Source organism: Streptacidiphilus albus JL83 (genome assembly GCF_000744705.1).
GTDB classification, from domain to species: Bacteria; Actinomycetota; Actinomycetes; order Streptomycetales; family Streptomycetaceae; genus Streptacidiphilus; species Streptacidiphilus albus.
On sequence record NZ_JQML01000001.1, the window covers coordinates 1,778,236 to 2,004,588 of the forward strand.

207 protein-coding genes, 1 tRNA gene, 3 rRNA genes and 5 pseudogenes (2 of these 216 cut by a window edge) are annotated in these 226,353 nt (G+C 71.7%); 103 read left to right on the forward strand and 113 right to left on the reverse strand.

What is annotated here, in order from left to right; all coding sequences use genetic code 11:
• Positions 1 to 682, forward strand: partial view of an SDR family oxidoreductase gene (locus BS75_RS07630; protein WP_034087658.1) — the 3' portion only. Its footprint begins 158 nt before the window's first position; only the last 682 of its 840 coding nucleotides appear in the window; its start codon lies beyond the left edge, outside the window; the stop codon is at positions 680 to 682.
• 87 nt (positions 683 to 769) lie between these two features.
• Here BS75_RS07630 and rrf read toward each other — a convergent pair.
• The 3 genes from rrf to BS75_RS07645 all read right to left on the reverse strand — a co-directional run bounded on the left by rrf (position 770) and on the right by BS75_RS07645 (position 5,917).
• A 5S ribosomal RNA gene (gene rrf / locus BS75_RS07635) occupies positions 770 to 886 on the reverse strand.
• An 80-nt stretch (positions 887 to 966) separates the two neighbouring features.
• Positions 967 to 4,089: ribosomal RNA gene (locus BS75_RS07640) — 23S ribosomal RNA — on the reverse strand.
• 309 nt (positions 4,090 to 4,398) lie between these two features.
• Positions 4,399 to 5,917 (reverse strand): 16S ribosomal RNA (locus BS75_RS07645).
• The 16S, 23S and 5S rRNA genes sit together here, the layout of an rRNA operon.
• 552 nt (positions 5,918 to 6,469) lie before the next feature.
• Between BS75_RS07645 and BS75_RS07650 the strand changes: the two genes are divergently transcribed.
• The gene (locus BS75_RS07650; RefSeq protein WP_034087659.1) at positions 6,470 to 7,489 is read left to right on the forward strand and encodes an asparaginase; all 1,020 of its coding nucleotides are present in this window, start codon (positions 6,470 to 6,472) and stop codon (positions 7,487 to 7,489) included.
• A 79-nt stretch (positions 7,490 to 7,568) separates the two neighbouring features.
• Here BS75_RS07650 and BS75_RS07655 read toward each other — a convergent pair whose 3' ends face one another.
• The 5 genes from BS75_RS07655 to BS75_RS07675 all read right to left on the reverse strand — a co-directional run bounded on the left by BS75_RS07655 (position 7,569) and on the right by BS75_RS07675 (position 13,024).
• Positions 7,569 to 8,648: a threonine aldolase family protein gene (locus BS75_RS07655; RefSeq protein WP_152646201.1), complete on the reverse strand. Its 1,080-nt coding sequence runs from the start codon at positions 8,646 to 8,648 to the stop codon at positions 7,569 to 7,571.
• Entirely contained in the window at positions 8,645 to 9,412 is a 768-nt protein-coding gene (locus tag BS75_RS07660; protein ID WP_034087661.1) for an SDR family NAD(P)-dependent oxidoreductase, read from the reverse strand. Before BS75_RS07660 ends, BS75_RS07655 begins: the two co-directional genes overlap by 4 nt.
• Positions 9,409 to 10,833, reverse strand: a complete 1,425-nt coding sequence (locus BS75_RS07665; protein ID WP_042440104.1) for a DUF6421 family protein — start codon at positions 10,831 to 10,833, stop codon at positions 9,409 to 9,411. The genes BS75_RS07660 and BS75_RS07665 overlap by 4 nt, the downstream gene beginning before the upstream one ends.
• A gap of 233 nt (positions 10,834 to 11,066) precedes the next feature.
• Positions 11,067 to 11,801: a polysaccharide deacetylase family protein gene (locus BS75_RS07670; RefSeq protein WP_042440105.1), complete on the reverse strand. Its 735-nt coding sequence runs from the start codon at positions 11,799 to 11,801 to the stop codon at positions 11,067 to 11,069.
• Positions 11,798 to 13,024 carry an MGDG synthase family glycosyltransferase gene (locus BS75_RS07675; protein ID WP_081982172.1) on the reverse strand — a complete coding sequence of 409 codons (1,227 nt, stop codon included), beginning with the start codon at positions 13,022 to 13,024 and terminating at the stop codon, positions 11,798 to 11,800. The genes BS75_RS07670 and BS75_RS07675 overlap by 4 nt, the downstream gene beginning before the upstream one ends.
• Positions 13,025 to 13,354: 330 nt before the next feature.
• Here BS75_RS07675 and BS75_RS07680 point away from each other — a divergent pair, with 330 nt between their 5' ends.
• The 3 genes from BS75_RS07680 (at position 13,355) to BS75_RS07690 (ending at position 16,157) form a co-directional block, all read left to right on the forward strand.
• Positions 13,355 to 13,981: a DUF5134 domain-containing protein gene (locus BS75_RS07680; RefSeq protein ID WP_034087663.1), complete on the forward strand. Its 627-nt coding sequence runs from the start codon at positions 13,355 to 13,357 to the stop codon at positions 13,979 to 13,981.
• Between the two features lie 152 nt (positions 13,982 to 14,133).
• A complete protein-coding gene (locus tag BS75_RS07685; RefSeq protein WP_034087664.1) occupies positions 14,134 to 15,075 on the forward strand; it encodes a M56 family metallopeptidase in 942 nt (313 codons plus the stop codon).
• Between the two features lie 149 nt (positions 15,076 to 15,224).
• Positions 15,225 to 16,157 (forward strand): DMT family transporter, encoded by a 933-nt coding sequence (locus BS75_RS07690; RefSeq protein ID WP_169790808.1) that lies wholly within the window; start codon positions 15,225 to 15,227, stop codon positions 16,155 to 16,157.
• On the opposite strand, the gene BS75_RS07695 is transcribed toward BS75_RS07690, so the two are convergent.
• Positions 16,142 to 16,618: an SAM-dependent methyltransferase gene (locus BS75_RS07695; RefSeq protein ID WP_034087665.1), complete on the reverse strand. Its 477-nt coding sequence runs from the start codon at positions 16,616 to 16,618 to the stop codon at positions 16,142 to 16,144. The genes BS75_RS07690 and BS75_RS07695 overlap by 16 nt on opposite strands.
• Before the next feature lie 153 nt (positions 16,619 to 16,771).
• On the opposite strand from BS75_RS07695, the gene BS75_RS07700 reads away from it, so the two are divergent.
• Positions 16,772 to 17,380 (forward strand): TetR/AcrR family transcriptional regulator, encoded by a 609-nt coding sequence (locus BS75_RS07700; protein ID WP_034087666.1) that lies wholly within the window; start codon positions 16,772 to 16,774, stop codon positions 17,378 to 17,380.
• Here BS75_RS07700 and BS75_RS07705 read toward each other — a convergent pair.
• Entirely contained in the window at positions 17,367 to 18,233 is an 867-nt protein-coding gene (locus BS75_RS07705) for a helix-turn-helix domain-containing protein (RefSeq protein WP_034087667.1), read from the reverse strand. The two genes, BS75_RS07700 and BS75_RS07705, sit on opposite strands and share 14 nt — an antisense overlap.
• A gap of 356 nt (positions 18,234 to 18,589) precedes the next feature.
• Here BS75_RS07705 and BS75_RS07710 point away from each other — a divergent pair, with 356 nt between their 5' ends.
• Entirely contained in the window at positions 18,590 to 19,093 is a 504-nt protein-coding gene (locus BS75_RS07710) for an ATP-binding protein (protein ID WP_034087668.1), read from the forward strand.
• A gap of 173 nt (positions 19,094 to 19,266) precedes the next feature.
• Here the strand turns inward: BS75_RS07710 and BS75_RS07715 are convergent, their stop codons facing one another.
• Positions 19,267 to 19,503: a DUF397 domain-containing protein gene (locus BS75_RS07715; protein WP_034087669.1), complete on the reverse strand. Its 237-nt coding sequence runs from the start codon at positions 19,501 to 19,503 to the stop codon at positions 19,267 to 19,269.
• A 484-nt stretch (positions 19,504 to 19,987) separates the two neighbouring features.
• Here BS75_RS07715 and BS75_RS07720 point away from each other — a divergent pair, with 484 nt between their 5' ends.
• The gene (locus BS75_RS07720) at positions 19,988 to 20,941 is read left to right on the forward strand and encodes a sirohydrochlorin chelatase (protein ID WP_081982173.1); all 954 of its coding nucleotides are present in this window, start codon (positions 19,988 to 19,990) and stop codon (positions 20,939 to 20,941) included.
• Positions 20,942 to 21,040: 99 nt separating this feature from the next.
• Here BS75_RS07720 and BS75_RS07725 read toward each other — a convergent pair whose 3' ends face one another.
• The 6 genes from BS75_RS07725 to BS75_RS07750 form a co-directional block, all read right to left on the reverse strand.
• Positions 21,041 to 22,066 carry a LacI family DNA-binding transcriptional regulator gene (locus BS75_RS07725; protein WP_034087670.1) on the reverse strand — a complete coding sequence of 342 codons (1,026 nt, stop codon included), beginning with the start codon at positions 22,064 to 22,066 and terminating at the stop codon, positions 21,041 to 21,043.
• Between the two features lie 211 nt (positions 22,067 to 22,277).
• Positions 22,278 to 23,321 carry a LacI family DNA-binding transcriptional regulator gene (locus BS75_RS07730; RefSeq protein ID WP_034087671.1) on the reverse strand — a complete coding sequence of 348 codons (1,044 nt, stop codon included), beginning with the start codon at positions 23,319 to 23,321 and terminating at the stop codon, positions 22,278 to 22,280.
• A 1-nt stretch (position 23,322) separates the two neighbouring features.
• The gene (locus BS75_RS07735) at positions 23,323 to 25,038 is read right to left on the reverse strand and encodes a glycoside hydrolase family 13 protein (protein WP_034087672.1); all 1,716 of its coding nucleotides are present in this window, start codon (positions 25,036 to 25,038) and stop codon (positions 23,323 to 23,325) included.
• A 94-nt stretch (positions 25,039 to 25,132) separates the two neighbouring features.
• Positions 25,133 to 26,086 carry a sugar ABC transporter permease gene (locus BS75_RS07740; protein ID WP_081982174.1) on the reverse strand — a complete coding sequence of 318 codons (954 nt, stop codon included), beginning with the start codon at positions 26,084 to 26,086 and terminating at the stop codon, positions 25,133 to 25,135.
• Positions 26,083 to 27,087 carry a carbohydrate ABC transporter permease gene (locus BS75_RS07745; RefSeq protein WP_034092600.1) on the reverse strand — a complete coding sequence of 335 codons (1,005 nt, stop codon included), beginning with the start codon at positions 27,085 to 27,087 and terminating at the stop codon, positions 26,083 to 26,085. The genes BS75_RS07740 and BS75_RS07745 overlap by 4 nt, the downstream gene beginning before the upstream one ends.
• An 89-nt stretch (positions 27,088 to 27,176) precedes the next feature.
• Positions 27,177 to 28,463 carry an extracellular solute-binding protein gene (locus tag BS75_RS07750; RefSeq protein WP_034087673.1) on the reverse strand — a complete coding sequence of 429 codons (1,287 nt, stop codon included), beginning with the start codon at positions 28,461 to 28,463 and terminating at the stop codon, positions 27,177 to 27,179.
• A gap of 306 nt (positions 28,464 to 28,769) precedes the next feature.
• Here BS75_RS07750 and BS75_RS07755 point away from each other — a divergent pair, with 306 nt between their 5' ends.
• Positions 28,770 to 30,008, forward strand: coding sequence for a homogentisate 1,2-dioxygenase (locus BS75_RS07755; protein ID WP_042440107.1), 1,239 nt, complete (start codon positions 28,770 to 28,772; stop codon positions 30,006 to 30,008).
• A gap of 19 nt (positions 30,009 to 30,027) precedes the next feature.
• Here the strand turns inward: BS75_RS07755 and BS75_RS07760 are convergent, their stop codons facing one another.
• The 4 genes from BS75_RS07760 to BS75_RS47915 all read right to left on the reverse strand — a co-directional run bounded on the left by BS75_RS07760 (position 30,028) and on the right by BS75_RS47915 (position 32,244).
• Positions 30,028 to 30,585, reverse strand: coding sequence for a hypothetical protein (locus BS75_RS07760; protein WP_034087674.1), 558 nt, complete (start codon positions 30,583 to 30,585; stop codon positions 30,028 to 30,030).
• 117 nt (positions 30,586 to 30,702) lie between these two features.
• Positions 30,703 to 31,248 (reverse strand): GTP-binding protein, encoded by a 546-nt coding sequence (locus BS75_RS07765; protein WP_042440108.1) that lies wholly within the window; start codon positions 31,246 to 31,248, stop codon positions 30,703 to 30,705.
• 16 nt (positions 31,249 to 31,264) lie between these two features.
• On the reverse strand, positions 31,265 to 32,002 hold the full coding sequence (locus tag BS75_RS07770; RefSeq protein WP_034087676.1) for a bestrophin-like domain: 738 nt from the start codon (positions 32,000 to 32,002) through the stop codon (positions 31,265 to 31,267).
• Entirely contained in the window at positions 31,999 to 32,244 is a 246-nt protein-coding gene (locus tag BS75_RS47915) for a hypothetical protein (RefSeq protein WP_034087677.1), read from the reverse strand. Before BS75_RS47915 ends, BS75_RS07770 begins: the two co-directional genes overlap by 4 nt.
• A 164-nt stretch (positions 32,245 to 32,408) precedes the next feature.
• Between BS75_RS47915 and BS75_RS47920 the strand changes: the two genes are divergently transcribed.
• Complete coding sequence (locus BS75_RS47920; RefSeq protein ID WP_156164230.1) at positions 32,409 to 32,633, forward strand: hypothetical protein; 225 nt, start codon at positions 32,409 to 32,411, stop codon at positions 32,631 to 32,633.
• Between the two features lie 119 nt (positions 32,634 to 32,752).
• Here the strand turns inward: BS75_RS47920 and BS75_RS07785 are convergent, their stop codons facing one another.
• From BS75_RS07785 to BS75_RS07800, 4 genes are all read right to left on the reverse strand, one after another.
• Positions 32,753 to 33,163 carry a DUF742 domain-containing protein gene (locus tag BS75_RS07785; protein ID WP_034087679.1) on the reverse strand — a complete coding sequence of 137 codons (411 nt, stop codon included), beginning with the start codon at positions 33,161 to 33,163 and terminating at the stop codon, positions 32,753 to 32,755.
• Between the two features lie 5 nt (positions 33,164 to 33,168).
• Complete coding sequence (locus BS75_RS07790) at positions 33,169 to 33,585, reverse strand: roadblock/LC7 domain-containing protein (protein WP_034087680.1); 417 nt, start codon at positions 33,583 to 33,585, stop codon at positions 33,169 to 33,171.
• Positions 33,582 to 36,134: a sensor histidine kinase gene (locus BS75_RS07795; RefSeq protein ID WP_034087681.1), complete on the reverse strand. Its 2,553-nt coding sequence runs from the start codon at positions 36,132 to 36,134 to the stop codon at positions 33,582 to 33,584. The genes BS75_RS07790 and BS75_RS07795 overlap by 4 nt, the downstream gene beginning before the upstream one ends.
• Before the next feature lie 96 nt (positions 36,135 to 36,230).
• A complete protein-coding gene (locus tag BS75_RS07800) occupies positions 36,231 to 37,196 on the reverse strand; it encodes an alpha/beta fold hydrolase (RefSeq protein ID WP_160312306.1) in 966 nt (321 codons plus the stop codon).
• A gap of 215 nt (positions 37,197 to 37,411) precedes the next feature.
• On the opposite strand from BS75_RS07800, the gene BS75_RS07805 reads away from it, so the two are divergent.
• Positions 37,412 to 39,241 carry an AMP-dependent synthetase/ligase gene (locus BS75_RS07805; protein WP_034087683.1) on the forward strand — a complete coding sequence of 610 codons (1,830 nt, stop codon included), beginning with the start codon at positions 37,412 to 37,414 and terminating at the stop codon, positions 39,239 to 39,241.
• Between the two features lie 26 nt (positions 39,242 to 39,267).
• On the opposite strand, the gene BS75_RS07810 is transcribed toward BS75_RS07805, so the two are convergent.
• Both BS75_RS07810 and BS75_RS07815 read right to left on the reverse strand, forming a co-directional pair.
• Positions 39,268 to 39,468: a hypothetical protein gene (locus BS75_RS07810; protein WP_034087684.1), complete on the reverse strand. Its 201-nt coding sequence runs from the start codon at positions 39,466 to 39,468 to the stop codon at positions 39,268 to 39,270.
• A gap of 83 nt (positions 39,469 to 39,551) precedes the next feature.
• Positions 39,552 to 41,780, reverse strand: coding sequence for an RICIN domain-containing protein (locus BS75_RS07815; protein WP_042440113.1), 2,229 nt, complete (start codon positions 41,778 to 41,780; stop codon positions 39,552 to 39,554).
• A gap of 341 nt (positions 41,781 to 42,121) precedes the next feature.
• Between BS75_RS07815 and BS75_RS07820 the strand changes: the two genes are divergently transcribed.
• Positions 42,122 to 43,135 (forward strand): LacI family DNA-binding transcriptional regulator, encoded by a 1,014-nt coding sequence (locus BS75_RS07820; RefSeq protein ID WP_231607709.1) that lies wholly within the window; start codon positions 42,122 to 42,124, stop codon positions 43,133 to 43,135.
• Positions 43,136 to 43,359: 224 nt separating this feature from the next.
• Here the strand turns inward: BS75_RS07820 and BS75_RS07825 are convergent, their stop codons facing one another.
• The 4 genes from BS75_RS07825 to BS75_RS07840 all read right to left on the reverse strand — a co-directional run bounded on the left by BS75_RS07825 (position 43,360) and on the right by BS75_RS07840 (position 46,168).
• Complete coding sequence (locus BS75_RS07825) at positions 43,360 to 43,551, reverse strand: DUF397 domain-containing protein (protein WP_034087685.1); 192 nt, start codon at positions 43,549 to 43,551, stop codon at positions 43,360 to 43,362.
• Between the two features lie 238 nt (positions 43,552 to 43,789).
• Positions 43,790 to 44,518, reverse strand: a complete 729-nt coding sequence (locus BS75_RS07830) for a hypothetical protein (RefSeq protein WP_034087686.1) — start codon at positions 44,516 to 44,518, stop codon at positions 43,790 to 43,792.
• Positions 44,519 to 44,882: 364 nt separating this feature from the next.
• A complete protein-coding gene (locus BS75_RS49175) occupies positions 44,883 to 45,209 on the reverse strand; it encodes a hypothetical protein (protein WP_174515088.1) in 327 nt (108 codons plus the stop codon).
• A 50-nt stretch (positions 45,210 to 45,259) separates the two neighbouring features.
• A complete protein-coding gene (locus BS75_RS07840; protein ID WP_034087688.1) occupies positions 45,260 to 46,168 on the reverse strand; it encodes an aldo/keto reductase in 909 nt (302 codons plus the stop codon).
• Between the two features lie 136 nt (positions 46,169 to 46,304).
• Here BS75_RS07840 and BS75_RS07845 point away from each other — a divergent pair, with 136 nt between their 5' ends.
• The 3 genes from BS75_RS07845 (at position 46,305) to BS75_RS07855 (ending at position 49,959) form a co-directional block, all read left to right on the forward strand.
• Positions 46,305 to 47,234, forward strand: coding sequence for an ArsR/SmtB family transcription factor (locus BS75_RS07845; protein ID WP_408022587.1), 930 nt, complete (start codon positions 46,305 to 46,307; stop codon positions 47,232 to 47,234).
• 601 nt (positions 47,235 to 47,835) lie between these two features.
• Positions 47,836 to 48,342: a hypothetical protein gene (locus tag BS75_RS07850; protein ID WP_034087689.1), complete on the forward strand. Its 507-nt coding sequence runs from the start codon at positions 47,836 to 47,838 to the stop codon at positions 48,340 to 48,342.
• Positions 48,343 to 48,789: 447 nt separating this feature from the next.
• Positions 48,790 to 49,959, forward strand: a complete 1,170-nt coding sequence (locus tag BS75_RS07855; protein WP_034092605.1) for an IS630 family transposase — start codon at positions 48,790 to 48,792, stop codon at positions 49,957 to 49,959.
• 31 nt (positions 49,960 to 49,990) lie between these two features.
• On the opposite strand, the gene BS75_RS07860 is transcribed toward BS75_RS07855, so the two are convergent.
• Genes BS75_RS07860 through BS75_RS07870 form a run of 3 tightly spaced genes read right to left on the reverse strand, consistent with a single transcriptional unit; the run spans position 49,991 to position 51,319 of the window.
• On the reverse strand, positions 49,991 to 50,224 hold the full coding sequence (locus tag BS75_RS07860; RefSeq protein ID WP_034087690.1) for a DUF397 domain-containing protein: 234 nt from the start codon (positions 50,222 to 50,224) through the stop codon (positions 49,991 to 49,993).
• 31 nt (positions 50,225 to 50,255) lie between these two features.
• Positions 50,256 to 50,489, reverse strand: coding sequence for a DUF397 domain-containing protein (locus BS75_RS07865; protein WP_042440125.1), 234 nt, complete (start codon positions 50,487 to 50,489; stop codon positions 50,256 to 50,258).
• Positions 50,486 to 51,319, reverse strand: coding sequence for a helix-turn-helix domain-containing protein (locus tag BS75_RS07870; RefSeq protein WP_063771582.1), 834 nt, complete (start codon positions 51,317 to 51,319; stop codon positions 50,486 to 50,488). The genes BS75_RS07865 and BS75_RS07870 overlap by 4 nt, the downstream gene beginning before the upstream one ends.
• 140 nt (positions 51,320 to 51,459) lie before the next feature.
• On the opposite strand from BS75_RS07870, the gene BS75_RS07875 reads away from it, so the two are divergent.
• On the forward strand, positions 51,460 to 51,750 hold the full coding sequence (locus BS75_RS07875; protein ID WP_034087691.1) for a hypothetical protein: 291 nt from the start codon (positions 51,460 to 51,462) through the stop codon (positions 51,748 to 51,750).
• Positions 51,751 to 51,953: 203 nt separating this feature from the next.
• Complete coding sequence (locus tag BS75_RS07880) at positions 51,954 to 52,175, forward strand: hypothetical protein (RefSeq protein ID WP_152646199.1); 222 nt, start codon at positions 51,954 to 51,956, stop codon at positions 52,173 to 52,175.
• 65 nt (positions 52,176 to 52,240) lie between these two features.
• On the opposite strand, the gene BS75_RS07885 is transcribed toward BS75_RS07880, so the two are convergent.
• On the reverse strand, positions 52,241 to 53,977 hold the full coding sequence (locus tag BS75_RS07885) for a hypothetical protein (protein ID WP_034087693.1): 1,737 nt from the start codon (positions 53,975 to 53,977) through the stop codon (positions 52,241 to 52,243).
• Positions 53,978 to 54,099: 122 nt separating this feature from the next.
• Between BS75_RS07885 and BS75_RS51385 the strand changes: the two genes are divergently transcribed.
• The 4 genes from BS75_RS51385 to BS75_RS07900 all read left to right on the forward strand — a co-directional run bounded on the left by BS75_RS51385 (position 54,100) and on the right by BS75_RS07900 (position 57,029).
• On the forward strand, positions 54,100 to 54,222 hold the full coding sequence (locus BS75_RS51385) for a hypothetical protein (RefSeq protein WP_269330712.1): 123 nt from the start codon (positions 54,100 to 54,102) through the stop codon (positions 54,220 to 54,222).
• Between the two features lie 389 nt (positions 54,223 to 54,611).
• Positions 54,612 to 54,812, forward strand: coding sequence for a hypothetical protein (locus BS75_RS07890; protein ID WP_034087694.1), 201 nt, complete (start codon positions 54,612 to 54,614; stop codon positions 54,810 to 54,812).
• Positions 54,813 to 54,921: 109 nt separating this feature from the next.
• Positions 54,922 to 56,163: a phenylacetate--CoA ligase family protein gene (locus BS75_RS07895; RefSeq protein WP_034087695.1), complete on the forward strand. Its 1,242-nt coding sequence runs from the start codon at positions 54,922 to 54,924 to the stop codon at positions 56,161 to 56,163.
• Positions 56,164 to 56,255: 92 nt separating this feature from the next.
• Complete coding sequence (locus BS75_RS07900; protein ID WP_034087696.1) at positions 56,256 to 57,029, forward strand: class I SAM-dependent methyltransferase; 774 nt, start codon at positions 56,256 to 56,258, stop codon at positions 57,027 to 57,029.
• 73 nt (positions 57,030 to 57,102) lie between these two features.
• Here BS75_RS07900 and BS75_RS07905 read toward each other — a convergent pair whose 3' ends face one another.
• Positions 57,103 to 57,912 carry a class I SAM-dependent methyltransferase gene (locus BS75_RS07905; protein WP_034087697.1) on the reverse strand — a complete coding sequence of 270 codons (810 nt, stop codon included), beginning with the start codon at positions 57,910 to 57,912 and terminating at the stop codon, positions 57,103 to 57,105.
• A gap of 93 nt (positions 57,913 to 58,005) precedes the next feature.
• Between BS75_RS07905 and BS75_RS07910 the strand changes: the two genes are divergently transcribed.
• Positions 58,006 to 58,566 carry a hypothetical protein gene (locus BS75_RS07910; RefSeq protein WP_152646200.1) on the forward strand — a complete coding sequence of 187 codons (561 nt, stop codon included), beginning with the start codon at positions 58,006 to 58,008 and terminating at the stop codon, positions 58,564 to 58,566.
• A gap of 288 nt (positions 58,567 to 58,854) precedes the next feature.
• Here the strand turns inward: BS75_RS07910 and BS75_RS07915 are convergent, their stop codons facing one another.
• The 6 genes from BS75_RS07915 to BS75_RS07940 form a co-directional block, all read right to left on the reverse strand.
• Positions 58,855 to 59,262 (reverse strand): VOC family protein, encoded by a 408-nt coding sequence (locus BS75_RS07915; protein ID WP_034087699.1) that lies wholly within the window; start codon positions 59,260 to 59,262, stop codon positions 58,855 to 58,857.
• A gap of 102 nt (positions 59,263 to 59,364) precedes the next feature.
• Positions 59,365 to 59,637 (reverse strand): hypothetical protein, encoded by a 273-nt coding sequence (locus BS75_RS07920; RefSeq protein ID WP_034087700.1) that lies wholly within the window; start codon positions 59,635 to 59,637, stop codon positions 59,365 to 59,367.
• Between the two features lie 194 nt (positions 59,638 to 59,831).
• A complete protein-coding gene (locus BS75_RS07925) occupies positions 59,832 to 60,563 on the reverse strand; it encodes a hypothetical protein (protein ID WP_034087701.1) in 732 nt (243 codons plus the stop codon).
• 27 nt (positions 60,564 to 60,590) lie between these two features.
• Positions 60,591 to 60,902 carry a hypothetical protein gene (locus BS75_RS07930; RefSeq protein WP_034087702.1) on the reverse strand — a complete coding sequence of 104 codons (312 nt, stop codon included), beginning with the start codon at positions 60,900 to 60,902 and terminating at the stop codon, positions 60,591 to 60,593.
• Entirely contained in the window at positions 60,902 to 61,711 is an 810-nt protein-coding gene (locus tag BS75_RS07935; protein WP_034087703.1) for a hypothetical protein, read from the reverse strand. Before BS75_RS07935 ends, BS75_RS07930 begins: the two co-directional genes overlap by 1 nt.
• Positions 61,712 to 61,734: 23 nt before the next feature.
• Positions 61,735 to 62,160, reverse strand: a complete 426-nt coding sequence (locus BS75_RS07940) for a hypothetical protein (RefSeq protein WP_034087704.1) — start codon at positions 62,158 to 62,160, stop codon at positions 61,735 to 61,737.
• A 310-nt stretch (positions 62,161 to 62,470) separates the two neighbouring features.
• Between BS75_RS07940 and BS75_RS07945 the strand changes: the two genes are divergently transcribed.
• A complete protein-coding gene (locus tag BS75_RS07945) occupies positions 62,471 to 63,436 on the forward strand; it encodes a GNAT family N-acetyltransferase (RefSeq protein WP_034087705.1) in 966 nt (321 codons plus the stop codon).
• Between the two features lie 34 nt (positions 63,437 to 63,470).
• Here the strand turns inward: BS75_RS07945 and BS75_RS07950 are convergent, their stop codons facing one another.
• The 5 genes from BS75_RS07950 to BS75_RS07970 all read right to left on the reverse strand — a co-directional run bounded on the left by BS75_RS07950 (position 63,471) and on the right by BS75_RS07970 (position 67,842).
• Positions 63,471 to 64,268, reverse strand: a complete 798-nt coding sequence (locus BS75_RS07950; protein WP_034087706.1) for a hypothetical protein — start codon at positions 64,266 to 64,268, stop codon at positions 63,471 to 63,473.
• A 233-nt stretch (positions 64,269 to 64,501) separates the two neighbouring features.
• A complete protein-coding gene (locus BS75_RS07955) occupies positions 64,502 to 65,977 on the reverse strand; it encodes a CHAP domain-containing protein (protein WP_034087707.1) in 1,476 nt (491 codons plus the stop codon).
• Positions 65,978 to 66,306: 329 nt separating this feature from the next.
• Positions 66,307 to 66,696 carry a hypothetical protein gene (locus tag BS75_RS07960; RefSeq protein WP_034087708.1) on the reverse strand — a complete coding sequence of 130 codons (390 nt, stop codon included), beginning with the start codon at positions 66,694 to 66,696 and terminating at the stop codon, positions 66,307 to 66,309.
• A 5-nt stretch (positions 66,697 to 66,701) separates the two neighbouring features.
• On the reverse strand, positions 66,702 to 66,896 hold the full coding sequence (locus BS75_RS07965) for a hypothetical protein (protein ID WP_034087709.1): 195 nt from the start codon (positions 66,894 to 66,896) through the stop codon (positions 66,702 to 66,704).
• A gap of 451 nt (positions 66,897 to 67,347) precedes the next feature.
• Positions 67,348 to 67,842: an MmyB family transcriptional regulator gene (locus BS75_RS07970; RefSeq protein WP_231607711.1), complete on the reverse strand. Its 495-nt coding sequence runs from the start codon at positions 67,840 to 67,842 to the stop codon at positions 67,348 to 67,350.
• On the opposite strand from BS75_RS07970, the gene BS75_RS50075 reads away from it, so the two are divergent.
• Entirely contained in the window at positions 67,829 to 68,218 is a 390-nt protein-coding gene (locus BS75_RS50075) for a hypothetical protein (protein WP_231607712.1), read from the forward strand. The genes BS75_RS07970 and BS75_RS50075 overlap by 14 nt on opposite strands.
• A gap of 37 nt (positions 68,219 to 68,255) precedes the next feature.
• Here the strand turns inward: BS75_RS50075 and BS75_RS07980 are convergent, their stop codons facing one another.
• The 3 genes from BS75_RS07980 to BS75_RS07990 form a co-directional block, all read right to left on the reverse strand.
• Positions 68,256 to 69,080, reverse strand: a complete 825-nt coding sequence (locus BS75_RS07980) for an SGNH/GDSL hydrolase family protein (RefSeq protein WP_034087711.1) — start codon at positions 69,078 to 69,080, stop codon at positions 68,256 to 68,258.
• Between the two features lie 188 nt (positions 69,081 to 69,268).
• Positions 69,269 to 69,685 (reverse strand): secondary thiamine-phosphate synthase enzyme YjbQ, encoded by a 417-nt coding sequence (locus tag BS75_RS07985; RefSeq protein ID WP_034087712.1) that lies wholly within the window; start codon positions 69,683 to 69,685, stop codon positions 69,269 to 69,271.
• Between the two features lie 109 nt (positions 69,686 to 69,794).
• The gene (locus BS75_RS07990; protein WP_034092609.1) at positions 69,795 to 70,184 is read right to left on the reverse strand and encodes a BlaI/MecI/CopY family transcriptional regulator; all 390 of its coding nucleotides are present in this window, start codon (positions 70,182 to 70,184) and stop codon (positions 69,795 to 69,797) included.
• A 171-nt stretch (positions 70,185 to 70,355) separates the two neighbouring features.
• On the opposite strand from BS75_RS07990, the gene BS75_RS07995 reads away from it, so the two are divergent.
• Both BS75_RS07995 and BS75_RS08000 read left to right on the forward strand, forming a co-directional pair.
• Positions 70,356 to 71,015, forward strand: a complete 660-nt coding sequence (locus BS75_RS07995; protein WP_152646375.1) for a DedA family protein — start codon at positions 70,356 to 70,358, stop codon at positions 71,013 to 71,015.
• Between the two features lie 2 nt (positions 71,016 to 71,017).
• A complete protein-coding gene (locus BS75_RS08000; RefSeq protein WP_034087713.1) occupies positions 71,018 to 71,614 on the forward strand; it encodes a phosphatase PAP2 family protein in 597 nt (198 codons plus the stop codon).
• A 141-nt stretch (positions 71,615 to 71,755) separates the two neighbouring features.
• On the opposite strand, the gene BS75_RS08005 is transcribed toward BS75_RS08000, so the two are convergent.
• From BS75_RS08005 to BS75_RS08030, 6 genes are all read right to left on the reverse strand, one after another.
• Positions 71,756 to 72,703 carry a class I SAM-dependent methyltransferase gene (locus tag BS75_RS08005; RefSeq protein WP_042440931.1) on the reverse strand — a complete coding sequence of 316 codons (948 nt, stop codon included), beginning with the start codon at positions 72,701 to 72,703 and terminating at the stop codon, positions 71,756 to 71,758.
• Positions 72,704 to 72,875: 172 nt separating this feature from the next.
• Positions 72,876 to 73,514, reverse strand: a complete 639-nt coding sequence (locus tag BS75_RS08010; RefSeq protein ID WP_034087714.1) for an MBL fold metallo-hydrolase — start codon at positions 73,512 to 73,514, stop codon at positions 72,876 to 72,878.
• A gap of 118 nt (positions 73,515 to 73,632) precedes the next feature.
• Positions 73,633 to 73,953 carry a P-II family nitrogen regulator gene (locus BS75_RS08015; protein WP_034087715.1) on the reverse strand — a complete coding sequence of 107 codons (321 nt, stop codon included), beginning with the start codon at positions 73,951 to 73,953 and terminating at the stop codon, positions 73,633 to 73,635.
• Positions 73,950 to 75,428 carry an ammonium transporter gene (locus BS75_RS08020; protein ID WP_034087716.1) on the reverse strand — a complete coding sequence of 493 codons (1,479 nt, stop codon included), beginning with the start codon at positions 75,426 to 75,428 and terminating at the stop codon, positions 73,950 to 73,952. The genes BS75_RS08015 and BS75_RS08020 overlap by 4 nt, the downstream gene beginning before the upstream one ends.
• Positions 75,429 to 75,630: 202 nt before the next feature.
• Positions 75,631 to 76,716: an ROK family glucokinase gene (locus BS75_RS08025; RefSeq protein ID WP_042440929.1), complete on the reverse strand. Its 1,086-nt coding sequence runs from the start codon at positions 76,714 to 76,716 to the stop codon at positions 75,631 to 75,633.
• Between the two features lie 101 nt (positions 76,717 to 76,817).
• The gene (locus BS75_RS08030; protein ID WP_034087717.1) at positions 76,818 to 77,567 is read right to left on the reverse strand and encodes a type 1 glutamine amidotransferase domain-containing protein; all 750 of its coding nucleotides are present in this window, start codon (positions 77,565 to 77,567) and stop codon (positions 76,818 to 76,820) included.
• A 100-nt stretch (positions 77,568 to 77,667) separates the two neighbouring features.
• Between BS75_RS08030 and BS75_RS08035 the strand changes: the two genes are divergently transcribed.
• The 3 genes and pseudogenes from BS75_RS08035 (at position 77,668) to BS75_RS08040 (ending at position 79,099) form a co-directional block, all read left to right on the forward strand.
• Complete coding sequence (locus tag BS75_RS08035; RefSeq protein ID WP_034087718.1) at positions 77,668 to 77,982, forward strand: DUF6087 family protein; 315 nt, start codon at positions 77,668 to 77,670, stop codon at positions 77,980 to 77,982.
• A gap of 144 nt (positions 77,983 to 78,126) precedes the next feature.
• Positions 78,127 to 78,231: pseudogene (locus BS75_RS50080) on the forward strand (NUDIX hydrolase); the annotation flags it as partial.
• Between the two features lie 505 nt (positions 78,232 to 78,736).
• Positions 78,737 to 79,099: a hypothetical protein gene (locus tag BS75_RS08040; protein WP_034087719.1), complete on the forward strand. Its 363-nt coding sequence runs from the start codon at positions 78,737 to 78,739 to the stop codon at positions 79,097 to 79,099.
• Positions 79,100 to 79,247: 148 nt separating this feature from the next.
• Here BS75_RS08040 and BS75_RS47935 read toward each other — a convergent pair.
• Positions 79,248 to 79,394, reverse strand: a pseudogene (locus BS75_RS47935) (IS1380 family transposase); the annotation flags it as partial.
• 878 nt (positions 79,395 to 80,272) lie between these two features.
• Here BS75_RS47935 and BS75_RS08045 point away from each other — a divergent pair.
• The 7 genes from BS75_RS08045 (at position 80,273) to BS75_RS44035 (ending at position 88,707) form a co-directional block, all read left to right on the forward strand.
• Positions 80,273 to 81,070 (forward strand): hypothetical protein, encoded by a 798-nt coding sequence (locus tag BS75_RS08045; protein WP_152646374.1) that lies wholly within the window; start codon positions 80,273 to 80,275, stop codon positions 81,068 to 81,070.
• A 629-nt stretch (positions 81,071 to 81,699) separates the two neighbouring features.
• Positions 81,700 to 83,316, forward strand: coding sequence for a trypsin-like serine peptidase (locus BS75_RS44030; protein WP_152646373.1), 1,617 nt, complete (start codon positions 81,700 to 81,702; stop codon positions 83,314 to 83,316).
• A 1,060-nt stretch (positions 83,317 to 84,376) separates the two neighbouring features.
• Positions 84,377 to 84,901 (forward strand): hypothetical protein, encoded by a 525-nt coding sequence (locus BS75_RS08055; protein WP_152646372.1) that lies wholly within the window; start codon positions 84,377 to 84,379, stop codon positions 84,899 to 84,901.
• A 148-nt stretch (positions 84,902 to 85,049) separates the two neighbouring features.
• Complete coding sequence (locus tag BS75_RS47940; protein ID WP_156164232.1) at positions 85,050 to 85,223, forward strand: hypothetical protein; 174 nt, start codon at positions 85,050 to 85,052, stop codon at positions 85,221 to 85,223.
• Between the two features lie 130 nt (positions 85,224 to 85,353).
• Entirely contained in the window at positions 85,354 to 86,061 is a 708-nt protein-coding gene (locus BS75_RS08060; protein ID WP_197091913.1) for a transposase family protein, read from the forward strand.
• Between the two features lie 26 nt (positions 86,062 to 86,087).
• A complete protein-coding gene (locus tag BS75_RS08065; protein ID WP_034087722.1) occupies positions 86,088 to 86,441 on the forward strand; it encodes a hypothetical protein in 354 nt (117 codons plus the stop codon).
• A gap of 1,276 nt (positions 86,442 to 87,717) precedes the next feature.
• Positions 87,718 to 88,707 (forward strand): hypothetical protein, encoded by a 990-nt coding sequence (locus tag BS75_RS44035; RefSeq protein ID WP_052069276.1) that lies wholly within the window; start codon positions 87,718 to 87,720, stop codon positions 88,705 to 88,707.
• A 40-nt stretch (positions 88,708 to 88,747) separates the two neighbouring features.
• Here BS75_RS44035 and BS75_RS08075 read toward each other — a convergent pair whose 3' ends face one another.
• The gene (locus tag BS75_RS08075) at positions 88,748 to 89,920 is read right to left on the reverse strand and encodes a DUF3500 domain-containing protein (protein ID WP_052069277.1); all 1,173 of its coding nucleotides are present in this window, start codon (positions 89,918 to 89,920) and stop codon (positions 88,748 to 88,750) included.
• Between the two features lie 450 nt (positions 89,921 to 90,370).
• On the opposite strand from BS75_RS08075, the gene BS75_RS08080 reads away from it, so the two are divergent.
• Positions 90,371 to 90,712, forward strand: coding sequence for a winged helix-turn-helix transcriptional regulator (locus BS75_RS08080; protein WP_408022521.1), 342 nt, complete (start codon positions 90,371 to 90,373; stop codon positions 90,710 to 90,712).
• Here BS75_RS08080 and BS75_RS08085 read toward each other — a convergent pair.
• Positions 90,688 to 92,262 (reverse strand): PucR family transcriptional regulator, encoded by a 1,575-nt coding sequence (locus BS75_RS08085; protein WP_034087723.1) that lies wholly within the window; start codon positions 92,260 to 92,262, stop codon positions 90,688 to 90,690. The two genes, BS75_RS08080 and BS75_RS08085, sit on opposite strands and share 25 nt — an antisense overlap.
• 182 nt (positions 92,263 to 92,444) lie before the next feature.
• A complete protein-coding gene (locus BS75_RS08090; protein WP_034087724.1) occupies positions 92,445 to 94,466 on the reverse strand; it encodes a M3 family metallopeptidase in 2,022 nt (673 codons plus the stop codon).
• A gap of 125 nt (positions 94,467 to 94,591) precedes the next feature.
• Here BS75_RS08090 and BS75_RS08095 point away from each other — a divergent pair, with 125 nt between their 5' ends.
• The 6 genes from BS75_RS08095 to BS75_RS08120 all read left to right on the forward strand — a co-directional run bounded on the left by BS75_RS08095 (position 94,592) and on the right by BS75_RS08120 (position 102,181).
• The gene (locus BS75_RS08095; protein WP_152646221.1) at positions 94,592 to 95,083 is read left to right on the forward strand and encodes a hypothetical protein; all 492 of its coding nucleotides are present in this window, start codon (positions 94,592 to 94,594) and stop codon (positions 95,081 to 95,083) included.
• Between the two features lie 368 nt (positions 95,084 to 95,451).
• Entirely contained in the window at positions 95,452 to 96,372 is a 921-nt protein-coding gene (locus tag BS75_RS08100; protein ID WP_034087726.1) for an FAD binding domain-containing protein, read from the forward strand.
• Positions 96,369 to 96,860 (forward strand): (2Fe-2S)-binding protein, encoded by a 492-nt coding sequence (locus BS75_RS08105; protein ID WP_034087727.1) that lies wholly within the window; start codon positions 96,369 to 96,371, stop codon positions 96,858 to 96,860. Before BS75_RS08100 ends, BS75_RS08105 begins: the two co-directional genes overlap by 4 nt.
• Before the next feature lie 11 nt (positions 96,861 to 96,871).
• Positions 96,872 to 99,229: a xanthine dehydrogenase subunit D gene (gene pucD / locus BS75_RS08110; protein ID WP_042440252.1), complete on the forward strand. Its 2,358-nt coding sequence runs from the start codon at positions 96,872 to 96,874 to the stop codon at positions 99,227 to 99,229.
• Between the two features lie 229 nt (positions 99,230 to 99,458).
• A complete protein-coding gene (locus BS75_RS08115; protein ID WP_042440250.1) occupies positions 99,459 to 100,943 on the forward strand; it encodes an NCS2 family permease in 1,485 nt (494 codons plus the stop codon).
• A 74-nt stretch (positions 100,944 to 101,017) separates the two neighbouring features.
• The gene (locus BS75_RS08120; protein WP_034087728.1) at positions 101,018 to 102,181 is read left to right on the forward strand and encodes an XdhC family protein; all 1,164 of its coding nucleotides are present in this window, start codon (positions 101,018 to 101,020) and stop codon (positions 102,179 to 102,181) included.
• Between the two features lie 70 nt (positions 102,182 to 102,251).
• Here the strand turns inward: BS75_RS08120 and BS75_RS46245 are convergent, their stop codons facing one another.
• On the reverse strand, positions 102,252 to 103,571 hold the full coding sequence (locus BS75_RS46245; RefSeq protein WP_052069278.1) for a GNAT family N-acetyltransferase: 1,320 nt from the start codon (positions 103,569 to 103,571) through the stop codon (positions 102,252 to 102,254).
• A gap of 426 nt (positions 103,572 to 103,997) precedes the next feature.
• Between BS75_RS46245 and BS75_RS08135 the strand changes: the two genes are divergently transcribed.
• Positions 103,998 to 106,070, forward strand: a complete 2,073-nt coding sequence (locus BS75_RS08135) for a phosphocholine-specific phospholipase C (RefSeq protein ID WP_034087729.1) — start codon at positions 103,998 to 104,000, stop codon at positions 106,068 to 106,070.
• A 344-nt stretch (positions 106,071 to 106,414) separates the two neighbouring features.
• Positions 106,415 to 107,113, forward strand: a complete 699-nt coding sequence (locus BS75_RS08140; RefSeq protein WP_034087730.1) for an HAD family hydrolase — start codon at positions 106,415 to 106,417, stop codon at positions 107,111 to 107,113.
• A gap of 181 nt (positions 107,114 to 107,294) precedes the next feature.
• On the opposite strand, the gene BS75_RS08145 is transcribed toward BS75_RS08140, so the two are convergent.
• From BS75_RS08145 to BS75_RS08180, 8 genes and pseudogenes are all read right to left on the reverse strand, one after another.
• On the reverse strand, positions 107,295 to 108,065 hold the full coding sequence (locus BS75_RS08145; protein WP_034087731.1) for a VOC family protein: 771 nt from the start codon (positions 108,063 to 108,065) through the stop codon (positions 107,295 to 107,297).
• 106 nt (positions 108,066 to 108,171) lie between these two features.
• The gene (locus tag BS75_RS08150) at positions 108,172 to 109,632 is read right to left on the reverse strand and encodes a catalase (RefSeq protein ID WP_034087732.1); all 1,461 of its coding nucleotides are present in this window, start codon (positions 109,630 to 109,632) and stop codon (positions 108,172 to 108,174) included.
• 359 nt (positions 109,633 to 109,991) lie between these two features.
• Positions 109,992 to 111,014: pseudogene (alc, locus tag BS75_RS08155) on the reverse strand (allantoicase); the annotation flags it as partial.
• Positions 111,011 to 112,378, reverse strand: coding sequence for an allantoinase AllB (gene allB, locus BS75_RS08160; RefSeq protein WP_034087733.1), 1,368 nt, complete (start codon positions 112,376 to 112,378; stop codon positions 111,011 to 111,013). The gene allB and the pseudogene alc, both read right to left, overlap by 4 nt.
• A 167-nt stretch (positions 112,379 to 112,545) precedes the next feature.
• Entirely contained in the window at positions 112,546 to 113,697 is a 1,152-nt protein-coding gene (locus BS75_RS08165; protein WP_034087734.1) for a glycerate kinase, read from the reverse strand.
• A gap of 366 nt (positions 113,698 to 114,063) precedes the next feature.
• Positions 114,064 to 115,842, reverse strand: a complete 1,779-nt coding sequence (gene gcl, locus BS75_RS08170; protein ID WP_034087735.1) for a glyoxylate carboligase — start codon at positions 115,840 to 115,842, stop codon at positions 114,064 to 114,066.
• A 1-nt stretch (position 115,843) separates the two neighbouring features.
• On the reverse strand, positions 115,844 to 116,740 hold the full coding sequence (locus BS75_RS08175) for a 2-hydroxy-3-oxopropionate reductase (protein ID WP_034087736.1): 897 nt from the start codon (positions 116,738 to 116,740) through the stop codon (positions 115,844 to 115,846).
• A gap of 85 nt (positions 116,741 to 116,825) precedes the next feature.
• Positions 116,826 to 117,713 (reverse strand): TIM barrel protein, encoded by an 888-nt coding sequence (locus tag BS75_RS08180; RefSeq protein ID WP_042440241.1) that lies wholly within the window; start codon positions 117,711 to 117,713, stop codon positions 116,826 to 116,828.
• Between the two features lie 145 nt (positions 117,714 to 117,858).
• Between BS75_RS08180 and BS75_RS08185 the strand changes: the two genes are divergently transcribed.
• From BS75_RS08185 to BS75_RS08215, 7 genes are all read left to right on the forward strand, one after another.
• Positions 117,859 to 118,113 carry a thiamine-binding protein gene (locus BS75_RS08185; protein ID WP_063771590.1) on the forward strand — a complete coding sequence of 85 codons (255 nt, stop codon included), beginning with the start codon at positions 117,859 to 117,861 and terminating at the stop codon, positions 118,111 to 118,113.
• Positions 118,110 to 118,478, forward strand: coding sequence for a helix-turn-helix domain-containing protein (locus BS75_RS08190; protein ID WP_034087737.1), 369 nt, complete (start codon positions 118,110 to 118,112; stop codon positions 118,476 to 118,478). Before BS75_RS08185 ends, BS75_RS08190 begins: the two co-directional genes overlap by 4 nt.
• A 130-nt stretch (positions 118,479 to 118,608) precedes the next feature.
• Positions 118,609 to 119,112, forward strand: coding sequence for a 2-oxo-4-hydroxy-4-carboxy-5-ureidoimidazoline decarboxylase (gene uraD / locus BS75_RS08195; RefSeq protein WP_034087738.1), 504 nt, complete (start codon positions 118,609 to 118,611; stop codon positions 119,110 to 119,112).
• A 50-nt stretch (positions 119,113 to 119,162) separates the two neighbouring features.
• A complete protein-coding gene (uraH, locus tag BS75_RS08200) occupies positions 119,163 to 119,480 on the forward strand; it encodes a hydroxyisourate hydrolase (protein WP_034087739.1) in 318 nt (105 codons plus the stop codon).
• Between the two features lie 6 nt (positions 119,481 to 119,486).
• Positions 119,487 to 120,431 carry a factor-independent urate hydroxylase gene (gene pucL, locus BS75_RS08205; protein WP_034087740.1) on the forward strand — a complete coding sequence of 315 codons (945 nt, stop codon included), beginning with the start codon at positions 119,487 to 119,489 and terminating at the stop codon, positions 120,429 to 120,431.
• Positions 120,432 to 120,565: 134 nt separating this feature from the next.
• Positions 120,566 to 121,948, forward strand: a complete 1,383-nt coding sequence (locus BS75_RS08210) for an 8-oxoguanine deaminase (RefSeq protein WP_034087741.1) — start codon at positions 120,566 to 120,568, stop codon at positions 121,946 to 121,948.
• A gap of 190 nt (positions 121,949 to 122,138) precedes the next feature.
• Positions 122,139 to 122,900, forward strand: coding sequence for a hypothetical protein (locus BS75_RS08215; RefSeq protein ID WP_042440239.1), 762 nt, complete (start codon positions 122,139 to 122,141; stop codon positions 122,898 to 122,900).
• Positions 122,901 to 122,913: 13 nt separating this feature from the next.
• On the opposite strand, the gene BS75_RS49180 is transcribed toward BS75_RS08215, so the two are convergent.
• The 3 genes and pseudogenes from BS75_RS49180 to BS75_RS08225 all read right to left on the reverse strand — a co-directional run bounded on the left by BS75_RS49180 (position 122,914) and on the right by BS75_RS08225 (position 123,739).
• On the reverse strand, positions 122,914 to 123,114 hold the full coding sequence (locus BS75_RS49180) for a Clp protease N-terminal domain-containing protein (RefSeq protein WP_034087742.1): 201 nt from the start codon (positions 123,112 to 123,114) through the stop codon (positions 122,914 to 122,916).
• A gap of 230 nt (positions 123,115 to 123,344) precedes the next feature.
• A pseudogene (locus BS75_RS52165) lies at positions 123,345 to 123,527 on the reverse strand (Clp protease N-terminal domain-containing protein); the annotation flags it as partial.
• Positions 123,528 to 123,529: 2 nt separating this feature from the next.
• Entirely contained in the window at positions 123,530 to 123,739 is a 210-nt protein-coding gene (locus BS75_RS08225) for a hypothetical protein (protein ID WP_034087743.1), read from the reverse strand.
• Positions 123,740 to 123,865: 126 nt separating this feature from the next.
• Between BS75_RS08225 and BS75_RS08230 the strand changes: the two genes are divergently transcribed.
• Positions 123,866 to 124,819, forward strand: coding sequence for a quinone oxidoreductase family protein (locus BS75_RS08230; RefSeq protein ID WP_034087744.1), 954 nt, complete (start codon positions 123,866 to 123,868; stop codon positions 124,817 to 124,819).
• Positions 124,820 to 124,871: 52 nt separating this feature from the next.
• Here the strand turns inward: BS75_RS08230 and BS75_RS08235 are convergent, their stop codons facing one another.
• On the reverse strand, positions 124,872 to 125,717 hold the full coding sequence (locus BS75_RS08235) for a hypothetical protein (protein WP_034087745.1): 846 nt from the start codon (positions 125,715 to 125,717) through the stop codon (positions 124,872 to 124,874).
• A 126-nt stretch (positions 125,718 to 125,843) separates the two neighbouring features.
• Entirely contained in the window at positions 125,844 to 127,532 is a 1,689-nt protein-coding gene (gene aceB / locus BS75_RS08240; protein WP_081982184.1) for a malate synthase A, read from the reverse strand.
• A gap of 147 nt (positions 127,533 to 127,679) precedes the next feature.
• On the opposite strand from aceB, the gene BS75_RS08245 reads away from it, so the two are divergent.
• A complete protein-coding gene (locus tag BS75_RS08245) occupies positions 127,680 to 128,519 on the forward strand; it encodes an IclR family transcriptional regulator (protein WP_042440233.1) in 840 nt (279 codons plus the stop codon).
• Between the two features lie 53 nt (positions 128,520 to 128,572).
• On the opposite strand, the gene BS75_RS08250 is transcribed toward BS75_RS08245, so the two are convergent.
• Positions 128,573 to 129,196: a nucleotidyltransferase family protein gene (locus BS75_RS08250; protein ID WP_042440231.1), complete on the reverse strand. Its 624-nt coding sequence runs from the start codon at positions 129,194 to 129,196 to the stop codon at positions 128,573 to 128,575.
• A gap of 195 nt (positions 129,197 to 129,391) precedes the next feature.
• On the opposite strand from BS75_RS08250, the gene BS75_RS08255 reads away from it, so the two are divergent.
• Both BS75_RS08255 and BS75_RS08260 read left to right on the forward strand, forming a co-directional pair.
• Positions 129,392 to 130,153: a hypothetical protein gene (locus BS75_RS08255; protein ID WP_034087746.1), complete on the forward strand. Its 762-nt coding sequence runs from the start codon at positions 129,392 to 129,394 to the stop codon at positions 130,151 to 130,153.
• A 134-nt stretch (positions 130,154 to 130,287) separates the two neighbouring features.
• Positions 130,288 to 131,103, forward strand: a complete 816-nt coding sequence (locus BS75_RS08260; protein WP_408022522.1) for a hypothetical protein — start codon at positions 130,288 to 130,290, stop codon at positions 131,101 to 131,103.
• A gap of 15 nt (positions 131,104 to 131,118) precedes the next feature.
• Here BS75_RS08260 and BS75_RS08265 read toward each other — a convergent pair whose 3' ends face one another.
• Genes BS75_RS08265 through BS75_RS08280 form a run of 4 tightly spaced genes read right to left on the reverse strand, consistent with a single transcriptional unit; the run spans position 131,119 to position 136,248 of the window.
• A complete protein-coding gene (locus BS75_RS08265; protein WP_034087747.1) occupies positions 131,119 to 132,591 on the reverse strand; it encodes a glycosyltransferase family 39 protein in 1,473 nt (490 codons plus the stop codon).
• A 50-nt stretch (positions 132,592 to 132,641) separates the two neighbouring features.
• A complete protein-coding gene (locus BS75_RS08270) occupies positions 132,642 to 135,029 on the reverse strand; it encodes an FtsX-like permease family protein (protein WP_042440226.1) in 2,388 nt (795 codons plus the stop codon).
• Positions 135,026 to 135,727, reverse strand: a complete 702-nt coding sequence (locus tag BS75_RS08275) for an ABC transporter ATP-binding protein (RefSeq protein ID WP_034087748.1) — start codon at positions 135,725 to 135,727, stop codon at positions 135,026 to 135,028. The genes BS75_RS08270 and BS75_RS08275 overlap by 4 nt, the downstream gene beginning before the upstream one ends.
• Complete coding sequence (locus BS75_RS08280) at positions 135,724 to 136,248, reverse strand: PadR family transcriptional regulator (protein WP_034087749.1); 525 nt, start codon at positions 136,246 to 136,248, stop codon at positions 135,724 to 135,726. The genes BS75_RS08275 and BS75_RS08280 overlap by 4 nt, the downstream gene beginning before the upstream one ends.
• Before the next feature lie 163 nt (positions 136,249 to 136,411).
• Here BS75_RS08280 and BS75_RS08285 point away from each other — a divergent pair, with 163 nt between their 5' ends.
• Positions 136,412 to 137,443: a DUF2637 domain-containing protein gene (locus BS75_RS08285; RefSeq protein ID WP_034092631.1), complete on the forward strand. Its 1,032-nt coding sequence runs from the start codon at positions 136,412 to 136,414 to the stop codon at positions 137,441 to 137,443.
• A 46-nt stretch (positions 137,444 to 137,489) separates the two neighbouring features.
• Here BS75_RS08285 and BS75_RS08290 read toward each other — a convergent pair whose 3' ends face one another.
• A complete protein-coding gene (locus BS75_RS08290) occupies positions 137,490 to 139,607 on the reverse strand; it encodes an ATP-binding SpoIIE family protein phosphatase (protein WP_160312314.1) in 2,118 nt (705 codons plus the stop codon).
• Between the two features lie 330 nt (positions 139,608 to 139,937).
• Between BS75_RS08290 and galE the strand changes: the two genes are divergently transcribed.
• From galE to BS75_RS08310, 4 genes are all read left to right on the forward strand, one after another.
• The gene (galE, locus tag BS75_RS08295; protein WP_034087750.1) at positions 139,938 to 140,942 is read left to right on the forward strand and encodes a UDP-glucose 4-epimerase GalE; all 1,005 of its coding nucleotides are present in this window, start codon (positions 139,938 to 139,940) and stop codon (positions 140,940 to 140,942) included.
• A 204-nt stretch (positions 140,943 to 141,146) separates the two neighbouring features.
• Positions 141,147 to 141,902 carry an urease subunit gamma gene (locus tag BS75_RS08300; RefSeq protein ID WP_042440222.1) on the forward strand — a complete coding sequence of 252 codons (756 nt, stop codon included), beginning with the start codon at positions 141,147 to 141,149 and terminating at the stop codon, positions 141,900 to 141,902.
• A gap of 44 nt (positions 141,903 to 141,946) precedes the next feature.
• Complete coding sequence (locus BS75_RS08305) at positions 141,947 to 143,665, forward strand: urease subunit alpha (protein WP_034092634.1); 1,719 nt, start codon at positions 141,947 to 141,949, stop codon at positions 143,663 to 143,665.
• A 47-nt stretch (positions 143,666 to 143,712) separates the two neighbouring features.
• Positions 143,713 to 144,759: an agmatine deiminase family protein gene (locus tag BS75_RS08310; RefSeq protein ID WP_034087751.1), complete on the forward strand. Its 1,047-nt coding sequence runs from the start codon at positions 143,713 to 143,715 to the stop codon at positions 144,757 to 144,759.
• 248 nt (positions 144,760 to 145,007) lie between these two features.
• Here the strand turns inward: BS75_RS08310 and BS75_RS08315 are convergent, their stop codons facing one another.
• From BS75_RS08315 to BS75_RS08330, 4 genes are all read right to left on the reverse strand, one after another.
• Entirely contained in the window at positions 145,008 to 145,481 is a 474-nt protein-coding gene (locus BS75_RS08315) for a hypothetical protein (protein ID WP_152645810.1), read from the reverse strand.
• A gap of 58 nt (positions 145,482 to 145,539) precedes the next feature.
• Entirely contained in the window at positions 145,540 to 145,761 is a 222-nt protein-coding gene (locus BS75_RS08320; RefSeq protein WP_034087753.1) for a hypothetical protein, read from the reverse strand.
• Between the two features lie 237 nt (positions 145,762 to 145,998).
• Complete coding sequence (locus BS75_RS08325; RefSeq protein WP_197091915.1) at positions 145,999 to 146,574, reverse strand: NUDIX hydrolase; 576 nt, start codon at positions 146,572 to 146,574, stop codon at positions 145,999 to 146,001.
• Positions 146,567 to 147,820, reverse strand: coding sequence for a hypothetical protein (locus BS75_RS08330; protein ID WP_034087754.1), 1,254 nt, complete (start codon positions 147,818 to 147,820; stop codon positions 146,567 to 146,569). The genes BS75_RS08325 and BS75_RS08330 overlap by 8 nt, the downstream gene beginning before the upstream one ends.
• Positions 147,821 to 148,139: 319 nt before the next feature.
• Here BS75_RS08330 and BS75_RS44045 point away from each other — a divergent pair, with 319 nt between their 5' ends.
• Complete coding sequence (locus tag BS75_RS44045; RefSeq protein WP_052069281.1) at positions 148,140 to 148,820, forward strand: hypothetical protein; 681 nt, start codon at positions 148,140 to 148,142, stop codon at positions 148,818 to 148,820.
• A 550-nt stretch (positions 148,821 to 149,370) separates the two neighbouring features.
• On the opposite strand, the gene BS75_RS08345 is transcribed toward BS75_RS44045, so the two are convergent.
• Positions 149,371 to 149,934, reverse strand: a complete 564-nt coding sequence (locus BS75_RS08345; protein WP_197091916.1) for a hypothetical protein — start codon at positions 149,932 to 149,934, stop codon at positions 149,371 to 149,373.
• A gap of 254 nt (positions 149,935 to 150,188) precedes the next feature.
• Between BS75_RS08345 and BS75_RS08350 the strand changes: the two genes are divergently transcribed.
• The 6 genes from BS75_RS08350 to BS75_RS08375 all read left to right on the forward strand — a co-directional run bounded on the left by BS75_RS08350 (position 150,189) and on the right by BS75_RS08375 (position 154,805).
• Entirely contained in the window at positions 150,189 to 150,950 is a 762-nt protein-coding gene (locus BS75_RS08350; protein ID WP_034087757.1) for a hypothetical protein, read from the forward strand.
• Positions 150,951 to 151,029: 79 nt separating this feature from the next.
• On the forward strand, positions 151,030 to 151,671 hold the full coding sequence (locus BS75_RS08355) for a nucleotidyltransferase domain-containing protein (protein ID WP_034087758.1): 642 nt from the start codon (positions 151,030 to 151,032) through the stop codon (positions 151,669 to 151,671).
• 207 nt (positions 151,672 to 151,878) lie between these two features.
• Positions 151,879 to 152,349, forward strand: a complete 471-nt coding sequence (locus tag BS75_RS08360; protein WP_034087759.1) for a MerR family transcriptional regulator — start codon at positions 151,879 to 151,881, stop codon at positions 152,347 to 152,349.
• A 191-nt stretch (positions 152,350 to 152,540) separates the two neighbouring features.
• The gene (locus BS75_RS47945; protein WP_152645809.1) at positions 152,541 to 153,209 is read left to right on the forward strand and encodes an SCO2400 family protein; all 669 of its coding nucleotides are present in this window, start codon (positions 152,541 to 152,543) and stop codon (positions 153,207 to 153,209) included.
• 89 nt (positions 153,210 to 153,298) lie between these two features.
• Complete coding sequence (locus BS75_RS08370; RefSeq protein ID WP_034087761.1) at positions 153,299 to 154,141, forward strand: arylamine N-acetyltransferase family protein; 843 nt, start codon at positions 153,299 to 153,301, stop codon at positions 154,139 to 154,141.
• A gap of 61 nt (positions 154,142 to 154,202) precedes the next feature.
• Positions 154,203 to 154,805, forward strand: coding sequence for a DJ-1/PfpI family protein (locus tag BS75_RS08375; RefSeq protein WP_034087762.1), 603 nt, complete (start codon positions 154,203 to 154,205; stop codon positions 154,803 to 154,805).
• A gap of 48 nt (positions 154,806 to 154,853) precedes the next feature.
• Here BS75_RS08375 and BS75_RS08380 read toward each other — a convergent pair whose 3' ends face one another.
• From BS75_RS08380 to BS75_RS08390, 3 genes are read right to left on the reverse strand one after another with little or no spacing between them, the layout of a single operon-like run.
• The gene (locus BS75_RS08380) at positions 154,854 to 155,639 is read right to left on the reverse strand and encodes a 2OG-Fe(II) oxygenase (protein WP_231607714.1); all 786 of its coding nucleotides are present in this window, start codon (positions 155,637 to 155,639) and stop codon (positions 154,854 to 154,856) included.
• Positions 155,636 to 156,043 carry a tail fiber domain-containing protein gene (locus tag BS75_RS50090; RefSeq protein ID WP_231607715.1) on the reverse strand — a complete coding sequence of 136 codons (408 nt, stop codon included), beginning with the start codon at positions 156,041 to 156,043 and terminating at the stop codon, positions 155,636 to 155,638. The genes BS75_RS08380 and BS75_RS50090 overlap by 4 nt, the downstream gene beginning before the upstream one ends.
• Positions 156,044 to 156,045: 2 nt before the next feature.
• Positions 156,046 to 156,633 carry an Ig-like domain-containing protein gene (locus tag BS75_RS08390; RefSeq protein WP_231607716.1) on the reverse strand — a complete coding sequence of 196 codons (588 nt, stop codon included), beginning with the start codon at positions 156,631 to 156,633 and terminating at the stop codon, positions 156,046 to 156,048.
• Between the two features lie 326 nt (positions 156,634 to 156,959).
• On the opposite strand from BS75_RS08390, the gene BS75_RS08395 reads away from it, so the two are divergent.
• Entirely contained in the window at positions 156,960 to 157,601 is a 642-nt protein-coding gene (locus BS75_RS08395) for a restriction endonuclease (protein ID WP_052069282.1), read from the forward strand.
• A 45-nt stretch (positions 157,602 to 157,646) separates the two neighbouring features.
• On the opposite strand, the gene BS75_RS08400 is transcribed toward BS75_RS08395, so the two are convergent.
• Positions 157,647 to 158,174, reverse strand: a complete 528-nt coding sequence (locus tag BS75_RS08400) for a hypothetical protein (protein WP_034087763.1) — start codon at positions 158,172 to 158,174, stop codon at positions 157,647 to 157,649.
• 292 nt (positions 158,175 to 158,466) lie between these two features.
• On the opposite strand from BS75_RS08400, the gene BS75_RS08405 reads away from it, so the two are divergent.
• The 5 genes and pseudogenes from BS75_RS08405 to BS75_RS47950 all read left to right on the forward strand — a co-directional run bounded on the left by BS75_RS08405 (position 158,467) and on the right by BS75_RS47950 (position 162,044).
• The gene (locus tag BS75_RS08405) at positions 158,467 to 159,825 is read left to right on the forward strand and encodes a Cys-Gln thioester bond-forming surface protein (protein WP_034087764.1); all 1,359 of its coding nucleotides are present in this window, start codon (positions 158,467 to 158,469) and stop codon (positions 159,823 to 159,825) included.
• A gap of 147 nt (positions 159,826 to 159,972) precedes the next feature.
• Positions 159,973 to 160,425: a DUF6233 domain-containing protein gene (locus BS75_RS08410; protein ID WP_034087765.1), complete on the forward strand. Its 453-nt coding sequence runs from the start codon at positions 159,973 to 159,975 to the stop codon at positions 160,423 to 160,425.
• A 92-nt stretch (positions 160,426 to 160,517) separates the two neighbouring features.
• Positions 160,518 to 160,844, forward strand: coding sequence for a hypothetical protein (locus BS75_RS08415; RefSeq protein WP_034087766.1), 327 nt, complete (start codon positions 160,518 to 160,520; stop codon positions 160,842 to 160,844).
• Positions 160,845 to 161,201: 357 nt separating this feature from the next.
• Positions 161,202 to 161,933: a DUF7873 family protein gene (locus tag BS75_RS08420; RefSeq protein WP_034087767.1), complete on the forward strand. Its 732-nt coding sequence runs from the start codon at positions 161,202 to 161,204 to the stop codon at positions 161,931 to 161,933.
• A gap of 22 nt (positions 161,934 to 161,955) precedes the next feature.
• Positions 161,956 to 162,044: pseudogene (locus BS75_RS47950) on the forward strand.
• 315 nt (positions 162,045 to 162,359) lie between these two features.
• On the opposite strand, the gene BS75_RS08425 reads toward BS75_RS47950, so the two are convergent.
• The gene (locus BS75_RS08425) at positions 162,360 to 162,596 is read right to left on the reverse strand and encodes a hypothetical protein (protein WP_034087768.1); all 237 of its coding nucleotides are present in this window, start codon (positions 162,594 to 162,596) and stop codon (positions 162,360 to 162,362) included.
• A 310-nt stretch (positions 162,597 to 162,906) separates the two neighbouring features.
• Between BS75_RS08425 and BS75_RS08430 the strand changes: the two genes are divergently transcribed.
• Complete coding sequence (locus tag BS75_RS08430) at positions 162,907 to 163,449, forward strand: TetR/AcrR family transcriptional regulator (protein WP_081983236.1); 543 nt, start codon at positions 162,907 to 162,909, stop codon at positions 163,447 to 163,449.
• Positions 163,450 to 163,646: 197 nt separating this feature from the next.
• Positions 163,647 to 164,738 (forward strand): DUF4328 domain-containing protein, encoded by a 1,092-nt coding sequence (locus tag BS75_RS08435; RefSeq protein WP_160312251.1) that lies wholly within the window; start codon positions 163,647 to 163,649, stop codon positions 164,736 to 164,738.
• Between the two features lie 7 nt (positions 164,739 to 164,745).
• On the opposite strand, the gene BS75_RS08440 is transcribed toward BS75_RS08435, so the two are convergent.
• Entirely contained in the window at positions 164,746 to 166,104 is a 1,359-nt protein-coding gene (locus BS75_RS08440) for a protein phosphatase 2C domain-containing protein (RefSeq protein ID WP_081982186.1), read from the reverse strand.
• A gap of 519 nt (positions 166,105 to 166,623) precedes the next feature.
• Between BS75_RS08440 and BS75_RS08445 the strand changes: the two genes are divergently transcribed.
• On the forward strand, positions 166,624 to 167,613 hold the full coding sequence (locus BS75_RS08445) for a hypothetical protein (protein ID WP_034087770.1): 990 nt from the start codon (positions 166,624 to 166,626) through the stop codon (positions 167,611 to 167,613).
• A 49-nt stretch (positions 167,614 to 167,662) separates the two neighbouring features.
• The gene (locus tag BS75_RS08450; RefSeq protein ID WP_063771473.1) at positions 167,663 to 168,220 is read left to right on the forward strand and encodes a MarR family winged helix-turn-helix transcriptional regulator; all 558 of its coding nucleotides are present in this window, start codon (positions 167,663 to 167,665) and stop codon (positions 168,218 to 168,220) included.
• A 48-nt stretch (positions 168,221 to 168,268) separates the two neighbouring features.
• Here the strand turns inward: BS75_RS08450 and BS75_RS08455 are convergent, their stop codons facing one another.
• Both BS75_RS08455 and BS75_RS08460 read right to left on the reverse strand, forming a co-directional pair.
• Positions 168,269 to 168,766, reverse strand: coding sequence for a methylated-DNA--[protein]-cysteine S-methyltransferase (locus BS75_RS08455; protein ID WP_034087771.1), 498 nt, complete (start codon positions 168,764 to 168,766; stop codon positions 168,269 to 168,271).
• A 2-nt stretch (positions 168,767 to 168,768) separates the two neighbouring features.
• The gene (locus BS75_RS08460; protein WP_042437683.1) at positions 168,769 to 170,334 is read right to left on the reverse strand and encodes an AlkA N-terminal domain-containing protein; all 1,566 of its coding nucleotides are present in this window, start codon (positions 170,332 to 170,334) and stop codon (positions 168,769 to 168,771) included.
• Between the two features lie 150 nt (positions 170,335 to 170,484).
• Between BS75_RS08460 and BS75_RS08465 the strand changes: the two genes are divergently transcribed.
• Positions 170,485 to 170,970: a rhodanese-like domain-containing protein gene (locus BS75_RS08465; RefSeq protein WP_034087773.1), complete on the forward strand. Its 486-nt coding sequence runs from the start codon at positions 170,485 to 170,487 to the stop codon at positions 170,968 to 170,970.
• Between the two features lie 76 nt (positions 170,971 to 171,046).
• On the opposite strand, the gene BS75_RS08470 is transcribed toward BS75_RS08465, so the two are convergent.
• The 4 genes from BS75_RS08470 to BS75_RS08485 form a co-directional block, all read right to left on the reverse strand.
• Complete coding sequence (locus BS75_RS08470) at positions 171,047 to 171,766, reverse strand: DUF4230 domain-containing protein (protein WP_081982187.1); 720 nt, start codon at positions 171,764 to 171,766, stop codon at positions 171,047 to 171,049.
• 127 nt (positions 171,767 to 171,893) lie between these two features.
• A complete protein-coding gene (rsgA, locus tag BS75_RS08475) occupies positions 171,894 to 172,982 on the reverse strand; it encodes a ribosome small subunit-dependent GTPase A (protein WP_042437677.1) in 1,089 nt (362 codons plus the stop codon).
• 274 nt (positions 172,983 to 173,256) lie between these two features.
• On the reverse strand, positions 173,257 to 174,306 hold the full coding sequence (locus BS75_RS08480; protein WP_034087775.1) for a LacI family DNA-binding transcriptional regulator: 1,050 nt from the start codon (positions 174,304 to 174,306) through the stop codon (positions 173,257 to 173,259).
• 80 nt (positions 174,307 to 174,386) lie between these two features.
• Positions 174,387 to 175,622: a YihY/virulence factor BrkB family protein gene (locus tag BS75_RS08485; protein WP_231607717.1), complete on the reverse strand. Its 1,236-nt coding sequence runs from the start codon at positions 175,620 to 175,622 to the stop codon at positions 174,387 to 174,389.
• A 205-nt stretch (positions 175,623 to 175,827) separates the two neighbouring features.
• Between BS75_RS08485 and BS75_RS08490 the strand changes: the two genes are divergently transcribed.
• The 3 genes from BS75_RS08490 to BS75_RS08500 are packed head-to-tail and all read left to right on the forward strand — an operon-like array spanning position 175,828 to position 178,938.
• Positions 175,828 to 176,448 (forward strand): hypothetical protein, encoded by a 621-nt coding sequence (locus BS75_RS08490; protein ID WP_231607718.1) that lies wholly within the window; start codon positions 175,828 to 175,830, stop codon positions 176,446 to 176,448.
• Between the two features lie 31 nt (positions 176,449 to 176,479).
• A complete protein-coding gene (locus BS75_RS08495; protein ID WP_197091918.1) occupies positions 176,480 to 178,234 on the forward strand; it encodes an alpha/beta hydrolase in 1,755 nt (584 codons plus the stop codon).
• Positions 178,231 to 178,938: a CPBP family intramembrane glutamic endopeptidase gene (locus BS75_RS08500; RefSeq protein WP_042437676.1), complete on the forward strand. Its 708-nt coding sequence runs from the start codon at positions 178,231 to 178,233 to the stop codon at positions 178,936 to 178,938. The genes BS75_RS08495 and BS75_RS08500 overlap by 4 nt, the downstream gene beginning before the upstream one ends.
• A 28-nt stretch (positions 178,939 to 178,966) precedes the next feature.
• On the opposite strand, the gene BS75_RS08505 is transcribed toward BS75_RS08500, so the two are convergent.
• Positions 178,967 to 179,932 carry a S66 peptidase family protein gene (locus BS75_RS08505; protein ID WP_042437673.1) on the reverse strand — a complete coding sequence of 322 codons (966 nt, stop codon included), beginning with the start codon at positions 179,930 to 179,932 and terminating at the stop codon, positions 178,967 to 178,969.
• Positions 179,933 to 180,057: 125 nt separating this feature from the next.
• Between BS75_RS08505 and BS75_RS44050 the strand changes: the two genes are divergently transcribed.
• Entirely contained in the window at positions 180,058 to 182,157 is a 2,100-nt protein-coding gene (locus BS75_RS44050; RefSeq protein WP_052069285.1) for a hypothetical protein, read from the forward strand.
• A gap of 13 nt (positions 182,158 to 182,170) precedes the next feature.
• Here the strand turns inward: BS75_RS44050 and BS75_RS08515 are convergent, their stop codons facing one another.
• On the reverse strand, positions 182,171 to 183,010 hold the full coding sequence (locus tag BS75_RS08515) for an alpha/beta fold hydrolase (protein WP_052069286.1): 840 nt from the start codon (positions 183,008 to 183,010) through the stop codon (positions 182,171 to 182,173).
• A 529-nt stretch (positions 183,011 to 183,539) separates the two neighbouring features.
• Here BS75_RS08515 and BS75_RS08520 point away from each other — a divergent pair.
• From BS75_RS08520 to BS75_RS08565, 10 genes are all read left to right on the forward strand, one after another.
• The gene (locus tag BS75_RS08520) at positions 183,540 to 185,252 is read left to right on the forward strand and encodes a nitrite/sulfite reductase (protein WP_034087776.1); all 1,713 of its coding nucleotides are present in this window, start codon (positions 183,540 to 183,542) and stop codon (positions 185,250 to 185,252) included.
• Positions 185,249 to 185,437, forward strand: coding sequence for a hypothetical protein (locus tag BS75_RS08525; protein ID WP_034087777.1), 189 nt, complete (start codon positions 185,249 to 185,251; stop codon positions 185,435 to 185,437). Before BS75_RS08520 ends, BS75_RS08525 begins: the two co-directional genes overlap by 4 nt.
• Positions 185,421 to 186,173, forward strand: coding sequence for a phosphoadenylyl-sulfate reductase (locus BS75_RS08530; RefSeq protein WP_081982188.1), 753 nt, complete (start codon positions 185,421 to 185,423; stop codon positions 186,171 to 186,173). The genes BS75_RS08525 and BS75_RS08530 overlap by 17 nt, the downstream gene beginning before the upstream one ends.
• A 70-nt stretch (positions 186,174 to 186,243) precedes the next feature.
• A complete protein-coding gene (gene cysC / locus BS75_RS08535; protein WP_042437671.1) occupies positions 186,244 to 186,825 on the forward strand; it encodes an adenylyl-sulfate kinase in 582 nt (193 codons plus the stop codon).
• A 14-nt stretch (positions 186,826 to 186,839) separates the two neighbouring features.
• Positions 186,840 to 187,769 (forward strand): sulfate adenylyltransferase subunit CysD, encoded by a 930-nt coding sequence (gene cysD, locus BS75_RS08540; protein WP_152645813.1) that lies wholly within the window; start codon positions 186,840 to 186,842, stop codon positions 187,767 to 187,769.
• A 3-nt stretch (positions 187,770 to 187,772) separates the two neighbouring features.
• Positions 187,773 to 189,071, forward strand: coding sequence for a sulfate adenylyltransferase subunit 1 (locus BS75_RS08545; protein WP_034092654.1), 1,299 nt, complete (start codon positions 187,773 to 187,775; stop codon positions 189,069 to 189,071).
• A 242-nt stretch (positions 189,072 to 189,313) separates the two neighbouring features.
• Positions 189,314 to 190,462, forward strand: coding sequence for an aliphatic sulfonate ABC transporter substrate-binding protein (locus BS75_RS08550; RefSeq protein WP_034087779.1), 1,149 nt, complete (start codon positions 189,314 to 189,316; stop codon positions 190,460 to 190,462).
• Positions 190,463 to 190,570: 108 nt separating this feature from the next.
• Positions 190,571 to 191,389: an ABC transporter ATP-binding protein gene (locus BS75_RS08555; protein ID WP_034087780.1), complete on the forward strand. Its 819-nt coding sequence runs from the start codon at positions 190,571 to 190,573 to the stop codon at positions 191,387 to 191,389.
• On the forward strand, positions 191,376 to 192,326 hold the full coding sequence (locus BS75_RS08560) for an ABC transporter permease (protein ID WP_034087781.1): 951 nt from the start codon (positions 191,376 to 191,378) through the stop codon (positions 192,324 to 192,326). The genes BS75_RS08555 and BS75_RS08560 overlap by 14 nt, the downstream gene beginning before the upstream one ends.
• Positions 192,323 to 193,081 (forward strand): sirohydrochlorin chelatase, encoded by a 759-nt coding sequence (locus BS75_RS08565; RefSeq protein WP_034087782.1) that lies wholly within the window; start codon positions 192,323 to 192,325, stop codon positions 193,079 to 193,081. The genes BS75_RS08560 and BS75_RS08565 overlap by 4 nt, the downstream gene beginning before the upstream one ends.
• A gap of 9 nt (positions 193,082 to 193,090) precedes the next feature.
• On the opposite strand, the gene BS75_RS08570 is transcribed toward BS75_RS08565, so the two are convergent.
• From BS75_RS08570 to fxsA, 3 genes are read right to left on the reverse strand one after another with little or no spacing between them, the layout of a single operon-like run.
• Positions 193,091 to 193,810, reverse strand: a complete 720-nt coding sequence (locus tag BS75_RS08570) for a hypothetical protein (RefSeq protein WP_034087783.1) — start codon at positions 193,808 to 193,810, stop codon at positions 193,091 to 193,093.
• Between the two features lie 3 nt (positions 193,811 to 193,813).
• Entirely contained in the window at positions 193,814 to 195,040 is a 1,227-nt protein-coding gene (locus tag BS75_RS08575; RefSeq protein ID WP_034087784.1) for an HEXXH motif domain-containing protein, read from the reverse strand.
• 19 nt (positions 195,041 to 195,059) lie between these two features.
• Complete coding sequence (gene fxsA / locus BS75_RS08580) at positions 195,060 to 195,233, reverse strand: FxSxx-COOH cyclophane-containing RiPP peptide (RefSeq protein ID WP_152645807.1); 174 nt, start codon at positions 195,231 to 195,233, stop codon at positions 195,060 to 195,062.
• Between the two features lie 271 nt (positions 195,234 to 195,504).
• Between fxsA and BS75_RS08585 the strand changes: the two genes are divergently transcribed.
• A complete protein-coding gene (locus BS75_RS08585; protein WP_034087786.1) occupies positions 195,505 to 195,981 on the forward strand; it encodes a hypothetical protein in 477 nt (158 codons plus the stop codon).
• 104 nt (positions 195,982 to 196,085) lie between these two features.
• Positions 196,086 to 196,805 carry an alpha-ketoglutarate-dependent dioxygenase AlkB family protein gene (locus BS75_RS08590; RefSeq protein WP_081982190.1) on the forward strand — a complete coding sequence of 240 codons (720 nt, stop codon included), beginning with the start codon at positions 196,086 to 196,088 and terminating at the stop codon, positions 196,803 to 196,805.
• On the opposite strand, the gene BS75_RS52170 is transcribed toward BS75_RS08590, so the two are convergent.
• The 4 genes from BS75_RS52170 to BS75_RS08610 all read right to left on the reverse strand — a co-directional run bounded on the left by BS75_RS52170 (position 196,762) and on the right by BS75_RS08610 (position 204,127).
• Positions 196,762 to 197,406 (reverse strand): PASTA domain-containing protein, encoded by a 645-nt coding sequence (locus BS75_RS52170; RefSeq protein WP_408022588.1) that lies wholly within the window; start codon positions 197,404 to 197,406, stop codon positions 196,762 to 196,764. The genes BS75_RS08590 and BS75_RS52170 overlap by 44 nt on opposite strands.
• Positions 197,407 to 199,416: 2,010 nt before the next feature.
• Positions 199,417 to 201,606 (reverse strand): MMPL family transporter, encoded by a 2,190-nt coding sequence (locus BS75_RS08600; protein ID WP_081982191.1) that lies wholly within the window; start codon positions 201,604 to 201,606, stop codon positions 199,417 to 199,419.
• 454 nt (positions 201,607 to 202,060) lie between these two features.
• A complete protein-coding gene (locus BS75_RS08605; RefSeq protein ID WP_034087788.1) occupies positions 202,061 to 202,765 on the reverse strand; it encodes an exonuclease domain-containing protein in 705 nt (234 codons plus the stop codon).
• A gap of 126 nt (positions 202,766 to 202,891) precedes the next feature.
• Positions 202,892 to 204,127: an SAV2148 family HEPN domain-containing protein gene (locus tag BS75_RS08610; protein ID WP_160312250.1), complete on the reverse strand. Its 1,236-nt coding sequence runs from the start codon at positions 204,125 to 204,127 to the stop codon at positions 202,892 to 202,894.
• A gap of 343 nt (positions 204,128 to 204,470) precedes the next feature.
• Here BS75_RS08610 and glgX point away from each other — a divergent pair, with 343 nt between their 5' ends.
• Positions 204,471 to 206,723 carry a glycogen debranching protein GlgX gene (glgX, locus tag BS75_RS08615; protein WP_034087789.1) on the forward strand — a complete coding sequence of 751 codons (2,253 nt, stop codon included), beginning with the start codon at positions 204,471 to 204,473 and terminating at the stop codon, positions 206,721 to 206,723.
• Positions 206,724 to 206,754: 31 nt separating this feature from the next.
• Positions 206,755 to 209,115: a malto-oligosyltrehalose synthase gene (gene treY, locus BS75_RS08620; RefSeq protein WP_034087790.1), complete on the forward strand. Its 2,361-nt coding sequence runs from the start codon at positions 206,755 to 206,757 to the stop codon at positions 209,113 to 209,115.
• A 17-nt stretch (positions 209,116 to 209,132) separates the two neighbouring features.
• On the opposite strand, the gene BS75_RS08625 is transcribed toward treY, so the two are convergent.
• Positions 209,133 to 210,902, reverse strand: coding sequence for a glycosyl hydrolase family 8 (locus BS75_RS08625; RefSeq protein ID WP_063771471.1), 1,770 nt, complete (start codon positions 210,900 to 210,902; stop codon positions 209,133 to 209,135).
• A gap of 171 nt (positions 210,903 to 211,073) precedes the next feature.
• Between BS75_RS08625 and treZ the strand changes: the two genes are divergently transcribed.
• Positions 211,074 to 212,846, forward strand: a complete 1,773-nt coding sequence (treZ, locus tag BS75_RS08630) for a malto-oligosyltrehalose trehalohydrolase (RefSeq protein WP_034087791.1) — start codon at positions 211,074 to 211,076, stop codon at positions 212,844 to 212,846.
• A gap of 59 nt (positions 212,847 to 212,905) precedes the next feature.
• Here treZ and BS75_RS08635 read toward each other — a convergent pair whose 3' ends face one another.
• The 4 genes from BS75_RS08635 to rpsA all read right to left on the reverse strand — a co-directional run bounded on the left by BS75_RS08635 (position 212,906) and on the right by rpsA (position 219,136).
• Positions 212,906 to 214,297 carry a nucleobase:cation symporter-2 family protein gene (locus tag BS75_RS08635; RefSeq protein WP_042437669.1) on the reverse strand — a complete coding sequence of 464 codons (1,392 nt, stop codon included), beginning with the start codon at positions 214,295 to 214,297 and terminating at the stop codon, positions 212,906 to 212,908.
• Positions 214,298 to 214,539: 242 nt separating this feature from the next.
• On the reverse strand, positions 214,540 to 215,139 hold the full coding sequence (coaE, locus tag BS75_RS08640; RefSeq protein WP_034087792.1) for a dephospho-CoA kinase: 600 nt from the start codon (positions 215,137 to 215,139) through the stop codon (positions 214,540 to 214,542).
• 9 nt (positions 215,140 to 215,148) lie between these two features.
• Positions 215,149 to 217,350: an MMPL family transporter gene (locus tag BS75_RS51390; protein ID WP_160312249.1), complete on the reverse strand. Its 2,202-nt coding sequence runs from the start codon at positions 217,348 to 217,350 to the stop codon at positions 215,149 to 215,151.
• Positions 217,351 to 217,621: 271 nt separating this feature from the next.
• On the reverse strand, positions 217,622 to 219,136 hold the full coding sequence (gene rpsA / locus BS75_RS08650; protein ID WP_034087793.1) for a 30S ribosomal protein S1: 1,515 nt from the start codon (positions 219,134 to 219,136) through the stop codon (positions 217,622 to 217,624).
• 393 nt (positions 219,137 to 219,529) lie between these two features.
• On the opposite strand from rpsA, the gene BS75_RS08655 reads away from it, so the two are divergent.
• Positions 219,530 to 220,384, forward strand: a complete 855-nt coding sequence (locus tag BS75_RS08655; protein WP_034087794.1) for a class I SAM-dependent methyltransferase — start codon at positions 219,530 to 219,532, stop codon at positions 220,382 to 220,384.
• Between the two features lie 88 nt (positions 220,385 to 220,472).
• Here the strand turns inward: BS75_RS08655 and polA are convergent, their stop codons facing one another.
• Positions 220,473 to 223,211, reverse strand: coding sequence for a DNA polymerase I (gene polA, locus BS75_RS08660; protein WP_034087795.1), 2,739 nt, complete (start codon positions 223,209 to 223,211; stop codon positions 220,473 to 220,475).
• A 286-nt stretch (positions 223,212 to 223,497) separates the two neighbouring features.
• Here polA and BS75_RS08665 point away from each other — a divergent pair, with 286 nt between their 5' ends.
• Positions 223,498 to 223,962 carry a PaaI family thioesterase gene (locus tag BS75_RS08665; RefSeq protein ID WP_034087796.1) on the forward strand — a complete coding sequence of 155 codons (465 nt, stop codon included), beginning with the start codon at positions 223,498 to 223,500 and terminating at the stop codon, positions 223,960 to 223,962.
• A 141-nt stretch (positions 223,963 to 224,103) separates the two neighbouring features.
• Positions 224,104 to 224,796, forward strand: a complete 693-nt coding sequence (locus tag BS75_RS08670) for a hypothetical protein (RefSeq protein ID WP_034087797.1) — start codon at positions 224,104 to 224,106, stop codon at positions 224,794 to 224,796.
• Positions 224,797 to 224,858: 62 nt separating this feature from the next.
• On the opposite strand, the gene BS75_RS08675 is transcribed toward BS75_RS08670, so the two are convergent.
• Positions 224,859 to 225,521, reverse strand: a complete 663-nt coding sequence (locus BS75_RS08675; RefSeq protein ID WP_034087798.1) for an ANTAR domain-containing response regulator — start codon at positions 225,519 to 225,521, stop codon at positions 224,859 to 224,861.
• Between the two features lie 91 nt (positions 225,522 to 225,612).
• Here BS75_RS08675 and BS75_RS08680 point away from each other — a divergent pair.
• A tRNA-Leu gene (locus BS75_RS08680) sits at positions 225,613 to 225,693 on the forward strand.
• 197 nt (positions 225,694 to 225,890) lie between these two features.
• Positions 225,891 to 226,353: the 5' portion of a helix-turn-helix domain-containing protein gene (locus BS75_RS08685; protein WP_034087799.1), read on the forward strand. The gene runs 305 nt beyond the window's last position; 463 of the gene's 768 nt are visible here — the first part of the coding sequence; the start codon lies at positions 225,891 to 225,893; its stop codon lies off the right edge, out of view.

Consider the following 226,353-nt stretch of genomic DNA (forward strand, 5'->3'; position numbering starts at 1 on the left):
AAAGCCCGCGCTGGCCGGAGCGAAAGCACTGTTCCTGTTGCTGTCCGGCGGCCTGCACGCCGCCGGCGCCAACCCGGCCGACATCATCGGCGCAGCCGAGGCCGGCGGAGTCCGGCGGGTCGTCCTCCTCTCCACCCAAGGTGTGGCAACCAGGCCCTTCGGCCCGACGCGGATCGCCATGCGCGCGCTGGAGGACGCGCTGCGGGAGTCCGGCCTGGAGTGGGCCATCCTGCGGCCGGGCGGCTTCGCCTCCAACGCCCTGTGGTGGGCCGATTCCATCCGCACGCAACGGGTCGTCGCCGCGCCCTTCGGCGACGTCGGTGTGCCGATCGTCGACCCGGCGGACATCGCCGAGGTCGCAGCAGCCTGTCTGCTGGACGGTCGGCACGCCGGTGGCGTGTACGAGCTGACCGGCCCGGAGGTGATCACACCGCGCCGCCAGGCGGAGGCCATCGCCGCAGCACTGGGCTCACCAGTGCGGTTCCACGACCTGACCCGCGACGAGGCCAAGTCCGCCATGGCCCGGAGCATGCCGGCAGAGCTCGCAGAGGACACCCTGACCATCCTCGGCTCCCCGAACCCCGCCGAACTGCGGGTCAGCCCGGACGTCCAGCAGGTCCTCGGCCGCTCCCCGCGTCCCTTCGCCGACTGGGCCGCACGCAATATCGCCGCGTTCCGCTGACACAGTCAGCGCCGCCGGCCCGTTCCGGTGTCCGGACATGCCGAAGAGCCCCCTGACCGATGGTCAGGGGGCTCTTCATCAAAGGTTGTTCGGCGGCGTCCTACTCTCCCACAGGGTCCCCCCTGCAGTACCATCGGCGCTGTGAGGCTTAGCTTCCGGGTTCGGGATGTAACCGGGCGTTTCCCTCACGCTATGACCACCGAAACACTATGAAGATATCGACTAACACGCTGCCGGAAGCAGGGGTCGTTTCTTCAGAACAACACAGTGGACGCGTAGCAACTATGGACAAGCCCTCGGCCTATTAGTACCGGTCAGCTCCACCCCTCACAGGGCTTCCACATCCGGCCTATCAACCCAGTCGTCTACTGGGAGCCTTACCCACTCAACGGTGGTGGGAGTCCTCATCTCGAAGCAGGCTTCCCGCTTAGATGCTTTCAGCGGTTATCCCTCCCGAACGTAGCCAACCAGCCATGCCCTTGGCAGGACAACTGGCACACCAGAGGTTCGTCCGTCCCGGTCCTCTCGTACTAGGGACAGCCCTTCTCAAGACTCCTGCGCGCGCAGCGGATAGGGACCGAACTGTCTCACGACGTTCTAAACCCAGCTCGCGTACCGCTTTAATGGGCGAACAGCCCAACCCTTGGGACCTACTCCAGCCCCAGGATGCGACGAGCCGACATCGAGGTGCCAAACCATCCCGTCGATATGGACTCTTGGGGAAGATCAGCCTGTTATCCCCGGGGTACCTTTTATCCGTTGAGCGACGGCGCTTCCACAAGCCACCGCCGGATCACTAGTCCCTGCTTTCGCACCTGCTCGACCCGTCGGTCTCACAGTCAAGCTCCCTTGTGCACTTACACTCAACACCTGATTGCCAACCAGGCTGAGGGAACCTTTGGGCGCCTCCGTTACATTTTAGGAGGCAACCGCCCCAGTTAAACTACCCACCAGACACTGTCCCTGATCCGGATCACGGACCCAGGTTAGACATCCAGCACGACCAGAGTGGTATTTCAACGACGACTCCACAACCACTGGCGTGGCCGCTTCACAGTCTCCCACCTATCCTACACAAGCCGAACCGAACACCAATATCAAGCTATAGTAAAGGTCCCGGGGTCTTTCCGTCCTGCTGCGCGAAACGAGCATCTTTACTCGTAATGCAATTTCACCGGGCCTATGGTTGAGACAGTCGAGAAGTCGTTACGCCATTCGTGCAGGTCGGAACTTACCCGACAAGGAATTTCGCTACCTTAGGATGGTTATAGTTACCACCGCCGTTTACTGGCGCTTAAGTTCTCAGCTTCGCGGAATCGAAATCCCACTAACCGGTCCCCTTAACGTTCCAGCACCGGGCAGGCGTCAGTCCGTATACATCGCCTTACGGCTTCGCACGGACCTGTGTTTTTAGTAAACAGTCGCTTCTCGCTGGTCTCTGCGGCCGGCCCCAGCTCGGAGTGCAAGACTCGTCACCAGTTCCGGCCCCCCTTCTCCCGAAGTTACGGGGGCATTTTGCCGAGTTCCTTAACCATAGTTCACCCGAACGCCTCGGTATTCTCTACCTGACCACCTGAGTCGGTTTGGGGTACGGGCCGCCATGAAACTCGCTAGAGGCTTTTCTCGACAGCATAGGATCATCCACTTCACCACAATCGGCTCGGCATCAGGTCTCAGGCTCATGTTGTGCGGATTTGCCTACACAACGCCCTACACCCTTACCCCGGGACTACCACCGCCCGGGCTGGACTACCTTCCTGCGTCACCCCATCGCTCACCTACTACCCTGTTGGGTCAGCGGCTCCACCACTCCTCATCACCCGAAGGATCCGAGACGGCTTCACGGCTTTAGCATTCAGAGGTTCGACGTTGGCGCTTCAAAGCGGGTACGGGAATATCAACCCGTTGTCCATCGACTACGCCTGTCGGCCTCGCCTTAGGTCCCGACTTACCCTGGGCAGATCAGCTTGACCCAGGAACCCTTGGTCAATCGGCGCAAGAGTTTCCCACTCTTGTATCGCTACTCATGCCTGCATTCTCACTCGTATACCGTCCACGACTGGCTTCCGCCGCCGCTTCACCCGGCACACGACGCTCCCCTACCCATCACAGCCCCCGTTAGGAGTTAAGCTGCAATGACACGGCTTCGGCGGTGTACTTGAGCCCCGCTACATTGTCGGCGCGGAATCACTTGACCAGTGAGCTATTACGCACTCTTTAAAGGGTGGCTGCTTCTAAGCCAACCTCCTGGTTGTCTCTGCGACTCCACATCCTTTCCCACTTAGCACACGCTTAGGGGCCTTAGCCGGTGTTCTGGGCTGTTTCCCTCTCGACCATGGAGCTTATCCCCCACAGTCTCACTGCCGCGCTCTCACTTACCGGCATTCGGAGTTTGGCTAAGGTCAGTAACCCGGTGGGGCCCATCGCCTATCCAGTGCTCTACCTCCGGCAAGAAACACGCGACGCTGCACCTAAATGCATTTCGGGGAGAACCAGCTATCACGGAGTTTGATTGGCCTTTCACCCCTAACCACAGGTCATCCCCCAGGTTTTCAACCCTGGTGGGTTCGGTCCTCCACACGGTCTTACCCGCGCTTCAACCTGCCCATGGCTAGATCACTCCGCTTCGGGTCTTGGGCGCGCTACTAAACCGCCCTATTCGGACTCGCTTTCGCTACGGCTACCCCACACGGGTTAACCTCGCAACACACCGCAAACTCGCAGGCTCATTCTTCAAAAGGCACGCAGTCACGACAGCTATGTGCAAGCACACGCTGCGACGCTCCCACGGCTTGTAGGCACACGGTTTCAGGTACTATTTCACTCCGCTCCCGCGGTACTTTTCACCATTCCCTCACGGTACTGTCCGCTATCGGTCACTAGGGAATATTTAGGCTTAGCGGGTGGTCCCGCCAGATTCACACGGAATTTCTCGGGCTCCGTGCTACTTGGGAGAAACTCAAGAGAGCCGTACAGGTTTCGTCTACGGGGGTCTTACCCTCTACGCCGGACCTTTCGCATGTCCTTCGACTACCCATACGGTTTCTGACTCTCCGACCGGCCGGCAGACCGATCAAGAATTTTCCCACGACCCCGCAATGGCAACCCCTGCCGGGTATCACACCACTACGGTTTAGCCTCATCCGATTTCGCTCGCCACTACTCTCGGAATCACGGTTGTTTTCTTTTCCTGCGGGTACTGAGATGTTTCACTTCCCCGCGTTCCCTCCACACTGCCTATGTGTTCAGCAGCGGGTGACAGCCCATGACGACTGCCGGGTTTCCCCATTCGGACACCCCCGGATCAAAGCTCGGTTGACAGCTCCCCGGGGCCTATCGCGGCCTCCCACGTCCTTCATCGGTTCCTAGTGCCAAGGCATCCACCGTGCGCCCTTAAAAACTTGGCCACAGATGCTCGCGTCCACTGTGCAGTTCTCAAGCAACGACCAGCCACCCATCACCCCCACACCACAACGGTGCGAAGTTCACTGGGGCCGGCGTACCGAAGACAGACCTTGCGGCCGTGCCCTCAGGACCCAACAACGTGCCCGGAACGGCCAACCCCGACCTGCGTTCCACGCGCCGAAGCGCAGTACTGACAGACAAGGACCAACCGTGCCGAATAGTCAACGTTCCACCCATGAGCGAACCAGCACCGGACAGTCGCCGGTGTACTGGCCCTCTGCCCGACCGAAGCCGGGAGAAGAGCTCCTTAGAAAGGAGGTGATCCAGCCGCACCTTCCGGTACGGCTACCTTGTTACGACTTCGTCCCAATCGCTGGTCCCACCTTCGACAGCTCCTTCCCTTGCGGGTTAGGCCACCGGCTTCGGGTGTTACCGACTTTCGTGACGTGACGGGCGGTGTGTACAAGGCCCGGGAACGTATTCACCGCAGCAATGCTGATCTGCGATTACTAGCAACTCCGACTTCATGGGGTCGAGTTGCAGACCCCAATCCGAACTGAGGCCGGCTTTTTGAGATTCGCTCCACCTCGCGGTATCGCAGCTCATTGTACCGGCCATTGTAGCACGTGTGCAGCCCAAGACATAAGGGGCATGATGATTTGACGTCGTCCCCACCTTCCTCCGAGTTGACCCCGGCAGTCTCCTGTGAGTCCCCGACATTACTCGCTGGCAACACAGAACGAGGGTTGCGCTCGTTGCGGGACTTAACCCAACATCTCACGACACGAGCTGACGACAACCATGCACCACCTGTATACCGACCACAAGGGGGCGACCATCTCTGGCCGTTTCCGGTATATGTCAAGCCTTGGTAAGGTTCTTCGCGTTGCGTCGAATTAAGCCACATGCTCCGCTGCTTGTGCGGGCCCCCGTCAATTCCTTTGAGTTTTAGCCTTGCGGCCGTACTCCCCAGGCGGGGAACTTAATGCGTTAGCTGCGGCGCGGACCACGTGGAATGTGACCCACACCTAGTTCCCAACGTTTACGGCGTGGACTACCAGGGTATCTAATCCTGTTCGCTCCCCACGCTTTCGCTCCTCAGCGTCAGTAATGGCCCAGAGATCCGCCTTCGCCACCGGTGTTCCTCCTGATATCTGCGCATTTCACCGCTACACCAGGAATTCCGATCTCCCCTACCACACTCTAGCCTGCCCGTATCGAATGCAGACCCGGAGTTAAGCCCCGGGCTTTCACATCCGACGTGACAAGCCGCCTACGAGCTCTTTACGCCCAATAATTCCGGACAACGCTCGCACCCTACGTATTACCGCGGCTGCTGGCACGTAGTTAGCCGGTGCTTCTTCTGCAGGTACCGTCACTTGCGCTTCTTCCCTGCTGAAAGAGGTTTACAACCCGAAGGCCGTCATCCCTCACGCGGCGTCGCTGCATCAGGCTTTCGCCCATTGTGCAATATTCCCCACTGCTGCCTCCCGTAGGAGTCTGGGCCGTGTCTCAGTCCCAGTGTGGCCGGTCGCCCTCTCAGGCCGGCTACCCGTCGTCGCCTTGGTAGGCCATTACCCCACCAACAAGCTGATAGGCCGCGGGCTCATCCTGCATCGCCGGAGCTTTCCACGCACACCCCATGCGGGGATGCGTCGTATCCGGTATTAGACCTCGTTTCCAAGGCTTGTCCCAGAATGCAGGGCAGATTGCCCACGTGTTACTCACCCGTTCGCCACTGATCCACCCCGAAGGGCTTCACCGTTCGACTTGCATGTGTTAAGCACGCCGCCAGCGTTCGTCCTGAGCCAGGATCAAACTCTCCGTGAATGTCATTCCGTAATCGGAACAGCACTCGCGTTGAGCGGCACAGCGACCGGCGGAATAGCCGATCCCGTGCACTGCGTCCTCGCTAGTGTTTACTGCAGTTTTTCCCAAAGGAACCTCGACCGTCCACATGATGTGGCCGGACGGGGTATCAACATTTGGCGTTGACTTTTGGCACGCTGTTGAGTTCTCAAGGAACGGACGCTTTCTTCAAGACCCTTTCACCGGTCTCTCCGAGCAGTTCGTTTCAATGTTACTGCGTTCGTTCTTCGTTCCTAAGCTTATCAGACCGTCTTACCGGTCCGTTTCGCTCATTTTCGCTCTGCCTTCCCGCGCCGTTTCCGGCCCGTTCCGACGAGTGAAACTCTAGCGGTTTCCCGTCAGTGACGCGAATTCGCCGCAGTCCCCGGAAAAGCGCACGACAAAGAAGACCGTGCAGGATGATCAGGGGATTGGTCGCCACCGCAGTCCCGCCAGGGCAACCCGCAGGACACTACGCATGCCATCCGGCCAAGTCAAACCGGGCTCACGCCGCCAGTCGCACAAGGAGTACCCATGTCTGCTGCTGATCAGGTCGTCAGGATCTTCACGTTGGGCGGCACGATCTCGGCCCTCGGCGGTGACGCCGGATCGCAGCGCCTCAGCGGCGAGCAGTTGGTCGCGACGAGTACCGGTGCCGGGCAGGGCTCAGGGGTCAGGACGGAGGTCGAGGACTTCCGCCGGCTTCCGAGTTCCTCGCTGTCGTTCGAGGACCTGGGCGAACTGGTCGACCGCGTCAACGACGTCGCCGAGGACAGCACCGGCGTGGTGGTGGTCCAGGGAACGGACACCCTGGAGGAGACCGCCTTCCTGCTCGACCTCACCTGCTCGTCCGCCGCGACCGTCGTGGTGACCGGGGCCATGCGGCGCCCCGATCTGCCGGGTGCGGACGGCCCGGCGAACCTGGCGGGCGCAGTGGCGGTGGCTGCGGACCCCGGCTGCCGTGGACTGGGAGTGCTGGCGGTGCTGGCGGACGAGATCCACGCCGCGCGCTACGTCCGCAAGACGCACACGACCTCCATCGCCACCTTCGCCTCGCCGGGGGCGGGACCGCTGGGGCTGGTGGTCGAGGGGAAGCCGCGCCTGCTGCTCCGGCCTCCCCACGCGACAGTCACCCCGCCGCTGCGGCTGCGGCGTCCGGCCCGGGTTGCGCTGGTCACCCTCGCGCTGGGCGACGGCGGCGAGCTGCTGGACGCGGTGGACGACCGCTTCGACGGCCTGGTGGTGGCCGCCTTCGGCGCGGGCCATGCACCCTCGTGGCTGGTCGCGCCGTTGACCGCGCTGGCCGCGCGGATGCCGGTGGTCCTCGCCTCGCGGACCGGCTCGGGGCCGATACTGTCCGCCACCTACCGGGGGCCCGGCTCCGAGCACGACCTGCTGGGACGCGGGCTGCTCTCGGCGGGCTTCCTCGCCCCGGCCAAGGCCCGGCTGCTGCTGCACGCCCTGCTGGCGGACGGCGCCGGGCGCGAGCGGATCGCCGCGTCCTTCGAAGCGCTGGCGCAGCTGGGCGGGATCGGCGCACAACCGGAGGGGTGAGCCCGAGCAACCGAGCCCCGACGCAGCTGGTCCTGCCCCGACGAGAGCGGGGCAGGACCAGCTGCGGAATGGCGGGGCCTCAGCCCAGCTTCGCCATCTCCTCCGTGATCGCGGCGGCGAAGGCGTCGATGTCGGCCTCGGTGGTGTCGAAGGAGGCCATCCACCGGACCTCGCCGGTGTGCTCGTTCCAGAAGTAGAAGCGGTAGTTCTTCTGCAGTCGCTCGCTCACCTCGCGCGGGAGCAGCGCGAAGACGGCGTTGGCCTGGACCGGGCGCATCACCGTGACGCCGTCGATGTCGCGGACGGCGGCCTCCAGCCTGCGGGCCATCGCGTTGGCGTGGGAGGCGTTGCGCAGCCACAGGTCGCCGGTGAGCAGCGCCTCGAACTGCACCGAGATGAAGCGCATCTTCGAGGCGAGCTGCATCGACAGCTTGCGCAGGAACTTGATGCCGTGGACGGCGTCCGGGTTGAGGACCACCACGACCTCGCCGAGCAGCAGCCCGTTCTTGGTGCCACCGTAGGAGACGATGTCCACGCCCGCGTCGGTGGTGAAGGCGCGGAGCGGGAGTCCGAGGGTGGCGGCGGCGTTGGCGAGCCGGGAGCCGTCGACGTGGACGAGCATTCCGCGCTCGTGGGCGTGGTCGCAGATCGCGCGGATCTCCTCGGCGGTGTAGCAGGTGCCGAGCTCGGTGCTCTGGGCGATGGAGACGGCGAGCGGCTGGGAGCGGTGCTCGTCGCCCCAGCCCCAGGCCTGGCGGTCGATCAGCTCGGGGGTGAGCTTGCCGTCCGGGGTGGGGACGGTGAGCAGCTTGAGGCCGGCCATCTTCTCCGGGGCGCCGCCCTCGTCCACGTTGATGTGGGCGGTCTCGGCGGCGACGACCGCGCCCCAGCGCGGGAGCAGCGCCTGCAGCGCGACCACGTTGGCGCCGGTGCCGTTGAAGACCGGGTAGGCCTCGGCGCGCTCGCCGAAGTGGCGGCGGAAGACGTCCTGGAGGTGGGCGGTGTAGTCGTCCTCGCCGTAGGAGATCTGGTGGCCGCCGTTGGCCAGCGCGATGGCGGCCAGGATCTCGGGGTGGATGCCCGCGTAGTTGTCGCTGGCGAAGCCGCGCACGGAGGGGTCGTGCCGGCGCTGGGCGTCGGTGTGGGTCGCGGCGGTCATCGGGGCGTCAGCCACAGGTGCTGTCCATTCAGGTCGGTTGCGGGTCGGTTCCAGAGGTCGACGATGGTCTCGGCGAGGTCGCCGACGTCGGTGAATCCCGCGAATTTCGCGTTGGGCTTGGCCTCGCGCATCTCGGGGGTGACGAGGGCCTTGATGACCAGGATCGCAGCTGCGGCGCGCGGGCCGTCCTGGTCGGGGTCGGCTTCGCCGAGGCTGCGGAAGGAGTCGGCGAGGGCGAGGGCCCAGGTCTCGGCGGCGGCCTTGGCGGTGGCGTAGCAGGCGTTCCCGGCGGTGGGCTTGGCGGCTCCGGCGGCGGAGACGATCGCGAAGCGTCCGGCGGGGCTGCGCAGCAGCGCGTCGTGGAAGGCGAGGCTGGTGTGCTGGAGCGTGCGGACCAGCTGGTCGTGCAGGAAGTCCCAGTCCGACAGGTCGATGTCGGTGAACTTCTTGCTGCCGCGCCAGCCGCCGACCAGGTGGATCAGGCCGTCCACGCCGCCGTGCTCGGCCTCGATGTGGTCGGCCCAGTCGCCGGCGGCCTGGGGGTCGAGCAGGTCGAGGACCTGGCCGACGACGGTGGCGCCGGGGACGGCGCGGCGGGTGGCGTCGAGCAGGGTGTCCAGTCGGCGGGGGTCGGTGCCGACACAGGAGACGGTGGCGCCGGCGGCGGCGAGCCTGCGGACGGTGGCCCGCCCGGCCGGTCCGGTGGCCCCGGCGACGGCGACGACCCGGCCGGCCAGCGGGCCGGGGACGCGGTCGGGGGTCATGCCGCGGCTCCGAGGTCGGTGGTGCCGGTGATGCCGGAGGTGGAGGCGATGACACCGGACAGCTTCTTCGACAGGGCCTCGAAGAACATGCTGAGCGGGAACTCGTCCGGCAGGACCGCGTCGCACAGCGCCTTGTTCAGCGACTTGCTGTCGTTGTACTCGGCGAAGGGCAGCGCGTCGGCGCCCTTGGCCCAGGTGGAGGCCGGGTGCGGGGTGAGGTAGCGGGAGACCAGCTGGTAGGCGGCGAGCCAGTGCGCGGTCTTGGGGCGGTCGATGCCGTCCCGGTAGAGGGTCTCGATCTCGGTGCAGAGGTCGGTGGTGACGGTCGCGGCCCGCTTCCAGTCGATCCGCAGCCGGTTGTCGGTCCAGCGCAGCGCGTCGTGCTTGTGCAGGTAGGCGAAGAGCAGCTGGCCGCCGAGGCCGTCGTAGTTGCGGACCCGGCCGCCACTGACCGGGAAACGGAACATCCGGTCGAAGAGGATCGCGTACTGGACGTTGCGGCCCATCCGCCCCGAGGCGGTCTCCGGGCCCTCGGCCTCCAGCTCGACGGCGGCCTTGAAGGCGGTGAGGTCGCAGCGGAGCTCTTCGAGGCCGTACATCCAGAACGGACTGCGCTGCTTGATCATGAACGGGTCGAACGGCAGGTCGCCGTGGCTGTGGGTCCGGTCGTGGACGAGGTCCCAGAGCACGAAGGTCTGCTGGGCCAGCTCCTGGTCCTCCAGCAGCGTGGCGGCGTCGGCGGGGATCTCCAGGCCGAGGGTGTCGACGGCGGCGGTGCTGACGGCGCGGAAGCGCGCGGCCTCGCGGTCGCAGAAGATGCCGCCCCAGGTGAACCGCTCGGGGGCCTTGCGGACGGCGACGGTCTCCGGGAAGAGCACGGCGGAGTTGGTGTCGTAGCCGGCGGTGAAGTCGCTGAAGGTGATCGGCACGAACATCGGGTTGTCGAAGCGGGTGCGCTCCAGCTCGGCGAGCCAGTCCGGCCAGACGACGTTGAGCAGGACCGCTTCGAGGTTGCGGTCGGGGTTGCCGTTCTGGGTGTACATCGGGAAGACCACGAGGTGGCCGAGGCCGTCCTCGCGCTGCCCGGCGGGCTGGAAGGCGAGCAGCGAGTCCAGGAAGTCGGGTACGGCGTAGCCGGAGTCGGCCCAGCGGCCGAGGTCGGCTATGACCGCGTCCAGGTAGGCCGCGTCGTGCGGGAAGAGCGGCGCCAGCTCGCGCGTGGCGTCGACAACGGTGGCGAGCAGCGCGTCGGCCTCGTCGCGGGTGGTGGCACCGCGGGAGTTGAGGTCGATCGAGCCGTCCTTCGCCTGGAAGGGGCGGAGTTCCTCGACCGCGGCCTTCAGCCGGATCCAGGCAGGGTGGCCAGCGATCTCAGCGGCTGCTTTGTCTGCCACGACGGGGGTTTGCGAGAGATTTTTCATTCAAAGCCTGCCTTGGCCGGAGGAACCGTTGTTAAGACACCGTATATACAGAAGGTTGTCCTGTTCAAGGGCGCATCGATCTGGGGACGCTTCTGGGATGGTTCGTCCCGTTAGAGCCCACCTTCCCGCACGGTCCCGGATGCCGCACGGCGCGCCGGAACAGCACGAAGCCCGCCTCCTGCCGATGCAGGGGGCGGGCTTCGGGTGGTTCGGGGCGGTCAGATCCGGGGCGGTCAGCTCCGGGGCAGGCCGTGGTCGGCGAGCGGGCCGATCTTCCAGCCCTCGGCCTCGCAGTGGTCCAGGATCCGCGGCAGGCCGCTGAGCGTGGCGGTCCAGGAGGCCGGGGCCGAGGTGCAGTCGGAGTCGTGCAGCAGGATGGTGCCGCCGCCGGAGAGGTTGCGGGTCACCGTGTCGTAGACCGAGGTCCCGGTCGCGCCCGCGCGCCAGTCCGCGCCCCAGCTGGTCCAGAGCACCGGGGTCATCCCCAGGGCGCGGGCGGTGGTCAGCGCGGAGGTGGTGGCGATGCCGTACGGCGGCCGGTACCAGCGGGGCTTGGTGCCGGTCGCCTCGGCCACCAGGTCGTGGGCGCGGTGCAGGTCGTCCCGGGTCTGCCCGGGGGTGCGCAGCACCATCGGGCGGTGCAGGTAGCCGTGGACGGCGATCTCATGGCCGGCCGCGACGATCTCCCGGCCGAGGCCGGGGTCGCGCTCCAGCATGAAGCCGAGCAGGAAGAAGGTGGCCTTCAGCCCGCGGTTCTCCAGCAGCGAGAGGAAGCGCGGGGTGGACAGCGGGTCCGGGCCGTCGTCGAAGGTCAGCGCGACGTGCCCGGGGTCGCCCTGGCCGCCGTAGTTGGGGAAGAGCCGGGTGCGCAGCGGTTCGAGAGGCTGGATCGAGGTGAGCGCCGGGGCGGCGTGCGCGAGGGCGAGACCCCCCGCGAGGGCGGCTGCGGTCTTCAGTGCGCGACTCAACGAACGTACTCCATCGGGGCAGTGGCCTGGTCTGCGTGGTGCTCGGCGACGGCGTGTCCGGCGGCCGGGCGCGCGGCGACGAGGTGTTCCAGGCCCGCGGTCTCCAGCAGCAGTTCCACGACGTCGACGCCCGGCAGCGAGACCACGTCGCGGTCCTCGGAGCCGTTCCCGGCCGACCGTACCGCCTGCTCCAGGGCCGCTGCCAACTCGCCCTGGTGGCGCACCCAGCGGGCGACCCCGGCCTCGTCCAGCGCGGCTGCGTTGGTCAGCCCGTGGCCCGGTATCGAGCGGTAGGTGATGACCGGCAGTCCGGCCGCGACGGCCTCCAGCACGGTCATCCCGCCGGCGTTCTGGATCAGCACGTCGGCGGCGTGCATCAGGCTGGGCATGTCGTCGACCCAGCCGTAGGCGTGCCGGACGCCGGCCGTGAGCAGCCGCTCGCGCAGGGTCTCGTTCCGGCCGCAGACCACGATGCAGGTGATGCCGGGGTCGGCCGCCTCGATGTCGCCGACGGTGCGCTCGATCTCGCCGGCCCCCCAGGAGCCGCCGACCAGCAGCGCCAGCCGGGCGTCCTGGGGCAGGCCGAGGCGGGCCCGGGCGGCGCGGCGCAGCCGCGGCGTGACCGGGGTGAAGCGGCGGTCGACGACCGGGGCGATCACCGAGACGCCGGCGCAGCCGGCCGCGCGGGCCTGGGCCGCCGGGACCTGGTGGATCGCCAGGTGGGCGTCGATGTCGGCGGAGGTCCAGAGCGCGTGGACGGAGAAGTCGGTGAGGTAGGTGTGGACGGTCTGGGTGACCTTGCCGCTGCGCCGCAGCCGGCCCAGCACCTGGCTGGCGAGCGGGTAGGTGGAGATCACGATCTTGGTGTCGTCCGGGAGCAGCGCCTTCATCCGGCGGCCGGCCAGGAAGGTGAAGATGCTGGCCTGCATGCTCATGCCGCGGCGGTTGTCGAGGCTGCCGTAGAGCAGCTTCCAGGTCCAGGGGGCCCGCTCCAGCATCCGGTGGTAGGAGCCGACCAGGATGCGTCCGGCCGGGCCGGGCAGGACGTCGAGGAAGTCGTGGCGGTCGACGACGACGCCGGCCTCCTCCAGACGGGCGGTCAGCTCCTGGGCGACCGCGTCGTGGCCGGCGCCGACGCTGGCGGAGACGATCACTGCGCGCGGCGGAGTGGGGAGTTGGGCCCCGGACCGGCGCTGCATCGGGAGGCGAATGAGTCGTCCCATGTGGTGTGTCGTCCCTGCTCTGGTTGCTGTGTCGCCGACGCGGACGCTGCCTGTCACCCGTCGGGCGACCTGGGCCGGTCCAACGTAACGAGCGCTTTCGCTCCGGAAGACAGACCCGGGGATGATTAACCGCCTCCCGGTCCGTAATCCGATCGGGGCAGTCGCGAGCCCGTGTACTCCATTCGAAGTACATACGGCGTAAGGGTTCGGGCGGCGGGGGCGTTCCAGCGTGCACTGATGACGTGCGCCCCTGTTGCGCCCTGTAGTTCTCGGCGACTGCCCGTCATCGTGGGAGGAGCGCTGCCAGCGCGGCGACGAGAGGGGGCCCGGATGCACGCGTCCGCGGCGGTGGGCTGGCTGCTCGCTGCTCTGACGGGGTTGACCGGACTCTACTGCCTGATGCGGCTGCGGCGGCCGGGGACCCCCCGGGCGCAGCGCCGGCTGGACGCGTCGGAGGCCCTGAAGGGGCTGGGGATGGCGGCCATGGCCATCCCCTACGGGTCGGCCCGGGTCGTACCGGTGCCGGTGTGGGTGGTGCTCTTCGGCGGGGCCGCCGCCTGGTCGCTGGTCGAGGGGTTACGGCCGGGCGGTCATCGGGGGCACCACCTGTACCACGCGGTCGGTCACCTGGCGATGGTCTACATGGCACTGGCGATGGCCGGAGCGACGGCCGGAGCGGGCGCCGGGACGACAGCGGGCGCCGGGACCATGGCCGGGATGGCGGCGCCGTCCGGAGTGCCGCTGCTGACCGGGGTGCTGCTGGTGTTCTTCGGCTGCTACGTGGTGGTCGGCGGGGTGCGGCTGGTCGGTGCGGCGCCCTCGGGCGCGACTGCGGTACCCGGGGGCGGGACCGGGGGCGGCTCGGTGGTGCGGCGGCTGCTGGGGGCGCCGGAGCTGCCGGATGCCTGCCGGATGGTTCTGGGCATGGGAATGTTTGCGATGTTACTGAGCATGTAGATGATCTGAATGCCAGCCAGGCAGCAGGCGAAGGCCGGGGACGTGGGCTGCGTCACGACTGCGCCGATCGGCTGACGCGGCGCGCCGTCGGCGCATAGGTTGGGCGGGCGCGCACTGTCGCGCGCCGTCGGTCCTGCCCGCGGAGGCACCCGTTGAACGTCCTGCCGGCCCTGCTGGTGCTCTGCCTGCTGCTCGCTGTCCTCGGTCCCCGGGTGCTCGCCCGGGCCGGCTGGGTGGAACGCGAGCCGGTGCTGGCGCTGCTGGCGTGGCAGTGCCTGGTGGTGGCGGTGCTGCTCTGCTTCGGGCTGGCGATGGTGCTCACCGCTGCGGCCGCCTGGCCGGAGGCCGCGCAGGTGCTCTTCCTGGGCGCCCCGCACGGGGTCGCCGAGGCCTACCGGCTGCCGCTGGACCGCCCCTGGGCCGTGGCCGGGGCGCTGCTGCTGGCCTTCGGCGGGGTGCGCACGGCGCAGTCGCTGAGCGCCGAGGTCCGACTGGCCCGCACCCTGCGCCGCCGCCGGCAGCGGGAGCTGGCCCGGCAGGCCCCCGAGCTCCCGCCGGGCCTGGCCCCGCGGCGGAGCCCGGGCGAGCGGCTGGTGGTGCTGGAGGACACCCGCCCGCTGGCCTGGTCGCTGCCCGGCTCCCGCCCCCGGCTGGTGGTCACCACCGGCGCCCTGCACCGGCTGAGCGACCGCGAGCTCGACGCGCTGCTGGCACACGAGCGCGGGCACGTCCGGGCCCGGCACCACTGGCTGATGCAGTGCGCGGAGGCGCTCAGCACCGGGTTCCCCGGGGCCGCGGTGTTCGCGCTGTTCCGCTCCCAGGTCGGGCGGCTGGTCGAGCTGGCCGCCGACGACTGGGCCGCCCGCCGGCACGGCCGGCTGGCGACCGCCATCGCCCTGGTCGAGCTGAACACCCAGCACTCCCCCGGCTGTCCGGCGCCGCTGGCCGAGGTCCCGCACCGGGTGGACCGGCTGCTGGCCGGCGCGCCCCGACTGACCAGGGGCCGACGGCTGCGGCTGACCGCGACCAGCCTGGCCGCGGTCGGCGCCCCGCTGCTGCTGGCCTTCGCCCCGGGACTGCACGCCATGCTCTGACCGCTCCGGCGTCACGGCGGTACCGCCCCGGAACGGAGCAATATTCCCGCCGACGCCCAGTCCCCTCCCAGCGGATGCGGTTACGCTGCGGAGGAAGGAGCGAGGCGCGGTCCCGTCCGGGCCGCACCGAATGGCGGGTGGCTCGTGTGGTGACGGTCTTTCTGCTCGGCGTGGGCGCGGCCTGCCTGCTCGGCCTGGGCTTCGTACTCCAGCAGCACGCGGCGCAGCAGTTGGCGCCCGGCTCGGACATGCTCTCGTACCGGCTGCTGCTGCGGCTGATGCGGCAGCGCGAGTGGCTGCTCGGCATCGCCTTCATGGTGGGCGGTCAGGTGCTGAGCGCCATCGCCCTGTCGGTGGGACGGATCTCCCTGGTCGAGCCGCTGCTGTCGACCAATCTGCTGTTCGCGATGGGCCTGGCCCGGACGATCACCCGGCAGACCCTGGGCCGCTCGGGCTGGGGCGGGGTGCTGCTGCTCGGCTCCGGGGTGACCCTGTTCATCGTCAGCGGCTCGCCGACCGGCGGCGGGACCGAGGCCGGGGCGCTGCGGCACTGGCTGGTGTTCGGCGTGGTGGCCGGGGTGGCGCTGCTGCTGGTGTCGATAGCGAAGCGGCTGCCGATGCTGGAGGAGGCGACGCTGCTGGCGCTGGCGGCCGGGCTGCTCTACGGCCTCCAGGACGCGCTCACCCGGACCGCCGGGCAGCGCTTCCAGCACGGCGGCGTCGAGCTGCTGCTGCGCAGCTGGCAGACCTATGCCGTGGTCGCGATCGGGGTGCTCGGGCTGATCCTGGTGCAGAGCGCCTTCGAGGCGGCCCCGCTGCGGATGTCGCTGCCGGCCCTGACCGCGGCCCAGCCGCTGACCGGGATCGCCTGCGGGGTGGCCTTCCTCGGCGACCGGCTGCGGGTCACCCCGGGCGCGCTGGCCTGGGAGGGCCTGGGACTGCTGTGCATCGTGCTGGGCGTGGTCGCGATCGGCCGGCATCCGGCGCTGCCGGACTGCTGCCCGGCGGTCTGCGCGGACGCGGCGACCGTCCGGGACAGCGGGCGTGCGGCGGCCCGCCGCAGGGCTCAGGAACCGGCGTAGTAGGCCGTCATCAGCGTGGTGGACCACTCCGGCTGGACCACCACGCCACGCGGGCCGAACTCGGCCATGTAGGGCTTCAGGTCGAGCACCGGCGTGCCGTCGATCGCGTCCAGGCCCCGGACGTGGACGTCCAGGCCCTCGACCGAGAGCAGCTCGCAGCGGGAGACGCCGAGGCGGTTGGGGCGGTTCTTGCCGCGCTGGGCGAAGATCCCGACCAACGGCCAGTCCTGGTTGCCGCGCGGGTGCCGGGCACCGGACTCGATCCGGTCCTCGGACACCCGGTGGAAGTGGAAGACCACCTCAAGGTGGGAGAAGTCGGCCAGGCCGGCCAGCGCCTCCGGGGTGAACTGCTCGGCGTCCAGCCGGACCACCGAGGCGACGTCGCCCCAGTGGTCGTCCTCCACGTCCGCCCTCGGGCTGAGGACGCGTCCGACGGGGCGGACGGTGACGAGCTGGTCCATGCCGCTCCAGGTCTGCTGGGTGGGTGCCGGACGCGCCCCGGCGGCGGTCCGGCGGGCTCGCCGATCCCCCGCGTCGGCGACCCCGCCGAGGCCGGCGCGTCCGAAGGCTGCGCGCCGTATATTGGCTGGCAGCCAATGGAACGCAGGAGCACCATGTCACCCCGAGCGGCAGCAGTCAACGAGGCCATGCGGTCCCGGTCCCGGGCGCGGATCATGCAGGCGACCGTGGACCTGGTGGACGAGCGCGGATTCGACCGGACCACCCTGGGCGACATCGCCGAGCGGGCCGGTCTGGCCCGGGGGCTGGTGTCGTACTACTTCCCCGGGAAGCGCTACCTGCTGCAGTCCTCCACCCACCGGCTGATGCACCAGACGCTGGGGGCGGCGCTGGCCCCGCTGGAGGGGGTGGACGACGCCGACCTGTGGCTGGCCACCTCGATCGACACGGTGCTGGGGCTGGCGGCGGCGCGGCCGACGCTGATGCGCACCCATCTGTCGCTGATCCTGGCGCCGAGCGCCGAGGGCTTCATCCAGGACGAGGAGCAGCAGCGCTTCGGCGGCCTGCTGCGGCGGGTGCTGGCGCTGCGCGGGGCGGAGGACCCGGTGGCCGAGCACGCGGTGCTGCGCAGCGCCCTGATGGGCGCCTGCATGGGGCTGCTGCTGCCCGGGGCGGAGACCGAGCCGCAGCTGATCCGGGACGACCTGTTCGCGCGGTACGACCTGGACGCATCGCTGCGCCCAGGCCCGTTCAGGACTCCTTGAGCATCTCGGTCAGCAGCTCGACGCTGCTGGCCGGGGTCTGGCTGTCGACGCTGAGCCGCTCCATCACCTGGAGGTACTGGTCCACGTCGTCCCGCTTGTCGAGGTAGAGCGCGCTGGTGAGCTGTTCCAGATAGACGACGTCGGGCAGGTCCTGTTCAGGGAAGCGCAGGATCGTGAACGCGCCGCTCTCGGCCGCGTGCCCGCCGAAGCGGAAGGGCATCACCTGGAGGATCACGTTGGGCATGTCCGCGGCCTCGATGAGGTGCTGGATCTGCGCCCGCATCACGGCCGGCCCGCCGACCGGGCGGCGCAGCGCGGCCTCGTCGACGATGGCCCACAGCCGCGGGCCCTCCTTGTCGGCCACCAGCTTCTGCCGGTTCATCCGGACGCTGATCCGCCGGTCGACCTCGCTGCGGTCCAGCGAGGGGCGGTTGAGCGTCATCAGGGCGCGCATGTAGCCCTCGGTCTGCAGCAGGCCGGGGACGAACTGGACCTCGTAGAGCCGGATGAGGGCCGACGCCTCCTCCAACCCCACGTACGTCTGGAACCAGTTGGGCATGGCGTCGCTGAAACTGTGCCACCAGCCCGACTGGTTGGCCTCGCGCACCAGGGTCACCAGTGCATCGCGCTCCGCCGCGTCCTCCACGCCGTACAGGCTGAGCAGATCCGTCACGTCCCGCTCCTTGAAGCTGACGCGGCCGAGCTCCATTCGGCTGATCTTCGATTCAGAGGCCCGGATGGTGTAGCCCGCATCCTCGCGGCTGATGCCCTTCGCCTCACGGAGCCGTCGCAACTGGGAGCCGAGGAGGATTCGGCGCACCATCGAGCCGCTCCCCGGCTGAACTGTGGTCATTCCGTTGAACCTCCACCCTGGAATCAGCGCACAGTCTGCCACTATCCGGCCGCGAAGGGTGCCCATACGGTCACCTTCACCTGCCACGGCTGTCGGCTGCCTGCGGCGTGCTACCGGGAGACTACTCCGTGCATAGGCAGATGCACGTGCATCTGCCGTGTCTCCACATGCACGTGAATCCACTCTTGCATCTGACGTATGCGAAGAGGACCATGGTGCACGTGCACCTGCACGCCCACTGGCAGTCCTGCGGGGACCCCGCTCCCCCCACATGCCACGCCGACTTGCCGCCTCGCACTCCCTTCGTGGACGAGGCGCTAGCAGGCGTCGCAGCGCCCTTATGGGAGGAGCTCTTCATGAGCCCGAGCACGACGGTGGCCGCCGACCCCGATGTGGTCAGCTGTGCCCTCGCGCCTCGCCACGAGTCGGTCCGTACCGCCCGCGAGTTCACCAAGCTCACGCTGAACCGCTGGGAGCTGACCGACCTCTTCGACGACATCGCCCTGGTCGCCAGCGAACTGGTGACCAATGCGCTGCGCCATGCACTGGCGGCGGTGCCGGCGCCCGAGCAGCGGACCAGCAGCTGGGGACGGCGCGGGGCACAGGACCCGATCGGCAGCCGGCTGGACGCCTGCTCGGAGACGGCGCCGCTGATCCGGCTCAGCCTGGTCCGCCGCAGCCCGCAGGTGGTCTGCGCGGTCAGCGACCCCAGCGGGCAGGGGCCGGTGGCCAGGGAGGCCGACTTCATAGCCGAGTCCGGCCGCGGGCTGCACCTGGTCGACTCGTTCAGCCAGTCCTGGGGCTGGCACCCGGTGACCGCCGGCGGCAAGGTGGTCTGGGCCCTGTTCGACCTGTCCTGAGGGCGGCCCCCGGGCCGGGCCCCGAGGACGAGAAAGGTGCGGCGGGCGTGGAGCACGCCTGCCGCACCTCTGCGAAGCCCCTGCACAGCCCCGGCCAACACTCTGCGAACAAGAAATCTGCGGAACCGACCGCAGGCCGGCGCCCGGCCGGTGGCCGGGCCGCCTCCGGCGAGCTACTCGGCGAGGTGGTCGAACTCGCCCTTCTTGACCCCGTCCAGCAGCGCGGCGATCTCCGCGCGGGTATAGATCAGCGCCGGTCCCTCGGGAAAGCGTGAATTGCGCACCGCCACATCCCCGCCTGCGAGGCGGGCCAGCTCGACGCACTGCCCCTGAGAGTTGCTCAGGCGGCTCTTCTGCCAGACCGCACCGGCTATCTCCGTGGCGGGCATGCCGTTGTACGTGCGACGCATAAGTGTCTCCCGATCGTGCGAGTGGTGCTTCGCGAGGCAGCGGGTCGCCTCACTGCTTGTAATGGTATCGCCAGTGCAGGTGCACGTGCAGGCGCTTATGCGTATGCACGTGCGTTCACCACATGTGACAACTGACGCTCCGTGAAGCGAAGTTGCCGCAACGAAAGGGACATATCGTCGCGCGCCCGCGACTCAGGGCAACCAGTGCTGCGCAGGGAGCTGCAAGATCGACAGCATGGAGCCCTGCTGTGACGCACAGTCAGTAACCGATTCGCGCAACTAACACGCCGCCTACTTCTGTGACGCTGCTCACGATCGGAAGGTTCCCCGGGGTCGACTGCCCCGTCCCGGACGTCCGAACCGGCGGACTTGGTCGGTCATTTCCGGCGTATCCCACCAAATCACAACACTCCGCTGGGAGTTCGCCGCCGAAAGCGGGAGCCCGGCTCCCGGCCACCGTAGGTATGACCTACGATCGTCCGACATGAGCTCTGCCGCCACTCCCAGCACCCCGCTGCCCGTCCGCACCCCCGGCTCGCGGGCGCGCGGCCGCCACCGTCGTCCGGAACGTCCGGAGATACCTGCGGGCGCGCCTGCGCTGCTCCTCGCCGTGCCCGGGGAGCCCACCTCGTCCACCCAGCAGATCGCCGACGAGCTGGTCTCACTGGTCCGCGCCGAGCAGCCCGGGATCGACGTCACCGCCGTCTACCTGGTCGCTGACCAGGCACTGGACGCCGTACCGGCAGCGCAGGCCCCGGCCGAGGGGGACGCTCCGACCGAGGGGGACGCGCAGGACGGCGACGTGCCGGCGGCGGTTTTCGGAACGGAGCCGGCCGGTCCGCCGAGCCTCGCGGCCGCGCTCGCGCGCGCGGCCGAGGCCGGAGCGGCCGTGCCGGTCGTCGTCCCGCTGCTGCCCGGACCGAACACCGCCTTCGACCTGGCGCTGGCGGATCTCGGCGGCGGGATCACCACCACCGACCCGCTCGGTCCGCACCCGCTGCTCGCCGAGGCGCTGCACGTCCGGCTGTCCGAGGCCGGACTGGCCCGCGCCGACCGGGCCCGGCTGTTCGCGGTGAACACCGCGGCCGACGGCATCGTCCTGGCGACCGTCGGCGGCCCCGAGGCGCTGCAGTTCGCCGAGGTCACCGGGGTGCTGCTGGCCGCGCGGCTGGCCGTGCCGGTGGTGGCCGCGACCCTGGACGAGCCCGGCTCGGTGGCCGCCGCCGCCACGCACCTGCGCGAGACCGGCTGCGGTCAGCCGGCGCTGGCGCCCTACCTGATCGGCCCCGAGGTCGACGCCGACCTGCTGAAGAGCGTGGCGGCCGAGACCGACTGCCCGGCGGCGGAGACGCTGGGCGCCTACCCCACCATCGCCCGGCTGGTGCTCGGGCTGTACCTGGGCGCGATCGGCGTCGAGCGCGACGCCGATCTGACCTGAGCCGGCCCCGACCGGCCTGACGGCGGGTCACCGGAGGGAGGGCGTGCGGCTGCTGCCGGCGCCCTCCGTTCGCGTGCCCGGACCGCCCCGGTAAGGCGGTCAGCCGCGGGTCGGCACCGCCGCCGTCGAGCCGCGCACCACCAGCTCCGGCTGGAAGACGAACTCCCCGCGCTGCGCCGGGTTTCCGCTGATCTCCTCCAGCAGCACGTTGACCGCCGCCGCACCCATCGCCTCCACCGGCTGCCGGATGGTGGTCAGCGGCGGGTCGGCGAAGGCGATCAGCGGCGAGTCGTCGAAACCGACCACCGAGACCGATCCCGGGACCGAGAGCCCGCGCGCCCGCACGCCCCGGATCGCGCCGAAGGCCATCAGGTCGCTGCCGCAGACGATGGCCGTGCAGCCCCGGTCCAGCAGCGCGTTGGCGGCCGCCTGGCCGCCCTCCACGGTGAACAGCGAGTGCTGGACCAGCTCGGCGAGGCCGGCCGGGTCCAGACCGAAGCGGGAGCGCATCTCCTCGGTGAAGCCCTCGACCTTGCGCTCGACCGGCACGAAGCGGGCCGGGCCGACGGCCAGGCCGATCCGCTCGTGGCCGAGGCCGGCGAGGTGCTGGACGGCCATGTGCATCGCCGCGCGGTCGTCCGGCGAGATGAAGGGGGCGGTGATCCGCGGGCTGTAGCCGTTGATCATGACGAAGGGCACGCCCTTGCCGATCAGCCGGGCGTAGCGCTCGGTGTCGGCGGTGGTGTCGGCGTGCAGCCCGGAGATGAAGACGATGCCGGTGACGCCGCGCTCGACCAGCAGCTCGACCAGTTCGTCCTCGGTGGAGCCGCCCGGGGTCTGGGTGCAGAGCACCGGCGTGTAGCCGTAGCGGGTCAGCACCTGCTCGATGACCTGGGTGAAGGCCGGGAAGATCGGGTTGCTCAGCTCGGGGGTGATCAGCCCGATGAGCCCGGCGCTGCGCTGCCGCAGCCGGGTCGGACGCTCGTAGCCGAGCACGTCCAGCGCGGCCAGCACCGACTGCCGGGTGGTGGCGGACACCCCCGGCTTGCCGTTCAGCACGCGGGAGACCGTGGCCTCGCTGACCCCCGCCTGGGCCGCGATGTCCGCCAGCCGTGCAGTGTTCAAGAATGCTTCCCAGGGTCGGGTGGATGCTCGTCACCCGCAGCCTATTGCACGGTGGGGTTCCGGCCGATCGATTCACCCGGTCCCGCCGGAGCCGGACGTGCGGAAGCCCCGGCGCGGGGCGGGTGCCCTGCGCCGGGGGTGGCTCCGTCCACCGACCGGCCGTCCACCGAGCGGCCGTCCACCGAGCGGCCGTCCGCCGACCGGCCGACCGTCAGCCCGCCGCCCGGGGGCGGGCCGCGCCGGTGGAGCCGCGGACGACCAGCTCCGGCTGGAAGACGAACTCGGCCCGGTGCAGCGCGTTGCCGTTGATCTCCTCCAGCAGCGCGTCCACGGCCGCGCCGCCCATCGCCTCCACCGGCTGCCGGATGGTGGTCAGCGGCGGGTCGGCGAAGGCGATCAGCGGCGAGTCGTCGAAGCCCACCACCGAGACGTCGCCGGGCACTTCGAGTCCGCGCTGGCGCACCGCCCGGACCACCCCGAAGGCCATCAGATCGCTGCCGCAGACCACCGCCGTGCAGCCCTTGTCCAACAGTCCGGCGGCGGCGGCGTGGCCGCCCTCGACGCTGAACAGGGTGTGCGCGACCAGCTCGGAGCTCTGCTCCGGGCTCCGGCCCAGCAGCTCCTGGCAGGCGGCGGCGAAGCCCTCGGTCTTCCGCTGCGCCGGGACGAAGCGGCGCTGACCGAGCGCCAGCCCGATCCGCTCGTGGCCGAGTTCGGCCAGGTGCTGGACGGCCATCCGCATCGCCGCCCGGTCGTCCGGGGAGACGAAGGTCGCGGAGATCCGCTCGCTGTAGCCGTTGATCAGCACGTACGGCACGCCCCGGGCGGCCAGCCGGGCGTACCGCTCCATGTCGGCGGTGGTGTCGGCGTGCAGCCCGGAGACGAAGACGATGCCGGTGACGCCCCGGTCCACCAGCATGTCGACCAGTTCGTCCTCGGTGGAGCCGCCCGGGGTCTGGGTGCAGAGCAGCGGGGTGTACCCGTGCCGGGTCAGCACCTGCTCGATGACCTGCGCCAGCGCCGGGAAGATCGGGTTGTTCAGCTCGGGGGTGATCAGCCCGATCAGCCCGGCGCTGCGCTGCCGCAGCCGGGTCGGACGCTCGTAGCCGAGCACGTCCAGCGCGGCCAGCACCGACTGCCGGGTACCGGCGGAGACCCCCGCCTTCCCGTTGAGGACCCGGGAGACGGTGGCCTCGCTCACCCCCGCCTGGACGGCGATGTCGGCCAGGCGGGGGCCGGCGGAGACGGACGGCATGTCAGCAGGACCACCAGACGGTCGTGTCGGCCGGGAGCAGCACCTCGTCGCCGACCGGCGGGAGGTCGCCGGAGGCGAGCAGCACCCGGCCGGGGGCGGGCAGCCGCACCGGCTGCCGGCCGGTGTTGACGGTGCAGACCAACTCCCCGTCGGCGCTGCGGCGGCGGAAGGCCAGGACGTCGCTCGGGCTGTCCAGCCACTCGACCGAGTCCCCGGCGCCGAGGGCCGGGTGCTCGCGGCGCAGGGCCAGCGCCCGGCGGTAGAACTCCAGGGTGGAGGAGGCGTCGCCGGTCTGCGCCTCGACGCTGAGCTTGGCCCACTCGGCCGGCTGCGGCAGCCAGCTTGGTCCGCCCTCGACCGGTCCGAAGCCGTACGGGGCGGCGGTGCCGGACCAGGGCAGCGGTACCCGGCAGCCGTCGCGCATGCCCTCCTGGCCCTCGGCCTCGGTGCCCCGGGCCCGTTGGAACGCCGGGTCCTGGCGGACCGCGTCGGGCAGGTCGAGCACCTCGGGCAGGCCGAGCTCCTCGCCCTGGTAGACGTAGGCCGAGCCGGGCAGGGCGAGCATCAGCAGGGTGGCGGCGCGGGCGCGGAGCAGGTCCTGCTTCGCGTTGCCGCCGCCGAGGCGGGTGCGGTGGCGGACCACGTCGTGGTTGGAGAGCACCCAGGTGGCGGGGGCCTGCACCGGGCGCATGGCGGCCAGCGAGACGTCGATCACCGCGCGCAGCGGCTCGGCCTCCCAGGCGGTGCCCAGGTACTGGAAGTTGAACGCCTGGTGCAGCTCGTCCGGGCGCAGGTAGTTGGCGGTGCGCTCGACCGTCGGCGTCCAGGCCTCGGCGACGCCGATCCGCCGGGTCTCCGGGTCGGTGCCGTACTCGTCCAGGATGGCGCGCCACTGGCGGTAGATCTCGTGGACGCCGTCCTGGTCGAAGAAGGGCAGCACGTCGTTGCCGAGCAGCCGGAGCTGGTCGTGCACCCCGATGTCGGGCAGGCCGGGGGCCTTGACCAGGCCGTGGGCGACGTCGATCCGGAACCCGTCGGCGCCGAGGTCGAGCCAGAAGCGCAGCAGCGAGCGGAACTCGTCGGCGACGGCGGGGCTGTCCCAGTCGAAGTCGGGCTGCTCGGGGGCGAAGAGGTGGAGGTACCACTCGCCGGGTGTGCCGTCGGGGTTCCGGCTGCGGGTCCAGGCCGGGCCGCCGAAGACGGACTCCCAGTCGTTGGGCGGAAGTTCGCCGTTCGCGCCCTGCCCGGGGCGGAAGTGGAAGCGCCGCCGCAGCGTGCTGCCGGGACCCTCCCGCAGCGCCTGCCGGAACCAGGGGTGCTGGTCGGAGGCGTGGTTGGGGACAATGTCGACGATCACCCGCAGGCCGAGCGCGTGGGCGTCGGCGATCAGGCCCTCGGCGTCGGCGAGGTCGCCGAACATCGGGTCGACCCGGCGGTAGTCGGAGACGTCGTAGCCGGCGTCGGCCTGCGGGGAGGCGTAGAAGGGGGAGAGCCAGACGGCGTCCACGCCGAGTTCGCGGAGGTAGGGCAGCCGGGAGCGGATCCCGGCGAGGTCGCCCATGCCGTCGCCGTCGGCGTCGGCGAAGCTGCGCGGGTAGACCTGGTAGATCACCGCGTCGCGCCACCAGCCGGTTCTGCGCGCGGAGTCGGTCCCGGCCGCGGTGGCGGCGGTCTCGGTTCCGGCGGGCAGGTTCTGGGCGGCAAGGTGCTGGGTCATGGGATCCCTTGTGGACTCGGGCGTCGGACGGTGAGCGGCGTCGATCACCAGATGATCAACGGAGGAACGGCGGGGCAGGGCACGCGAGGGGCCGTCAGCCCTTGGTCCCGCCGGCGGTGAGGCCGGTGACCAGGTGCTTCTGCACCAGGTAGAAGACCAGGGCGGCAGGGACGGCGACCAGGACACCCATCGCCGCCATCAGGTTCCACTGCTGGTTGTACTGGCTGACGAAGGTCTGGATGCCCACCGCCAGCGTGTACTTGTCGGAGGAGAGCATGAAGATCGAGGAGTAGGCGACCTCGCCCCAGGCGGTGAGGAAGCTGTAGAAGGCGGCGACCGCCAGGCCGGGCTTGGCCAGCGGCACGATCAGCCGCCAGAAGACCCCGAGGGGGCTGAGCCCGTCGATCCGGCCGGCCTCGTCGATCTCGACCGGGATGGTGTCGAAGTAGCCCTTCATCATGAAGGCGCAGAAGGGCACCGTGGTGCTGCAGTAGATGATGATCAGGCCCTGGTAGCTGTCCAGCAGGTCCAGCTCAGACATGATCTTGTAGAGCGGCACCAGCAGCACCGACACCGGGAACATCTGGGTCAGCAGGAAGGTCCACATCAGCTGGCGGTGGCCGGGGAACCGCATCCGGGAGACGGCGTAGCCGGCGGTCGAGGCGAGCAGCACCCCGAAGAACATGGTGCCGCCGCTGACGATCACCGAGTTGGCGAACCAGGTGAAGAAGTCCGTGTGGAACAGCACATAGCCGTAGTTGGACAGCGAGGCCTTGCCCAGGATGCTGCCCGGGTGCAGGAAGTCGTTGGTGCCGGGCCCGAGCGAGACGTAGGCGATCCAGCCGATCGGGAACACCGCGACCAGGCTGACCAGGGCCAGCACGCCGTGCAGCGCCAGCGAGGCCCCCTTGCCACGCTCGCCCCGGCCCCGGGGCCGGGCGGCGGTGCGCTCCGACTGCCGCGCGGTGCGCTGCGGCGCTTCTGCGACGGTACTCACGGCGGGTCCTCCGGTCGGCCGGTCTGCGGGGGTGGCGGTGCGGTCGCTCATGACGCGGCCTGCTGCTCGTTGCGGGCCAGCCAGCGGCGGTAGAAGCCGGCGAAGACCACCAGCATGGACAGGATGAGCACGCCGTAGGCGGCCGAGTCGGCGTAGTCCTGCGGCTGCTGACCGTAGAACAGCTGGTAGGCGTAGGTGACCAGGATCTGGACGCTGTCGCTGCCGGTGTTGCCGAAGAGCAGGAAGATGACGTTGAACTGGTTGAAGGTCCAGATCACGCCGAGCAGCACGACGGTGCCGCTGACCGGCCGCAGCCCCGGCAGGGTGACGTGCCGGAAACGCTGCCAGGGGGTGGCGCCGTCCATCTCGGCGGCCTCGTAGAGCTCGCCCGGGATCGCCTGCATCCCGCCCAGCAGCGAGACCATCATGAACGGCACCCCGACCCAGGTGTTGACCGCGATGGCGGCGACCTGCTGCCAGATCGGGACGCTGAGCCAGCTCGGGGTCGGCAGGTGCAGCGCCCCGAGGACGCCGTTGAGCACGCCGTTGTCGCTCAGGATCAGCCGCCAGGAGAAGATGGTGACGAAGGTGGGCACGGCCCAGGGCAGCACCAGCAGCACCCGGTACAGGGTCCGGCCGCGCAGCTTGCGGTTGAGCAGCACCGCGAGGCTGAGCCCGAAGCCGTAGGTGAGGGCGACGCAGCTGACCGTCCAGACGATGGTCCAGACGAAGTGCGGCCAGAACTCGCGGTCGGCGCCGGAGAGGATCTGGGTGTAGTTGTGCAGCCCGACCCATGAGTAGGTGTCAGGGATGTGGTTGACCCCGATGGTGCGGCCCACGTTGAGGCTGGTCGCGTCGGTCAGCGACAGGTAGACGCCGCGGGCCAGCGGGTAGAGCACCACCACGGCGATGACCAGCGCGACCGGGGCGGACATGGCCCAGGCGTACCAGTAGCGGTCGTAGGACTGCTTGATCCGGGCGAACAGCCCGCGCCTGGGACCGGCCGGGGCCCGGCGCTCCTTCAGGGCTCCGCCCTGCACGGGGACGGCCATCTGCGACACCTCTTCTCACACGTTCATGCTGTTCGGCGGGACTGCGTCGGCCGGTCCGACCCGGGCGGGTCGGACCGGCCGGGTGGCGGCTAGTGGTCGGAGAAGCCGGGCAGCAGCTTGCCGATGGCGGCGGCCGTGGTGTCCAGGCCGGACTGGACGCTCTCCTGGCCGAGCAGGATCTTGGTGTAGTCGTTGCCGAAGGGCGTGTAGAGCGAGCTGTACTCGGGCAGGGCCGGGCGCGGCACCGAGTGGCTGAGGATCGCCTGGAAGCCGGCGATGCCGGGGTCGGCGTTGACGGCGGCGGTGTAGGCGTCGCTGCGGGCCGGCAGGGTGCCGTTCTTCAGCGCGACGGTGGTCTCGCTGGCGGCCGAGGTCATGAAGGCGATGAACTTCTCGGAGGCGGCGAGGTGGGCCGCGTCGGCGCCGGCGTAGGCGACCAGGTTCTGGCCGCCGGTGGGGGCGCCGGCCGTGCCGGTGGAGCCGGCCGGGACGGCGGCGATGCCGAGGTTGGCGTGGTTGCCGAAGGCGCTGCCGCTGTAGACGTTGGTGATGTCCCACGGGCCCTGGACGACCATGGCGACCTTGCCGCTCTCGAAGGCGTCCATGATGTCGGTGTCGGCGTTGGCGGTGATGTCCAGCTTGGACACCCCGGGGGCGCCGATGAAGCTCTTGGCGGTGGTGATCGCCTTGACCGCGGCGGCCGAGTTGACGGTGATCTTGTTGCTGGCGGCGTCGACCAGGTCGGTGCCCTCGCCGAACAGGAAGGGCATGCCGTAGTAGCCGGAGGCCTCCAGGGCGAATCCGTCGACCCCGGCCTTCTGCTTGATCACCGCGGCGTCGGCCTTGAGCGCGTCCCAGCTGGTGGGGGCGGCGGTGATGCCCGCCTTGGCGAACAGCTCCTTGTTGTACATCAGGCCGAGGGTGTCGGTGACCTGCGGGGCGCCGTAGACGTGGCCGCCGAAGCTCGCCTGCTTGATCAGGCTGGCCTCGAAGGCGGACTGGTCGGCCATGGCGGGGGTGCCGTCGAGCGGGGCGAGGAAACCGGCCTTGGCGAAGGCGGGGGTCCAGCCGACGTCGGAGCGGAGCACGTCGGGGGCGCCGCTGCTGCCCGCAGCGGTCTGGAACTTCGCCTCGGCGGTGCCGAAGGGCACGTTGACGTAGTTCACCTTGATCGTCGGGTTGGCCGCCTCGAAGGCCGCGACCAGCGCCTTGTAGGTCGGGGCCTCGTTGGTGGCGTCCGAGGTGTCCCACCAGGTGATGGTGACCGGGCCGTTGGCCTTGGTGGAAGACCCGGCACTGCTGCCGCTACCTCCGCAAGCACTTGCAGAAACCGCTATCGCCGTTGCCAGAACAGCTGCCGCAATGCCACGACGCATTGTGCACTCCTTGGAGGGTGGTTATGCCCGGATCTGATGGGGGACGGCACCTGACGTACGCGGGCCTCCCGTGGCCGACGCACCGTTGTTGCCGCCGGGCTTGGGGAGGAACGTAACAGTGGCGCGCATTGCTCGGAAAGTCCTTGCAACAACTTTCTGCAAGAAGAGGTGATCGTTACATTCGCGTGTCCGTCCGATGACCGTTCCGGGCGGGGCTTCCTTGACAGGCCGGGGTCCCCGGCCATGGGATGTGGACGCGCCCCCACTCGGGGCGGGCACCGAGCCGGCGTCGCTCAGGAGGCGAAAGTGGCGTACTACCGCAGCACGGGGGCGATCCCCCCGAAGAGGCACACCCAGCACCGGGACCCCTCCGGAACGCTCTACTTCGAGGAGTTGATGGGAGAGGAGGGCTTCTCCTCCGACTCCTCCCTGCTCTACCACCGGCACCTGCCCTCGGCGCTGGTGGACAGCCGGGTCTGGCCGCTGGAGGGCGCCAAGCCCGAGCCCAACCACCCGCTCAAGCCCTACCACTTCCGGCTGCACGACCTCTTCCCGGGCGAGCAGTGGCGGCAGTCCGACCCGGTCCGCGACCGGCGCACCGTGCTCGGCAACGCCGACGTCCGGATCTCCTACGTCGCCGCCGGGCTGCCCTCCCCGCTCTACCGCAACGGGATAGGGGACGAGTGCGTCTACGTCGAGTCCGGCGCCGGGGTGATGGAGAGCGTCTTCGGCAGCCTGGAGGTCGGCGAGGGCGACTACGTGATCGTGCCGCGCGCCACCACCCACCGCTGGCTGCCCACCGGCGACCGTCCGCTGCGGCTCTACGCGATCGAGGCCAACAGCCACATCACCCCGGCCAAGCGCTACCTCTCACGCTTCGGCCAGCTGCTGGAGCACGCCCCCTTCTGCGAGCGCGACCTGCGCGGACCGGTCGGCCCGCTGCTCAGCGAGGAGCCGGGCGACGTCGAGGTCTACGTCAAACACCGGGTCGGCGGGGACATCGGCGGCACCGTGCTCACCGTCCCCGAGCACCCCTTCGACGTGGTCGGCTGGGACGGCTGCCTCTACCCCTACGCCTTCAACATCAGCGACTACGAGCCGATCACCGGCCGGATCCACCAGCCGCCGCCGGCCCACCAGGTCTTCGAGGGCCAGAATTTCGTGATCTGCAACTTCGTGCCGCGCAAGGTGGACTACCACCCGCTGTCGATCCCGGTCCCCTACTACCACGCCAACGTCGACAGCGACGAGGTGATGTTCTACTGCGGCGGCGACTACGAGGCCCGCAAGGGCTCCGGCATCGGCCAGGGCTCGGTCTCGCTGCACCCGGGCGGCCACACCCACGGCCCGCAGCCCGGCGCCTACGAGCGCAGCATCGGCGCGGTGGCCTTCGACGAACTCGCGGTCATGGTCGACACCTTCCGTCCGCTGGAGCTCGCCGAGGGCGCCCGGGCCAGCGACGACGGACGCTACGCGTGGAGCTGGAGCGGACGCGGCCCCGAGGGCCCGCTCGGCCCGGTCGAGGCGGCGGGCGACCCCGAGTGAGCCGGACGCCGGTCCTCGGTCAGCGGGACCGCGGCGGGCTGACCGGCGGCGGGCTGACCGGCGGCCGACCGACCGACTCGGCGACCTGCTCCGACGCCGGGGCGGCCACCGAGCCGGCCTGGCAGGGCGCCAGCCTCGGGGCCGGCCAGGCGAACAGCCCCCGGTTCCGGATGTCCACATAGACGCACTCCCCGGTGAGGCCCAGGGCGATCCTGGTCTCACCGGGGCCGAAGGCCGCGCTGATCCGCAGCCGGAGCGGCAGTCCCGCCGCCGTCAGCAGCCTGGCCACCCCGGCGTTGTCGACCGGCGGCGACTGCTCGGCCAGCGGCAACGAGTTCAGCCGGTCCGCCAGCTGCGGCGCCGCCGGTCCGCCGACCGCACCCGGGGCGGCGAGGTCGTGGCGGTGGCCGATGGTCTCGGCGAGCTGGCCCACGGCGACCAGCCCCGCCACGCTGAGCAGGGCGAGGCAGCAGCCGAGACCGGCCCGCCAGGAGCCCCGGTCGGCCGGGGCCGGTGCGCGCGCCGGCGGCCGGGCGCCCTCGCCCCCCGGCTCCGCCTGCGCGACAGCTTCGACCACTGCTCCGCCTTCACCCGCGATGTGTCGATCCCGTGAAGGTCCATTCTGCGTCCGCTGTCCTCCCCCGCACCGGGGAATAGCCGGATTATCGTTCCAGGCTTCGATGGTGACGATCCCTCAGCCCGCCGCCATGGCCAGTTCGACGACCTCCACCAGCACGTCCTTCACCGAGTCCCTGACCCGGGCGTCGCAGAGCACCAGCGGGATCGCCGGGTCCAGGTCCAGCGCGGTGCGCACCTGCTCGACGGGGTAGGACCGGGCCCCGTCGAAGCAGTTGACCGCCACCACGAACGGGATGCCGCGCTGCTCGAAGTAGTCCACCGAGGGGAAGCAGTCCTCCAGCCGGCGGGTGTCCGCGAGCACCACCGCGCCGAGCGCGCCGACCGCCAGCTCGTCCCAGACGAACCAGAACCGGTCCTGCCCGGGGGTGCCGAACAGGTAGACGGCCAGCCCCTCGCGGATGTCGATCCGGCCGAAGTCCATGGCGACGGTGGTGGTGCGCTTCCCCTCCACCCCGTCCACGGAGTCGACCGGCCGACCGGCCTCGCTCAGCCGCTCCTCGGTCCGCAGCGGCCGGATCTCGCTCACCGCCCCGACCAGGGTGGTCTTGCCCGCGCCGAAACCGCCCGCGACCAGGATCTTCAGCGCCGTTATGGAGTCCACGGCTGGATCTTATCGATCAGGACGTACCTGCGGACAGTTGCGCGAACCGGGTGAGGCTCTGGGTGTAGGCGATGGGGGTGACATGCACCGGTCCCGCGTAGGGATGGCTCATCTGGAACACCATGAAGATCCCGAAACCGACCACCGCGCCGACCAGTCCGAGGGCGACGGCCTCCCGTAGTTGGAAGGTGAGTCCGGCGATCGGCGCATAGAGCAGTACCAGCAGCCCGGTGGCGACCATCGCCGGGTAGAGCGGCCCCGGCAGCGAGTCCGAGGTGTCGGCCAGCCGGATCTGCCGGGTGGTGTAGACGTCGTCGAGATCGCTCAGCTCCTGGGTCTGCGCCGGTGTGACGGGCATCGCGAGGACGTGGTCGCGGACCTTGTCCAGGGCGGCCCAGGTCGCGTTGTCCGCCTTGCCGGTCGACGACATGCTGGCGAACTCGTGGTGGATGACCGAGGTGACATAGGCGGTCAGCAGCGGCCGGGTGGTCACGTCGGCGTCCGTGTAGGCCGCATTGAGGGCGCGGGCCTCGTCGAAGGTGTGGCCCTTGGAGGTGTTGATGTTGGACCAGGAGCCGGCGATCAGGAAGGCGATGACCAGGATGAAGGAGGAGAGCGAGGCCGAGCCGAGGAAGCCCAGCGCACCGCCGGAGAAGGTGCCCTCGCGGGAGCGGTGGGTCCGGCCGAAGGAGGCGAGCAGGACGACGGCGATAATGCCGCCGATGAGCGCGCAGAGAATGAAGCCGAGGATCATCGGTGCCTCCCGACAGCGTGGCTGAGGTATCCCGCACCGGCGGCGACCAGGGCGGGCAGGGTGACGGCCATGAAGACGAAGGCCGCCTCCGGCGAGGCCGCCGGGACGGTGACGCTCTGGTGCACGATCACCGGGGGCGTCGGCTTGGCCACGGTGACCGCCTTGAGGTGGTGGGGCGGCGGCGGGGGCGGCAGCACGGCCTGCGGATGCGGACGGACCACCACCGGACGCGGATGGACCACCGGCGGGCGCGGATGCGGGTGGACGACCGGTGGGCGCGGAGGCGGCGGCGGGGGTGGCGGCGGGGGTGGTGGAGGCGGGGCGGGGGCGGGGGCGGGGGCGGGGGCGGGCAGGGCATCCGCGGCATCGGTGGCGGGTGCGGCCAGAAGTGCCAGTGGTGGCCGTCGTGGCGGCCGTACCAGCCGTGGCCGCCGCCGTCGCGGCGGCCGCCACCGCCGTCGCCGCCGCCGAAGTGCCCGCCGTAGCCGCCACCGTGGACGTGCCCGCCGTCGTGGACGTGCCCGGCGCCGTGGTCGGCCGAGGGCGGCAGGCCGGAGGCCGGCGCGGCGGGGGGTCGGGGGACGGGCGGGACCGGCGGCTGTGGCACGCCGGGCCAATGATGCTGCGGTAGACCGGAGTTGCGTCCCATGGGCACAAGTTGCCCCAAAGCCGTCCGGGTCAGTGACGGACCCGACCCAAACCGCCCATCCGGGTGTCAATCACTGGAACGCCTGTACGGCGACAGCACAGTCAGAGCGCCCGCAGCCCCCGGATCACCTCGCGCAGCACGCTCTCGTCGGGCAGCTCCGCCGCCGGGACCGGGCGGCTGACGCTGATCAGCTCGGCGTCCAGCAGATCGCCCAGCAGGATCCGGACCACCCCCAGCGGCAGGTCGCTGCCGGTGGCGATCTCGGCGACCGACAGCGGGCGGCTCCGGACCAGTTCCAGGATCGCGTGGTGCTCGGGGTCCTCGGCCAGGTCGTCGTCGGCGTCCGGGGCGGAGACGGCGGAGACCTGCGCGATCACGTCGAAGGCGTTGCTCTCGGCGTGCCAGGTCCGGCCCCGGGTGAGGGTGTAGGGGCGGACCAGCTGCGCCTGCTCCGCCGCGTCCTCGGCCCACTCGTCCGCCGGGCCCTCCCCCGGCCCCGGGAACCCCCGCACGACCCTCACCGCTCTGCGGCCAGGCCGGTCCGCGCCTCGGTGCCCAGGTGCTCACCGACGCGCCGGACGAGCAGGGCCATCTCGTAGGCGACCAGGCCGACATCGGCCTCGGCCTCGCTGAACACGGCGAGGCAGCTGCCGTCCCCGGCGGCGGTCACGAACAGGAACGCCTGCTCCAGCTCGATCATGGTCTGCCGCACCTCCCCCGCCTTGAAGTGCCGGCTCGCGCCCTTGGCCAGGCTGTGGAAGCCGGAGGCGACCGCCGCCAGGTGCTCGGAGTCCTCGCGGGTCAGCCCCGCCGAGGCGCCGGTCGCCAGTCCGTCGCTGGACAGGACGACGGCGTGCCGGACCTCGGGCACCCGCCGGACCAGGTCGTCCAGGAGCCAGTTGAGATCGTTGGAGGGCTTCGTCGGTACGGTCAACGGACCGGTCCTTCCGCTGGTGCAGTGCTGGAGTGGGGGGCAGCGCCGGACGAGGGGTTGTCCGGGGGTTCGTCGGCTGTCGCCGGGGTGGCCGACAGGTGCAGGGCGGTGGGACGGGCGGTGCTGCTGCCGCGTCCCCGGCTGAGGCCGCGCTGGTAGGAGGAGAAGGTCTGCCGGATCTCCTCGGGCGAGCGCTCCCGGGCGGCGGTCTCCTCCGGCTCGGGCGCGCCGGAGCGGCGGCGCTCGGCGGCCTCCCTGAGCTGCGGGGCGAGGTTGGCCTGCCGGACCCGGCGCGGCAGCAGCTCGGACACCGGCGCGGCGGCCTGCTCGACGACCGGGCGGACGGCTGCGGGCCGGACTGCGGGCCGGACTGCGGGCGTGGGCCGGACTGCGGGCGCGGGCGCCGGGGCGGCGCCTTCACGGGCGGCGCCTTCACGGGCGGCCAGGTAGCCCTCGGCCCGCGAGGGCAGCGCCCGTCGGCGCGGCAGCCCGCCGGCGCCGTCCTCCTCCGGCGGCACCGCGCGCGGGCCGCCGGGGGCCGACTGCGGTGTCCCCTGCGGGAGTTCGCGACCCAGCCGCATCCGCGCGGCGGGCAGGACCAGCTCCGAGGTCTCCTCGGCCTGGGTCTCGGCGGGGCGCGGCGCGGCCTCGGTGAGCAGGTCGGGCGGCAGCAGCACCACGGCGGTAGTGCCGCCGTAGGGGGACTTCCGCAGCGAGACCTGGATGCCGTGCCGACCACTGAGCCGGCTGACCACGAAGAGCCCGAGCCGGTCGGTGTCGCTGAGGTCGAAGTCGCCGGCGGCGGCCAGCCGTTCGTTGGCGGCCGTCATCGCCTCGTCGCCCATGCCCAGGCCCCGGTCGTCGATCTCCAGCACGAAGCCGTTGGCCACCAGTTCGCCCTGGATCCGGACCTGGGTGTGCGGCGGGGAGAAGACCGTGGCGTTCTCGACCAGTTCGGCCAGCAGGTGGACCACGTCGGAGACGGCGCCGCCGACCACGGCGACCGGCGGCATCCGGTGCACCCGGACCCGGGCGTAGTCCTCGACCTCGCCGACGGCCGCGCGGACCACGTCCAGGATCCGCACCGGCCGCCGCCAGGAGCGGCCGGGGGCCGCACCGGAGAGGATGATCAGGCCCTCTGCGTGCCGCCGCATCCGGGTGGTCAGGTGGTCGAGCCGGAACAGGTCGGCCAGTTCCTCGGGCTGGTCGGCGCTGCGCTCCATCTCGTCCAGCAGGGTCAGCTGCCGGTGCAGCAGCGCCTGGCTGCGCCTGGCCAGGTTGACGAAGACGGCGGCGACGCCCCGGCGCAGCTCGGCCTGTTCGACGGCGGCCTCGACGGCGGCCCGCTGCACCGCGTTGAAGGCCCGGCCGACCTGGGCGATCTCGTCCCGGCCGCGGCTGTCGCCGACGTTCACCGTGGGCACCTCGGCCGCGAGGTCGACCCGTTCGCCCTGGCGCAGCCGCCGCATCACGTCGGGCAGCCGGGCGTCGGCCAGGTCGAAGGCGGAGTCGCGGAGCCCGACCAGCTCGCGGACCAGGCCGCGGCCGATCCGGATCGACACCAGCAGCGAGAGCAGCACCGCGAGCAGGCCGACCGCGCCGACCACGCCCTGCTGGGAGATCACGCCCAGGGCGTAGGAGCGGGCGTCGGACTCGACCATCCCGGCGGCCTGGTTGTCGATGGTGCTGAGGTCGCCGAGGGTGTTGGTGAGGGTGGTCTGCCAGTCGGCGGGGGCGATGTCCCGGGCGGCGGTGGCCTGGCCGAACTCGGCGGCCTCGTCCTCCAGATTGGTCAGCGCGACGTACTGGGTGCCGCCGGTGAACTGGAGGAAGAGCCGCTGGGTGGCGGCGGGCAGCTGCGGCGGGTCGACCTGGAAGAGCAGCTGCTCGCCCTCCCCGGCGGTGAGGAAGGCCTGGAACTGGGTCTGGTCGAAGGCTCCGGCGACGTGCGCGCCGGTCATCAGCGCGTCCTCCTCGGAGATGTACTCCCGGGCCCGGACCAGTTCGATGACATAGCCGGCCTCACGGGTGAGGTCGCCGACCGGGAGGCTGGTGAGCGAGAGCCGCAGCGCAAAGAAAGGATTCTGCGCACCGGTGTAGGTCCGGTAGACCTGGTACCAGGTGAGCGAGCCCTGCTCGACCTCGGCCCGCCCGGACCGGACGATCTGGATCTCCTGCAGTACCCCGCGCAGGGCCGCCTGCTGATCGCTGTTCAGCTGCTCGACCCGGTGCGTCTGGGCGGCGTGGGAGACGACCACGGCGGCGTCCGCGTCGGTGGCGGCCTCGGCGCGGTGCAGGGTGGTCAGGTCGCCCTTGCCGGCCGGGGCGGCGGCGAAGGCCACGGCCGCCCGGCGCTCGTCCTGGAGCGCCAGCGAGAGGGTGTCCGAGGGGGCGCCGATCCAGGTGTACTCGGCGTTGATCCGGGTCAGCGACCACACCTGGCCGATCGAGACGATGGTGGTGTAACTCCACAGGGCGCACAGCGAGATCAGCGGGACCAGCAGCAGCGCGATCAGCTTCGCGCGGATGGATCTGCTGCGAAAGCGCATGGACTCCCCCGGACTGCGGCTCGGTAGACAGGTGCGGGCGCACAAGATACCAATGGTGCCGTGCGAGCCTACTCCCTGCCCGGGGGCCGGTTCGAGTCAGTTCGAGTGGCGAATCGGGTCAGGATTCGCGTCACGAGCCGCCTCCCGGCACAGCCGTCGCAGCGGTTCGGCGACCACCTGTGGGCGCTCTGTCAGCAGCATGTGTCCGCAGCCCGGCTCGATGTGGAGGGCGGCCTGCGGCAGCTCGTCCACCAGCCGGCGGCTGTGGACGACCGGGGTGAGCCGGTCCAGCGCCCCGACCACGACCTCGACCGGCACTCCCGCCAGCGCTCCCAGCGCGCCCGCCTTGTCATGGGCCATCAGCGCCGGGTACCAGCCGGCCACCGCGATCATCGGGCAGCCGTGGATCATGCGCGCCCCGGCCAGCACCGCCTGGCGCGGGGCCGTCGGACCGTAGAGGTAGCGCTTGACCAGGAAGGGGTTGAGGCCGCGCTCCGGTCCGGGCAGCCGGGCGCGGATCCGCTCGGAGCTCCTGGGGGTGACGGCGCAGTAGCCGAAGAAGGCCGACTGGACGTGGCCCTGGACCCGCAGCCGGAGCGGCGCCTCCCGCCGCCCGCGCGGGTCGAGCCCTCCGGCCGAAGTGCTGGTCAGCAGCACGCCCTTGATCCGGCCGCCCTCCGCACCGCCCTCGAAGAGCTCGGGGCGGGCGGCGGCCAGCGCCATGATGGTCATCCCGCCCATGGAGTGCCCGCCGAGCACCACCGCCCCGGTCGGCGCGGTCTGCTCGATCACCCGGGCGAGGTCCCGGCCGAGCAGGTCGATGCTCCAGGGGGCGAGGCCGCCCTGGGACCGGCCGTGCCCGCGCTGGTCGTAGCGGACCACCCGGACCCCCTCCCCGGCCAGCTGCTCGGCCTGCCGCTCCCAGGCGGAGGCGTCGAGGGTCCAGCCGTGGGCGAGGACCAGGGTGACCGGCGCATCCTCGGGCCCGTCCGCGCGGGCGGCGAGCAGGGCGCCGTCCTCGGCGGTGACGGTGAGGTCGGAGCTCACAGCGGCAGGGGACATGGAGCACTCCATCCGATGGACACGGTCGGTCGGTGAGGGCGCCGAATCCAGGGCTCGCGGCGTCAACTTACCGTTCAGTAAGGTATGGCCCGGGCGCTGCGCCGTCAATGGCACGGATATACGCGCACACCCTGCCCCCGGAGGTTAACCTCCGGTAACTTACGAGTCCCGCCGCGACACCGCGACGGAGTGGGGGGCGACGAAGGGAGCTACCCGTGCGGGAGTTCGCCGTACCGGCGCTGGCCGAACCACTGCTCACGGGCGGGCTGGCCGAGTCCGTCTTCACCTCGGCCGACAAGGACCCCGGGCTGGTCGCGCTCTCCCGGCGCACCCCCGACGGCGGCTGGGAGGACGTCAGCACCGCGCAGTTCCGCGACGAGGTGCTCGCCATCGCCAAGGGCCTGCTGCACCAGGGCGTCCGCTTCGGCGACCGGGTCGCGCTGATGTCGCGCACCCGCTACGAGTGGGCCGTCCTGGACTACGCCCTGTGGACCATCGGCGCCCAGCCGGTCCCGGTCTACCCCACCGCCTCCGCCGAGCAGTTGCACTGGATCCTGGCCGACTCGCAGGCCGTCGCCTGCATCGTGGAGCACGAGGACCACGCCATGACGGTCGGCTCGATCTGCGACAACCTGCCCTCGCTGCGCCGGATCTGGCAGCTGGACACCGGCGCCCTCAAGGAGCTCGCCCTCGCCGGGCGCAGCATCCCCGACGAACTGATCGACCGTCACCGCAGCTCGGTCGCCCCGGAGTCGGTCGCGACCGTGATCTACACCTCGGGCACCACCGGCCGTCCCAAGGGCTGCCTGCTCTCGCACGCCAACTTCGCCGCCGAGACCGACAACATCGTGGCCGCCTACCAGGAGGTCTTCCGCCGGCACGGCAACGAGCAGCCGTCCACCCTGCTCTTCCTGCCGCTCGCCCACGTCTTCGGCCGGATGGTGCAGATCGCGGCGCTGCGCTCGGGCGTCCGGCTGGGTCACGAGCCCAGTCTCGCCCCCGCCCAACTGCTGCCCGCCCTGGCCTCGTTCCGGCCGACCTTCGTCCCGGCCGTCCCCTCCGTGTTCGAGAAGCTGCTCCAACGGGCCCGGGAGGCGGCCGAGACCGGCGGCCGGGCCGCGGCCTTCGAGAAGGCGTACGACCTGGCCGTGCGCTACGCCACCGCCGTCGAGCGGCACGCCTTCGGCAACGGCGCCGGCCCCTCGCCGGCCCTGCGGCTGCAGCACCAGGTCTACGACCGCGCCGTCTACAGCCGGCTGCGCGCGGTGCTCGGCGGCCGGGTCCGGCACGCCATGTCCGGCGGCTCGCCGATGAGCCGCGAGCTCGGGCTGTTCTTCGCCGGCGCCGGTGTCCCGGTCTACGAGGGCTACGGGCTCACCGAGTCCACCGCCGCCGTCACCTCCAACCCGCCCGACCGCCCCCGCTTCGGCACCGTCGGCCGACCGGTCCCCGGCACCACCGTCCGGATCGCCGAGGACGGCGAGGTACTGGTGCGCGGCGGCCAGGTCTTCCAGGGCTACCTGGACAACGCGCTGGGACGTCCGGTCCGCAGCAGCTGGCTGGCCACCGGCGACCTGGGCCGCCTGGACGCCGAGGGCTACCTCAGCATCACCGGCCGGAAGAAGGAGATCATCGTCACCAGCAGCGGCAAGACCGTCGCCCCGGCGCTGCTGGAGGACCGGGTCCGACTCCATCCGCTGGTCTCCCAGTGCATCGTCGTCGGCGACAACCGCCCCTGCATCGGCGCGCTGCTGACCCTCGACCGGGAGGCCCTCGCCCACTGGCAGCGCCGACGCGGCAAGCCCGAACTGCCGCCCGCCCAGGCCCGGCGCGATCCGGACCTGCACGCCGAACTGCAGCGCGCGGTGGCGGCGGCCAACACCGCCGTCTCCCGGGCCGAGTCGATCCGCGCCTTCCGGGTGCTGGCCGAGGACTTCACCGAGCGGCAGGGGCTGCTCACCCCCTCGCTCAAGCTCCGCCGCCGGGCCGTGCACGCGGCCTGCGCGGCCGACATCGACGCCCTCTACGCCACCGCCGAGGCGTAGCAGGCGCCGAGGCCGACCGCCTCCGGCTACTTCCAGTCGAAGCGGTAGGTCCGGTAGGTGTTCACCCCGGCCGGGAACTCGGCGTTGAAGACCAGCGCCCCGGAGCGGCTGTACTCGGAGATGTACGGCAGCGCGCCCCGGCCGACCACCAGCTCGCCGTTGGGCAGCGTCTGCCCGTTGCCCTGCGAGGGGGCGATCAGGCCCTCCGGCCAATCGACCGAGCGCACCAGCGTCCGTGCCCCCACCGACCACTCTGCGGCAGGAGCACGGACGCGACGGTGCGGCCGGGACGGGCCCGGGCCGCGGTCGATCAGTTGTAGCTGGTCAGGTCGGCCACCGTGCTGCCCGAATTCACGCTTCCGCCGGTGCCGTTGATGATGTGCTGGATGGTGCCGGTACCGCCGAGCGAGACGGTGACCATGTCGTGCCACTGGACACCGGAGGAGTTGGGCGAGGTCAGGGCGTTGGCGGAGACCTCCGCGGGGTTGACGTCGAAGTAGCAGTAGACGCCGACCCCGTAGCCGTTGAAGCTGCTCACGCTGGAGGCGACGTTGATCGACGGGTAGCCGTCGGACGAACCGTCCATCCAGGAGGACTGGTTGGGCGGGTCGTAGGGCATCTCGGACTGGTAGAAGTAGTCCGAGCCGCCATTGCCGTTCCACTGCACCTGGACTGCCTGGTAGTGCTCGACGGCCAGACCGTACATGGTGACGTTGGCGCCGTTGACCACCAGGCCGTTGGCGGCCGTGTTGGTGGTCCAGCCCACGGTTCCGGAGTTTCCGTGGTCGGCGCGCCACAGCCACAGGTCGTCGCCGACGACGTTGCTGCTGTTGACCACGAGGGTCTGGGTGGCGCTGCCCACGGTCGCCCCGCCGATCCGGGCGAACACGTCGGAGAGGACGGTCGGGTCGCTCGCGTGGCTCGCGCTGGAGCCGGACGGGCCGATCTGGACCAGCGTGCTGCTGTTGGTGGTACCGGCGTCGAAGATCAGTCCGCCGATGCGGATGCCGTTGACGTCGGCGGTGGACAGGATCGTGTTGCCGCCGTTGGACACCAGCGTGGCCAGCCCCAGGCCGAGGACGACCGTGTCGGGGTTGTTGACCTGGATGGTGCCGTTGATCTGGTAGACCCCGGGGGTGAACAGCAGGTCCTGCCCGGCCGCCAGCGCCGCGTTGATCTGGGCGACGGTGCTGGAGGGAGTCGCGATGTAGAAGTCACTGATCGGCAGCGAGGTGCCCGGGGTGTTGCCGTTGGCCCAGCTGACCCCGGTCGCATTGGTCCGGTTCGAGGGCACGAACACGTCCCAGTTGCCGGAGGAGTCGATGTACAGGTACGGCTTCTCGTCCACCGTCGGGGTCGAGCCGACCGTGGTGTAGGTCGGGAAGCTCTGCGCCGGGGCGCCGGTGTCCCCGACGAACACCATGTTCCAGTTGGAGCCGGCCCAGCTGCCCATCTGCACGTTGCGGGTGAGGAACTGCTGCTGGCTACCGGAGTTGATCTGGCCGGTGACGACGGAGTCGCCGATGTAGCCGCCGGAGGACCAGTTGCTGCTGGTGTTGCCGGAGGTGTCGTCGTCCAGGACCAGGCCCCCGTCGACCTGGACCCTGCGCATCGGGTCGGCCTGGGAGACGGCCCACTCGGTGGATCCCGAGGACGGGTCCAGGGTGATGTTCTCCACCCCGCGCCAGAAGTTCTCGGTGGCGTTGCCGTTGTTCCAGGCGGCGTTGGCGTAGACGCCGCCGCCGGTGATCACCGTCTGCGAGGGGTTCTGCCCCAGCCCGATCACCTCGGTGTAGTAGCCGACCGGGACCGAGACGTTGTACGTCCCGGGCTCGAAGGCCAGCACGTACCGCTGGGTGCCGAACTGGTTCGACTGCTGGGTGTTGTACACCGCGTTGATGTCGGCCTGGATGGTCGACGTCGACATCGACGGGGTGAAGACATAGACGTTCGAGCCGAGGTTGGGAGCCGTGCCGGTGCCGCCCCCACTGCTGCTCGGCAGGTTCCAGACCTGGTTCGAGGAGTCCGCGCAGTCCCAGATCTGCACCTGGGTGCCCGAACCGCCGAAGCCGGTGTCGTCCAGGCACTTGCCGGAGTTCGGGTTCACCAACTCGCCGTTGGACTGCGGCTGCCAGTCCTGCGCCGCAGTGCCGTTGCAGGTGTACAGGTCGACCAGGGTGCCGTCGGTGGTACCGGCCGCGTCCACGTCCAGACACATGCCGAGCACTTCCAGGCTGCCGTTGGACTCCACCGTCCACTGCTGGGCGCTGGTGCCGTTGCAGGTGTAGACCTGGATCGGGTTGAAGTTCGCGGTGCTCGCGCTGCGGTCGTCCAGGCACAGGCCCTCGTACCCGGTGATCGGGCCGGTGGCCCCGACAGTGGCCTGGGCGGCGGCCGGAGCGGCGGCCGGAGCGGCCGAACTGGTGGCTGCGACGGCGTGGCTCGCGACCGCGATTCCGGGTGCGGTCGCGAACGCGGTCGCAGTGAGTACCGCGACCGTCCGGCGCCGCAACCGGCCCGGAGTGGCGGTGGATTTCATGGGGGCTCCTTCGTCTTCGTTCCCGAATGTCGTGGCATGTCCGGCAGCGGGAGCGGTCGGTGGGGCCGCCGGCAGCGAGCCGCGTACTGGCAAGTGGGGGGCGGCTGCTGTGGCGCCTGGCGCATGAAACAACGTGAAACGATGGGCACATCACGACTGCAATCAGGTGGAAAGCGCGATGTGCTGCCGATTGCAGCAGTACTGCATGGCCTCGTCAATATGATGGATTTGAGCAGTCCGAGAACCGGAAGGATCGTTACGGGATGGCGATGAAACGCAGCGCTGTTTCACACGGCGAAGCACCATCTGTTTCACCCTGTGAGCCGGGCGGCACGGGCCGCGTGAGCGTGCGCGCGGTGGCGGCGGAGACCGGGCTGTCGATCACGACCGTCTCCCGGGTGCTCAACGGCAAGGAGAACGTGGCACCCGAGACCCGCGAGCGCGTCCGCGAGGTGGTCGACCGGCTGGGGGCGCGGGCCCCGCAGCCACGGCCGCGCGAGGCGGCGCCGCCCTCCACCGCCCCCGTCTTCGTCCGCTGCCCCTACCTGCTGACGGACTACTTCGGACACATCGTCACCTCCGTGGCCGAGACGCTCAGCGCCCACGGCCGAACGATGCTCCTCGACGCCGGCGACAGCGTGGTGGAGTCCACCGTGCTGCGCGGACTGCCGGGCCGCCGCGAGACTCGCGGCGCCGTGCTGATCCTGCCGCCGGAGCCGGCCCAGGAGCTTGAAGCACTGGCGTCCCGCCACTATCCGGTGGTCGTGGTGGACCCCCGGATCGCGGTGCCGCGCGGCACGGTGTCGGTACGGGCAGCGCACTTCTCCGGCGCGCGCAGCGCGACCCGGCACCTGGTCGCCCTCGGCCACCGCCGGATCGGCGTCATCAGCGGCCCGTCCTCCTGGCTGGCCAGGGACGACCGCGTGGCCGGCCACCTGGCGGCGCTCTCCGAGGCGGGCGTCCTCGGCAGCCCCGAAATGATGCGGCACGGCGAGCCCAAGGACGAGACCGGCCTGCTGGCCGGCGGCGAACTGCTCGACCTCGCCGAGCGGCCCACCGCGATCGTCTGCTTCAACGACAAGGTGGCGGTCGGCGTGCTCCAGGCAGCGGCAGCGCGCGGGCTGAGCGTCCCCCAGGACCTCTCGGTGACCGGCTTCGACGACATCGACGTCAGCCGCGCGACCACACCGCCGCTGACCACGGTCAGACAACCGCTGCGCGAGATGGGACGGGTGGCGGTCACGATGCTGCTGCGCCAGCTCGACGGCCACCCGCACGAGGCGTTGAGCATCGAACTGGAGACCCAGCTGGTCGTACGAGCCAGCACGGGCCCGGTCCCCCGCGCGGCCGGGTGAGGCCCGTGCCCGTGGCAGTCCGCCCACTGCTGCGCACGACGGTCGCACCAGGCACCGGCGTGGTCCGCAGCAGCAGGGCTCCGACCGCGAGCACCGGGCGGTGGTTGGTCGCCTGGCCGACGGCAGTCAGCCGACAGCACTCGCCACCGCTCCGGGACTCGCGGGAAGCCCTCAGCTGCGAACTACAGGCCGACGTACCGCTCGCCTTCGGCGAACTCGCCGGCTTAGACCGCCCCCACGAAGGCCGCGAGCGCAGCAGCAGGGAAGACCAGAGCCGGCCCGTCGGGGTCCTTGCTATCACGCACCGGGACGCTGCCGGAGATGAACCCGAGCGCCACCTCGACGCAGGCGCCGCCGTTGCTGCTGTAGCTGGACTTGAACCAGAGAGCGCCAGTCAGATCCGCAGACTGACCCATGGACGCACCTCCTCTCAATGCCCCGATGTGGACTAAGTGGTCGGGTCCGGAAATCCTTCGGGGGGACTGCGGAGCCGTTTTGCGCGGTCGCGGCTTCTGGAGTGGCCTTGGAACTCGCTGGCCGGCGGTGTACGGAGGTCGTTTCCGAGGGGTAGCCGGGCTGTGCGGCGAGGCGTTTGATGGGATGACGGGTTGCCCGCGGCGGGCCCCATTGCGGTGGCCTGCCGCGGGCGATGGACTACGCGATCAGGCACTCCGCGTAGGTCTGTGTCACCGCATCAAGGTCGCGGGCTTCGAAGTTGTTCTGCCAGGTTCCTTCGTTCTCCGGGTCTGGCCTACTGACGTTAGGCGTATCCTTACCGGTCGTGGTGAACCCGCCGCCGAGAACGACTTGCGGGGAGGGGCAGTCGGCTCCGGTGACCTGGTGGACGGTCAGTGTGCCGCCGGTCTCGCAGACGCCGTACGCCGTTTCGATAGCGCCGTGGACGCTGCTGACGGTCCAGGTCTTGTTCGCCGCGTCCGGGAAGGACCGCTGCACCAACTCGGTGCTGTTGCTCCACCCACCGCCGGTCAGGGTGCCCGTGGGACACGTGGCCTGCGACGCTCCGGTCACGATCGTGCTGAGTAGGCCGTCCGGGTCCACCTGGCACCGAGCGTATGCCTCGGCATCCGGGTGGCCACTTTCGCCAGCAGTCTTGTCCGCCGTGACAGTCCAGCTGCTCTTTGACGACGGGTAGCTCGCGTCGACGACCCGGTCGCTGTCGACCTCGTAGCCGCCGCCGGTGACGGCATAGCCGGCCGGGCAGGTGGCGGTGAGGGTGAGCACGTTGTCGCTGGAGCCGCTGACGGTGACGGTCTTGACGAGGACGGCGGCGGACGCGGCGTGGGCCGGCAGGCCGACCAGGGCCAGGCTTCCCATGCTCAGGGCGATGGCCATGCGGGTGGGGATGGGCATGCGCAAGCGCATGGGAAGCTCCTTGTGATCAACTGGATGCTGAGAGTAATAGACTTTGCATCGAGTAGATCATGCTGCCCAATGCAGGGATATGGACAAGAGTGCGGAATCGTCCGTATGGCCGGTGGTACGCCACCTCCCGCACGCCTCCCGCGCGCGGTTCGGTCAGCGGACCCGTTGACCACCGGCCTGGGCACCGTCCCTCGCCGCGCGCCCTGTACCCGATAGCGTTCCCGGCGGGCGCCCGCCCTCGACTCGACCGACACACACCCGTCGACCGATAGCAAGAAACTGTCCCGACGGCCTGATCAACCCCCGAAGGATTTCCGGAGCAGACCACTAAGTGGTCGGCGCCGAAGATCCTTCGGGGGGTTGATCAGGCTGCCAGGGTGATGGAGGATTCTTGGTGTCGGTCGGTGAGTGTGTGCCGGTCGAGCCGGACCAGCAGATCGTCCAGGTCGGGGGCGGTGAACTTCCGCTGGAACGGCTGTGCCGCGGCGTTGTAGCGGTCTTCGAATGCTCGGAGTCGGTGTACTCCCACCTCGACGGCGATCCGCGCGTTGGACCTGCCCTGTGTCGCCAGGAGCACGATCTGTGACCGGACCCTGGCCTGGTGCGGAGTCTTGTGGCCGTAGGCCGCCTTCTTCAACCGTTGCCGCTCGGCGGCGGTCAGGACTGCGGGGCGGGCGGCAGCAACAGGCAAGGCAGATAAGCCGATCAGCAGAAGTGGATCACAATGCCATGGGGGTCTTGCTATGCCGTCTCGTGGTGGAGGGGGTCCAGGGCGATGAGTTCGTCCTGCGACAGGCGCAGCGTGCCGACGGCGACGTTCTGGTCGAGGTGGTCGAGGTCGCCGGTGCCGGGGATGGCCAGGACGTGGGGGCCCTGGTGCAGGGTCCACGCCAGCCGGATCTGGGCTGCGCTCACGCCGCGGGCGCGGGCGATGGCGTTCACTTCCCGGCTGTGGTCGGTGGTCGCGCCGGCGGTGCGTCCGATGCCGGCGATCGCGTAGAACGGCACGAACGCGATGTGTTGCTCACCGCAGATGCTCAGGAGTTCCTTCTGCTCGGGCGATGCGCCGATGCCGTACATGTTCTGGACGCAGACCACCGGCGCGATGCTCTGGGCCTGGGCGAGGTGGTGGGGGCGGACGTTGGACAGTCCCAGGTGGCGGATGAGTCCGGCGGTGCGGAGTTCGGCCAGTGCGCCGAAGCGTTCGGCGACGGAGTCGGTGCCGACGATGCGCAGGTTCACCACGTCGAGGTGGTCGCGGCCGAGCTGGCGCAGGTTCTCCTCGACCTGGCCGCGCAGTTGCCCGGGGGTGGCGTGAGGCAGCCACCGGCCCGAGGGGTCGCGGCCCGGTCCGACCTTGGTGGTGATGACGAGGTCCTCCGGGTAGGGGGCCAGTGCCCGGTTGATCAGCTCGTTGGCCGAGCGCAGCGGTGAGAAGTAGAACGCGGCGGTGTCGATATGGTTCACCCCCAGGTCAACGGCGCGACGCAGGACACTGATCGCCTGCTCGCGGTCGCGTGGGACGGCGTCGGCTGCGAACGCTTCGCCGTGCTGGGTCAGGCGCATCGTGCCGAACCCGATCCGCTTGACGGTGCGGTCGCCGAGGGTCCAGATGCCGGATGCCGCCGCAGTGGTCGTCTGTGAGGTCATGGCGCGATGATGTCCGCAGGGTAGGCTGGCCTGCCATTGATTAAGACATGCCTGAATCCGAAGAGGAGTGATCGTCCTGGCAGGGCTGGCGTTCTCGGCAAGCGATCTGGCGCAGGTGCGGTTCGCCGTCTCACCGATGTGGGAGGTCGCGCCCAGCTTCCGTCTGCTGATGTCCGGTACCACACATCCGGTCCACCGGCGCTGGGCCGACCAGGTACGGCCGCGCCTGCTGGCCGCCGGGCTGGACCGGGGCTGGCTGGCCGAGCTGATCCCGCCCACCGGCTACGTCCCCGACTTCCTCAACCCAGCACCGGCCGCACCGGCCCCCACACCGCAGGAAGAGCGGGACGCGATCCGGGCCGCGCCCGCCGACCGGGTACGCCAGGACCTCGACCACCTGGCCCGCCACCAGGGCAACCTCCTCGGCCCCCGACTGCGCACCCTGCACGCCGACCCGCCAGGCCGCCTCGCCAAGGTCACCGAAGAGATCGAAACGTACTGGGAGCTGGCACTCGCCCCCTACTGGGCACGCATCCGGGCCGTCCTGGAAGCAGACATCCTCCACCGGGCCCGCATCGCCGCCGAGCACGGCACCGGCCACCTCCTCAACGACCTGCACACGTCGGTGAGCTGGGACGGCAATGCGCTGCGGATGTCCGGCCGCAAGCAGCCGCTGACCCGCCAGGCGGCCGGCACGGGACTGCTGCTGATCCCCTCGGCCTTCACCGGACCGGGACTGCGCACCCGAACGACGCTGCCGGATCCACCACAACTCGTCTATCCGGCGCGCGGTGTCGGTCCGCTGTGGCAGGCGCGGCCAGCTGTCCGGGCCGACACCCTCTCCGCCGTACTCGGCCGCTCGCGGGCCCTGCTGCTGACCGAACTGGAGACCCCTGCCTCCACTACACAGTTGGCCCACCGCACAGGGCTCTCCACCGCCGGGGTATCCCAATATCTGGTTGCGCTACGCAACGCGGGCTTGGTCAGCGCCCACCGCGCCGGCCGCTCCGTCCTCTACGCCCGCACCACCGCAGCCGAAGCCCTCCTCCAAGCCGCATCCGCCTGACCTCACGTCAACCCCCGAAGGATCTCCGGAGTCGACCACTAAGTGGTCGCCGTTCGAATTCCTTCGGGGGTTGACGTGAGAGGTGGGTGGCGGGGGAAGCCGGGACTGACCGCGGTGGACCTGGTGGTCGCTGCGGTAGTTGGGTTGCCGCGTCTGCTGCGCCGTGTGCTTGAGCCGCGCGACTGGGCGGTGTCCGCCTCGCGATGACGATGCCCGCCTGGCTGGAGGGGAAGGGCGGACGCTCCGAGGCACACTGCCACCGGGGAAATGATCGACGGGTGCGCTACCTGGTGGACAACGGCCAATGCTGTTGCTTGAGTTAGTAAAGTAATACTGGGTCGCGCGAGCGGCCGGTCCGCGAACATGGGCTGGCTCAGGACGCGGTCGAACGCGCCTGGCCCCGCGAGGTCGAAGGGCACAGCGCGATCTCCGTCCGGATCAGCGCTGCTTGACGAGCCGGAACCCGGGCCTTGGGCCAGGTGGAGTATGCCGAACCGGTTCTGCACCTCCCTCGGGGGTGATTCGGCGTGTCCATGATGGTTCGGAGACGCAGGCGCCGGGAGCCTGGAGCCACTGTTCCCGAGCTGAAGGATCTTCCCTCATGTCGTACCGTACGAAGCTGCGCGGCGCCGTGGTCGGCAGCTGCACCATCACCCTGCTGGCCGGAGCCGGCCTGTTCACGCTCCCCGCGCAGGCCGCCCCGGCCACTCCGGCCGTCCGGGCCGTCCAGGCCGTCTCGGTCGCCCACGCCACCAGGGCCCGCCGCGACGAGCGCCCCGCGGCTGAGGTGGCCTCGTTCTTCCAGGCCTACCAGGACGCAGTGAACGGAACGAGCTCCAAGACTCCCCAGCAGGTACGCGAGGAGTACATGTCGGCTGTCCTCAACACCGAACTCGACCTGTGGGCCAGCACCCACCAGGCCGACCCCATCTACCGCAAGAACGAACCCATCGCCAGCTTCAGCACCACAGGCCAGGCACCTGGCGAACTGGGACACACCGACGTCTACCTCACCATGAACTACACCGACGGCACCAGCCTCAACGTCGCGTACACGGTCCGTGACTCCGACCTGGCGATCACCGGCCTCAAGAACACCCCCTCCTGATGAACCATGCCCCTGCTCCCGGCCGTCGAAGGCGGCCGGGAGCAGGGCCGTGTACCGCAGGACGAACAGACCATTCCCGGACGGACACCATCATCACGTGCTCACTGCGGTGCCGGTAAATCTGCTGACGGGTCGTCGGAGTGCTTGGCAGAGCATGGGGCTGGCCAGTTCATTCGGTTGGTCAGATGGTGGGACACGCCGCCGGTGGCGCACCTGGGGAGCTGCTGGTCATCGAGCTACAGGCCGGTTCACCACCACGCGCTCAAGACGCTAGTGCCTTGATCGCAGTTGAGTCGAAGTCACGCGCCGTCTTCCGGTGTCCGCTGACCGACTGGGTATGGCCGCCCTCGTGCCCAGTCCGACGGATGGACGAATCTCCCCGGGCCCGCCCGGGTCCGGCAGAGTACGGGCCGATGTGATCCACTTCTCGTGATCGGCCTGCCCGCCATGCCCGTTGCCACCGCTTGTCCGATCGTGCTGACCGCCGCTGAGCGGCACCAGCTGAAGAAGGCGGCCTACGGCCACAAGACCGCCTACCGGGCCCGGAATCGGGCACAGATCGTGCTGCACGCGGCCCGTGGCCGCTCCAACGCCCACATCGCCCGCGAGACCAGGCTGCACCTGGACACGGTCCGCACCTGGCGGGGCCGGTTCGCCGACGGCGGCCTGCCGGCACTGGCCGACCGCAAGCGGCCCGGACGCCCGGCCCGTTTCACCCCCGTGCAGGTCGCCGAGGCCAAAGCCCTGGCCTGCCAACTCCCAGCCGAGACCGGGATACCACTGGCGCGCTGGTCCTGCCCGGAGCTGGCCGCCGAGCTGATCGCGCGCGGCGTCACCGACTCCGTATCGGCCTCCACCGTGCGCCGCTGGCTGCGCCAGGACGCCATCAAGCCCTGGCAGTACCGGTCCTGGATCTTCATCCGGGACCCGGACTTCCGTGGCAGGGCCCAGCGCGTCCTCGACCTGTACGCCCGCACCTACGAAGGCGAACCCCTCGGCGCGGACGAGTACGTGCTCTCCAGCGACGAGAAGACCTCGATCCAGGCCCGCTGCCGCTGCCATCCGACCCTGGCCCCGGGTCAGGCCAGGGCGATGCGCGTCAACCACGAGTACAGACGCGGCGGAGCCCTGGCCTACCTGGCCGCCTACGACGTCCACCAAGCCGACGTCCTTGGCCGCTGCGAGGCCACCACCGGCATCGTGCCGTTCATGGCGCTCGTCGAACAGGTCATGACGCAGGAGCCCTACGCCAGCGCGAAGCGCGTCTTCTGGATCGTCGACAACGGCTCCTCGCATCGCGGCAAGAGATCAATCGACCGCCTGGCCGCCCGATTCCCGAACGCCGTCCTGGTCCACACCCCGGTCCACGCCTCATGGGTGAACCAGATCGAGATCTTCTTCTCCATCGTGCAACGCAAGGTCGTGACGCCCAACGACTTCACCGACCTCGACCAGGTCAGAGCCCGGCTCCACGCATTCGAAGACCGCTACAACGCCACAGCACAGCCGTTCCAGTGGAAGTTCACCACCTCCGACCTGGACGATCTGCTGGCCCGGCTCGACCGACACACCCCCACCGACCGACACCAAGAATCCTCCGTCGCACTGACTGCCTGATCAACCCCCGAAGGATCTCCGGTCTTGACCACTAAGCAGTGACGTACTGCTCGCCCTCGGCGAACTCGCCGGCCTTGACCGCACCCACGAAGGCCGCGAACGCAGCAGCAGGGAAGACCAGAGCCGGCCCGTCGGGGTCCTTGCTGTCACGCACCGGGACGCTGCCGGAGATGAACCCGAGGGCCACCTCGACGCAGGCGCCGCCAGATTGACTGTGGCTCGACTTCGACCAGGGAGCGCCAGTCAGATCTACGGGGTGGCTCATGAATGCCTTTCCTCTCATGCCGCGAGGCAGACTACGGGGTGACCTGCTGCTCCCACTCGGCGAACTCGCCAGCCTTGATCGCGCCTACGAAGGCCACGAACGCAGCGGCGCGGAAGAGCAGCGTCGGACCTTCAGGGGCCTTACTGTCGCGCACCGGAACGAAGCCGGAGATGAACCCAGGCGCCACCTCGATACAGGCACCACCGTTGTCGCTGTGGCTGGACTTGAACCAGGCGGCACCGGACGACTCGATCTGATCAGTCACGAGGAGCACAACTCCTTCCGTACCTCTTGGATCATGGCGAGGGAGTTAGCTTGGGACAGCGCGTCAACCTGCAGCCAATCGTACTCTCTCTCCCATGCTGCAACCGAGTCGCTTTCACGCTCCAGAAAGCCGCGCTGGTGCGATTCTGTGTAGCCGAGCACAGTTCGGTCGGGCATCGTCAGCAGCCACACAGGCAACACGAACGGGCAGCGCTCGCCGAGTTCGTATGGGGCCACCTGAATGATCCTCCTGGGCTGCTCAGCCACACTCTCCAACTTAGCAAGCTGATGCACCATCACCTCTCGCCCTCCGACCATGCGGCGCAGGCAGCTCTCATCGAGGACGACATGGACGACGGGAGCGGGAGAGCGACCCAGGAGGGCCTGTCGAGTAGCCAGGAAGGCGACCCGCTCATCCGCCTGCTCCTGGCTGATGCTTCCCCGCCTGACCGCTGCGGCAGCCAACGCCATCGCATACTCAGGAGTCTGCAACAAGCCAGGGATGACTCCCAGCTCGAAGGCCCTTATCTTCGCCGCCTTTGCCTCTCGCGCGGCAAACTCCGGGAATCCTTCGATGAGTGCTGCGTGCCTCAGGCTCCACCACATCAGTTCGAGCGTGCCGCCGGTCTCAAGAGCAGCATCAGCAGCGACGGAGATGTGAAGTGTTGCGGGCCGTTGCCCCCTTTCGAGGTAGGACACGTAGGTAGCGCTGTACCCGATCAGCTCCCCAAACTGTGCTTGCGACAGACCTTTGGCCTTACGTGACCGGCGCAGCTGCGTTCCATAGGCGGCCCACGGAGATGACGACGGGTCAAGATCAATCTCCCGCAAGGGATCACCACCATTTCACAACACGGTTTTGTCCACAGTGAGGACCTTCCGAATCGTACGTCCGCGACGCAACGATTGGAGTGCAGACGGTGAGATTCACCGAACGCTAAGTGACCATCAATGACCCGCGAGGCAGACCCATGGACGAACTGACGCTGGATGACGAAGCAGGACAGACCGGCGACCGAGGTGGCGAAGGCTCGCCGCAGTCGGCGGCCGAGGACCGGACGTACATCGCGCGGTTGGACTTTCTGACGCTGATGCACCTGCTTCGCTGGGAGGTCTCGGACGCCGCAGTCGTCACCACCTCCCTCGGTGAGGAGCGGGTGCGGATCGGGACCGTGGCCGTCCCCGTCCTGGAGCAGTTCACCGAACTCCTGCGGCGGCACTTCACCGCAATCGCCACCGTCGAGGCGAGGTGTCCCGAGTGAGCGAGATGACGCTCCGCGTCTATCGGCTGGATGCAACCACCGGTGCGCGGACAGAGCTTCCGCACGTCGATCCGAGCCCGGTGCTCTACGCCGGAATCAGCCAGACCTACCCGCCCTGTAGCTGCCCGCGCTGCCTGCCGCACACCGGTGGTCGGCCGACGCCTGGCCATCGGGATCCTGAACTCCCCTGATTGGAACCATCCTTGCCTGAGCCCACAGTGAACTCACCGTCCAAATCGGCCTACCGGCTGCGGCGCGCGCTGGCGTACCGGGCGGAGTACGACGCGGGGGCGAGCATCAGTGAGCTGATGCTGACGCACCGCGCGAGCTACAACACCGTGTACGCGCTGCTGGAGCTGGCCGGCACGGCGTTTCGGACCAACCACCTCGGCGCGACACCGGGCACGGCGCGGACCACTCGATGACTTGAAAAACGGCCCTGCCCCGGGGTCTCGGGGCAGGGCCGTCAGGGACGTGTCTGCGACTACTGCTACGGCATGACCGTCAGCGTGGTGGTGGTGCTGGTGGATCCCGTCCAACCCGTGGTGGTGGCGGTGGTGATGCGCCAGGCACCAGTGGCGGTGGCCTTCTCGTGGAAGAAGACGTTCCCGTAGACGTTGGTGACGGCCTCGGCCCTGGTGGTCCAGGTGGAGCTGCCGGCGGGGCGGAACTGGAGCAGCGCCCAGGCGTTGCGGAGCGCGGGCCGGGCCGAGGTGCTCAGGCTGGTGCACTGGTCGAGGTGCCCGGAGAAGGTGACCACGGTGTTGCGGCGGGCCCGGGTGGTGGAGAGGCCGAGAGCGGTGGCCGTGGTGGGGACGACGTCGATGTCCAGGACACTGTCGGAGGACAGGCCGTTGTCGGACTCGACCGCCACGTCGACCTCGTTGGTGCCGGTGATCATCGAGTACCAGCCGGGCCAGGAGGGCGTGCTCGGGTAGGTGCCACTGACCGAACTGCTGCCCGCACGGGAGCGGTCGACTATGAGCCAGTCGGCGAGCTTGCTGTAACCGTCGGGGGCGGTGACGACCGCGCGAAGGTTCACGTCGGTGCCGAGACCGACGACCAGAGGGCTCTTGACTCCCGCCCACTGCACGTTCAGCGGCAGGGCGACGGTGATCGCCGACGTGGCCGTGCTGGTGTGACCGCGATTGTCGGTGAGGGTCACAGTGAGCCGGTGCTGTCCGTACGGGAGTTGCCGGGCAATCGTCCCGGTGCCGCCAACCTTGAGGAAGCATGACTGCGGGAGGCCCGTGGCGGTGGCCGGGGCGCTGTTCCACAGGGATCCGTCCACGGAGACGGATATCTGCTGGGGTGCGACGTACTGTGCACCGCTTCCGCAGCCCAAGGTGCTGGAACCGTATGCGTAGCTCACGCCCATGTTCGCCAGGGCGTCCGGTGCGATCGTGCCGGAGTACAGGTTGAGCGTGGGTGCGTGGTCGATGACCAAGGTGAGCGGAACGGGGTCGCCGACGGTGCCGTTGCTGTCCACCGCCACGGCTTCGGCGGGATAGGCGCCGGAGGGGATGGCCTGGGTGTCAGCCGTGGTGCTCCAGCTCGTGCCGTCCGCAGAGGGAGTCAACTGCAGCGTGGGCCACGAGGGCTGCCCTGGGACCAGGATCTGAACGCTGCTGACGGTGGTGCCGTCGGGGGCGCCGGCGCCGGGAGCTGCGGTGGCCTGCACGGTCAGGGAGCTGTCCCCGACCAGGCCTACCGGGGTGCTCGGGCTCCACGGCGTGTTGGTGACAGGCACGACAGTGGTGGGGCGGTGATTGTTCACCAGGGCGTTCAGGTCGGCATGCGCCACCCCCACGGTGCCGGCGAACGCCAGCGCGACAAGGACTACGCCTCCGTCGTCCAGCGCCGGGAGCGCCAGGGGGCCGCTGCCGCCCTGGACCGGGGCGGTGGTGTTCAGGTCGGCGGTGACGGTGCAACTGGTGGCGCAGTCCGCAGGCAACGGAATTTGCTGGCGCAGCCGGACGGAAGGTGTCGTCCCGATGAACTGACCGGCGGTGAGCTGGATGAAGGTCACCGGGTCGGTGGCCGAGTTCTGCACGTTCAGGGTGACCTGGGTGTCACCGGTCAGGGTCTGGCCGGCGGTGATGTTCCCGAACGAGACGCCGGCCTGGGCGGGCGCGTCGGCGAGGGCCGGGGACGCGGTGACGGCACAGCTGAGCAGGGAGGCCCCGAGGAGGGGGGCGAGTGCCTTCGTCGAGCGAAGGGGCGGCATAGGTGATCTCCGTGGCAGGGATGTTGGGATGAGAGTACTGACTCCGAGCCCGTGAGCGACGGGCATATATCCCGCCCGTCGTTGTACCACCACGAGTGCCTACCCGTCGCATCGCCTTCCCCATGCTCGCACCGGCCTTCGTGACCATCTTCCTGCTCCAGTTCGCCCAGATCCGGAACAACTTCACCCTGCGCCTGGCGACGCTCACAGGATTCATTAACTTCCGTTATTGGAAGGACACTTGACGGATGGAGCAGTGACATTTCCTTCTGAATAGGCCTGCTGGCACCGACGCGCCCTGGTGTACCGGCCAAGCACGACGCAGGAGCAAGTACTGGTGAACTGATGATTACTCACTGTGCTGGTCACAGCACGGTTTACGTACCGCTGGGGCGGTTGACCCGGTGTTCCGCACCGGACATGACGGTGGCTTCCCAATGAACCATTCACGACGTCCAGGGCGACAGAGGGGGCACGCTCCGCGCTCTCTCCCGGCTCGCCCTGTGGCGTCGGGCCCCGAAAAGTCCTTGCAGCGTCAGGGCAGTGTCGATATCCCTGCACCGGTGGGTACTTCACCATGTTTGCGGACTGCTATGTTCTCGCAAGATCCCCTCTCTGTAGAAGGAGCGCACGCATGCTCAACGGTCTTCCTGAAATCTCGGTCACGCGCATCGCCGCCCTTGCGGCGGTCAGCGCAGGACTGATTGTCGGCGCGGCTGTGGCCATTGCTCCGGCCCCGACGACGGCCGAGGCCCGAGGCTGCCACATATCGGCCCTGGCGGCGGCTGAGCCCGCCCACTCCTCGGAGCTCTTCCGGCCGGCCGGTTGCTTCTAGCCTCCTGACGAGAAGTCATGTGATGAACAAGGACACCTGATGCGAGCCGTGCGACCGCTGAAAGTCGCACGGCTCGCGTTCGGCTCCACCGGTCCCGAGGAGACGGCCCATGCAGACCACCCTGACCGAGCAGCGCCTGATCGGTCTGGCCCGGACGCTGACCCGCGTCCGAGCGGACAGCCCGTTCTACCGGGGGCTGATCCCCGACGGGGACATCGGGCCCGACGACGCCCCCGGTCTGCTGCGGCAGCTGCCCTGGCTCGACCCGGCCGGCTGGGCCTCGGTCCGCGAGCAACTGCGCACCTCGACCTTCGACGGGATCGCCACCGGGTTCACCAACGGCACCTCCGGTACCCCGAAGGCGTTCTACTCGACCGAGGCGGAGCGTGCGGCGCTGAGGTCCAGCCGTGTCGGCGACGGGCGTCGGCGGCTGCAGTTGGTCGGTTTCAACCACGGGGCCGTGGTGGGTCTGGACCTGGCTGGAGAAGGAGACTTCGTCCCCCTGCTGTCGATGGCCTACTTCGACCTGGCGGCCGACCTCATCGCCAACGGCTCCGCCGACGGGAGTCGCATTCGCGTCCTGGCGGGTACGGCGCGGCAGATCAAGGATCTGACGCTGCACATGCAGCAGCGCTTCGGCGACATCTCCGGCTTCGGCATCGACTCGCTGGAGGTCGGGCGTGAGTTCCTCTCCCGTGGCTGGGAGTCCCGGCTACGCGAGTGGTGGGGTGCGGAGATCGACGTGGTCTACGGCTTCTCCGAGCTCCGTATGTGCAACGCGCTCAAGTGCCGGACCTGTGCACACCATCACTTCCCTCCGTCCTGCGTGGCCGAAGTCGTCGACCCGGCCGATCCCGACCGCTATGTTCCGCTAGGCGGGCGCGGCAGCCTGCTGGTGACGGCGCTCTACCCCTACGTCGAGTTCGAGCCCCGGATCCGCTACCGGCCCGGCGACCTGGTCCAACTCGCTGCGCAGGCCTGCCCGAAGTGGGGGGAGCCGGGGTTCCTCCCGTTGGGGCGGGAGGCGCACTGCGTGGCCTCCGGCGAGCAGGGCGGGTTCGTCACTACTGCGGACTGTGTGTCCACCTTCGCGGACCTGCCGCAGGTCGCGGTCAGTCCCCGCCATCTGTACCCCGATGCCGACCAGCGGCACTACGAAGCGGGAAGCCCCCGCTTCAAGATCGTCGACGAGGCCGACGGCCCCGCCGTCCGGGTGGAGCTCCGCTTCGACCCGCAGGTCTGGCCGCAGGAGGCACAGGCCGTCGCCGACGCGGCCCGGAAGTCCCTTCCGGCGGGGGTCCGGGTGATCCTGCACGGCCCTGGCCAGCTCGAAGACGTGACCCTCGTCTAGGGAGCCCCCAGCACGGCGAGCCAACGCAAGCCGAGGCCCCGGCAGGAAATCGAGTGTGCGATCCATCCGTCCCTGTGCCAGTATCACCGGCCATGACCGCAGAACGAGCTACCGCCCTCTTCGACCAAGTGGCCTCGGTGTACGACGAGGTGCTGCCGTTCTTCGCCGGGTTCGGCGAGCAGCACATGGAGTGGCTCGCCCCTGCTCCCGGCACCCGTGTCCTCGACCTGGGCGCCGGACGCGGCGCCCTGACCGGTGCCGCGCTCGCCCGTGGCTGCCAGGTGACGGCCGTGGACTGCGCCCCCGGCATGGTCGAGCGGATCGCGGCCCAGTACCCGGACGTCCACGGGACGCGGGTGATGGACGCTCATCGACTGGACTTTCCGGACAGCTCCTTCGATCTGGTCTGCGCCGGATTCGTCGTCCACCTGCTCGACGATCCGGCAGCGGCGGCCCAGGAGGTCCGTCGAGTCCTCGCCCCTGGCGGGGTGTTCTCCTTCTCCGTCCCCGGAGCCGTCGAGGACGCGCCGGAGTGGGAGTTCTACAGCGCCCTCTTCCGCGAGTTCCAGCCGCGGATACCCGCCGGCGAGGGACGCCTCAGCCGCCCCCTGGACGAGCAGCAGCTTCTCGTGACGGCCGGATTCACCGACGTCGGCGACACTGACATCGAGCAGCGTCTCCCGGTCCCCGACGCCGACACGTTCTGGAACTGGGCGCTCTCGCACGGCTCCCGCGCGTTCATCGACGCCCTCCCGGCGGACTCCCGATCCGAGTTCGAGGCCCGGGTGCGGGCGGAGCTGGCCATCATGGATCCGATCGTGTTCGCCTCCGGCGCCAGCCTCTGGCGCGGCACCTCGCCGGCCTGACCCGCGTCGGCGGCTGTCGGGCCGGAGGGCGGTCCGGTTTGCGGGGCACTGACCCGGACCGGCCGGTGGAGGGTCAGTGACCGACGGCGGCCTTGACCGCCTTCGTGGCGAAGTAGCCGGAGAGCCAGCCGGCGGTGGCGTCCGAGTGGTGCGGCGCCTCGACGAAGCCGGTGATGGCGAAGCCCGCCGCGATCTGGCCGCCGAGCTGCTCGGTGAGCGTGTGGCTGTACTCCACCGGCGCGTCGAGGCCCCACAGCCGTTCCCGCTCGGCGGGCTCCAGGTGGGTGAGGTCGCTGTAGGGCAGGCGGTGACGCACCACCAGCTCGCCGCGCGCCTCCAGGGGCTCGGCATCGAAGAGGTAGACGTCCGGGTTGAGGAAGCCGGACAGCAGCGTCCCGCCGGGGCGCAGCACGCGGTGGCACTCGCGCCAGACCGGCGCCGGCTCCGGGATGAACAGGTTGGAGACCGGGTGGACGATCAGGTCGAAGGAGGCGTCCGGGAACGCACTCAGGTCGCGCGCGTCACCGAGCACGGTGCGCAGATCGAGCCCCTCCCGCGCCGCGACCATCTCGTCCTGCGCCAACTGGCGGGGCGAGTTGTCGAAGACGGTCACCCGCGCGCCCGCCGCGGCCAGCACCGGACCCTGCTGCCCGCCGCCGGAGGCGAGGCAGAGCACGTCGCGACCGGCGATGTCCGGCGGGAACCAGGTCGGGTCGACCGGCTCGTGTCCGATCAGGACGATGGACCACTGACCGGCCCGCGCCTTCGCGATCACCTCGGGGCCGACCGGGCGCGACCACTCGTTGCCCTGCTCCACCTCGCGGTCCCAGGCGAGGCGGTTGTGCGCGACGGGGTCGACGGGGTCGACGGGAGTCTGGCTCATGCGCCACACCCTAGTTGCTACGTCGAACAAGTGTCCGCAGATGGCCTGCTGCAGGGGTTGACGCATGCGACAAGCCCTCCTTAGGGTTGACGCATGCGACAACCTCTCCCGAGGGACACCATGGGCACCACCCCGCCGCGCAATGCCGGCGGACGCCCCGAGGTCGGCCCCAAGATCGATGTTCGCCTCCCGCTCGACACTCTCCGGCGTCTCGACGACCGGGCCGAAGCCGCCCGCAAGTCCCGCGCCGACACGATTCGCTCACTTATCGACGACGGCCTCGACCACCCCCGTACTCTCGCGGAGCTCGCCGCCGAACGCCCCCTCGAACTCGTCGACCAGGTCGTCGACGGCGACCACTCCCACGGCGTCTCCGTCCACAGCAGCGGCCGCACGTTCTGGCTCTCCAGTTGCCCGGACGGGTGGATCCTCGCCCACAGCAGGAGTACGAGGCTCATCGCCGCCTTCCAGGGCGCGGCGCTCCTCGCCTTCCAGCACCTCCCCGTCAGCGAAGTGACTCCCCATCTGACCTCCGACGAGCCCGCCTTTCCCGCCCTGGTCGCCGCAGGACGGGCAATCCTCGACGACATCGGCGCACAGGAACGCCACCTGGCGCGGAACCTCGACGCCGTGCAATGGCCGCCCATCCTCTGACCGGCGCCCTCCCGACATGACCAACGAGCGCGCTGTGGACACGACTTCACCGCGGAGGCCAGCCGCGGTACCCGCTGCCGGAGGGGCGCTGCTCGAAGTCGGGGCAGCGGAAAGCCTCCTGCACGAACCCGCTTCTCCGATCCCAGAGGGCGAACAGGTCCCGCTTGCCGGTGACAGACCGGTATGCGTTCTCGTGGTCGCGGAAGCATGCCATCGAGCCGCAGGGCGCGCACCGACGCTGCACTGTCCGTGCAGTCGGCCACGACGGCGGCCGGGCCGCTGCTCTCCCTACGGCGCTTCCCCCGCCGGGGTGTCGTCCTCGGCGTAGACGACCTCCAGCTCGAAACCCTGACTGTCGATCAGGTGCACGGCGCTGCCGGTGTCCACCCGCAGCGTCCAGTCCGCCGCCAGCGCGGCCTTCAGCACGGGCTCGCGCGCACCGCGCACGGCCAGGTGGTTCAGCCCGGCCCGGAGCCGGTCGTGGCCGCCGGGCCGCAGCGCCGGCGACTGCTCGATCACGACGTAGCTGCCGCCACCGCTCCGCCAGCTGCGCCCGCGCTCCCAGTTCTGGTACAGCCGGCAGCCGAGCGCCACCAGCACCGGCCCCCACTGCCGCTCGGCGGTGGCGAGATCGTCCACCCACAGCTCGACGTGGTGGACGAAGGCTCCGCCCGGCTCCTGTCGGTCCTCACTCATGGCGCCGATCCTCGCACGCAACCGCCCCGGGCACCCGTTGCGGCGTGCGGCCGCAGCGAGTGCCCGGGAGGTCCGAGGCCTTGTCGGCCCGGTGCCAGGCCCTCAGTCGGCCTGCCCACGGGCACCCTGCTTGACCCGCTCGACGGCCTGCTGATGGGCCTCGCGGGCGGCCGGCTCGTCGGCGACCGCCACCGGGCTCTCAGGGAAGGTGAACCAGTCCTGGGCACCGACGTACTGCACGGTGATATCGGCCCGGCCGTCGACCCAGGTGGTGTGCACGGTCAGTTCGCCGCTGATGGTTCCCCGCTCAACGGTCGGCACACCGCCTGGGCCGGAGATGATGCCGATCGTGGTCCACGTCGCCCATTGCTCCACGGGTGCCTCCTGCTCGGTACGGCCGAGCGCCCCTCGTGAGCCGCGGGCCCATGAGAGGCGGATTGCGTACTTACCCGGTCCACCATACAAGCGGACCCCGCTACTCCGCCGTTCGAGGCCGTGGCGCCTTGCGGCGCGCGATTCAGGCGCGCGACTCAGGCGCGCGACTCAGGCGCGCGACTCAGGCGCGCGACTCAGGCACCGGCGACGACCGGCCAGTGACCGCCGGGGAAAGCGGTGCCGTCCTCGGCCTCGCCATGGATCGTGGAGAGCTGGCTGGCCTGGACACCGAGGAGGGCGGACAGGGTGCCTACGAGGGCGACTATCGCACCGAGGGTGAACGCGCCACTACTGAGCGAGGCCAGCAGGCCGACCGGAGCAGCCACGCCAGTGGCCGTAGCCGCTGCGGCCGCGATCTGCGACATGACGAATTGGGCCACCAGGAGCAGCACCCCCGCATAGAAGGCCAGTCCTGAGACAGCGCATGTCTGGAGCGCCCCGGAGACCTTGTCCGAGGAGGCACCCAGCCGGGCAGCAGCAGCGGACTGCGGAGTGATCGCCGTGGTGTAGGCGGTGGCAGCGGCACCCTTCCAGTCGCCGGTGCTGCCGAGCGACGCCGGGTTGAGTTCGGCTGCGACGCCGGTGAAGATGCCGCGGGCACTCTCCCACTTGTAGGCCGTCTCCCAGAACATCACGGGGGCACCGAGTCCCTCGATCACCTCGTTCAAGAGGTTCATCGCCCAGTTGGCGAGCTCCCACAGCTTCTCACCCAAGTAGACGATCGACTCCGCCAGCCACGAGGGGATGTACCACTCATTGGCAAGCCGCAGGACCTCCGCCTGAACACTCTCCTGGTGCTTCGGGATCTCGGCCAGCTTCCCGGTGATCCGGTCCGAGATCTGGCTGTACTGTGTCGCGTCGAACATGATCGTCTCCCATTCATCAGTCCGGCGTCATTTCTGCAGAAGGCGGAAGGACGCGGCAGCGGCACCCTCTGTCTGTTCGTAGCCGGCTGCGGTCCTACGCAGCAGTCCGGCAATCCGCTCACACTCCGCCGCCCCCTCGCCCGCACGGCCCGCGATGACCTGGGAGACCTGGGTGTGCGCGTCGACCACGATCTGGAACACACCCGCCTCGATCCGATTGAAGGCGAGGGCGGCGACAGTACTCTGGCCCTGCTCAAGGGCGTCGGACTCCTGCTGCCAGGTCTTGGCCTCATCGTCGAGCGTGTCGACGGTCACCTGGTAGCCAGTGGGCGTCGACATCAGCGCACCCCTCCCTGGTCGCGGCCCTGGTCGCGTCCTTGGTCGCGGCCGAATGCGCCCGAGGTGAATGTTCCGGGGCCGCCGGAACCAAAGGTTCCGGGAACCGGCCAAGCCTGGCTCCCGCCACCGGAGTTCTGCAGCAACGCGAACAGCTCTCCCACGAGCCGGTCGGAGCGCCGGGCACGTCCCGCCTGCTGCTCAACTGCAGCCCGACGTCGCGAGCGCGCCTGTGCGAGCGCGGAACTCAGCGCCGCCTGAACGGTCTCGTCGCCCTGCCGGTCGGCCCAGCGCTCATCCACCGTGCAGGCCGCGAGCCCGCGCGGGGAAAGGCTGAGCCGAACCGCTCCGTCACCGCCCTGGCCGGTCCATCCGCTCTCTGCCGACACTGCGGCATCCCCGGAAGGCAGCTCCGGCCCATCTCCGATCAGCTCCAGAACCTCGTCGACGACGGTCGCCAGCGGCCGGGGCGGCTCCTCCGCCGCAGGCGGCGTGGCCGACTCCGGCCGGCTCTCGTCGACTCTGGCGATATCGAACTCCTGCTTCCATTGAGCCAGTTGGGCCAATGCCGCCTGCTGGGCAGCCTGGAGCACGGCCTGGCCGAGGCCGCCCGGGCCAACCGCCTGCCGCCAGCGGGGGGCCAGGGCGATCCGCTCCGGCAGAGCGTCCGGGGCGATCCGGACGCGAACCGACATCGCGGCGTCCTCACCCTCCGCGGCGGATGGACGAGCCCGGGCCAGGAGCTCTGCGGTGCGCATTACCTCGGTGAACTCCTGCTGGAATTTTATGAGTTGACTCTGCTGACTACTCAACGCTCCCCCTGCATGTGACTTGTTCAGTAGGTGAGATCCTTGGCCGGCACCGCCAGGTGCGGGACCAGGACGTAGCCGCTGCACACCACTCCCAACCCGAGCCCCATGCCGAGCAGCAGGTGCCCGCCGCCGGTGAATGCCTCGCTGGCCAGCATGATGGCGCTGCACTCACTGGGCAGCACACAACCGATGGCGAGGGCGATCCGCAGGCCACGCGGGAGCCGCAGCCGGAACAAGGGGACGAGGGCGAGCAGGACCACTCCGAGCAGGGCCACGCCCAGTGCCGCAGCTGCCGGGAACCAGGGAAAGAGCGGGGCAGCCAGGACGTCGGTGCGGTTGCTGCTGAGCGCCCAGCGCAGCAGTGGCACGGCGAAGCAGAGTGCCGGGATCGCGGCGCCCCACAGCCCGACCGCCCTGCGACCGAAAATGTTGGCACCCGCTGTGCTCATGGCTCTCCCCGCGTTTCGGCAGCCTCAATTCCCCCGGCTGATCCACGCCGCCACCGTAGCGGGCCGCTGTCGATCATTGCCTGTGAACGGAGAAGACTTGAGCGAAACAAGAGCTTGGCCCTCGACCCCGTTGTGATGACACGTCTGATCTGGCTTGCGCGACCGTAGTTGCTCGGACATCAGGAGTCGAATCCCGGGACCTGACTGTTGGTGGCACCTCCGACGGCCGGCCAGTGACCGCCGTAGGCAACCGTTCGGCAGGTGTACTGTTCCCTGGTCCTCCGCGCTGCCTCGAACCACCGGAGTCCGCATGTACGCACGACCCCTCGGCCCCGGTGCGCAGCTCGCTCCGCTGGAGCCCTGGTGGGCCGAGGAGTTTCTCGCCCACTTCGACCGCTGCCGCGCCTATATCACCCCCTGGGTGGGCCGCAACTTCGTCGCCACGGACCTGGAGTCCGCCGAAGCCGTGCTGCGGGGCTACTGGGACGCGCAGGCGCTGACCGGCGCGGGCATCCACGGCATCCGCCTGGACGGGGTCCTGGTCGGCGGCGTCATGTTCGCTTCCATCGACGCGGCGTCCGGCGTCGCCGAGGTCGGCTGCTGGCTGGAGCCCGCCGCCGAGGGGCGCGGGCTGGTCACCCGGGCGGTCGGGCTGCTGATCGACTGGGCCTTCCGGGAGCGGGGACTCCGCCGGGTCATCTGGCACACCCTGTCCGCCAACACCCGCAGCATCGCCACCGCCCGCCGTCTCGGCCTGACCTACCAGGAGGCGGACGGCTCCGGCGACGAGCCTGCGGAGATCTGGTCGACCACTCCCGAGGACTGGTTCGGCCGCCGGGACGCCGGGGCCGAGGAGGCGGCCGACGCTGCCTCCGACGAGGACCGGATCGACGCCCTGGCCGCGACGTTCTTCGACGCCTTCACCAATGCCGACGGACGCGAAGTCGACCTGGGCAGCCTGGAGTCCATGTTCGTGCCGGGCGCCGTGGTCGTGAGCCATGCCGAACCCGTGAAGGTCGAGACCGTGGAGCAGTTCCTGACGCCACGGCAGAAACTGCTCCACGGTGGCGAACTGGTCGACTTCAGGGAGTGGGAGACCAGCAGGACCACCCTGGTCTCCGGGAACGTCGCGCAGCGCCTGGTCCGTTACGCCAAGTCCGGGGTCCTGCGCGGCGACGCCTACACCGGCAGCGGGACCAAGTGCATCCAACTGCTGCGGACACCGGCCGGCTGGCAGATCACGGGCATCACCTGGAGCGACGACACCAGCGAGTGAGCCTCGGGGATTGTGGCAGTCCCGTGCACGACGATCACAGGCCGTACTCGGCAGCGCTGACCGTCTCGTCGGCTGGGGGTGGCGTGAGCGTCAGTGGTGCGTTGTAGTCGCTGAAGGTGGTCGTTGCGGCTTTCGCACCACTGTCGGTGACCTGAAGGACCTCGGGCGCGGCAGTGTCGGAGACGAGGATGGTGGCGTTGTCCAGGGGGTCCAGGAGGGTCAGCGCCTTGGTCCCGGCGAATGTTGTGACGGGTCCGACGGTCGAGATGGCGGCGTGCTGCATCGAGGAGACCACTATCGAGTTCAGCGAGCACACTTCCGCAAACAGCCGCATTTTCGTGTCGGAGAGGCTGCTCTTGAAGTACTTTCCGCTCAGGAGCTGCTGCGCAGCGGGGCTCCCGCCGCCCATCGTGCGCCAAAGGGCGAGGTCGGGCTTGACCCAGATATCGCTTCCGATGACGACCACCTGGTAGGAGCCGGCGCCGGCTGTGGTGGCGGTGCCCTGACACCCCTTGTCCCCCGCGATCCTCACGTCGACGGTGGTATGCGGAACGGCGTTGGCCTCGCCGCCTGTCACGTGTACCGAGGTGGCGAGGGATTGAGCATCCTCGGCGTTCGTGGCAATCGTGCCTCCCGCCATACCTGCCAGTGGGCCCGCCAGTGTCGCTGTCGGACTCGGGGTGGCGGGTATGGCCGTGGCGTTCGTGGCGATGGGAGTACTCGCCGCTGTTGCAGCGCCGATCGGCTTCGTGGTGCTGCTGCAGGCGGTCGCGGTGAGTGCGAGCGCGGTGCAGACGAGCGTGCTCGTGGCCATGCGCGTCGTGCTGATCACAGTTTCTGATCCCCCGGGGAGTTGTCGCGGAGGGCAAGAGTCCGCACCTCCGTCTGCACACCCTAGGGCCTGCTTCAGAGGCGGCAGCACGCTGATGGGCTGCACCGCCGTCTTGGGTGTCGGTCGGTGCGGGTGGTGTGTTGGGTCACGGGCCGTGGCCCTCCTGCCCGGGGGGGTGGGAGGGCCACGGTGCGGTGCGGGGTGGTGCGGGGTTGGTGCGGGGTGGGGTGGGGTTAGTTGGTGCTGGTGGCGATGGCGCCGAGGCCGGCGGCGTTGCCGGGGATGTGGTAGACGCTGGACCACTTGCCGGTGCCGTAGTTGGCGTCGATGTTGTAGAGGGTGTTGTCGGAGCCGGTGAAGTACAGGTGGACGACGCTGCCGATCGCGGCGGCGGAGAGGGACCCGACACCGGCCGCGCCGCCGGGCACGGTCGTGACGCCGGTCCAGGTGCCCTTGGAGTAGTCGCCGTCCTGGTTGAACAAGGTGTTGCCCGAGCCGGTGTAGTAGAGGTGGTCGATGCTGCCGACGGTGGCAACAGCGAGGTTCTGCACCCCGGAGGCGTTGCCGGGCAGCGCCATGACCGAGGACCAGGTCCCGGTGGTGTAGTCGGCGTTGAGGTTGTAGATGGTGTTGCCCGCGCCGGTGAAGTACAGGTGGACCGAGTTGCCCTGGGCGGTGGCGGTGATGTTCTGCACCCCGGCCGCACCGCCCGGGACGGCCTGGACCGCGGACCAGCTGCCGGTGGTGTAGTTCCCGTCGGTGTTGTAGATCGTGTTGTTGGACCCGATGTAGAACAGGTGGACGGTGTTGCCGACCGCGACGGCGGTCACCTCACGCGCCCCGGCCGCACCGGGGATCTTCTGCCAGCTGCCCCAGCTGCCCGTCGCGTAGTCGCCGTCGTTGGTGTAGACCGCGTTGTCCGAGCCGATCGCGTACAGCCGGGTGACCTTGCCGGTGCTCGCGGCGGCGACCTTGGTGACCCCCGCCGCCCCGCCCGGGACGCTCTGCAGCGCGGACCAGGTGCCCTTGGCGTAGTTCCCGTCCTGGTTGAACAGCGTGTTGCCCGAGCCGACCATGAAGACGTGCACGGTGGTGGCCGGGTCGGACGTCGGCGTCCCGGTCCCGGTCCCGTTGCCGCCGATCGGCGCGACGTAGCCGCTGATGCTCATCCCCATGTAGGAGCTGTAGCCCAGCGCACCGCTGTAGGGCCCGTCCTGGTGGACCGCCGAGGTCGCGGCCCAGTTCCCGCTGGTGCCGTTCTCGTCGCCGCCGACGGTCTCGATGGTGCCGTCCGCGTTGACCTGGGTGACGATCGCGACATGGTCCGCGGACCCGGCCCCGTTGTAGTCGAACACGACCGCGTCGCCGACGGCCGGCGTCCCGGTCAGGCCGCCGTTGTACTGCCCGAAGCTGCCCGCCGCCGCGGTCAGGCCGCTCACGTTCACCCCGTCCTGCTGCCACACCCACTTGGCGAAGTCCGCGCACCACAGCTCCGGGCTGCCGCCGTTGCCGGTGCACGAGGACTCGTAGCCGCTCCCGCCGGCACTGTTGGTGTCGCAGGCCCCGTGGCCCAGGTTGGCCTGGGCGATCTGGGCGACCGCCGAACCGGTGTCGGCATGGGCCGGCAGCACCGACAACCCGGTCACCGCGGCCGCCGCGACCAGCGTCGCAATGCCGTTGCGGCGGAACTTCGCACTGAGAACAGACACAGGAATCTCCTTGAAGGAAGCACAAGCGAAAGAAAAAGGGAGTGTGGTGCGTGGTGGTGCGGTGTCAACTGCCGGACCCGCGAGGGGCCCGGGTGTGGGATGGCACGGCCGGCCCGCACGAGGGCGTGCCCGGCTGGACGGCTGGCCTGCAGGAACAGCCGTCACGGTGAGAGGTGCAGCGAAAGGACATGCCCGGGAGTGCCAGGGGTGCCGGGGGTGCCGGGGCCCGGCCGGAACCGGGCGCGGACACGGAGGTCCGCTCGGACGGCTGCCCTGCAGGAACAGCGGTCGTCACTATCAGCGGCACAGACGGTGCGGTGCGGGACGGGTCAGCCGGCGGGACGCGGCTGCCACACCCCGGAAGACGCCGACGGCGCCGACGGTGCGGGTGGCGCCGACGGCGCCGACGGTGCGGGTGGTGCGGGTGGTGCGGGTGGGAGGTAGCGGTGCCGCAGGAGCGGCGAGGCCAGGTGGCAGCGGTGCAGGAGCGCGGCCGCCCGCCGCTGCGCACCGTCGGGGTCCTGGTCGGGGGTCTCGGGGGTCCGCAGGAACAGCAGCAGGTCGATCCGGTCCGGTCCGGCGCGGCCGGAGGCGTGTTCGAGGCGGTCCTCGGGCACGGCGTGCGCCCACAGCACGTCCACGATCTCGGCCCCCTCGGTCGGCCCGTCCGCCGCCCGCGCCCCCCGGTTGCGGTCCAGGGAGGTGTAGACGATGTCCACCGCGCTCAGCCCCAGGAGCCGTTGCCGTCGGCGACCACACCGGCCGGGGCCGGGACACTCACCGCGGCCTGGACCACGGCCACAGCAGCAGCCGGGGCGGCGGCCGGGGCGGCGACGGCCACGCTGCCGGGCAGCATGACGACCGTGCCGACGGCGAGGGCGGCGACCGCGGCGGCCTGGGCGAGACGGGTACGGATCATGGCAGTGAGTCCTTTGCTGAAGGAGGGACGGGTGTCCATCTCCGGATCTCGCGTCCCGCGGTGACGCTTCGTCCGGCTGCCGTTCGGGCTGTTCCCTGCCGGCAGTGACCAGCTTCGTCGCAGATCAACACCCCCGGAAGAGTTTCCGGGTGTCGCCAAGACGCCTGTCGGGATTGCGACACGTTGACATGGCATCATCAACTCTGCGGTACTCGCTGGACGTGCTTCAAAAGGCGGCTCCGGTATCGTCGCCCCTGGCTGCAATCCCGGTGCTGCAAAGACGGGCGATCGAGCAGCGGACGACCGGGAGTTCCCGTTGCTCGCGCCCGTACCAAAGACTGGATGGAGGACTCCCCGGCCTCTTCCCCACCGGCAACAATGGCTCCAGCCTGGCCCGTTGCGTGCTCGTCAGATCCGCCCGCCCCCTTGGAGCGACTCGCACACAGGCGGTTCAGGGCTTGGGTGAGCTCTCCTCGGTCCGCGACTCGGCGGTGAAGCTGGCGAGGAAGTTCAGGGCCTCCTCGGCCGGGCTTCCGGGTGGGGCGGTGTAGATCACGAGGAGCTGGTGGGCGGCGCCGGGGACCTGGAAGGTCTCGTAGTTGAGCGTGACGTCGCCGACGGCGGGGTGCCGGAATCGCTTGGGTCCGTGGGTCTTCTCGTGTACGTGGTGGCCGGCCCACAGCGTGCGGAAGGTCTCGCTGCCGAGCGACAGTTCGCCGACGAGGCGCACGAGTTCCGGATCGTGCGGCCGGCGTCCGGCTGCCATCCGCAGGATGCCGACCGTGGTGCGGGCGGATTCGTCCCAGTCGAGGTGGATCCGTGGGGCGTCCGGGTCGAGGAAGATCCGCCGGGCCATGTTCCGCTCGCGGGCCGCGAGGTTGGGGAAGTCGGCGATCAGCGCGGCCGCGAGTGGGTTCCGGGCGAGGACATCGTTGCGGTCGTTCATGATCACGGCGGGGGCGCTGGGGATCGCCTCGACGACCTGCCGCAGGGCGGGGCGCAGCGCCTCGCCGCGTCCGGTGACCGCAGCTGTCGCGCCGGGACGGCGGGGCGGGCAGGCCAGGTCGTACAGGGCCGCCGGGCTGCTCACCACGCTCACCGCCACTCGGCTGGGCGGCAGCGGCCTCCCCTCCGGTTCGGCGACCCGGATCGCCGGGCAGGCCGTCCAGGGCGAGGTGGCCGGGGCGCACCGCGCGGCCCTGGCCGCAGGCTTCACCGGCGCCCTCCACACCCTGGGCCTCGTCCTTGCGGCCCTGTCGACGCCGGGCGCGGTCCTCACCTGCCTCGCGCCCGCGCCCGGCGCCGCCGCCTCGCACCGCTGAGCGCTCGGCTCGTGCGAGGCGGCGAGCCGTTGTCGGGTCAGCCCGCGTCGGCGGTGAAGGCCGGCAGGTAGCCGTCGGCCTGGCCGGTCGAGGTCGGGTGGTACGACTCGTCGATCGGCAGCGTGGTGCTGTGCAGCCAGGAGTCGTCGGAGCAGATCTCGTGGCCGTTGAAGGCGGAGCGGACGTCGGCGAAGGCGAAGCCGGCCTTGGCCGCCTCGTTGGCGATCACCCCGTCGAGGTCGTCGGCCGCGCCGTTGATGGCGTTGCGGGAGGTGTCGCTGATGCCGAACAGGCAGTCCCCCGGCACCTGGTAGAGGTGCGGGTAGCCGAGGACCACGACGTGGGCGTTGGGCGCGTCGGCATGGATGGCCGCGTAGACGCTGTCCAGCTTGCCGGCGAGCTGGGTGTTGGTGAAGCTCTCGGCGGTGGACACCGCGCTGAGGCAGGCACTGGTGCCGTCCAGCACGCAGGTCTCCATGGTGGAGGCGAAGCCGGCGTCGTTGCCGCCGATGCTGATGCTGACCAGCCCGATGGAGGAGTTGAGGCCGGAGAGCTGACTGCTCAGCACATCCGAGGTGGTGGCACCGGAACAGGCCGCGAAGTCGAAGGACGAGGGGTGGTTGGCGGCCTGCCAGAGGTAGGGGTAGGCCAGGGTGCTCTGCTCGCAGTCGCCGCTGGAGCTGATGTAGCTCCCCGATCCGACCCCGGAGGAGTAGGAGTCGCCGAGGGCGGCGTAGCCGGTCGCGGACGCGTCGGCGGGCGCGGCGGCGGCGAGCAGGCCGGTGCCGAGGCCGAGCACGGAGAGGGTGGCGAGAGCGGTCCGGGCGGTGGTGCGGAGCGAGCGTGCGCGGGTTGGGCGCATGGTGCCTCCACGGCTTCAGGACTGGGCGCGCCGGTGCGGCGCGGATGCGGCGTTGGGTGTGACGCCTATCACTTGAATACCAGTCAGTAACCTAGAAGCCCAGTGTCCATGCCAAGAATTCTTGGGCGTGTCACGGTCGCACGCCCCCTTTCCGCACCACGCGCCGCTCTGTCACCACCCGTGCGCCCTCAGGCGAGGAAGGACAGTCGGACCGTTCGGCGCGGGTTGTCGCCGTTGGTGTCCACCAGCACCACGGACTGCCAGGTGCCCAGGGCGAGTCGCCCGTCCAGCACCGGCAGGGTCGCGTGCGGGGCTACCAGCCCCGGCAGCACGTGATCCCGGCCGTGGCCGGGACTGCCGTGCCGGTGCCGCCAGCGGCCGTCCGCCGGAAGCAGCTCGCGCAGCGCGGCCAGCAGGTCGTCGTCGCTGCCCGCGCCGGTCTCGATCACCGCGACCCCGGCGGTGGCGTGCGGGACGAAGACGTTCAGCAGCCCGTCCGCCCCGGGGGCGACCTCCTGGAGGAAGGCTGCGCAGCGGTCGGTGATGTCCAGCGCCGTCTCCTGGCTGCCGGTGGTGACGTCGAAGGTCCGCGTGGTGAATGCCATGGGCCCATCTTCACCCACCGGCCCAGTGGTTCAGACCTGACTCCCCCATTCGGCACTCGCGCCCACCGCCCGGGCGCCCCGCCCCCGCTGCAGCACTCGCGCGACCCGTTCAGACCTCGCGCGACTCACTCTCGCGGAGCAGCGCGCGCAGCAGCTGCTCGTCGTCCGGACTGAGGCCGGAGACGAAGCGGGCGAGCACGGTCTGCCGGTCGGCGCCCTTGTCCAGCTCGGAGCGCATCCGCCGGGCCGCGAGCCCCGGCGCGTCCTGGGCCTCCTGCGCCGGGGCGTAGGCGAAGGCGCGCCCGACACGCGTGCGGACCACCACGCCCTTCTCGTGCAGCCGGGAGAGGATGGTCGCGACCGTGGTGCGGGCGAGCCCGCCACCGAGCGCGGACTGCACATCGGCCGGGGTGAGCGGCCCGCTCCCGGCCCAGAGCACGCCGAGCACGCCGGCCTCCAGCTCACCGGGGTGGCGGCGCTGCGGTCCGATCTCGGTCATGCGCATCCGCCTTCCGGGTCGTCCGGGCAGGTCTCCACGCGGCGGCCTCCGGGGGAACAGCAGTTTCCATCCACTAGAGTGGCACGGACCGACTACATGTATGTAGACGATAAAGACACGCTATCAAGCGAGCTCGAACCAGTGTCCACCACCGTATGAGGAGTGACGTCCATGGCCCCGGACCCGACGGCCCTGATCAATCTGGCGGTGAACCCGCTCTCTGCGAACTCGCTGCTCTCGGCCTTCGGCGCGGCCGGGATCTTCTTCATCATGTTCGCCGAGACCGGACTGCTGGTCGGGTTCTTCCTGCCCGGTGACTCGCTGCTGTTCACCGCCGGGCTGCTCTGCACCACCAGCAAGGACGGCGTCCACCTCAACCTGCCCACGGTGCTGCTCTGCGCCGTCGCCGGGGCGCTGATCGGTGCCCAGGTCGGCTACCTGATCGGGCAGAAGGGCGGCAAGCCGCTGCTGGCCCGCAGCAAGAACAAGCACATCCGGGCCGGCGCCGAACGCGCCGAGCAGATCCTGGGCGACTACGGCCATGCCAAGGCCATCATGATCGGACGCTTCATCCCGGTGGTCCGGACCGTGCTCAACCCGGTGGCCGGCGCGCTCAACGTCCCGGTGCGCACCTTCACCCTCTGGCAGATCGTCGGCGGGCTGATCTGGTCGGTCGGGGTGACCCTGGCCGGCTACGGCCTCGGCAACACCATCCCGAACATCGACACCTACCTCCTGCCGATCATCGGGCTGATCGTGCTGGTCTCGGTGATCCCGATCGCCATGGAGATCCTGCGGAGCCGCCGGACGTCCAGCACCCCGCAGGAGTAGCCGTGAACGGCGCCTCCATCGACGGCGGGCTGTACCACTGGTTCATCACCCAGGCCGCCGACGCCCCGCACTGGTTCGACAACCTGATCTCGTTCTACGCCACCTACGGACTCGGCCTCTTCGCCCTGCTGATGGTCGTCTGCTGGTGGCGGGCGCGCGGCTCGCGCAGCGCCGCCGCGATGGCGACCGCGCTGGCCGTACCGGTCGCCGTGGTCGTCGCGTACCTGGCCAACGACATCGTGAAGAGCATCTTCCACGAGGCCAGACCCTGCCAGGTGATCACCTCGCCGATGACCATCCAGCCCTGCCCGGGGATCGGCGACTGGTCCTTCCCGAGCAACCACTCGGCCATCGCCGCAGCCTCGGCCGCAGCGATACTGCTGATCGACCGCCGGCTCGGGGCGATCGCCGTGCTGGCCGCGCTGGTCATGGGCTTCGCCCGGATCTGGGTCGGCGCGCACTACCCGCACGACGTGCTGGTCGGCTTCGTCGTCGGCGCGGCCGTCGCCGTCCCGGTCGTGCTGGCCGCCCGCCAGTACGCGCCGCCTCTGGTGGTCCGGCTGCAGTCCGGCTTCCTCCGCCCGTTCCTCACGGCGTAGCCGGGAGCGCCGTCCGCTCCCCCGTCCTCCCCGTTCCCCTGTCCTCCCCGTTCCCCTGTCCTCCCCGCTGCCCCCGTCCTCCCCCGCTCCGCCTCGACTCCGGGCGCCCCGTGCAGGCCGCACGCGGCGCCCGGACCCGGTTCAGGCCGTCTTCCCCGCCGTCTTCGCCGCCGCCGCGCGCTTCCGGTTGCGCACGATGGCCCGGGTGACCACCGGCGGCAGCAGGTCGCGCGCGGTGCGCCGGAGCAGCGACGCCTGGCGCCGGTCCGCTGCGGCCGGGGCGGGTCGGGCCGCAGCGCGCTCGGCCTCCAGCGCGGCGTGGTACCGGGAGACCCGGAAGCCCGGCACCGGGACCTGCTTCCCCTCGATCCGGACGATCCGGTGGCCGGAGACGGTCTGGACGTCCGTCCGGCAGCGCTCCCAGCCCTTGACCTCCCGGAGCAGCTCCTCCTGGAAGGGCTCCGGGTCTCCCCAGGTTCCGTAGAACTTCTCCGAGCTGATGCAGATCGGGCGCAGCCCGTCGCTGAGCACCGCCTCCCAGACGGCGGCGGCGACACCCGGCGTGTGCTCGGACCGGAAGTCGTCCAGGGCGATCACACCCTCGGGCGCGAGCGCCCGACGGGCCACCTTGATGTCCAGTGCGACGTGCTCGTAGAGGTGCGAGGCGTCCACGTGGACGAACCGGCAGCTTCCCTCGGGGATGCGGCCGTCCGCCAGCACCGAGGTGGGCGCCTGGACGATCACCGGCAGCTCGTCGTGGAAGGCCAGGTAGTTGGCCTCGAACGAGTCCCTGGTGAGGGTGGAGCGGTAGGACATGGTCATCTCGGCGCCGTTGTCGTCGTCCGGGGCGTCCGAGTCGAAGAGGTCGCAGACCGTCAGCCGCTCGGCCGGACGAAGGTGCTCGCCGAGCACGACCGCGCTCTTGCCCAGATAGGCGCCGAGCTCCAGCAGGTCGCCGTCGGTTCCCGTGCGCTCCTGGCGACGCAGGAACCAGTCGAAGATCAGCCGGTCCTTGGCGAAGAACCATCCGGGAATATCGTCCAGCACCCCCGGTCGCAGAGCGGGACTGGGTGTGACTTCCGAAGCCATGAGGTTCTCCGTGCATCTGCGCCGTGAGGCAGCCCTGAACGACCTGTGACCGCCGATGGTAAGCGGTACGGAGGCCGAAGGAGAAGGGACTACGTCCGGTTGCGAACTCCCGTTCTCCTCCCGGACAGCCGGGCTTCTCCCTACGGCAGGTCTCCGACCTGCGGCAGGCGGCCTACGGCAGGTCGACGCCCTCGCCGCTGAGCAGCCGGTGGTAGGTGGTGTCCTTGGCGAGATTGCCCAAATGAGTGGCGACCAGGCCGAGGCCGCGGTCGTTCAGCAGCCCGTCGTGCAGCGCGAAGGCCCGGGTGGCGCCGACGGCGCGGGTGTAGTCGATCACCTCGGACTGCTTGGACCAGGGCGCGTGCACCGGCAGCAGCAGCGTGGGGACCTCCTGCTCGGGCAGGGTCAGCGCGTCGCCGGGGTGGAAGACCTCGCCGTCGACCAGGAACCCGATGTTGAGCACCTGCGGGATGTCCGGGTGGATCACCGCGTGCCACTCGCCGTGGACCTCGACCGCGAAGCCGGCCGCGTCGAAGGCGTCGCCGTGGCCGACCCGCTGCACCCGGCCCTCGCCGAGGCCGGTCAGCCGCTCGGCGACGGTCGCGTTGGCCCAGATCTGCAGCGCCGGGTTGGCCTCGGCGGCCTCCCGCAGCCGGTCCTCCAGGAAGTGGTCCGGGTGCTCGTGGGTGATCAGCACGGCGTCCGCCCCGGCCATGGCCTCGGGCTCGGTGAAGCAGCCCGGGTCGAGGACGATGGTCTGCCCGTCCTTCTCCAGCCGCACGCAGGCATGTCCGAACTTGGTGAGCCGCATGGTGCCGACCTCTCTACGCAGGTGGTTGCTTGGCGTCCACCATCCTGCCGCAGCGCGGAGCCGCCGTCCTGACGCCAGCCGGGTGCCCCCGCTACCCGGCTGACCTGCGGTCCGCCTCCTAGAGCGCCGCCCCGCCACGCTCCCCGGTGCGGATCCGGACCACCTCCTCGACCCGCTGCACCCACACCGAGCCGCCGCCCGCCACCGCGATCACCCGGACGATGTCGTCCGCGTCGGCGTCCGCGGCGACGATGTCCATCCGGACGGCGGGCAGCAGGTCGACCCGCCACCGGACGCCCCGGTACACCTCGTACCGGGGCGGCAGTACTCCCTGGGCGTAGACGGTGCTGACGGTCACACCGGGGATGCCGAGGGTGCGCAGGGCCTCGCGGACCTGCTCGAAGCCGGCGGTGGGCAGGACGGCGGTGACCAGCCTCATGGCTCCGCGGCGGGCTCGGCAGCGCGGTCCGGTTCGGTGGCGGACGAGGAAGCGGGTGAGGACGAGGCGGTTGAGGAGGCGCTTGAGGACGAGGCGGTTGAGGACGAGGGTGCGGACGGGGCCGCCCCGACCGCGACCAGGCCGTCCTCGCTGGGGTAGGCCTCCTCGTCGTGGATCTCGACGTCACCGAGCTCCAGGACGTCGTCCGGCAGCCGGAGCTTCATGAACAGCCCGAGGAACTTCAGGATGAGGAAGGTCATCAGCCCGTCCCAGACGATGATCGTCGCCGCCGCCCCGGCCTGCAGCGCGAGCTGCTTGGGATGGCCGTGGAAGAGCCCGGCGACGGAGACCGCGCTGCCGTCCTTGTTGTAGTAGACGGCCATCGCCGGGTCGGCGAACAGGCCGACCAGCAGGCCGCCGAGCAGGCCGGCCACGCCGTGGGTGTGGAAGACGCCGAGGGCGTCGTCCACCTTCCGCATGAAGGAGACCTTGGCGAAGTAGTTCCAGGAGCACCAGACGACCGCCGAGGCGATCACGCCGATCAGGATGGCGCCGGTACCGGTGACGAACCCGGCCGCCGGGGTGATCGCGACCAGGCCGACGATCATGCCGTTGACCGCGCCCAGGAAGGTGGGCTTGCGCTGCTTGCTGAGGAACATGTCGAGCAGCACCCAGGTGAGCAGCGCGACGGCGGTGGTGAGGTTGGTGTTGAGTACGGCCGCCGAGGCGTTCTGGCCGCCGAAGTACTCGTCGCCGCCGTTGAAGCCGTTCCAGCCGAGCCACAGGAAGCCCGCGCCGCAGGCCACCATCGGCAGGTTGTTGGGGACGGCCTTGGCCCGGTCCCGGGCGAGGCGCGGCCCGATCACCGCCGCCGCGACGAAGCCGGAGGTGCCGGCCGCCAGGTGGATCACATAGCCGCCGGAGTAGTCCAGCGCCCCCATCTGCGCCCACCAGCCGCCGCCCCAGAGCAGGAAGGCGTTGACCGAGTAGACGATGCCCGACCAGAGCAGCACGAACAGCAGCCAGGCCCGGAAGTTCATCCGGCCGATGACGCTGCCCAGGAACAGCAGCGGGGTGATCGCCGCGAAGGCGAACTGGAAGTAGGCGAGCGAGGACTGCGGGAACCGGAAGGCGGGCATCAGCCCCTGGCCGCTGACCAGCGGGATGTTCGCCTGCCCGGTCTCGGACTTGGCGCCGAGGATGGTGCCGGGCCGGCCCACGGCGGAGTGCAGGATGCCGGGGCCGAGGTGCATGGGCGTGCCGAAGCTCATCTGGAACTCGTAGAGCACCCAGGCGACGAGCACGACCGAGAACGCGGTGAACGCCATCAGCATGGTGTTGACGATCCATTTGCGCTGGACCAGGCCGCCGTAGAGGATCGCGATGCCGGGAATGCTCATCAGTCCGACCAACGTGGCAGCGACCAGCTGCCACGTGTTGTCGCCGGAGTTCAACCAACTCGGGTAGGGAATCAACGCGCGGTGCCTCCCATCGGGGAAGTGCGGCCTTCGGCGGAGGTGCGGCCGAGCCGCAGGTGTCCACCCGGAAGGTCGGGCCTCGACGTTGCCCTGACGTTTCGTCAGCATTGCTGCGCTGCAAAGAAGTTCTCACAGCCAAGGCCGTGCACGACCTGGCATGGGCCGGTCAGCGCAGCTCAGCGGCGCCGCTCGGCTGGATTCAGCGCCGCCGTTCGACCCGGCTGCGCTTGACCGTGCGGAAACGCCGGGCCACCTGCCGGGCCAGGTCGGCCGCGCCGACCAGCCCGGCCTCGTTGCCCAGCCGCGCCAGCACGATCTCCGCCTCCGGGCGGAAGCCGCGTCCGGTCAGGTTCCGCCGGAACGCCTCCCGGGCCGGGCCGATCAGCAGCTCGCCGGCGGCCGACACGCCGCCGCCGATCACGAAGCGCTCCGGGTCCAGTGCGGCGGCCAGGTTGGCGATGCCCAGGCCCAGCCAGTGGCCGACCTCCTGGAGCAGCTCGACCGCGACCGAGTCGCCCTGCTGGGCGGCCTCGGTCACCAGCGGGCCGGTGATCGCCGCCACGTCGCCGCCGACCCGGTCCAGCAGCGGCTGGGCGACCGGCGACTCGGCGGCGGCCAGCTCCCGCGCCTCCCGGACCAGGGCGTTGCCCGAGGAGTACTGCTCCCAGCAGCCCCGGTTGCCGCAGGGGCAGCGGTGCCCGCCGGGCACCACCGTCATATGGCCGAACTCCCCCGCCATGCCGTAGCGCCCGCGCTCCAGCCTGCCGTCGCGGACGATCGCCCCGCCGATGCCGGTGCCGAGGTTCACCATCACCAGCTGGTCGGTGCCGGCCCCCGCGCCGAAGCGCCACTCCGCCCAGGCGGCGGCGTTGGCGTCGTTCTCGACCACCACCGGCAGCCGCAGCCGGGAGCTGAGCGCGTCCCGCAGCGGCTCGTTGCGCCAGGACAGGTGCGGCGCGAACAGCACCCGGGCCCGGTCCGCGTCCACGAAGCCGGCCGCGCCGATGCCGACCGCGTGCACGTCGTGCCGGTCCGCCAGGTGCAGCACCAGCTCGGTGATGGTGTCCTCGACCACCTTCGGGCTCTTGCTGCGGTCCGGGGTCTCGGTGCGCACCTGCTCCAGGATCCGGCCCTCGCCGTCGACCACCCCTGCGGCGATCTTCGTCCCGCCGATGTCGATGCCGACCGTGGGCAGCCGCAGCAGTCCCGGACGCGGGGCCCGCTCCCGTCGCGGGGACGTACCCGGCGTACGCCTGGTACCTGTGCGGGTGTACGCGCTGCTCACGTTCCGTCCATTCCGTTGTCGGGCCCCCGCCACACGGTACGCGCGCGCCCCGCACCCCGGCGCGCAGACCCGCCCCGCGCGCCGCTGCTCCACCGCTCCGCCTACCGGGCCTGCTGCAGCGCGGCCAGCAGTCGCTCGGCGAACAGGTACGCGTCCCCGGGCCAGCGGGCGGAGAGGTAGTTGCCGTCCTCGACCACGAACGCCGGGCCGTGGTCGGCCGCGGTGCCGCGCCGGGTGGCGCTGCGGGGCCCGCGCTGGAAGTCGCCCGGCGCGGCCAGGACGGCGGTGATCTCGTCCTGCACGTACGCCGGGTACGTCCGGTAGTAGCGGCCGAGCCGCCAGCCGGTCAGCAGGTAGGCGGAGCGCTCCAGGTACCGGGGCAGGCCGGTGGTCCGGCGGCCGTGCAGCACGCTGCGGCCGGTGCCCGGGGCCAGCGCCCGGGCCAGCACCAGCGGACCGTGGCAGATCGCCGCCACCGGCCGGCCGAGCCGCCAGAACTCGGCCACCTTGCGCTGGAGTTCGGCCGAGCCGAGGTACTGCCGCATGCCCGGGGCGTGGCCGCCGGGCAGCAGCAGTGCGTCGTAGTCGGTGGCCACCAGGTCCTTCCAGGCCACTGCGCCGCGGAAGGCCGGGTCGGCGACCATCCGGCGGTAGAACTCCTTCGGCTCCGGCTCGGCGCCGAGCCGGCCGAAGAGCACCCCGTCCAGCAGCCGCGGATCGGCGACGGGCGCGGTGCCGACGCGCTCGGTCGCCACCACCACCTCGTGGCCCGCGTCCGTCAGCAACTGCCAGGGCACGGCCACCTCGGTGACGTCGAAATCCCGGTCCGGAAGGGGCATCAGTACGCGCATCCGGCCATCATCCAGCATCGGCGGCCGGGGGCGCGGTCCGCTTGCAGCGCCTGCGGTTCGAGTCCAACCCCGTGGCGGCCTGACCTGGCAGAATCGACCTATGGGTAAGCACAGCCGCACCGGACCACCCCCGCCTCCGGGAGACCGGGAACCCCACCGGGAGCGGATCGACCCGGAGGCCGCCGACGCGCTGGAACCCTTCAACCGGCGCCGCCGACCCCCGCTGGACGGACCTCGCATCCACCGTGCCCTCCACGGCGGCGCCAGCCATCTCCACCCCGACCAGCCCAGGTTCCTCTTCGCCTGGGACGGCTATGGATACGCCCCGGCGGGCACCGCCCCGGACCTGGCCGCTGCCCGAGCCTGGGCCTCCGAAGCCCCGCCGGCCAGCCAGCCCGAGCCCGAGAAGTCCTGACCTGGTCGCCTCGGGATGAGCAGGGCCGCCCGCAGTCAAGCCCGCCGACACCCATCAAGGTCAGTCACTCGGACCCCTTGGGCCGCCTGCTTCTCGCCGCGATTTGCCCTTGAGCCGCCAGCTGACGACCGCGACGGCCGCTGAATTCCGCTCTCTGAGCTTCGGGGCATGATCGACCGTCATGAGATCGTCAGCAGCGACACGTTGGAGGGGGTGTTGTACCTACTGCTTGATGGGGCTGGGCTGTAGTCAAAGGATCCGGATCCGGGTCGCCAAGAACAGGTGCGCGATCGGGGTGCCGGCGGTATTGGTGGCGAAGCATGCAAGGCGCATGCCGTCGGCGTCGGTTAAGCGCAACTGAGCTCCCTGGTAGGGCCGTTCGGACGATGATCCGTATACGGAAACAGGGACCTGGACAATCCTCATTTTCGCGGGCAGAGGCCCCTTCTGCGTTCCTGAGCACCCGTCGGACAGCTGGCCTCACGAAAGCCCGAGGCCAACTCCTCGAAACAGCGATCCCATCGCGCACCCTCCTCCACCTCCACGGTGGAGACGGGTAGTCCAATGCACAGCCCCGAGCACCGTTCTCGCAGCTCAGACTTTCACTCGGGAAGAGCCGCGCCCTTGTGAGATTGACCCTTGACGGTCGCCTGCCAGTGAAGAACAATTCGCTTCGCCAGCGTTACAAGCTTACGGGGGATAGCAACATGCTGACATCAAGCGACCGGCCCCCGTGGACAGAAGGTGGAGTTCCATGGAATTCAGGCGCAAGTTTCTCCCCATGATCGTCGCGGTCGGTGTGGCCGCTGTCGGCATCGCCACCGCGACCCCCGCATCCGCCCAGGTCTATCGGTCCTCGTCGTGCGGCGGCTCAGTTGAGATCCAAAAGGCGGGCCAGGGCGTCCAGTGCTTCACCTGGAACGGTGTGAAGTCGACCGGGTATGTTCTCAACGTCGGCGATTGGTACGGCTGGGTGGATGCCGGCGAGTACAACATCACGACGAACTGGCACGACCAAGCGACCGGTGCGAACTACACGATTTCGCCCGGGGTGTGGGGGAAGGCGGGGCAGCCCACGTCCAACAGCATTCTGGTGAACATCGTATTCAACTCGTAGATCCGTGCACGGCAGCGGGGCCTCCTCGGAGCTTGCGGGTGTTGCGTCCGCAAGTACGGGAGGTCCCACGGCCGCTGTCCCGGCGGCGAATGCGGTCGCACCAGTGCGTTACTGATCCGCCGTCACGGACGCCGGCCTCCGCAGTGAGGCGGCCGGTGGTGACCAGGCGGGCTGCGGCTGCGGCGGAGAGCAGTCGCAGCCGTAGGCGTTTGGATTCCCACCGGCGGGCCTGGCCGGCCAGGGCAAGTATCGGCATCCAGGCCAGGAGGTCCAGGGCGATCTGGACGACCTTCAGCGACGAGTTACTACAGCGACCCGGCCGACGAGCACGAGAGCATCACCAACCACCGGGGCTCGTACGCGAAGGCCACGGGCAGCTACTCGAAGAGGCCACGGCCGAACTGCGCGCCCTCGGCGTGACCAGCGTCCGCACCGACCGCGTTCGGGGGACGGTCGCGGAGCGGGAGACAGCGGCGTTCAGGACCCGTCCGAACTGTGCGGGCACTGCACGAAGGGCCGGGCGGGGGTATCAGCCGATGGCCTTGACGAGGGCAGCAACGAACGTGGCCGCGTCCAGCGGCGCCCCATCCACCGGCGATGTCAAAGCCCTTGCGCGCCTGGTAGCCGGTGACGTTGTTGTAGTTGTTGCTGCCCTTGGCCACATCGACGATGTCCGAGGCGCTCGCGTTGGGTCCCAGGCCGGTGTACAGGGCGGGGTTGATCTGGCCGAGGTTGCCGTCCGGCCGTCCACCCTGCTCGGACAGGAGTCCGGCGACGGCCTGTCCACCGTCTACCGCTCCCCGAGCCGGCAGAGCGCCGTCGCGGACATCACCGGCGGCAAGGCGGTTCCTGGGCGATGCGTGCCGGTGACCAGTTCGGGGGCGAGGGGCATGCGATGGCGCTTCGGTCCGCCCGCGCTTCGGGTACCTGCTCCCCCGCCGATCGGCGGGGGAGCAGGTACCCGAAGTGCGGGTTGTTGCGGTGATTGATCCGGGCGAGGATGACGGGGCGGCAAGGCGTGCCGTTGGGGGCAGATACCCGCCGGGTATCCACCACACCCAAACACCCGGGGGACCAGTGTCCGCCAAGGGGCGCGGATGCCTGTGTCACGCCTGTGCGAGCCCCAGGCTCGCGGCTTGGACGATCAGTGCGACGAAGGGGTGGGGGTTCCGTATGCGGTTCACCGCAGCGTGCATCGGGGCGGCGGCCTGCCTTGCCGCGGTAGCGCTCGTCGGGTGCGGGAGCCATGACGCCAAGCACGCCGGCGCATCCGACCCGGCATCCGCATCCGCATCCGCATCCGCATCGAGGACGGCCGCGACGGTGGACCTGTCCGCGGAGCAGATCCTTCAGCGGGCTCGGGCGGCGGGGGCTGGGGCGTCGTCGTACACGATGTCCTTCAACTACGGCTCCGATCCGCTCGATCCGGATCCGACGCACTTGTCGGGCCGCTTGTCCTGGGACCGGAGCGGTCACTGTGTCGGGCACGTGGCAATCGCGGGCAAGGGTTCGGCAGAGCTCATCGTGTCCGACGGCACCACCTGGCTCAAGCCCGACCCGCGGTTCGCACAGGCGGAGTTCGGGCCGGCGGCAGCGGCGCTGCTTGCCGGGAAGTACCTCAAGGGCCCCGTCGGCGATCCCCACTTCGACGACCTGTCCGCCAGCGCCAGCGCCGACAACCCCCACGGGGACCTGTGTCAGATGGGTGTGTACCTTCAGTCGATCCCCGACGAAGGCGATGAGGGAGCAACGAAGCGGGGCACGACCATCATCGGGGGCGTGCACACCGTCGAGGTGATGCCCGTGGGCAAGGGGGCCTCCAGCCTCTTCATCGCTACGGACGGAACGGCCCGTCTGATCAGGGCAGGGGATCAGCCGGGGGTTTGCTTTACCGACTACGACAAGCCCGTGGCCGTTCACCTGCCCGCAGCGAACCAGACTGTGGACGTGAGCAGGCTTCCTCGGCGCTGAGCAGGATCCCGGCCGGGGCCATCCTCGCACCGGTCCCTGCTCACCGATGGCGGGGAGCAGCCCACGATGCTCCCCGCCTCAACCCCAGAGCCTGACGGCCCCAAACGCATGCTCGCGGCCTGTCCGAGCCCGCATGCATCCTGCCCAGGCCGCGCTCTGCTGGCCACGTCTCGTCAAGGCCTCAGGTCGACCGGTGGCCGGCTCTCTGCCGCCACGAGCAGCCCCGTGCCTTCTTCAGTACCGCCAATCAAGGATTCTCCATGTCTTCCCCCGGTTCGACCCGAATAGCGACCGCTGTGTGTCTGGCGGCCATGGCACTGGGACTTGCTCCCGCTGCATCCGCACTGCCTGTACGTCCGGCGGCAACGCAACCGACACCGGCACAGACCCCTGACGTCTCTGCATTCGTGCCCGGTACGAGCGGGTCGCCTTCTTCGAAGACCGCCCCACCGCTTGCAGGCACCGCACGGGGTACATCGGGCCAATCCATCGCACGCCCATCAGCAGCCCGCTCCCACCCAGTGCTGGAGAACTCCCGTCCCACCGCGCCGCTGCCTGCCGACGTGGGCCCGGGCGACGGGGCAGGGTGGACCAGTGCTGAGGCCGAGTCGTTCTGGACCCCGCAGCGCATGGCCGCAGCCGTACCGGAAGCGGTGACAGGAAGCCCTGCACCGGTACCGACTGCGACCGTCGGCCGGGCCCGGCCGTATACGAGCGCCGAGGCCATCGTGCCGAGGGGCCAGCACTTCGCGGGTGTCCCCTCCGTCGGCACCCTCTACTTCCTGGACAAGGCCCAGGTGGCGCACAACTGCACGGCCAGCGTCATCAAGAGCCCGGGGCGGAACCTGATCCTCACCGCCGGGCACTGCTCTCCGGGTCCTGGCGGTCACGACGCATTCGTTCCGGGGTACGACCAGACGAAGCAGCCCTACGGGATATGGGCAGTCACCCGGGGTTACTCGGTGCCCGGTCACGGGACGTCGGGTACGGGGTCCAACCTGGACTTCGCCTTCGGCACGGTCGCCGACCGCGACGGCCGCAAGCTCCAGGACGTGACCGGCGGCAACAACCTGACCCGAACCCCCCGATACGACAACCCCTCCGTCACCGTGATCGGCTACCCGGAGAAGGGGCACGACAGTACCGACCAGGCGATCCGCTGCACCGTGCCCACCAGCCGACTGCCGGGCGCGGGCCTGACACAGATGCAGATAGCTTGCCACGGCTACTGGGACGGCGTCTCGGGCGGCCCGTGGATGACCAACTTCAACGGCACCACCGGGGACATCATCGGCAACGTCGGCGGCCTCAATGCCGGCGGCCTGCTGAACTCTCACGACCCGCTCTACGATCAGGTCTCCTACAGCCCGATGTACGACGACCAGATCTTCAACCTCTACAAGCAGGCCACGACCGGCGCTGCTGCGCCCCCGGCTGCGTACTCGATGGGCAACCGCGCCACGTGGAGGAACGCCCGGCATGTGGTGGCCGGGAACTTCACCGGCAAGTCCCGGGCCGAGGACATGATCACGGTATGGGTCGACGGCGAGGTCACGCTCTACCACGGCGACGGCAACACCCACTTCACCGGCGAGACCCAACTGCTCGCCCCGAAGTCCGCCTGGAAGGACGCCGTCACGATCACCGCCGGGACGTTCACCCCCGAGAGCAACCACTCCGGCCTGGTCGTCCGCTGGATCGACGGCGAACTCGACCTCTACCCCGACGTCAGCGCCACCGGCATCGGCAGTGAGGTACGCCTGGAGAACGCCAACACCACCTGGACCAAGGCCGCCGTCGTCGCCGGACAGTTCGGCGGCAACGGCAAGACACCCACCGCCCTGGTCGTGGCCTGGACCGACGGCCACGTCAGCCTGTTCCCCAACATCACCAGCCACTCCATGACCGGAGAGGTCCAGCTGATCGCCGCCAACAAGACCTGGACCTGGATGCGCAACATCACCGCCGGCGACCTCGCCGGAAACAACGGCTCCGACCTCGTCGTCCGCTGGCTCGACGGCACCCTCACCCTCTACCCCGACGTCGACGACTCCGGCACCCACCAGGAGACCACCCTCCTGAAACCCAACACCGCCTGGACCACCGTCACCGACATGACCGTCGGCAACTACTCCAACAACGGCTGGCCCGACGACCTCGTCACCCTCTGGGCCGACGGCCACCTCACCATGTACCCCGACACCGGCAACAACGGCCTCGGCACCCCCGTTTCGTTGGTCGCCTGACAACGCCACCCGCGGGCCCGGCAAGACCACAGGGCACAAACCCCACCCCACCGCGCCCGCACACGCGGCATCCGAGCACACCACACCAACCACACCCGCCGACCCAACCATCCGGGGGACCCGATCCACACGCACAGCCGACGAACCAGCACACAGGCAGCAACCACCGCGGCAGCAACACTGGCCGCAGCCCTGCTGCTCCTGACCTCCCTGAGTACCGGCGCCGCATACGCGGTCACGGGACCGGGATGCCTGCAGGACACCTGCACGCCCCCGGCACCGGGCGCATCCGGCGCAGCGGCCGCCGACACCACGGTGGCCCCGGTCACCGGCGCGGCCACCGTCGGGGGCACCTTCACCCTGGGGAACGGGGAGCCGTTGGCGAACTACCCGGTCACCGTCACCGCGATGGACGACATCCCGGCCGTCGGGGACCAGGCGAGCCCCACCGTCGTCGGGTCCGCGACCACCGGTGCGGACGGCACCTGGACGTTCACCCTCCCCGACCCGCTGCCCAGCCACCTGCAAGCGCTGGCCGACGCCAACGGCGGCGTCCTGTCCCTGGAGGCCGACGTCTACGGCCAGGCCCCCGACGGCACCCTGCTGACCGCCAGCGACTTCATGAGCGCCGGCACAGCCACCGGGCCGGCCACGACCGAGGCCTCCGCTGCCGTCCGCGCCCACGCCACCGCTCACACCGTGGCCGTCCTGCCCAGCACCGGCACCACACAGGTCCAGCAGCCCGCCGACACCGGCACCGCCCAGAGCCAGACGACGCCCACCGACGAACCGGATAACGCCACCGGCGAACAGGCCACCATGCAGGCCGCCGGGTCCCAGTGGCAGAGCAGCACCGGCGCCCCCACCGCCGACTACAACCCGGAGGTGGTCCACGGCGCCACCTACACCGCGGTGCGCCCCCCAGCGCTCCATCCCCTGCGGCACCACCACCTCCACGCTCAAGACCGCCATCTCCTACACCACCGTCGGCGAAGCCCACGCAGGCCGCGACGCCACCGCCTCCTTCGACTACAGCAACACCCTCTCCAGCACCTGGTCGGTGATGTACAGCGTCGACGGCAAGGTGTTCAAGGAGAACGGCAAGGTCACCCACGCCAACTCCATGGGCTACTCCACCGGGTTCACCGGCCAGGGCCCCCACTGGGCCAAGCAGTGGCGCGTACCGATCCGCTACGCCGAGACCCTGGCCACCTACCGCTGCGGCGGCATCGTCAAAAGCCTCACCTACAAGATCGCACCCATCGGCTACGAGGTCCCCGCCGGAGGCTCTGTCGGCGACTACGGCAGCGACGTCTCCGCCAAGGACGGCGCAGCCAACTACAACCACGCCCCCGCCAACAGGCGCGCCATCGTCCAGCAGAAGAGCTACTTCCAGCTCAGCAAGGGCGACTCGCTCACCATCGGCTACGGCGCCACCGCCTTCGGGGTGGGGATCAGCCTGGACACCACGTACAACGACAGCCACTACGAGCGAATCACCGCAGGCAGCACCGCGATCGAGCACGACATCTGGGGAGCCAATGGACCGGTCACCAACAACCCCGGCGTCATCTACTCCTACTAGGACCAGTCGAACACGGGCGGCCACAACCGTCCTCACCGTCACCCTCACGATCCTCGCCACCGCCTGTACCACCACGTCCGGACACGGCGGCCCTCCCGAAGGCAGCGCGCTCACCGCCTCGGGGCCAGTGATCCAGGGAGTCCTCGGGATGATCGACGTCAAGGTCGGGGACGTCTACGGATTCTCCTTCCCCCTGCTCACAAACTCATCCAAGAAGCCGGTCTCAGTCACCGGAAGGTTATTCAGAACCCTTCGCGGTGGTCTGAACCGCTGTGGGGTGGCCTGGACCGGTTCGCGCTGGCTGGCGGTGGCGCGGACGTGACCGGTCCCCTCGGCGTAGCGTGCGAGGTGACACCCATCAGCACGAGCGCGCGGGGGGACCGATGCGCTTCCACCGTACAACCGGCCTGAGCCCGCATCAGCTGGACGTCCTGCTTTCCCGTGTGGAGCGGATGATCCCCGACTGGGACAAGCCGACGGGCCGTCCGCACGCGCTGCCGCTGTGGAAGGCGGTGGTCGTGCTCTGCTTCCTCCTGCGACACAACAACGCGCAGGTCCTGGCCGCCGAACTGTTCGAGATCTCCCAGCCCACGGTCTCGCGCTACAGCACCCGGTTACGCCCCGTGGTGCGCGACGCGATCAAGGAGTTGGGGTTCGGGCTCGCCCGGTTACCCCGGGACGAGCCGGTCCTGGTGGACGGGTTCCTCGCCGAGTGCTGGGACTGGAAGGCCGCTGAACAGCTGTTCTCCAAGAAGCACATGCAGTCCGGGCACAACGTCCAGGTCGTCTCGGACACCCGGGGCCGGCTGCGGGAGGCGGGGGCGCCGCTGCCAGGGGCCCGCCACGACGCCTTCGCCTATGTCGCCTCGGGCATCAAAGCGAAGATCCAAAAGTACCGCCACCGGCTTGGCGACAAGGGCTACCAAGGCAGCGACCTGCTCACCCCCTACAAGAAGCCGCCGCACCGCAAGCTGACCGAGGTGGAGAAGGCGAGCAACCGGGCGCACTCCCAGATCCGCTCTGCCGTCGAACGCTGCATCGGCCACCTGGAGAACTGGAAGATCCTCGGCGGCTGCTACCGCAGCCCCCTCGACCGCTTCCCCGAGACACTCGACACCGTCGTCCAACTCGAACTCCTACGGACCTACGAACCCGCCTGACCCAGGATCACGCCAGCGCGAACCTCATGATCGACAGAGTTCTGAATAACCTTCCCGGATTCGCCGTCACCGCGATGCCCAGCGGAGTCAAGGAACTTGGATACCCCGTCTATTCAGAGAAAGACACCGTGCAGTACCGACTGGACTACCAGTTCAGTCCCGTCCAGAAGAGCGACTTGAATCTTGCAAAGTATCCTGACTACTCAGGGAAACCATTCACCATAGAGCCCGGCGCGCAGAGCGACCGGTACGCCATGGTGAAGGTCGAAGTCACCGGGCCCGTCAGCGGTCACATCACCGGCTGCGAGATCGAATACAACCAGGCAGGACAGAGCTTCCACCAACCCGTCCCCTGCGAGTTCGCACTCGACAAAAGCTGAGGAGCCCACGAGCAACGGACCGCCCCGACCACCGCCGAAGCGTGAGCCGCGGTCGGGGCGGCCATGATCGCCTTCACCATCAACGGCAACAACCGAGGCAGCATCGACGACGGCAGCAGACCGCGATCGCCACGGCTCCGGCGGGGTTAGGCACCGGAGGGGATGGCGCGTGTCGCCTGCCGTGCCCCAGCTTGTGCCGTCCGCCGACGGCGACAACTGCACCTTGGGCCAGAGACAGGCTGACCTGAGGTTCAGGCCTTGTCCGCTGGTCCGGCATTTGCCGGATGCCGCGGCGATGGCCCTGTTGCTCTGGCACTGCATCCGCTACCCGACTCGGTCCGCCTGGGTCTACTGCCGCATCGACGGTGCCGCAGATCGCGGCGGAGGTCAGTACGGCGGCGAGAGTCGCCCGGATGTGCCACCTCGCTCACTTCTTGCTTCGGCCACGGTTGCCACGCCTCTGCTGGACTGGGCTTCGGCGCTGTGACGTGCTGCGCTGTCGTAGGGCTGGCCGGCTGCGCCAGTGGGTCGGCGACGCCAGGAAATAATGGTCCGTCAGTATCGGTCGCCCCCTCGAAACCGACGGCGACTGCAGACTTGCCGGTGGCTGAAATACTTCAGAGGTCACGGGCGGCGGCAAATCAGGCATCGTCGTTCACGATGACCTTCGACGAAGAGGTCAGCCCGGGAAATTCGAATCTCCTCTCGGGTCGCTTCAAGTGAGCGCAGAGCAACCCAACGAGGCACCGAGCACCGTAGCGATCCCCGCAACTGCTCCCGCGCTGTGGCGCACCGCATACAGCGACGCTGGCTCATCACACCGACCCACCCGCTGGGATCAAACCCTGTCGCCGAGTCGCTTCCGCATGCCCTGGGCCGCCTCCCACCGCCGCCTCGGACCCTGTTCAGCACAGCGAATGTGTCCATAGGTGGGCACCAACGAATGCCTCCTGGCCTGCATTTCAGCAGGTCAGGAGGCAATCGTTGGTGGAGCTGAGGGGCGGCCGACCACTCTCGGAGGCGTGGGCCCGTCCGCTCCGGACGTATCGCGGCTGCGAGCGCCGAAAGATGCCCATCGGCGGCCTCGCAAGCCTTGGCGGCCGCGCCAACATGCCAATCTCCTGCGCATTTCTGACACCGGGTCAAGATCGCGAATGTTCGAAGGCGGAGTGGCGTGGTTGTGCGCTATCGTCCTTTGTCAACGAACTCAATCGCAAAGTGACCCCGGCGGTGCTACCAACACCCCGGGGCCTGGCACAAGGAGCAGGAACTCCTCATGCACGTCCATCGTAGCCGCCACACGCGCGGTTTCCTCGTCCTGCCCAACTCCCTGCTCCAGGACCGGGGGCTGACCTTCACCGCCCGGGGTCTGCTGGGCGACCTGCTGTCGCGCCCCGACGGGTGGCGCGAGGACGGTCGGCACATGGCCGACACCAGCCCGCAGGGCCGCCTAGCGGTCGCGAAGGCGCTGCGCGAGCTGACCGCCGCCGGGTACTACCGGGTGCTCCGGGTCCGCCAGGCCGACGGAACCTTCGTCAGCGAGGCTCACGTCTACGACACTCCACAGAGGGACCCGCAGGTCGCTCCGACTGCCGTCCTTCCGGGCCCCGGTGGTGCGACAGCCGATCGCTGCGGCGCCAACCCCGCAAAGGACCCGGGGAGAGTACCCACCCTCCCCGCACCCCGGCGTGAGACCGGCCAACCGCATTGCCGAGCCCCGCGCGAGGCCGCGAACCAGTCCCCGCCGCCCGACGATGCGTCGCAGCAGGCTGCGGACGCCCTGCTGCGGGTCGTCGGCGCCGAACCGCGCCTGCGCGTGGGGAGCGTCGAGGCCGTGGCCCTCGCACCCCAGGTCACCGCCTGGTTGGAGCGCGGCTGCACCGAACTCGACCTCAGGCATGCCCTGTTGACCGGCCTCCCCGAGCGCGTCCACAGCGCGAGCGCGCTGCTGCGCGACCGACTCGTCCGTAAACTTCCGCCCGTGCCAGCAGAGTTGTCCGCTTCCACGCCCGCGCCCGCGCTCCTGACCGAGTGCCCCACCTGTGGCGATCCGGTGCGACAGGCCGGCATCTGCCGCAGCTGCGCCGGGCTCGGCCCCCGCACCGTCGCGGTCGGCACCGGCGAGGCCGCCACCAGACACGGAGCCGCCCGCGTCCGCGCCGCGCTACGGCTCCGCGGGGTCGCGGTCGGATCCGAGAAGTTCGAGAAGGAGGACGCGCCACGGCTGCGCACCGGGCGGGCGGGCCTGGCGGAGACGGTGAGGTGACCTTCGTCGGCACGTGACCGCCGGCCGGGTCCCGGGCCGGTCAGCCGCCGTGGTGGAGCCGGTAGTGCTGGGCAAGGAGATCGCGTCCGTAGTCGTTGCCGTTGGGGGCCCGCACGATGGTGTGGACATGGAAGCGGGCGGGCTCGGGATTGGCGAGGAAGACACCGGGGTGGTTGTCGTACTCGACCAGGAGCACGGGTGAGTGGATCCGGTAGTAGAAGGCGCACTCGTCGTCGTGGCCGCCGCGCCAGGCGAACCGGGTCTCGTCGAAGTGCTCACGGACCAGCGCCAGGGTGCGCTCGGCCTGTGACGGCGGGAGACGGTCGAGATAGACCCGGACCAGCTCCACCAGACCGTCACGCTGGTCGGCCGGCAGGCTTGCCGCGACGATCCCCTCGGGAGGCAGGACGAGGTTGTCACTGCCCGCGCCGGCGAGCAGCCGGCCGTTCCACGGGCCGGCGAGTTCGGGCGGCAGGTCCTCCGCGCGAAGCGAGGAGCCCATCAGGAACTCGCCCTCCCGGTCGGGGTCCAGGGTGCGGCGGAAGCCCAGGGCGACCTCGGTCTCCTCCTCGAAGACCGTGACTCCCTCGAACCGTCCCGTACCGATCGTCGGCTCGGCTCCGAGGAACACGGGGGCGAGGACCACCTGCCCGCCGACGAAGACGCAGTGCAGGTCCACATGATGACCCATCAGTTGCCATCCCCACGGGGAGCCCCCCGAAGGAGTCCCGAAGACGGTGAACCAGTAGGCGAACTCGGTGAGGGTGTCCCGGTAGTCGTCGATGAGCTCGCCCAGGTGCTCGTTGAGCGCCATCGCCGCTCGCACCTGGGCGTAGCCGGCAGGGCTGAGGCTCGCCTCGACGACGGCGAGCGCGCGGTCGCGGTCACGGTCGGTGAGACGGTCCAGCCGCATGCCCTTCGGGTGCCAGGTCGGGATCGCGTTCGTCCACAGCCGCCATTCCGCGGCATCCATCGGCAGTGCGGCGACCACTCGCTGATGGGGCGTCAGTCCATTGAGGTAGGCCCGGGCGGCCTTGACGGCGGTCTCCGGGGACGCCCCCGCATCGTTGAGGCGGTAGAGGCCCGGGCGCGGGGTGCCGTTCTCGGTGATGCCGACGTAGGGCTCGCGATGACGGCGCAGGGCCGCGGTCAGCTCGAAGGCCGCCTCCGGCGGGATCAGGTCGTCGAACAGATGGGAGTCGACGATCGGCAACGCGCTTCGAGTGGTCGGCAGGGGAAAGTCTTCCGGGCGTGGTCGGCGGGACATGTTTCTCCATTGGCTCGGTGGGGACGGCGAGCATCGACGTTCGGCGGCCGAGATTGGCCTGTGTCCTGTGGTGTTCGCCGCTCAGTGCGGTGACCTGGCGACCGCGGGCAGCTGCCTCCGCGACGATGGCCGCACCGGCACAGCCGGTGCCGCCGGCGCCGCCGATGACGGTGATGCGGGACATGTGGCGCCTCTCCGAGGAGACGTCCTTCCAAGGAGAGGATGGCGTCGAACGACGCACTCCGATTACCGTACGAGTGCAGCTCTCCGACGGGAAGAAGGCACTCTGTGGTAACCACCCGGGCCAAGTCGGTTATCAGCGGCAGCCCTTATCGCGCGGACTGCCCGACTCGCCACATTCTGGATCGCATTGGCGACCGTTGGACGGTGCTCATCGTGGGCGCACTGTGGGACGGCAGTGCCCGTTTCTCGGAGTTGCGCCGACGCATCGAGGGCGTCTCGCAGAAGATGCTCACCCAGACCCTGCGCGGCCTCGAACGGGACGGGCTCGTACACCGAACCGTCCACCCCGAGGTTCCGGTCCGCGTCGAGTACGCGCTCACCGAGGCGGGCCGTACCCTGCGCGAACCACTGCGCGCGCTGGAGGAGTGGTCGATCACGCACCTCGGCGACGTGTCATCGTCGCAGGAGGCCTACGACCGCGCGTCGGCAGGTGTTCGCCGGGGGGAATCCACCGACGGCGTGACGCTCCGTCAGGAGAGGGCCAGGGCCAGGTAGAAGTCCACGCGGTCCTCCAGTCGGGAGAGGTCGCGGCCGGTCAGTTCCTCGATCCGGCCGATGCGGTAGCGCAGGGTGTTGACGTGGACGTGGAGGGCGGCGGCGCAGCGGGTCCAGGAGCCGTCGTAGCGGAGGAACGCCTCCAGGGTGCGGACCAGGTCCGCCTGGTGCTCCAGGTCGTAGCCGATCACCTTGTCCAGCAGCCGTCCCCGGAACGCCCGGCGGACCTCGTCCGGGACGGCGGCGAGCAGCAGCACGTGCGAGGCCAGTTCCTCAGGTCCGGCGATGCAGATCCGGCCGTTGCGGGCGGCGGCGATCCGGCGGGCGTGGCGGGCCTCTTCCAGCGCGCCGCGCAGCCCGCCGGCCGAGGCGGCCGGGGCGCTGGCGCCGAGGGTGAGCCGGCCCTCGGGGCCGAGCGCGGCCTCCAGCGGGGCGAGCAGGCTGCGCAGCCGGTCGGCGCTGGGCTCGTCCTCGGGCAGCTGCGGCAGCAGCAGCACCGCTCCGGAGCCGCCGCCGCCGATCAGCGCCCGGTCGTCGGCGCCGGTCAGCGCCTCGACCAGGGCGGCCCGGACCGCCCCGTCGGGCAGGCCGACGCTCTCGGCGGAGACCACCACCCAGGACTCCGGGAACTCGGCCCCGCCGAGCGCCATGGCCAGCGAGGCGTCCAGGGCGCGGCGCAGCTCCTCCGGCGGGGCGTCGCGTTCCAGCAGGGTGAAGACCTCGTCGGCGAGCAGGCTGCGGAGCCGGCGGCTCTGGTCGCGGCGGGCGCGCTCGGCGCCGGCCAGCCTGGCCACGTTCTCGGCGAGCTGGCGGCGCTTGGGCGTCCACTCGGTGACGTCGCCCTCGACCACCAGCACCCACTGCGCCAGCAGCGCGGCCTCGGGGCCCTCGGCGACGGCCGGCAGCAGCGAGAACTGGCGCTCGCCCACCCGGGCCCGGACGGCCGGTCCCGGGCCCCGGCGACGGCTGTCGAGATGGGCCCGGACCAGCTGGTCGCGCTCGGCGCCGCCGAGCCGATCCGGCGGTCCGGCGACCACCCGACCGCTGGGGGTGAGCACCCAGCAGTCCAGGTCGAGGTCGCCGCCGAGCAGTTCCAGCACCGCGTCCAGGCCGGCCCCGCCGCTGGCGGAGACCAGCGCCCGGTGCCGGTCGACCAGCGCGGACAGGTCGGCGGCGCGGTCGGCCGAGACCTGGCGCACCACGAACTCGGTGAGCTCGGCGAAGGCCACGTCCTCGGCGACCGCGAACAGCGGCATCCGGTGCCGTTCGCAGGCCGCGACCAGGTCCTCGGGGACGGGGCCGACCTCCGCCTCCCCCGCCGCGAGGCCGACCGCCCCGGCGCCGGCCAGGACCCGGACGAAGCGCTCGGAGTCGTCGGGACCCTTGCGCCAGAGCATGCCGGTGAGCACCAGCTCGCCGCCGTGGAGGTAGCGCCCGGGGTCCTGCAGGTCGGTGGTCATCACGCCGGAGACCACCCGGTCGAGCTCCCCGCGCCCCGCGAGCAGCCGCAGGCCGGGTGCGGCTGGGGCGAGCAGTGCGCCGATCCGCACGGTGGTACCTCCGTCTGCCTGGGGTGGTTGGGCCATTGCGGCGGTTGGGTGTTGCCGCACGTTACCGGACCGCGCCCGCCGGGAGGCAAACCCGGCGGGCACGGTCGGCCGATCAGCGGGTCGGCCGATCAGCCGGTCGGCGATCGGCGGCTCGGCCGATCAGCGGCTCGGCCGGTCGGCGGTCAGCCGGTCAGCCCCCGGCGGGCGAGCAGCGGGGCGATCTCCGGCGCGCGGCCGCGGAACGCGGCGTACGCGGTCATCGAGTCGACGCTGCCGCCCTTGGCAAGCAGCCCCCGGCGGAAGATCTCGCCGCTCTCGCGGACCGGGCGGCCGTTCTCCTGGAACCACTCGACCGTGTCGGCGTCCAGAACCTCCGACCAGATGTACCCGTAGTACCCGGCGGCGTAACCGCCCGCGAAGATGTGGCCGAAGTAACCGGTACGGTAGCGCGGCGGAATCTCGTCCAGCTTCAGGCCCCAGTGCTCCAGCGCCGCCGCCTCGAACGCCTCGGCGTCGCCCGGCTCGGTGCCGGCCGGGAGCACGTGCCAGGCCCAGTCGAGCAGCGCGGCGGCCAGGTACTCGACCGTGCGGAAGCCCTCGCCGAAGTTCTCGGCCTCCTTCATCCGGGTGACCAGCTCGGCCGGCATCGGCTCGCCGGTGACGTGGTGCCGGGCGAAGTTGGCCCGGACCTCGGGCCGGTCCGACCACATCTCGTTGACCTGCGAGGGGTACTCGACGAAGTCGCGCGGCACCTCGGTGCCGGCCACCAGCGGGTAGCGGACGTCGGAGAACAGCCCGTGCAGGGCGTGGCCGAACTCGTGGAACAGGGTGGTGACCTCGTCCCAGGTCATCAGCGCGGGCTCGCCGGCCGGGGGCTTGGCGATGTTGAGGTTGTTGACCACCACCGGCCGCTGGCCGAGCAGGTGCGACTGCTGGACCAGCTCGTTCATCCAGGCGCCGCCGCGCTTGGACTCGCGGGCGTGGAAGTCGCCGACGTAGAGGCCGAGCGGGCTGCCGTCACTGTCGGTGACCTCGAACACCCGGGCGTCCGGGTGGTAGCCGGTGAGGTCGGTGCGCTCGGTGAAGCTGAGCCCGTAGACCTGCCCGGCGGCGAAGAAGACGCCGTCCCGGAGCACCGACTCCAGCTCCAGGTAGGGGCGCATGGCGGAGGCGTCGATGTCGTAGCGGGCCTTGCGGACCTTCTCCGACCAGTACTGCCAGTCGGCGGCCTCGATGGTGTCGACCCCGGCCTCGGCAGCCAGCGCCTCGGCCTCGCGCCGGGCGTTGGCGACGGCGGGCGCGACCAGCCGGCCGAGCATCGCCTCGACCGCGTCGGTGGTGCCGGCGGTCTGGTCGGCCACCTCGTAGGCGGCGTGGCTGGCGAAGCCCAGCAGCGCGGCGCGCTCGGCCCGCAGCACCGCCATCCGGGCGGCGAGCTCGCCGTTGGCCTTGGTGCCGCGCGCCAGCGAGGCGGCCAGCAGCCGGCGGCGGACCGCCGGGTCGTCCAGTGCGGCCAGTTCGGACTGGTTGGAGAAGTTCTTCAGGCTGAGGACGTACTTGCCCTCGTGGCCCAGCGCCCGGCCGTTCTCGGCGGCGGAGGCGATCGCGTCGGGCGAGAGCCCGGCCAGCTCCTCGGCGCTGTCCAGGACCAGGGCGGCGGCGCGGGTGTCGGCGAAGACGTTCTGCTCGAAGGTGGTGGAGTCGGTCGCCAGCTCCGCGTTCAGCTCGCGCAGCCGGTCCTGCTGGGCGGCGTCCAGCCGGGCCCCGGCCCGGACGAAGCGGGCGTGGTAGCGCTCCAGCAGCCGCAGTCCCTCGGCGTCCAGGCCCAGCGCCTCGCGCTGCCGGTACAGCGCGTCGACCCGGGCGAACAGCGCCGGGTCGAGGTGGATCGCATCGCTGTGGGCGGCCAGCCGGGGGCTGATCTCCGCCTCGATGGCCTGGACGCCCGGGGTGGTGTTCGAGGCGGACTGGTTGAAGAACACCAACGACACCCGGCGCAGCAGCGCGCCCGAGCGTTCCAGTGCCTCCAGGGTGTTCTCGAAACCGGCCGGCTCGGGGTCGCCGGCGATGGCGGCGACCTCGGCGAGCTGCTCGGCCATCCCCAGCTCGAAGGCCGGGAGGTAGTGCTCCTCGCGGATGTCCGCGAACGGCGGCAGCTCGAACGGCAGCGTGCTGGGGCTGAGGAAGGGGTTGTCCGTAGTCATCCGCCAGACATTACGCCCAGCGGCGTGCACGGCGCCTCCCGCATTTCTGTTCGTTTCCGCCTCCGGCGGCGGGCCGGGAGGCCATCCTGTTCCCACCCCATCGGCAGCGGCGAAGGACCGGGGACATGGACGAACGACGCACGGACGATTCTGCTGCTCCGAGACGGTGGGCGCTGCCCTGGCCGGTGGCGCTGATCCTGCCCGCGATCCTGGCCGTCGTGCTCGGTGCGATGCTCCTGTGCGAGCCGCAGCGGGCAGCGGGCGCCACCGCCGCCGACGGCAGCGCGAGCCGGCTGATCGCCCCCGGCGAGTGGACCGCGCTCATCGGGGACGACAGCTGGGTGCTCACCGTGCGCGACGAGAGCGGCCCGACCATGTCCGTCCTGGTCGGCCACGACACCGGGCGGCGGATCTGCCCGGTGGTCGACGACATCGGCACCGTCGGCGGCGGCACCTGGATCGACCTCCGCCCCGCCGACGGCGGCACGGCCTCCCCCGCAGCCGACGCGACCGGCTGCGGGCTGCTGGCGGAGACCGTCGACAACGACAACACCGGCCTCATCACCGCCGTGCTGAGCAACGGCGCCACGCTCTCGCTGACCGCCGAGGGCAACTGAGCCGTGCCCGGGCCGCTGCCGACGCGTACCCGACGCGCGCCTGACGCGCGCCTGACGCGTACCTGACCAACGGCAGGGCGCTGACTTGGAGAAACGTACAGCCCCGGCGTCCCGCGCCGGGGCTGCTCTTCATGGCATCAGTGACTGCCTCCTCGGCCCCGCTCGCTTGTCTACTTGCTCACACGCCGGAGAACGCCGGGGGAACAGCCGGGGCACGGGCACCGCCGGACAGGCTCCGCCGACGAATCGAACGACGTACCGAGCGACGTACAGAGCGCGGGCTCCCACCCGGGACGGCCCCCGGGCCGGACATTTGGACCAGCACCAAGTGGACAGCACCGCGAGACATCACACAGAGGAGTCACCGCATGGAGTTCCTGCGGCCCGCCACCTGGGACGAGGCACTCGCAGCCAAGGCCGCGGACCCGTCCGCACTGCCGATCTCCGGCGGCACGGACGTGATGGTCGAGCTGAACTTCGACCGCCACCGCCCGGCCGCCCTGCTCGACCTGAACCGGATCGGCGAGCTCACCACCTGGGAGCGCGGCACCTTCGAGGGGCAGCGCGGCGAGGTGATCCGCCTCGGCGCGGCCGTGCCCTACTCCCGGATCACCGCCGAACTGTCGGACGCGCTGCCCGGCCTGGCCATCGCCGGGAACACCGTCGGCTCCCCGCAGATCCGCAACCGGGGCAGTGTGGGCGGCAACCTCGGCGGGGCCTCCCCGGCCGGTGACGCCCACCCCGCCCTGCTGGCGGCCGGCCGGGACGTCCTGGTCGAGGCCGAGTCCGTGCGCGGCACCCGGCTGATCCCGATCGACGAGTTCTACCTCGGGGTGAAGCGCAACTCGCTCGCCGCCGACGAGCTGATCCGCGCCGTCCGGATCCCGGTCGCCGACGGACCGCAGACCTTCTCCAAGATCGGCACCCGGAACGCCATGGTGATCGCGGTCTGCGCGTTCGGCTTCGCGCTGCACCCGCCGACGGAGCACCGCGCGCTCGGGACGGTCGGCACCGGCATCGGCTCCGCCGCGCCGACCCCGCGCCGCGCCCCCGAGGCCGAGCTCTTCCTCACCGAGGAGCTGGCCGAGCGCGGCCTGTGGCACCGCGGCGGGCTGCTCGGGCCGGCCGTGATCCAGCGCTTCGGCGAACTGGCCGCCGCCGCCGCGTCGCCCATCGACGACGTCCGCGGCAGCGCCGCCTACCGCCGGCACGCGCTCGCGGTGATGGCCCGCCGCACCCTGACCTGGAGCTGGAACGAGTACACGCAGTCCCTGAGGAGCGCAGCATGAGGGTGACCTTCCGAGCCAACGGCCGACAGGTCGAGGCCGACGACGTGTGGGAGGGCGAGAGCCTGCTGTTCATGCTGCGCGAGCGGCTCGGACTGCCCGGCTCCAAGAACGCCTGCGAGCAGGGCGAGTGCGGCTCCTGCACGGTCTACCTGGACGGGGCGACGGTCTGCTCCTGTCTGGTCGCAGCCGGCCAGGTGCAGGGCCGCGAGGTCCGCACCGTCGAGGGCATGGCCGACCCCGACACCGGGCTCGACCCGGTGCAGCAGGCCTTCGTCGACGCCGGGGCCGTCCAGTGCGGCTTCTGCACCCCCGGGCTGCTGATCCAGACCCACGCCCTGCTGGACCGCGACCCGCAGCCCGGCGACAACGACATCCGCGAGGCCCTGTCCGGCAACCTCTGCCGCTGCACCGGCTACGAGAAGATCATGGACGCGGTCCGCCTCGCTTCCGCCCGCCGCTGCGCCACCCCCTCGGAGGCCACCCCGTGACCACCCACACCATCCGCGGTGAGAAGAACCTCCAGTCCATCACCACCGCCCACCCGGACGGCATCGGCGGCTCGCCGCTGCGCCCGGACGGCACCCTCAAGGTCAAGGGCGAGTTCGCCTACTCCTCCGACCTGTGGCACGAGGACATGCTCTGGGGCATGGCGCTGCGCGCCCCGCACGCCCGGGCCCGGATCCTCTCGGTGGACATCTCCGAGGCGGTCGCCCAGCCCGGCGTCTACGCCGTGCTCACCCACGAGGACATCCCCGGCAGCAAGCTCTACGGCCTGGAGGTGGTGGACCAGCCCGCCCTGGCGATCGATCAGATCCGCTACCACGGCGAGGCGGTGGCCATCGTCGCGGCCGACCACCCGGAGACCGCGCGGCGCGCCCTGGCCAAGATCAAGGTCGAGTACGAGGTACTGCCCCCGATCGTCACCGAGGAGCAGTGCCTGGACCCGGAGACCCACGGCTACGTCCACGAGCCGCACGAGGCTGCGAAATACACAAACGGGGCGCACGCCTCCGGCAACGTGGTCCACTCGCAGAAGGTGGTCTCCGGCCTCGGGGTCAACGACGAGGTCCGCGCCCTGGCGGACGTGGTGGTGGTCGGCGAGTACGAGGTCGGGATGCAGGACCAGGCCTTCCTCGGCCCGGAGTCCGGCCTCGCGGTGCCGGCCGAGGACGGCGGCATCGACCTCTACATCGCCACCCAGTGGCTGCACGTCGACCGGCAGCAGATCGCCCCGGTGCTCGGCCTGCCGGAGAACAAGGTGCGGCTGACCCTGGCCGGCGTCGGCGGCGCCTTCGGCGGACGCGAGGACCTGTCCATGCAGATCCACGCCTGCCTGCTGGCCCAGCGCACCGGAAAGCCCGTCAAGATCGTGTACTCCCGCGAGGAGTCCTTCTTCGGGCACGTCCACCGCCACCCGGCGAAGATGCGCTACGAGCACGGCGCGACCCGCGACGGCAAGCTGGTCTACATGGACGCCCGGATCGTCCTGGACGGCGGCGCCTACGCCTCGGCCTCCCCGGCCGTGGTCGGCAACGCCTCCTCGCTCTCGGTCGGCCCGTACGAGATCCCCAACGTCAACGTCCTGGCCATCGCGCTCTACAGCAACAACCCCTCCTGCGGCGCGATGCGCGGCTTCGGGGCGGTCCAGGCCTGCTTCGCCTACGAGTCGCAGCTGGACAAGCTGGCCGTCGAGCTCGGCATGGACCCGGTGGAGCTGCGCCAGCTCAACGCCGTCTCCCAGGGCTCGATCATGCCGACCGGCCAGGAGATCGACGCCCCGGCGCCGGTGGCGGAGCTGCTGCAGAAGGTCAAGGACCTGCCGCTGCCGCACCCCAACGACTTCCAGGACGTCCGGGGCCTGCCCGGCGCCCTCTCCAACACCTCGCACGGCGAAGGCATCGTGCGCGGCGTCGGCTACGCCGTCGGCATCAAGAACGTCGGCTTCTCCGAGGGCTTCGACGACTACTCGACCGCCCGGGTCCGGCTGGAGGTCATCGGCGGCGAGCCGGTGGCGATGGTGCACACCGCGATGGCCGAGGTCGGCCAGGGCGGCGTCACCGTCCACGGGCAGATCGCCCGGACCGAGCTGGGCGTCGAGCGGGTGACCATCCAGCCCGCCAACACCGAGGTCGGCTCGGCCGGCTCCACCTCCGCCTCGCGGCAGACCTACATGACCGGCGGTGCGGTGAAGCTCGCCGCCGAGGCGGTGCGCAACGCGCTCTTCGCGCTCGGCCGCGAGCGCTACGGCTGGACCGGCAACGACCTCTCGCTGACCGGCGGCAAGGTCGTCTCCGCCACCAACGGCGTGCTGATCTCCATCGCCGACCTGCTCGGCGACCAGGCCATCGACCTGACCCGGGAGCACCACCACCGCCCGACCGTCGCCTTCGACAAGGAGACCGGGCAGGGCTTCGGCCACGTCCAGTACACCTTCTGCGCGCACCGCGCGGTGGTCGACGTCGATGTGGAGCTCGGCCTGGTCAAGGTGGTCGAGCTGGCCGCCGCCCAGGACGTCGGCAAGGCGCTCAACCCGCTGTCGGTGGTCGGCCAGATCCAGGGCGGCTCCACCCAGGGCCTCGGCCTGGCGGTGATGGAGGAGATCATCACCCGGGACGGCAAGGTCCGGAACCCCTCCTTCACCGACTACCTGATCCCCACCATCCTGGACACCCCGCCGCAGCCGGTGGAGATCATGGAGCTGGCCGACCCCAACGCCCCCTACGGGCTGCGCGGCGTCGGCGAGGCCCCGACCCTCTCCTCGACCCCGGCCATCGTCTCCGCGATCCGCGCGGCGACCGGCCTGGCCCTGAACCGCGTCCCGGTCCGCCCGGAGCACCTGACCGGCACCGGCGGCTGACCCCCTCGGTCGCCCCCACAGACCTCCCCCGGGCGGTGTCCAGTTCTTCCCCGCCGCCCGGGGGACCGCACCACCGGATCCACCGCCGTGTACGGCCCTCGCCGGGGCCGCACGCACCAGGCAGCACCACCCAGCGAGCCGAACCGTCCCCTGCCACCCCTACCTGACGGGTCCCCAGGACGGCCGCGAGCCCCACCCCAACCCCCTATGAACCTTGGGAGTGGAACCCGTGACCCAGATCCCCACGGAATCCAGAGTTACCACCGGCGCCGGCACCGAGGTCCCGGCACCGCCGGCGCCGAAAGGCCTGCTCGACGCCTATTTCAAGATCAGTGCACGCGGGTCGACCCTCGCCACCGAGGTCCGCGGCGGCCTGACCACGTTCATGGCGATGGCCTACATCATCGTGCTGAACCCGATCCTGCTGTCCGGCGCGGACATCAACGGCCACCACCTGTCCGCGAGCCAGGTCACCACCGCCACCGCCCTGGCCGCCGCGGTCACCACCATCGCGATGGGCCTGATCGGCAACGTCCCGCTGGCCGCAGCCGCCGGCCTGGGCGTCTCGGCCGCGCTCTCGACCATCATCGTCCCGCACTGCTCCTGGTCCGAGGCGTTCGGCTTCTGCGTGATCTACGGCGCGCTGATCGTGCTGATGGTCGTGTCCGGCCTCCGCGAGAAGGTCATGAACGGCATACCGCTGCCGCTCAAGCACGCCATCACCATGGGCATCGGCCTGTTCATCGCCTTCATCGGCCTGGTCAACGCCGGCTTCGTCGGCCGCAACCCGGCCAACCCGGTCCAGCTGGGCACCAACGCCCAGGGGCACCTCGAAGGCTGGCCGGTCGCGCTGTTCGCCTTCACCCTGCTGCTGATCTTCGTCCTCCAGGCCCGGAAGACCCCGGGCGCGATCCTGATCGGCATCGTCTCCGGCACGGTCATCGCCGTCGTGGTCAACGCCCTCGGCTGGGTCTCGGCCGACGCCTGGGGCGGCCCCACCTCCGTCCCGACCCTGCACGGCAGCCCCTTCTCCGCGCCGAACTTCGGCCTCTTCGGCCATATCAGCGTCTTCGGGGCGTTCAGCAGCGGCAAGGCCGGCATGGGCTTCATCAGCGCCTCGGTCGCGGTCTTCACCCTGGTCCTGGCCGGCTTCTTCGACGCGATGGCCACCATCATCGGCGTCGGCACCGAGGCCGGGCTGGCCGACGAGCAGGGCCGGATGCCGGGCCTGACCAAGGCCCTCCTGGTCGACGGCGCCGGCGGGATGATGGGCGGCCTGGCCGGCGCCTCCGGCAACACGGTCTTCGTCGAGTCCGCCACCGGCGTCGGCGAGGGCGCCCGCACCGGGCTCGCCAGCGTGGTCACCGGCGGCGTGTTCGCACTGATGCTCTTCTTCTCCCCGCTGGCCCAGGTCGTCCCCGGCCAGGTGGCCGCCGCCGCGCTGGTCGTGGTCGGCTCGATGATGATGGCCCAGGCCCGGCACATCCCCTGGGCGGACCGCGAGATCGCCATCCCGGCCTTCCTGATGTGCGCCGTGATGCCGATGACCTACTCCATCACCGCCGGTGTCGGTGCGGGCGTCGTCTCCTACGTGGCCATCAAGGCCGGCACCGGGAAGTGGCGCGCGCCGGGCGGACTGCTCTGGGGGCTGACCGTGGTCTTCTTGGTCTACTTCTTCATCGGCCCGATCCAGCGCATCCTCGGCGTCCACTGACGCCCCGTCCGACCGGGCCCCGCACGTAGGGCCGTCCCCTCCTCTTCCTCCACCTCCCAGCGAAGGAGCGCGCCGTGCAGGACATCGCCGATCAACTCAACGTCTGGCACCGGGCCGGCCGCGCCTTCGCGGTGGCCACCGTGGTGTCCGTCTCCGGGAGCGCCCCACGCGATCCCGGAGCGGCCCTGGCCGTCGACGGCGGGGGCGAGGCCGTCGGCAGCGTCTCCGGCGGATGTGTGGAGGGGGCGGTCTACGAGCTCTGCCAGGAGGCGCTGTCCACCGGCGCCGCCTCGCTGCACCGCTTCGGCTTCAGCGACGAGGACGCCTTCGCCGTCGGGCTGACCTGCGGCGGCATCATCGACATCTTCGTCCAGCCGGTCGTCCCCGGCGCCGAGCCCGGTCTGGACACCGGCCTCGCCTACGTCCACTCCGGCACCCCGGTCGCCCTGGTCCGGGCCGTCGACGGCACCGCGGTCCGGCTCGGCGCCACCCTCGCGGTCACCGCGGACGCCCACCACGGCAGCCTCGGCCCGGCCGCCGCAGCGCTGGAGCGCGCCGCCGTCCTGCACGCCCGCGCCATGCTCGACGCCGGCCGCAGCGGCCTGTTCACCCTCGCCTCGGACGGCCGTCCCTGCGCCCCCGACGGCGACGCCACCGTCACCGCCACCTTCTTCGCCGAGTCCCACGTCCCCGCCCCGCGCATGATCGTCTTCGGCGCCATCGACTTCGCCGCCGCGGTGGCCCGTGCGGGCGGCTTCCTCGGGTACCACGTCACCGTCTGCGACGCCCGTCCGGTCTTCGCCACCCGGCGCCGCTTCCCCACCGCCGAGGAGGTCGTGGTCGACTGGCCGCACCGCTACCTGGAGGCCGAGGCCGAAGCCGGCCGGCTGGACGGCCGCACCGCGCTCTGCGTGCTCACCCACGACGCCAAGTTCGACATCCCGCTGCTGGAGCGCGCGCTGCGGATGCCGCTCGGCTTCGTCGGCGCGATGGGCTCCCGGCGCACCCACCACGAGCGGCTGGACCGGCTCCGCGAGGTCGGCCTCAGCGAGCTGGAACTCTCCCGGCTGCGCTCCCCCATCGGCCTCGACCTGGGCGCGCGCACCCCCGAGGAGACCGCGGTCGCGGTCGCCGCCGAGATCGTCGCCCACCGCCGGGGCGGCACCTGCCTCCCGCTGAGCTCCCACGGCGGCCCGATCCACCACGACCACGAGGCCCGGCCCCGCCGGATAGCCTGAGCCGCCCTCCCCGCCACCGGCCCGCACCGGCCCGCACCGCGCCGCACCGGCCGGCACCGGCCCGCTCCGCTCACCCGCCGGTGCGGACCGCGGTGTAGACGACGGTCAGCCGGGGGTCGGCGACCTGCCCGCCCTCGTCCTCGACCAGCGACGCGAGCCGGGTCAGGAACTGCTCGCGGTCGGACGGGGCCAGCTCGGCGATGTTCGGGAAGGTCGACCACAGGTCCCGTGCGCTCTGCGGGGTGAGGATCTGCTGCCATTCGACGATCTCGACGGCGACGCCGTCGAACAGCCCGCCGGCGGTCAACTGCCGCCGCCACCGGTCGGTGTCGAGCACGTGCGAGCGACTGTCCCGGTAGCCGGGTTCGGCCGGCAGCAGGTCGTGGTAGACGGCGTCGAGCCGGTCGCGGAACGTCGTCGGCCGGTTGGTGTCGCCGAACTCGTTCCACCACGCGGCCAGCCATCCGCCCGGCCGGACCAGCTCGCCGAGCCTCCTGGTCGACTCGACCGGGTCGAGCCAGTGCAGCGCCGTCGCCGCCACCGCCAGGTCGAATCCGCCGGTGAGCTCGGCGGTCTCGAAGTCGGCGAGCTCGATCTCCAGCCGGTCGCACCCGTGGGTGGCGGCGAGGACGGCGGCGAGGTGCCGGCCCGGCTCGACCGCGACCACGTCCGCGCCGGCCGCCAGCAGCGGCCCGGTCGCCAGCCCGGTACCGGCGCCGACCTCCAGCACCCGGGTGCCGGGCCGCAGCCCGCAGCGGTCGGCGAGCAGGTCGAACACCGCTTCCGGGTAAGGGGGCCGACCGCGCCGGTAGGTGCTGGCGGCGGCGTCGAACGACATCCGGCGGGAGCGGCCCCCGGTGTCCCGGGAATCCGGACAGGTTCGGCGGGCCGGGACCTGCCCCACCGGGGTCTCCGGCTGCAGGACGTAGCGGTGCAGGGTGACCGGAGCACCGTCCGGGGCGGTCCAGTCCGCCCGGTAGGTGTCGACCCGTCGCCAACCGGTGCGCTCGTAGAGCGCGATCGCGCCGGACCGCTGGTCGGCGGTGACTTCCAGGACCAGTCCGACGCCCCGCTCGGCCGCCCACGTCCGCACCCGGTCGAGCAGCCGGGCCCCCAGGGAGTTGCCGCGCGCCCCGGGCGCGACGAACAGCCGGCCGACCTCGACGACCGCGGCCTCCCCGTCGACGGACTGCACCAGCACATGGCCCACCACGACGTCCGCCTCGGCCACCGCGACCCAGGCGCCCGGGCTGCCCGCCGGGCTGAGCCAGCGGGCCGGATCCGCGGGCCATGCCACGGGGTACCCGTCGGCCTGCTGCACCGCACGCAGTGCCTCGACACAACCGTCCAGGTCGGACGGCTGCCGCTCACGGATTCGGATCTCTGCCATCCGGCGATGGTAGCCAGTGCGCGGAAGCGTCGACCGCGGGACCGGTGGATGGCGGGCGGACCGCCGGGAGGTAAATGGTTGTGGAGGTCCGGAGTTGACCCTCCCGGAGCCGTTGACGCCGGTGTCGGGGGCGCTGTAGAAAATGCCCCGACAGCGCGCCCATGCCGCTGCACGGCCGCCCCCGCACCTGAGGTGATTGTGGTACCCACGGAACGCGGTCGCTGCGCACCCCCGCCGTCCCCACCGTTACCGCACGGTGTTCCCGCGATCTGACGGACCGGCCGCAGCACCCCCCTGCCGCCCCGGCCGTCCCCTCCCGGTTCCAGCCCCCACCGACGGCCCCGGCGCCGCACCGGCCGCCCCCGCGCGCCGGTCGGCGGGCGCCGCTGCCGCGGCATGCCTCCCCCGCATCGCACTGGAGAACTCGTGTCCCCCCTCACTCGTCGTACCTTCCTCGGCTCGGCCGCGGCCCTCGGGGCCGCACTGGGCCTGGAGAGCGTCTCCGGCCTCTCCCCCCGCGCCGAAGCCGCCACCACCGGCACCATCACCGACGTCCAGCACGTCGTGGTGCTGATGCAGGAGAACCGCAGCTTCGACCACTACTTCGGCAGCCTCCAGGGCGTGCGCGGCTTCGCCGACCGCTCCGCCATCGCCGTCGCGGGCGGCTACTCGGTCTTCGACCAGCCCAACGGATCCGCCCGGCAGTACCCCTGGCAGTTGAGCGACACCGCCGCCGCCGACAGCCAGACCCCGGAGATCCTGGCGCAGTGCGACGGCTCGCTGGACCACGGCTGGTCCACCCAGCACGAGGCGTGGGACAGCGGCAAGATGGACGACTGGGTCTCGGCCAAGGGCTCGGTGCGGACCATGGGCTACCTGGACCGCTCCGACATCCCGTTCCACTACGCCCTGGCCGACGCCTACACCGTCTGCGACGCCTACCACTGCTCGATCCTCAGCGCGACCGGCCCCAACCGGACGTACCTGTGGAGCGGGATGATCGACCCGACCGGCACCGCCGGCGGCCCCGCCTACGACGGCGGCTCGGAGAGCGGCCTGAAGTGGCAGACCTACGCCGAGACCCTGCAGAACGCCGGGGTCAGCTGGAAGGTCTACCAGAACGCGAGCGACAACTTCAGCGACAACGGCTTGGCGTTCTTCAGCCAGTTCGCCGACGCCGCCACCGGCAGCACGCTGTACGAGCGGGGCATGGCCTCGGTCCCGTCCACCGGCAACACCCCGGTGGACATCGCCAACGCCATCGCGGCCGACGCCAAGGCGGGCACCCTGCCCCAGGTCTCCTGGGTGGTGGCCAACCAGAACACCAGCGAGCACCCCGACGCCCCTCCCGGCAACGGCGCCTACTTCATCGACCTGGTGCTGCAGGCCCTGGCGAGCAACAGCGCCGTGCTCGACTCCACCGTGCTGTTCCTCAACTACGACGAGAACGACGGCTTCTTCGACCACGTCCCGCCGCCGGCCGCGCCCTCCGGGACGACCGGGGAGTTCTACGACGGCGTCAATGTCGGGCTCGGCTTCCGCGTCCCGATGGTGGTCGTCTCGCCCTGGTCGCGCGGCGGCTGGGTCGACTCCCAGGTGTACGACCACACCTCGGTCATCCGGTTCATGGAGAGCTGGACCACCGCGCTGGGCACCCCCGCCCTCTGCCCCAACATCAGCGCCTGGCGCCGCGAGGTCTGCGGCGACCTGACCGGCGCCTTCAACTTCGCGAGCCCGGTCTACGGCCTGCCGACGACGCTGCCGAGCACCGCCATCGTCATGTCCCAGCCGGACTGCGACCCGCTGCCCGACCCCGGTCCGGAGACCAACGCCCTGCCGACGCAGGAGTCCGGCACCCGCCCGGCCCGCGCGCTGCCGTACCAGCCCAACGGCTCGGTGGACCACTTCGAGTTCGACGCCAGCAACAAGATCCTGCTCTGGCTGAAGATGTCCAACGAGGGCGCGGTCGCCACCAGCGCAGCGCACTTCGCCGTCTACGCCAACGCCAACCGCAGCGGCGGGCCGTGGCAGTACACCGTCCCCGCCTACAACGCCTCCACCCAGACCAACGGCACGGCCGGCGACTACTACAACATCGGCTCCGGCTACGGCAACGGCGCCTACGACTTCACCATGATCGGCCCCAACCGCTTCCTGCGGCACTTCGCCGGCAACGCCACCACCATCGGCAAGAACCTGGAGACCACCAGCTCCTACGCGGTCACCAGCAGCACCGGCGACCTGGCGGTCTGGTTCACCATGACCAACGCCGCCGCCTCCGGCAAGAGCGCCGTCTTCACCATCACCTCCAACAACTACCGCAGCGACGGCCCCTGGACCTACACCGTCCCGGCCGGCGGCAGCGCCTCCGACTACTTCAACGCCGTGGCCTACTGCAACGGCTGGTACGACTTCACCGTCACCAACAGTCTCGACTCCTCCTGGTCCCGCCGCTTCACCGGCCACCTGGAGACCGGCAGCAGCAGCATCACCGGCTGACGCCGCCGCGCACGGCAACGGGCCCGCCGTCTCCGGCGGGCCCGTTCCGTTAGGCCGCTCAGGAGCGCCGGTCGGCCGAGCCGCTCAGGAGACCCTGGTCCAGCGGCGGCGGCGCCGCTCCAGCCCCGCCGCGACCAGCCGCCAACCGGTGCTGCTCATGACTCCCCCGTCCGTCCCCACAGCTGGGGCCCCTGGGGGAAGTATTCGCCATTGACCGGAGAGTGGCGCCTCCTGCGCCGAGTCAACCAACAGGAGGTGTGTGTGGTGCAAGAGTTGACAGAAAATGGATCGGAGACGACGGAATCTCCTGAGGCCCGGGGAAACCAGCGAGTAAGGTCGAATGCATGCTTGCGCCACAGGGGACTCCTTCCGCCGTCGTGTTCGACTTCTACGGCACACTCACGCCGAGCACGCCCGACGAGGTGTGGGAGGAGCACGCGGCCCGGAGCGCCGATGCGATCGGGATCGACCCGGACGCGTGGCGCGCCGCGCTGGACCGCTCCTTCCCCGACCGGGCGGCCGGACGGCTGGGCGACCTGCCGGCCACCTTCCGGATCCTGGCGCTGCGCCTGGGCGTCGTCCCGCCGGAGGAGGACCTGCTGGCGGCCTGCGCCGCCCGGCTGGCGGCCCAGCGGGAGCTGTTCGTGCTGCGCCCGGAGGCCGGGGCCGTCCTGGCCGAGCTGCGCCGACGCGGCCTCCGGATCGGCGTGCTGAGCGACTGCACGGTGGAACTCGCGGAGAGCTGGGCGGAGTTGCCGCTGGCCGGGATGGTGGACGCCCGGGTGCTGTCCTGCGAGGAGGGCCGGCGCAAGCCCGACCCCGAGCTCTTCCGGCTGATCGCCGAGCGGCTGGGGGTGAAGCCCGAGGACTGCCTCTATGTCGGGGACGGCGGCGGGCAGGAACTGACCGGCGCCGGCGGCGCCGGGATGCGCGCCTACCTGCTCAGGGCCGCCGACTGGGCGGAGAACCACGCCCACGCCCGCGAGGACGACTGGGCCGGCCCCGAACTCGGCTCGCTCGATGACGTGCTGTCGCTGGTCTGAACCCCGACCGGCCGTTCACCTGTGGGTCAGCAGGCCCCCTGGGCTCATTGGGCTGATGGGCATGATTCTGGAGCCCTCGTCCGCCCGGGCGAGGGCGTCACGACGCACCGGCCGAGCGCTCGGCCGGTGCGTACCCCTCCGACAGCCGGGCCGCCGACCCGGGGCCGTCAGCCCGGGGCCGTCAGCCCGGGGTGCTGACGGCGATCACCGCGAAGACCGCGCCCCACGGGTCGCTGACCGTGGCCATCCGGCCGACCGGGGTGTCCTTCGCCGGCATCAGCACATCCGCGCCGCGCTTGACCGCGGCGTCGACGGTGCTGTCCACGTCGTCCACGGAGAAGTAGGTCAGCCAGTGCGAGGGGACGTCCGGGAGGAACGGCGGGTCCGTCATCTGCTGCATGCCGCCCACCGGCCGACCGTCGATCCGGAACTCCTCGTAGCCCGGCATCGCCTCGCCGTAGCCGGCGCCGAAGACCGAGTGGTAGAAGGCCATGGCCGAGTTCACGTCCCGGGTGTTGCACTCGTTCCAGACCAGCGCGCCCGGCTCGTTGACCAGTTGGGCGCCGATGAAGTCCCGGTGCCCCCAGACGCCGAACACCGCGCCGGAGGGGTCCGCTGCGACGAACATGCTGCCGAGCGTCAGCACGTCCATGACCGGCGTCATCGGCGTGCCGCCGGCCTCCTTCACCGCCGCGAGCGTGGCCCTGGCGTCGGCGCTGGCCAGGTAGGTGGTCCAGACGGTCGGGGCGCCCTCGGCCATGACCGGGCCGATCCCGGCCACCGGCAGGCCGAGCTTGGTGCAGACGGCGTAGCCGCCGGTCTCGTCCGAGCCGACCTCGCCCTCCCAGCCGAACAGGTCCCGGTAGAAGTCGAGCGCGGCCTGCTGGTCGGGGACCATCAGGTCGACCCAGCAGGGGGTGCCGGGCGCATAGGGTGCGGTGACCTTGGGCATCGTGGCCTCCGAGGGCGAGTGGACGGATGGGCGGGGGCAGGCCACTGCGGACCGGCCTGCCCCCACTCTTCACCGCTCGCGGTCGCCCCGCTACCGGAGCGCCCGGCTACGCCTCGGCGTCCGCGCGGGTGGCCTCGACTGCCGCGCGCAGCCGGCGGCCGTAGTCGGCGTCCGCCCGCTCGAAGAAGGGCAGCACCCGCTCGACGACGTCGTCCCGGCCGACCGTGCCGAGCGAGCCGGCCAGGTTGGCGATCAGCCGGCTCTGCTCGTCGGCCGACATCAGCCGGTACAGCTCGCCGGCCTGGAAGAAGTCGTCGTCCTTGGCGTGCTCGGGCGCGGTGTGGGCGCCGGTCCAGCCGTGAACCTCGGTCGGCGCGGCCAGCGGGCTGTCGGTCTGCCGGGGGCCGTCGTAGGAGTTGGGCTCGTAGTTCTTGGCCCGACCGGCCGGGTTGACCGCGCCGAGACCGTCCCGCCCGTAGTTGGCCGCGGCGGTCGCCCGCGGCGCGTTGACCGCGAGCTGGGTGTGGTTGACGCCGAGGCGGTAGCGCTGGGCGTCGGCGTAGGCGAAGAGCCGGCCCTGGAGCATCTTGTCGGGCGAGGGGCCGATGCCGGGGACGAAGTTGTTCGGCGAGAACGCCGCCTGCTCGACCTCGGCGAAGACGTTGTCGGGGTTGCGGTTCAGCACCAGCCGACCGACCTTGTGCAGCGGGTAGTCGCGGTGCGGCCAGACCTTGGTCAGGTCGAAGGGGTTGAACCGGTAGTCGGCGGCGTCGGCCACCGGCATCAGCTGGACGTGCACGGTCCAGGAGGGGTGGGCGCCGCGCTCGATCGAGCGGTGCAGGTCGCGCTGGTGGCTGTCGGCGTCCGAGCCGGCCAGGTCGGCGGCCTGGGACCCGTCCAGGCAGCGGATGCCCTGGTTGGTCTTGAAGTGGTACTTCACCCAGTAGGCCGCGCCGTCGGCGGCGGTCCACTGGTAGGTGTGCGAGCCGTAGCCGTTCATGTGGCGGTAGCTGGCCGGGATCCCCCGGTCGCCGAACAGCCAGGTGACCTGGTGCAGCGACTCCGGCGAGTAGGACCAGTAGTCCCAGACGTTGTCCGCCTCCTGGACGCCGGTGAACGGGTCGCGCTTCTGCGAGTGGATGAAGTCCGGGAACTTGATCGGGTCCTTGAGGAAGAAGACCGGGGTGTTGTTGCCGACCAGGTCGTAGTTGCCCTCCTCGGTGTAGAACTTCAGCGCGAAGCCGCGCGGGTCGCGGACCGCGTCGCTCGAACCGAGGTTCCCGGCCACGGTGGAGAATCGGAGGAAGACCTCGGTGCGGCGGCCGACCTCGCCCAGGAAGTGGGCCCGGGTGTACGGGGTGACGTCGTCGGTCACCTCGAAGTAGCCGTAGGCGCCGGAGCCCCGGGCGTGGACGATGCGCTCCGGCAGCCGCTCGCGGTTGAAGCGGGCCAGCTTCTCGATCAGCTGCTGGTCCTGGAGCAGGACCGGTCCGCCGACGCCCGCCTGGGCGGAGTTCTGGTTGTCGGCGACGGGAGCGCCGGACTCGGTGGTCAGGATTTCGGGCATGAGGGTACCTCGGTCATGGCTCGGATGATGTTGGCTCGGGTGGTGCGGGCGGCGCGGGTGGGGCAAGTGGTTCGGGTGGCGCGGGCAGTGCGGGGCCGCCCGGACCGCGCGCGGAGGCGGCTGCCGGGCGAGGGCCGTCGTCGTGGTCAGACGCCCAGCAGCCGCCAGATCGCGGACCGACGGCGGGAGGTCTCCGCACCGTCGGGGCCGTCCACCGGGCGCAGCGCGCCCACGGCGGCGGCGACCGACGCGGCGTCGGTCAGCGGACGGGCGGCGGTGAGCTCGGCCGCCTCGTCCGCGGTGAGGCCGGCCTCGGCGAGCGCGCCGCGCGCCTCCGCGGCCGGGAGCAGGTTGAGCCAGCGCAGCGCCAGCGCGGCGCGGCCCGACTCGGTCAGCCGGCCGTTGAGCCGCAGCCGCGCGATGCCGCCGTCCGGGAAGACGTCGAGCCGGACGGCGGTGGCCGCGCGCAGCGGGGTGATCCGCAGCCGGTGCCGGGTGTCGGGCTGGAGCCGGGTGCGCGGCAGCAGCTCGAACCACTCCCCCGTCTCGTCCCGGCCCGAGAGCGCGGCCCAGCCGGGGCAGTTGCCGACGAAGTGGGTGGTGTCGATCTCGACCGCGAGCACCTCGCCGGTGCCGGCCAGGTCCAGCTCGGCCCAGTCGTTGCCGCCGTCGCGGCGGCGGCGGGTCTCCCAGCCCTCCCCCATCACGGCGGCCCGGCCGAGGGCGTTGAGGTTGTGCGGGCTGGAGAAGTAGCGGTCGGAGGCGCCGGTGGCGACCCCGCCGTGCTCCTGTGCCAGCAGGTCGAAGGTGAGGCCGTCGAGGTCGCGCGGGTCGGCCACGACCTCGCCGTGGACCCGGAGCCTGGCCACCCCGCCGTCCGGCCAGATGTTCAACCGGACGTGGGTGAGGCGCTGCTCGACGGCGACCGGGAACTCGTGGGCGGTGTCGCCCTTGAGCGCGGTGCGCGGCACGATCTCGGTCCAGTCCGCCGCCGCGAGCTCCGCCGGGGAGGGGCTGCCGGGCAGGGACGTGCCCTCGACCGAGGCCGACTCCGGGTAGTTGCCGGTGAAGTGGGCGGTGTCGACCACGACGCCGCGCACCACGCCGGCCGCGCCCAGCCGGACCACGGCCCAGTCGTGGTCCTCGGCGGTCGGGCTGGTCTCGGTCGCCGAGGCCCCGCGCCGGCGGCGGGTCTCCCAGCCGTCCATGATCTGACCCTTGGGCCCGAAGGTGTGCGGCCGGAACTCGGCGGGCGCGGCGAGGACCAGGTTCTCCTTCTCGGCGAACAGCTCGTCGTTGGCGTCCACCACACCGGCGCCCAGGCCGCGGGCGGCGAGGTTGACCAGCTCGGTGAAACCGGACGGGTTCTGACTGTCGGTCATGCTTCTCCTCGGACGATGATCCGGCCGCGCGGTTCGGCGTCGGCGTCCACGGCCACGACCCGGCCGCGAAGCCAGGTGGTGCGGACGGCGCCGGTCAGCGTGCGGCCTGCGTAGGGGGTGACGGGGTTGCGGTGGTGGAGCGCCCCGGGGTCGACCGCGAACGCGGCGTCGGGGTCGAAGGCCACCAGGTCGGCGTCGTGGCCGGGGGCGATCGCGCCCTTGCGGCCGAGCCCGACCAGGGCGGCCGGGCCGCTGCTCATCCAGCGCACCACGTCGACGAGGGCGAAGCCGCGCCGACGGGCCTCGGTCCAGACGGCCGGCAGCCCCAGCTGGAGCGAGGCGATGCCGCCCCAGGCCGCGGCGAAGTCGCCGCTGCCGCCGAGCCGGGGCAGGTGCTTGAGATCGGGCGTGGAGGGCGAGTGGTCGGAGACCACGGCGGCGAACTCACCGTCGGCCAGCGCCTGCCAGAGCAGGTCGCGGTTGGCCTCGTCGCGGATCGGCGGACAGCACTTGAAGGCGGTGTCGCCGTCCGGCACCTCCTCGGCGGCCAGGGTCAGGTAGTGCGGACAGGTCTCGGCGGTGACCCGGACCCCGTCCGCGCGGGCCTGCCGCAGCAGCGGCAGCACGGCGGCCGAGGAGACATGGAGGATGTGCACCCGGGCGCCGGTCCGCCGGGCGGCGGCCAGCAGCCCCGCCACGGCGGCGGTCTCGGCGGTGGCCGGACGGGAGGCCAGGAAGTCGGCGTAGTGCGGGCCGGGCCGGTGCGGTGCCGCGTCCAGCACGCCGGGGTCCTCGGCGTGGATGATCGCCAGGGCGTCCAGCCGGGCCAGTTCGGCCAGGGTGACTTCGAGTTGATCCTGGGTCAGGTGCGGGAACTCGTCCACCCCGGAGGGGGCGAGGAAGCTCTTGAAGCCGAACACGCCCGCGCCGTGCAGCGGTTCGAGGTCGGCGGTGTTGTCCGGGACCGCCCCGCCCCAGAGCCCGAGGTCCACGAAGAGCTGGCCGTCGGTCGCCTTCCGCTTGACCTCCAGGCCGTGCGGCGTGGTGGTCGGCGGCACCGAGTTCAGCGGCATGTCGACGACGGTGGTGACCCCGCCGGCCGCGGCGGCCCGGGTGGCGCTGGCGAAGCCTTCCCAGGCGGTGCGGCCCGGTTCGTTCACATGGACGTGGGTGTCCACCAGTCCCGGCAGCAGCGCCAGACCGCCGAGGTCGGTCAGCTCGCCCGCGCCCTCGCCCGCGCCGTGCGGCAGCACGGCGGCGATGCGGCCGTCCCGCAGGACGACGTCGGCGGGGCGCTCGCCCTCCGGCAGTACGGCGCGGCGGGAGCGGAGCACCTGGGTCGCAGGGGTGGGCGAACCGTTCAACAGAACCTCCGGGCTGGATCGGCGGCGGGTCCGCGCAGGGGCGCGGAAACGGCGCGTGACGGCTGGGAAAGCTGCGCGTGGCGCAACCGGAACAGCCAGGCGGCTTCGAACAACAGGGCGAGCGTACGACCGCCTTCAACAAAACGTCAACGGTCGGTCCGGGCGGCTCACCGCAGGAACTCCTCGGCCAGCAGCTCGCCCGCGCGCTCCGCCAGCTCGCCGGCCCGGGCCAGCGCGGCCCCGGGCGGCGCGTCCGGCCCGGCCAGCTCGGTGAGCGAGAGCACGGCGGCGAAGCCCGCCGCCCGCCACTCGGCCTCGGTCAGCTCGACCAGGCCGGCCACAGCGGCCACCGGTACCCCCGTACCGGTGGCAGCCGCGGCGACTCCGGCGGGGGCCTTTCCGTGCAGGGTCTGCACGTCCAGGCAACCCTCGCCGGTGACGACCAGGCACGCCCCTCGCAGCGCCCGGTCGAAGCCCAGGAGGTCGAGCAGCAGCCCGATCCCGGGCCGCATGGTGGCTCCCAGCAGCGCCAGCGCGCCGAAGCCGAGGCCGCCGGCCGCGCCCGCGCCCGGGGCGTCCCGCAGGTCCGCCCCGGTGACCCCGGCGACCGCGTCCGCCCAGTGGGCGAGCGCCGCGTCCAGCTCGGCGACCTGCTCCGGGTCCGCGCCCTTCTGCGGTCCGTAGACGGCCGCCGCGCCGCGCGGGCCGAGCAGCGGGTTGTCGACGTCGCCGGCGACCACCACCTCGACGCCGGAGAGGAGGTCGGCCAGCGGTCCCGGGTCGATCCGGCGCAGCCGGGCCAGCGCGGCGCCGCCCGGCGAGAGGTCCTTCCCGTCGGCGTCCAGCAGCCGGACGCCGAGCGCCTGGGCCAGGCCGGCGCCGCCGTCGGTGCAGGCGACGCCGCCGAGGCCGAGGACGATCCTGGTGCAGCCGAGCTCCAGCGCCCGGGCGAGCAGCTGGCCGGTGCCGTAGCTGCTCGCGTTCAGCGGGGCGGGGACGCCGCCCGGCAGCAGGGTGAGCCCGCTCGCCTGGGCGGCCTCGACCACGGCGGTGCCTTCCAGCACGGCCAGCGCCGCGCGGACCGGCTCGCCGGTGGGACCGCTGACGACGGTCTCCACCCTCCGGTAGCCGGCCGCGAGCGCGGCCAGCACGGTGCCCTCGCCGCCGTCGGCGACCGGAAGCACCCGCACGACCACGCCGGGCGCGGCCCGGCGGACGCCGGACGCGATCCGCTCGGCGGCCTCGGCCGCGGCGAGGGTGCCCTTGAACTTGTCCGGGGAGATGACGACATGTCCGGCGAGTGGCTGCTGCTGGGTCATCGGCGTCCTTGCGTCCTTGCCTTGCGGAGACGGCACTGCTGGGGAACGGCACTGCTGGGGAAGGGCACTGCTGGGGAAGGGCACTGCTGGGATCAATACTGCGGAAACGATTCCTCCCGGCGGTGCGGGCACGACCGGACATTCCCCGAAGGGAACGGTCACACCGCCGGGAGGAAGCCTGGATACCTCCCCGGGACGGGGGCGCGACGGGCTGCCTCCGAGAAGGTCGAAGGGTTCCCGTCCCGGGGAGGAGACTGGGGGTCGAGCAGGTTTCGGGGCCTCCCCCCGCCGGCGGGCACGACCGGATGGGATCTACCGGCGGGGGGAGGAGTGCAGGCGCCCGACGCGGCGTCAGCGGAAGCAGCGTCAGAGCGTGTTGAGGATCGCGCTCGGCGCGTCGGAGGCCCGCTCGGCGACCGGCTCGAACTCGTTGACCGAGTCCAGCCCGGCGCCGCCCATGGAGACGTTGGTGACCCGCTCCAGGATGACCTCGACCACGACCGGCACCCGGAACTCCGCCGCGAGCTTCTTGGCCTGCTCGAAGGCGGCGGCCAGCTCGTTCGGGTCGAAGACCCGGATCGCCTTGCAGCCGAGGCCCTCGGCGACCTTGACGTGGTCCACGCCGTAGCCGTTGACCTCGGGCGCGTTGACGTTCTCGAAGGAGAGCTGGACGTGGTAGTCCATGTCGAAGTTACGCTGCGCCTGGCGGATCAGGCCCAGGTAGGCGTTGTTCACCACGACGTGGATGTAGGGGATGTTGAACTGCGCCCCGACCGCCAGTTCCTCGATCATGAACTGGAAGTCGTAGTCGCCGGAGAGCGCGACCACCGTGCCCTCGGGGTCGGCGGTGGCGACGCCCAGCGCGGCCGGGAGGGTCCAGCCGAGCGGTCCGGCCTGGCCCGCGTTGATCCAGTTGCGCGGCCCGTAGACGTGCAGCATCTGCGCGGCCTGGATCTGCGAGAGCCCGATGGTCGTGACGTACCGGGTGTCGCGGCCGAACGCCTGGTTCATCTCCTGGTAGACCCGCTGCGGCTTGACCGGGATGTTGTCGAAGTCGGTCCTCCGCAGCAGCTCGCCCTTGCGGACCTGGCAGCTGTCGGCCCACGCCGAGCGGTCCGGCAGCCGGCCGGCGGCCCTGCGCTCGCGGGCGACCTCGACGAAGAGCTCCAGGGCGGCCCTGGCGTCGGAGACGATCCCGTAGTCCGGGGCGAACACCCGGCCGATCTGGGTCGGCTCGATGTCGACGTGGACGAAGGTCCGGCCCTCGGTGTACTTCTCGACGGCGCCGGTGTGGCGGTTGGCCCAGCGGTTGCCGATGCCGAGGACGAAGTCCGACGCCAGCAGCGTCGCGTTGCCGTAGCGGTGCGAGGTCTGCAGCCCGACCATGCCGGCCGTCAGCTCGTGGTCGTCCGGGATCGAGCCCCAGCCCATCAGCGTCGGGACCACCGGGACGCCGGTCAGCTCGGCGAACTCGACCAGCAGGTCGGCCGCGTCGGCGTTGATCACGCCGCCGCCCGAGATGATCAGCGGCCGCTCGGCGGCGGCCAGCAGGTCGAGCGCCTTCTCGATCTGGGCCCGGCTCGCCGTCGGCTTGTAGACCGGCAGCGGCTGGTAGGTCTCGATGTCGAACTCGATCTCGGCCAGCTGGACGTCGATCGGCAGGTCGATGAGGACCGGTCCGGGACGGCCAGAGCGCATCAGGTGGAAGGCCTGCTGGAAGGCGCCGGGGACCTGGGCCGGCTCCAGGACGGTCATCGCCATCTTGGTGAGCGGCTTGGCGATCGAGGTGATGTCGACGGCCTGGAAGTCCTCCTTGTGCAGCTTGGACACCGGCGCCTGGCCGGTGATGCACAGGATCGGGATCGAGTCCGCGCTGGCCGAGTAGAGGCCGGTGATCATGTCGGTCCCGGCCGGGCCGCTGGTGCCGATGCAGACACCGATGTTGCCGGCCTTGGCCCGGGTGTAGCCCTCCGCCATGTGCGAAGCGCCCTCGACGTGCCGGGCGAGGATGTGGGTCAGCCCGCCGTTGGTCCGCATCGCGGAGTAGAACGGGTTGATCGCCGCGCCGGGCAGGCCGAACAGGTGGGTGACGCCCTCGGCCTTGAGGATCTCCACCGCGGCCTGGGCCGCTGTCATCCGCGCCATGTCAGTTGACCTCTCGTCCGGCGAGGCGCTCGACGCCCCGGAGCAGTGCGGAGTGGTCCAGCGAGCCGTCGCCGTTGGCCCGGGCCGAGGCCACCAGCTGGGCGGTCAGCGAGCCCAGCGGCAGCGGGGCGTCGACCGCGCGGGCGGCGGCGGTGACGATGCCCATGTCCTTGTGGTGCAGGTCGATCCGGAAGCCCGGGGCGAACTGGCGCTCGGTCATGTTGGCCTTCTTGCGGTTCAGCACGGTCGAGCCGGCCAGGCCGCCGCCGAGCACGTCCAGCGCGGCGGGCAGGTCCACGCCGGCGTTCTCCAGGAACACCACGGCCTCGGCCAGCACCTGGATGTTGACGGCGACGATCAGCTGGTTGGCCGCCTTGACGGTCTGACCGGCACCGGTCGGGCCGACGTGGATGACGGTCGTGCCCAGCGCCGCGAACAGCGGCTCGGCCTCGGCGAAGTCCTCGGCCGCGCCACCGACCATGATCGACAGCACCGCCTCGACCGCCCCGGCCTCGCCGCCGGAGACCGGGGCGTCCAGGGTACGGATGCCCTTCTCCTGCGCGGCGGCGGCGACCTTGATCGAGGTCTGCGGGGTGATGCTGCTCATGTCGACGACCAGGGCGCCCGGAGCGGCGTGCTCCAGGACGCCGCCCTCGCCGAGGATGACCTCCTCGACCTGCGGGTCGGCCGGGACCATGGTGATCACGACCTCGGCCCCCTGCACCGCCTCGGCGATGCTGCCGGCCCCCCGGCCACCGGCCGCGACCAGCTTGTCGACGGCGTCCCGGGTGAGGTTGTAGCCGGTCACCGTGTGGCCGGCGCGGACCAGGTTGGCAGCCATCGGGCTGCCCATGATGCCGAGCCCGATGAAGGCGATGCGGCGGGATGTGGCGGTCATTCGTTCCTACCTGTCTGCGGGTTCTGGGGGAGGTGGCGCGACCTCGGCGCCGGCTCCGGTCTCTGCTTCGGCGTCAGCGGCTGAGTCAGCGGCTGCGGCGCTCGCCGCCGCGCAGCTCGCGGGGCAGCCAGCCGAGGGTGTCGGCGCCGGCCAGCCCGGCCGGGGCCTTGTACTCCAGGCCGACGTGGCCCTCGTAGCCGACGGCGTCGAGCCGGCCGAACAGGCCGGCGAAGTCGAGGGAGCCGGTGCCGGGCTGGTTGCGCCCGGGGGCGTCGGCGATCTGGATGTGGCCGATCCGGTCCGCGTAGCCGTCGATGACCTGCGGCAGGTCCTCGCCGTTGCGGGCCAGGTGGTAGAGGTCGCAGAGGAACCGGGCGTTGCCGAGGCCGGTGTGGGCGTTGACCTGGTCGACGACGGCGACGGCGTCCTTGCTGGAGAGCAGCCCGTACTGCGGGGCCTCGGGCGCGTTCAGCGCCTCGACCAGCAGCACCGCGCCGATGCCGTGGGCGGCGTGGGCGGCCAGGGCCAGGTTCTCCAGGGCCAGTTCGTCCTGGACCCGGGGGTCCAGGCCGTCGATCCGGTTGCCGTAGAGGGCGTTCAGCGCCCGGCAGCCGAGGGAGTCGGCGAGGGCGACCGCGACCGGGATGTTGTCGCGGAACTGCTGGACCTCGTCCGGCCGGCTGAGCAGGCCCTTGGAGCCGGCCGCCATGTCGCCGGCGTCGAAGTTGAGGCCGGTGAGCCGGACCCCGGCGTCGGTGAAGGCCCGGCGCAGCGCGTCGAGCTCGGCCTGCGGCGGGGTGGGGCCGTCCAGCGTCCACCAGAGTTCGGCGGAGTCGAAGCCGGCCGCCGCCGCGGCGGCGGGACGCTCCAGCAGCGGGAGCTCGGTGAACAGGATCGAGAGGTTCACGGTCCAGCGCTGGTCCAGCCAGGCAGGCGCGGCGTTGGCGGCGGTCGGGGGATCCAGCGGGGCCATGGGGGTCACTCTCCATCTTTTCCGCGATACGGAATACAAGTTCTGCTTGATGGAAACTATGACATGGCACTTCCCGGGCTGCCAAGGGGTCGGGCCGACTAAAATCAACAATTCGTTGAAGGCGGCGACGGGATAGGCTGCGGGTGTGCGATTGAAGGTGGAGTTCACGACAGAACCGTTCGAGCTGGACGGCTTCCCCGACCACGCGAAGGCCGCCCGCCGCGCGGTGGACGAGGCCGGCCTCACCGTCGACGTGGGCCCGTTCGGCACCAGCGCGGAAGGCGAGGCCGAGGCCGCGCTGGCCGCCGTCGCCCGGCTGCTCCGGGACGGCCTCGCCGAGGGCGCGACCCGGATATCCATCCAGGTCAGCACGCTGGACCCGAGCGAGGACGAGGCATGAGCGCGCCGGACCACCCGCTGACAGCCGCGATCAAGCCACTGCTGGAGGCCGTCGGCGCCAGCGCCGTCAGCCTCGACCAGGCGCGACCCGACGACGTCCTGCTGGAGTGGGAGGGCGCCCCCGCCCTCGCCGTCCGGCTGCCCGGCCTGGAGAGCGCGCTGGACCGGCTGCTCGCCGACGCCCGGCGGCAGTTCGGCGGCGGCGAGCTGTCGGCGCTCGACCGGGCGGCGAAGCAGCGCGTGGTGGCCCTGCTGGAGGAGCGCGGCGCGTTCACCGTACGCCATGGCGTGGAGACGGTCGCGGCGGCGCTGGGCGTCAGCCGCTTCACCGTCTACAACTACCTCAACCGGCAGCAGGGCGGCTGACACCCGGCCCGCCCGCGCCGGGAGGCCCGGCCGGTGCGGAGGCGGGACGCAACTCGCCTTCAACAAACTGTTGACGTGACGCCTCGGCAGACCTAGCTTGTGGGATGCACCGCTTCCCAGGAGGTCTCCCGTGCCCCCGACCACCACCGCCCTCGACCGGCTGAACGCCGCCACCGAGGAGGAGCTCGACGCGCTCCTCACCGAGGTCTGCACCAGCGACGACTGGGTCGCCTCGGTCCGCTCCACCCGCCCCTGGCCCGACGCCGGGGCCCTGCACGCCGCCAACCTCGCCGCGATGGCCCGGCTCGACACCGCCGGACTGCACCGGGCGATGGCCGGCCACGCCCGGATCGGCGCCCCGAAGGCCGACGACCCGGCCTCCCGGCGCGAGCAGGCCGGCGTCCAGGACGCCGACGCCGCGCTGCTGGCCGAACTGCGCGCCGCCAACGACTCCTACCAGGAGGCGTTCGGCCACGTCTTCCTCATCTGCGCCACCGGCCGCAGTGCGGAGAGCATGCTCGCGGCCCTGCGCGAGCGCAGCGGCAACGACCCGGCGACCGAGCGCGAGATCGTCCGCGGCGAGCTGCGGAAGATCAACGACCTGCGTCTCGACCGCCTGCTGCAGGACTTCTGACGCAGCGCCGGTTCATCCAGTACCACGACCGAATCAGCTGACGGGGCATCATGACCACCATCTCCACCCATGTGCTGGACACCAGTACCGGCCGCCCCGCCGAGGGCGTCCCGGTCGAACTGGCCCAGCGGACCGAGGCGGCCGGCTGGACCGTCCTCGGCGCCTCGGCGACCGACGCCGACGGCCGCTGCAAGGACCTGCCGGTCCCCGACCTCGCGCTCGGCAGCGTGCTGCGCCTGACCTTCACCACCGCGGGCCCGTTCTTCCCCGAGGTCGCCGTCGTCGTCGACGTCGACCCGGACCAGGCCCACTACCACGTACCCCTGCTGCTCAATCCGTTCGGGTACTCCGTCTACCGAGGGAGCTAGAGACCCATGGCCCATGTGCTCGGCCAGAACCAGTACGGCAAGGCGGAGACGCGTGTCGTCCGCATCAACCGCCGCTCGGCGGACGGCAGTTCCGCCGACGGGGGGCGCCACGAGATCAAGGACCTGAATGTCTCGGTCGCCCTCTCCGGCGACCTGGACGACGTCCACCTCACCGGCTCCAACGCCAACTGCCTGCCCACCGACACCACCAAGAACACCGTCTACGCCTTCGCCAAGCAGTACGGGATCGAGTCCGCCGAGGCCTTCGGCGTCCTCCTGGCCCGGCACTTCGTCGACAACAACGAGCCGATCCGCCGCGCCCGGATCCGGGTCGAGGAGTACGGCTGGGACCGGATACCCACCCCGGACAACGCCCGCCCCTACATCGGCAACACCGGTGGCGCGGAGCAGCCCGGCCACTCCTTCGTGCGCAGCGGCGGCGAGATCCGCACCGCCGAGATCGTCTACGACGGCAGCCGGGTCCAGGTCATCAGCGGCCTCAAGGAGCTGACCGTCCTGAACGCCACCAACTCGGAGTTCTGGGGCTACATCAAGGACCGCTACACCACCCTCAAGGAGGCGTACGACCGGATCCTGGCCACCCAGGTCACCGCCCGGTGGACGCACGGCTGGCACGGCGAGGGCCCGCAGCCGGCCTGGGAGCGCTCGTACGCCCAGGTCCGCCGGCACCTGCTGGAGGCCTTCGCCGAGACCTACTCCTACTCGCTGCAGCAGACCCTGTACGCGATGGGCACCCGGGTGCTGAACCACCGCGCCGAGGTGGACGAGGTACGGCTGGAGCTGCCGAACAAGCACCACTTCCTGGTGGACCTGGAGCCGTTCGGGTTGAAGAACGACAACGAGGTCTACTTTGCAGCGGACCGTCCGTATGGTCTGATCGAGGGTACGGTCCACCGCGAAGGCGTCACCCCGGTCATCCCGGTCGCCTGACCCGGCCCGCCGCAGCACCCCAGGGATTCTCCCGCCGTCCCGCCCTGGGCAGCTCCACCCGACGGCGGTACCCGCAGGCGCCGTGCCCCACCACCGCGCCCACTCGTCACCGCCACCGTCGAGGAGCCATCCGCATGACCCAGATCCCGCCCGCCGACGAGCGCATCGTCATCGAGAACGCCTACGTCGCCACGGTCGACGCCGAGGACACCGAGCACGCGCGCGGCCACGTCGTCGTCGCCGGCAACCGCATCGAGTCGGTCGGCGCCGGACCCGCCCCCCAGTGGCTGGAGGGGGTCACCCGGCGGATCAACGCCGAGGGCCATCTGCTGACGCCCGGCCTGGTCAACACCCACCACCACTTCTACCAGTGGATCACCCGGGGTCTGGCCCAGGACAACATCCTGTTCGACTGGCTGGTCGCGCTCTACCCGACCTGGGCCCGGATCGACGAGCGGCTCGTCCACGCCGCCGCCCAGGGCTCCGCCGCCGCCCTGCTCAAGTCCGGCTGCAGCACCGCGATGGACCACCACTACGTGTTCCCGCAGGGGGCCGGCGACATCCTCGGCGCGGAGATCGAGGCCGTGGCCGAGCTCGGGATGCGCTTCACCGCCACCCGCGGCTCGATGTCGCGCGGGCGCAGCGACGGTGGCCTGCCGCCGGACTTCGCGGTGGAGAAGACCGAGTCCATCCTGATCGCCTCCGAGGCCGCCGTCGACCGCTACCACGACGCCTCCTTCGGCTCGATGCTGCACATCGCCATCGCCCCCTGCTCGCCGTTCTCGGTGACCAGCGAACTGATGGCGCAGGCGGCGGAGCTGGCCCGGCGCAAGGGCGTCCGGCTGCACACCCACGGCTCGGAGACGGCCGAGGAGGAGCAGTTCTGCAAGGAGCTGTTCGGGATGGGGCCGACCGACTACTTCGAGAGCGTGGGCTGGCTCGGCGAGGACGTGTGGATGGCGCACTGCGTCCACATGAACGACTCCGACATCGCCAAGTTCGCCGAGACCGGCACCGGCGTGGCGCACTGCCCGTCCTCCAACGCCCGGCTGGCCGCGGGCATCGCCCGGGTCCCGGACATGCTCAAGGCCGGCGTCCCGGTCGGCCTGGGCGTGGACGGCACCGCCTCCAACGAGTCCGGCGAGCTCGGCACCGAGCTGCGCAACGCGCTGCTGATCAACCGGCTGGGCGCCAACCGCCCGGACGCGCTGACCGGGCGCGGGGCGCTGCGCCTCGGCACCATGGGCGGCGCCCGGGTCCTCGGCCGACAGGCCGAGATCGGCTCGATCGAGGTCGGCAAGCTGGCCGACCTGGCGCTGTGGAAGGTCGACGGCGTGCTGCACTCGTCGATCGCCGACCCGGTCGCGGCGCTCACCCTGGGCGCGCTGCCGCCGCTGTCGCTGCTGCTGGTCAACGGCCGCGCGGTGGTCGAGCAGGGCCTGCTGACCACGGTCAACGAGGACCGCATCGCCAAGGCCGCCGCCGACGCCGCCCGCGAGCTGGCGTCGCGCGCCTAGTCCGGCCGACGCACCACCTCCCACCTGCTCCGGGCGCCGCTGGACGGTGTGCCGCCCGGACTCCCCCGCGCGCCACCCGCGCCGGGGGACCGAGGTCCCGGACCCACGGCGAGGATCCGGGACCTCGGCGTACCCGGGGTCCGCGCGCCGGGGCGGCGGCGGTGTCGGTGGCCGCCACTACGCTCCGGGCATGAACGTTCCCGTGCACATCCCGGAGTACTTCGAGGACTGCGAGTTGGTGGCAGCCGAGGGGCTCGCGCGCGATCCTGCCTTCTGGCTCGCCCACGTCCTGCTGACGATGGGTGATCCCGGCGAGCAGGCGTCCCGCTACGGGGTCGACGAAGCGGCCTACCAGGACATGGTGGAGCGCCTCGGTGACGCCGGGCAGCCGTGGCCGGTGCTGCGGGTCCCCTTCGGCGGCGGGCACACCGCCTACGCCGTGTACGCCAACTTCGAGGACCAGAGCGACGTCGAATTCTTCGTCCGGCACCCGGCCTGGGGTCGGCTCGGCCACCTCGGCCAGTGCGGTGCCGACGGGGCCGGCCCGGGGCTGCCCTGGGCCGAGCTGGTCCATCTCGCCGGGAGCGCCGAGGAGGGAGCGGAGGGGCTGTCCGACGCCTCGCAGCGGCTGCTCCTGCTGCTGCCGATGCTCGGCGAGGCCGATCTGCCCGGCGAGGCGCTCGGCACCGTGGCCGGAGCGCTGTCGCGTTGCGGGATCAGCCCCGACGCGGTGGGCGAGCTGGCCGCAGCCCTGCTCGGCGACCCGGACCCGGCCCACGACCCTCGCTGGACCGTGACCGGCGGCAACCCGATCGCCGTGTGTTCGTCCCGGTACAGCCCCCGTCAGCTCCCGCTCGCCCTCGGCATCACCGCGCCCCAGTCGCAGGCCCTGGCCGACGCGTTGACCGGGTCGCAGACACACCGGCAGGCGCGCCGCCCCGGCTCGGCCTGAGCACCGGCCCCGGCTACGCCTCCGTCGGCCCCGACCCCGGCCCCGATCCCGGCCCCGGCCGGAGCTGGGCGCGGAGGGCGAGCGGGGTGAGGCCGTGGGCGGTGAGGACGTCGCGGGTGACGCCGCGGGCGGTGAGCAGGGCGAGCAGCAGGTGGGCGGTGCCGATGGCGTCGGCGCGCTGGTCCTGGGCCTCGCGGACGGCGGCCTCCAGCACGTGACGGACCTCCGGCCGCCAGGGCAGGCGGCCCGGGGCGGCCGGGCGCGGCGCCGGAGGCCCCGGCCCCGGGGACGGTCGGGGACGGGTTCCAGCAGGGCGTTCTCGCCCCAGACCTCCTCGACCCGGTCGATGATCCGGTCCACCTCGATCCCGAGGCCGCGCAGCGCCTCGGCGTCCTCGCGGCCGATGCCGCCCCGGCGGCGGATCCCGCGGCACTCGGCGAGCAGTTCGGCGTGCCGGTCGGGGCCGAGGCCGGAGCGGGTGAGCAGCGCGACGGCGGTGCTGTCGGGCTGGGCGAGCAGCGCGGCCAGCAGGTGCTCCTCGCCGACGGCGGGCGCACCGCCGCTGCGGGCGGTGTCGACCGCGTCCTTCACGGACCGGCGGGCCCTGGGGGTGAAGCGTTCCAGCATGGTCAGCGTCCTCCGTGCTTCTTGTGTACTGCCTGCCTGCTGACGCCGAGTTCGGCGCCGATCTCCGCCCAGGACCAGCCCTGGGCACGGGCGCTGCGGACCTGCAGCGCTTCCAGTTGTTCGAGGAGGCGGCGCAGGGCCGCCACCGCCCGGAGGCCGGTGCGCGGATCGCGTCCGCCGGCGGCCTCCGCCAGTGTCGTCGCTTCGGTCATGATGTCAATGTACGTTGACAGTCGGCCCGCGTCAACCAAAGTTGACGCTCTCCCGCTACGACATACCAGCGAGTATGTTGATCGGGAGCGCCACCGGCGGGACCGACCACACCACGAGGAGCAGCGATGCGGGCAGTGCAGATCACCGAGTTCGGCGGACCCGAGGTACTTCGGACGGTGGAGCTGGACGACCCGGTCCCGCAGCCCGGCCAACTGCTGATCGACGTCTCCGCCATCGGGGTCAACTACGCCGACACCCACGCGGTCGAGGACTCCTACCTCTCCCGCAGCTCGCTGCCGATGGTGCCAGGCGGCGAGGTCGCCGGGCGGACCGCCGACGGCCGCCGGGTGGTGGCGCTGACCGCCACCGGCGGCTACGCGGAACGCGCCGTGGCCTGGGCGAACATGGCGGTCGACCTCCCCGACGCGGTGTCCGACGGCGCGGCGCTGGCGCTGGTGGTGCAGGGCCTCACCGCCTGGAACCTGCTGCGGACCTCGGCCCGGATGGCCCCCGGCGAGTCGGTGGTGGTGCACGCGGCGGCCGGCGGCACCGGCTCGCTGGCGGTACAGCTGGCGAAGCGCTTCGGCGCGGGACGGGTGATCGCCACCGCGTCCACCGAGGAGAAGCGGAAGCTGGCGCTGGAGCTGGGCGCGGACGTCGCGGTCGAGGCCGACGGCGAGGGCCTGAAGGAGCGGCTGATCGAGGCGAACAACGGCGCCAAGGTCGACGTGGTGCTGGAGATGACCGGCGGCCCGGTCTTCGACGCCTCGCTGGCGGCACTGGCGCCGTTCGGGCGGCTGGTGGCCTACGGCATGGCCTCCCGGGTCACTCCGAGCCCGATCGCGGCGGCGAGCCTGATGTCCCACTCGCGGGCCGTCGTCGGCTTCTGGCTGATGCACTGCCTGGGCCGCCCGGAGCTGCACGCGGAGCCGATGGCGGAGCTGCTGGCGCTGGTCGCGGCGGGCGAGCTGAAGCCGCTGCTGGGCGAGGCCTACCCGCTGTCGGAGGCCGCCCGCGCCCACGAGGACCTGCGCGCCCGGCGCACCTCGGGCAAGCTGGTGCTCGACCCCAGCCGGTAACAGCTCGGCCGAGTCGCCGGTCCTCCCTGTGCAAACGGAATCTGACGCGACATCATCTCCCTGTGGCCCCTTCGGGGCCAGGCTGGGAGGCACCATGTCCAAACGCACCCGCAAGCGCAGCTGGCGCCGACGCAAGGCCAACCACGGGAGGCGCCCCAACTGCCGCTGAGGCATCGGGGTCGCCGTCCGGCCGCTCGGCCGGACGCACCGCCGGGGCGCTCGGCCCGACCGGGGGCAGGGTCGGGGCCGCGCTCGGAACCGAGTGCGGAACGAGGTGCGGAGCCGCGGTCGGACGGACCGTCGGCACCGGCTCGCCGTCCGGCCGCGAGGCCGGACGGACGGTCGCCGACAGCCGGTCGGCCGTGGTCACCGCGTACACCCGGCCGGGGAGCAGCGTCAGCCGGTAGCGGCCGTGCTGCTCCCGCAGGTCGGCCCCGCGCACCAGCGCGCCGAGCCGCCCGTGCCGGAACGGGTGTCCCGACCAGACGTGGACCGGCCCCCCGGGCAGGCCGCCGGTCACGGTGAGCGTCAGGGTCTGCTTGCCGCGCGCGTGCAGGGTCTCGACCACGGTGCTCCAGCCGGCCTTGCCCGGGGCGAGGTAACTGGCGTAGCTGCCGTTGCGCCGGTTCCCGCCGAGGTAGCCGCCGCCCGAGCCGATGGAGCGCCACCCCGGCAGGGCGAACTGTCCCGGCCGGGCCGCCGGGAGGTCCGCCTGGAGGTCCTGGGCGGCCGGCAGCACCTGGCTGAACGCCGCCGGCCTGGCATCGCCGTTCAGCGTGACGGCGGTGCTGACCCGGTGCGGCGACGCCTCGTAGGCCATGGCCACGCCGACCACCAGGGTGGACACGGCGACCAGCGAGGCGATCACCGGCAGCGGCTGGACGGCGGGGCGTGTCATGCAGGACGGTCCTTCTGCGCTCGCAGATGCACCCGCTCCCGGCGGATGGGCAGCGGAGGACCACCGTAGCGCGCGGTGGTCCCCGCCCCGGGCCTTGGCGGACCGCCGCCGGTCCGTGTCGGCCCGTCAGCCGAGCAGCGCGTACCCCGGCAGGGTGAGGAAGTCGACGAACTCCTCGGCGAGGGCGACCTCCTCGAAGAGCGCCGCGGCCTGCTCCCAGCGGCCGGCGGCGTACGCCTGCTCGCCCAGTTCCAGGCGCAGCGCCGCGAGTTCGGCCGCCAGCAGGTCCCGGACCAGGTCGGGGGTGACTTTCGCACCGGCGCCTTGACCCTCGCCCGCGAGCACCACGCCGTTGTGGATCCACTGCCAGATCTGCGAGCGGGAGATCTCGGCGGTGGCGGCGTCCTCCATCATGTTGAAGATGGCGACCGCGCCCAGCCCGCGCAGCCACGCCTCCAGGTAGCGGACGCCCACCTGGACCGCGTTGTGCAGCCCCTCGGCGGTGCAGGAGCCGCCCGCCCCGGCGATGTCGAGCAGTTCGGCGGCGGTGGCGGCGGGGGCCTGCGGCACCGCCTGCTTCTGGTGCGGGCGGTCGCCGAGCACGTCGTCGAAGACACCGCGGCAGACCGGGACCAGGTCGGGGTGGGCCACCCAGGAGCCGTCGAAGCCGTCCCCGGCCTCGCGCCGCTTGTCGGCGTCGACCTTCTCCAGCGCGGCGGCGTTGACCGCCGGGTCGCGCCGGGAGGGGATGAACGCGGCCATGCCGCCGATGGCGTGGGCGCCGCGCCGGTGGCAGGTGCGGACCAGGAGTTGGGCGTAGGCGCGCATGAACGGCGAGGTCATGCCCACGGAGTTGCGGTCGGGCAGGACGAAGCGCTCGCCCGCGTCGCGGAAGTTCTTGACGATGGAGAAGAGGTAGTCCCAGCGTCCGGCGTTGAGGCCGGCCGCGTGCTCGCGCAGCTCGTAGAGGATCTCGTCCATCTCGAAGGCGGCGGTGACCGTCTCGATCAGCACGGTCGCGCGGACGGTGCCGTGCGGGATGCCGAGTTCGGCCTGGGCGTGGGTGAAGACCTCGTTCCAGAGCCGGGCCTCCAGGTGGCTCTCGGTCTTGGCGAGGTAGAAGTAGGGGCCGGAGTTGGGGTCCTCCGCGCCGCGCGCCACCAGCCGGGCGGCGTTGTGGAAGAAGTAGAGGCCGAAGTCGGTGAGCGAGCCCGACACCGGCTCGCCGTCGACCAGCAGGTGGGCCTCGTCCAGGTGCCAGCCGCGCGGGCGGACCACGACGGTGGCGAGCTCGGCGTCCGGGCGCAGCGTGTAGGCCTTGCCCTCGGGGGTGGTGAAGTCGATCCGGCGCTCCAGCGCGTCGATCAGGTTGAGCTGCCCCTCGACCAGGTTCTGCCAGGTGGGGGCGGTGGCGTCCTCGAAGTCGGCCAGCCAGACCCGGGCGCCGGAGTTGAGGGCGTTGACGGTCATCCGGCGGTCGGTGGGGCCGGTGATCTCGACCCGGCGGTCCTGGAGGGCGCGCGGGGCCTCGGCGACCTGCCAGTCGCCGGCCCGGACGGCGGCGGTCCCGGGCAGGAAGTCGAGGGTGCCGGTGGCGGCGATCTCGGCGCGGCGCTGCCGGCGCAGCGCCAGCAGCTCCCGGCGGCGCGGCTCGAAGCGGCGGTGCAGCCCGGCGAGGAAGGCCAGTGCCTCCGGGGTCAGCACCTCCGCGCCCCGGGCGACCTCGGGGCCGACCACGCGGGCGGGTCCGGCGCCGGGCTCGACGGCGGATTCCCGACGTTCCCTGGGTTCCTGTGGTTCCTGTGGTCCGGCCATGGTCCTAAGCTCCTTGCACGGCGAGCGCGGCAACGTACGGGGACGGGGACGACAGTCGATCGATTCCGTCGTCGGGACCACCGTACTTCTGTAAGGTGGAGGCTAGTTTCCGCCATGCAGAAATTCAACACTTTGTTGATGTTGCTCATGCCCGATCCTGCCCTGCTCACCCTGGAAGGCCGTCCCGTGGTCGCATCATCTGCCTCGCTCGACGCCCCGGCGGCCGACCGCTCCGGGGGCGTGCAGTCCGTCGAGCGCGCCTTCCAGCTGCTGGAGGTACTGGCCGACTCGGGCGGCGTCAGCACGCTGAGCGACCTGGCCACCGCCTCCGGACTGCCGATGCCGACCATCCACCGGCTGATCCGCACCCTGGTCCAGCAGGGCTACGTCCGCCAGGACACCGCCCGCCGCTACACCCTCGGACCCCGGCTGATCCGCCTCGGCGAGACCGCCGGACGGCTGCTCGGCAGCTGGGCCCGCCCCTACCTGGCGGAGCTGATGGAGGCCACCGGCGAGACCGCCAACCTGGCCGTGCTGGAGGCCGGCGAGGTCGTGTACGTCGGGCAGGTGCCCTCCCGGCACTCCATGCGGATGTTCACCGAGGTCGGCCGCCGGGTCCAGCCGCACTGCACCGCCGTCGGCAAGGTGCTGCTCGCCCAGCTGCCGCGCCCCGAGGCGGCGGGGGTGCTCGGCCCCGGGCCGCTGACCGCCCACACCGTCCACACCGTGGTCCGGCCCGAGCAGCTGCTCGCCCAGTTCGACGACGTCAAGGGCGCCGGCTACGCGGTCGACGACCAGGAGCAGGAGATCGGCGTCCGCTGCATCGCGGTGGTCGTCCCCGGCGCGCCGACGCCCACCGCCCTGTCCGTCTCCGGCCCGGAGGCCCGGATCCGGCTGCTGGAGGCACAGCAGGCGCACGGCGGGCTGATCCCCCGGATGCAGGAGATCGCCACCCGCCTCGGCCACGCCCTCGCCGCCAGCGGCTGAGGCAGCCCGACCCTGCCGCCCTCGGGCTCTGCTGCCCTGGAGTTCTGCCGCCTTCAGGCCCTGCTGCTCCAGGCCGCCCACGCCTCCGGCGTGTCGATGTCGTCGGGGACCGCCACATCGCCGCACTCGACCAGCTCCAGCGTGTCCGCATGGGCGCGCAGCAGCGCCCGCGCGCCCGCGTCACCGACCGCTCCGGCCGCCGCCTCCGCCCAGTGGCGTGCGCCGATCAGCACCGGATGCCCCCGCACGCCCGCGTAGGCCGCCGCCGCCAGCTCCGCGCCGGCCGCGTGCGCGGCCAGCAGCCGGGCCACCGCGGCGGGGCCGACGCCGGGCGTGTCCACCAGCGCGACCAGCGCCGCCGTGGCACCGGGGGCCTCGGCGGGCAGCGCCGCCAGCGCGGTCCGCAGCGAGGAGCCCATGCCGGTGGCCCAGTCGGGATTGCGCAGCACGGTGCAGCCGTCCAGCACCGCCCCGGCGGCCACCTGCTCCGCCCCGGCGCCGAGCACCACCACGATCCGGCGGCAGCCGCCCTCCCGCAGCACCGCGACGGCGTGCTCGACCAACGGGCGGCCGCGGTGGCGCAGCAGCGCCTTCGGCCCCAGGCCGAGACGGCGGCCCGCCCCGGCGGCCAGCAGCACGGCAACGGGTTCTCCACGAACAGGGTCTCCGGTCTCCATCGGGCCAGTCTGACCGGACCGCGTCCCCGTCCGCATCGTAGGAAGGCACAAGTCCCTGGACCGTTACCATCTGCCCAAGGGACTCCCCGAATCGACGCCCATCGGGGACGATGGGAGAGCGTGCTCCCTCAGCCGATCGGACGGTACGTCATGCCCCCCACACCGCAGCCGGAGAATCCCGGACAGGCAGCCGCGGTGAAGCCAGTGCGCTGCCCCTCCTGCCGACGCGAGCACGCCTACCAGCCGCCGCTCTTCCCCTGCGCCTGCGGGGCGCAGCTGAAGGTGCCGCTGCTGAGCGGGGGGATCCCGGTGCAGGTGCGGTTCCGGTCCTGGGCGGACTCCTGGCTGAACATGCGCTGCCCCTCCTGCGGGCGCTCGGACGAGTGGCCCCAGCCCGAGTTCACCTGCGACTGCGGCGCAGTCGTGCGGCTGCCGGTGGACACCGCGCGCCACCCGGTGCCGCTGGCGGTACCGCCGCCGCTGACCACGGTGCACCCGGTCCAGGCGGTGCCGCCGATCACGCCGACCGCACCGGTCCGGCCGGCGGCCCCGGCCCGACCCGTGGGCCGCCCGCCGTTCGTCCCGCACCCGGTCCGCACCGGGGACGACGCCGTCCTGGCCGCCGCCCGGTTCCTGGAGTGGCTGGGTCACGGCTCACTGGAGGTCTCCGACTCGCAGGACCGCGAGGGGGTCTGCCTGCTCGGTCCCCGGATCGTGGCGCAGGTCGACACCTGGACCGAGCCGGCCGACCTGCGCGCGGTCGAGTGCCTGTGGCTGAACACCCTGCACGCGGACGAGCTCCAGCCGGTGATGTTCACCCTGGCCGGCTACAACCAGGAGGCCCGCAACCGCGCCGACCAGCTGCTGGTCGCCCTGTTCGAGCTCGACCTGGCCGGAACCCCGCAGCCGGTCAACTCCACCGCCCGCGAGTTCCTCCGGGCCAACGGCGGCGGCTGAACCACCGAGCACGATATGACGATGCGTCAGTTCACGGACGATCCCAACCGGTTCTGTCCGTGATCTGGCGCGGCTCCCCGGGTGCGTGTTGGAATTCCGTCACCACCGGCCAGCAGCACGGAGGGGAGCCGTCCTTGTCGGACCAGCTGAGGGCGTCGGACCAGCGGAGGCCACGGAACGACGGAGCGGCGCCGGGGCCAACCCCCGACCCCGACCCGGAGCCCGGCCCGGAACAGCGATCGCCGGACGAGGCCACCGTCTGGCTGCTCCGCTCACGCGGCTGCTGGGCGGTCGCGGCGGTGCTGCTGGAGCCCTCCGCCGAGCACTCCCCCGGCAGCGCGCTGCTCCGCGCCGAGCTGCTGATCGAGGGGGCCTTCTTCCGCGGGCGGGGCTGGAGCACCGCCGAGAACGCGCTCCGGCTGGCCGAGGCCCATGCCGGCACCGCCGAGGAGCGCTCCGCCGCCGCCTGCGCCCGCGGCTACCTCGCCTACTGCGCCACCCTGCTCCAGGTCCACGACCGGCTGGACGAGGCGCAGGCCGCGCTCGGCCGAGCCTCCGCGCTGCTGCCGCCGAACGCCCCGGGCCGCCCGCTGCTGGACTTCCGGCGCGGCCTGGTCGCCGAGAACCTGCTCAAGGACCCCGCCTCGGCCCGGACCGCGCTCCGCCGCGCCCACGCCGGGGCCGAGCAGCTCCAGGACGACCTGCTGCTCTCCTACACCTGGCGGCACCTGGCGTTCATCGCCCAGCAGGACGGCAACCTCGCCGGGGCCCGGCACGGCTTCGCCGAGTCGCTGCGGCTGCGCGAGCTGACCGGCTTCTCGGTCGGCATCGCCCCCGCTCTGACCGCGCTGGCCGAGGTCTCCACCCGCGCCGACGCCGCCCTCCTCCGCGCCCAGGCCGCCCGGCTCACCGATGCCTTCGGCCAGGTCCCGGTCCCCCTGGCCGGCTGACCGGCCGACCCGCGCCTACCCGGCGCGGCAGTCGCCCGGCCGGGCGTAGGCGGTGACCACCAGGCCGCGCACCTCGGCCCGGGCGCAGACCTGGAAGTCGGCGCCGAGCACGGCCAGCTTCTCCCGGTCCTGGGCGGTGCCCTCGGGGACGCCCTTCCCCGCGGTGCGGACGGTGACCACCCGGGTGACCGCCAGCAGCCGGGCACGGATCCCGTCGGGCGGCAGCTCGATCCCGCCCAGGGTGTCCGAGGCGGCCACGTTCCCGCTCAGGGCCAGGTCGATCCGGCCCGCGTAGTCCGCCGGGAAGGCCAGCTCGGACTGGCGCCGGGCGGAGGGCAGGAACAGCACGCCGTCGCCGGGGGCGGACATCCGCCCGACCGCGCGGGCCGCCGCCGCCAGGTCGTCCGGTCGGGACTGCGGGGTGCGCAGCCCGGTCTCCACCGGCAGCAGGAGCAGCAGCGCCAGCGGCACCACCAGCAGCACCCGCCACCCGGCCCGGCGGCCGAGCCGGTCCAGCGCGGCGCCGATCAGCAGCGCCAGCCCGGCGTACTCGAAGACCACATAGCGGTCCAGGTAGACCGGGTGGACCACGGAGACCAGCAGCAGCACCGTCTGCGGCAGCACCAGCAGCGGCAGCGCGAAGGCCCGCTGCCCGGGGCCCGCCACCAGCGCGCAGAGGGCGCCGACCAGCATCGTCCCGAGCGCGAACAGCACGGTGCCGGTGCCGGGCGCGGTGATCCAGGCGACCTGCGCGGCCTCGGACTCGCTCAGCAGCGCCAACGGCAGCAGCCCGGCCAGCACCCCGGCACAGGCCGCCAGCCAGCCGAGCCGCACCCGGCGCGACTGCCGGGCCAGCACCAGCGTCAGCCCCTGCCCGAGCACGGCCAGCACCGCGAACTCGTGCAGCACACACGTCGTCAGCGCGGCCAGGGCATAGCCCGACCAGCGCGACACGGTCGGCCGCTCGGCCGCCCGGAGCAGCAGCAGGCCGCTGCCGACCACCCCGGCGCAGACCATCCCGTAGGAGCGGCCCTCCTGGGCGTACTCCTGGACCGCCGGGAAGACGCAGAAGGCCAGCCCGGCGGCCAGTCCGGCGCGGGATCCCGACAGCCGCCGGCCGATCAGCGCGACCCCGGCCGCCGCCGCGGTCATCCCCAGCACCGACGGCAGCCGCAGGGTGGCCAACCCGCCGTCGTGGAGCGTGAACAGCAGGTGCAACAGCAGGTAGTACAGCCCGTGCACGGCGTCGATGTGCTGGGTGAGCTGCCAGATCTGCCCGGTGCTGCGCCGGGCTACCTCAAGGCTGACCGCCTCGTCGCCCCAGATGCTGTCCTGCCGCCGCAGCCCCCACAGCCCCAGCGCCAGTGCCAGCAGCGCTGGCGGCAGCACCACCGCGAGCGTGGCCTGCCTCGCCGCCCGCACCCCCGATGCCGGAACCGGAACCGGAGCCGGTCCGGCGCTGCGGATACGGACGGTGGGGATGGCCATGCTGGTTCCTCTGCGGCTCGGGGAGGGGACGGTGGGCGGGTCGGGCGGCGCTACTCGAAGCGCAGCCCGGAGGGACGGGTGATCCGCAGCAGCGCCGGCAGGCTGAGCGCGGTCACCAGCAGCACCGCGACCGCACCCATGCCGGCCGTGGCCAGCACCGTGCCCCAGGCGAAGGCCTGCGGCAGCTGGGCCAGGTGCAGCAGCACCGCGCCGAGCGCGAGCCCGCCGGCCGAGGCCAGCAGCAGCCCGAGCACCACCGGCAGCGCCGTCTGCCACAGCACCGACAGCGCGAGCGTGCTCCGCCGGGTGCCGAAGGCCGACAGCACCGCCAGCACCCTTCGCCGCTCCTGCAGTTGCTCCAGCTGTCCGACCAGCAGGCTGAGGCCGATCAGCAGCAGCGTCACCATCGCCCCGATCACCAGCCCCCGGGTGACCACCGAGAAGTTGTGGTTGGTGGTCGGGTCCGCCGGGAAGTCGGGCGAGGCCGAGGGCTCGGTCAACGCCACCGTGGTGCGCAGCTGGTCCGCGGCGTCCGGGCGGCTCTGGTCCAGGCCGACGTAGAAGACGGTTCCCTGGCCGTTCACCACCGAGGCCGGGAGCGCTCCGGGGGTGACCAGCAGCAGTGCGGTTCCCATCATTTGCGACATCGGGTCGGACCGCTCCTGGACCGCTGTCAGCACCGCGGGCAGCCGGAAGTTCGGTCCGGGGGTGGAGTCGTCCCCGTACTCGCTGTGCACCTGCTGTCCCGCGCCGACGCCCTCGGCCAGGCCGATGGAGCTGTTGGCGGTCGCGAGGAAGGCGTCGCCGTCGACGCAGTGCGGGAGCACCGCGAAGTGCTCCAGGACGGCGCAGTCGGCGATCCGCAGCGGGGAGGTGTCACCGTTCGGATCGGACGGCGCCGTCAGCCAGTAGTTCTGGTAGCCGATGACGGCGCTGACGGCCGGGCTGGTGCGCAGCCGCTGCAGGTCCTGGGCGGTGTCGGCGGCCCGGCCCGGGAACTCGACGGTGGCCTGGTACTGCCCGACGGCCGGGGCCTGGCCCCGGGCGCCCTGGGCGAGGAAGGCGTCGCTCTGGGCCTGGGAGACGTCGAAGCTGGTGGAGACCCCGCTGAAGAGCACCTGGAGCGCGATCGCCCCGGCCACCGCGACCACGATGCCGCTCACCGCCCAGGACGCCGAGCCGGTGCCCAGCTGCAGCCGGCGCACCGCCAACTGCTGGGACAGGCTGCCGCTCGGCAGGACCCGGGTCACCCCCTGCACCACCCAGGGCAGCAGCGCCGCGATACCGCAGAGCAGCAGCACCATGCCGATCGAGGTCAGCGCCATGCCCTTGGTCTGCTCGATGCCGTCCGGCTGGCGCAGCGCGTAGTAGAGCACCACCAGACCGATGGCCGGCAGCGGCGCCCGCCACCAGATCCGGCGGCGGGACCCGCCGGCCCGGCGGACCACGCCCAGCGGGTCGAGCACCACCCGGCGCAGCCCGGCCAGGGTGGCGAACACCGCCAGCAGCGGCACCACGACCGCGATCAGTGCGGCGATGGCCGGCTGCGGCTGGATGTCCTGGGGGAAGAAGCTGACCCCCTCGACCGTGACCAGCTGCGCGAGTTGACGCGCCAGCAGGAAGAAGCCGGCCCCGACGGCCAGGCCCAGCAGCGATCCGGCCAGCGACTCGCCGGCGGCGGTCCGCACCGTCATCGCCCGGTCCGCGCCGGAGAGCCGCAGCGCGGCCAGTCGGCGGTCGCGCTGCTCGCCGCCGAAGCGGGCGGCGGTGGCGAGGATCACCGCGACCGGCGCCATCATCACCACGAAGCCGACCAGGCTGAGCAGGATCAGCACCGGTGAGAGCGGCTGCCCCTGGAAGTACTGCCCGTAGTGGTCGATCCGGACCGCGCCCTGGGCGAAGGTCACCTGGTCGGAGCCGAGGATGTAGGACAGCTGCGACGGGCCGAGCAGCCCGGCCTGGCCGATGGTGCCGACCACCGGATAGGGCAGGCGCTGCCGCAGCAGCTCGCTGCCGGAGGCGTTCAGCAGGTCCCGGAGCGCGGGGGAGACGACCATCTGTCCCGGCGCGGGATAGTGGGCCACGCCCGGCGGAAGGGGTGCTGCCGAGCCCTCCGGCTGCACGATCCGGCCGCGGACCTGTGCTCCTTTGAAGACGGTGTTCGCGTCCTCGATCAGCACGGTGGCATTGGTGCGCGGTGCCTTGGCCGATCCGTAGAAGCTGTCCTCCTGGCTGTAGATCCGGGCGTCGTGGGCATGGTCCATCGACGGGACGGAGGAGACCAGCAGCAGCACGGCGACGCCGAGGCCGACCGCGAGGGCGGTGAGCGTCACCCGGATCCGGGCGTCCCGGCCGCCGGTGAAGGCGAGTCGGAGGCCGATGGCGTACTGCGCCAGCCTCGGGAAGCGGACCTGGTCGGACGGGTTGGGGGCGGTCATATGGAGGCCCCCGTGAGGTCGCGGGTGCGACCGTCGCGGACCACGATCTCGCGGTCGGCGTAGGCGGCGACCCGGGGTTCGTGGGTGACCAGGACCACGGCTGCGCCGGTGTCCCGGGCGGCGGCGGCCAGCAGCTTCATCACCTTCTCCCCGTTCAGCGAGTCGAGCGCGCCGGTGGGTTCGTCGGCGAAGACCACGGCCGGCCGGGTGACCAGCGCCCGGGCCACGCCGACGCGTTGGCCCTGGCCGCCGGAGATCTCCCCGGGCCGCTTGGCGGCGAGCTCGGCGACCTCCAGCCGCTCCAGCCACTCACGGGCGTGCTCCTCGGCCGCCCGGCGGCGCATCCCGTTCAGCCGCAGCGGCAGCGCGGTGTTCTCCAGGCAGCTCAGCTCCGGGACCAGCTGCCCGAACTGGAACAGGAAGCCGAAGTCGCTGCGGCGCAGCGCGCTGAGCCGGGAGTCGGACGCGCTGCCGAGGTCCTCGCCCCGGTAGCGGATCGAGCCCGCTTCGGGGCGCTGGATGCCGGCCAGGCAGTGCAGCAGGGTGGACTTGCCGGAGCCGGAGGGGCCCATGACGGCGAGGAGTTCACCGGCCGCGATGCTGGCCGAGGCGCCGGCCAGGGCCGGGGTCGGGCCGAAGGACTTGTGCACGTCCACCGCTTCCAGCAGCGGTGCGGCCTCGGTCGGTTGGGCGTTCATCGGCGGACCTCCGTGGCGAGTTCGTCGAGCCGCGCGGCGGTGAGCTCCAGCCAGCGCAGATCGGCTTCGAGGTGGAACAGGGCGTGGTCGCAGATCAGCTGGTCGCTGAGGTCGCCCTCGGTCTTGCGGCGGGTCAGCTCCCGCATCAGCCTGAGGTGTTCACCGCGCTGGGTGTCCAGGATGTCGGCGGCGGGGCGGCCGGTGAGCAGTGCGAGCACGACCTTGGTGTAGAGGGTGCTCTGCAGATAGGGCTCGGGGCTCTCCGCGCGGCCCAGCCAGGCCTCGACGTCGGTCACGCCGGCCGTGGTGATCGCGTAGCGCTTGCGGTCGGGGCCTTCTCCGGATTCGACCGAATCCACCTCGACCAGACCGTTTTTGAGCAGCCGTGACAGGGTCGCGTACACCTGTCCGTAGTGCAGCGCGCGGCCGTGACCAAATTGTTCATCGTAGGCGCGTTTGATGTCGTAACCGTGGCGTGGGTGGTGTTCCAGCAGGCCAAGGAAGGTATGACCGAGTGACATGGGGCAACTATACACACCATGTATACCCGGGGTGCATACACCCTTCCCGGTGGATCCCGCCCCAAAAGCCCCGTCCGCCGCACTGAGTTGAGCCAGTATGGTGGTCGCCTCGGCGACTGCCGGGGGTGGCACTCACTGGCGGTACATCAGGCGGGGCGGTTTCATGAGACTTTCCGACATAACGCTGGGCTGGGGCATCACCGCGATCGCGGTCGTCCTCGCTGTCGCCGGTGTGGCGACCCTGCTGCGTTCACGCGGGACGGCGGCGCGGGACAGCACCGACTCCTGGGAGCGCAGTGAGGAGCGCCGCCGCAAGAAGGAGGCCCTCTACGGCAGCGCCTCCTATGTGCTGCTCTTCGCGTGCGCCTCGGTCGCTGCGGCCCTCTCCTTCCACGGCCTGGTCGGCTTCGGCGAGGAGAACCTCGACCTGGGCGGCGGCTGGCAGTACCTGGTGCCGTTCGGCCTCGACGGCGCGGCCATGTTCTGCTCGGTGCTCGCCGTGCGCGAGGCCAGCCACGGCGACGCCGCCCTCGGATCGCGCCTGCTGGTCTGGCTGTTCGCCGCCGCGTCGGCCTGGTTCAACTGGGTGCACGCCCCGCGCGGCATCGACCACAACGGTGCGCCGCAGTTCTTCGCCGGCATGTCCCTCTCGGCCGCCGTCCTCTTCGACCGGGCGCTGAAGCAGACCCGTCGGGCCGCGCTGCGCGAGCAGGGCCTGGTGCCCCGCCCGCTGCCGCAGATCCGGATCGTCCGCTGGCTGCGCGCCCCCCGCGAGACCTTCGCGGCCTGGTCGCTGATGCTGCTGGAGAACGTCCGCACCCTGGACGAGGCCGTGGACGAGGTGCGCGACGAGAAGCGGCAGCGGATGATAGACCGCGACCGCGCCCGCCGCGACTCCCGCCACGAGCGCGCCGAACTGCGAGCGCTCAGCAGCGGCAACCGCACCTGGTCCAAGGGGCGCGAGGCCCGTCGGGCCGAACTCCCGGCCGTGCCGCACCCGGCCCAGGCCGCGGGCGTCGAACGCGAGTCCGTCCCCGCCGCACCGGCCGCCAAGCCGGCCCCGGCGCCGGAGCCCGTCATAGCCCGGAGCTACGACCGGACCTTCGACCTCACGGCCGAGGACGACACGCTGACCCTGCCCCGGCTCGACTCGCTGGAGCAGAAGCTCAAGGACCTGGAGCAGCTGTACGGCTGAGCGGCCGTGAGCCGCCCGCGACCGCCCCGCCGTGGACCCCGTCGGATCACTGATCCGGCGGGGTCCACGCCAGTTCGAACCACATCCGCTTGCCGCTGCCCAGCGGGTCCACGCCCCAGGCGTCGGCCAGCGCCTCCACCAGCATCAGCCCGCGCCCCGAGGACGCCTGCTCGCCCGGCGTCCGGCGCTTGGGCCAGAGGTCGGACTCGTCGTCGACCTCCACCCGCAGCCGGGCCCGCCCGCGCGGCCCGTCCGGTCCCTCGTCCGGGCACTCCCGGAACAGCCGGGCCGTCAGCAGCGCGTCCCGGTCGGTGTGCACCAGCGCATTGGTGACCAGCTCGGACGTCAGCAGCTCGACCGTGTCGGCCAGTTCGCCGACGCCCCAGCGCCGCACCGCGTCCCTGAGCTCGCCGCGGACCTCGGAGATCCGGGCCAGGTCGGCCTGCGGGACCCGGCGGCGCAGCTGCTGCGGACGGCTGGTGGCGCTGCCGTCCCAGCGGAGCAGCAGCAGGGCGATGTCGTCGTCCCGCTCGTTGCTGTCGGCGGCGGTGGCCTCGATCCGTTCGGCCAGGTCCTCCAGTGCGCCCGGCCCGTCCGGCTGCGGCCCGGCGATGGCCGTGCGGATCCGCTCCATGCCCTCGTCGAGGTCGACCGTACGGGTCTCGACCAGGCCGTCGGTGCAGAGCAGCAGCATCTCGCCGGGGTCGAGGGTGAACCGGGTGACCGGGTAGGTGCCCTCCGGGTCGATGCCCAGGGGCAGGCCCCCGGCGACGGGCTGGACGGCGCTGCTGCCGTCGGCCCGGCGGACCAGCGGGTCGAGGTGGCCGGCCCGGACCGCGTAGACCGCGCCGTAGTCGACGTTGACCTCGGCGTAGAGGCAGGTCGCGAAGTGGCCGGTGTCGAGGTCGGCGAGGAAGCGCGAGGCCCTGGCCATCACCGCGGCCGGCGGGTGCCCCTCGGCGGCGTAGGCCCGCAGCGCGATCCGCAGCTGCCCCATCACCCCGGCGGCGGTGACGTCGTGGCCCTGGACGTCGCCGATGACCACGCCGATGTGGCCGCCGGGCAGCGGGACCACGTCGTACCAGTCCCCGCCTATCTGCAGCCCGGTCCCGGCCGGGAGGTAGCGGACGGCGGTGGTGAAGCCCGGCAGCGGCGGTATCCGGCGCGGCAGCAGCACCCGCTGGAGGCCCGCGGCGAGCTCGTGCTCGGCGTCGTGCAGCCGGGCGCGGGCGAGGGACTGGGCGACGATGCCGCCCAGCGTCCCGAGCAGGGTCCGGTCCTCCAGGTCGAGTTCCCGTTCCCCGTCGTAGCTGATCACGCAGACCCCGAGCGCCCGTCCGCTGGCCACCAGCGGCAGGAAGACCCAGGCCTTGCGGTTGGTCAGCTCGGCCATGGGCCAGGCCGCCGGATAGCGGTCGGAGTACTCGTCGGGGCTGCCGACGAAGACCGGGGTGCGGGTGCGCAGCGCGATCGCGCCGGGGTGGTCGGCGTCGAGCGGGATGTGGTCCGGAGCCTTGGAGTCGCCGGTGTAGCCGCTGGAGTGCTGGATCTGGATCCGGCCGTTCTCCAGCACCGCCAGGATGAGCCCGTCCGGGGGTATGCCCGGCATCGGCAGCTCGGTGAAGACCCGGGCGACGTCGCGGACGCTGACGGCCTCCGACAGCGCGCGGGCGGTCTCCTTGATGAACTGGGCCCGCTCGTCGCGCAGGGCCGCGATCCGGTCGGCGCGGGTGCGCTTGTGCAGCTCGGCGGTGGCGTCCCAGACGAAGCCGACCAGGTGTCCCGGCAGTCCGCGCTCGTCGGCCAGCACCCGGGCGCGGAACCGCACCGCGTGCATCTCGCCGCTGGGGAAGACCGTGCGGTAGTACGCCCCGCACTGCCCCAGCTCGGCGACCGCGCGCCGGACCCGGCGGCTGACCACCGGCGCGTCCTCGGGGTGCAGCAGGTCCAGGAAGGCCTGCGAGGGGAAACCCTTCTCGGCCAGGTCGTCCATGCCGATGATCCGGCAGGCCCGGCTGTCGCCGACGATGCGGTCGTGCCGGATGTCCCAGTCGAAGGTGCCGATGCCGTTGGCCGCCATGGCTGGTTCGAGCCAGTCCGCCGGGCCCGCGCCCGGCCGCGGAATCTCCGGGGCCGACCGGGGCGGATGGGGTACCGACGCCATGCTTCTCCCGCCGCTCTCTACTGTTCCGGGGCTGGTACACAGAGTGACTGCCCGCATCCACATCCGGCTATCCGGACTTCATCCTGTCGGACGAAAAGGCTCACGGCAATGGCGGCCCGGCGTCTCCGGAGCCCGGCAGTCCGTTCCCGCGCCACCGCCGCCCCACCATTCCCTCACGACTGCCCCGCTCCCGCCTCACCACTGCCCCACCGCTGCGCCACTCCCGCCCCATCACCGTAAGGACAAGGACGGATCACGGAACCATCTCGGCGGCCCGCTCGTCAGTACCTGTCGAAGACGTCGAGCGACGTCCGAAGGGGTGGATTGACGATGAAGGTACTGATCACAGGTGGCGCCGGGTTCATCGGCAGCACGGTGGCCTCCGCCTGCCTCGACCAGGGCGTCACCCCGGTCGTGCTGGACAACCTGGTGACCGGCCGCCGTGAGTTCACCGAGGGCCGAATCTTCTACGAGGGCGACATAGCCGACGGCGAACTGGTGGACCGGATCTTCGCCGAGCACCCGGACATCTCCGCCGCCATCCACTGCGCCGCGCTGATCATCGTGCCCGACTCGGTCTCCGAGCCGCTCCGCTACTACCGCGAGAACGTGGCGAAGACCGTCAGCCTGCTGGAGCACCTGCAGCGCAACGGCTGCGAACGGCTGCTGTTCAGCTCCTCCGCGTCGATCTACACGCCCGGCGAGGACTTCGCCGTGGACGAGTCCTCCGAGCTGGACGCGCTCAGCCCCTACGCCCGCACCAAGCTGCTGATGGAGCTGGTCTTCAAGGACACCGCCGAGGCCACCCCGCTGCGGGTGCTCTCGCTGCGCTACTTCAACCCGATCGGCGCCGACCCGCAGCTGCGCACCGGACTGCAGACGCCGATGCCCTCGCACGCCCTGGGCAAGATCATCGAAGCCCGGCGCAGCAGCGCCCCCTTCCGGGTGACCGGGACCGACTGGCCCACCCGCGACGGCAGCGGCATCCGCGACTACGTCCACGTCTGGGACCTCGCCCGGGCCCACGTCGCCGCTCTGGAGCACTTCGACGAGGCGCTGCCGGTCGGCGGACCCTCCTCCTACGAGGTGGTCAACCTCGGCACCGGACACGGCACCACCGTGCGCGAGCTGGTGGCCGCGTTCGAACAGGTCACCGGCGCCCCACTGGCCACGACCGACGCGGCCCCGCGCCCCGGGGACTGCGCGGGCGCGTTCACCCGCAGCGACAAGGCCGCGCGGCTGCTGGGCTGGCGGCCGGAGTTCAGCCTCGAACAGGGCATCGCCGACACCCTCGCCTGGTTCTCCCGCCGGGAGTCGGTGCTCATCGCATCCTGAGGCCGTCCGCAGAGCTCTGCGGCTCCCCCGAACACGTCCGCCCGCGCCCCGTCCCGGCGCGGGCGGACGTCTGTCTGCCCGCAGGCCGGCCGCCTGCCCTCCTGCGGCCCTGTCGACGCCTCCGACGCTGGACATCGCCGTCCCGGCGGGGTTCAATGCTGGCAGACGTTTGAATGCCGTTCAAAACTCTCAGGGCGAGGCGCCGTGCGACTGACACCGACCGAGCGGGACCGGCTGCTGATCTTCACAGCGGCCGAGTTGGCGCGTTCCCGACGCGCCCGGGGCCTGCGCCTCAACGTGCCCGAAGCGACCGCGCTGATCGCGGACACCGTCTGCGAGGCCGCCCGTGACGGCCGCCGGCTCGCGGAGGCGATCGAGGCGGGCCGCAGCCTGCTCACCGCCGAGGACGTGCTCCCGGGCGTCCCGGACGTGGTCACCACGCTCCAGGTGGAGGCGGTGTTCGACGACGGGACACGACTCTGCGTGATCGACGACCCGTTCCGAGGCGCGGGTTCGCTGGGCGCGGAGGCCCCCGGCGCGGCGCTGCCGGGCGACGGCGCGGGCTACGAGCCGCGGGTCGCGCCGGTACGGCTGCCGGTGTGCAACACCTCGGCCGTGCCGATCACGGTGACCTCGCACTTCCACTTCTTCGAGGCCAACCCGCGGCTGGGCTTCGACCGCTCCGCCGCGTACGGGATGCGGCTGGCCGTCCCGGCCGGCTCCAGCGTGCGCTTCGACCCGGGCGCCACCGTCGAGGTCGGGCTGCTGCCGATCGGCGGCGCGCGGATCGCCATCGGCTTCGCCGGACTGGTCGACGGCCCACTGGACGCCCCCGGCGCCCGCGAGGCCGCCCTCACCAAGGCCGTGGCCACCGGCTACCTCACCGAGTACCCGGCTCAGGACCGGCCGACCCAGAACGACCAGCAGACCCACAACCACCCGACGGAGGACGAGGCATGACCGCCGGCCGCTTCGAAGCCCGGGGCTGCCACGGCCGTCCCGGCATGCCCGCACCGAGCAGCGCCATCGATCCGCATGACTACATCGCGGTGCACGGTCCGCGGGCGGGGGACCGGGTCAGGCTCGGGGACTCCGGACTGATCGTCCGTGTCGAGTCCGACTCCCAACACCCCGGCGACGAGTTCCTGGCCGGATTCGGCAAGACCGCCCGCGACGGACTCCACCTCAAAGCCGCCGCCGTCCGCGACACCTGCGACCTCGTCATCTCCAACGTCCTACTCATCGACGCCGTCCAAGGCATCCGCAAAACCAGCATCGGCATCCGCGAAGGCCGCATCACCGCCATCGGCCGCGCCGGCAACCCCGACACCCTCGACAACATCGACATCACCGTCGGCACCGGCACCACCATCGTCTCCGGCGAAGGACTCATCGCCACCGCCGGCGCCATCGACACCCACGTCCACCTCCTCTCCCCCCGCATCATGGAAGCCTCCCTCGCCTCCGGCACCACCACCATCATCGGCCAGGAATTCGGACCCGTCTGGGGCGTCGGCGTCAACTCCCCCTGGGCCCTGCGCCACGCCTTCAACGCCTTCGACGCCTGGCCCGTCAACATCGGCTTCCTCGCCCGCGGCTCCTCCAGCAACCCCGCACCCCTCACCGAAGCCCTCACCGAAGGCGGCGCCTGCGGCTTCAAAGTCCACGAAGACATGGGCGCCCACACCCGCGCCCTCGACACCGCCCTCCGCGTCGCCGACGACCACGACGTCCAAGTCGCCCTCCACACCGACGGCCTCAACGAATGCCTCTCCGTCGAAGACACCCTCGCCGTCCTGGCCGGACGCACCATCCACGCCTACCACATCGAAGGCTGCGGCGGCGGACACGTCCCCAACGTCCTCAAAATGGCCGGCGTCCCCAACATCATCGCCTCCAGCACCAACCCCACCCTCCCCTACGGCCGCGACGCCCTCGGCGAAGGCTTCGGCATGATCGTCTCCGCCCACGACCTCAAAACCGACCTCCCCGGCGACGCCGCCATGGCCCACGACCGCATCCGCGCCGGCACCATGGGCGCCGAAGACATCCTCCACGACCTCGGCATCATCGGCATCACCAGCAGCGACGCCCAAGGCATGGGCCGCGCCGGAGAAACCGTCCGCCGCACCCTCGCCATGGCCGGCAAAATGAAACACGAACTCGGCCCCCTCGACGGCACCGACTCCTACGGCGACACCAACAGCGGCGACGACAACGAACGCGTCCTGCGCTACATCGCCAAACTCACCATCAACCCCGCCATCGCCCACGGCCTCGCCCACGAAATCGGCTCCATCGAACCCGGCAAACTCGCCGACATCGTCCTGTGGCGCACCGACCACTTCGGCGCCAAACCCCAAATGGTCCTCAAAGCCGGCTTCCCCGCCTTCGGCGTCACCGGCGACCCCAACGCCTCCACCGACCGCTGCGAACCCCTCGTCCTCGGACCCCTCTTCGGCGCCCACGGCTCCACCCCCGCCGACATCTCCGTCGCCTTCGTCGCCCAAGCCGCCATCGACAACGGAGACCACCTCCCCACCCGCCGCCGCCGCGTCCCCGTCAAACACACCCGCGACATCGGCCCCCGCAACATGCACCGCAACCACCGCCTCGGCACCATCGACGTCCACCCCACCACCGGACTCGTCACCCTCGACGGCGAACCCCTCCAATCCCACCCCGCCGACACCGTCACCCTCAACCGCCTCTACTTCCTCTGACACCGCCGTCCCCGGCTCCGTCGTCCCCGCGAAGGATCGATCACCTCATGACCGCTGCGCCCACCACCCCCGCCGAGCTCGGCTTCGCGATGCCTGCCGAGTGGCAGCCGCACGACCGGACCTGGATGGCCTTCCCCACCTCGAACGAGACCTTCGCCGCCGACGAGCTGCACGCCGCCCGCCAGGCCTGGGCGGCCGTGGCCAACACCATCGTCCGCTACGAGCCGGTCACCCTGGTCGTCAACACCGGCGAGACCGAGGACGCCCGCGGCTACCTCTCCCCCGAGGTCGAGATCGTCGAACGGCCGCTGGACGACGCCTGGATGCGCGACATCGGCCCGACCTTCCTGACCGACGGCAAGGGCGGCCTCGCCGCCGCCGACTGGATCTTCAACGGCTGGGGCGCCCAGGAGTGGGCCAGTTGGGAGCACGACCAGCACATCGCCGAGGAGGTCGTCGCCCTGGCCGACGTCCGCCGCTTCGCCTCCCGACTGATCAACGAGGGCGGCGGCATCCACGTCGACGGCGAGGGCACGGTGCTGCTCACCGAGACCGTGCAGCTCGGCGAGGGCCGCAACGCGGACTGGACCAAGGAGCAGGTCGAGGCCGAGATCCACGCCCACCTCGGCACCACGAAGGCGATCTGGGTGCCGCGCGGCCTGACCCGCGACTACCAGCGCTTCGGCACCCGCGGCCACATCGACATCGTCGCGGCCTTCCTCAAGCCGGGCACCGTCGCCGTCCACACCCAGCCCGACCCGGCCCACCCCGACCACGAGGTGACCAAGGAGATCGCCGCGCTGCTCCGCGCCTCCACCGACGCCGGCGGCCGACAGCTGGAGGTCGTCGAACTCCTGGCCCCGACCGTCCTGTTCGAGGAGGACGGCGAGCCCGTCGACTACTCCTACATCAACCACTACCTGTGCAACGGCGCGGTGGTCCTCTGCGCCTTCGACGACGAGCGCGACCAGCAGGCGGCGGAGGTCTTCGCCCAGTACTTCCCCGACCGCAAGGTCGAACTCGTCGACGCCCGCGAGATCTTCGCCAACGGCGGCGGCATCCACTGCATCACCCAGCAGCAGCCCAGGGCCTAGCAAGCTGGCAGCTCACGGGCTTGACCTGCATTGATGATCCAGTTTGCCTAGTACAAGCTGCCGGTTCCTGACCCGGTCGCTGGTGCCGCGCTGGACCTGCCGGAACTGCACGCCATGGGACTCGGTGGCCGCCTACAGGGCGACGGGCACGGTGACCAGGCCGAACATCAACGCACCGGTCCAGATGGGTCGGGCCACAGTCGCCTCCCTGCCGCAGGTCACACCAGCATGCGACAGGCGCGGCAAGATCACACCTGGGCGGCGATCCGGCCCGTCGCCGTCTCCCAGTCCGCCCGGATCGCTTTCAGGTCGCTGTTGAACTTCGGGTCGCTGCGCCTGGTCGCCATGACGCCGTACAGCTTTACGGCTGTACCGTCCCTGCGCTCGACCTGGGCAATGTGGACGATGCCCTTGTCCTGGGCGTCGACGACCGTCAGGAGGGCGACATCGTGCCAGCGTACGGTGCGCCGGATGACGGTGGACCAGGTGTGGATGCCCTTGCTGTCCGTGCTGGTCCAGCCGAAGTAGCCGCCGAAGAAGAAGAACGCGTAGGGAATCGCAGCGGCGAACGAAAACGCGGTGGCGCTGAGCACGAAACCGACGGTGGGGTGCCGGAAGGAGAGGGCTATTCCGGCCGTGAGGGCAGCGGGGACCAGACGGGAGATGGCCCGCCAGCCCATGCGGCGCACCTCGCGGGGGGCCCGGTAGCGGGTGGTGGTCACCGGCAGAGCATAGGGGCCGGTGCGACCCGCGAACAGGGCGCATGATCACCTGGCCGTCCTACGCCGCGGCGGGTTCCCCATCGTCCTGCACGTCCCGCCGCCGCGCCCCGTCCCGCACTGCGACGGCCGCGAGGTAGGCGTCGACGAGCTGGTTGTACTCGGCGCGCTGCTTTGCCGTGGCCGGCGAGCGTTCGGGCAGTCCCAGCAGGTACGCCCGGATTGCCGCATTGGCGCGGTCGACAGCGCACTGCGGGTCCGGGGCGGAGCGGGCTGGGGGCATTGATCCATTGTCGCAGGACGGGGGCGACTGGGCGGACCGCTACTCGACGGCGGGGCGACTCTTGCCCTCCGGTCGGCCGTCTGACGCCTCCCGTGCCCGCGTCCTCGGCCTGCCGCGAGACACAGGCAGCGCGGCTGATCTGGACGGCGGTACTCCCGGACTTCCGGCAGTGCTCCGGCTGCTTCGGGGACTCTAGCCGCAAGATCGCGGGTGCCAACGACAACCAGCTGATCCGGCTCAGCCCCGGGAGAGTCGGTAAGGCCCCAGGTAGTAGGAGAGCGCCGTCAGCGACGGCCCGTCGGCGACCTCGCCGTGCGCGATCAGCTTGACCACCTCGGCTTCGGGGATCCATTCGACGCGCTCGGCCTCGCTCCGGTCTGCCGGCGGCCCGATGTACTCGCAGCCGGTTACGTGGAAGCTGCGGAAGTGCATGGTCGAGATGCCCGCCAGGGCGTCGTATTCGACCATCGGCTGGACGCTCCCGGGGCGCCACCCTGTCTCCTCTTCGACCTCACGGCAGATCGCGTCGGCCGGTTCCTCACCCGGGTCCGCCCAGCCCGCAGGTACTTCCCAGCCCCAGGTGTCGGTGATGAAGCGGTGCCGCCAGAGGAGCAGGAAGCGGCCGTGATCATCCGTGACTACTGCTGTCGTCGACGGTCGGGGCATCGTCAGGACGTGGTGTTCAATGTGCCCAACGCCGGGGATCTCGACGTCGTGCAGCCATACGTTGACGTAGTCGCTGCCGTAGACGAGGCGGCGCCCGTGGCTGATCCACTGCATCTCAGGGGTCCCTTCGCGTGTTGTCTCAGCCATGCGGCTCTCTCATCCGTTCCGTCAGGGCGGCGACAGGCGCGGCCTGCTGCCAGGGGCGCAGTGCGTGCCCCAGCGCTGTCGCCCGGTTCCGGGCGGCCTGCACGCTGTTGCTGGCTGAGAGGTCCAGGGCAGCGTGAGCCAGGTGGCATCCCTCGTCGAGTTCACCCTGCCTGATGCGGCACTCGGCCAGGTCGAACGTGAGGATGGCCCGACCCTTGGTGTCTGCGGCGTCGCGCCGGTCCAGGGCGGTGCGGAGCATGTCCGCTGCCGGATCGTAGTAGCCGAGCAGGAAGTGTATGGTTCCGGCGATCCCGTCGAGCCGGGGGACCGTGAAGAAGTCGAGGCCAGTGATGTCCTCGTCGGCGCGGTCGAGGTGGGCAGCCGAGCGCTCAAGCGCGGAGAGGGCCGCAGGCCGGTTCCCGGCCGCGGCGTGCGCCTTGGCGAGGTTGGCGGTGACCCACGCCCGGCGCCGCTGCGGTGCCGCGCCACCGAGGGCGTCGGCGCGTTGGAGGAGCTCGATTGCTTTCTCCGTCTTGTCGTTCACCGACAGGGTGATGCTCTGCATGGTCAGGAGCCACGCCGTCAGGCCGTCGTGGTCGGCCTCGTTCGCGGCGACGTGGCCCATGTGGAATAAGGCACTCGACTGCAGGGGGTCGCCGGTGTCCGTGTAGGCGAGACCCATGAGCCCGGACAGGACGGCAAGGAGTTCGACGCACCGGCGCCGGGCAGTGACTGCTTGGGGATGGTCCAGGAGCTGGTGGACCTTGGCGAGTTGCCGGGTCATGGTGGGCAGCAGTTGTCCAGTGCCGGACGAGGGATAGCGTGCGGCGGCCCCGATGACGGCGGCTTCGAGGTGCAGCAGCACTTCGTTGCTCACGGTGGAGCGCGTGAGGGTGTCCAGAATCTCCCAGGCCTCGGTGCTCAGAGTGCGCTCGGGTACTTCTTCCCAGGGCTGGTCGACTTCCCAGGTTCGGCGTGCGAGGCCGAGGAGGTGCCCAGGGATGCGCAGGCCATCTGCCACGCGCTCGATGACCTGCATGTTCGACATGACCCGCTGGGTGCTCATGTGCTCGGAGACGCGACTGGTGGTCAGTCCGGTGAGGCGGGCGATGCGAGCGGGGAAGAATCCGGCGTGGAGCTTCGCGAGGCGGAACACGGCGCCGATGTCCCGCCGGGTGCAGGCGGACAAGAAGTCGGGGTGGGCCAATAGTTGGGGCGGCAGTCCCGGCGTCTCGGTGTCGGTCATGCTGCGTACTCCTACCAGATTGCCCGGGGCCTGGTGGCGGTTCATCCCCCTTTGACGATAGTCCACGGTGAGTACCCACCGTGGCCCTGTGGAGATTCCGCCATGGTGCCGATCCTGTGGGCATGGCTCCTACCCCGCAGGTGGGCGCTGGTTCGCCGCACCTCTATACGGACGACCAGTTGCACGCCCGCGCTTGCATCGTTTGCAGTCGCACCGACGGCGTGCTCCTCCGTGACGGTTACGTCTCCATCGAGGTCCGCCCCGGCGAACCCCTTGCGTGGGTCGTCGTCGCCTGCCCCGAACACCAGGGGAGCCCGTCGTGACGCCCCTGACGGTCGCCCCCGACGCGACGTGGCTGATGAGCGCCTACGACGAGTACCCGCCCAGGTCCTCGGTGGTCCTCCTCGCGGCCGGCTACGCGTGGGAGGCGGTCCGGACCCCGCAGGACCTCGGACTCGCCACGGCCGAGCGGCTCCTCGCCGACCGGGACGACCGCACGCTCCTCGGCCCGGTCCTGCAGTCCCGCCGCTCCGAATGCCTGTACTGGCTCATCCGGCCCGGCTCCACAGCCGACTACCCCGACGGCTGCCAGCACCTCGGCGTCGGCAACTGGATCGCCGCACCCTGCGACCGCGCCCTGCACCCCGACACCGTCCGCTGGCTGCACCTCCCCGAGCCCGGCATCCTCACCTCAGCCGCATGGCTCGCCGCCGCACTCCACGACACCCGACACCCGACAGCCGGGAGGGACCAGATGACGCACTCCGACGACGCAGCCCTCATCGAAGCCGCCCAGGCGCCCATACTGCCGCTCGACGCGCACCGGCCCGAGAAGGTCAGCCCGCTCCTGTGGGCGGAGTACGTGGAGATCATGTCCGCCGCGCCCTACGGGAAGGTCACACCCGCCGGCGCGGCACGACTGGAAGTCATCTACTCCCAGGCGCCCGAAATCCTCGCCGCCGGACGCGACCTGGACTTCACGCCGAGGCGCTTCAGATGACCGACCCAATGCCGGCCAGGCGCAACAGCAAGCTCCCCGCGGCACTGACTGCCCCTCAAGCCCCGGAGAAGCTCCGGGATGCCGTCGACGACCTCCGGGGAGCCTGGGTCGCCGTTCAGGACCTCAACGGCGACGTAGACGCCACCCTGCAGACCGCCGTCGTCTGCACCGGCACCACCTGGGCCGAGGCCACCACGGCGGCATCCACTGCATCACCCAGCAGCAGCCCAGGGCCTAGCAGCCGGCCTCGTCGACGAGCGCCCGAAGACCCCCGCGCCCGCTGCGGGGGTCTTCGTGCGCCTCAAACGATTTGTGTCATCGACAAAGTGCAACGCCTGACCGACCTGAAGCGTCTTTACTGTCATGACCGCATCGACATCGACCGAGGGGGGCTCCATGAGCAAGCAGGACACGAGCTGGGACTGAACCGTACGATCCGGGCGCCCGTCATCCTCGGGAGGGCGGGCGCCACCGATGAAGCCGACATCGGCACATCGGTCCACCCGGGAGCGCCTGCTCGTCAGGGAGGCCCGGACGCCACCACCGACCGTCACTTCACCTGGGTGTAGTAGATCGGATAGTCCACGCTCAGATACCCGTCAACGCTCTGGCCCTTGCTCCCCAGCAGGTCCAACCCCTCCATGGGCAGCGGCACGATCTGCACCAGCCCCTCGGGGGCGTTGGCCGCGAGGGTGAGCCTGACGTTCAGGTGCTCCCAGTACCCGGGCGTCACCTTGAACGTGACGCCGGAGGTCGCCTCGTAGTCCTGGAAGGCGCCGTTGTAGGCCATCTTCTCCCAGCGGTGCGTCACCGGGCTCTGCAGGCTGACCGTGAAACCCCTGGCCGCCCGGTTGACCGTACCGTTCGCGGCAGTCCCGACGGCCAGCCCGTCGAGCACCGGGTACGCATTGTCCTTCGAGGTCTGGCGGTACCAGATCACCATGGTGATGGTGGTGCCGCGGTTGACCTTGGCGGGGATGCCGTGGACACCGATCTGCAGGGCCCCCACCGGTGAATACCCTGCAGCCTGCGCGGTGCCGACACCGCCGGGCAGCAGGGCGAGCAGTCCAACTCCAGCAGCCAGGACGGCAGTACGACGGAAGCGCGTTTTCAAGGTGTCCCCCACGATAATGCTGATCACAGGAGTCGCATAGTAACGTACGGCACCCGTTGAGCTCCTCGGCAACGGTCACCGGCCGCGATGCGGCCATCGATCGCGCCAGAACTCCATGGCGGCATACCAGTTGGCTCACCCTGGCAGGATCTCGCCGTACCCTCGTGCGATCATGTCTCGCGCGGCACTCGTACACATGGGGAGCGGAAGAGGGCCGGGTCGGCGCCCTCGCGGACCACTGGGGGACCAGCAACATGAACACCACGTACAGGGCGCTGAGTGCGGTTGCACTGCTCAGCGCCGTGACATTGGGAACGGGCGCCTGCAGCGGCGGTGCCGCCAAGCCGACCGCCGTGGCACCCGCAGCCACCGCCACTGCGAGCACCACCCCGACCGCACCCCCCGTCCCCTCGGGTCCGCTGGGCCCACTCAGCGGCAGCCAGATAGCCGGCAAGGCCACGGCGGGCCTCCTCGCCGCCTCCTCGGTTCACGTCACCGGCCTCGCCGCGGACGCCGCCGAGGACAACATGCAGATGTCGATCGATCTGCGGGTACTCCCCGGCAAGGGCTGCACAGGGACGTTCTCCACCCTCGGCAGCAACGTCCCTGAACGGCTCCTGGTCATCGGCAGCACGGTGTGGGTACTCCCGAGCACCGCCTTCTGGCAGTCGACGCCCTCGCTCAGGAGTCTCGAAGGCAAGTACCTCCAGAACCCGAATCCGAGCACAGGTGAAGCCGCCGTCTCCATCGCGTGCGACCTCCGCGCGGAGCTGAACAACTGGCAGTCCACGGCCGCCATCACCAAGGGCGCCGCCACCACCCTGGACGGCCAGAAGGTCGTTCCGCTGACCAACACGAACGGCACGGTCGACGTCACGGACACGGCCGCACCCCGAATCGTGCAGATCGCCCTGAGCAACGACAACGGGAGCACGATGACGTTCAGCGGCTACGACGCGACACCGGCGGTCCTGACCGCACCCCCGGCAAGCGAGACCATGAGCTTCCCCATCTGACGAATCGACCGGCCCGCGCCCGAGGGGGTGCCGGCGGAGGACGGCTCCTCGAACGTCGACCCGCTGGTAGGTTCCCCCGGTGAGCGAGCAACTGCCCGACGGCGGCACCGTACTGTCACCCGCCGAGATCGAAGCCCTCGACACCAGGTGGTCATCCTGCTGGAACCCCGGCGACGTCGCACGCCGCCTGGACGGGCTGGACGCGCCCTGGTGCGTGGCCGGCGGCTGGGCGCTGGATCTGTTCCGTGGCGCGCAGACGCGCGAGCACGGGGACATCGAGGTCGCGATCCCCGCCGCGAGCTTCGCTGAGGTGCGCAACCGCTTTCCCGGATACGTCTTCGACGGAGCAGGCAGCGGCCGGATCTGGGAGGACGCCACACCCGAGGTGCTGGCCGCTGTACACCAGACCTGGCTGCGCGATCCGGCCACCGGCAACTACCTGCTGGACGTCTTCCGCGAACCGCACGACGGCGACACCTGGATCTGCAGACGCGATGACACGATCCGGCTTCCCTACGGCGACATCATCCACCACGACCGCGACGGCATCCCGTACCTGGCGCCCGAACTGGTCCTGCTGTTCAAGGCCAAGCACGCCCGGCGAAAGGACCGGGCAGACTTCGAAGCCACCGTCCCGCACATGACCCCGGCTCAGCGCGCCACCCTGACCGAGCTGCTGGCCCGCGTGCACCCAGGCCATCCTTGGCTCGCGGAGCTGTAGCCCCCGCCTCGGACAGCACGCAGTGACCGAACCTCGCGGGCAGCCGCCGTCGGGCTCAGGCTGCGGCGCGTTCGGCGAGGGGGCGGCGGCGCATGGTTGTGTCCCTTACCGGTTCGACCGAGCACCTGGAGCGGCACGGGAGTCGGCCGCACGAGGAACCCCAGGATCCAGACCCGGCTCCAGATCAACCCCGCTAGTCTGACCTGCATGGTTGAGACCACGACGAGTCTGAGCATCGGACAGGTCGCCGAACGCACCGGCTTGAGCGTGCACGCGCTGCGCTTCTACGAGCGCGAGGGACTCTTCGTCAATGCCGTCCAACGCGGGCCCGGCGGACGCCGCGTCTACAGCCAGGACGACGTCGACTGGCTGACCGTCTGCATCATTCTCCGCGCCTCGGGCATGCCCCTCCCCGCGCTCGGCCGGTACGCCGACCTCGTCAGAGCGGGCGCCGGCAACGAGGAGGAACGCCTCGCACTCATGCGTGAGCACCAGGCACAGGTCACCGCCCAGATCGGCAGGCTCAACGAGTCCCTGGACCTGATCCGGTTCAAGGTCGGCGTGTACGAGGACCTGGTCGACCAGGGCGACGCCGCCGCCCATCAGTGCCACGCCCCGTCCCCCTCGGCCGGTGAGGAACCCGCGCCGGACCTCCGCCACGAGGCAGTGGTCGGATAACCGGCACCGGTTGCGGACGGGCGGTGCTCAGCGCGGCCAGAAGTGTTCCCCCGCTGGTGAACGGGCATGCCGTACTCCCGACAGGTGCACCTTTTCTCCTCAGAAGTCACACAAGGATCACCTGTTACTTCATGTTCAGGTCACCCTAGGCTGCGGAGGGCGCCCGCACGGGCCGGCCCCCAGTACTCGGCGTGGAAGACCCCATGAACTACTGCTCGACCTGCAGACGTCATCTCAACGGCGCCCTGTCCTGCCCCGGTTGCGGACGCCCCGCCGAGGAGACGCTCGGTGCGGCACCCGTCCCCCAGGACGCGGACGCACCGGCGGCCGTCTCGTACCGGAGCACCTCGACGGAGTCCCGGGCGCCACGGGCTGCCAACCGGGCCCACCTGCGCCGGAAGGCACAGCGGAGCCGGGCCCGGCGGCGGGTGCTGGCGCTGACCGGAGCCGCCTGCGTAGCCGTGGCCGGCGTCTGCGCGCTCGTCCTCGACTCCGGGCCCGCCACCGCGACCGTGCAGGTCACCGTCGCGGGAAGCACCACGGACACCCCCATCGCCACGGGCGTCGGCTCGGCTTCGGCGGGGGCCTCCGCCGCCGACACCCCCGCTGCCCCCTCGGCGACGGCTCCGCACTCGGCGCACCCCAGTGCCTCTCTCTCCAAGCCCCGGGCGAGCAGCACGCCCACCACGCCCGCGCCCAGCTCCTCGGCGGCCCAGGGCACGGCCCACCCGCCCGTCGCCACACCCTCCGCCACGCCGTCGGCGACCGCCAGCCCGACGACTGCCGCGCCGACGCCCGGCCCGTCGCCCTCCACCTCGTCGACCTGCAAGGCCACCTTCCTGTGGTGGTGCACGAGTTGACGTCGCGTACGGACCTGGCATCGGCCGGTCCGGGCTGCGCCGGATCCGGGCTGCGCCGGATCCGGGCTGTAGTGAAGGAGAGTCGACAGATGAACAGCCACACACCCGGGGCCGAGGGCTCCGGATTCCGCCTCGGCGCCTATCTCGCGCGCATCGGTTGCCCGGGACCGGTCGGCGCCGACCTCGACACCCTGCGCCGCCTGCACCGGGCCCAGGTCATGACGATCCCGTTCGAGAACCTCGACCCGGTGCACGGGGTCGTGCCGTCCCTGGACCTCGACGACCTCCAGCGGAAGCTCGTCGACGTCCGGCGCGGCGGCTACTGCTTCGAACAGAACCTGCTGCTGGCCGCCGCCCTCCGGGCAACCGGTCTGACGCTCCGGTACCTCACCGGCCGGGTCGTCATCGGCACCGACCGGCCCGCGACCCGCCCCCGCACCCATATGGCCCTGCTGGTGGACGTGCCCGGCCGACCCGCCCGCTACCTGGCCGACGTCGGCTTCGGCGCGGTCGGTGCGCTCACCCAGCCCATTCCGCTCGTCCCGGACACGGAACACTGGGCCGACGACCGCGGCCACCGGCTGCTGCGCGCCGACGACGACCGGGCCGAGGGGTCGGCGATCTGGACCCTGCAGACCCACGGCCCCGAGGGCTGGACCTCCCAGTACGCCTTCACCACCGAACCGGCCGAGCTCCCCGACATCGCCGTCGCCAACTGGTACGTCGCCACCTATCCCAACTCCCCCTTCCGTACCCGCATCCACGTTCAGCGCACCAGCCCGGACACCCACCTGTCGCTCATCGGCACGGAGCTGACCGTGACCCGGACGAAGGGCGCCACCGACACGCGCACCCTCACCGACCAGGAGATCCGGTCCTACCTGGTGACGGAGATCGGGCTCCCGGCCGACGAGCTCCCCGCCCCTTCGTGACCGGGACCCGGCGCGGCGAAAACTCGTGGCCGAACCGGGTCCGGGCTGCTTGGATCGCTGCATGAGCAACCACGGTGCGAAGCAGATCGGGATCCTGCTGTTTCCCGACGTCGAAGAGCTGGACGCGATCGGCCCCTGGGAGGTGCTCTCCTCCTGGACCCGGAACTTCCCCGAGGACGGGTGGCAGGTGTTCTGCTTCTCCGCCGACGGGAAGCCGGTGACCTGCGCCAAGGGGCTGGTCGTCGGCGCGCACCACTCCATGGCGGATCTGCCGGCGCTGGACGTCCTGCTGCACCCCGGCGGGCAGGGAACCCGGCCGCAACTCGTCGACGAGCAGCACCTGGACTGGGTGCGCGGCCAGAGCCGGTCCGTGCCGCTGATGACGAGCGTCTGCACCGGCTCGCTGGTCTACGCCGCGGCCGGTCTGCTGACCGGCCGCCCGGCCACCACCCACTGGGCCTCGCTGGACCGGCTCAAGGAGCTCGATCCGACGATCGACGTCAGGGCCGACGACCGCTTCGTCGACGACGGCGACGTGATCACCTCCGCCGGGGTGTCGGCCGGCATCGACATGGCGCTGCACCTGGTCTCCCGGCTGGCGTCACCGGAGCGCGCGCGCCAGGTGCGCCGCGGCATCCAGTACGACCCGCAGCCGCCGGTGTGAGTCCGCGCCGAACGGTGCTCCCCCGACAGCTGCGGCGGCGGGAGCGCATCAGCGGCCCGCGCTGCTCGCTTTGCCGCCCTGCGCGGGGTCGGGGCTGCAGAGCCAGCCGTTGACGGCGAAGCGGCTGTCCGCGTGCCGCCTGCTCGGGCAGTTGACCGGCCGCACCTCGTGCCAGGCGGTGGGTCGGAAGAAGACGATGCTGTCGTGCTCGGGCTGCCAGTCCCGCCAACTGCGCTCCTCCCATCGGCCGGCGGTCGCGGTGTGCAGCGGCAGGGCGACGTCGAACACCCGCAGCTCGCCCCCGTAGAACGGCCGCGGCGTCCGATGCAGGTAGTAGACGAAGGTGAGCAGCCGCCGGGGTGAGAACTCGGTGGTGGTGTCCTGGTGCGCCCGGTAGTAGTCGCCGTCGTTGTGCACATTGAGGCTGTAGTCGGGCTCGGTGTCCTGGCAGGCGACTCCGAGGGTGTGCTCGACCGCGGGCAGTACCTCCTCGATGGCCGCCAGCAGTTCGGGCGCGGCGAAGTCCTGGCGGGAACGGGACCGGCGGAGGTCGAGGTCGAGCTCCCGGTCCCGGATCAGGGACGGCTTCAGGGTGTCGTCGGTGGAGGCGACGGCCCGCTCCAGCAGCGCGCCGGAGGTCCGCTCGCCCAGGAACTGGGTGATCCGGCAGACCGTCACCGGCAGCCGCCAGATCGCGTCGGTGCTCACGGCGCCGGGCCCGGCCACGGCATCGGCCCCGGTGTCGGTGTCGGCTCCGGCTCCGGCTCCGGCTCCGGCCGAGGGATCAGGCCCGGCCGGGCGATCACGCCCGGTCAGAGTGTCAGGTCCGGTCACGCTGTCCTGCCTTCCGGTCGGTGCCGGGTGTTCCAGCCGACCCCGACCCCGACCCCGACCCCGACCCCGGCCTCCGCTGCTCGCAACCGCTCCACCTCGGCGGAGAGTTCCTCCACCCGGCGGTACAGGGCCTGGACGGACACCAGGGCGACGCCGAGGCCGTCGACCACGGAGATCCTGGTGTCGTCCTGGTTGAAGCCGAAGGCGGCCTGCCAGTCCTGGGCCATCGGCCCGAGGTGGCGCACGTCCTCGGGCTCCCAGAGGTAGCGCCAGGTGCTGATGGGCAGCGCGGCCACGGTCTCCAGGACCGCGTGGCCGTTGACCGGGCCGACCGGTGCCACGCTGCCGTTCGCCGGCTGCTGGGACGGCAGCCCCGCCCGGGGCCGCCTGTGGAAGATCCGCACGGCTACCGGCTCCAGTCCACCGGGACGACGTCCTGCTTGAGCGTCCGGTCGCTGCAGACGGCGCAGGGGGCGCCCGGGACGCCGGGGCCCTCGTCGGTGCCGATGGTGATCGCCCCGTGGGCCCCGGCGGGCGCGTGCACGCCGTCGCCGATCATCGCGGCGTCGTAGCCGCCCAGCAGCTCCTGGAGGGTTCCCGGGCCCAGGTCCTCCGGAGCGGAGAGCGCGGCGATGCCGTCGTCGTCGGTGTAGGCCGTCCCCAGCGTCCGGCCGCCGGAGGTGGCGAAGACGATCTTCGCGCCACGGATGGGCTCGCCGGTCACCGCGTCGACCGCCATCGCGTTGATGTTCTCCAGCTGCATCTGGGTCACGTTCAGCGTGGCCTGGCTGGCCGTCAGCCTGGTCGGCATCAGGGCGGGGCAGCTCGTCCCGCCGCACGAGGCGTCCGAGGCGGTGGCTGCGGACGCCGGGGCGCCACCTCCCAGTCCCAGTGCCGCCACCGCCACCGCCATCACCGAAACGGCGATACGACCCGAAGTCCGCATGTCCAACTCCCAACTGCCGAGCATGAATTCCGTCCGCTGTGACGGCACGGCCGAGAGTATTGGCACCCGCCCGGCGACAGTTCGTGAAGGTTCTGCATATGCCGGTGCCAATGGCGCACGGCACACCGACCGCTCGACCCGGTCCGCACTCCCCCGACCTGCGACGCATTCGGCGGCAGCAGTTCGGCGCCCATGGGCCGACACGCCCACCATCGGCCCATTGCGGTTCACTCGAAAGAAGGGCTCCCCGACACCCGGTCCGGTGCTCTGTACGAACCTGAACTCCGGCCCCGGGAAGCACTGGTGGAGGGCAGCAGGCCCCGGTCCCGACACCCGTCCCGGTAGGCTGTCGAAAGTCGATCACCTGGGGGTGGATGCCGGTGGCCAAGCGCCGCAGCAGGAAGAACGAACCCACCGGATGCGTACTGGTGGTCGTGGCGTTCGTCATCGTCGCGGTTCTGGGCCGGGCGTTCGAGGCGCAGCAGCGCGCCCACCCGCTGTACGGGCAGTTGGAGCTGCTGGCGGCGGTGCTGGTGGCGGTCGGCGTGGGCGTCGGCTGGTGGCAGCGGCGGAAGCGGAACCGGGCCGCCGCCGCGCAGGAGCACCGGCTCCGGGTCGCCCGATCCACCGAGATCGCGCCGTACCGGCAGATGAACGCAAAGGAGTTCGAACGGGCGCTGGGGTTCCTGTGCGAGCGCGACGGCTGCACCCGGGTGCGGGTCGTCGGCGGCGGCGGGGACCTCGGCGCGGACGTGCTCGCGGTCGCCCCGGACGGCCGACTGATCGTGCTGCAGGCCAAGCGCTACGCGCCGACGACCAAGGTGTCCGGTCCCGACCTGCAGAAGTTCGGCGGGACCTGCTTCGCCGTCCATCAGGCCCAGGTCGCGGCGGTCGTCACCACGTCCGTCTACACCAAGCAGGCCCGGGAGTACGCCCAGCTCATGGGCATCCGACTGTTCGACGGGGACGCGCTGGCGGGCTGGGCCTCCCGGACCGGCCCCGCGCCCTGGCACTGAGCGGGAGCCGGGGCAGGGCCGGGCACGCGACCGGCCGGGCCCGCGCTACGCGTCGACGTCCTCGGCGAAGCGGTGCCAGTAGGCCGCGTTCTCGCTCGTCCGCCTGACCAGGCGCGGAGGCTCCGGCGGGCTCGGCCAGAACTGCAGCAGGTACCGGTCGAGCGCGGGTTCTCCGTCGAGCCTGGTGTCCTTCGCGCGCGCCGCGTCCATCCCGGCGGCGCAGTAGCGGACCCGGTAGTCGGCCACCGGCAGGTCGAGCTCCCAGCACCGCTCGGCCGCCCACTGCATCAGTGTCGAACCCGTGGTGACCGGCCTGAAGGAGACCTCGACGACCTCCTCCCACCCGCCGTCGCCGGCGATCTCGGGGCGCTCCTCGTGCACTTCTACGGCGAAGGACACGTCGCCCGTGTGCAGGCCGGTGATCAGGAACAGCGAGCCCGCCTCGGCGGCTCCGCACAGTCCGATCCCCTGGCCGCGAAACGCCTCGTGCAGATCGGGATACGCGCCCTCCTCGCTCACCACGTAGAGCTGTCCGTAGTGGACGAACACCTCACCGCCGACCGGCTTCCGCATCGCGCCGCTCCCCTCCGAGCCACCTGCCGACGACCCGACGTCCCCGGCCCTGCGCGACCGAGCCTGCCATCGACCACTGACAGTCGGCCGGCCGGCGGCCTCGACGAACCGGCCCAAACCGCCCTGACGACCCATCAAACCCCGCTTGGTAACGATCGGATGACAATCGGATTATTTGCCTCAGTCTTGACCTTCTCGGACCCGTCGATCAATAGGATGCGGCCGAATAGTTGCGTGGTTGGGAATTCAGGCGGGGTGCGGTCCATCGACCCCCCGCACAAAGGGGATCCGTATGCTTCGGGGTATAACCCGCTTCTCCGCGGTGCTGCTCGCGGCCGGTCTGGCCGCAGCAGGCACCGCCACTATTGCCGCGGCGGCTCCGTCCGGCGGCACCGATGTCGCCACGCTGGGCAACTTCATCGACTACGGGCGGGTGGCGATCTCCGGCCCGCAGGGCAACGAGCAGGTCGACGGCGGCACCGTAGCGCTGAACTTCGGCGGCAAGTCGCTCTCGGTCTACTGCATCGACCTGTACCACGGGACCCAGAACGGCGTGCAGTACACGGAGACGGACTGGAACAAGTCCACGCTCTCCGGCAACCCGAACGCGGGCAAGATCCAGTGGATCCTGAACAACTCCTTCCCTGACCTGACGGTCAGCCAGCTGGAGTCCGCCACGGGCATCTCGGGCCTCAACGCGAACAGCGCCGCAGCCGGCACCCAGGCCGCCATCTGGCACTACTCCGACAATGTCACCGCCACCCCGGCGAACGGCAAGGCGGCGACGCTGACCACCTGGCTGGAGACGCACGCGTCCTCCGCCTCCGAGCCGACGCCGTCGCTGCAGCTCTCGCCCGCCAGCGTGGCCGGCAAGAGCGGCGAGAAGATCGGCCCGGTGACCGTCACCACCAGTGCCAACAACGTTGGCCTGCAGCTCACCGCGCCGTCCGGGGTGACCGTGGTGGACAGCAAGGGCCAGCCGGCCAGCACCGCGTCCAACGGTGAGCAGCTCTTCTTCGACGTCCCGGCGGGAACTGCCGCCGGCAGTGCCCAGCTGACCGCCTCCACCACCACCACGGTGCCGGTGGGCCGCGCCTTCGCCGCCGTCGACGGCACCAGCCAGACCATGATCCTGGCCGGCAGCTCCCCGGTCTCGGTCAGCGCGGTGGCCTCCGCCCAGTGGGCGCCGATGGGCGTCATCCCGGCGGCCAACGCCACCGCCAGCTGCGGCAAGGGCGGGGTCGAGGTGACCCTGACCAACGCGGGCGACCAGCCGTGGACCACCACGGTCGGCGGCCAGAGCGTCACCGTCCAGGGCGGTGCCAGCACCACGGTGCTGGTCAAGGTCGCCGAGGGCGCCGCCTACGACATCACCGTGACCGGCCCGAACGGCTTCAGCAAGGAGTTCAAGGGCGCGCTGGAGTGCAAGCCGACCAAGCCGGGCGGCCCCTCCGCCTCGGCGTCGGCCTCCGCCGCGCCTTCGACCTCCGCGTCGGCGTCCTCCTCGGCCTCCCCGGCCGCGGGCGGCGGCAACCTCGCCTCGACCGGTAGCAGCTCCGCGACCCCGATCATCGGCGGCGTGGGCGTGGCGCTGATCCTCATCGGCGGCGGCACGGTGTTCTTCCTCCGCAAGCGCGGCCGGAACGCCTGATTCGGCACGATGATCGCTGACTGAGCTCGTCCCGCCGGCCCGTGGCCCTCTCTGGAGGGTCACGGGCCGGCGGCGTTTCCGGGGGCCTCTCCGGGGGCCTCTCCTGGGGCGGCGACAACGGACAAGTATTCGAACTACTATTCGACCATGAGCACTGCGCGCCCCCTCGCCTCCGTCACCCTGCCCGACGGCCAGACGGTGCGGGCCGTCGTCCTCGACCGGCGGCAGGAGGTGGACGGCTCCTACTGGTACACCCTCGAACTCGTGCTCATCTCGAAGGTGGATCGGTTCGGACAGCCCCGTGCGGAGCCCCAGCCGGTGATCTGGCAGGCGCCCTACCCGGTGGTGCAGCCGATCGCGGGCGAGGACTACAGCACCGTCACCGTGCGGATCGCGCCGACCGCCGTACAGGTCTGGCTGGTCGAGGAACGCCACTCGGCGACCGGGACCGTCCACGTGCTGCACCGCCCCAACTGCGCCCAGCCCACCGGCCGCAGCGAGCGCGTCGGGCTGGAGGACGCGGCGGCGCTGCTCGGCCACGACGACGCGGTCCCGTGCACCGTCTGCCGACCGGACGCGGGGCTGCGCGGACTGATCTGAGCCGGGCGCGGCCACCCGGGGAGCGGGCCGGTCCCGCCCCGGGTGGCGCGGCTCCGCTGGCCGACTGCGGCGGCAGGGATCACCGTGGAGGCATGACCACGATCGATCCGCACCTGCAGCGCCTCTCCGTCGCCGCCGCCCGGGCGGGCGAGTCCGGGGGCGACGTCATCCGCTGCGTCGCCCAGGGCGTCGTCTGGCAGGGCCGCCTCGTCGGCCCGACGGTCTGGGCCAACGCCACCGCCGCCACACCGACCGAGGGCGACGTCCTCGGCGACCTGGACCCCACCGCCGAGGCCTCCGGCTACCTGCACCTCGGCACCGCCTCGTTCCTCACCGGCGACACCTGGCACCGCGCGCACGGGGTCCGGATCGCCCTGGACTCGGTCAGCGCCTGGTGGCGCCATCTGGAGGAGGCCTGAGCGGACGCGGCCGAGCACACCGGCCCGAGCACATCTGGCCCGAGCGGACAGGGCCCGAGGCGGAACCCGCTGCTGAGGGCGACCGGCCGAGGAAGGGACCGGCCCCCGTCTGCCGGGGCGGTCCCTTCCGCCTGCGCCGTGCCTGCGGACGCCGCTCGGCGGCCCGGTTGCGCAGTCATGACAGTAGGACCCGCCACTGACAATCCCCGCTCCCCCTGCGGTCGGCAGTGACAGCGGCGCCCACTTCCCGCCCGTCGGTGGGGAGTTCGAGGAGCTCGACGCTGCGGCGGAAAACCGGTCCGCGACGCGGAGCCGACCGTGCTAGCGTTCGATCAATCTTCAGGGGGGTAAACCGGCGTGACCAAGCTCAACCAGATCATCGCGGTGGAGAAGGGTGTCAAGGCGAAGTCCTTCGCCGACCTCACCCAGGCGCACCACGACGTGCAGAAGACCGCGCTGCTCGCCGGCATCGCGCGGACGTACCAGCCGAAGGACGAGGAGGGCGAGCAGTTCCCGCCCGAGTCGACCCGGGTGCAGGTCAAGGCCGAGGACGTGCTGCGCTCCACCGGAGCGACGCTGACCCGGCTGTTCGACGTCACCGCGACGAAGGACTGGGCCAACTGCACCGCGAAGGCCGATGTCACCATCGACGGCGCGGTCGTCGTCAAGGGCGCCCCGGTCAGCTACCTGCTGTTCCTGGAGAAGCAACTGGTAGACCTGCACACCTTCGTGAAGAAGCTGCCGGTGCTGGACGCCTCCGAGGCCTGGTCGCGCGACGAGTCCACCGACTCCTGGCGGACCGAGCCGACCAGGACGATCCGCACCCGCAAGGTGATGCGGAACCACGTGAAGGCCGAGGCCACCGAGAAGCACCCGGCCCAGGTCGAGGTGTACACCGAGGACATCGCCGTCGGCTACTGGACGACGGTCAAGTTCTCCGGAGCGCTTCCCGCCAAGCGCGTCAACGACCTGCTGGAGCGCGTGGAGAAGCTCCAGACGGCCGTCAAGTACGCGCGCGAGGAGGCCAACGGCGCCGAGGTCGTCGACCAGCGGGTCGGCGACAAGGTGTTCGGCTACCTCTTCGGGTAGCCCCACAGTCCCCCCGTCCTCGGGCGGGGTGCGCCAGGAGCGCAAGCTGAAACTGAAGCTTGTCGTGACCGACGCGGTCCAGTGGAGGTTCGAATCCTCCCCCCGGCACCAACAGGCCGGGGTAGCCCAAGCCGGTAGAGGCAGCCGCGATCAATCTCAGACTCTCGCTCCAGATTCAGCATTCGCCGCCGAGCGCCGGATCGCCCGGGTGCGGGCGATGATCGTCGGATGCCGGTTCAAGTCCGGCCCCGTGCTCCAGTCGTGCGCGGGTCGTCCAAAGGCAGGACACGACGGTATAAGAATGACCCGCACCTTTTAAAAGTGCCGGTGCAAGCAATTGGGTGGCATCTCAGAGGCCCGGGGGATGGATACAGCCCCCGGGTCTCGTCACGTCCGGGGTCCCGTCACATCCGCAGCGGCGGCGCGTCAGGCGGCGACGCCGGCCGGACAGGCCGTCGCCCCCTCGCGGGGCGACTCCTCGCGGGCGGCGCGCCACAGCGCCCGCACGGTCACGCTCCAGCGGTGCTCGGCGATGGCGGAGGCCATCAGCGGGTGCGTCTCGACCTCGCGCTGAGCCTGCCGCTGGGCGTTGCGCAGCCGCCGGTACTCGGCCTGCCGGGGCAGCGGCCAGTGGACGACCGGCTGGTCGGGCCCGGCCAGCACGAAAGCGCGTGTCGCCGCCTCGCACGCCCACACCTGACGCTGGGCCTGTACGAGCTCACTAGGAAACCAGGAAGCTGCCACGGGAAGCATCCTCGCAGCCGCCACTGACAGATCGCCGAGGACTGCATGAACGTCTCGTGAGGATCGGTTGGCAGGGCTCCGGCGCTGCTGATTAACTGGGACTTCGAACGCCATTCCAACCGCGGTGCCCACTGCCCGTGCCCACTGCCCTGCCTACCGAGGAGCGCCTCTGACCGCCGGTCCCGGCCGCCGTCCGGCGCGGCCCCGCGAGGAGGTGTTCGCCGTGGCCATGGCCGCCATCGCCGAGCGGGGCCTCGCCGCGCTGACCATGGCCGAGCTGGGCCGCCAGGTCGGGATGAGCGGCGGCCACCTGCTCTACTACTTCGGCAGCAAGGACCAGCTGCTGCTGGAGACCCTGCGCTGGAGCGAGGCCCAGCTCGGCGAGCGCCGCCGCGCCGCCCTGGCCGAGCCGGTCCCCGCCGCCCGGCGGCTGGCCGCGTACATCGACCTCTACCTGCCCACCGGGGCCGGCGATCCGCGCTGGACGCTGTGGATCGAGGTGTGGGGCCGCTCCCTCGGCGACGAGCGGATGCGGGTCGGCCAGGCCGAGCTGGAGGCGGCCTGGCGCGGCGAGCTGGCGCCGCTGCTGCGCGCCGGCATCGCGGCCGGCGAGTTCCGCGCCGTGGACCCCGAGCGGTTCGCGATGCGACTGGGGGCGATGCTGGACGGCTTCGGCACGCCGCTGGTGATCGGCCTTCCGGGCATCACCCGGGATCTTGCGCTGGAACACATCGGTGACTATCTGGACGAGGTGCTTCACCTGCACGGATAAGGCGATGCGACGATATGTCTATTGCGTGGACGGGCGGCCTGCGACTCGCATAGCATCGGCGGCCTCCCGCCATTCCTGTGCGGGCCGAAACGGTGGAGTTCCCGGTGCCCTGTCCGTCCTGTTCGTCCGCGTACCTGGACCTCTACGGTCGATGCCCGTCCTGTGGGTTTGTCGGCGTACCACCAATGCCGGTGGCGATGGGGCAGGCCCCCAAAGCCCCGCTCGGGCTCTCGATCGCCAGCCAGATCCTGCTGGCCGTCCAGATATTCGCGGGCGTGCTGGGCATCGTCAGCAGCGTGCTGACCTACAGCTACATCGGGTCCGACAGTGTCGGCCCCAACCCCGGCACCGTGGTCGGCGCGTTCGCCACCGTCCTCAACTTCCCGGTCTTCATCGCCACCGTGATCGTCTTCGTCATCTGGTTCCACCGGGTCCGCAGCAACGTGGAGATCCTCGCCCCGCAGCAGGGACGCCACTACAGCCGGGGCTGGGCCATCGGCAGCTGGTTCACCCCGGTCGGCTGGTTCTGGATCCCCCGCAGCGTGGCCCTCGACGTCCACCGGGGCAGCCAGCCGCTCGTGCACGCGGCCGGGCAGCCCGGCGTCAGCCGCCGGGTGCTGAACAGCTGGTGGATCCTCTGGTGCGCGTTCTGGGGATTCGCCGTGTTCGTCGGGATCATGACCGTCTCCTTCGGTAACCAGCTCGACAGCGACGGCGTCCGGGTCGCCGAGAGCGACAACCAGCTCCGGGTGCTCCAGGGCCTGGCCGTCGCGGAGACCCTGTTCAGGATCGCGGCGGCGGTGGCACTGCTGCTGCTGGTGCGTCAGATCACCAGCATGCAGCAGCTGCGCATCCTCCAGGGGCCGGGCGAGGGACACCCGTACGCCGTCCCGCTGCCGCAGCAGATGCTCGCGCCGATGCCCCTGGCCACCGCACCGCAGTACCCGGCGGCACAGTACCCGGCACCGCAGTACGCCGCGCCGCAGTACGCCGGACAGCCCTACCCCGGACAGCCGTACCCCGGGCAGCCCTATCCCGGACAGCAGCCCGTGCCCCAGGCCCAGCCGCTGCAGCAGCCGCCGCTTCCGGCTCAGCCGATGCTGCCCCAGCAGCCCGGCTACGTCGCCGCGCAGCCCTACCAGGCGACGGTGCCGGCGACACCCGCCCCCGAACCGGAGCCGACCGAGGTCGCGCCGACCGACGCCGCGCCGGTGGACGCGAAGCCCGTGGACGCGACGCCCGTGGACGCGACGCCGGGCACGCCCGACGCGCCGGAGACGGCCGTCTGACGGCGGTTCAGTCCTCCCAGACCGCCGCCGCCGTCCGGTCCGCCGCGTAGCCCTTCGCCCGGACCTGGACGTGGCGGAGGAAGTCCACCATCCCCGGCGGGTGCGGATGCGACCAGTGGTCGGCCAGGAAGTCGGACACCGCCGGTTCCTCGCGCAGCGGCTGTGCCAGGCCGTCGCTGCAGAGCAGCAGCACGTCGCCGGGCTCCGGCACGACCACCCGGAACCGGAAGCGGTCGTCGTCCCGCCGCCCGGGCCCGGCGGAGGCCCCCTCCGCCGGCCGCTCCACCGGGGCCAGCCTCCGGCCCGCGTAGGCGTCGTACCAGGCGTCGTCCCCGAGCAGCAGCAGCCCGCCGGGGCCGACGCCGAAACCGGCCCGCAGCCGACTGGTCGGGTCCAGCGGGGCGATCAGCGCATGCAGAGCTCCACCCGGACCGGCGCCGTCCGGCTGGATCCGGCACAGCCGGACGGTGGCCCTGGCCATCAGCCGCTGCAACCCGTAGCGCAGACCCTCCTGCGCGCCCATCCGCAGGTCGCCGAGCAGCTCGGCACGGCTGCGTCCGACCGCTGCGGCGAGCTGGCGGCAGGCGTCCTCGGCCACCCCCGGGTCGTCGCCGTGCCCCGGTGACGCCAGGGCGACCAGCAGCAGCGCGTCGCTGCCCTCGCCGAAACGCACCGTCAGCAGCCGGTCCCCGCGCACGTCGCCCCGGTAGCGGGCCGAGTCGCCGCGCACCGAGGCGGCCCGCAGCGTCATCGTCCCGTAGCGCGCGCCGTCCAGGACGGTGTCGGGAGCGAGCGCGGACAGCTGCTCCGGGTCACCGGCGGGGAGGGCCGTCGGCTCGGGGTCGTAGATCGGGGGCCGCTCACCGATGTGCGGCAGCGGCACGGTGGGCGCGGACTCCACCGGCGGGACCGGCTGCGCGGACGGCGCGGACGGCGCGGACGCGGGCACGGGCGGCACCACGACCCTCGGGTCCGGCACGGACGACGCAGTCGGCGGAGTGGGCGGAGTCGGCGGAGTCGGCACGGACGGCACGGGTGCCGGTGGTGAGGCGGACGGGCTGGGTGAGGCCGGTGACGGCACGCGCGGCGGGCGCACGGGCAGCGGCGGCAGTGCCGGCGGCCTCGGCACCCGTGACACCGTCGGCATCGTGGGCGGCCTCGGCACCGTCGGCGGGCGCGGCAGATCCGGTACCGCGTCCTCGATCAGCGTCGGCGGCCCGGAGCTGACGACTGCCCCGGACGTGTCCGGCCCGGAGCCGTCCCCGTCGGAGCCGTCCCCGTCCGCCCCCTGCCGGTCCTCCCGGCTCTCCAGGCTCTCCCGGTCCTCGCGCGGGACGCGCTCCTCGCGCGGGACGCGGTCCCGCACGCCCCCGTCCCAGGTGTCGGCGCGCCCCGCCTCCGACGCCCGGCCCGCGCCCCCGCGCCGGCCCCGCCGAAGACCCCGCTCACCGCGTCGAACCAGTCGTCGACCGTACCGGTCCCCGAGTCGGCCCGTGGCATGTCAGGGACCTCGTCCCTGGGGCCGACGTACACCTCGTCCCACCACGAACCGTCCGCACCACCCTGACTGCTCACCGATTCTCCCCCTCAACGTCACGTCGATTGCCCCGGACCGGAATCGACGCTCATTCTCCATCGCCCCTACCCAATCTCCGGGGGAAACAGATGGATCGGCGCACGAGTGGCGCAGTCGCAGGCCAGTATCGAGTCAGTACCGGGCCAGAACCGTCTCACCGCCGGGTCGCCCCGAGCACCGCCGAGCGCACCGTCCGGCTGTCGCCCGGCCGCTCGGACAGGCATGATGACCTGGGACGACTGCACGACACGGCATGTCTTCACCGCTTCCGGGAGCCGGCCCGGGGCGCGGCGCCAGCGAGGAGATCAGGTGCTCGGCTTCTTCGGATTGGACGAAGAGGGGGAGTCCGTCTACCGAGTGCTGCTCGGACTCGGAACCGCCTCCACCAGCGACATCGGAACCCGACTGGGCCTCACCGAGATCCAGGTCGCCCGTGCCGTGCGCGGACTCGCAGAGCTGGGCCTCGCCTCGCCCGTCTCCGCCGCCCCCGGGCACTACGCGGCCGCGCCGCCGGCCATCGCCCTCAACTCGGCGCTCTCGGAGCGCCGGTACGAACTCCGCCAGGCCGAGCTGGCGGTGGAGACGCTGACCCAGGAGTACCGGCGGGACGCGGCCAGGCTCGCGCTCACCGACCTGGTCGAGGTGGTCACCGGGGCCGAGGCGGTCCGCCACCGCTTCGACCAGGTCCAGCTCGGTGCGGAGAAGGAGATGCTGGCCCTGGTCACGGATGCGCCGATAGTGGTCAGCGGGTACGAGAACGACTCCGAGCCGGTCGCGGTCGCCCGGGGGGTGACCTACAGGGTGGTGATGCAGCGCTCCGCGCTGGACGCCCCCGGCACCGGGCTGCTGGTCTCCGAAGCGCTCGGAAGGAACGAGGAGATCCGGGTCGCGGAGCACGTCCCGACGAAGCTGATGATGGCGGACCGCTCGGTCGCGATGCTGCCGCTGCGCCCGTTGGACTCCCCCGGGGAGCCCTCCGCGCTGCTGGTCCGGGCGGGCGGGCTGCTGGAGGCCATGTCCGGCCTGTTCGAGCTGGTGTGGGCGCACGCGCTGCCGATCCGGATGATCGGCGCAGAGCAGATGCGGACCGAGGAGGGCGACCAGCCGGACGGAACGGATCTGCAGATCCTCTCGCTGCTGCTGCTCGGGATGACCGATGTGAGCGTGGCCAAACAGCTCGACCTCGGCCTGCGCACGGTCCAGCGCCGGGTCAAGCGGCTGCTGGACATGGCCGGGGTGACCACCAGGATGCAGTTGGGCTGGCACGCCTACGAGCGCGGCTGGGCCGCCCGCCGCTGATACGACCGGGTGGAACGGACTGTCCGCGCGGGTCGATAGGGTAGGGCGTATGCCCGAGTCTGCCGCTGCTCCCGCCACCGCCGCCGCTTCCACTCCCGCCGACGCCGTCACCGACGGTGCAGCCCTGCCCGGCCCCGCCCAGGTGCAGCGGCTCACCGACGTGGTGACCCGGCTGCGCCGCGCGCTGCGCAGCAGTATCCGCACCGACTACCCCTGGGAGTCGTTGCCCATGGCCCAGGTGGAGCTGCTGCAGACGCTCGCCACCGGGCCGCTCCGGGTCGGCGAGCTGGCGGCCCGTCAGCGGCTGGCGCCCAACACCGTGAGCGGTCTCATCGGCAAGCTGCTGGACTCCGGTTTCGTCGACCGGCAGGCCGACCCCGGCGACCGGCGCACCGCGCGGATCGCGCTGACCCCGGCCGGCCACCGGCAGCTCGCCGACTGGCAGCGGGCCCACGAGCGGCGGATAGCGACCGCTCTCGCCATGCTCTCGGCCGAGGACAGCACCGCGATCATGGACGCCCTCGGCGGCCTGGAGCGGCTGGCCACGGCGTTGGGCACGGAGACGCCGACGGGGGCCTCCGACGAGCCCGGCGGTACGGCGGGCTGACCTCCCTCGTCCTTCGTTCCGCCTCCCCCGTCCGTCGTCCCGCCCGGGTCACTGCTCGAACAGCGTCCGGTCCTGGGCTTCGAGCCCGAGCAGCAGCCGCTTGGCGTCCAGTCCGGCCGCGAAGCCGGTGAGCGACCCGTCGGCGCCGATGATCCGGTGACAGGGGCGGACGATCAGCAGCGGATTGGCGCCGACCGCCCCGGCGACCGCCCGGACCGAGGTCGGCGGCTGACCGGCCGCAGCGGTGAGTTGGCCGTAGGTGACGGTCCCGCCGTAGGGGACGTCGTCCAGCGCGTCCCAGACCCGGCGCCGGAACTCGCTTCCGTGCGGCGCGATCCGCAGGTCGAAGTGGGTGAGCCGGCCTGCGAAGTACTCGTCGAGCTGCGTTGCGGCGGCGGCGAACGGCTCCGGGTCCTCCTTCCAGTCGGGGTCGGGGGTGCTCGACCGGCCCCGGGTGTTGGGCGCGAGCAGCGCGGTGAGCGCGCCGTCCTCGTCCGCGACCAGCAGCAGCGGGCCGAGCGGGGAGGCCACGGTGGTGTATCGCATCGTCAGTTGCTCCTGATGGAACGGGAATCTTCGGTACCGGCAGAGGTCGCGGCGGCGCCGGTGGCCGCCGCCCAGAGGTGGTGCACGGCATAGGAGCGCCAGGGGCGCCAGCCGTCCGCGTCCAGCCCCTCCGGCGCACCGGCGGCGCGCAGGCCGTGGCGCACGCCGATGTCGGTGGGCAGGTAGGCGTCCGGGTCGCTGAGGGCGCGCATCCGGACATAGGAGACGGTCCACGGGCCGATCCCGGGCAGGGCCAGCAGGTCGGCCGCCGCCTGCTCGCGGTCCACCCCGGGACGCAGGTCGACACTGCCCTCGGCCAGCGCCGCGCACAGCCCGCGCAGCGCCCGCTGCCGGGCCCGGGGCATGGCCAGGTCGGCGTCCTCGGCCCCGGCGAGCGCGGCGGCGCTGGGGAACAGCCTGGTCAGGCCGCCGCTGGGAAGCGGCAGTGGGACGCCGTAGCGCTCGGCCAGCCGCCCCGCGAGGGTCCGCGCGGCGGCGACGGTGACCTGCTGCCCGAGCACCGCGCGCACCGCCAGCTCGTGCGGGTCGACATGGCCGGGCGAGCGCAGCCCGGGACGGGCCGCGACCAGCGGTCCGAGGTGGGGGTCGCCGCCGAGGGCGCGGTCCACCGCCTCGGGATCGGCGTCCAGGTCGAACAGCGCCCGTAGCCGCTGGACGGCGGTGGTGAGGTCACGCAGCGAGGTCAGCTGCAGTCGGCAGTCCAGCCAGGCCTGGGAACGGCCGGCCCGGTCGGTGCGCGGCTCGTCGACCTCGGCGACGCCGGGGCCGCCGGGCAGGTCCAGCGTCCGCCGGTAGGTACGCGGTCCGCCCTCGGTCCGGATCGTCTCCTCGACCCCGGGGACGGTGCGCAGCCCGAGGAAGTCGAAGACATGGGCGGCGTCGAACGGCTCCCGGCAGGCGAGCCGCAGCGGTATGGTCCCCGGCACGGCGGCCCTGCGGGACGGCCGCTGCCGCAGCTCGGTCGGGGTGAGGCCGTAGACGGCCCGGATGGTCTCGTTGAACTGGCGGACGCTGGCGAAGCCGGCCGCGAAGGCCGCGTCGGTCGCGCTGAGGTCGGTGGTCTGCAGCAGCAGCCGGGCGGTGTGGGCACGCTGCGAGCGGGCCAGCGCCTGCGGTCCCGCGCCCAGCTCGGTGACCAGTTCGCGGGTGAGGTGCCGCTCGCTGTAGCCGAGGCGCGCGGCGAGCCCGGCGACGCCCTCGCGGTCCACCACCCCGTCGCCGATCATCCGCATGGCGCGGGCCACCAGGTCGGCCCGGACGTTCCAGTCCGGCGAGCCGGGGACCGCGTCCGGGCGGCAGCGCCGGCAGGCCCGGAAGCCGGCGGTCTGCGCGGCGGCGGCGGTCGGGTAGAAGTGCACGTTCTGGCGCTTGGGCGTCATCGCCGGGCAGCTCGGTCGGCAGTAGATGCCGGTGGTGCGGACAGCGGTGAAGAACACGCCGTCGAAGCGCGCGTCGCGGCTGCTCACCGCCCGGTAGCTGGTCTCCTCGTCAATCACAGCTCCAAGTCTGCGGCATCGGCGACCACGGGACTGGCGGGCATCGGACATGGCGGTCAGCGCTCCGGGGCGGCCCCGCTCTGGCGGTATCTTGACGAATGGCGGCGATCACGCCACTCGTGGCCGGCGGCCCGGCCGGGCCAGACTCGGGGTGACCGCAGCACCCCCGCTCCCAGCCCTCCCACTCCCCCGGAGCCCGCCGTGACCGTTGCCGCCACCAGCTCGCCCGACAGCGCCGTCCTCGGCACCGCCCCGGCCGACCCCGCGCGGGCCGCCGCCCACTTCGCCGCGCGGCTGGCCTTCGAGGCGGACGTCTCCGACGTCCACGCGGACCTGCTGGCCGGGGTGGCGGGCCTGGTCGTGGTGGACACCCGCAGCGAGGCGGCCTGGGCCCAGGGACACCTCCCCGGCGCGCTGCACCTCCCGACCGGGCGGATCGCCGAGCGCGCGCCGGAGCTGATCGACCCCTCGCTCACCGTCGTCACCTACTGCTGGGGCCCCGGCTGCAACGGCGCGACCCGCGCCGCCCTGGCCTTCGCCCGCCTCGGCTACCGGGCCAAGGAGATGCTCGGCGGCTTCGAGTACTGGGCCCGCGAGGGCTTCGCCTACGAGACCGTCCAGGGCACCGAACAGCGCCCGGTCGACGACCTCACCGCCCCGCGCTCCGGCCTCGCCTGCGACTGCTGAAACCGCCTCCCACCTGCACGGACCGCCGCCGAGCAGCACTGAGGGTCGGGCCGCGTGCCCTGCGCCGAGCCCGGCGCTACTTGTAGGTGACGGTCACCGAGGTGAAGCCGAGGGAGCGGAGCAGGCCGGTCAGCATGAGCTGGGTGTTCTGCTCGGCGCGTTGGGTGAGGCCGCTGGCGGTGGCGGCCGTCTGGATCTTCTGGGCGGCCAAGACCAGGAGCTTCTGCTGGTCGTCGGGGTTGCCGGAGAAGAAGTCGCCGATCCGGTTGAACAGGCCGCGGTTCTGCGCGAAGACGTAGGACTGCTTGGGGTTGAGCGCGGTCTGGCCGAGTTGGGCGGGCGGCAGCACCAGCGTGGCGGAGCGGCGGTCGGCGGAGACCGTCACCGTGGCCTTGCCGAGGTCCACGTAGGACTGGACGGTTCCGGCGGCGACATAGAGGGTGTCATTGCCGAGCAGCGCCGAGGGGAGGTAGTTGGCCTCCTGGTCGAGGTCGACCACGATCTGGAAGTTGCCGGTGGCGGCGTCGTAGTCGCTCATGTTCTCGATGGACTGGAGCACCGCCGGCTGGCTCCGGTCCACGGTGCTGGTGGCGAAGGGGTTGGGCAGCCCGGGGAGCCAGTCGAACTTGGCGGCGGCCAGGAACAGCGCCACGATCACCGCGAAGGTGACCGGGATGCTGATGTACCAGGGAATGCGGCGCGGTTCGCGCCGGATCCTGGTCGCGGAGGCCTGTTCCACGGCATCGCCCTCGTCGGAGCGCCGGCTGCCGCGTACGGAGCCGCGTGCTGATCTCATCGCGATCCTCCCTCACCGTTGGCGTACTGATGAATAATCAGCCGTCCTTCGAGGGCTCCTACCCAGCTCGGGCCGTCCCACCGTCGACTCCTCGGAGGGATCGTCGACGACAGGACGGCCGCTGCCGTCAGTGGCGTCCGGCCTTCCAGCGCTTGAGCCGTTCGGTCCGCATCCGGGCGTCGCTGCGGGAGGCGATCCAGGCGTTCTCGCGGACCAGCTTGCGGTGGCTCTCCAGCCGACGCGCCGTCAACCGTCCTTCTGCCAGGGCCTGCTGGACCGCACAGTCGGGTTCGTGGAGGTGCCGGCAGTCGGCGAAGCGGCAGCCCTCGGCGAGGGCCTCGATCTCCGCGAAGACCTGGCGGACGCCGTCGGCCGCGTCGTAGAGGCCGACGCCGCGCAGCCCGGGGGTGTCGATCAGCACGCCGCCGCCGGGCAGCGGGTGGAGGTCGCGGCTGGTCGAGGTGTGCCGGCCCTTCCCGTCGACCCGGGTCCGGCGGACGTCCATGACCGGGCTGCCGAGCAGGGTGTTGGCGATGGTGGACTTGCCCGCGCCGGACTGGCCGACCAGCACGCCGGTGCCGGTGAGCCGCGCGGCCAGGGCGTCCATGCCGAGGCCGGTGGGCGCGCTGACGACCAGCACCTCCACCCCCGGGGCGACCGACTCGACGTCCTCACGGATCTGGTCGGCGTCGATGGCCAGGTCGGCCTTGGTGAGCAGGATCAGCGGCTCGGCGGGACGGGAGCGGCCGGAGCCGGCCAGTGCCAGCGCCAGCAGCCGCTCCACCCGTTCCAGGTCGGGCACGACCGCGAGCGTCACGCAGATGACGATGTGGTCGACGTTGGCCGCCAGGACCTGGGCCTCGGAGCGCTTGGACGAGGTCGAGCGGACGATCGCGGTCCGGCGCTGGAGCAGGGTCCGGACGAAGCGCGGATCACCGTGCGGGTCGACGGCGGCCCAGTCCCCGGTGCAGACGATCCGCATCGGGTCGCGCGGCGTGACGAAGGCGGTGTCGGCCTGGACGGTGCCGTCCTGGGTGACCAGGTCGCAGCGGCCGCGGTCGACCCGGACGACCCGCCCGGGCAGCAGCCCCTGGGCGGCGTACGGGGCGAACTCGGCCGCCAGCCCGGCGTCCCAGCCGTAGCGGGTCAGCGGATGGGCGTGGGGGGACGGAGCACAGGGGGAAGGAGCGTGGGAGGACGGAGCGTGGGAGGACAAGGGGAACCCTTCGAGGGGCGGCCCCGGCGGTGCGCCGTCGACAGGGAGCGGAGCGGTGTCAGCCGGAGGCCGGGGAAGTGGGCACGGTGTGCTGCGGGATGCGGGCGGAGCCCGGTGCGGCAGAGGTCATCGCGGTCCTCGCTTCCTGGGGGTCGAAGGGCGGCGTCGGCAGCGGCCGTTGCCGACGCCGTCACCGTAGCCGGGCAGCTCGCCGTGCCGCCAGTGGATTTCCGGCAGGCCCCGTCGGCCCCGTCCACCCCGTCCACCCCGTCGACTACGCGGACTCCCGTACCACCAGCGTGGGTTCGAAGAGGACCGGTGTCTGCTCCCCGTCCGGGTCGGCGATCTGTTCGAGCAGCAGCTCGGCCATCCGCGCGGCCATCTCCTCCAGCGGCTGCCGGACGGTGGTCAGCGGCGGGTCGCAGGCCAGCGCGGCGCTGCTGTCGTCGAAGCCCAGCAGGGCCACGTCCTCCGGGACCCGGCGGCCGGCCCGGCCGAGGACCGGGATCGCGCCCAGCGCCATCAGGTCGGAGGCGACGAAGACGGCGTCGAAGTCGGGGGTCTCGGCCAGCAGTCGGCGCATCGCCGCGGCTCCGCCGGTCTGGGTGAAGTCGCCCTCGACCATCCCCGCCTCGGTGAGCCCGTGCCGGGCCAGCGCCGCCCGGAAGCCGGTCAGCCGCTCCTGGCTGGAGGGCATGTCCAAGGGGCCGGCCAGGGTGGCGATCCGGCGCCGCCCGACCGCGACCAGGTGGTCCACCGCCAGTTCCGCGCCCGCCCGTTGGTCGGCCTCGACCACGCTGATCGGCGTCGGCCGTCCCGGGCGGCCGGACAGCACGGCCGGCAGCCCCGCCCGGGCCAGCAGCTCCGGCAGCGGGTCGGCGGCGTCACCGCAGATCAGCACGACCCCGTCGACGTGGCCCTGGCGCAGGTAGCTGACCAGGTTGGCGCGCGAGGGGCCGTCGTCCACCAGCATCAGCACCAGCTGCACCCCGCGCGGACGGATCACCTCCAGCACACCGGTGACGACCCGTCCGAAGAAGGGGTCGGTGAAGACCCGGCCCAGGAAGGGGTCGGCCACCGCGCGCTGCTCGGGCTCGGAGACGACCAGGGCGATGGAGTCGGTGCGCCGGGTCACCAGCGAACGGGCGGCCCGGTTCGGCACGTAGTCGGTCTCCAGCACCGCCTGCTCCACCAGCGCGCGCATGGCGGGGTCGACGGTGGTGCGGCCGTTGATGACCCGGGAGACGGTGGCGCGGGAGACCCCGGCCACCCGGGCCACGTCCTCCAGCGTGGCCGGCGCGGCCGACGTCGGCTTTCTGCTCATGGTTGCAGTTATACCGCCGCCGTTCACCGCCGCGCGGCCCTGCGCCGAAGATCGACCGCTCAGTGGTCGCTCGGCCGCGCTCAGTACCCGGAGCCGCCGGGGTCCTCGGGGCCGTCGGGGCCCTTCGGACCGCCGGGCGTCGGGCCGTCGTCCTCCGGGGGCGGGTATCGGTGGCGGCGGAGGCCGGGGCCCCGGGTCTGGATCCGGCCGCGGATGTCCTTGTGCGGCAGGAAGTCGGCCCAGCGCTCCGGGTACTCGGCGGGCGCCTCGCCCTCGGCCTCCTCGCCGGCCGGCGGCGGATTGGCGGCGCGGTTGCGGACGGCGGAGCGGCGGGCCTCGGCCCGGCGCACCAACTCGGCCGCCGCCTCCTCCCGGGCCCGCTCGTTCTGGGCGCGGGCCGCCTCGGTGGCACGGCTCGGCCACATCCGGTCGACCGAGGCGTTCATCGCCGCGCCGATCAGCACCGCCAGCGCGGTGACCCCGATCCACAGCAGCACCGCGACCGGCGCGGCCAGCGAGCTGTAGACGGTCGGCCCCTCGACCGAGTGCACCAGGTAGAAGCGCAGCACGCCACTGCCGACGGCGAGCACCAGCAGGGCGACCAACGCACCCGGGAGGTCCTCCTTCCACGGCGTCCTGACCGGGACGGAGACGTGGTAGAGCGTGGTCATGAAGACCACCGAGAGCACCACCGCGGAGGGCCAGTACAGCGCGTGGACCAGTCCGGCGGACATCGGCAGCGCGTCGACCACCAGCCCGGGGCCGGCCACCAGCAGCGGCAGCACGATGGTGCCGACGATCAGCGCGACGATGTAGAGGCCGAGCGACAGCACCCGGGTGTGGATGATGCCGCGGTTGCCCTCCAGCCCGTACATGATGGTGACGGTCTCGACGAAGACGTAGAGGGCGCGCGATCCCGACCAGAGCGCGAGCATGAAGCCGATGGAGATCAGGTCGGGTCTGCCGCCGCTGAAGACACTGTGCAGCAGCGGGGTGACCACCTGGTTGATGGAGGACTGGGAGAGCACCACGCCGGCCGCGTTGAGGATGTCCCGCTCGACGACGGCGATGGTGGACCGGCTGAGGTAGCCGAGGGTGCCGGCCAGGCAGAGCAGCAGCGGGGGCACCGACATCAGGGTGAAGAAGGCGACCTCGGCGGCGAGCCCGGTGACCCGGTACTCCATGCAGGTGTTGGTGGTGTCCTTGATCAGTTTCCAGACGATCGTCCGGTAGGTCGGGCCGGCCCGGCGCCCCGACCGTCGGGAGCGTCGGGCCCGGTGGCGGGACGGTCGTGGGGCTTCACCTGCTGGCTGCACAGCAGTGAGCGTATCCAACCCGGGGACCTGTTCCGGCACGGGCCGGTCGCGGAGGCGGCCGGGAGCCGGTGGGCAGGCGGCGGGGAGACAGCCGGGAGCCGGTCGGCGCCTGCTGACACCTGCTCGGATCAGCCCAGGTCGCCGGGGCGGCCGGCTCCGGCCATGGTGGGGGGACGGACTTGTCGGACATGTGAGGGCGGACCTGGTGCGAACGATCCATGGGCGGGGTACGGAATCCGGCGGCGGCCGGCGCACCGTCGCGGCGGCGACGGTGCTGCTGCTGGCCGCGGGCGCGGCCGGCGGCCTGGCGGCCTGCAGCAGTTCCAGCAAGAGTTCGTCCGCCGCCTCGGCGGTGGCGTCGGCGGGCGGCTCCTTCTCCGGCGAGGCGCCGTCGGCGCTGGCCTCGCTGGCGGCCTCGGCCTCGGCGATGGCCTCGGCCCGATCGGCCTCGGCGAGCGCGGCGGCGGCCTCCTTCGAGGCCTCGGTCGACGCCGCGGGCGCCTCGGCCAGCGCGTCGGCCTCGGCGGCGCTGGCGGCGGTCACCGGCGCCGGGAACGCGGCGGGCGACGTGCTGCTGACGGGCATTCCGCTGGGCTCCACCGGCGGGCTGCACGCGGTGAAGGTGACCATCACCAACCGCACCGGGAAGACCGCGAACTTCGCGGTGAAGATCGACTGGAACGACAGCTCCGGCAAGACCGTGGACAGCTCGATCGTCGGCACCCACGACCTGGCCGCGGGCGCGGTGGCCACCCCGGTGGCGTTCAGCCGGGAGCCCGCGACCACCACGCTGGTTCCCCAGGTCGCCAAGGCCCAGCACTACTGACGCGACGGGACCGGGACGGAGGAGCGACAGCGTGGCGCATGCGTCCAGTGCGGGTCCGGCCCCCGGAACGGGCCCGGGCCGGGGCGCGTCCGGGGTCTCCGGCGGCTCCTGGGTCAGGGCCTGGCGGCAGCGGGTCTCCAAGCAGCCCCGGGTGGTGCGCCGCGCGCCCTCCGGGGGCGCGGTCGCGGGCGCCTGCCTCTTCTACTGCCTGTCGCTGACGCCCTCGCTGCTGCCCCGCTCCTGGTGGTTGCAGGGGCTCTGCGCCGGGATCACCGGTGCCATCGGCTACGGGCTGGGCGCGGCCGTCGGCGCCGGGGTCGGCTTCGTGCTGGGACGGCTGGACCGGCGTCCGGGGGCGCGGGTGCGCCGGATCGGCTGGGGCGTGCTCGCCGCCGTGGCGCTGCTGGGGATGGTCGCGATCACCGTGCGCAGCGCGCACTGGCAGAGCGAGGTGCGCCGGGCGGTCGCCGAGTCGCCGCATGTCTCCTGGTGGAGCTGGTGGCTGGTGCCGGTGGTGGCGCTGCTGGTCGGCGGGGTGCTGGTGCTGGTCGCGCGGCTGCTGCGGCTGGGCACCGGGCTGGTCGCGCACAGTCTCTCGCCGCTGGTGCCGCTGCCGGTCGCCTACACCATGGGCGTCGCGCTGGTGGTCTTCGTCACCGTCGGCGTGGTGCAGGGCTTCCTGCTGTCGGCCGCGCTGGACGTGGCCGAGAGCGCGGCCTCGCTCACCGACAGCGGGACGCCGCCGGGGATCGTGCGGCCCGAGCTGGCGACGCTCTCCGGCAGCCCGGCCTCCGGCGAGTCCTGGGACAGCCTGGGCTCCAAGGGCCGCGAGTTCGTCGGCGAGGCCCCGACCCGGGCCGGGATCACGGCCTTCACCGGGCACCCGGCGATGGATCCGGTCCGGGTCTACACCGGGCTGCGGTCCGCCGACACCCTGGACGGCCGGGCCGCCAAGGCCGTGGCCGAGCTGGTGCGCACCGGCGGTTTCGACCGCAAGGTGCTCGCGGTGCTGGCGACCACCGGCAGCGGCTGGGTCAACCGGCAGTCCGGCACCCCGCTGGAGTACATGTACGGCGGTGACAGCGCGCTGGTCGCGATGCAGTACTCCTATCTGCCGAGCTGGGTCTCGGTGCTGACCGAGGACGAGGCGGCGGACGCCGGGAAGGCGCTGTTCGACGCGGTCTACGCGAAGTGGTCGACGCTGCCGCCGACGAGCCGCCCCAAGCTGGTGGTCTACGGCGAGAGCCTCGGCTCCTACGCCACCGAGGAGGCCTTCGGCGGCGACCTGGCGACGCTGAGCGCCCGCACCGACGGCGCACTGCTGGTCGGCCCGACCTTCGACAACCCGATGTGGCAGCACCTCACCGAGGAGCGCGAGCCCGGGAGTCCGGCCTGGCGGCCGGTGGTCCAGCAGGGCCGGACGGTCCGCTTCGCCCAGGTGCCGTCCGACCTGGCCGTCCCGGACGCGCCCTGGCACACCCCGCGCACCGTCTATCTGCAGAACGGCTCGGACCCGATCGTCTGGTGGTCCCCCGGGCTGTTCCTGAACCGCCCGGACTGGCTGGACCGTCCCCGGGCCGCCGACGTCTCCTCGGCGATGCGCTTCTACCCGGTGGTGACCTTCTGGCAGGTGGCCTGCGACCTGGTGGACGCCAACGGTGTGCCCCCGGGCCACGGCCACCGCTACGGCACCATGCCGACCACCGCCTGGGCCGCGATGATCCCACCGCCGGGCTGGACGGCGGCGGACACCGCGCGGCTGAAGACGCTGATGGCGGGCCTGTGAGGGTCGGTCGGACCGATGCCGCGACCGGCGCCGCGATCGCCGTGCTGGTCGTGGTGAACCTGCTGAACAACCGCTGGGCGCACGGCTGGGGCGTGCCGGTGGCGCTGGTGACCGTGGCGGTGCTGCTGGGCATCGTCCGCTGGGGCGGCGGCGACTGGTCCGACCTGGGCCTGGCCCGGGACACCTGGCGGCGCGGGGCGCTCTGGGCGCTGGTGATCGTCGGCGTGATCGCGGTGGTCTACCTGGGCGCGGCGGTGCTGCCGGGTACCCGCGAGCTGTTCGCGGACTCGCGCACCGACTCGCTCGCCGGCGGTGAGCTGGCGCTGCGGGTGCTGGTCGACGTGCCGCTGGGGACGGTGCTGCTGGAGGAGTTCGCCTTCCGCGGCACCCTCTACGGGCTGGTCCGGCGGCAGCACGGCACGGTGCCGGCCACGGTGCTCTCCTCGCTGCTGTTCGGGCTCTGGCACATCCTGCCCTCGCTGCACCTGGCCACCGACAAGCCGGCCCTGCACTCGGTCTTCGGCGGCTCGGCCGCCGGCGCGGTCGTCGCGGACGCGGCGGCGGTGCTGTTCACCGCGCTCAGCGGGGTGGTCTTCTGCGAGCTGCGGCGGCGCAGCGGCAGCCTGTTCGCCCCGATGGGGCTGCACTGGGCGACCAATGCGCTCGGCTACCTCGCCGCCTACCTGACCGTGCACACCCGCTGAGCCCCTCGCTCCGCCACGCCGCGCTCCGCTACGCCAGCGCGGGGAGCTCCAGCTCCAGGGTGCCGGCGTCCGCGTCCAGCAGCGCCGGCAGGCCCAGCGGGACGGTGAGGCTGCTGGGGCCGTGCCCGAAGCCCAGCTCGCCGACGACCGGCACCCCCAGCGGCCCGAGCCGGTCCAGCATCAGTTCGTTGATCCGGTAGGCCGGGTGGCAGTCCGCCCAGGAGCCGAGGGCCACCCCGGCCACCCCGGCCAGCGCGCCGGAGCGCAGCAGCTGGGTCAGCAGCCGGTCCAGGGCGTACAACGGCTCGCCGACGTCCTCCAGCACCAGGATCGTTCCGGCGAAGTCCGGGCGGGCGGCCGGGGTGCCGCGGTCGGTGGCGAGCAGCGAGAGGCAGCCGCCGGCGGTGGCGCCCCGGGCCCGGCCGGGGACCAGGCACTCGGCCGAGGGCGAGCCGAGCAGTCTGACCCGCTCGGGCTCGAACAGCGTCCGGCGCAGGTGCTCGGCGGTGGCCGCGTCCTCGGTGAAGACCTGGCCGGCGGCCATCGGGCCGTAGAGGGTGGCGAGTCCGAGCCGCAGCGCGAACGCCTCGTGCAGGGCGGTCGCGTCGCTGTAGCCGACGAAGACCTTGGCCGGGGCGGCACGCAGGGCGTCCCAGTCCAGCAGTTCCACCATCCGCTGGGCGCCGTAGCCGCCCCGGGCGCAGACCACGGCGGCGATCTCCGGGTCCAGCCAGGCGTCCCGCAGGTCGGCGGCGCGCTCGGCGTCGGTGGCGGCCAGGTGCGGCAGCTGCTGATGGCCGCTCAGCACATGCGGCATCACCCGCACCCGCAGCCCCCAGGACTCCAGCAGCGCGACACCGGCCGCCAGCCGCTCCGGCACGGTCGGCCCGCTCGGCGCGACCACCGCGACGGTGTCCCCGGGCACCAGTCGGCGCGGACGCGTCAGCGCCCCCGGACGGCCCGGGGCGTCAGGCGGCAGCGGTGGCAAGGACATGGCGGGATCCCCCGATCGGTGTGGCGACGCAGCCACCGTACCTGCAGCGGAACAGCGGGAGGGCCCCTCGGGGGGCAACCGGAGCCGGTGGTACCGTCCCCCATCGCCGACTCCGAGGGGGACACATGAACGACATCGAGGGCAGACCCGGCCGCCGCCGGCCGGGACTGCGCGACCGGCCCTGGTGGAAACTGCTGATCTCCTCGGCCGTCGGGGTGCTCTGCCTGGTGGCGAGCGGTGTCTGCGGTGTCCTGGCGGTGCAGGACTTCCGGACCGAGCGGGCCTTCGACTCGGCGGTGTCCTGCGGGTCGGCGCAGACCACGACGGCCGAGTCCTGCCTGACCGACGTGACCGCGACCGTCACCGGCGTCACCGAGGTCGGCGGCAAGTCGTCGTCCTACCGGCTGGCCCTCGACTCCCCGGCCGGGGCGGTGACGGTCTCCTTCTCCGACGACAACGCCGTCCTCGACTACGCCGACGACGGATCGGCCGTCACCGCCGAGTACTGGCGCGGCCGAGTCGTCTCGGTCACCGGGACCGGCGGCTCCGCGACGACCACGGACGCCCCGCCGCTCGCCTTCGCCAGGAACCTGGGCGGGACCCTGTTCGCCCTCGGCTTCGCCCTCTACGCCTTCCTGGTCGCCTGGACCACCCGTGAGCAGCGGGGTCCGCGGAGGCTGGCCCCGGGCTCGCTGGGGCCGCTCGGCTCCTTCCTGGCGATCCTGGTCGGGGTCGGCGGCCTGGCGCCGATGGGCGTCGGCTGGTACCTGCTCCAGCATCCGCAGTCGCTGGACGGCGCGCTGGTGACCGGGGGCTGCGCCCTGGCCGGGTGCGCGGGCCTGGCCGGCTGGGGCGCGACGGCGGTCCGTCGGCGGCGTCGCCGCGAGGCCGCGCGCCGGGCCCGGGCCGCCGTGGCTCCCCCGGCCGTGCCCACCACCACGCCGGGACAGGCCACCCGAATACCCGAACTCGGCAGCGAGATCGTGCTGCTCGCCCGACCGACCCGCCGGCAGCGCGCCCGCGCGGTGGCCAAGGGCGGCCCGCGCCCGGCCTTCGAGCGGACCCGGGTCTTCGGCTGGGGCGGCACGGTCCTGTTCGCGCTGCTCTTCTTCGCGGCGCTGATCACCCTCAACGACGGCCCGAGCATGCGGGCCTACGACACCGCTCCGGCCTGCCCCGTGCCGGCCACCTCCCCCGGCTGCCGGGGGCTGGTGCCGGTCCAGGTGAACGGGGTGCGGGCGACCGCCAACGGCGGCGAGGCGGTCGACATCAGCTTCACCACCGGCGACGGCGCGGTCAACGCGTGGAACCAGTTCGACGCCGACGCGCTCACCCGGCGGGCACCGCAGCTGCAGCAGGCCGAGACGGTGATCCCGGCCCAGGTCTGGGGCGACCGGGTGCTCGGCGCCCAGCTCGACGGCACCATGTACTGGGGCCAGGGCGATCCGCCGGACGACTCCTTCGCCGCGGGCTCGCTGGCGGTCCTGGCCGGGCTGGCCCTGGTGCTGAACCGGGTCAGGACCCGGTTCCGCCACCCCGAGCGCAGCGTCCTGGCGGGCCGGTGGCTGCTCGACGACGCCGCCCAACTCGTGCTCACGGCGGCCGGGGTGTGGCTGATGGCGGTCGGGATCGGCTGGGGCGTGCTGCCGCTGCTGGGCGGGCTGGGCTGGTCGCAGTGGTCGGTTCCCAGGGCCGGCGCGCTGCGCCGGCGGCGGGCGCTGGTCCCCGCCCTCGCTCCCCCGGTCGCCCCGGGACGGGACGGAGCCCCGGCCCGGATCGCCGACCTCGCCCAGGAGGCGCTGTTCCTGGACCCCACCGACCGGCCGACCGAGCACACCGTCAACTCCTGGGTCTTCCAGTGCCCCGAGCCGGGCGGCGACGGCCTCCTGGCCGCCGGCACCGTCGCCGAGCTGGAGCAGCTGGCCTCGGCGCTGCAGACCCGGATCGCGGCCTCCGGCCGGGAGCTGTCGGCCCGCTTCGTGGTCACCGTCAACACCCGCTCCGGACGACTGAGCTGCCACACGGTCACCCTCAGCGGGTCCGAGCTGCTGGAGAACGACTCCTTCGAACCGGTCGACTCGCTGACCGCCGCCGTGGAGCAGTGGCTGGCCGGTCCGGACCCGGACGACCCCGACGACGAGTCCGGGGAAGCGGACAGCGGCGAGGAGCAGCAGCGCTCGCTGCTCTGGCTGCGGGAGGTCGGCACGGAGGCCGACCCCGGCTGAGGCCCCGGTCCGCTCAGTCGGCGTCGCCGTCGCCGTCGCCGTCGCCGTCGCCCGCGAGGAACGCCTCGACCAGCGGCAGCAGCAGCTCCGGGCGGCGCGGCAGGTCCAGGTGCCGGGCTCCGGGCAGGACGGCGAGCCGGGAGCCGGGGATCAGCCGGTGCACCTCCTCCCCGTGGGCGACCGGCATGAAGTCGGTGTCGCCCATGACCAGCAGTGTCGGCACGGTCAGTGCCCGGAGCTGCTCGTCGGTCCAGCCCGGGTGGCCGTTGGCGGTGCTGCTGCACCGGGCCAGGAACGCCTCGAAGTGGTCCGGGTCCGGCGCGACGGCCCGGTACGCGGCCACCATCTCCGCGAAGTCGGCCTGGGTGGGCAGCCGGTCGGAGCCGGCGTGGAGCGCCGGGTCGCGGATCTCCTCCAGGAAGCCGTCCGGCCGGAAGGCGACCGACATCAGGATCTGCCGGCCCACCCGCTCGGGGTTGCGGAGGGAGGTCTCCAGGGCGGTCATCCCGCCCAGGCTGAAGCCGAAGAGGTCGGCCCGCCCGATCCCGAGCAGGTCGAGGAGGGCGACGACGTCGCCGGCGAAGGCCGGGACGCTCATCTCCCGGTCGGTGTCGGCGGTGTGGCCGTGGCCCTGGAGTTCGACGGCGATCACCCGGCGCTTCGCGGCCAGCGCGGGGAGCAGCGCGCCGAAGGCCAGCCCGATGGTCTGCACCCCGCCGTGCAGCAGCACCAGCGGCCGGCCGCCGGAGCCGTGGCTCTCGTAGTAGAGGTCCACCCCGTCGAGCCGGGCGTAGTCCCCGGCCCCCGCTGCCGTCCGCGCTGCCGTCCGCTCCGTCGTCCGCTCCGCCGTCATCCGGCCAGGATTCCATCCGCGGGGCGCGACCCGCCACCGCGGCGCGCCTCCAACCGGATGGCGGTCGCGGCGTCCATATAATGGACAGCCGGACGATATTCGCCCGGTTCGCCCGCAGAACCGGAGGTTTCCCGTGCCCCGGGCAGGCCCCCGGCGGGTCGGCGAGCCCCGCCCCGTCCCGCTCGGCGACCGGTCGCCGCAGCACCTCCGAGCACTGCTTCTCATTCTGTGAGACACATCTGTTCATATTTCGGACGCCTGTGGACGTCAAAAGCTCTACGTGCGACTCTTCTGCCATGTCTGGTGCCGGAACTGCCTTGGTCGGTCGACTTCACGTCGATCTCGGCCGCATGTCCAGCGCCATCTGTCCGGCGACCTGAAGACCACTGCCGCTCTCCCGCTGCCGCCTGTCGGCCCGGTCAGGTCACCGCCCGCAGCCGACCGCACGTCCGTGCTGGTCGATGCCGCTGTGCAGACCGGGAACCCGCGCCCACCACCAGGCCCCCGCCTCTTGCCGAAGGACTGCACCATGGCCTCCACACCCGTTCCGGACGACGTCGCCGCCGCGCGCCGGCCGACCCCCACCCGCAAGGCGACCCGCCACCGCGGCGAGGGCCAGTGGGCCATGGGCCACTTCACTCCGCTCAACGCCAACGAGCAGTTCAAGAAGGACGACGACGCGCTCAATGTGCGGGCGCGGATCGAGGGCATCTACGCCCACCGCGGCTTCGACTCGATCGACCCGGCCGACCTGCGCGGCCGGATGCGCTGGTGGGGCCTCTACACCCAGCGCAAGGAGGGGATCGACGGCGGCAAGACCGCGATCCTGGAGCCGCACGAGCTGGACGCCGAGTTCTTCATGCTCCGGATCCGGATCGACGGCGGCCGGCTGACCACCGATCAGCTGCGGGCCATCGGCGAGGTGTCCGAGACCTACGCGCGCGGCACCGCCGACATCACCGACCGGCAGAACATCCAGCTCCACTGGATCCGGATCGAGGACGTCCCGGCGATCTGGGCGAAGCTGGAGGCCGTGGGCCTGTCCACGACCGAGGCCTGCGGCGACTGCCCGCGCGTCATCATCGGCTCGCCGGTGGCCGGGATCGCCGCCGACGAGATCATCGACGGCACCCCCGCCGTCCACGAGATCCACCGCCGGTACATCGGCAACAAGGAGTTCTCCAACCTCCCGCGCAAGTTCAAGACCGCGATCTCGGGTTCGCCGGTCCAGGACGTGGTGCACGAGATCAACGACGTCGCCTTCGTCGGCGTGGTCCACCCGGAGCACGGCCCCGGCTTCGACCTCTGGGTCGGCGGCGGCCTCTCCACCAACCCCCGGCTGGCCGAGCGGCTCGGCACCTGGGTCCCGCTGGACGAGGTCGCGGACGTCTGGGCCGGCGTGGTCGGCATCTTCCGCGACTACGGCTACCGCCGGCTGCGCACCCGCGCCCGGCTCAAGTTCCTGATGGCGGACTGGGGTCCGGCCAAGTTCCGGCAGATCCTGGAGGACGAGTACCTCAAGCGTCCGCTGCTGGACGGCCCCGCCCCGGGCGCGCCCAGCACCCAGTGGCGCGACCACGTCGGCGTCCACCGGCAGCAGGACGGCAACTTCTACGTCGGCTTCGCGCCCAAGGTCGGCCGGGTCGACGGCACCCAGCTCACCAAGGTCGCGGACCTCGCCGCCGCGCACGGCTCGGGCCGGCTCAGCACCACCGTCGAGCAGAAGATGATCGTCCTGGACGTCGCCCCGGACCAGGTCGACTCGTTGGTCGCCGGTCTGGAGGCGCTGGACTTCCAGGTCGCCCCCTCCCCGTTCCGGCGCGGCACCATCGCCTGCACCGGCATCGAGTACTGCAAGCTCGCCATCGTCGAGACCAAGGGCCGCGCACAGACCCTGATCGCCGAGCTGGAGCAGCGGCTCCCCGGCTTCGACCAGCCGATCAGCATCAATGTCAACGGCTGCCCCAACGCCTGCGCCCGGATCCAGACCGGCGACATCGGCCTCAAGGGCCAGCTGCTGCTGAACGACAAGGGCGAGCAGGTCGAGGGCTACCAGGTGCACCTGGGCGGCAGCCTCGGCTTCGACGCCGCCTTCGGCCGCAAGATCCGCGGCCTGAAGGTCACCGCCGACGAGCTCCCCGACTACGTGGAGCGGGTGCTGCGCCGCTTCGACGAGCAGCGCACCGAGGGCGAGCGCTTCGCCGAGTGGGCGCTGCGCGCGGAAGAGGGGGCGCTGTCGTGAGCGAGCGCGCCGCCCCCTTCCACTGCCCCTACTGCGGCGACCAGGACCTGCGCCCCAGCGAGGAGGGCGGCCACGGGTCGTGGGAGTGCGCCTCCTGCCGCCGCGCCTTCTCGCTGAAGTTCCTCGGCCTGCTGACACCGCCTGCCACCGCCCACGGGGGAGCCACGAATGAGCACGGACACTGACCCCGCGGGCTCAGCGGCTGCGGACTCTCGAATACCGCAACGGACCCCGGCCGAGCTGGAGGCGCTGGCGCTGACGGCCGGCCGCGAGCTGGAGACGGCCTCCGCCCAGGAGGTGATGCGCTGGGCCGCCGAGACCTTCGGCCGGCGCTTCGCGGTCACCTCATCGATGGAGGACGCGGTCGTCGCGCACCTGGCCTCGACCGCCCTGCCCGGGGTGGACGTGATCTTCCTGGACACCGGCTACCACTTCGCCGAGACCCTCGGCACCCGGGACGCGGTCGCCGCCGTCTACCCGGTCAACGTGCTCACGCTGACGCCGCGTCAGACCGTGGCCGAGCAGGACGCCGAGTACGGGCCCCGGCTGCACGACCGCGACCCGGACCTGTGCTGCTCGCTGCGCAAGGTCGAGCCGCTCAACCGGGGCCTGGCCGGCTACGACGCCTGGGCCACCGGACTGCGCCGGGACGAGTCGCCGACCAGGGCGAACACCCCGGTCGTCGGCTACGACCCGAAGCGGCGGAAGGTCAAGATCGCCCCGATCGCCCGCTGGACCCAGGACGATGTCGACGCCTATGTCGCCGAGCACGGAATCCTGCTCAACACCCTGCTGATGGACGGCTACGCCTCGGTCGGCTGCGCCCCGGAGTCCTGTACCCGGCGGGTCCTGGCCGGCGAGGACGCCCGCTCCGGACGCTGGGCCGGGGCCGGCAAGACCGAGTGCGGCATTCACCTCTGACCCAGGTTCGACACAGGTTCATGCACCACTCTTACCCATGGAAGCCCTGCCACCCGATGGAGCAGACCAGATGACCACCATTGACGACGCACCGCCCGCCACGGCGGCCGCCGTGCAGGAGTGCGGCGCCACCGTGTGGCTGACCGGCCTGCCCAGCGCCGGGAAGACCACCCTGGCCCTGGCCCTCGCCGAGCGGCTGCGCGCCGAGGGCCACCGGGTCGAGGTGCTGGACGGCGACGAGGTCCGCGCCTTCCTCTCGGCCGGGCTCGGCTTCACCCCCGAGGACCGGGACACCAACATCCAGCGGATCGGCTTCGTCGCCGAGCTGCTGGCCTCCAACGGCGTGAAGGTGCTGGCGCCGGTCATCGCCCCCTACGCCGCCTCCCGCGCCGCCGTCGCCGCCCGCCACGCCGACCGGGGCACCACCTACCTGGAGGTCCATGTGGCGACCCCGGTCGAGGTCTGCTCGGTCCGCGACGTCAAGGGCCTCTACGCCAGGCAGGCGGCCGGCGAGATCACCGGGCTGACCGGGGTCGACGACCCCTACGAGGCCCCCGCCGCCCCCGACCTGCGCATCGAGGCCCACATCCAGCCGGTGGCCGACTCGGCCGCCGCCCTGCACGCACTGCTCACCGAGAGGGGACTGGCGTGACCACCGCTGCCGACATCCTGCCGTCCGACGCCCACGACCGCGTCAACCCGTACGCGCTGTCGCACCTGGACGCCCTTGAGGCCGAGGCCGTGCACATCTTCCGCGAGGTCGCGGGCGAGTTCGAACGCCCGGTGATCCTCTTCTCGGGCGGCAAGGACTCCATCGTCATGCTGCACCTGGCGCTGAAGGCCTTCTGGCCGGCGCCGGTGCCGTTCGCGCTGCTGCACGTCGACACCGGGCACAACTTCCCCGAGGTCATCGAGTACCGGGACCGCACCGTCGCCGAGCACGGCCTGCGCCTGCACATGGCCTCGGTCCAGGACTTCATCGACAACGGCCGGCTGCGCGAGCGCCCGGACGGGCTGCGCAACCCGCTGCAGACCGTGCCGCTGCTCGACGGCATCGAGTCCAACCGCTTCGACGCGGTCTTCGGCGGCGGACGCCGCGACGAGGAGAAGGCCCGCGCCAAGGAGCGGGTGTTCTCGCTCCGCGACGAGTTCGGCGCCTGGGACCCGCGCCGCCAGCGCCCCGAGCTGTGGTCGCTCTACAACGGCCGGCACGCCCCCGGCGAGCACGTCCGGGTGTTCCCGCTGTCCAACTGGACCGAGCTGGACGTCTGGCAGTACATCGAGCGCGAGTCCATCGAGCTCCCGCAGATCTACTACGCCCACGAGCGCGAGGTCTTCTCCCGCAGCGGGATGTGGCTGACCGCCGGCGACTGGGGCGGCCCCAAGGAGGGCGAGCCGGTCGAGCGCCGCCTGGTCCGCTACCGCACCGTCGGCGACATGTCCTGCACCGGCGCGGTGGACTCCGACGCGGTGACCGTCGCCGACGTCGTCACCGAGATCGCCGCCAGCCGGCTCACCGAACGCGGCGCCACCCGGGCCGACGACAAGGTCTCCGAGGCCGCCATGGAAGACCGCAAGCGCGAGGGGTACTTCTAACCGATGAGCACCGAACTGCACCCCGTCCCCACCGCGTCGGAGTCAGGGCGGGCGACGGCGCTGCTGCGCTTCGCCACCGCCGGGTCCGTCGACGACGGCAAGTCCACCCTGGTCGGACGGCTGCTCCACGACTCCAAGTCGGTCCTGGCCGACCAGTTGGAGGCGGTCGCCCACGCCTCCCGCAACCGCGGCCAGGACGTCCCCGACCTGGCGCTGCTCACCGACGGCCTGCGGGCCGAGCGCGAGCAGGGCATCACCATCGACGTCGCCTACCGCTACTTCGCCACGCCCCGGCGCCGGTTCATCCTCGCCGACACCCCCGGGCACGTGCAGTACACCCGCAACATGGTCACCGGCGCCTCCACCGCCGAGCTGGCCGTGGTGCTGGTCGACGCCCGCAACGGCGTGGTCGAGCAGACCCGCCGGCACGCCGCCGTCGCCGCGCTGCTGCGGGTCCCGCACGTGGTGCTGGCGGTCAACAAGATGGACCTGGTCGACTACGCCGAGCCGGTCTTCGCGGCCATCGCCGCCGAGTTCACCGCCTACGCGGCCTCGCTGGGCGTCCACGACATCGTCGCGATCCCGATCTCGGCGCTGGCCGGGGACAACGTGGTCGAGCCCTCCGCCCACATGGACTGGTACGGCGGCCCGACCATGCTGGAGCACCTGGAGACCGTCCCGGTCGGCGGCGACCCGTCCGCCGAGCCGGCCCGGTTCCCGGTCCAGTACGTGATCCGGCCGCAGAGCGGCGAGCACCGGGACTACCGCGGCTACGCCGGACAGCTGGCCTCCGGCGTGCTCCGGACCGGCGACCCGGTCACCGTCCTGCCCTCCGGGCTGACCAGCACCGTCGCCGGGATCGACGTCCTGGGCCGGGAGACCGCCATCGCCTGGGCGCCGCAGTCGGTCACCGTCCGCCTCAGCGACGACATCGACGTCTCCCGCGGCGACCTGATCGCGGCCGGCCCGGCGGCCGAGCCGACCCAGGACGTCACCGCGACCGTCTCCCACCTCAACGAGCGCCCGCTGCGGGTCGGCGACCGGGTGCTGCTCAAGCACACCACCCGTACCGTGCGGGCGATCGTCAAGGACATCCCCTACCTGATCGACATCGACACCCTGGCGCACGTCGAGGCACCCGGAAGCCTCCAGGTCAACGACATCGGCCGGGTGGTGCTGCGCACCGCCGAGCCGCTCGCGCTGGACCCGTACGCGACCAACCGCCGCACCGGATCGTTCCTGCTGATCGATCCGGCCGACGGCACCACTCTGACCGCCGGCATGGCCGGCGAGTCCTTCTGAGCGCCGGCAGCGGGCCGGACTCATGACGAAGGGATCCACCACGATGAGCGGCGAGGCATTCTCCCGCATGGCGAAGGAAGGCGGGCGCGTCGGCAGCGGCGCGCTCGGCGCGGGCCGGGGCGGCGTCGCCCGATGTGGGTGCTGACGGGCTTCTGAATGCCCGTCACCGTGCCGCACCTGGGCCCGGCTTGCCGCACTGCCGTCCGCGCACCACTTCACCTGTCATCGTGAGGACTCCACCCATGACCGTCTCCGCTGCCACCTCCCGTTCGCGCGTCCGCACCAGACGGACCGTCGTCACCGCCGCCACCGCGCTCGCCGCCGCCGTGCTGCTCAGCGCCTGCGGCGGATACGGCTCCAAGGCCTCTACGAACAGCGCCGCCACTCCCGCTGCGGGGAGCTCCAGCAGCAGCGGTGCGGCGGCACTGTCCGCGAGCACGGTGCGGATCGGCTACTACGCCAACCTGACCCACGCGACCCCGCTGATCGGCATAGAGAACGGGCAGTTCGCCAAGGACCTGGGCTCGACCACCATCAAGACCCAGATCTTCAACGCCGGCCCGGCCGAGATCGAGGCGCTGAACGCCGGCGCCATCGACATCGCCTGGATCGGCCCCTCGGCCGCGATCACCGGCTACACCCAGTCGCACGGCGCCTCGCTGAAGATCATCTCCGGGGCCACCACCGGCGGCGCGGAGCTGGTGGTCAACCCGGCGAAGATCAAGAGTATCGCGGACCTCAAGGGCAAGAAGATCGCCACCCCGCAGCTGGGCAACACCCAGGACGTGGCGCTGCTCAACTACCTGGACACCCACGGCTTCAAGGAGAACGCCGAGACCGGCGCGGGCGACGTCTCGGTCATCCGGACGGACAACTCGATCACCCCGACCGCCTACTCCACCGGCCAGATCGACGGCGCCTGGGTGCCCGAGCCGACCGCCTCGAAGCTGGTGGCCGAGGGCGCGAAGATCCTCATCGACGAGCGCTCGCTCTGGCCGAACGGCCAGTTCGCGACCACCAACGTGATCGTCTCCCAGTCCTTCCTCAAGGCCCACCCGGACGTGGTCAAGGCCGTCCTCCAGGCCTCGGTCGACACCAACGCCTGGATCCTGGCCAACCCGGCCCAGGCCAAGACCGACGCCAACGCCGCGCTGAAGCAGCTCAGCGGCAAGGCCCTGCCGACCAAGGTCCTCGACAACGCCTGGGCCGAGCTGGCGGTCACCAACGACCCGCTGGCGTCCACCCTGCAGACCGAGGCCCAGCACGCGGTCACCGCCGGCTTCCTCAAGCAGCCCGACCTGAGCGGGATCTACGACCTGTCGATCCTCAACCAGATCCTGGCCGCCGGCGGCCAGACCGCCGTCTCCGCCGACGGGCTCGGCCAGCAGTAGCAGGCCCCCGCCCGCCCACCCACTCCGGAGTCCGTCCCGGTCCTCGTCGATGCCCAATCACCAGGGACCGGGACGGGCCCCGGCTCAACCCGCCAAGGAGGTGTCCGGATGGCTCCGGCAGCAACACGACAACCGGCCGAGGACACGCTCGGCACGCCCGCAGAGTCAGCCGCGCCGGCAACGGCAGCGGTCACCCTCGACCACGTCTCCAAGTCCTTCGGCCGGGCCGACCGCGCCAACCCGGTCCTGGACGACATCAGCCTGACCGTCGCCCCCGGCGAGTTCGTCTGCCTGCTGGGCGCCTCCGGCTGCGGCAAGTCCACCCTGCTCAACCTGGTCGCCGGGCTCGACCGGCCCAGCAGCGGCACCATCACCGTCCCCGGCGGCCGGGCCGCGCTGATGTTCCAGGAGCACGCGCTCTTCCCCTGGCTCACCGCCGGGCAGAACATCGAGCTGGCGCTCAGGCTGCGCGGCCTGCCGCGCGCCGAACGCCGCACCGAGGCCGAACGGCTGCTGGCGCTGGTCCGGCTGGAGGGCGCGCACCGCAAGCGGGTGCACGAGCTCTCCGGCGGCATGCGCCAGCGCGTCGCCCTGGCCCGCGCCCTGGCCCAGGACGCCGACGTCCTGCTGATGGACGAGCCCTTCGCCGCCCTGGACGCCATCACCCGCGACGTCCTCCACGAGGAGCTCACCCGCATCTGGGCCGAGACCAACCTCTCCGTCGTCTTCGTCACCCACAACGTCCGCGAGGCCGTCCGGCTCGCCCAGCGCGTGGTGCTGCTGTCCTCCCGTCCCGGGCGGATCGCCCGCGAGTGGCGGATCGACCTGCCGCAGCCGCGCCGGATCGAGTCCCCCGGCGTCGCGGACCTGTCCGTCGAGATCACCGACCAGCTCCGTGGGGAGATCCGCCGCCATGTCCAGCACTGAGACCGCCCCCACCGACGCCGTGACCGGGACCGAGGCCGTGACCGGGACCGACGCCGCAGCCGAGGCCGCCGACAGCACCGCCGAGGCCGCCGCACTCGGCGCGGGCCTCGACGCGCTGGAGACCCACGACGTCGAACGCACCTCCCTCGGCCGGGTGCTGCTGACCAAGGTCGTCCCGCCGCTGGTCGCCATCCTCATCGTGCTCGCGCTCTGGCAGGCGGCCTGGGCCGCCCACCTCAAGCCCGACTACCTGCTGCCCAGCCCGCTGGAGGTGTGGGACAGCCTGTACGACCAGTGGCTGCAGGGGACCATCCTCAGCACCATCTGGACCTCGCTCTCCCGGGGCATCCTCGGCTTCCTCGCCTCCGTGGCCATCGGCACCCCGATCGGGCTGCTGGTCGCCAGGAACAAGGTGGTCAGGGCCGCCGTCGGACCGATCCTCTCCGGCCTCCAGTCGATCCCCTCGGTGGCCTGGGTCCCCGCCGCGGTGATCTGGTTCGGCCTCAGCAACGCCACCATCTACGCGGTGGTGCTGCTCGGCGCGGTCCCCTCCATCGCCAACGGCCTGGTGGCCGGCATCGACCAGGTCCAGCCGCTCTACCTGCGCGCCGGACGGACCCTGGGCGCGACCGGGCTGCGCGGCATCTGGTTCGTGCTGCTGCCGGCCGCGCTGCCCGGCTACGTCGCCGGGCTCAAGCAGGGCTGGGCCTTCGCCTGGCGCTCGCTGATGGCGGCCGAGCTGATCGCCAGCTCCCCCGCCCTCGGCCTCGGCCTCGGCCAGGCGCTGGAGAACGCCCGCGAGATGCAGGACATGCCGACCGTGCTGGCGACGATCATCCTGATCCTGCTGGTCGGCGTCGGCATCGACCTGCTCTGCTTCGCCCCGGTCGAGCGCCGGGTGCTGCGCTCGCGCGGCCTGCTGGTGACCCGCCGATGAGCACGGCAGCGGGCAGCACCCTGCTGCTGGTCGCCCACGGCAGCCGCGACCCCCGCCACGCGGCGGTCGCGGCCGAACTCGCCGAGCGGGTGCGCGCCCTGCGCCCCGGCCTGCCGGTGGCCGTCGGCTACCTGGACCACTGCGCGCCCCGGGTCGAGCAGCAGCTGGACCGGCTGGAGGGCGAGGTGGTCGCGCTGCCGCTGCTGCTCAACCGCGCCTTCCACGCCAAGCACGACATCCCCGGGGTGCTGGCCGCCGCGAGCGGCCGCAACCCCCGGGTGACCGTCCGTCAGGGGGCGGTCCTGGGACCGTCCCCGCTGCTGCTGGACGCCCTCACCCGGCGGCTGGCCGAGGCGGGCGTCCGCCCCGACCGGCGGACCGGCGTCGTCCTGGCCGCCGCCGGCTCCTCCGACGAGGCGGCCAACGCGGTCACCCGCGGGGTCGCCGCCGACTGGCAGCGCTCCCACGGCTGGGCCGCGGTCGAGGTCGCCCACGCCTCCGCCGCCCCGCCCCGGGTCGCCGACGCGGTGGCCGCGCTCCGTGCCCGGGGCGCCCGCCGCATCGCCGTCGCCCCCTACCTGCTGGCCCCCGGCCTGCTCCCGGACCGCATCGCCGCCGAGGCCGCCGCGGCCGGCGCCGACGCCCTGGCCGACCCGCTGGGCGCCGCCCCGGAGCTCGCCCGGCTGCTCCTGCTCCGCCACGACCAGTCGCTCCGCAGCAGGGCCGGCAGCGCGGGCCTGGCCCTCAGCGCGTGACCGGCCGGGTCAGCCGCCGTGCAGCCAGATGCGCAGCGGGCCGATCGCGCTGAAACCGCTGTCGAGGGCGGCGGCCAGCGCGCCACCGTGCTCGTAGCCGACGACCGGCAGGCCGGGGAAGTGCCCGGCGGCAGCGCGCAGCACGCAGGAGCGGACCTCGGCCTCGTCGGCGTCGTCGGTGGCGAAGAGGTTGGAGAGCCCGACCAGACCCGCGCCGCTGTTCAGCACGGCGCCCCCGACGAGGGCCTCCCCCTGGTGCACCGCCAGCACCAGCACGGTCGCGTCGGCCAGCAGCGCCGGCCGGAAGACGTCCGGGGCCTCGCCCTCCCCGTGCCAGGCGGCCTGCCAGGCCTCCAGTGTCCCGGCCGAGCGCACCGGCTCGGCGCGCAGCCGCGGCGTCGCCGGAACCGGGACGCCCGCCGGGCGGTGGATCCACTGGGCGCTGAACAGCTCGGTGAAGCCGTCGGGGGTCAGTTCGAGCGCGGCGAAGCTGTCCTTGACCGAGCAGCCCGGTGACGCCGTGTCGATTCGCGGCAGGAAGTCGGCCGGCACCGCACCGGGGTGCAGCGTGACCGCGTCCGGGTAGTACGGCGGCGTCCGGTCGGAACTGGTCCAGACCGCCTCGCCGAAGGCTCCCGGGAGGCCGTGGGACCGGGAGACCGCGGCGCACCAGTCGGCGTTGTTCCGGGCCGCGGCGAGAACGAGGGTGTGCGTGGAGGGTGAGGTCACGTGCTACATGGTCACCTCGATCACCGCCGGACGCACCTGCTTTTGCGGCCGCCCCCGGGCCGGCGGCCGCGCGGCCGCCTCCGGGCCGGCCGACCGGTCCAGGGCGTGGAGCACATCACCGGTGAACTCCCGTCCGATCGGCGTCAGTTCGTCGCCGGCGAGGAGCGTGCGGGCGGCCTCGGCGGCGTGGGTGCGCCAACGGAGCGACTCCCGGGCGGACTCCGTGTCCCCGGGCTCGGCCAGGTGCTCCTGGTGCTGGAAGTCCGCGACGCCCAGGTGCGCGTAGAGGCCCTGGAGCAGCGCCCCGGCCGGGCGCGGGTCCGGGCGCCAGGGGGCGTGGAAGCGCGCCCCCGAGTCGGGCCGGTGGAGCGGCACCAGGTCCATCAGCGCCCCCAGTTGGACGTGGAGGAACTCGTGGACCAGGGTCAGCGCCAACTGCACCGGCCCCGCCGGCCGGGAGGCCGCGACGGCTCCGTAGGCGCGGCGCGCGGCGGCGCTGACCGGGCTGCCGTCGGCCGCCGGGCGCAGCGGCACCAGTGTGGTGACGGCGGCGCCGACCGCCTCGGCGTGCCAGGGGTGGCGGTGCACCAGGACCTCCCAGGCGCCGTCCAGGGCGGCGGTCCAGGCGCCGAGGTCGGCCGCGCCGAGCGGGCCGGTGGGGGCGTACCCGAAGATGTCCCGGTAGGGCCCGCGGTCCTGGAGGGTGAGCCGCCAGCGGCGGCCCCGCGACTCGAAGGCCAGCTCGTGGCCGCCGACGGCCTCCGTCGAACCCGGCGGCGGCTCGGGCGGCAGCAGGTCCGGCGGCAGCTCGGCGAAGTCCGCCAGCCCGGTCAGCCGGCCCGGCCGCCCGGAGCCGAGCTCCTGCAGGCACTGGGTGGCCCAGACGTCGAACTGGGGGCGCAGCAGCAGCCGTTCCCAACGCGAGGGGTCGTTCCGCTGCCAGCCGGAGGCCTCCCGGTAGACCCGGTCGAACCAGTCGCGGCGGTCGGACCCCACGGCTCCGGCCGCTGCCGGTGCGGTGCCGGCGACGCGGCCGTGCAGGGCCACCAGCAGCAGACAGCGCTTGCTCAGCTGGCCGGACCGCAGCAGTTCGACCCCGGCCGCGCCGCCGCGTCCCCCGGCGATCGCCCGGAAGAGCTCACACGGCGATCTCCTCGAACAGCCGGATCCCGGCCTCCCGGCGCGGTGCGCCGTACCAGGACCTGCGATGTTGGCCTGATTGCCGTGCACATGTCTGACTGACGATACCTCAAAGTGCGGACTGGAATGCCGAAACCGGCTCACAGGAAGGAGTGAGCGCCTCGTCGACCACGCGGCGCAGCAGGTGTGCCAGCACCGAATCGGGCAGGTCGGCGAGATCGTCGAGCAGCACCTGACGGGTGTCCAAGAGATCGGTCGCGATCACCTGGTCGCCAGCGTTCATCCTGTGCCCCACCGTTCACCCTGCTCCCGTCGGCCACCGCAGGCGAGGCGCGCTGACGTGGCGCGGGGAGGGTTTGGTCAGGGACACCCGACCCGCGCGCAGCAGCATACCGGCGGCACCAGGACGCCACCGGCGGAATCGTCGGGCGGGCTCGACGGCGGCCCGTCGCGTCCCCCGGTCGGCCTAACCGGAAGCGCGGCCGCCCGGGAGGGGGGCTATACCGGGAAGGCAAGTCCTTCCTACGAGGTTCCGACGACGACTGGAGCCCGCGATGATCGACAGTACCCACTCCCACCTGCCCGCCTCCGGAACCCTGGCCCGGCGCCCCGCCATGTCGCCGGGCACCCTCGCGGTACGCGCCCTGACCGCCTGCGCCAGCGCCATCGCGGCCGGGTTCGTCATCACCTACCTGGTCCGCAGCATGCTGAACCTGGACGCCTTCCAGGACGGCGCGCAGACCGGAGGCGGCGGCTTCCCCAACTCCGGCGCACTGACCGTCGGCGTCATCACCGCCACCCTGATCGCGGTGGCGCTGCTGGCACTGCTGGAACGGTCCGTCCCCCGCCCGCTGCCGGTCTTCGCGGCGATCATGACGCTGGGCTACGTCGTCTTCTTCGCGGTCACCGCCGCCGGCAGTCTCACCGGCTCGCAGATGGCCGGACAGATGCTGGTGTGCCTGCCACTCGCGGCCGTCATCGGCCTGCTCGCGATCTGGGCCGTCGGCAGCATCTCGGAGCTGGAGGTGTAGCCGCTCCGGCCGGGGCCCGTGCGGCGCAGCAGCGCCGCGCGGGCCCCGGCCGCTGTGGGCGCGACTACCATGGACTTCATGGCAGAGCGCCCGGCGGACCTCCGGTGAGCGGAGTCCTGCCGCTGTTCGCGGACGGGAGCGGAGAGCCCGGCAGCCCCCGCGCCCGGGTCGAGGTCGCGCCCGGGGCGGTGCACCTGCCCGGCTGGCTGACGCTCGATCAGCAGCGGGCGCTGGTCACCGCCTGCCGGGGCTGGGCGACCGGACCGGTGCCGATCAGGCACACCCGACTGCCGCGCGGGGGTGTGATGTCGGTGCAGACCGTCTGCATCGGCTGGCACTGGCAGCCGTACCGGTACACCCGCACCGCGGACGACGTCAACGGGGCCCGGGTGGCGCCCTTCCCGGACTGGATGCTGGAGTTGGGCCGCCGGGCCCTGGTCGACGCCTACCGCGACCCGGGGGCCGGGGACGGCTACTCCCCCGACACCGCGCTGATCAACTTCTACGACGGCCGGGCCGCGATGGGGCTGCACCAGGACCAGGACGAGCGCTCCGACGCGCCCGTGGTCTCGCTCACCGTCGGCGACAGCTGCACCTTCCGCTTCGGCAACACCGAGAACCGCAACCGGCCGTGGACCGACGTCACCCTCGCCTCCGGCGACCTGTTCGTCTTCGGCGGCCCCTCCCGGTTCGCCTACCACGGGGTGCCGAAGGTCCGGCCCGGCACCGGCGACCCGGCCACCGGGCTGGCCTCGGGCCGGTTGAACATCACCATCCGGGTCACCGGGCTGACCGAGGCCGGCGAGCCGTCGGTCCGGCCCTGACCGGCACGGCCACCTCGCCGAGCAGGCCGCCCCGACGGTCGTCCTGGGCGCCGGCCGAGGCGCTGTCGCCGCCGGTGGCGGCCGGCGGCCCGGTGGAGATGTTGATGGTCACCGTCGAACCGACCGCCACCGTCGCGCCGGGTCCCGGGACCTGGTCGACCACCAGCCCGGTGGCGACCAGCGTCGAGCCCTCGTCGACCTGCAGCACCACCAGCCCGCAGGCCGTGCCGCTGCTGGAGGTCGCCGCAGCGAACTGGCCGGTGGCGCCGGCCGCGGTCAGTCCGGCGACGTTCGGCAGCGAGCAGGTCACCGGAGCCCTGCCGACGGAGGACGCGCTGACGGCCGTCGAGGACGAGGGCCCGCCGGGGGCGCCGCCGGTCGACGGGCTGCCCGTGGGCGGCGGGGTCGTCGCCGACGGCGAGCCGGCCGGGGGCGAACTCGGCGGCGAACTCGGCGGCGGGGTCGTGCCGTCGGGGCCGTCGGAGACGTCGAGGGTGACCACCGCTCCCGGGGCGACGGCGGTGGCGGCGGCCGGGCTCTGGGAGACGACCGTGCCGACCGGGACGGTCGCCGAGGGGACCGCGACCGTCGCCGCCGCCAGTCGGCAGGCACTGCCGTCCGCCGCCCTGACCTGGCCGAGCAGCGTCGTGGCCGAGGCCGAGGCAGCACCGACGACCTCGGGCAGGACGCAGCTGGGCGCGCCCAGCGAGACGGTGATGATCACTGCCGAGCCCACCCCCACCTGGGTGCCGGGAAGCGGGTTCTCCCCGATCACCCGGCCGGCCGGGACCGTGGCCGAGTAGCCGGTCATCCCGGTCACCAGCAGGCCACAGCGGGTGCGGTGGTCACCGGCGACCAGTGAGCGCAGTTCGCCGAGCACCGCCGTCGCGGCGCCCTCGGCGGCCGGGAGGGTGCACAGCGGCGCCGCCGTGGCCGGGGTCCCGGCGGTGGTCACGGGGGTCGGCCCGGCCGAGTAGACCAGGGTGACCTGCGCGCCGCAGGACTGCCGCGAGCCCTGGGCCGGGCTGACCGAGATCGTGCGGCCGGCGGTGAGGGTCGCCGAGTGCTCCGCGATGTCCAGTCCCGGGAACCCGGCGTCCAGCAGGGCCTGCGAGGAGGCGGGGTAGGCCAGCCGGGAGACGTCGGGGACGGCCGCCGAGCCCTGGCAGCCGGTGTCGGCCGACACCCTGCGCGCGGTCGTGGTCACCGGCCCCTTGAGCGGGACGGCGGCGCCGCCCCCGCCGTCCCGGGGGCTGCCGGAGGAGGTGCCCGACACCGGCGGCCCGTTGTTGTCCACGGCGTTCAGCGGGGGCGTCCCGGTCGTGGTGGCCACGGGTCGGCCGAGCGCGGAGCGGCCGGGTTCCACGGTGCTGCCGGCGGCCAGGGTCAGCCCGCCGAAGGCGAGTCCGGCGACGACCACCGCGCCCAGCGCGGTGACCACCGGCGCGGGCAGCCGCAGCAGTCGCCGGGCGTGCGCGGGCGAGGTGCTGATCCGGCGCGGCGGGTTCGCGGCGTAGCCGCCGGCGCCGAGGGTGACCGTCGACCGGCCGGCCTCGGCCGCCGACCTGCCGCCGCTCCGGACAGCGGCGCCGGCCGCGAACCCGGCCCGGCCGCCGTGGCCGAACCAGCGCCGCACGGACGGGCTGAGCAGCCACAGCAGCGGCAGCGGCAGCACCGGCCAGTGGGCTATCGCCAGCACCGGGCCGCCCTCGGCCGCTGTGCTGGAGACCCGGCACTCCACCCACTCGGGCGGCCGGAGCCAGTGCCGGGGCAGTCGCAGCCGGACCCGGGCGGTCGCCGTCGTCCCGGGCTGGACCAGCAGCGAGGGGGGCGTGAGCCGGAGTACCGCCTCCGGCGAGGAGCAGGCCGCCGCGAGGGTGATCCGCTCCGCCGCCGGGCCGGCGCCGACCAGCCGGAGCGGCACCGTCACCACCCGCCGCCAGCGGAGCCGGCGCTCGGTCGCCGCGCCGCCGACGCTCACCGGCGGGGCCGGCACCGCCCCGGCCGGGGCCGGGGAAGCCGGCAGCCGGGGACGCAGCCGGGCGCGCGCCGCCGCCCCGGCGGCGGAGCGCGAGACCGCGACGACCAGACAGGGCAGGGTGCCGACCGGCAGGCTCAGCGCCTCCGGCGGGTGGAGCGTGATCCGGACCGGCGCCTCCGCCCCGGCGGCGAGGGCGAGTTGCGCCGGGTCGACCGAGACGCAGCCCGGCGGCAGCCCCTGGACGGCGACGGCGACGGTGTCAGGACGGGTCCCGGCATTGCGGACGGTCGCGGTCAGCACGACCGTCCGGCCGGGGACCAGCTCCGGGGTCCAGTCCGGCAACGACAGCTGGACGCCGAGCCCCTGGGGCAGTGGGCCGAGCCGGGAGCCGCAGTTCCAGGCCACGCAGTAGTGCGCGGCGTCGTCGTTCGGCGTGCCGCACAGCTGGCACTCGATCATCGCGGTACCCCCACGCCCCGCTCGCGGTCCCGTCCCCTCGGTGCCTGGGGAGGCTACCCGCTCCCTCCCGATGCACGCGCGGGGCGACCGGCGCACGGAAGCACGGCGGCGGGGCCGGACGCGCCCTGTGCGCACGTCCGGCCCCGCCGTTTCTGCTCCGCTACAACTGCCTCACTGCCGCGTGGAGTCCAGCTCCTCCGCCTCGTCCACGGCCCGGAGGCCGGGGTTGGCGGGGTTGCTCGCGACGACGGTGCTGGCGTGCTCCCCGTTGCGGTCCGCGTGGCCGGGCCACCAGGCGGCGTGCCCGATCAGCGCGGTGAGCGAGGGGGTGAAGAACATCGCCATGACGAAGGCCGCGAGGAAGATGCCGAAGCTCAGCGCGAAGCCCATCTCGGCCAGGAAGGAGTTCCCGCCCAGGGTCAGCATGGCGAAGGTCGCGGCCAGGATGAAGCCGGCGGCGGCCACGGTCGGTCCGGCGTGGCGCAGCGCCTCGGCCGCCGCCTCGCGCGGGGCCCGGCCCTCCCGGGCCTCCTCCCGCAGTCGGGCGATCATCAGGATGTTGTAGTCCGTTCCGATCGCGACCACGAACAGATACATGATCACCGGCAGCATGAACATCAGGCCGCTCTGGCCCTGGAGGTTCTGGAAGATCAGCACGGTCGCACCGAGGGTGGCGCCGAAGCCGAGGGCGACCGAGGCCATCAGGTACCAGGGGGCGACGATGCTGCGCAGCAGCAGCCCCAGGATGATCATGATGAGGATCGCCGCCACCGGGAAGACGGTGCGGTAGTCGTGGTTGATCGCCGCGTTGAAGTCGGTGTAGATCGCGGTCATGCCGCCGACCAGGGCCACGGTGCCGTTGGGCGCGTTGGCGTGGGCCACGTCCCGGATCCCGCTGATGGAGCTCAGCGCCTGGTTGCTGGCGGCGGCGTACTTCAGCTCGACGGAGAAGTCGGCGGTCGTACCGGCCTGGTTGACCTTGGCCGGGGCGACGCTGGCGACGCCGGGGGCGGTCTGCAGCTTCTGGGCGTAGGTGGCGAGCTCCGAGGTGTTCAGCGGCTGACCGTTGGTGCTGTTCAGCATGATCTCGGTGGGCTCGGCGGCGCCGGCCGAGTAGGCGGCGGCCATCTCGTTCTGGACGATCATCGACTCGGCGGTCTTGGGCACCGCTCCGGCCGACATGTCGAAGGTGGCCTTGAAGCCGAAGGTGCCGAGCGCGAGGGCGATCATGAGCACCCCGGAGACGGCCGCGACCAGGGCCGGGCGGCGCTGGACGGTGCGGCCGATGGCGGCGAACTTCGCGCCCTCGGGCTCCTTCTGCCACTTCTTGGACGGCCAGAACAGCACCCGCGGCGGGATCAGCGAGCAGATCGCCGGGAACAGGGTGAGGCCGGCCAGCAGGGTGACCGCGACGGCGATGGCCAGCGCGGGGCCCATCTGCTTGAGGAAGCCGACGCTGGAGAGCAGCAGGGCCAGGAAGGCGATGATGACGGCGCCGGCGGCGGAGGCGATGGCCTCACCGACCCGGGAGACCGCGTTGATCATGGCCGTCTTGGCGTCCTCGCCCGCCCGCAGCCGTTCCCGGTAGCGGAACATCAGGAAGAGGAAGTAGTCGGTGCCGACACCGAGCAGCACCACCAGCAGGATCTCCGAGACCGAGCTGTTCGCCTGGAGGCCGAAGAGCTTGGTGGCATCGGCGATCAGACCGTCCGCCGTGGTGGAGACCAGCGCGAAGATCGAGATGAGTGGCAGCAGCGCCAGGATCGGCGAGCGGAAGATCAGCAGCAGCGAGATCAGGATGACCAGCACGGTCCCGATCCCGGTCAGCGCCATGCCCTTGGAGGAGGCGTTCTGCTGGTCGAGCGCGGTCGGGGCGCTGCCGCCCACCTTGGCGGTCAGGTCCGTCCCCTGCACCAGCTGGGTGACGTCGGTGCGCAGCGTCTTGGACGCGTCGTTCTGGGCCGGCTGGCCGGCGGTGGCACTGTTCATCTGGACCAGCGCCAGGCCGTACTTGCCGTCCGGCGAGGGCGGGCCGGGGATGACCAGCTGCACCTGGTCGATCTTCTTGGCCTCGATCTGCTTGGCGATCGTGGCGATCTCCGCCTTGTCGGCGGCGGTGAGCTGCCCGCCGTCGGCGCGCTGGAAGAGGACGTCGGCCGAGGGCGTGAACGCCTGCGGGAACGCCTTCGTCTGCAGGTCGGCAGCCTGGATCGACTCGTAGCTCTTCGGCAGGAAGGAGCTCTGGTTGCTGTTCGAGGGCAGCGCGGGCGCCGTTATCCCGATGACGACGGCGGCGATGAGCCACGCCACGATCGTCCAGATCGGGTGGCGGACGACGGTGCGTCCTATCCGGTGGAACATACGGGAAGGCCTCCAGGGCAGAGATCGCCCCACCACGGCTTCGGTGCACGGGCAGCGCGATCGGACCGACTACCTAGCCGGTCGACAAGTAAGTTCGGTGTCAGGTCTGCATCCTAGGAAAGCAACTAGCCGTCCGGCAAGTCAGATATCCGGGGCCCGAAACGCTCTCACGGAACGCCTACGTCCGACGTGGACCATCTTCACCCACGCCCACAGCGCCTTTCCTCGTCCCCCGGGTGGAAGCTCCTCCCCCTCAGGGCGGAGATCGGGCCCTCGGAGCTAGGGGAAACCCCCGACTACCTCCGGGGCAGGGAGCAGGGTGAACCCGTCCGCCGACCAGATGTCCGGCTCCGGCGCCGATCCGTAGCGTCCGGTGTGCGCTTCATCACAGTCGGCGTCCGGATCCGGGCCCGACCTCCACCGCCCGGGTCCACCGGTCCACCGTGACCACCCGTCAGCGCGAGGGCCAGCCGCCGTCCACCACCGCGGCCGGGTCCTTCTTCCGGCGCAGGAACGCCTGCAGGTCCGCCGCCCAGGCCCGGTGCCAGTCCACCTGGCGGTCGTGCAGCTGCTCCGGCGCTATCCCGCCGACCTCGGCCGGGTAGGCCCGGCCCAGCGCCAGCGCGACCCGCAGCGCCGCCAGCGCGTCGCTGCCGGCCCGGTGCGCGTCGGCCAGCTCGACCCCGTAGACCGCGCAGGCGTTCTGCAGGGTCCGGGAGCCCTTGCGGTACTTGTCCACCGCCCGGTCGACCGTCAGCGGGTCGAACACCGGGCCCGGCCGGACGCCCGCGCGGCGGTGCGCCAGCGTCGGCCGCCCGTGGCGGGCCAGCTCGGCGTCGAGCAGGCTCAGGTCGAACGGGGCGTTGAAGACCACCACCGGGACGCCCGCCCGCCAGTACTCGGCCAGCGCCGTGGCGACCTCCTCCGCGACCTCGGCGACCGGGCGGCCCTCGGCGACGGCCCGCTCGGTGCTGACGCCGTGGATCGCGGCGGCCTCGGCCGGGATCGGCACCCCCGGGTCGGCCAGCCAGCCGAGCTCCCGGACGACCTCGCCGCCCTTGGCCTCCACCAGCGCGGCGGTGACGATGCGGGACTCGGCCGGGTCCGTCCCCGTGGTCTCCAGATCGAAGCCGACCATGGTCTCGTTCAACCAGCTCATGTCGTGAAGTCCTCTCGTCCTGTGGCTGCACCATCATCCCGCGCCCCACTGACAACGAACGGGCGGTCCGGTCGCCGGGACGGGGCGGGGGCGGTCACCGGGACGGCGGCGGGGCCGGGCGACGGCTCAGGACACCGGGCGCGAGTCGCCCCAGACGCCCTCGAACTCCTCCTGGTAGACCTGGAACAGCCCGGCCTCCGGTGGCCGGCCGGCCACGATCGGGCCCGGCGCGGCCCCGCGCACCACCAGGGCGGGCGACTCCATCCCCCGGGCCCGGCGCAGGTAGGGCTGGACCACGCCGAGCCCGTCCGGGCCGTCGCCGTCCACCAGGTACGCGCTGCAGCGCGGCAGTTCGTCGTAGACCCGGATCTCGAACGCCCCGGCGTCCCGCAGCCGGGCCCGGACCCGGCGGACGTGCATGATGTTGGTCTCCACCGACTTCGCCAGCTCGCCGCGGCCGATCCCCAGCTCCCGCTCCCGGCGGCGGACCGCGCTGCTGGCCGGGTTCAGGAAGAGCAGCCGGACCCGGCAGCCCGAGTCGGCCAGGCCGACCAGCCGCCGCCCGGTGAAGTTCTGGCACAGCAGGTTGAGGCTGATGCCCAGCGCGTCCAGCCGCCGCGCGCCCGCCAGCAGGTCCTCCACCGGCAGGTCCCGCAGCAGCCTGACCCGGTCCGGATGGACCCCGATCAGGTCCGCGTAGCGGTCGCCGACCAGCTCCTCGACCACGTCCACCGGCGCCCGCAGCCCCGGCGCGCCGGCCTCGCCGTCCAGCAGCTGCAGCAGCCGCGCCGCCGCCCGCTCGGCCTGCGCCAGCACGTTCTCGGACAGCGCCCGGTTGCGGGAGACCACGTGCCGGGCGACCTCCAGCTCGTCCAGCGCCAGCTCGACCTCGCGACGGTCGCTCAGGAACGGTTCGAAGCACGGCCAGTGCTGCACCATCAGCTCCCGCAGCTGCGGGAGGGTCAGGAAGACCACCAGGCTGTCGTCGTCCGGGTCCAGCAGGTAGCCCTTGCGCCGGCTGACCTCGCGGACCGCGCCCGCGCGCTGGGCCCACTCCTCGCCGGCCGGGCCGGCCGCGGCCAGCACCCAGTCCTCGCCGTGCACCGGCTCGTAGACCGGGCGCAGCACCTCGGAGACGACCGACCGCAGCCGCTGCTCGACGAGGTTCAGCCAGACGTAGGCCCGGCCCGCCCGGCGGACCCGTATCCGGGCCTCGTCCCAGGCTCCGGGGGGCCAGGCGAGCGAGGGTTCGAGCGGCCCCGGCTGGTTCGGAGCGGTCCGACCGGCTCCGGTCCGGACGACGATGGTCGGGGCCTCTCCCCGCGCTGCGCCTCCTGCGGCACCCCCGTCGGGGACGACCATCCCGGACCTCACCATCCCTCGCGTGCTCGGTCTGCCCCGCCCGCCGAGGAGGGAGGGGCGCGCCCACAACGTACCCTGTCGAGCCGTCAGCGGTAGGCCATCCGGGTGACTCCGGACGATCAAGGGTACTTCGCTGCCACGCTGAGCGCAGCAGTTCCGCGCCTGCTCCCCCGGGGCAGGAGACCGGGGCAGGAGACCGGTGGCGGACCGTCACCGGCCGCGGCCGGTGGTCCCTTTCGGGCGAACCGGCCCGGATGTCGCACGGTCCGGGCCCGAGCTGCGAGACCATGCAGGGTGCGGAGTCATGCTGGAGCGCCGACGGCAGTGGGAGTGGTGGAGGACGATGCAGGTCTGGCCGGGACATCCGTACCCCCTGGGCGCCACGTTCGACGGGGCAGGGACCAACTTCGCCGTGTTCTCGGAGGCCGCCGAGCGGATAGAGCTGTGCCTGCTCGGCGACGACGGCTCGGAGACCTCGGTCGAGCTGCGGGAGAAGGACGCCTTCGTCCGGCACGCCTACCTGCCGGGCATCCAGCCGGGGCAGCGCTACGGCTTCCGGGTGCACGGACCCTACAAGCCGCAGAGCGGCGACCGCTGCAACGCGGCGAAGCTGCTGCTCGATCCCTACGCCAAGGCGATGAGCGGTTCGATCGACTGGGACGAGTCCGTCTACGGCTACTACTTCCAGGAGCCCGGACGCCGGAACGACCTGGACTCGGCCCCGCACACGATGGCGTCGGTGGTGGTCAACCCCTTCTTCGACTGGGGCAACGACCGCCCGCCGCGCACCGAGTACCACAACACCGTGATCTACGAGGCCCAGGTCAAGGGGCTGACCTACCTGCACCCGGGCATCCCGGAGGAGATCCGGGGCACCTACGCCGGGATCGCGCACCCGGCCGTGATCAGCCACCTGGTGCACCTGGGCGTGACCGCGATCGAGCTGATGCCGGTGCACCAGTTCGTCCACGACCACCGGCTGGTGGACCTGGGCCTGTCCAACTACTGGGGCTACAACACCATCGGCTTCTTCGCCCCGCACGGGGCGTACTCCTCCCAGGGCGACCGGGGCCAGCAGGTCCAGGAGTTCAAGTCGATGGTGAAGGCGCTGCACGCGGCCGGGATCGAGGTGATCCTGGACGTGGTCTACAACCACACCGCCGAGGGCAACCACCTGGGCCCGACGCTGGCCTTCCGGGGCCTGGACAACTCCGCCTACTACCGGCTCGCGGACGACCGCCGCTACTACGAGGACACCACCGGCACCGGCAACAGCCTGCTGATGCGCAGCCCGCACGTGCTTCAGATGATCATGGATTCGCTGCGCTACTGGGTCACCGAGATGCACGTCGACGGCTTCCGCTTCGACCTCGCGGCCACCCTCGCCCGGCAGTTCCACGACGTCGACCGGCTCTCCTCCTTCTTCGACCTGGTCCAGCAGGACCCGGTGGTCTCCCAGGCCAAGCTGATCGCCGAGCCCTGGGACGTCGGCGAGGGCGGCTACCAGGTCGGCAACTTCCCGCCGCTGTGGACCGAGTGGAACGGCCAGTACCGCGACACCGTCCGTGACCTGTGGCGCGGCGAGAACGCCGCCCTCGCCGAGTTCGGCTCCCGGCTGACCGGCTCCTCCGACCTCTACCAGGACGACGGCCGCCGCCCCATCGCCTCCATCAACTTCGTCACCTGCCACGACGGCTTCACCCTGCGCGACCTGGTCTCCTACAACGACAAGCACAACGAGGACAACCACGAGGACAACCGCGACGGCGAGAGCTTCAACCGCTCCTGGAACTGCGGCGCCGAGGGCGGGACCGACGACCCCGGCGTGCTGGAGCTCCGCGCCCGCCAGCAGCGCAACTTCATCGCCACCCTGCTGCTCTCCCAGGGCGTCCCGATGCTCTCCCACGGCGACGAGTTCGGCCGCACCCAGGGCGGCAACAACAACGCCTACTGCCAGGACAACGAGATCGCCTGGCTGCACTGGCCCGCCAGCGCGGCCCCGCCGGTCGTCGACGACCGCAGCGGCGAGCTCCCGGAGGACGGCCCGACCGGCGACGGACCGACCGGGGAGGAGCCGACCGACGACCCGGCCGCAGCCTCCGGCTCCGCCGCCCCCGCCGGACCCGAGGACGAGGCCGCCGCACAGCTGCTCGCCTTCACCCGGCACATGGTCTGGCTCCGCCGGGACCACCCGGTCTTCCGGCGCCGCCGCTTCTTCCACGGCCGCCCGGTCTCCGGCACCCACGACGACCTCACCGACATCGCCTGGTTCACCGCCGCCGGCGAGGAGATGACCGACGAGGACTGGCGGGTGTCCTACGCCAAGTCGCTCACCGTCTTCCTCAACGGCTACGCCATCTCCGAGCCCGACCCGCGCGGCGAACGGATCACCGACGACTCCTTCCTGCTGCTGTTCAACGCCGGGGCGTCCGGCCTGGACTTCACCGTCCCGGTCAACCACGGCCGCGAGTGGCAGGTGGTCGTCGACACCGCCCAGCCCTGGGCCATCGCCCCGGGGACCGGCGCCAAGGTCAGGGCCGGCGACACGCTCCACCTGACCGACCGCTCGATGATGGTCCTGCAGCGGCCGGCGTGATACCGGAGCCACTGGTGGGTACACGTCCCACATGACCGAGACCGCCGTCCCCACCGCCAGCTACCGGCTCCAGCTCCAGCCCGGCTTCGGCTTCGCCGAGGCCGGGCAGGCCGTCCCGCACCTCGCCCGGCTCGGCGTGTCCCACCTCCACCTCTCCCCCGTGCTCCAGGCGGTCCCCGGCTCCACCCACGGCTACGACGTCACCGACCACGGCCGGATCAGCGAGCAGCTCGGCGGCGAGGCCGGGCTGCGCGCCCTCGCCGCCACCGCCCACGGCCACGGCCTGCACCTGATCGTCGACACGGTGCCGAACCACATGGCCGCCCCGGTCCCGGCCCACCTCAACCGGGCCTGGTGGGAGCTGCTCCGCTCGGGCCCCGACTCGCCCAGCGCCCGCTGGTTCGACGTCGACTGGGCCGCCCAGGACGGACGGCTGCTGCTGCCCGTCCTCGGCGCGCCGCCGGCCGAGGAGCTGTCCCGGATCACCGTGGACCGCGAGGCCGACCCGCCGCTGCTGCACTACTACGACCATGTGCTGCCGCTGCGTCCCGGTACCGAGCAGCTGCCGCTGCCCGCCCTGCTCGACGCCCAGTGGTACCGGCTCGCCTGGTGGCGCACCGCCCGCACCGAGCTGAACTACCGGCGCTTCTTCACCGTCTCCGACCTGGTCGGCCTCCGGGTAGAGCACGAGGAGGTCTTCGCCGCCACCCACGCCCTGCTGCTGCGGCTGCACGCGGAGGGAATCGTCGACGGGCTCCGGGTCGACCACCCCGACGGGCTGGCCGACCCGCGCGGCTACCTGCGCCGGCTCGCCGCCGAGACCGGCGGCGCCTACGTGGTGGTGGAGAAGATCCTCACCGGCGAGGAGCGGCTGCCGGAGGACTGGGCCTGCGCGGGCACCACCGGCTACGACGCGCTGCGCCGGATCGACGGCGTGCTCACCGACGGTGCGGGCGTGGCCGCGCTGACCGCCGTCTACGCCGAGCACCTGGGGCTGCCGGGCCCGGAGGCGGTCCCGGGGGCCGACGCCTTCGCCCTGGACGGCCGGGCGGAGATGGTCGCCCCGGAGGGCGAGCTGGCCGCCGAGGTCAACCGGCTCACCCGGGTCGCGGCCTCGGCCCTGAACGGCACCGCGCCGGACGGCGAGCCGCCGCTGCGCGGGGCGGTCGCCGCCGCGCTGGCCGCCTACCCGGTCTACCGCCCCTACCCCGTCCCCGGCGAGCAGGACCGCCCCGCCGACGCCGCCGCACTGGCCGACGCCGCCGAAGGACCGCTGCTCGACCTCGCACTGGGACGGCTGGGCCGGGGCCCGGCCCGGGACGAGTTCCGGACCCGCTTCGCCCAGACCGCCTCCGCCGTCGCCGCCAAGGGGGTCGAGGACACCGCCTTCTACCGGCGCTTCCCGCTGCTGTCGCTGAACGAGGTCGGCGGCGACCCGGCCCGCCCGGGCCTGGCCCCGGAGGAGTTCCACGCCTACTGCGAGCGGATGCAGCGCGACTGGCCGCACGCGATGACCGCGCTGTCCACCCACGACACCAAGCGCAGCGCCGACGCCCGTGCCCGGCTGGCCGTCCTGGCCGAGCTGCCCGAGCTGTGGCGGACCGAGCTGGCGGCGCTGACCGCGCTGCTCCCCGACCCGCCGCCGGACCCGGCCACCGGCTACCTGCTGTGGCAGACCGCGCTCGCGGCCTGGCCGATCGACGGCGACCGGCTGAGCGCCGCCGTGCTGAAGTCGGTCCGCGAGGCCAAGCAGCGCACCAGCTGGACCGAGCCCGACCAGCGGTTCGAACAGGCCGTCGAGCGGACGGCGCGGGCCGTGCCGGAGAGCCCGGAGATCCGCGCCCGGCTGGACGCCCTGGTCGCCGGGCTGGCGCCCTGGGAGCGCGTCAACACCCTGTCCGGGACCCTGCTGCACCTGACCATGCCCGGCGTCCCCGACCTCTACCAGGGCAGCGAGCTGCCGCTGCACACCCTGGTCGACCCGGACAACCGCCGGATCGTGGACTTCGCCACCGTCCCGGTGCCGGGGACCACCGCCGCCGAGAAGCTGCACGTCACCACCGTCGCGCTGCGGCTGCGCCGGCGGCTGCCGGGGAGCTTCGCGGCCGGCTACACCCCGGTCCCGGCCGACCGGCACCTGGTCGCGTTCCGGCGCGGCCCGGATGTACTGGCCGCCGCCACCCGGCTGCCGCACGGGCTGGCCCGGCGCGGCGGCTGGGGCCGCTCGGCCCTGCGGCTGCCGTCCGGGAGCTGGACCGAGCTGCTGACCGGGCGCGCGGGCCTGCGGGACGCGGTCGCCCTGGCCGACCTGCTGGCCGCGCTGCCGGTGGCGCTGCTGGTCCGGGACAGCCTCCGGCCCGGCGGGGGGTCCGCCGGGCCGGAGGGGTCCTGAGGGTGCGTCGGACGGGGTCAGACCACGATCCGGTCCAGGTCGGGCGCGGAGGCGGTGCCGCTCGCGGAGATCGCGACCGTGTTGGCGCTGCCGGCCTTGAGGGTGACGGTCAGCGTGTAGCTGCCGACCACGCTGTAACTGCTGGCGTCGGTCTCGGGGAAGGTCGCCGTCTGCGCGACGCCGTCGACGGTGACCGTCGCCGGCTTGGCCTTGCCCACGCTCAGGTAGTGGACCGTCAGCTGGTAGCTGCCGGCGGCGGGTTCGCCGATCCCGGTGAAGGTCACCGAGCCGTTGGCGCTGCCGCCGACCGCGCTCACCTTCTGGCCGCCGGAGCAGGCGGAGCAGCTGGTGACGTCGGCGCCGTTGGCCAGCGTCGCCGACTCGGCCTCGTAGCTCCTGCCGCCGGCCGGGCCGGTCGCGGAGGAGCTGGGGCTCGCACTGGCGCTGGCACTGGCGGACGCCGAGGCACTGGCACTGGCCGAGGCACTGGCGCTCGGGCTGCCGGTCGCGCCGCCGGGCAGCGCGGCCGGGTTCCAGTAGTCACCGGCCATGACGATGTAGACCAGCATCTTGATGGTCTCGCCGTAGTAGGTGTCGCCGAAGGGGTTGGTCGCCAGCTGCGCCCAGATGGCGTCGGTCCAGGCCTGGTCGCCGGAGGCCATCGCCGACGGTCCGACCGAGTCCCCGGCCTCCTCGGCCTGGGTGTCGTTCTTGACGTTGTCGTCGGCGCAGTTCAGCTTGATGTGCGGCTGGACGTCGGCCGGCTTGCCGCCGGACAGCGACTTCAGGCAGGCCGACTCCAGCTTGGCCGTGTTGTAGGCGGTGGCGGCGACGGTCGGGCCGTTCTCCAGCGCGTCCGTGCCCATGTGCCAGGGCACCCGGATGGAGTTGTAGCCGACGATGTTGTCCGGCTGGTCCTCCTGGTAGTCGGCCGGGGCCGGCTGCGGGCCGGTGGTGTCCGCATCGACCACGAAGTCGGAGAGCAGGCCCGCGCCGGGCGAGTACTTCGCGGTGAACTCGTTGACCACGGCCTCGGTCCGGGTGACCACCTTGGACCAGTCGTGGGCGGTGTCGTAGGCCGCGAACGCCCGCAGGTGGTCGAGCATCATGTCGGACGGCCGGGTGTCGGTGTCGGGGCCGTCGTCCTCGCACTTGAGGTGGCCGTCCGGGGCGACGTCGTTGGCGTAGACGCTGGCCAGCCAGCTCTTGGCGGCGGCGGTGTAGCCGCCCCACTGCTTGTCGGCGAGGATCAGGCCGTAGCCGATGTCGAGGTCGCCGTCGGTGGCCGCGTCCGGGGTGCCGCTGCTGTAGTACTTGCAGGTCTTCCCGTCCAGCTGCCACTGCATCAGGCCCCACTTGTCCTCGTGGTCCTGCACCAGTTGCCACAGCCCGTTGAACTCGGTCTGCGCGTCGGGGTCGTAACCGGCCATCAGCGGCACGATGTTCATGCCGTAGCCCTGGGCCTCGGAGACGGTGCCGCCGTTGGTGGCGTCGTCGTCGCCCTTGGTGGAGACGTAGTACTCGTTGCCGGCGCAGCCGTGGACGAGGTAGGTGGACTTCCAGGAGTCGTACTGCTTCTCCACCGCCGCGTCGCGGGTGGCCTGCGGCGCCGAGGGCATCACGCCGACCTTGTAGGTGACGTGGGTGGGGAAGGGGAAGGCGGGGGTGGCGGCGGCCGAGGCGGTCGCGCCGCCGAGCGCCGTGACGCCGAGACCGATACAGCCGACGGCCGCGACGGCGGCCACCAACTTCCGGAAGTGGGGGATCGCACGGGTATGACGGGGCATCAGCCCTGCTCCTACGTGGGGGGATCGGGGGAGTCCGCATTTCTAGTTAGGAACGTTTCCTTACTAGATGCGGAAGAAGGTAGCCCGTGGCCCGTACGCGGTCAAGAGAAAGAGCAGCACCGGACGCGAAGTCAAGTCCAAGCCGCCAAGGAACACTTAAGGGAGTCCTTAATGCCACCCCGTCCCACCAGCCACTCTTTCGAGCTCTGGGCCCCGGCCGCGGCGCACTCGGTCGAGCTCGACCTCGACGGCGCCCGCCACCCGATGCACCGCGACCCCGAGCGCCCCGGCTGGTGGCAGACCACCGCGCCCGCCCGGCCCGGCGCCTCCCGCTACGGCTACCGGCTCGACGGCGACCCGGTGCTGCTGCCCGACCCGCGTGCGGCCCGGCTCCCGGACGGACCCGAGGGCCCCGCCCAACTCGTGGACCACGAAGCCTTCGAGTGGACCGCGCCCGCCCCGGGAGCCCCGCTGCCCGGGAGCGTCCTCTACGAACTCCACATCGGCACCTTCACCCCCGAGGGCACCTTCGACGCCGCCGCCGCCCGGCTGCCCCACCTGGTCGACCTCGGCGTCGACACGGTCTCGCTGATGCCGGTCTGCACCTGGGCCGGCGCCCACGGCTGGGGCTACGACGGCGTCGCCCCCTGGGCCGTCCACGAACCCTACGGCGGCCCCGACGGCCTCAAGCGCTTCGTCGACGCCGCGCACCGGCACGGACTGCGGGTCAGCCTCGACGTGGTCCACAACCACCTCGGCCCCTCCGGCAACCTGCTCCCCCGCTTCGGCCCGTACTTCACCGACACCCACCACACCCCCTGGGGCTCCGCGGTCAACCTCGACGCCCCCGGCTCCGACGAGGTCCGCGCCTACCTCATCGGCAGCGCCCTCGCCTGGCTCCGCGACTACCGCCTCGACGGGCTCCGGCTCGACGCCGTCCACGCCCTGGTCGACACCCGCGCCCTGCACTTCCTGGAGGAACTGGCCGCCGCCGTCGACGGCCTGGCCGCCGCCACCGGACGCCACCTCCACCTGATCGCCGAGTCCGACCTCAACGACCCCCGGCACACCACCCCCCGGCACGACGGCGGGCTCGGCCTCACCGCCCAGTGGAGCGACGACCTGCACCACTGCCTCCACACCGCGCTCACCGGCGAGGGCCAGGGCTACTACGCCGACTTCGCCGTCCGGCCGCTCACCGGCCTGGCCAAGACCCTGCGCCACGGCTGGTTCCACGACGGCAGCTGGTCCAGCTTCCGGCAGCGGCGCCACGGCCGCCCGCTCGACCCCCGGCGCACCCCCGGCCACCGGCTGCTCGGCTACCTGCAGACCCACGACCAGATCGGCAACCGCGCCCAGGGCGACCGGCTCGCGGCCGGACTCGCCCCCGGCCTGCTCGCCGCCGGCGCCGCCCTGGTGCTCACCTCACCGTTCACCCCGATGCTGTTCATGGGCGAGGAGTGGGGCGCCCGCACCCCCTGGCAGTACTTCACCGACCACCAGGACCCCGGCCTCGCCGACGCCGTCCGCAACGGCCGCCGCGCCGAGTTCGCCGCCCACGGCTGGAAGCCCGAGGACGTCCCCGACCCGCAGGAGCCCGCCACCTTCCTCGGCTCCAAGCTCGACTGGACCGAGTCCGCCCGGGAGCCGCACGCCTCCCTGCTCGCCTGGTACCGCGCACTGCTGGCGCTGCGCCGGGCGCACCCGGCCCTCGCCGACCCCGACCTGGCCGCCGTCGACGTCGAGTTCGACGAGTCCGAGCGCTGGCTGGTGCTCCACCGCGGCCACTGCCGCACCGCGGTCAACCTCTCCCCCGAGCCCCGCACGGTGCCGCTCGGCGGCACGTTCACCGACCTCCTCGCCGCCTACGGGACGCCGGTCCCGCACCGGGACGCGCTCACCCTCCCGCCCGCCTCGGCCGCGGTGGTCCGCACGGCGCAGTGACCGAACCCGTCCACGGTTGCGGGACGGGTCCGGCCACTGACGCCGGCTCGGACTCGGGCTCAGACCGCGACCGGCAGCTCCCGCTCCTGCCCGGAGCCGGCCCGGGCCGGCGTCGGCCGGGCCCGGCCGACGTGGTTGAACAGCAGGTTCAGCACCACGGCCACCAGGCAGCCGGCGCTGATCCCCGAGGTCATCACCGTCTGCACGGCCTGCGGGAAGGCGGCGTAGAAGTCGGGCGCGGCGATCGGCAGCACCCCGAAGCCGATGGAGACCGCGACGATCAGCAGATTGCCGTTCTCCTGCAGCCGGGCGCGGGTCAGGGTGCGGATGCCGCTGGCGGCGACCGTGCCGAAGAGCGCCAGGCCCGCGCCGCCGAGCACCGGCTGCGGCACCACGTTGACGATCGCCCCGGCCACCGGGAACAGCCCGAGCAGGACCAGGATCACGCCGCTCGCGGCGACCACGAACCGGCTGCGGACGTTGGTGAGCGCCACCAGGCCGATGTTCTGCGCGAACGCGGTGGCGGTGAACCCGTTCAGCAGGGCCGCGACCGCCGAGGCCGCTCCGTCGGCGCGCAGTCCGGCGGCGATGGTCGCCTCGTCGGCCGGCCGCTCGACGATCTCGCCCAGCGCCAGCATGTCGGCGGTGCTCTCGGTCATCGTCACCAGCATCACGATCAGCATCGAGATGATCGCCGCGACCTGGAACTGCGGCGCGCCGAAGTGGAAGGGCGAGGGCAGCGCGAAGGCCGGCACGTGGGACAGCTGCCCGAAGTCGGTCCGGCCGAGCGGGACGGCCGCGACGGTGCCGACCAGCAGCCCCAGCAGGATGGCGACGGTCTGCATGAAGCCCCTGAGGAAACGATTCAGCAGAAGCACCACGACCAGGGTGAAACCGGCCAGCCCGATATTGGTCACCGAACCGAAGCTCCTGGCGGTCGAGTCGCCGCCCTCGGCCCAGTTGGCGGCGACCGGGAACAGCGACAGCCCGATCAGGGTGATCACGGTGCCGCTGACCACGGGCGGGAAGAAGCGGTTGAGCTTGCCGAAGTAGGGAGCGGCGAAGAACGCCGCGACCCCGGCGACCAGGACGCCGCCGTAGATCTCGGGCAGGGCGTGGCCCGGGTGCGCGGTCCTGGCGACGGCCACCATCGGGGCCACTCCGGCGAAGGAGATGCCGTTGACGAACGGCAGCCGCGAGCCGATCTTCCAGATACCGAGGGTCTGCAGCAGCGTCGCCAGCCCGGAGGTGAGCAGCGCCGCGCCGATCAGGACGGTGAGCTCGGTGCTGCTGAGCCCGCAGGCCGCGCCGACGATCAGTGGCGGGGCCACCACTCCGGCGTACATCGCGGCGATGTGCTGCAGTCCGTAGGCGAGGAGCTTGGGGGCGGGGAGCAGCTCGTCCACGGGGTGGATCGCGGCCGGGGCCGGATTCGGGCGTGCGGTATCCACGCGGGTACCTCCAGGAGTGCGGTGCGGTCACCGGGGCGGGGGACGTGGTGCGACCTGGAGGCAGGGGACGGCCTGCGGGCAGGGGAGAGCTCAGCCGGACGGCGATCCGGGAAGCCGCGGAACCAGCTTGGTTCCGCGACTCGGGAATTCGTTTTCGCTTGCTGGAAACGTAGGACCATCCAGCCGGAGCGTCAACAGATTGTTTATCAGTTTGTTCGTTCCTACAAGGCTCCGCCTGCGGTTCAGGCCCCGGCCTTCGCCAGCAACCGCCCCCACAGCGCCCGGACCTGAGGCTCCAACCGCTCCAGCGGGCCGTCGTTGTCGATCACCAGGTCGGCCACCGCCAGCCGGTCCTCCCGCGAGGACTGCGCCGCCATCCGCGCCCGCGCCTCGCCCTCCGCCATCCCCCGCAGCCGCACCAACCGGTCCAGCCGGGTCGCGTCCGCCGCGTCGACCACCACCACCAGGTCGTACAGCCCGGCCAGCCCGTTCTCCGCCAGCAGCGGCACATCGTGCAGCACCACGTCCCCCGGCCCGGCCGCCTCCTCCAGCTCCGCCGAGCGCCGCCCCACCAGCGGATGCACGATCGCGTTCAACGCCGCCAGCCGCGCCGGGTCCGCGAACACGATCCCGCCCAGCCGGGGACGGTCCAGCGCACCGTCCGGCAGCAGCACCTCCGGACCGAACTCCGCGACCACCGCCGCCAGCCCCGGCGTCCCCGGCGCCACCACCTCCCGCGCGATCAGATCCGCGTCCACCACCACCGCACCGTACGAGGCCAGCAGCCGCGAGACCTCGCTCTTGCCGGCACCGATACCACCCGTCAACCCGACCTTCAGCATGGCCGCAGCCTAGCCGCCGACCCCGGCCGCCACCGGCTCGGCCTCCGCCACCGCCCCGGCCCCGGCCCCGGCCCCGGCCCCGGCCCCGGCCTCGTCCCCGGCGCCCCGCTGCCCCGGCAGGGCCGCCGCCACCGCCAGCGGCGGCAGCGTCTGGTTCTCCCGCAGCCCCACCCGCGCGTGCAGCCGCCGCAGCCAGGCCGGCGCCCACCAGTTCCGGTCCCCGAACAAGGTCATCGTGGCCGGCACCAGCAGCATCCGCACCAGCGTCGCATCCACGAAGATCGCCACCGCCAGCGCCAGCCCGATCTCCTTGATGTCCAGCATGTCGCCCGCCGAGAAGCCCGCGAACACCACCACCATCAGCAGCCCGGCCGAGGTGATGATCCGACCGCTCCGCTGCACCCCCAGCTCCACCGCCCGCCGACACGGCTGCCCGTGCTCGTGCAACTCCTTGATCCGCGACAGCAGGAACACCTCGTAGTCCATCGACAGGCCGAACGCGAAGGCGAACACCAGCACCGGGATCCACGCCTCAAGACCGCCCGTCGGCGAGAACCCCAGCAGCCCGGAGAACCAGCCGAACTGGAACACCAGGGTCAGCACCCCCAGCGACGCCCCCAGCGACAGCATGTTCATCGCCAGCGCCTTCAACGGCACCACCACCGAACCCGTCATCAGGAACAGCAGCACGAACGTCGCCGCCGCCACCAGCCCCAGCGCCCACGGACCCCGGGTCGCCACCTCGTGCTTGAAGTCCAGCACCGTCGCCGCGTCACCCGTCACATACGTGGTCAACCCGCCCCGGTCCGCCCGCAGCTCCGACACCACCCGCTGCGCCGTCGCCCCCTCCGTCCCGCCCTGCACGTCCACTCCGACCGTCACCGGCGCCGTGGTGCTCTGCACCGCCGCGCCGCTCACTCCGGGCAGTGTCCGCACCTGCGCCGCATAGTCCGCCGCCTGCTGCGCCGTACCGTCGACCACCACCGTCACCGCCGACTGCCGCTCCTGCGGGAACCGGGTCTGCACCGCGTCCGCCACCGCCCGGCTGCTGAAGGACTGCGGCAGCACGTCCGCGTCGGCGCTCTGCGGGTGCGCGAACGCGAACGGCGCCGCCAGCGCCAGCAGCACCCCCGCCACGCCCAGCGCCACCGGCAGCGGACGCCGCTGCACCCGGCGCACCGTCCGCGCGAACACCCCGTCGTCCGAGGCCGGCTGCAGCGGCGCCTTGATCCGCGCCCCGGCGAACCCCAGCAGCGCCGGCACCAGCGTCAGCCCCGACAGCAGCGTGATCACCACCACGCTCACCCCGGCCGCCCCCACCGCCCGGAAGATCGGGCTGACGAACACGAACAGCCCCGACAGCGCGGCGGCGACCGTCAGCGCCGAGAAGGCGATCGTCCGCCCCGCCGTCGCACTGGTCCGCTCCACCGCCTCGGCCACCCCGGCGCCGTGGCTGCGCTCCTCCCGGAACCGGTTCACCATCAGCAGCGCGTAGTCGATCGACAGGCCCAGGCCCAGCACGGTCGCGATCGGCAGCACGCTGGTGTCGATCGGCATGATCTTGGTGAACCCGAGGATCGCCAGGAACGCCCCGCCGATCGAGGCGACCGCCCCGATCAACGGCAGCCCGGCCGCGACGAACCCGCCGAAGATCAGCACCATCACCAGCAGCGTCACCGGCAGCGTGATGAACTCGCCCAGCTCGGTGTCCTGCTTGGTCTGCTGCTGCACCTGCTGGGTCAGCACCTGCTCCCCGCCGAGCTTCACGCTCGCCCCCGGCGCCGCCGCCGCGATCCCCTGCAGCCGCGCCGAGACCGCGTCCAGCGTCCGACTGCTGCCGTTGGTGAGCGAGACCTGCACCAGGCTCGCGTGCCCGTCCGCGGAGACCAGCGCCGCGGCGTCCGGCCCCGTGTAGGCGTCGGCGACCGAACCCACCCCGGGCATCCGGGCCAGGTCCACCGCGGCGGCCGTGACCGCCGCCCGCACCGCCGGGGCGGACACCGCAGGACCGTCGACCAGCGCGGTGACACTGCCCGCCGAGGAACCCGCCGAGGCCAGGATCGCCGCCCCCGCCGCCGACTCCGAGCCGGCCGCACTCGCCGCCGGCGCGGCGGCCGAGAACACCCGGGTCCCGAACAGCAGGCCCACCGCCAGCAGCAGCGCCCACAACGCCAGCACCCACCGCCGGTGCCGGTAACTGAATCGCCCCACAGCGGCAAAGGGACCGCCGCAGCGGGTGGACGGTGCAGTCATCGACGTACCTTGCAGCCGGGGGACGGGTTGCAAGCCACCCTCGCCCGAATACCGACGTTTCGGAAGTTAAACCCGCTATGGCCTATCTCATATCGGACCATGTCGGACAGGAATAAAGGCCGATCCCGAGCCGGCGAGGACGCGGAAGAGCCCCTGCCCGGCGAACCGGACAGGGGCCCTTCACGTACCACCAGCTGACGCCGACTCAGTCACTCAGCGCGGTGAGCGCTCAGCTCTGGCCGCCCGCGAGCTTCTCGCGCAGCGCGGCGAGAGCCTCGTCGGTCGCCAGGGCGCCCGAGGTCTCCTCGCTGCTGGACGAGTACGAGCCACCGGACAGCGCGGCGGCACCGGCACCCGCACCGGCCTCAGGAGCAGCGCCCTCACCGGCGGCCGCAGCCTCGGCGTCGGCCTCGCGGCTCTTGATGACCTGGGCCTGGTGCTGCTCGAAGCGGGTCTGCGCCTCGGCGTACTGGCGCTCCCACTCCTCACGCTGCTTCTCGAAGCCGGGCAGCCAGTCGTTCGCCTCGGGGTCGAAGCCCTCCGGGTAGATGTAGTTGCCGGCGTCGTCGTACGAGGCAGCCATGCCGTACAGGGTCGGGTCGAACTCGACCGAGGCCGGGTCGGCACCGAGGGACTCGTTGGCCTGCTTCAGCGAGAGGCTGATGCGACGACGCTCGAGGTCGATGTCGATGACCTTGACGAAGATCTCGTCGCCGACCTGGACGACCTGCTCCGGGATCTCCACGTGGCGCTCGGCCAGCTCGGAGATGTGGACCAGACCCTCGATGCCCTCGTCCACGCGGACGAACGCACCGAACGGAACCAGCTTGGTGACCTTGCCGGGGACGACCTGGCCGATCTGGTGCGTCCGGGCGAACTGCTGCCACGGGTCCTCCTGGGTCGCCTTCAGCGACAGGGAGACGCGCTCGCGGTCCATGTCAACGTCGAGAACCTCGACGGTGACCTCCTGGCCGACCTCGACGACCTCGGACGGGTGGTCGATGTGCTTCCAGGACAGCTCGGAGACGTGCACCAGGCCGTCGACGCCACCCAGGTCCACGAAGGCACCGAAGTTGACGATGGAGGAGACGACGCCGGAGCGCACCTGGCCCTTCTGGAGGGTGGTGAGGAAGGTCTGGCGGACCTCGCTCTGGGTCTGCTCCAGCCAGGCACGGCGGGACAGGACCACGTTGTTGCGGTTCTTGTCCAGCTCGATGATCTTGGCCTCGAGCTCCTTGCCCACGTAGGGCTGGAGGTCGCGGACACGACGCATCTCGACCAGCGAGGCCGGCAGGAAGCCACGGAGGCCGATGTCGAGGATGAGACCACCCTTGACGACCTCGATGACGGTACCGGTGACGATGCCGTCCTCTTCCTTGATCTTCTCGATCGTGCCCCAGGCGCGCTCGTACTGAGCACGCTTCTTGGACAGGATGAGACGACCCTCCTTGTCCTCCTTCTGGAGAACCAGGGCCTCGATGCTGTCACCGACCTTGACCACGTCGTGCGGGTCGACGTCGTGCTTGATGGACAGCTCGCGGGACGGGATGACGCCCTCGGTCTTGTAACCGATGTCGAGGAGAACCTCGTCACGGTCGACCTTGACGATGATGCCGTCGACGATGTCGCCATCGTTGAAGTACTTGATGGTCTCGTCGATCGCCGCGAGGAACGCCTCTGCGTCGCCGATGTCGTTGACCGCCACCTGCGGGGTGGTGCGGGCCTCGATGCTGCTGGTCGTCATTAGGAAAAGGGCTCCGGTACGGACATGAAGTCGTAGGTACTACTACGCCGGGGACCCGTGATCGCTCCACCAAGGACCAGACAGGCCTCATCCGGTGTATCGCCGCTTTCCGGATCAGCTCTGGAAAGTCGATACCCCGGGTAAATGTCTGTGGGGTCTTCAACAGATGCGAGCGCGACCTGCTCCGTCCGAGGCGCGCAGGCCCGCAGCGCAACTTGTAGCATACGGGGACAGCCATGCACGGTCAATGCCTGATGCCGCAGTGCGGGAGAGCCCCCTACCAACCGCAACCAACCGGTTCAAACGGGACAAGACGCCACACGGCCGACATGCAGAAACCGACCTCAACGGCCGCCTCCGACGCTACTCAGCCAAGGTTACGCTACCCGCGAGATGAACGAGCACACCACGGCCCCCGAGCCCATCGACGACACCGCCGACGACGACGCCGACGCGGTCCGCCGCGACGCCGGCACCACCGAGAGCAGCCACGCCAACCGCCACTGGTGGGACCGCAACGCCGACGAGTACCAGGACGAACACGGCCCCTTCCTCGGCGACACCCGCTTCACCTGGTGCCCCGAAGGACTCGACGAGGCCGACGCCGGGCTCCTCGGCGATCCCGCCCGGTTGCGCGGCCGACGCATCCTGGAGATCGGCGCCGGCGCCGCCCAGTGCTCCCGCTGGCTCGCCGAGCAGGGCGCCCTCCCGGTCGCCCTCGACCTCTCCCACCGGCAGCTCCAGCACAGCCTCCGGATCGACCAGGACCTCGACCGCACCCCGGTCCCCCTGGTCCAGGCCGACGCCACCGTCCTGCCCTTCGCCGACGGCAGCTTCGACGACGCCTGCTCCGCCTACGGAGCCGTGCCCTTCGCCGCCGACACCGCACGGCTGATGCGCGAGGTCCACCGGGTCCTCCGGCCCGGCGGACGCTGGGTCTTCTCGGTCACCCACCCGATCCGCTGGGCCTTCCCCGACGAACCCGGACCCGAGGGACTCACCGCGCTCTCCTCCTACTTCGACCGCACCCCCTACGTCGAGGAGGACGAGCAGGGCCGTGCCGTCTACGTGGAGCACCACCGCACCCTCGGCGACCGGATCCGCGAACTCGACGCCGCCGGCTTCCGGCTGACCGACCTCGTCGAACCCGAGTGGCCCGAGGGGCTCACCCAGGAATGGGGCGGCTGGAGCCCGCTGCGCGGGCGCCACCTACCCGGTACCGCGATCTTCGTCGCCGTCCGCGACTGACCCCACTGCACGGCGGCCCCGCCGCACAGCAGCCCCGCCGCACGGCGGCCCCTTCGGCGGGCCGCCGCAGCCGTCGGCGCCCGGCGGGTCAGTGCGCGGCGACCTCCCAGTTCAGGCCCACACCCACCGAGACGTCCAGCGGCGCCCGCAGCGGATACGCCCCCGCCATCTCCCGGCGGACCAGCTCCTCCACCCGCTCGCGCTCACCCGGCGCGACCTCCAGCACCACTTCGTCATGGACCTGGAGCAGCATCCGCGACTCCAGCCCCTCGGCCGTCAGCGCCCCGTCCACCCGCAGCATCGCGATCTTCACGATGTCCGCCGCCGAACCCTGGATCGGCGCGTTCAGCGCCATCCGCTCCGCCATCTCCCGACGCTGCCGGTTGTCACTGGTCAGGTCCGGCAGATAACGGCGCCGACCCAGCACCGTCTCCGTGTAGCCGGTCACCCGGGCCTCGTCCACCACCCGGCGCAGGTAGTCCCGCACCCCGCCGAACCGCTCGAAGTAGGTGTCCATCAGCCGGCGGGCCTCGCCCGCCTCGATGCCCAGCTGCCCCGACAGGCCGAACGCCGACAACCCGTACGCCAGGCCGTACGACATCGCCTTGATCTTGCGGCGCATCTCCGCGTCGACCTCGCCCGGCGTCACCCCGAAGACCTGCGAACCGACCGTCGTGTGCAGGTCCTCACCGCTCGCGAACGCCGCCAGCAGCGCCTCGTCCTCCGACAGGTGCGCCATGATCCGCAACTCGATCTGGCTGTAGTCCGCCGTCAGCAGCGACTCGAACCCCGGACCGACCACGAAGGCCCGGCGGATCATCCGGCCCTCCTCCGTCCGCACCGGAATGTTCTGCAGATTCGGGTCCGTGGACGACAACCGGCCCGTCGCCGCCACCATCTGATTGAACGTCGTATGGATCCGGCCGTCCGCCGCGACCGTCTTGATCAGGCCCTCGACCGTCGTCCGCAGCCGCGTCTGGTCCCGGTGCCGCAGCAGGATCACCGGCAGCTCGTGATCGGTCTGCGTCGCCAGCCAGGTCAGCGCGTCCGCGTCGGTGGTGTAACCCGTCTTGATCTTCTTCGTCTTCGGCAGCGCCAGCTCGCCGAAGAGGACCTCCTGCAACTGCTTCGGCGACCCCAGGTTGAAGTCCCGGCCCACCGCCGTGTGCGCCTCCTTCACCGCCTGCTGCACCGCCGCGCCGAACTGGACCTCCAGCTGCGTCAACCACTCCAGATCCGCCGCGATCCCCGACCGCTCCATCCGCGCCAGCAGCGCCGCGATCGGCAGCTCCAGCTCACGCAGCAGCTCCAGCGCGCCGTCCTTGGCCAGCCGCTCGTCGAAGACCTCGGACAGGTCCAGCACCGTCCGCGCCTGCACCATCAGCGCCTGCGCCGCCGCCAGGGCCTCGTCCTGGGCGTCCTCACCGAACGCCAACTGCCCGCTGTCCACCGCCGTCGACGCGTCCAACTGCCGACCCAGGTACTCCTCCGCCAGCACATCGAGACCGAAGGTCCGCCGCCCCGGCTTCTCCAGGTACGCCGCCAGCGCGGTGTCCGCCACCACCCCGTCGATCACCCAGCCGTGCTCCGCGAACGCCCGCTGCACCTGCTTGGCGATGTGCAGCGCCTTCGGCCGCTCCGGATCCGCCAGCCAGCCCGCGAACGCGACCTCGTCGACCTCCGCCAGCGACGCCGGATCGACCCACGCCGCCGGACCGCCCTCGACCGCCAGCGCGACCGCCGACACCCGGCCCTCACCACGGGCCCACTGGTAGTCGCCCATCAACCCGGTCCGCCCGGCGCCCGAACCGTGCTCCGCCAGCCAGGCCGCCAACGCGCCCTCCGCCGACAGCAGTTCACCCTCGATCTCGACACCCCCGGTCGGCGGCGCCGGCGTCTCACCGATCGCGTCACCGGTCCCCGGGTCCACCGCGAACAGGCGGTCCCGCAGCGCCTGGTTCCGGAACTCCAGCGCGTCCAGCAGCACCACCGCCGCCTCCCGGTCGTACGGCCGGCGCGCCAGCTCCTCCACCCCCAGCGGCAGCTCGACGTCCCGGACCAGCTCCGTCAGCTCACGGTTCAGCTTCACCCCGTCCAGACCGGCCCGGAGCTTCTCGCCGATCTTGCCCTTCACCTCGTCGGCGTGCTCCACCAGCTCCCTGAAGGAGCCGTACTGGGAGATCCACTTCGCCGCGGTCTTCTCCCCCACCCCGGGAATGCCGGGCAGGTTGTCCGACGGGTCACCGCGCAGCGCCGCCAGGTCCGGATACTGGGCCGGCGTCACCCCGTACTTCTCGAACACCTTCTCCGGCGTGTAGCGCGTCATCTCCGACACGCCCTTCGTCGGGTAGAGGACCGTCACGTCCTCCGTCACCAGCTGCAGCGCGTCCCGGTCGCCGGTGAGGATCAGCACCTCGAAGCCCTCGGCCGCCGCCCGCGTCGCCAGCGTCGCGATGATGTCGTCCGCCTCGAACTCCGCCAGCCGCAGGTGCGGCACCCGCATCGTGTCGAGCAGCTCGCTCACCAGCTCCACCTGGCCCCGGAACTCCTCCGGCGAAGCCGAACGCGTCGCCTTGTACTCCGGGTAGATCCCCGCCCGGAAGGTCTTCCTGGACACGTCGAACGCCACCGCGAAGTGCGAGGGGGACTCGTCCCGCAGGATGTTCGCCACCATCGACGCGAACCCGTACACCGCATTGGTCGGCTGACCCGTGGACGTGGCGAAGTTCTCGGCCGGGAACGCATAGAACGCCCGATAGGCCATCGAATGGCCGTCCAGCAGCAACAGCCGAGGCCGCCCCGCGCCGCTCTTACCCGTACCAGCCATAACCGCCACCGCTCCCGCCGCCTCGTACCGGAACTCGTACCGCAATCCGTGCCGAGCCCACCTGCCGAACGAAATCCTATGGCCCACCACCGACAGCCGAGCTCCCCCACACCGACCCCGCCGAACCCGCGCCGTACGATCACAGGGATCACCCCGGTCGACCCGACCGACCCCACCACCAGCACCACCGCCGGCACCGCCGGCACCGCCAACGCGACACGAAGACGCGACACGAAGACGCGACACGACGACGCGACACGACGACGAAGCCAGGGAGCACAGCAGCATGTCCGAGCAGCAGTCAGCGCCCCACCCGAAGCTCAACCTCCCCCAGGACGTCATCGACCACTTCGCCCGCCTCGGCGTCGAGCCCAGCGTCTTCTCCGGCGGCGAACTCGGCGAGCGCATGGGCATCCAGGTGGTCGAGGCATCCCCCGAACGAGTCGTCGGCACCATGCCCGTCTCCGGCAACCAGCAGCCCTACGGCCTGCTCCACGGCGGCGCCTCCGCCGCCCTCGCCGAGACCCTCGGCTCCGTCGGCGCCATGCTCCACGCCGGCCCCGGCCGGTACGCGGTCGGCGTCGACCTCAACGCCACCCACCACCGCTCCGCCACCTCCGGCCTGGTCACCGGCGTCGCCACCGCCGTCTTCCGCGGCCGGACCGCCGCCACCTACGAGATCGCCATCACCGACGACCAGGGCCGCCGGATCACCAGCTGCCGCCTGACCTGCATGCTCCGCGACACCTGAGCACCACCGGGGCCCCGACCCCGACCGAGGTGATCGGAGCGGGTGCGGGCGCGCGAGGTTTGTCCCGCGCCCGCACCGGGCATCGCACGCCCCAGCAGAACCCCACACCCAGGGGGGCGCGACGACCCGCCAGGGGGTGCGATGATCCGCAACACCGAACCCCCCGACCCCATCGGCCACATAGGCCCCATCGAGCTCACCGCACAGTCGAGCACGCCCACCCCCACCAGCACCTACATCGACGAATCCGGCCGCACCGCCGCCGAACGCCGCATCAGCGCCTGGTGGCACACCATCCCCCCGCTGCGCCGCCGCACCGGGACAGCACTGGTCTGCCTGGTCGCCGCCACCCTCTTCGTCGTCGAGGTGATGTCCATCCCGCCCTCCGACGGCTCCGGCACCACAGCGCCGCAGCCGTGGCCGGCCCAGGTCACCGACATCGAATTCGCCGGCACCACCGCCGCCACCACCCAACAGGCCGACCAGTTCACCATCGAACTCACCGTCACCGACACCGACACCCGTCCGGTGACCGTCCTCGCCATCTCCCAGCCCTACGCCGCCCTCACCACCGTGCTGCTGCCGGCCCCGCCCATCGCGCTGTACCCGCAGGCCGTGCAGGACGTCGCGCTCCAGGCCACCGTCCGCAGCTGCGCCGGCCTCCCGGCGATGGACCAACTGCCCTACGTCACCGTCACCGTCGCCAACGCGGTCGGGGTCCAGACCCAGAGCGAAGTCCTCGGCCCCAGCTACGCCTACGCCCTCCACGACGCGCTGCTGGCCGCCTGCGACGGCGTCCTCGGCCCCGGACACGGCGCGGCCCCGCCGCGCTGAGCGCGACGGGGCCGTGACCCGTGACCCGTGAGCCGTGAGCCGTGAGCCGTGGGGTGCAGCCGTCAGGACTCCGCGTCCGCGTCGGCAGCCACGCCCTTCTTCTTGGCGTCCTGGGCCGCGCCCTCCTCGATGACCGCCTCGGCGACGGCCTTCATGGTCATCCGGCGGTCCATCGAGGTCTTCTGGATCCAGCGGAACGCGGCCGGCTCGGTCAGCCCGAACTTGGTCTGCAGCACGCTCTTCGCCCGGTCGACGAGCTTGCGGGTGTCCAGCCGCAGGCTGAGGTCGGCGATCTCCTCCTCCAGCGCGCGCATCTCGCTGTAGCGGGAGACCGCCATCTCGATGGCCGGCACCAGGTCGCTCTTGTTGAACGGCTTCACGATGTAGGCCATCGCCCCGGCGTCCCGGGCCCGGTCGACCAGCTCGCGCTGCGAGAAGGCGGTGAGCATCAGCGTCGGCGCGATGTGCGCCTCGTGGATCTGCTCGGCGGCGGAGAGTCCGTCCAGGATGGGCATCTTCACATCGAGGATCACCAGGTCGGGACGCAGCTCGGTGGCGAGCTTCACCGCCTCGGCGCCGTCCCCGGCCTCACCGACCACGGTGTAGCCCTCTTCCTCCAGCATCTCCTTCAGGTCGAGGCGGATCAGCGCCTCGTCCTCGGCGATGACCACGCGGGTCGTCGTCGGCGGGACGTGCTGCTCGTGCTGCTCGTCGGCGGCGGTCACGGGGCTCCTCGGTGGACGCGGGGGTTGCGTGCACGAGCCTACCCAGCTGCACGAAGCACGGGGAACAGGATATGGTTCTCATCGCAGCCCGGCCGGGTTGGTGGAATGGCATACACACGGTTCTCAAACAACCGCGCCGAAAGGCTTGCGGGTTCGAATCCCGCACCCGGCACTCACCTTGGATTCGAAGGTGCGACGCATCGGACGGGGCGGCGTGGATCACGCCTCCCGCTCCAGTGCGGTTCCACAATGTGGACCATACCCTTGAGAGTGCTCTCAAAGCTCGGCCCGTTGACGTGATTCACGCAAACGGATGGCCGCTCGACCGTTCGTACCCGTCAGCACCCCCCAGCTGACGATCCTGGGCCCATGAACTGGCCCCTGGAAACCCGCCGCCGAGCCGTGACCGCCTGCCGGGCCGGCCGGCCCTACCCCGAGACCGCCGAGAAGCTCGGCGTGCCGCGAGGAACGGTCAGCTACTGGGCGCACATGGACCGGCTCCGCCGGGGCGAGCCGTCCCCGCTGCGCCCCTCGGCCTGCCCGAAGTGCGACGGCCTGCCGCTCGACCACGCCGCGTACTCCTACCTGCTCGGGCTCTACCTGGGCGACGGACACATCGTCAACAAGCCGAAACAGCAGCACCTCTCCCTCTACTGCTGCGACGGCTGGCCCGGCCTGCTGGACGAGGCGGAGGCGGCGATGCTCGCCGTCCTGCCCGGATACAACACCGGGCGTCGACAGAAGACGGGCTGCACGGAGCTCAAGTCCTACACGAAGCACTGGACCTGTCTCTTCCCGCAGCACGGTCCGGGCATGAAGCACACCCGCCGGA

Bases quoted from the DNA above. Each gene is read 5' to 3' on its own strand.
- BS75_RS08225 (WP_034087743.1), bottom strand. From the start codon at position 123,739: ATGACCGAAGCGACGACACTGGCGGAGGCCGCCGGCGGACGCGATCCG.
- BS75_RS07830 (WP_034087686.1), bottom strand. From the start codon at position 44,518: ATGCGCTTGCGCATGCCCATCCCCACCCGCATGGCCATCGCCCTGAGC.
- BS75_RS08245 (WP_042440233.1), top strand. From the start codon at position 127,680: ATGCCCGATCCTGCCCTGCTCACCCTGGAAGGCCGTCCCGTGGTCGCA.
- BS75_RS07675 (WP_081982172.1), bottom strand. From the start codon at position 13,024: ATGGGACGACTCATTCGCCTCCCGATGCAGCGCCGGTCCGGGGCCCAA.
- BS75_RS07815 (WP_042440113.1), bottom strand. From the start codon at position 41,780: ATGAAATCCACCGCCACTCCGGGCCGGTTGCGGCGCCGGACGGTCGCG.
- BS75_RS08350 (WP_034087757.1), top strand. From the start codon at position 150,189: ATGAACACCACGTACAGGGCGCTGAGTGCGGTTGCACTGCTCAGCGCC.
- BS75_RS07705 (WP_034087667.1), bottom strand. From the start codon at position 18,233: ATGACCACAGTTCAGCCGGGGAGCGGCTCGATGGTGCGCCGAATCCTC.
- BS75_RS08010 (WP_034087714.1), bottom strand. From the start codon at position 73,514: ATGCGGCTCACCAAGTTCGGACATGCCTGCGTGCGGCTGGAGAAGGAC.
- pucL (WP_034087740.1), top strand. From the start codon at position 119,487: ATGGCCCATGTGCTCGGCCAGAACCAGTACGGCAAGGCGGAGACGCGT.
- BS75_RS08190 (WP_034087737.1), top strand. From the start codon at position 118,110: ATGAGCGCGCCGGACCACCCGCTGACAGCCGCGATCAAGCCACTGCTG.
- treZ (WP_034087791.1), top strand. From the start codon at position 211,074: ATGCCACCCCGTCCCACCAGCCACTCTTTCGAGCTCTGGGCCCCGGCC.
- BS75_RS08180 (WP_042440241.1), bottom strand. From the start codon at position 117,713: ATGGCCCCGCTGGATCCCCCGACCGCCGCCAACGCCGCGCCTGCCTGG.
- BS75_RS47940 (WP_156164232.1), top strand. From the start codon at position 85,050: ATGATCGACGTCAAGGTCGGGGACGTCTACGGATTCTCCTTCCCCCTG.
- BS75_RS08360 (WP_034087759.1), top strand. From the start codon at position 151,879: ATGGTTGAGACCACGACGAGTCTGAGCATCGGACAGGTCGCCGAACGC.
- BS75_RS07850 (WP_034087689.1), top strand. From the start codon at position 47,836: ATGTCGTACCGTACGAAGCTGCGCGGCGCCGTGGTCGGCAGCTGCACC.
- BS75_RS08035 (WP_034087718.1), top strand. From the start codon at position 77,668: ATGGGTAAGCACAGCCGCACCGGACCACCCCCGCCTCCGGGAGACCGG.
- BS75_RS07650 (WP_034087659.1), top strand. From the start codon at position 6,470: ATGTCTGCTGCTGATCAGGTCGTCAGGATCTTCACGTTGGGCGGCACG.
- BS75_RS08555 (WP_034087780.1), top strand. From the start codon at position 190,571: ATGGCTCCGGCAGCAACACGACAACCGGCCGAGGACACGCTCGGCACG.
- BS75_RS08655 (WP_034087794.1), top strand. From the start codon at position 219,530: ATGAACGAGCACACCACGGCCCCCGAGCCCATCGACGACACCGCCGAC.
- BS75_RS08100 (WP_034087726.1), top strand. From the start codon at position 95,452: ATGGAGTTCCTGCGGCCCGCCACCTGGGACGAGGCACTCGCAGCCAAG.
- BS75_RS08060 (WP_197091913.1), top strand. From the start codon at position 85,354: ATGATCCCCGACTGGGACAAGCCGACGGGCCGTCCGCACGCGCTGCCG.
- BS75_RS08165 (WP_034087734.1), bottom strand. From the start codon at position 113,697: ATGACCCAGCAGCAGCCACTCGCCGGACATGTCGTCATCTCCCCGGAC.
- BS75_RS07800 (WP_160312306.1), bottom strand. From the start codon at position 37,196: ATGTCCCCTGCCGCTGTGAGCTCCGACCTCACCGTCACCGCCGAGGAC.
- BS75_RS07700 (WP_034087666.1), top strand. From the start codon at position 16,772: ATGTCACCCCGAGCGGCAGCAGTCAACGAGGCCATGCGGTCCCGGTCC.
- BS75_RS07750 (WP_034087673.1), bottom strand. From the start codon at position 28,463: ATGCGTCGTGGCATTGCGGCAGCTGTTCTGGCAACGGCGATAGCGGTT.
- BS75_RS08415 (WP_034087766.1), top strand. From the start codon at position 160,518: ATGACCACGATCGATCCGCACCTGCAGCGCCTCTCCGTCGCCGCCGCC.
- BS75_RS08320 (WP_034087753.1), bottom strand. From the start codon at position 145,761: ATGCCCCCAGCCCGCTCCGCCCCGGACCCGCAGTGCGCTGTCGACCGC.
- BS75_RS08290 (WP_160312314.1), bottom strand. From the start codon at position 139,607: ATGGCGTCGGTACCCCATCCGCCCCGGTCGGCCCCGGAGATTCCGCGG.
- BS75_RS08605 (WP_034087788.1), bottom strand. From the start codon at position 202,765: ATGAGCTGGTTGAACGAGACCATGGTCGGCTTCGATCTGGAGACCACG.
- BS75_RS08545 (WP_034092654.1), top strand. From the start codon at position 187,773: ATGAGCACCGAACTGCACCCCGTCCCCACCGCGTCGGAGTCAGGGCGG.
- BS75_RS07980 (WP_034087711.1), bottom strand. From the start codon at position 69,080: ATGCGCCCAACCCGCGCACGCTCGCTCCGCACCACCGCCCGGACCGCT.
- BS75_RS07730 (WP_034087671.1), bottom strand. From the start codon at position 23,321: ATGCCGTCCGTCTCCGCCGGCCCCCGCCTGGCCGACATCGCCGTCCAG.
- polA (WP_034087795.1), bottom strand. From the start codon at position 223,211: ATGGCTGGTACGGGTAAGAGCGGCGCGGGGCGGCCTCGGCTGTTGCTG.
- BS75_RS08370 (WP_034087761.1), top strand. From the start codon at position 153,299: ATGAACAGCCACACACCCGGGGCCGAGGGCTCCGGATTCCGCCTCGGC.
- BS75_RS08565 (WP_034087782.1), top strand. From the start codon at position 192,323: ATGAGCACGGCAGCGGGCAGCACCCTGCTGCTGGTCGCCCACGGCAGC.
- BS75_RS07995 (WP_152646375.1), top strand. From the start codon at position 70,356: ATGGCCCCGGACCCGACGGCCCTGATCAATCTGGCGGTGAACCCGCTC.
- BS75_RS08325 (WP_197091915.1), bottom strand. From the start codon at position 146,574: ATGGCTGAGACAACACGCGAAGGGACCCCTGAGATGCAGTGGATCAGC.
- BS75_RS08270 (WP_042440226.1), bottom strand. From the start codon at position 135,029: ATGACCGCCCCCAACCCGTCCGACCAGGTCCGCTTCCCGAGGCTGGCG.
- BS75_RS08470 (WP_081982187.1), bottom strand. From the start codon at position 171,766: ATGAGATCAGCACGCGGCTCCGTACGCGGCAGCCGGCGCTCCGACGAG.
- BS75_RS07845 (WP_408022587.1), top strand. From the start codon at position 46,305: ATGTGGGAGGTCGCGCCCAGCTTCCGTCTGCTGATGTCCGGTACCACA.
- BS75_RS07745 (WP_034092600.1), bottom strand. From the start codon at position 27,087: ATGGCCGTCCCCGTGCAGGGCGGAGCCCTGAAGGAGCGCCGGGCCCCG.
- BS75_RS08150 (WP_034087732.1), bottom strand. From the start codon at position 109,632: ATGCCCGAAATCCTGACCACCGAGTCCGGCGCTCCCGTCGCCGACAAC.
- BS75_RS08435 (WP_160312251.1), top strand. From the start codon at position 163,647: ATGGGGCAGGCCCCCAAAGCCCCGCTCGGGCTCTCGATCGCCAGCCAG.
- BS75_RS07695 (WP_034087665.1), bottom strand. From the start codon at position 16,618: ATGGACCAGCTCGTCACCGTCCGCCCCGTCGGACGCGTCCTCAGCCCG.
- BS75_RS07740 (WP_081982174.1), bottom strand. From the start codon at position 26,086: ATGAGCGACCGCACCGCCACCCCCGCAGACCGGCCGACCGGAGGACCC.
- BS75_RS07905 (WP_034087697.1), bottom strand. From the start codon at position 57,912: ATGAGCCAGACTCCCGTCGACCCCGTCGACCCCGTCGCGCACAACCGC.
- BS75_RS08105 (WP_034087727.1), top strand. From the start codon at position 96,369: ATGAGGGTGACCTTCCGAGCCAACGGCCGACAGGTCGAGGCCGACGAC.
- BS75_RS08600 (WP_081982191.1), bottom strand. From the start codon at position 201,606: ATGTTCCACCGGATAGGACGCACCGTCGTCCGCCACCCGATCTGGACG.
- BS75_RS08400 (WP_034087763.1), bottom strand. From the start codon at position 158,174: ATGCGGAAGCCGGTCGGCGGTGAGGTGTTCGTCCACTACGGACAGCTC.
- galE (WP_034087750.1), top strand. From the start codon at position 139,938: ATGAAGGTACTGATCACAGGTGGCGCCGGGTTCATCGGCAGCACGGTG.
- BS75_RS08235 (WP_034087745.1), bottom strand. From the start codon at position 125,717: ATGACACGCCCCGCCGTCCAGCCGCTGCCGGTGATCGCCTCGCTGGTC.
- BS75_RS44035 (WP_052069276.1), top strand. From the start codon at position 87,718: ATGCACGTCCATCGTAGCCGCCACACGCGCGGTTTCCTCGTCCTGCCC.
- BS75_RS07900 (WP_034087696.1), top strand. From the start codon at position 56,256: ATGACCGCAGAACGAGCTACCGCCCTCTTCGACCAAGTGGCCTCGGTG.
- BS75_RS08040 (WP_034087719.1), top strand. From the start codon at position 78,737: ATGGAATTCAGGCGCAAGTTTCTCCCCATGATCGTCGCGGTCGGTGTG.
- BS75_RS07930 (WP_034087702.1), bottom strand. From the start codon at position 60,902: ATGTCGACGCCCACTGGCTACCAGGTGACCGTCGACACGCTCGACGAT.
- BS75_RS07860 (WP_034087690.1), bottom strand. From the start codon at position 50,224: ATGAGCCACCCCGTAGATCTGACTGGCGCTCCCTGGTCGAAGTCGAGC.
- BS75_RS08285 (WP_034092631.1), top strand. From the start codon at position 136,412: ATGAGACTTTCCGACATAACGCTGGGCTGGGGCATCACCGCGATCGCG.
- BS75_RS07770 (WP_034087676.1), bottom strand. From the start codon at position 32,002: ATGATCCTCGGCTTCATTCTCTGCGCGCTCATCGGCGGCATTATCGCC.
- BS75_RS08480 (WP_034087775.1), bottom strand. From the start codon at position 174,306: ATGAGCAGAAAGCCGACGTCGGCCGCGCCGGCCACGCTGGAGGACGTG.
- BS75_RS08210 (WP_034087741.1), top strand. From the start codon at position 120,566: ATGACCCAGATCCCGCCCGCCGACGAGCGCATCGTCATCGAGAACGCC.
- cysC (WP_042437671.1), top strand. From the start codon at position 186,244: ATGACCACCATTGACGACGCACCGCCCGCCACGGCGGCCGCCGTGCAG.
- BS75_RS07985 (WP_034087712.1), bottom strand. From the start codon at position 69,685: ATGGCATTCACCACGCGGACCTTCGACGTCACCACCGGCAGCCAGGAG.
- BS75_RS44030 (WP_152646373.1), top strand. From the start codon at position 81,700: ATGGCCGCAGCCGTACCGGAAGCGGTGACAGGAAGCCCTGCACCGGTA.
- BS75_RS08520 (WP_034087776.1), top strand. From the start codon at position 183,540: ATGGCCTCCACACCCGTTCCGGACGACGTCGCCGCCGCGCGCCGGCCG.
- BS75_RS07825 (WP_034087685.1), bottom strand. From the start codon at position 43,551: ATGGGTCAGTCTGCGGATCTGACTGGCGCTCTCTGGTTCAAGTCCAGC.
- BS75_RS08625 (WP_063771471.1), bottom strand. From the start codon at position 210,902: ATGCCCCGTCATACCCGTGCGATCCCCCACTTCCGGAAGTTGGTGGCC.
- BS75_RS08175 (WP_034087736.1), bottom strand. From the start codon at position 116,740: ATGACCGCCACATCCCGCCGCATCGCCTTCATCGGGCTCGGCATCATG.
- BS75_RS07940 (WP_034087704.1), bottom strand. From the start codon at position 62,160: ATGAGCACAGCGGGTGCCAACATTTTCGGTCGCAGGGCGGTCGGGCTG.
- BS75_RS08665 (WP_034087796.1), top strand. From the start codon at position 223,498: ATGTCCGAGCAGCAGTCAGCGCCCCACCCGAAGCTCAACCTCCCCCAG.
- coaE (WP_034087792.1), bottom strand. From the start codon at position 215,139: ATGCTGAAGGTCGGGTTGACGGGTGGTATCGGTGCCGGCAAGAGCGAG.
- BS75_RS08430 (WP_081983236.1), top strand. From the start codon at position 162,907: ATGGCCGCCATCGCCGAGCGGGGCCTCGCCGCGCTGACCATGGCCGAG.
- BS75_RS07910 (WP_152646200.1), top strand. From the start codon at position 58,006: ATGCGACAACCTCTCCCGAGGGACACCATGGGCACCACCCCGCCGCGC.
- BS75_RS07715 (WP_034087669.1), bottom strand. From the start codon at position 19,503: ATGCGTCGCACGTACAACGGCATGCCCGCCACGGAGATAGCCGGTGCG.
- BS75_RS08550 (WP_034087779.1), top strand. From the start codon at position 189,314: ATGACCGTCTCCGCTGCCACCTCCCGTTCGCGCGTCCGCACCAGACGG.
- fxsA (WP_152645807.1), bottom strand. From the start codon at position 195,233: ATGAACGCTGGCGACCAGGTGATCGCGACCGATCTCTTGGACACCCGT.
- BS75_RS08610 (WP_160312250.1), bottom strand. From the start codon at position 204,127: ATGGTCGTCCCCGACGGGGGTGCCGCAGGAGGCGCAGCGCGGGGAGAG.
- BS75_RS08560 (WP_034087781.1), top strand. From the start codon at position 191,376: ATGTCCAGCACTGAGACCGCCCCCACCGACGCCGTGACCGGGACCGAG.
- BS75_RS08230 (WP_034087744.1), top strand. From the start codon at position 123,866: ATGCGGGCAGTGCAGATCACCGAGTTCGGCGGACCCGAGGTACTTCGG.
- BS75_RS08585 (WP_034087786.1), top strand. From the start codon at position 195,505: ATGATCGACAGTACCCACTCCCACCTGCCCGCCTCCGGAACCCTGGCC.
- BS75_RS08450 (WP_063771473.1), top strand. From the start codon at position 167,663: ATGCCCGAGTCTGCCGCTGCTCCCGCCACCGCCGCCGCTTCCACTCCC.
- BS75_RS08265 (WP_034087747.1), bottom strand. From the start codon at position 132,591: ATGGCCATCCCCACCGTCCGTATCCGCAGCGCCGGACCGGCTCCGGTT.
- BS75_RS07680 (WP_034087663.1), top strand. From the start codon at position 13,355: ATGCACGCGTCCGCGGCGGTGGGCTGGCTGCTCGCTGCTCTGACGGGG.
- BS75_RS08030 (WP_034087717.1), bottom strand. From the start codon at position 77,567: ATGCGCGTACTGATGCCCCTTCCGGACCGGGATTTCGACGTCACCGAG.
- BS75_RS08405 (WP_034087764.1), top strand. From the start codon at position 158,467: ATGCTTCGGGGTATAACCCGCTTCTCCGCGGTGCTGCTCGCGGCCGGT.
- BS75_RS07885 (WP_034087693.1), bottom strand. From the start codon at position 53,977: ATGCCGCCCCTTCGCTCGACGAAGGCACTCGCCCCCCTCCTCGGGGCC.
- BS75_RS08015 (WP_034087715.1), bottom strand. From the start codon at position 73,953: ATGAGGCTGGTCACCGCCGTCCTGCCCACCGCCGGCTTCGAGCAGGTC.
- BS75_RS07665 (WP_042440104.1), bottom strand. From the start codon at position 10,833: ATGAAAAATCTCTCGCAAACCCCCGTCGTGGCAGACAAAGCAGCCGCT.
- BS75_RS08460 (WP_042437683.1), bottom strand. From the start codon at position 170,334: ATGTCCGATGCCCGCCAGTCCCGTGGTCGCCGATGCCGCAGACTTGGA.
- BS75_RS44050 (WP_052069285.1), top strand. From the start codon at position 180,058: ATGAACGACATCGAGGGCAGACCCGGCCGCCGCCGGCCGGGACTGCGC.
- BS75_RS08215 (WP_042440239.1), top strand. From the start codon at position 122,139: ATGAACGTTCCCGTGCACATCCCGGAGTACTTCGAGGACTGCGAGTTG.
- BS75_RS07990 (WP_034092609.1), bottom strand. From the start codon at position 70,184: ATGACCGAGATCGGACCGCAGCGCCGCCACCCCGGTGAGCTGGAGGCC.
- BS75_RS07875 (WP_034087691.1), top strand. From the start codon at position 51,460: ATGGACGAACTGACGCTGGATGACGAAGCAGGACAGACCGGCGACCGA.
- BS75_RS08395 (WP_052069282.1), top strand. From the start codon at position 156,960: ATGCCGGTGGCCAAGCGCCGCAGCAGGAAGAACGAACCCACCGGATGC.
- BS75_RS07915 (WP_034087699.1), bottom strand. From the start codon at position 59,262: ATGAGTGAGGACCGACAGGAGCCGGGCGGAGCCTTCGTCCACCACGTC.
- BS75_RS07890 (WP_034087694.1), top strand. From the start codon at position 54,612: ATGCTCAACGGTCTTCCTGAAATCTCGGTCACGCGCATCGCCGCCCTT.
- BS75_RS08095 (WP_152646221.1), top strand. From the start codon at position 94,592: ATGGACGAACGACGCACGGACGATTCTGCTGCTCCGAGACGGTGGGCG.
- BS75_RS08310 (WP_034087751.1), top strand. From the start codon at position 143,713: ATGACCGCTGCGCCCACCACCCCCGCCGAGCTCGGCTTCGCGATGCCT.
- BS75_RS08505 (WP_042437673.1), bottom strand. From the start codon at position 179,932: ATGTCCTTGCCACCGCTGCCGCCTGACGCCCCGGGCCGTCCGGGGGCG.
- BS75_RS08275 (WP_034087748.1), bottom strand. From the start codon at position 135,727: ATGAACGCCCAACCGACCGAGGCCGCACCGCTGCTGGAAGCGGTGGAC.
- BS75_RS51385 (WP_269330712.1), top strand. From the start codon at position 54,100: ATGCTCGCACCGGCCTTCGTGACCATCTTCCTGCTCCAGTTCGCCCAG.
- BS75_RS07855 (WP_034092605.1), top strand. From the start codon at position 48,790: ATGCCCGTTGCCACCGCTTGTCCGATCGTGCTGACCGCCGCTGAGCGG.
- BS75_RS08250 (WP_042440231.1), bottom strand. From the start codon at position 129,196: ATGGAGACCGGAGACCCTGTTCGTGGAGAACCCGTTGCCGTGCTGCTG.
- BS75_RS08455 (WP_034087771.1), bottom strand. From the start codon at position 168,766: ATGCGATACACCACCGTGGCCTCCCCGCTCGGCCCGCTGCTGCTGGTC.
- BS75_RS08515 (WP_052069286.1), bottom strand. From the start codon at position 183,010: ATGACGGCGGAGCGGACGACGGAGCGGACGGCAGCGCGGACGGCAGCG.
- BS75_RS08140 (WP_034087730.1), top strand. From the start codon at position 106,415: ATGCTTGCGCCACAGGGGACTCCTTCCGCCGTCGTGTTCGACTTCTAC.
- BS75_RS07655 (WP_152646201.1), bottom strand. From the start codon at position 8,648: ATGACCGCCGCGACCCACACCGACGCCCAGCGCCGGCACGACCCCTCC.
- BS75_RS08145 (WP_034087731.1), bottom strand. From the start codon at position 108,065: ATGCCCAAGGTCACCGCACCCTATGCGCCCGGCACCCCCTGCTGGGTC.
- BS75_RS08005 (WP_042440931.1), bottom strand. From the start codon at position 72,703: ATGGCTTCGGAAGTCACACCCAGTCCCGCTCTGCGACCGGGGGTGCTG.
- BS75_RS07945 (WP_034087705.1), top strand. From the start codon at position 62,471: ATGTACGCACGACCCCTCGGCCCCGGTGCGCAGCTCGCTCCGCTGGAG.
- BS75_RS07965 (WP_034087709.1), bottom strand. From the start codon at position 66,896: ATGATCCGTACCCGTCTCGCCCAGGCCGCCGCGGTCGCCGCCCTCGCC.
- BS75_RS08090 (WP_034087724.1), bottom strand. From the start codon at position 94,466: ATGACTACGGACAACCCCTTCCTCAGCCCCAGCACGCTGCCGTTCGAG.
- gcl (WP_034087735.1), bottom strand. From the start codon at position 115,842: ATGGCGCGGATGACAGCGGCCCAGGCCGCGGTGGAGATCCTCAAGGCC.
- BS75_RS07925 (WP_034087701.1), bottom strand. From the start codon at position 60,563: ATGTTCGACGCGACACAGTACAGCCAGATCTCGGACCGGATCACCGGG.
- BS75_RS08045 (WP_152646374.1), top strand. From the start codon at position 80,273: ATGCGGTTCACCGCAGCGTGCATCGGGGCGGCGGCCTGCCTTGCCGCG.
- BS75_RS08305 (WP_034092634.1), top strand. From the start codon at position 141,947: ATGCCCGCACCGAGCAGCGCCATCGATCCGCATGACTACATCGCGGTG.
- aceB (WP_081982184.1), bottom strand. From the start codon at position 127,532: ATGGCCGGACCACAGGAACCACAGGAACCCAGGGAACGTCGGGAATCC.
- BS75_RS07720 (WP_081982173.1), top strand. From the start codon at position 19,988: ATGAGCTCTGCCGCCACTCCCAGCACCCCGCTGCCCGTCCGCACCCCC.
- uraH (WP_034087739.1), top strand. From the start codon at position 119,163: ATGACCACCATCTCCACCCATGTGCTGGACACCAGTACCGGCCGCCCC.
- BS75_RS08375 (WP_034087762.1), top strand. From the start codon at position 154,203: ATGAGCAACCACGGTGCGAAGCAGATCGGGATCCTGCTGTTTCCCGAC.
- rpsA (WP_034087793.1), bottom strand. From the start codon at position 219,136: ATGACGACCAGCAGCATCGAGGCCCGCACCACCCCGCAGGTGGCGGTC.
- BS75_RS08065 (WP_034087722.1), top strand. From the start codon at position 86,088: ATGATCGACAGAGTTCTGAATAACCTTCCCGGATTCGCCGTCACCGCG.
- BS75_RS07660 (WP_034087661.1), bottom strand. From the start codon at position 9,412: ATGACCCCCGACCGCGTCCCCGGCCCGCTGGCCGGCCGGGTCGTCGCC.
- glgX (WP_034087789.1), top strand. From the start codon at position 204,471: ATGCAGGTCTGGCCGGGACATCCGTACCCCCTGGGCGCCACGTTCGAC.
- BS75_RS08530 (WP_081982188.1), top strand. From the start codon at position 185,421: ATGAGCACGGACACTGACCCCGCGGGCTCAGCGGCTGCGGACTCTCGA.
- BS75_RS07840 (WP_034087688.1), bottom strand. From the start codon at position 46,168: ATGACCTCACAGACGACCACTGCGGCGGCATCCGGCATCTGGACCCTC.
- BS75_RS07710 (WP_034087668.1), top strand. From the start codon at position 18,590: ATGAGCCCGAGCACGACGGTGGCCGCCGACCCCGATGTGGTCAGCTGT.
- BS75_RS07895 (WP_034087695.1), top strand. From the start codon at position 54,922: ATGCAGACCACCCTGACCGAGCAGCGCCTGATCGGTCTGGCCCGGACG.
- BS75_RS46245 (WP_052069278.1), bottom strand. From the start codon at position 103,571: ATGGCAGAGATCCGAATCCGTGAGCGGCAGCCGTCCGACCTGGACGGT.
- treY (WP_034087790.1), top strand. From the start codon at position 206,755: ATGACCGAGACCGCCGTCCCCACCGCCAGCTACCGGCTCCAGCTCCAG.
- BS75_RS07735 (WP_034087672.1), bottom strand. From the start codon at position 25,038: ATGACCCAGCACCTTGCCGCCCAGAACCTGCCCGCCGGAACCGAGACC.
- BS75_RS07970 (WP_231607711.1), bottom strand. From the start codon at position 67,842: ATGAACGACCGCAACGATGTCCTCGCCCGGAACCCACTCGCGGCCGCG.
- BS75_RS08670 (WP_034087797.1), top strand. From the start codon at position 224,104: ATGATCCGCAACACCGAACCCCCCGACCCCATCGGCCACATAGGCCCC.
- BS75_RS08410 (WP_034087765.1), top strand. From the start codon at position 159,973: ATGAGCACTGCGCGCCCCCTCGCCTCCGTCACCCTGCCCGACGGCCAG.
- BS75_RS08330 (WP_034087754.1), bottom strand. From the start codon at position 147,820: ATGACCGACACCGAGACGCCGGGACTGCCGCCCCAACTATTGGCCCAC.
- BS75_RS08280 (WP_034087749.1), bottom strand. From the start codon at position 136,248: ATGTCACTCGGTCATACCTTCCTTGGCCTGCTGGAACACCACCCACGC.
- BS75_RS07795 (WP_034087681.1), bottom strand. From the start codon at position 36,134: ATGCGCTTTCGCAGCAGATCCATCCGCGCGAAGCTGATCGCGCTGCTG.